The 230,686-nt window shown below is 43.6% G+C and carries 193 protein-coding genes, 1 tRNA gene and 1 pseudogene (2 of these 195 running past the window's edge); 82 read left to right on the top strand and 113 right to left on the bottom strand.

Annotated elements, in window-relative coordinates; genetic code table 11:
* The 16 genes from IRJ18_RS17980 to IRJ18_RS17905 all read right to left on the bottom strand — a co-directional run.
* Nucleotides 1-68: the 5' portion of a DUF6443 domain-containing protein gene (locus IRJ18_RS17980; protein WP_194107679.1), read on the bottom strand. 3,478 nt of this gene lie to the left of the window's left edge; only the first 68 of its 3,546 coding nucleotides appear in the window; it begins with the start codon at nucleotides 66-68; its stop codon lies off the left edge, out of view.
* A 20-nt stretch (nucleotides 69-88) separates the two neighbouring features.
* The gene (locus tag IRJ18_RS17975) at nucleotides 89-3,487 is read right to left on the bottom strand and encodes a hypothetical protein (protein WP_194107678.1); all 3,399 of its coding nucleotides are present in this window, start codon (nucleotides 3,485-3,487) and stop codon (nucleotides 89-91) included.
* 415 nt (nucleotides 3,488-3,902) lie between these two features.
* A complete protein-coding gene (locus tag IRJ18_RS17970; protein ID WP_194107677.1) occupies nucleotides 3,903-4,508 on the bottom strand; it encodes a hypothetical protein in 606 nt (201 codons plus the stop codon).
* An 18-nt stretch (nucleotides 4,509-4,526) separates the two neighbouring features.
* Complete coding sequence (locus IRJ18_RS17965; protein WP_194107676.1) at nucleotides 4,527-5,600, bottom strand: prefoldin domain-containing protein; 1,074 nt, start codon at nucleotides 5,598-5,600, stop codon at nucleotides 4,527-4,529.
* Between the two features lie 16 nt (nucleotides 5,601-5,616).
* Nucleotides 5,617-6,423, bottom strand: coding sequence for a hypothetical protein (locus IRJ18_RS17960; RefSeq protein ID WP_194107675.1), 807 nt, complete (start codon nucleotides 6,421-6,423; stop codon nucleotides 5,617-5,619).
* Between the two features lie 49 nt (nucleotides 6,424-6,472).
* Nucleotides 6,473-7,435, bottom strand: a complete 963-nt coding sequence (locus IRJ18_RS17955) for a prefoldin domain-containing protein (protein WP_194107674.1) — start codon at nucleotides 7,433-7,435, stop codon at nucleotides 6,473-6,475.
* A 1,068-nt stretch (nucleotides 7,436-8,503) separates the two neighbouring features.
* On the bottom strand, nucleotides 8,504-8,914 hold the full coding sequence (locus IRJ18_RS17950) for a hypothetical protein (protein WP_194107673.1): 411 nt from the start codon (nucleotides 8,912-8,914) through the stop codon (nucleotides 8,504-8,506).
* Nucleotides 8,915-8,924: 10 nt separating this feature from the next.
* Nucleotides 8,925-12,557 carry a DUF6443 domain-containing protein gene (locus IRJ18_RS17945; protein ID WP_194107672.1) on the bottom strand — a complete coding sequence of 1,211 codons (3,633 nt, stop codon included), beginning with the start codon at nucleotides 12,555-12,557 and terminating at the stop codon, nucleotides 8,925-8,927.
* A gap of 11 nt (nucleotides 12,558-12,568) precedes the next feature.
* The gene (locus IRJ18_RS17940; protein WP_194107671.1) at nucleotides 12,569-15,832 is read right to left on the bottom strand and encodes a hypothetical protein; all 3,264 of its coding nucleotides are present in this window, start codon (nucleotides 15,830-15,832) and stop codon (nucleotides 12,569-12,571) included.
* Between the two features lie 27 nt (nucleotides 15,833-15,859).
* Nucleotides 15,860-17,212, bottom strand: a complete 1,353-nt coding sequence (locus IRJ18_RS17935) for a hypothetical protein (protein WP_194107670.1) — start codon at nucleotides 17,210-17,212, stop codon at nucleotides 15,860-15,862.
* A gap of 42 nt (nucleotides 17,213-17,254) precedes the next feature.
* Entirely contained in the window at nucleotides 17,255-18,532 is a 1,278-nt protein-coding gene (locus tag IRJ18_RS17930) for an autotransporter outer membrane beta-barrel domain-containing protein (RefSeq protein WP_194107669.1), read from the bottom strand.
* Nucleotides 18,533-18,580: 48 nt separating this feature from the next.
* Entirely contained in the window at nucleotides 18,581-19,588 is a 1,008-nt protein-coding gene (locus IRJ18_RS17925) for a hypothetical protein (RefSeq protein WP_194107668.1), read from the bottom strand.
* 1 nt (nucleotide 19,589) lies between these two features.
* On the bottom strand, nucleotides 19,590-20,717 hold the full coding sequence (locus IRJ18_RS17920; protein ID WP_194107667.1) for an autotransporter outer membrane beta-barrel domain-containing protein: 1,128 nt from the start codon (nucleotides 20,715-20,717) through the stop codon (nucleotides 19,590-19,592).
* Nucleotides 20,718-20,766: 49 nt separating this feature from the next.
* Complete coding sequence (locus tag IRJ18_RS17915; RefSeq protein ID WP_194107666.1) at nucleotides 20,767-21,975, bottom strand: autotransporter outer membrane beta-barrel domain-containing protein; 1,209 nt, start codon at nucleotides 21,973-21,975, stop codon at nucleotides 20,767-20,769.
* 42 nt (nucleotides 21,976-22,017) lie between these two features.
* Nucleotides 22,018-22,803: a hypothetical protein gene (locus tag IRJ18_RS17910; protein ID WP_194107665.1), complete on the bottom strand. Its 786-nt coding sequence runs from the start codon at nucleotides 22,801-22,803 to the stop codon at nucleotides 22,018-22,020.
* Nucleotides 22,804-22,886: 83 nt separating this feature from the next.
* Nucleotides 22,887-23,153: a hypothetical protein gene (locus IRJ18_RS17905; RefSeq protein WP_194107664.1), complete on the bottom strand. Its 267-nt coding sequence runs from the start codon at nucleotides 23,151-23,153 to the stop codon at nucleotides 22,887-22,889.
* A 732-nt stretch (nucleotides 23,154-23,885) separates the two neighbouring features.
* Here IRJ18_RS17905 and IRJ18_RS17900 point away from each other — a divergent pair.
* Together IRJ18_RS17900 and IRJ18_RS17895 are read left to right on the top strand one after the other, a co-directional pair.
* Entirely contained in the window at nucleotides 23,886-24,479 is a 594-nt protein-coding gene (locus IRJ18_RS17900) for a hypothetical protein (RefSeq protein WP_194107663.1), read from the top strand.
* 8 nt (nucleotides 24,480-24,487) lie between these two features.
* Nucleotides 24,488-26,062: an IS630 family transposase gene (locus tag IRJ18_RS17895; RefSeq protein WP_194107662.1), complete on the top strand. Its 1,575-nt coding sequence runs from the start codon at nucleotides 24,488-24,490 to the stop codon at nucleotides 26,060-26,062.
* A 151-nt stretch (nucleotides 26,063-26,213) separates the two neighbouring features.
* Here the strand turns inward: IRJ18_RS17895 and IRJ18_RS17890 are convergent, their stop codons facing one another.
* From IRJ18_RS17890 to IRJ18_RS17815, 16 genes are all read right to left on the bottom strand, one after another.
* Entirely contained in the window at nucleotides 26,214-26,720 is a 507-nt protein-coding gene (locus IRJ18_RS17890) for a hypothetical protein (RefSeq protein ID WP_194107661.1), read from the bottom strand.
* Between the two features lie 5 nt (nucleotides 26,721-26,725).
* Nucleotides 26,726-27,937, bottom strand: coding sequence for a hypothetical protein (locus IRJ18_RS17885; protein ID WP_194107660.1), 1,212 nt, complete (start codon nucleotides 27,935-27,937; stop codon nucleotides 26,726-26,728).
* On the bottom strand, nucleotides 27,938-29,857 hold the full coding sequence (locus IRJ18_RS17880) for a type II secretion system protein GspD (RefSeq protein ID WP_228072936.1): 1,920 nt from the start codon (nucleotides 29,855-29,857) through the stop codon (nucleotides 27,938-27,940).
* 7 nt (nucleotides 29,858-29,864) lie between these two features.
* Entirely contained in the window at nucleotides 29,865-31,301 is a 1,437-nt protein-coding gene (locus tag IRJ18_RS17875; RefSeq protein ID WP_194107659.1) for a GspE/PulE family protein, read from the bottom strand.
* A complete protein-coding gene (locus tag IRJ18_RS17870; protein ID WP_194107658.1) occupies nucleotides 31,298-31,696 on the bottom strand; it encodes a hypothetical protein in 399 nt (132 codons plus the stop codon). Before IRJ18_RS17870 ends, IRJ18_RS17875 begins: the two co-directional genes overlap by 4 nt.
* 127 nt (nucleotides 31,697-31,823) lie before the next feature.
* Nucleotides 31,824-32,246: a type IV pilin protein gene (locus IRJ18_RS17865; protein ID WP_194107657.1), complete on the bottom strand. Its 423-nt coding sequence runs from the start codon at nucleotides 32,244-32,246 to the stop codon at nucleotides 31,824-31,826.
* Nucleotides 32,247-32,343: 97 nt separating this feature from the next.
* A complete protein-coding gene (locus IRJ18_RS17860; RefSeq protein WP_194107656.1) occupies nucleotides 32,344-32,817 on the bottom strand; it encodes a DUF6843 domain-containing protein in 474 nt (157 codons plus the stop codon).
* A gap of 4 nt (nucleotides 32,818-32,821) precedes the next feature.
* Nucleotides 32,822-33,286 carry a hypothetical protein gene (locus tag IRJ18_RS17855; RefSeq protein ID WP_194107655.1) on the bottom strand — a complete coding sequence of 155 codons (465 nt, stop codon included), beginning with the start codon at nucleotides 33,284-33,286 and terminating at the stop codon, nucleotides 32,822-32,824.
* Between the two features lie 887 nt (nucleotides 33,287-34,173).
* The gene (locus IRJ18_RS17850; RefSeq protein ID WP_194107654.1) at nucleotides 34,174-34,452 is read right to left on the bottom strand and encodes an Imm27 family immunity protein; all 279 of its coding nucleotides are present in this window, start codon (nucleotides 34,450-34,452) and stop codon (nucleotides 34,174-34,176) included.
* Between the two features lie 42 nt (nucleotides 34,453-34,494).
* Nucleotides 34,495-34,875: a hypothetical protein gene (locus IRJ18_RS17845; RefSeq protein WP_194107653.1), complete on the bottom strand. Its 381-nt coding sequence runs from the start codon at nucleotides 34,873-34,875 to the stop codon at nucleotides 34,495-34,497.
* Nucleotide 34,876: 1 nt separating this feature from the next.
* Complete coding sequence (locus IRJ18_RS17840; protein ID WP_194107652.1) at nucleotides 34,877-38,371, bottom strand: DUF6443 domain-containing protein; 3,495 nt, start codon at nucleotides 38,369-38,371, stop codon at nucleotides 34,877-34,879.
* Nucleotides 38,372-38,382: 11 nt separating this feature from the next.
* Nucleotides 38,383-41,886 (bottom strand): RHS repeat domain-containing protein, encoded by a 3,504-nt coding sequence (locus IRJ18_RS17835; protein ID WP_194107651.1) that lies wholly within the window; start codon nucleotides 41,884-41,886, stop codon nucleotides 38,383-38,385.
* A 16-nt stretch (nucleotides 41,887-41,902) separates the two neighbouring features.
* Nucleotides 41,903-42,907, bottom strand: coding sequence for a hypothetical protein (locus IRJ18_RS17830; RefSeq protein WP_194107650.1), 1,005 nt, complete (start codon nucleotides 42,905-42,907; stop codon nucleotides 41,903-41,905).
* A gap of 42 nt (nucleotides 42,908-42,949) precedes the next feature.
* Nucleotides 42,950-43,933, bottom strand: a complete 984-nt coding sequence (locus IRJ18_RS17825) for a hypothetical protein (RefSeq protein ID WP_194107649.1) — start codon at nucleotides 43,931-43,933, stop codon at nucleotides 42,950-42,952.
* Between the two features lie 409 nt (nucleotides 43,934-44,342).
* Complete coding sequence (locus tag IRJ18_RS17820; RefSeq protein ID WP_194107648.1) at nucleotides 44,343-44,789, bottom strand: hypothetical protein; 447 nt, start codon at nucleotides 44,787-44,789, stop codon at nucleotides 44,343-44,345.
* A 23-nt stretch (nucleotides 44,790-44,812) separates the two neighbouring features.
* Entirely contained in the window at nucleotides 44,813-45,094 is a 282-nt protein-coding gene (locus IRJ18_RS17815) for a hypothetical protein (protein WP_194107647.1), read from the bottom strand.
* Nucleotides 45,095-45,323: 229 nt separating this feature from the next.
* Between IRJ18_RS17815 and IRJ18_RS17810 the strand changes: the two genes are divergently transcribed.
* The gene (locus tag IRJ18_RS17810; RefSeq protein ID WP_317174101.1) at nucleotides 45,324-45,554 is read left to right on the top strand and encodes a helix-turn-helix domain-containing protein; all 231 of its coding nucleotides are present in this window, start codon (nucleotides 45,324-45,326) and stop codon (nucleotides 45,552-45,554) included.
* 2 nt (nucleotides 45,555-45,556) lie between these two features.
* On the opposite strand, the gene IRJ18_RS17805 is transcribed toward IRJ18_RS17810, so the two are convergent.
* Nucleotides 45,557-48,508 (bottom strand): type IV secretory system conjugative DNA transfer family protein, encoded by a 2,952-nt coding sequence (locus IRJ18_RS17805; RefSeq protein ID WP_194107645.1) that lies wholly within the window; start codon nucleotides 48,506-48,508, stop codon nucleotides 45,557-45,559.
* A 1-nt stretch (nucleotide 48,509) separates the two neighbouring features.
* Nucleotides 48,510-48,977: a hypothetical protein gene (locus IRJ18_RS17800; RefSeq protein ID WP_194107644.1), complete on the bottom strand. Its 468-nt coding sequence runs from the start codon at nucleotides 48,975-48,977 to the stop codon at nucleotides 48,510-48,512.
* Nucleotides 48,978-49,104: 127 nt separating this feature from the next.
* Between IRJ18_RS17800 and IRJ18_RS17795 the strand changes: the two genes are divergently transcribed.
* The 5 genes from IRJ18_RS17795 to IRJ18_RS17775 all read left to right on the top strand — a co-directional run bounded on the left by IRJ18_RS17795 (nucleotide 49,105) and on the right by IRJ18_RS17775 (nucleotide 53,183).
* On the top strand, nucleotides 49,105-49,365 hold the full coding sequence (locus IRJ18_RS17795; protein ID WP_194107643.1) for a hypothetical protein: 261 nt from the start codon (nucleotides 49,105-49,107) through the stop codon (nucleotides 49,363-49,365).
* A 114-nt stretch (nucleotides 49,366-49,479) separates the two neighbouring features.
* Entirely contained in the window at nucleotides 49,480-49,716 is a 237-nt protein-coding gene (locus IRJ18_RS17790) for a hypothetical protein (protein WP_228072934.1), read from the top strand.
* Between the two features lie 120 nt (nucleotides 49,717-49,836).
* On the top strand, nucleotides 49,837-50,718 hold the full coding sequence (locus tag IRJ18_RS17785) for an ArdC family protein (RefSeq protein WP_194107642.1): 882 nt from the start codon (nucleotides 49,837-49,839) through the stop codon (nucleotides 50,716-50,718).
* Between the two features lie 634 nt (nucleotides 50,719-51,352).
* Nucleotides 51,353-52,978 carry a hypothetical protein gene (locus tag IRJ18_RS17780; RefSeq protein WP_194107641.1) on the top strand — a complete coding sequence of 542 codons (1,626 nt, stop codon included), beginning with the start codon at nucleotides 51,353-51,355 and terminating at the stop codon, nucleotides 52,976-52,978.
* Complete coding sequence (locus IRJ18_RS17775; RefSeq protein ID WP_194107640.1) at nucleotides 52,968-53,183, top strand: hypothetical protein; 216 nt, start codon at nucleotides 52,968-52,970, stop codon at nucleotides 53,181-53,183. The genes IRJ18_RS17780 and IRJ18_RS17775 overlap by 11 nt, the downstream gene beginning before the upstream one ends.
* Before the next feature lie 361 nt (nucleotides 53,184-53,544).
* Here IRJ18_RS17775 and IRJ18_RS17770 read toward each other — a convergent pair whose 3' ends face one another.
* The 5 genes from IRJ18_RS17770 to IRJ18_RS17750 form a co-directional block, all read right to left on the bottom strand.
* Nucleotides 53,545-53,799: a zincin-like metallopeptidase domain-containing protein gene (locus tag IRJ18_RS17770; protein WP_194107639.1), complete on the bottom strand. Its 255-nt coding sequence runs from the start codon at nucleotides 53,797-53,799 to the stop codon at nucleotides 53,545-53,547.
* 229 nt (nucleotides 53,800-54,028) lie between these two features.
* A complete protein-coding gene (locus IRJ18_RS17765; RefSeq protein WP_194107638.1) occupies nucleotides 54,029-54,220 on the bottom strand; it encodes an ArdC-like ssDNA-binding domain-containing protein in 192 nt (63 codons plus the stop codon).
* A 133-nt stretch (nucleotides 54,221-54,353) separates the two neighbouring features.
* Complete coding sequence (locus IRJ18_RS17760) at nucleotides 54,354-54,695, bottom strand: DUF6527 family protein (protein ID WP_194107637.1); 342 nt, start codon at nucleotides 54,693-54,695, stop codon at nucleotides 54,354-54,356.
* Nucleotides 54,692-56,077 (bottom strand): ThiF family adenylyltransferase, encoded by a 1,386-nt coding sequence (locus IRJ18_RS17755; RefSeq protein ID WP_194107636.1) that lies wholly within the window; start codon nucleotides 56,075-56,077, stop codon nucleotides 54,692-54,694. The genes IRJ18_RS17760 and IRJ18_RS17755 overlap by 4 nt, the downstream gene beginning before the upstream one ends.
* 2 nt (nucleotides 56,078-56,079) lie before the next feature.
* Complete coding sequence (locus IRJ18_RS17750) at nucleotides 56,080-57,216, bottom strand: multiubiquitin domain-containing protein (protein WP_194107635.1); 1,137 nt, start codon at nucleotides 57,214-57,216, stop codon at nucleotides 56,080-56,082.
* A gap of 464 nt (nucleotides 57,217-57,680) precedes the next feature.
* Here IRJ18_RS17750 and IRJ18_RS17745 point away from each other — a divergent pair, with 464 nt between their 5' ends.
* The 5 genes from IRJ18_RS17745 to IRJ18_RS17725 all read left to right on the top strand — a co-directional run bounded on the left by IRJ18_RS17745 (nucleotide 57,681) and on the right by IRJ18_RS17725 (nucleotide 60,445).
* The gene (locus tag IRJ18_RS17745) at nucleotides 57,681-58,043 is read left to right on the top strand and encodes a helix-turn-helix domain-containing protein (RefSeq protein WP_194107634.1); all 363 of its coding nucleotides are present in this window, start codon (nucleotides 57,681-57,683) and stop codon (nucleotides 58,041-58,043) included.
* 10 nt (nucleotides 58,044-58,053) lie between these two features.
* A complete protein-coding gene (locus tag IRJ18_RS17740; protein WP_194107633.1) occupies nucleotides 58,054-58,602 on the top strand; it encodes an ImmA/IrrE family metallo-endopeptidase in 549 nt (182 codons plus the stop codon).
* Nucleotides 58,603-58,717: 115 nt separating this feature from the next.
* The gene (locus IRJ18_RS17735) at nucleotides 58,718-59,473 is read left to right on the top strand and encodes a TIGR04255 family protein (protein WP_194107632.1); all 756 of its coding nucleotides are present in this window, start codon (nucleotides 58,718-58,720) and stop codon (nucleotides 59,471-59,473) included.
* Entirely contained in the window at nucleotides 59,470-59,961 is a 492-nt protein-coding gene (locus IRJ18_RS17730) for a hypothetical protein (RefSeq protein WP_194107631.1), read from the top strand. Before IRJ18_RS17735 ends, IRJ18_RS17730 begins: the two co-directional genes overlap by 4 nt.
* 4 nt (nucleotides 59,962-59,965) lie before the next feature.
* The gene (locus tag IRJ18_RS17725; RefSeq protein ID WP_194107630.1) at nucleotides 59,966-60,445 is read left to right on the top strand and encodes a DUF7689 domain-containing protein; all 480 of its coding nucleotides are present in this window, start codon (nucleotides 59,966-59,968) and stop codon (nucleotides 60,443-60,445) included.
* On the opposite strand, the gene IRJ18_RS17720 is transcribed toward IRJ18_RS17725, so the two are convergent.
* Entirely contained in the window at nucleotides 60,435-61,604 is a 1,170-nt protein-coding gene (locus IRJ18_RS17720; RefSeq protein ID WP_194107629.1) for a type IV secretory system conjugative DNA transfer family protein, read from the bottom strand. The two genes, IRJ18_RS17725 and IRJ18_RS17720, sit on opposite strands and share 11 nt — an antisense overlap.
* Before the next feature lie 112 nt (nucleotides 61,605-61,716).
* Here IRJ18_RS17720 and IRJ18_RS17715 point away from each other — a divergent pair, with 112 nt between their 5' ends.
* The 7 genes from IRJ18_RS17715 to IRJ18_RS17685 all read left to right on the top strand — a co-directional run bounded on the left by IRJ18_RS17715 (nucleotide 61,717) and on the right by IRJ18_RS17685 (nucleotide 68,025).
* The gene (locus IRJ18_RS17715; protein WP_194107628.1) at nucleotides 61,717-62,634 is read left to right on the top strand and encodes a tyrosine-type recombinase/integrase; all 918 of its coding nucleotides are present in this window, start codon (nucleotides 61,717-61,719) and stop codon (nucleotides 62,632-62,634) included.
* Nucleotides 62,635-62,878: 244 nt separating this feature from the next.
* Nucleotides 62,879-63,934 carry an LPO_1073/Vpar_1526 family protein gene (locus IRJ18_RS17710; protein ID WP_194107627.1) on the top strand — a complete coding sequence of 352 codons (1,056 nt, stop codon included), beginning with the start codon at nucleotides 62,879-62,881 and terminating at the stop codon, nucleotides 63,932-63,934.
* A 368-nt stretch (nucleotides 63,935-64,302) separates the two neighbouring features.
* Nucleotides 64,303-65,196: a tyrosine-type recombinase/integrase gene (locus IRJ18_RS17705; protein WP_194107626.1), complete on the top strand. Its 894-nt coding sequence runs from the start codon at nucleotides 64,303-64,305 to the stop codon at nucleotides 65,194-65,196.
* 93 nt (nucleotides 65,197-65,289) lie between these two features.
* Nucleotides 65,290-65,562 carry a helix-turn-helix domain-containing protein gene (locus tag IRJ18_RS17700; RefSeq protein WP_194107625.1) on the top strand — a complete coding sequence of 91 codons (273 nt, stop codon included), beginning with the start codon at nucleotides 65,290-65,292 and terminating at the stop codon, nucleotides 65,560-65,562.
* A gap of 178 nt (nucleotides 65,563-65,740) precedes the next feature.
* The gene (locus tag IRJ18_RS17695; RefSeq protein ID WP_194107624.1) at nucleotides 65,741-66,004 is read left to right on the top strand and encodes a hypothetical protein; all 264 of its coding nucleotides are present in this window, start codon (nucleotides 65,741-65,743) and stop codon (nucleotides 66,002-66,004) included.
* Nucleotides 65,985-66,458: a hypothetical protein gene (locus tag IRJ18_RS17690; RefSeq protein ID WP_194107623.1), complete on the top strand. Its 474-nt coding sequence runs from the start codon at nucleotides 65,985-65,987 to the stop codon at nucleotides 66,456-66,458. Before IRJ18_RS17695 ends, IRJ18_RS17690 begins: the two co-directional genes overlap by 20 nt.
* A gap of 76 nt (nucleotides 66,459-66,534) precedes the next feature.
* Nucleotides 66,535-68,025 (top strand): recombinase family protein, encoded by a 1,491-nt coding sequence (locus IRJ18_RS17685; RefSeq protein ID WP_194107622.1) that lies wholly within the window; start codon nucleotides 66,535-66,537, stop codon nucleotides 68,023-68,025.
* On the opposite strand, the pseudogene IRJ18_RS17680 reads toward IRJ18_RS17685, so the two are convergent.
* The 5 genes and pseudogenes from IRJ18_RS17680 to IRJ18_RS17660 all read right to left on the bottom strand — a co-directional run.
* Nucleotides 68,006-69,067, bottom strand: a pseudogene (locus IRJ18_RS17680) (YifB family Mg chelatase-like AAA ATPase); the annotation flags it as partial. The gene IRJ18_RS17685 and the pseudogene IRJ18_RS17680 overlap by 20 nt on opposite strands.
* A gap of 171 nt (nucleotides 69,068-69,238) precedes the next feature.
* Nucleotides 69,239-69,955: a hemerythrin domain-containing protein gene (locus IRJ18_RS17675; RefSeq protein WP_194107621.1), complete on the bottom strand. Its 717-nt coding sequence runs from the start codon at nucleotides 69,953-69,955 to the stop codon at nucleotides 69,239-69,241.
* A gap of 156 nt (nucleotides 69,956-70,111) precedes the next feature.
* Nucleotides 70,112-73,159: an efflux RND transporter permease subunit gene (locus IRJ18_RS17670; RefSeq protein ID WP_194107620.1), complete on the bottom strand. Its 3,048-nt coding sequence runs from the start codon at nucleotides 73,157-73,159 to the stop codon at nucleotides 70,112-70,114.
* Nucleotides 73,156-74,100 (bottom strand): efflux RND transporter periplasmic adaptor subunit, encoded by a 945-nt coding sequence (locus IRJ18_RS17665; protein WP_228072932.1) that lies wholly within the window; start codon nucleotides 74,098-74,100, stop codon nucleotides 73,156-73,158. Before IRJ18_RS17665 ends, IRJ18_RS17670 begins: the two co-directional genes overlap by 4 nt.
* A 1-nt stretch (nucleotide 74,101) precedes the next feature.
* Nucleotides 74,102-75,328, bottom strand: coding sequence for a TolC family protein (locus tag IRJ18_RS17660; RefSeq protein ID WP_194107619.1), 1,227 nt, complete (start codon nucleotides 75,326-75,328; stop codon nucleotides 74,102-74,104).
* Between the two features lie 156 nt (nucleotides 75,329-75,484).
* On the opposite strand from IRJ18_RS17660, the gene IRJ18_RS17655 reads away from it, so the two are divergent.
* Both IRJ18_RS17655 and IRJ18_RS17650 read left to right on the top strand, forming a co-directional pair.
* Nucleotides 75,485-75,901: an EamA family transporter gene (locus tag IRJ18_RS17655; RefSeq protein ID WP_194107618.1), complete on the top strand. Its 417-nt coding sequence runs from the start codon at nucleotides 75,485-75,487 to the stop codon at nucleotides 75,899-75,901.
* Complete coding sequence (locus tag IRJ18_RS17650) at nucleotides 75,902-76,579, top strand: phosphatase PAP2 family protein (protein WP_194107617.1); 678 nt, start codon at nucleotides 75,902-75,904, stop codon at nucleotides 76,577-76,579.
* Nucleotides 76,580-76,645: 66 nt separating this feature from the next.
* Here the strand turns inward: IRJ18_RS17650 and IRJ18_RS17645 are convergent, their stop codons facing one another.
* The 4 genes from IRJ18_RS17645 to IRJ18_RS17630 form a co-directional block, all read right to left on the bottom strand.
* Entirely contained in the window at nucleotides 76,646-77,170 is a 525-nt protein-coding gene (locus IRJ18_RS17645) for a hypothetical protein (protein WP_194107616.1), read from the bottom strand.
* A 1-nt stretch (nucleotide 77,171) separates the two neighbouring features.
* Nucleotides 77,172-78,347, bottom strand: coding sequence for a THUMP domain-containing class I SAM-dependent RNA methyltransferase (locus tag IRJ18_RS17640; RefSeq protein ID WP_194107615.1), 1,176 nt, complete (start codon nucleotides 78,345-78,347; stop codon nucleotides 77,172-77,174).
* A gap of 85 nt (nucleotides 78,348-78,432) precedes the next feature.
* On the bottom strand, nucleotides 78,433-79,923 hold the full coding sequence (locus IRJ18_RS17635; protein ID WP_194107614.1) for an MBOAT family O-acyltransferase: 1,491 nt from the start codon (nucleotides 79,921-79,923) through the stop codon (nucleotides 78,433-78,435).
* A 40-nt stretch (nucleotides 79,924-79,963) separates the two neighbouring features.
* Nucleotides 79,964-80,992, bottom strand: a complete 1,029-nt coding sequence (locus IRJ18_RS17630) for a hypothetical protein (RefSeq protein WP_194107613.1) — start codon at nucleotides 80,990-80,992, stop codon at nucleotides 79,964-79,966.
* A 341-nt stretch (nucleotides 80,993-81,333) separates the two neighbouring features.
* On the opposite strand from IRJ18_RS17630, the gene IRJ18_RS17625 reads away from it, so the two are divergent.
* Nucleotides 81,334-81,696 (top strand): DUF3127 domain-containing protein, encoded by a 363-nt coding sequence (locus tag IRJ18_RS17625; RefSeq protein WP_194107612.1) that lies wholly within the window; start codon nucleotides 81,334-81,336, stop codon nucleotides 81,694-81,696.
* 87 nt (nucleotides 81,697-81,783) lie between these two features.
* Here the strand turns inward: IRJ18_RS17625 and IRJ18_RS17620 are convergent, their stop codons facing one another.
* The gene (locus tag IRJ18_RS17620) at nucleotides 81,784-82,662 is read right to left on the bottom strand and encodes a T9SS type A sorting domain-containing protein (protein WP_194107611.1); all 879 of its coding nucleotides are present in this window, start codon (nucleotides 82,660-82,662) and stop codon (nucleotides 81,784-81,786) included.
* A 135-nt stretch (nucleotides 82,663-82,797) separates the two neighbouring features.
* Here IRJ18_RS17620 and IRJ18_RS17615 point away from each other — a divergent pair, with 135 nt between their 5' ends.
* Complete coding sequence (locus tag IRJ18_RS17615; protein ID WP_228072931.1) at nucleotides 82,798-84,582, top strand: sensor histidine kinase; 1,785 nt, start codon at nucleotides 82,798-82,800, stop codon at nucleotides 84,580-84,582.
* A gap of 10 nt (nucleotides 84,583-84,592) precedes the next feature.
* Complete coding sequence (locus tag IRJ18_RS17610) at nucleotides 84,593-85,285, top strand: response regulator transcription factor (protein ID WP_194107610.1); 693 nt, start codon at nucleotides 84,593-84,595, stop codon at nucleotides 85,283-85,285.
* 8 nt (nucleotides 85,286-85,293) lie between these two features.
* On the opposite strand, the gene IRJ18_RS17605 is transcribed toward IRJ18_RS17610, so the two are convergent.
* A complete protein-coding gene (locus tag IRJ18_RS17605) occupies nucleotides 85,294-86,649 on the bottom strand; it encodes a MutS-related protein (protein ID WP_194107609.1) in 1,356 nt (451 codons plus the stop codon).
* A 118-nt stretch (nucleotides 86,650-86,767) separates the two neighbouring features.
* Here IRJ18_RS17605 and IRJ18_RS17600 point away from each other — a divergent pair, with 118 nt between their 5' ends.
* The gene (locus IRJ18_RS17600) at nucleotides 86,768-88,351 is read left to right on the top strand and encodes a M28 family metallopeptidase (protein WP_194107608.1); all 1,584 of its coding nucleotides are present in this window, start codon (nucleotides 86,768-86,770) and stop codon (nucleotides 88,349-88,351) included.
* 76 nt (nucleotides 88,352-88,427) lie between these two features.
* Here IRJ18_RS17600 and IRJ18_RS17595 read toward each other — a convergent pair whose 3' ends face one another.
* Together IRJ18_RS17595 and IRJ18_RS17590 are read right to left on the bottom strand one after the other, a co-directional pair.
* Nucleotides 88,428-88,802: a DoxX family protein gene (locus IRJ18_RS17595; RefSeq protein WP_194107607.1), complete on the bottom strand. Its 375-nt coding sequence runs from the start codon at nucleotides 88,800-88,802 to the stop codon at nucleotides 88,428-88,430.
* Between the two features lie 63 nt (nucleotides 88,803-88,865).
* Nucleotides 88,866-90,257: an MATE family efflux transporter gene (locus IRJ18_RS17590; protein WP_194107606.1), complete on the bottom strand. Its 1,392-nt coding sequence runs from the start codon at nucleotides 90,255-90,257 to the stop codon at nucleotides 88,866-88,868.
* Nucleotides 90,258-90,532: 275 nt separating this feature from the next.
* On the opposite strand from IRJ18_RS17590, the gene IRJ18_RS17585 reads away from it, so the two are divergent.
* The 3 genes from IRJ18_RS17585 to hflX all read left to right on the top strand — a co-directional run bounded on the left by IRJ18_RS17585 (nucleotide 90,533) and on the right by hflX (nucleotide 93,191).
* Nucleotides 90,533-90,973 (top strand): energy transducer TonB, encoded by a 441-nt coding sequence (locus tag IRJ18_RS17585; RefSeq protein ID WP_194107605.1) that lies wholly within the window; start codon nucleotides 90,533-90,535, stop codon nucleotides 90,971-90,973.
* Between the two features lie 164 nt (nucleotides 90,974-91,137).
* Entirely contained in the window at nucleotides 91,138-91,914 is a 777-nt protein-coding gene (locus IRJ18_RS17580; RefSeq protein ID WP_194107604.1) for an energy transducer TonB, read from the top strand.
* Nucleotides 91,915-92,006: 92 nt separating this feature from the next.
* Nucleotides 92,007-93,191: a GTPase HflX gene (gene hflX / locus IRJ18_RS17575; protein WP_194107603.1), complete on the top strand. Its 1,185-nt coding sequence runs from the start codon at nucleotides 92,007-92,009 to the stop codon at nucleotides 93,189-93,191.
* Nucleotides 93,192-93,244: 53 nt separating this feature from the next.
* Here hflX and lnt read toward each other — a convergent pair whose 3' ends face one another.
* The gene (lnt, locus tag IRJ18_RS17570) at nucleotides 93,245-94,873 is read right to left on the bottom strand and encodes an apolipoprotein N-acyltransferase (RefSeq protein ID WP_194107602.1); all 1,629 of its coding nucleotides are present in this window, start codon (nucleotides 94,871-94,873) and stop codon (nucleotides 93,245-93,247) included.
* A gap of 207 nt (nucleotides 94,874-95,080) precedes the next feature.
* Here lnt and IRJ18_RS17565 point away from each other — a divergent pair, with 207 nt between their 5' ends.
* Nucleotides 95,081-96,448, top strand: a complete 1,368-nt coding sequence (locus tag IRJ18_RS17565) for a DNA/RNA non-specific endonuclease (protein ID WP_194107601.1) — start codon at nucleotides 95,081-95,083, stop codon at nucleotides 96,446-96,448.
* Nucleotides 96,449-96,729: 281 nt separating this feature from the next.
* On the opposite strand, the gene IRJ18_RS17560 is transcribed toward IRJ18_RS17565, so the two are convergent.
* From IRJ18_RS17560 to mutL, 5 genes are all read right to left on the bottom strand, one after another.
* The gene (locus IRJ18_RS17560; RefSeq protein WP_194107600.1) at nucleotides 96,730-97,914 is read right to left on the bottom strand and encodes a DUF5009 domain-containing protein; all 1,185 of its coding nucleotides are present in this window, start codon (nucleotides 97,912-97,914) and stop codon (nucleotides 96,730-96,732) included.
* Between the two features lie 135 nt (nucleotides 97,915-98,049).
* Complete coding sequence (locus tag IRJ18_RS17555) at nucleotides 98,050-99,162, bottom strand: endonuclease/exonuclease/phosphatase family protein (protein WP_194107599.1); 1,113 nt, start codon at nucleotides 99,160-99,162, stop codon at nucleotides 98,050-98,052.
* Nucleotides 99,162-100,019, bottom strand: a complete 858-nt coding sequence (locus tag IRJ18_RS17550; protein ID WP_194107598.1) for a rhomboid family protein — start codon at nucleotides 100,017-100,019, stop codon at nucleotides 99,162-99,164. The genes IRJ18_RS17555 and IRJ18_RS17550 overlap by 1 nt, the downstream gene beginning before the upstream one ends.
* 30 nt (nucleotides 100,020-100,049) lie before the next feature.
* On the bottom strand, nucleotides 100,050-100,754 hold the full coding sequence (locus tag IRJ18_RS17545) for a rhomboid family intramembrane serine protease (protein ID WP_194107597.1): 705 nt from the start codon (nucleotides 100,752-100,754) through the stop codon (nucleotides 100,050-100,052).
* Between the two features lie 60 nt (nucleotides 100,755-100,814).
* The gene (gene mutL / locus IRJ18_RS17540; protein WP_194107596.1) at nucleotides 100,815-102,680 is read right to left on the bottom strand and encodes a DNA mismatch repair endonuclease MutL; all 1,866 of its coding nucleotides are present in this window, start codon (nucleotides 102,678-102,680) and stop codon (nucleotides 100,815-100,817) included.
* A gap of 128 nt (nucleotides 102,681-102,808) precedes the next feature.
* Here mutL and IRJ18_RS17535 point away from each other — a divergent pair, with 128 nt between their 5' ends.
* Nucleotides 102,809-104,443, top strand: a complete 1,635-nt coding sequence (locus tag IRJ18_RS17535; RefSeq protein WP_194107595.1) for an amidohydrolase — start codon at nucleotides 102,809-102,811, stop codon at nucleotides 104,441-104,443.
* Nucleotides 104,430-106,244 (top strand): serine hydrolase domain-containing protein, encoded by a 1,815-nt coding sequence (locus tag IRJ18_RS17530; RefSeq protein ID WP_194107594.1) that lies wholly within the window; start codon nucleotides 104,430-104,432, stop codon nucleotides 106,242-106,244. Before IRJ18_RS17535 ends, IRJ18_RS17530 begins: the two co-directional genes overlap by 14 nt.
* Nucleotides 106,245-106,282: 38 nt before the next feature.
* On the opposite strand, the gene IRJ18_RS17525 is transcribed toward IRJ18_RS17530, so the two are convergent.
* Both IRJ18_RS17525 and IRJ18_RS17520 read right to left on the bottom strand, forming a co-directional pair.
* Nucleotides 106,283-108,565 carry a Tex family protein gene (locus IRJ18_RS17525; RefSeq protein ID WP_194107593.1) on the bottom strand — a complete coding sequence of 761 codons (2,283 nt, stop codon included), beginning with the start codon at nucleotides 108,563-108,565 and terminating at the stop codon, nucleotides 106,283-106,285.
* Between the two features lie 164 nt (nucleotides 108,566-108,729).
* Complete coding sequence (locus IRJ18_RS17520) at nucleotides 108,730-110,946, bottom strand: transferrin receptor-like dimerization domain-containing protein (protein WP_194107592.1); 2,217 nt, start codon at nucleotides 110,944-110,946, stop codon at nucleotides 108,730-108,732.
* Nucleotides 110,947-111,060: 114 nt separating this feature from the next.
* On the opposite strand from IRJ18_RS17520, the gene IRJ18_RS17515 reads away from it, so the two are divergent.
* The 3 genes from IRJ18_RS17515 to IRJ18_RS17505 all read left to right on the top strand — a co-directional run bounded on the left by IRJ18_RS17515 (nucleotide 111,061) and on the right by IRJ18_RS17505 (nucleotide 113,617).
* A complete protein-coding gene (locus IRJ18_RS17515; RefSeq protein WP_194107591.1) occupies nucleotides 111,061-112,209 on the top strand; it encodes an NAD(P)/FAD-dependent oxidoreductase in 1,149 nt (382 codons plus the stop codon).
* 44 nt (nucleotides 112,210-112,253) lie between these two features.
* Complete coding sequence (locus IRJ18_RS17510) at nucleotides 112,254-112,832, top strand: AAA family ATPase (RefSeq protein WP_194107590.1); 579 nt, start codon at nucleotides 112,254-112,256, stop codon at nucleotides 112,830-112,832.
* Nucleotides 112,833-112,897: 65 nt separating this feature from the next.
* Nucleotides 112,898-113,617, top strand: a complete 720-nt coding sequence (locus tag IRJ18_RS17505; RefSeq protein ID WP_194107589.1) for a 2-phosphosulfolactate phosphatase — start codon at nucleotides 112,898-112,900, stop codon at nucleotides 113,615-113,617.
* Nucleotides 113,618-113,957: 340 nt separating this feature from the next.
* On the opposite strand, the gene IRJ18_RS17500 is transcribed toward IRJ18_RS17505, so the two are convergent.
* The 8 genes from IRJ18_RS17500 to IRJ18_RS17465 form a co-directional block, all read right to left on the bottom strand.
* Nucleotides 113,958-114,320 (bottom strand): response regulator, encoded by a 363-nt coding sequence (locus IRJ18_RS17500; protein ID WP_194107588.1) that lies wholly within the window; start codon nucleotides 114,318-114,320, stop codon nucleotides 113,958-113,960.
* 155 nt (nucleotides 114,321-114,475) lie between these two features.
* Nucleotides 114,476-116,275, bottom strand: a complete 1,800-nt coding sequence (locus IRJ18_RS17495) for a tetratricopeptide repeat protein (protein WP_194107587.1) — start codon at nucleotides 116,273-116,275, stop codon at nucleotides 114,476-114,478.
* A 328-nt stretch (nucleotides 116,276-116,603) separates the two neighbouring features.
* Entirely contained in the window at nucleotides 116,604-117,215 is a 612-nt protein-coding gene (locus IRJ18_RS17490) for an HAD family hydrolase (RefSeq protein WP_194107586.1), read from the bottom strand.
* A 477-nt stretch (nucleotides 117,216-117,692) separates the two neighbouring features.
* The gene (gene egtD / locus IRJ18_RS17485) at nucleotides 117,693-118,691 is read right to left on the bottom strand and encodes an L-histidine N(alpha)-methyltransferase (protein ID WP_228072929.1); all 999 of its coding nucleotides are present in this window, start codon (nucleotides 118,689-118,691) and stop codon (nucleotides 117,693-117,695) included.
* Nucleotides 118,692-118,701: 10 nt separating this feature from the next.
* Complete coding sequence (egtB, locus tag IRJ18_RS17480; protein ID WP_194107585.1) at nucleotides 118,702-119,850, bottom strand: ergothioneine biosynthesis protein EgtB; 1,149 nt, start codon at nucleotides 119,848-119,850, stop codon at nucleotides 118,702-118,704.
* Between the two features lie 3 nt (nucleotides 119,851-119,853).
* On the bottom strand, nucleotides 119,854-121,425 hold the full coding sequence (locus IRJ18_RS17475; RefSeq protein WP_194107584.1) for an ABC transporter permease/substrate-binding protein: 1,572 nt from the start codon (nucleotides 121,423-121,425) through the stop codon (nucleotides 119,854-119,856).
* Nucleotides 121,422-122,378, bottom strand: coding sequence for an ABC transporter ATP-binding protein (locus tag IRJ18_RS17470; protein ID WP_194107583.1), 957 nt, complete (start codon nucleotides 122,376-122,378; stop codon nucleotides 121,422-121,424). Before IRJ18_RS17470 ends, IRJ18_RS17475 begins: the two co-directional genes overlap by 4 nt.
* Before the next feature lie 9 nt (nucleotides 122,379-122,387).
* Nucleotides 122,388-123,773 carry a mercuric reductase gene (locus IRJ18_RS17465; RefSeq protein ID WP_194107582.1) on the bottom strand — a complete coding sequence of 462 codons (1,386 nt, stop codon included), beginning with the start codon at nucleotides 123,771-123,773 and terminating at the stop codon, nucleotides 122,388-122,390.
* 189 nt (nucleotides 123,774-123,962) lie between these two features.
* Between IRJ18_RS17465 and IRJ18_RS17460 the strand changes: the two genes are divergently transcribed.
* Together IRJ18_RS17460 and IRJ18_RS17455 are read left to right on the top strand one after the other, a co-directional pair.
* Nucleotides 123,963-124,034: transfer RNA gene (locus tag IRJ18_RS17460), tRNA-Glu, on the top strand.
* A 312-nt stretch (nucleotides 124,035-124,346) separates the two neighbouring features.
* Nucleotides 124,347-125,612 carry a site-specific integrase gene (locus tag IRJ18_RS17455; protein WP_228072927.1) on the top strand — a complete coding sequence of 422 codons (1,266 nt, stop codon included), beginning with the start codon at nucleotides 124,347-124,349 and terminating at the stop codon, nucleotides 125,610-125,612.
* 341 nt (nucleotides 125,613-125,953) lie between these two features.
* Here the strand turns inward: IRJ18_RS17455 and IRJ18_RS17450 are convergent, their stop codons facing one another.
* The 18 genes from IRJ18_RS17450 to IRJ18_RS17365 all read right to left on the bottom strand — a co-directional run bounded on the left by IRJ18_RS17450 (nucleotide 125,954) and on the right by IRJ18_RS17365 (nucleotide 145,090).
* Nucleotides 125,954-126,220 (bottom strand): helix-turn-helix domain-containing protein, encoded by a 267-nt coding sequence (locus IRJ18_RS17450; RefSeq protein ID WP_194107581.1) that lies wholly within the window; start codon nucleotides 126,218-126,220, stop codon nucleotides 125,954-125,956.
* A gap of 325 nt (nucleotides 126,221-126,545) precedes the next feature.
* Nucleotides 126,546-127,271 (bottom strand): hypothetical protein, encoded by a 726-nt coding sequence (locus IRJ18_RS17445; protein WP_194107580.1) that lies wholly within the window; start codon nucleotides 127,269-127,271, stop codon nucleotides 126,546-126,548.
* A 55-nt stretch (nucleotides 127,272-127,326) separates the two neighbouring features.
* The gene (locus tag IRJ18_RS17440) at nucleotides 127,327-128,145 is read right to left on the bottom strand and encodes a hypothetical protein (protein WP_194107579.1); all 819 of its coding nucleotides are present in this window, start codon (nucleotides 128,143-128,145) and stop codon (nucleotides 127,327-127,329) included.
* Between the two features lie 45 nt (nucleotides 128,146-128,190).
* On the bottom strand, nucleotides 128,191-129,033 hold the full coding sequence (gene traN / locus IRJ18_RS17435; protein ID WP_194107578.1) for a conjugative transposon protein TraN: 843 nt from the start codon (nucleotides 129,031-129,033) through the stop codon (nucleotides 128,191-128,193).
* 16 nt (nucleotides 129,034-129,049) lie between these two features.
* A complete protein-coding gene (gene traM / locus IRJ18_RS17430; protein WP_194107577.1) occupies nucleotides 129,050-130,318 on the bottom strand; it encodes a conjugative transposon protein TraM in 1,269 nt (422 codons plus the stop codon).
* Between the two features lie 2 nt (nucleotides 130,319-130,320).
* Nucleotides 130,321-130,611, bottom strand: coding sequence for a hypothetical protein (locus tag IRJ18_RS17425; protein WP_194107576.1), 291 nt, complete (start codon nucleotides 130,609-130,611; stop codon nucleotides 130,321-130,323).
* Complete coding sequence (traK, locus tag IRJ18_RS17420; RefSeq protein WP_194107575.1) at nucleotides 130,598-131,230, bottom strand: conjugative transposon protein TraK; 633 nt, start codon at nucleotides 131,228-131,230, stop codon at nucleotides 130,598-130,600. The genes IRJ18_RS17425 and traK overlap by 14 nt, the downstream gene beginning before the upstream one ends.
* Before the next feature lie 29 nt (nucleotides 131,231-131,259).
* Nucleotides 131,260-132,411: a conjugative transposon protein TraJ gene (gene traJ, locus IRJ18_RS17415; protein WP_194107574.1), complete on the bottom strand. Its 1,152-nt coding sequence runs from the start codon at nucleotides 132,409-132,411 to the stop codon at nucleotides 131,260-131,262.
* A gap of 10 nt (nucleotides 132,412-132,421) precedes the next feature.
* On the bottom strand, nucleotides 132,422-133,063 hold the full coding sequence (locus tag IRJ18_RS17410; protein WP_194107573.1) for a TerB family tellurite resistance protein: 642 nt from the start codon (nucleotides 133,061-133,063) through the stop codon (nucleotides 132,422-132,424).
* A 1-nt stretch (nucleotide 133,064) separates the two neighbouring features.
* On the bottom strand, nucleotides 133,065-133,703 hold the full coding sequence (locus IRJ18_RS17405) for a hypothetical protein (protein WP_194107572.1): 639 nt from the start codon (nucleotides 133,701-133,703) through the stop codon (nucleotides 133,065-133,067).
* 11 nt (nucleotides 133,704-133,714) lie between these two features.
* Nucleotides 133,715-134,386: a conjugal transfer protein TraI gene (locus IRJ18_RS17400; RefSeq protein WP_194107571.1), complete on the bottom strand. Its 672-nt coding sequence runs from the start codon at nucleotides 134,384-134,386 to the stop codon at nucleotides 133,715-133,717.
* A 10-nt stretch (nucleotides 134,387-134,396) separates the two neighbouring features.
* On the bottom strand, nucleotides 134,397-136,841 hold the full coding sequence (locus IRJ18_RS17395) for a TraG family conjugative transposon ATPase (protein ID WP_194107570.1): 2,445 nt from the start codon (nucleotides 136,839-136,841) through the stop codon (nucleotides 134,397-134,399).
* A 24-nt stretch (nucleotides 136,842-136,865) separates the two neighbouring features.
* A complete protein-coding gene (locus tag IRJ18_RS17390; protein ID WP_194107569.1) occupies nucleotides 136,866-137,663 on the bottom strand; it encodes a hypothetical protein in 798 nt (265 codons plus the stop codon).
* Nucleotides 137,644-137,985 carry a DUF4133 domain-containing protein gene (locus IRJ18_RS17385; protein ID WP_194107568.1) on the bottom strand — a complete coding sequence of 114 codons (342 nt, stop codon included), beginning with the start codon at nucleotides 137,983-137,985 and terminating at the stop codon, nucleotides 137,644-137,646. Before IRJ18_RS17385 ends, IRJ18_RS17390 begins: the two co-directional genes overlap by 20 nt.
* Nucleotides 137,986-137,994: 9 nt before the next feature.
* A complete protein-coding gene (locus IRJ18_RS17380) occupies nucleotides 137,995-143,517 on the bottom strand; it encodes a helicase-related protein (protein WP_194107567.1) in 5,523 nt (1,840 codons plus the stop codon).
* 37 nt (nucleotides 143,518-143,554) lie between these two features.
* The gene (locus tag IRJ18_RS17375; RefSeq protein WP_194107566.1) at nucleotides 143,555-143,902 is read right to left on the bottom strand and encodes a DUF1896 family protein; all 348 of its coding nucleotides are present in this window, start codon (nucleotides 143,900-143,902) and stop codon (nucleotides 143,555-143,557) included.
* 245 nt (nucleotides 143,903-144,147) lie between these two features.
* A complete protein-coding gene (locus tag IRJ18_RS17370; RefSeq protein WP_228072925.1) occupies nucleotides 144,148-144,501 on the bottom strand; it encodes a DUF4134 domain-containing protein in 354 nt (117 codons plus the stop codon).
* A gap of 145 nt (nucleotides 144,502-144,646) precedes the next feature.
* Nucleotides 144,647-145,090: a hypothetical protein gene (locus IRJ18_RS17365; protein ID WP_194107565.1), complete on the bottom strand. Its 444-nt coding sequence runs from the start codon at nucleotides 145,088-145,090 to the stop codon at nucleotides 144,647-144,649.
* Between the two features lie 303 nt (nucleotides 145,091-145,393).
* Here IRJ18_RS17365 and IRJ18_RS17360 point away from each other — a divergent pair, with 303 nt between their 5' ends.
* Nucleotides 145,394-145,954 carry a hypothetical protein gene (locus IRJ18_RS17360; RefSeq protein ID WP_194107564.1) on the top strand — a complete coding sequence of 187 codons (561 nt, stop codon included), beginning with the start codon at nucleotides 145,394-145,396 and terminating at the stop codon, nucleotides 145,952-145,954.
* On the opposite strand, the gene IRJ18_RS21240 is transcribed toward IRJ18_RS17360, so the two are convergent.
* A complete protein-coding gene (locus tag IRJ18_RS21240) occupies nucleotides 145,951-146,799 on the bottom strand; it encodes a LytR/AlgR family response regulator transcription factor (RefSeq protein WP_194107563.1) in 849 nt (282 codons plus the stop codon). The two genes, IRJ18_RS17360 and IRJ18_RS21240, sit on opposite strands and share 4 nt — an antisense overlap.
* A 99-nt stretch (nucleotides 146,800-146,898) precedes the next feature.
* On the opposite strand from IRJ18_RS21240, the gene IRJ18_RS17350 reads away from it, so the two are divergent.
* The 8 genes from IRJ18_RS17350 to IRJ18_RS17315 all read left to right on the top strand — a co-directional run bounded on the left by IRJ18_RS17350 (nucleotide 146,899) and on the right by IRJ18_RS17315 (nucleotide 158,181).
* Nucleotides 146,899-147,270: a hypothetical protein gene (locus IRJ18_RS17350; RefSeq protein WP_194107562.1), complete on the top strand. Its 372-nt coding sequence runs from the start codon at nucleotides 146,899-146,901 to the stop codon at nucleotides 147,268-147,270.
* A gap of 190 nt (nucleotides 147,271-147,460) precedes the next feature.
* Nucleotides 147,461-148,021, top strand: coding sequence for an RNA polymerase sigma factor (locus IRJ18_RS17345; protein ID WP_147030504.1), 561 nt, complete (start codon nucleotides 147,461-147,463; stop codon nucleotides 148,019-148,021).
* A 71-nt stretch (nucleotides 148,022-148,092) separates the two neighbouring features.
* Entirely contained in the window at nucleotides 148,093-149,160 is a 1,068-nt protein-coding gene (locus tag IRJ18_RS17340) for a PLP-dependent cysteine synthase family protein (RefSeq protein ID WP_194107561.1), read from the top strand.
* A gap of 13 nt (nucleotides 149,161-149,173) precedes the next feature.
* On the top strand, nucleotides 149,174-150,610 hold the full coding sequence (locus tag IRJ18_RS17335) for a protein-disulfide reductase DsbD family protein (protein WP_194107560.1): 1,437 nt from the start codon (nucleotides 149,174-149,176) through the stop codon (nucleotides 150,608-150,610).
* Nucleotides 150,611-150,733: 123 nt separating this feature from the next.
* A complete protein-coding gene (locus tag IRJ18_RS17330; RefSeq protein WP_194107559.1) occupies nucleotides 150,734-152,029 on the top strand; it encodes a TlpA family protein disulfide reductase in 1,296 nt (431 codons plus the stop codon).
* On the top strand, nucleotides 152,019-153,224 hold the full coding sequence (locus tag IRJ18_RS17325) for a FecR family protein (protein ID WP_194107558.1): 1,206 nt from the start codon (nucleotides 152,019-152,021) through the stop codon (nucleotides 153,222-153,224). The genes IRJ18_RS17330 and IRJ18_RS17325 overlap by 11 nt, the downstream gene beginning before the upstream one ends.
* A 164-nt stretch (nucleotides 153,225-153,388) precedes the next feature.
* Nucleotides 153,389-156,799 (top strand): SusC/RagA family TonB-linked outer membrane protein, encoded by a 3,411-nt coding sequence (locus IRJ18_RS17320; protein ID WP_194107557.1) that lies wholly within the window; start codon nucleotides 153,389-153,391, stop codon nucleotides 156,797-156,799.
* An 11-nt stretch (nucleotides 156,800-156,810) separates the two neighbouring features.
* On the top strand, nucleotides 156,811-158,181 hold the full coding sequence (locus IRJ18_RS17315) for a RagB/SusD family nutrient uptake outer membrane protein (RefSeq protein ID WP_194107556.1): 1,371 nt from the start codon (nucleotides 156,811-156,813) through the stop codon (nucleotides 158,179-158,181).
* A gap of 1 nt (nucleotide 158,182) precedes the next feature.
* Here IRJ18_RS17315 and IRJ18_RS17310 read toward each other — a convergent pair whose 3' ends face one another.
* The 8 genes from IRJ18_RS17310 to IRJ18_RS17275 all read right to left on the bottom strand — a co-directional run bounded on the left by IRJ18_RS17310 (nucleotide 158,183) and on the right by IRJ18_RS17275 (nucleotide 163,190).
* Nucleotides 158,183-159,223 carry a hypothetical protein gene (locus tag IRJ18_RS17310; RefSeq protein WP_194107555.1) on the bottom strand — a complete coding sequence of 347 codons (1,041 nt, stop codon included), beginning with the start codon at nucleotides 159,221-159,223 and terminating at the stop codon, nucleotides 158,183-158,185.
* Nucleotides 159,224-159,280: 57 nt separating this feature from the next.
* Complete coding sequence (locus IRJ18_RS17305) at nucleotides 159,281-159,466, bottom strand: hypothetical protein (RefSeq protein WP_194107554.1); 186 nt, start codon at nucleotides 159,464-159,466, stop codon at nucleotides 159,281-159,283.
* A 107-nt stretch (nucleotides 159,467-159,573) separates the two neighbouring features.
* Nucleotides 159,574-160,014, bottom strand: coding sequence for a MauE/DoxX family redox-associated membrane protein (locus IRJ18_RS21305; RefSeq protein ID WP_194107553.1), 441 nt, complete (start codon nucleotides 160,012-160,014; stop codon nucleotides 159,574-159,576).
* 141 nt (nucleotides 160,015-160,155) lie between these two features.
* Complete coding sequence (locus tag IRJ18_RS17295; RefSeq protein ID WP_194107552.1) at nucleotides 160,156-160,539, bottom strand: helix-turn-helix transcriptional regulator; 384 nt, start codon at nucleotides 160,537-160,539, stop codon at nucleotides 160,156-160,158.
* Between the two features lie 33 nt (nucleotides 160,540-160,572).
* Nucleotides 160,573-161,328: a sensor histidine kinase gene (locus tag IRJ18_RS17290; protein WP_194107551.1), complete on the bottom strand. Its 756-nt coding sequence runs from the start codon at nucleotides 161,326-161,328 to the stop codon at nucleotides 160,573-160,575.
* Complete coding sequence (locus IRJ18_RS17285; RefSeq protein ID WP_194107550.1) at nucleotides 161,318-161,974, bottom strand: hypothetical protein; 657 nt, start codon at nucleotides 161,972-161,974, stop codon at nucleotides 161,318-161,320. Before IRJ18_RS17285 ends, IRJ18_RS17290 begins: the two co-directional genes overlap by 11 nt.
* Before the next feature lie 10 nt (nucleotides 161,975-161,984).
* The gene (locus IRJ18_RS17280; RefSeq protein ID WP_194107549.1) at nucleotides 161,985-162,485 is read right to left on the bottom strand and encodes a hypothetical protein; all 501 of its coding nucleotides are present in this window, start codon (nucleotides 162,483-162,485) and stop codon (nucleotides 161,985-161,987) included.
* A 3-nt stretch (nucleotides 162,486-162,488) separates the two neighbouring features.
* Nucleotides 162,489-163,190 carry a response regulator transcription factor gene (locus tag IRJ18_RS17275; protein ID WP_194107548.1) on the bottom strand — a complete coding sequence of 234 codons (702 nt, stop codon included), beginning with the start codon at nucleotides 163,188-163,190 and terminating at the stop codon, nucleotides 162,489-162,491.
* 259 nt (nucleotides 163,191-163,449) lie between these two features.
* Between IRJ18_RS17275 and IRJ18_RS17270 the strand changes: the two genes are divergently transcribed.
* Nucleotides 163,450-164,295: an RteC domain-containing protein gene (locus tag IRJ18_RS17270; RefSeq protein ID WP_194107547.1), complete on the top strand. Its 846-nt coding sequence runs from the start codon at nucleotides 163,450-163,452 to the stop codon at nucleotides 164,293-164,295.
* A gap of 465 nt (nucleotides 164,296-164,760) precedes the next feature.
* Complete coding sequence (locus IRJ18_RS17265) at nucleotides 164,761-165,663, top strand: RteC domain-containing protein (protein WP_194107546.1); 903 nt, start codon at nucleotides 164,761-164,763, stop codon at nucleotides 165,661-165,663.
* 56 nt (nucleotides 165,664-165,719) lie between these two features.
* Here IRJ18_RS17265 and IRJ18_RS17260 read toward each other — a convergent pair whose 3' ends face one another.
* Nucleotides 165,720-168,806, bottom strand: coding sequence for a BamA/TamA family outer membrane protein (locus IRJ18_RS17260; protein WP_194107545.1), 3,087 nt, complete (start codon nucleotides 168,804-168,806; stop codon nucleotides 165,720-165,722).
* 227 nt (nucleotides 168,807-169,033) lie between these two features.
* Between IRJ18_RS17260 and IRJ18_RS17255 the strand changes: the two genes are divergently transcribed.
* Nucleotides 169,034-169,801 (top strand): hypothetical protein, encoded by a 768-nt coding sequence (locus IRJ18_RS17255; RefSeq protein ID WP_194107544.1) that lies wholly within the window; start codon nucleotides 169,034-169,036, stop codon nucleotides 169,799-169,801.
* Between the two features lie 328 nt (nucleotides 169,802-170,129).
* Here IRJ18_RS17255 and IRJ18_RS17250 read toward each other — a convergent pair whose 3' ends face one another.
* From IRJ18_RS17250 to IRJ18_RS17230, 5 genes are all read right to left on the bottom strand, one after another.
* Complete coding sequence (locus tag IRJ18_RS17250) at nucleotides 170,130-170,819, bottom strand: toxin-antitoxin system YwqK family antitoxin (RefSeq protein WP_194107543.1); 690 nt, start codon at nucleotides 170,817-170,819, stop codon at nucleotides 170,130-170,132.
* Nucleotides 170,820-170,836: 17 nt separating this feature from the next.
* Nucleotides 170,837-175,186: an RHS repeat protein gene (locus IRJ18_RS17245; RefSeq protein WP_194107542.1), complete on the bottom strand. Its 4,350-nt coding sequence runs from the start codon at nucleotides 175,184-175,186 to the stop codon at nucleotides 170,837-170,839.
* A gap of 18 nt (nucleotides 175,187-175,204) precedes the next feature.
* On the bottom strand, nucleotides 175,205-178,483 hold the full coding sequence (locus tag IRJ18_RS17240) for a hypothetical protein (RefSeq protein ID WP_194107541.1): 3,279 nt from the start codon (nucleotides 178,481-178,483) through the stop codon (nucleotides 175,205-175,207).
* A 17-nt stretch (nucleotides 178,484-178,500) separates the two neighbouring features.
* On the bottom strand, nucleotides 178,501-179,961 hold the full coding sequence (locus tag IRJ18_RS17235; RefSeq protein WP_194107540.1) for a hypothetical protein: 1,461 nt from the start codon (nucleotides 179,959-179,961) through the stop codon (nucleotides 178,501-178,503).
* Between the two features lie 193 nt (nucleotides 179,962-180,154).
* Nucleotides 180,155-180,526 (bottom strand): response regulator, encoded by a 372-nt coding sequence (locus tag IRJ18_RS17230; RefSeq protein WP_147030526.1) that lies wholly within the window; start codon nucleotides 180,524-180,526, stop codon nucleotides 180,155-180,157.
* A 163-nt stretch (nucleotides 180,527-180,689) separates the two neighbouring features.
* Between IRJ18_RS17230 and IRJ18_RS17225 the strand changes: the two genes are divergently transcribed.
* Nucleotides 180,690-181,064 (top strand): helix-turn-helix domain-containing protein, encoded by a 375-nt coding sequence (locus IRJ18_RS17225; RefSeq protein ID WP_194107539.1) that lies wholly within the window; start codon nucleotides 180,690-180,692, stop codon nucleotides 181,062-181,064.
* A gap of 37 nt (nucleotides 181,065-181,101) precedes the next feature.
* Here the strand turns inward: IRJ18_RS17225 and IRJ18_RS17220 are convergent, their stop codons facing one another.
* Nucleotides 181,102-181,911: an XRE family transcriptional regulator gene (locus IRJ18_RS17220; protein ID WP_194107538.1), complete on the bottom strand. Its 810-nt coding sequence runs from the start codon at nucleotides 181,909-181,911 to the stop codon at nucleotides 181,102-181,104.
* Nucleotides 181,912-182,051: 140 nt separating this feature from the next.
* Here IRJ18_RS17220 and IRJ18_RS17215 point away from each other — a divergent pair, with 140 nt between their 5' ends.
* From IRJ18_RS17215 to IRJ18_RS17205, 3 genes are read left to right on the top strand one after another with little or no spacing between them, the layout of a single operon-like run.
* On the top strand, nucleotides 182,052-182,732 hold the full coding sequence (locus IRJ18_RS17215; RefSeq protein ID WP_194107537.1) for an ImuA family protein: 681 nt from the start codon (nucleotides 182,052-182,054) through the stop codon (nucleotides 182,730-182,732).
* 1 nt (nucleotide 182,733) lies between these two features.
* The gene (locus IRJ18_RS17210) at nucleotides 182,734-184,236 is read left to right on the top strand and encodes a Y-family DNA polymerase (RefSeq protein WP_194107536.1); all 1,503 of its coding nucleotides are present in this window, start codon (nucleotides 182,734-182,736) and stop codon (nucleotides 184,234-184,236) included.
* Between the two features lie 16 nt (nucleotides 184,237-184,252).
* On the top strand, nucleotides 184,253-187,432 hold the full coding sequence (locus IRJ18_RS17205; RefSeq protein WP_194107535.1) for an error-prone DNA polymerase: 3,180 nt from the start codon (nucleotides 184,253-184,255) through the stop codon (nucleotides 187,430-187,432).
* Between the two features lie 7 nt (nucleotides 187,433-187,439).
* Here IRJ18_RS17205 and IRJ18_RS17200 read toward each other — a convergent pair whose 3' ends face one another.
* Complete coding sequence (locus IRJ18_RS17200) at nucleotides 187,440-188,264, bottom strand: SOS response-associated peptidase (RefSeq protein WP_147030532.1); 825 nt, start codon at nucleotides 188,262-188,264, stop codon at nucleotides 187,440-187,442.
* 5 nt (nucleotides 188,265-188,269) lie between these two features.
* Nucleotides 188,270-188,506 (bottom strand): hypothetical protein, encoded by a 237-nt coding sequence (locus IRJ18_RS17195; RefSeq protein WP_147030533.1) that lies wholly within the window; start codon nucleotides 188,504-188,506, stop codon nucleotides 188,270-188,272.
* Nucleotides 188,507-188,572: 66 nt separating this feature from the next.
* Between IRJ18_RS17195 and IRJ18_RS17190 the strand changes: the two genes are divergently transcribed.
* The 9 genes from IRJ18_RS17190 to IRJ18_RS17150 all read left to right on the top strand — a co-directional run bounded on the left by IRJ18_RS17190 (nucleotide 188,573) and on the right by IRJ18_RS17150 (nucleotide 194,582).
* Nucleotides 188,573-188,815, top strand: coding sequence for a hypothetical protein (locus IRJ18_RS17190; protein ID WP_147030534.1), 243 nt, complete (start codon nucleotides 188,573-188,575; stop codon nucleotides 188,813-188,815).
* Between the two features lie 394 nt (nucleotides 188,816-189,209).
* Nucleotides 189,210-189,623: a single-stranded DNA-binding protein gene (locus IRJ18_RS17185; protein ID WP_194107534.1), complete on the top strand. Its 414-nt coding sequence runs from the start codon at nucleotides 189,210-189,212 to the stop codon at nucleotides 189,621-189,623.
* 45 nt (nucleotides 189,624-189,668) lie between these two features.
* On the top strand, nucleotides 189,669-190,736 hold the full coding sequence (locus IRJ18_RS17180; RefSeq protein ID WP_194107533.1) for a DUF932 domain-containing protein: 1,068 nt from the start codon (nucleotides 189,669-189,671) through the stop codon (nucleotides 190,734-190,736).
* Nucleotides 190,737-190,780: 44 nt separating this feature from the next.
* Nucleotides 190,781-191,158 carry a hypothetical protein gene (locus IRJ18_RS17175; RefSeq protein ID WP_194107532.1) on the top strand — a complete coding sequence of 126 codons (378 nt, stop codon included), beginning with the start codon at nucleotides 190,781-190,783 and terminating at the stop codon, nucleotides 191,156-191,158.
* Between the two features lie 11 nt (nucleotides 191,159-191,169).
* Nucleotides 191,170-191,691 carry a PRTRC system protein E gene (locus IRJ18_RS17170; RefSeq protein ID WP_194107531.1) on the top strand — a complete coding sequence of 174 codons (522 nt, stop codon included), beginning with the start codon at nucleotides 191,170-191,172 and terminating at the stop codon, nucleotides 191,689-191,691.
* 7 nt (nucleotides 191,692-191,698) lie between these two features.
* The gene (locus IRJ18_RS17165; RefSeq protein WP_194107530.1) at nucleotides 191,699-191,917 is read left to right on the top strand and encodes a PRTRC system protein C; all 219 of its coding nucleotides are present in this window, start codon (nucleotides 191,699-191,701) and stop codon (nucleotides 191,915-191,917) included.
* Nucleotides 191,918-192,001: 84 nt separating this feature from the next.
* Complete coding sequence (locus IRJ18_RS17160) at nucleotides 192,002-193,072, top strand: hypothetical protein (protein WP_194107529.1); 1,071 nt, start codon at nucleotides 192,002-192,004, stop codon at nucleotides 193,070-193,072.
* The gene (locus IRJ18_RS17155) at nucleotides 193,069-193,785 is read left to right on the top strand and encodes a PRTRC system protein B (RefSeq protein WP_194107528.1); all 717 of its coding nucleotides are present in this window, start codon (nucleotides 193,069-193,071) and stop codon (nucleotides 193,783-193,785) included. Before IRJ18_RS17160 ends, IRJ18_RS17155 begins: the two co-directional genes overlap by 4 nt.
* On the top strand, nucleotides 193,782-194,582 hold the full coding sequence (locus tag IRJ18_RS17150) for a PRTRC system ThiF family protein (protein WP_194107527.1): 801 nt from the start codon (nucleotides 193,782-193,784) through the stop codon (nucleotides 194,580-194,582). Before IRJ18_RS17155 ends, IRJ18_RS17150 begins: the two co-directional genes overlap by 4 nt.
* Nucleotides 194,583-195,163: 581 nt before the next feature.
* Here the strand turns inward: IRJ18_RS17150 and IRJ18_RS17145 are convergent.
* Together IRJ18_RS17145 and IRJ18_RS17140 are read right to left on the bottom strand one after the other, a co-directional pair.
* On the bottom strand, nucleotides 195,164-196,252 hold the full coding sequence (locus IRJ18_RS17145) for a S1/P1 nuclease (protein WP_194107526.1): 1,089 nt from the start codon (nucleotides 196,250-196,252) through the stop codon (nucleotides 195,164-195,166).
* Nucleotides 196,253-196,420: 168 nt separating this feature from the next.
* On the bottom strand, nucleotides 196,421-196,708 hold the full coding sequence (locus tag IRJ18_RS17140) for a hypothetical protein (protein ID WP_147030545.1): 288 nt from the start codon (nucleotides 196,706-196,708) through the stop codon (nucleotides 196,421-196,423).
* A 155-nt stretch (nucleotides 196,709-196,863) separates the two neighbouring features.
* Here IRJ18_RS17140 and IRJ18_RS17135 point away from each other — a divergent pair, with 155 nt between their 5' ends.
* The 18 genes from IRJ18_RS17135 (at nucleotide 196,864) to IRJ18_RS17050 (ending at nucleotide 222,428) form a co-directional block, all read left to right on the top strand.
* Nucleotides 196,864-197,739: a toprim domain-containing protein gene (locus IRJ18_RS17135; protein WP_194107525.1), complete on the top strand. Its 876-nt coding sequence runs from the start codon at nucleotides 196,864-196,866 to the stop codon at nucleotides 197,737-197,739.
* Nucleotides 197,740-198,001: 262 nt separating this feature from the next.
* Nucleotides 198,002-198,391 (top strand): plasmid mobilization protein, encoded by a 390-nt coding sequence (locus IRJ18_RS17130; protein WP_194107524.1) that lies wholly within the window; start codon nucleotides 198,002-198,004, stop codon nucleotides 198,389-198,391.
* 29 nt (nucleotides 198,392-198,420) lie between these two features.
* Nucleotides 198,421-199,641, top strand: coding sequence for a relaxase/mobilization nuclease domain-containing protein (locus IRJ18_RS17125; protein WP_377094018.1), 1,221 nt, complete (start codon nucleotides 198,421-198,423; stop codon nucleotides 199,639-199,641).
* A 40-nt stretch (nucleotides 199,642-199,681) separates the two neighbouring features.
* Complete coding sequence (mobC, locus tag IRJ18_RS17120; RefSeq protein ID WP_194108269.1) at nucleotides 199,682-201,667, top strand: conjugal transfer protein MobC; 1,986 nt, start codon at nucleotides 199,682-199,684, stop codon at nucleotides 201,665-201,667.
* Between the two features lie 126 nt (nucleotides 201,668-201,793).
* Nucleotides 201,794-202,789, top strand: coding sequence for a nucleotidyltransferase family protein (locus IRJ18_RS17115; protein ID WP_194107522.1), 996 nt, complete (start codon nucleotides 201,794-201,796; stop codon nucleotides 202,787-202,789).
* Nucleotides 202,790-202,791: 2 nt separating this feature from the next.
* Nucleotides 202,792-203,670 carry an S-4TM family putative pore-forming effector gene (locus IRJ18_RS17110; RefSeq protein WP_194107521.1) on the top strand — a complete coding sequence of 293 codons (879 nt, stop codon included), beginning with the start codon at nucleotides 202,792-202,794 and terminating at the stop codon, nucleotides 203,668-203,670.
* A 14-nt stretch (nucleotides 203,671-203,684) separates the two neighbouring features.
* Nucleotides 203,685-204,467 carry an SMODS domain-containing nucleotidyltransferase gene (locus IRJ18_RS17105; RefSeq protein ID WP_194107520.1) on the top strand — a complete coding sequence of 261 codons (783 nt, stop codon included), beginning with the start codon at nucleotides 203,685-203,687 and terminating at the stop codon, nucleotides 204,465-204,467.
* Nucleotides 204,468-204,813: 346 nt separating this feature from the next.
* Nucleotides 204,814-205,101 carry a helix-turn-helix domain-containing protein gene (locus IRJ18_RS17100; RefSeq protein ID WP_194107519.1) on the top strand — a complete coding sequence of 96 codons (288 nt, stop codon included), beginning with the start codon at nucleotides 204,814-204,816 and terminating at the stop codon, nucleotides 205,099-205,101.
* Nucleotide 205,102: 1 nt separating this feature from the next.
* The gene (locus IRJ18_RS17095) at nucleotides 205,103-206,971 is read left to right on the top strand and encodes a site-specific DNA-methyltransferase (RefSeq protein ID WP_194107518.1); all 1,869 of its coding nucleotides are present in this window, start codon (nucleotides 205,103-205,105) and stop codon (nucleotides 206,969-206,971) included.
* A 3-nt stretch (nucleotides 206,972-206,974) separates the two neighbouring features.
* On the top strand, nucleotides 206,975-207,892 hold the full coding sequence (locus IRJ18_RS17090) for a hypothetical protein (RefSeq protein WP_194107517.1): 918 nt from the start codon (nucleotides 206,975-206,977) through the stop codon (nucleotides 207,890-207,892).
* Nucleotides 207,876-210,635: a restriction endonuclease gene (locus IRJ18_RS17085; protein WP_194107516.1), complete on the top strand. Its 2,760-nt coding sequence runs from the start codon at nucleotides 207,876-207,878 to the stop codon at nucleotides 210,633-210,635. Before IRJ18_RS17090 ends, IRJ18_RS17085 begins: the two co-directional genes overlap by 17 nt.
* Before the next feature lie 26 nt (nucleotides 210,636-210,661).
* Nucleotides 210,662-215,506, top strand: coding sequence for a DEAD/DEAH box helicase (locus IRJ18_RS17080; protein ID WP_194107515.1), 4,845 nt, complete (start codon nucleotides 210,662-210,664; stop codon nucleotides 215,504-215,506).
* Nucleotides 215,507-215,519: 13 nt separating this feature from the next.
* Complete coding sequence (locus IRJ18_RS17075) at nucleotides 215,520-217,253, top strand: SIR2 family protein (RefSeq protein ID WP_194107514.1); 1,734 nt, start codon at nucleotides 215,520-215,522, stop codon at nucleotides 217,251-217,253.
* 1 nt (nucleotide 217,254) lies between these two features.
* Nucleotides 217,255-218,655: an argonaute/piwi family protein gene (locus IRJ18_RS17070; RefSeq protein WP_194107513.1), complete on the top strand. Its 1,401-nt coding sequence runs from the start codon at nucleotides 217,255-217,257 to the stop codon at nucleotides 218,653-218,655.
* Nucleotides 218,656-218,818: 163 nt separating this feature from the next.
* A complete protein-coding gene (locus tag IRJ18_RS17065; protein WP_194107512.1) occupies nucleotides 218,819-219,019 on the top strand; it encodes a hypothetical protein in 201 nt (66 codons plus the stop codon).
* 359 nt (nucleotides 219,020-219,378) lie between these two features.
* A complete protein-coding gene (locus IRJ18_RS17060) occupies nucleotides 219,379-220,224 on the top strand; it encodes a dienelactone hydrolase family protein (RefSeq protein ID WP_194107511.1) in 846 nt (281 codons plus the stop codon).
* A 118-nt stretch (nucleotides 220,225-220,342) separates the two neighbouring features.
* Nucleotides 220,343-221,314 (top strand): lysylphosphatidylglycerol synthase domain-containing protein, encoded by a 972-nt coding sequence (locus tag IRJ18_RS17055; RefSeq protein WP_194107510.1) that lies wholly within the window; start codon nucleotides 220,343-220,345, stop codon nucleotides 221,312-221,314.
* Complete coding sequence (locus IRJ18_RS17050; protein ID WP_228072923.1) at nucleotides 221,298-222,428, top strand: glycosyltransferase; 1,131 nt, start codon at nucleotides 221,298-221,300, stop codon at nucleotides 222,426-222,428. The genes IRJ18_RS17055 and IRJ18_RS17050 overlap by 17 nt, the downstream gene beginning before the upstream one ends.
* A 4-nt stretch (nucleotides 222,429-222,432) precedes the next feature.
* Here the strand turns inward: IRJ18_RS17050 and IRJ18_RS17045 are convergent, their stop codons facing one another.
* The 4 genes from IRJ18_RS17045 to fumC all read right to left on the bottom strand — a co-directional run bounded on the left by IRJ18_RS17045 (nucleotide 222,433) and on the right by fumC (nucleotide 225,791).
* The gene (locus tag IRJ18_RS17045; RefSeq protein ID WP_194107509.1) at nucleotides 222,433-222,870 is read right to left on the bottom strand and encodes a low molecular weight protein-tyrosine-phosphatase; all 438 of its coding nucleotides are present in this window, start codon (nucleotides 222,868-222,870) and stop codon (nucleotides 222,433-222,435) included.
* Between the two features lie 80 nt (nucleotides 222,871-222,950).
* The gene (locus IRJ18_RS17040; protein WP_194107508.1) at nucleotides 222,951-223,739 is read right to left on the bottom strand and encodes a S1/P1 nuclease; all 789 of its coding nucleotides are present in this window, start codon (nucleotides 223,737-223,739) and stop codon (nucleotides 222,951-222,953) included.
* A 6-nt stretch (nucleotides 223,740-223,745) separates the two neighbouring features.
* The gene (locus IRJ18_RS17035) at nucleotides 223,746-224,186 is read right to left on the bottom strand and encodes a fumarate hydratase (protein WP_194107507.1); all 441 of its coding nucleotides are present in this window, start codon (nucleotides 224,184-224,186) and stop codon (nucleotides 223,746-223,748) included.
* 207 nt (nucleotides 224,187-224,393) lie between these two features.
* Entirely contained in the window at nucleotides 224,394-225,791 is a 1,398-nt protein-coding gene (gene fumC, locus IRJ18_RS17030) for a class II fumarate hydratase (RefSeq protein ID WP_194107506.1), read from the bottom strand.
* A gap of 229 nt (nucleotides 225,792-226,020) precedes the next feature.
* Here fumC and radA point away from each other — a divergent pair, with 229 nt between their 5' ends.
* Nucleotides 226,021-227,457, top strand: coding sequence for a DNA repair protein RadA (radA, locus tag IRJ18_RS17025; RefSeq protein ID WP_194107505.1), 1,437 nt, complete (start codon nucleotides 226,021-226,023; stop codon nucleotides 227,455-227,457).
* Between the two features lie 124 nt (nucleotides 227,458-227,581).
* Here the strand turns inward: radA and IRJ18_RS17020 are convergent, their stop codons facing one another.
* Nucleotides 227,582-228,967 carry an NHL repeat-containing protein gene (locus IRJ18_RS17020; protein ID WP_194107504.1) on the bottom strand — a complete coding sequence of 462 codons (1,386 nt, stop codon included), beginning with the start codon at nucleotides 228,965-228,967 and terminating at the stop codon, nucleotides 227,582-227,584.
* Nucleotides 228,968-229,119: 152 nt separating this feature from the next.
* Between IRJ18_RS17020 and IRJ18_RS17015 the strand changes: the two genes are divergently transcribed.
* Nucleotides 229,120-229,566 (top strand): DUF4920 domain-containing protein, encoded by a 447-nt coding sequence (locus tag IRJ18_RS17015; RefSeq protein WP_194107503.1) that lies wholly within the window; start codon nucleotides 229,120-229,122, stop codon nucleotides 229,564-229,566.
* Between the two features lie 83 nt (nucleotides 229,567-229,649).
* Here IRJ18_RS17015 and carB read toward each other — a convergent pair whose 3' ends face one another.
* Nucleotides 229,650-230,686, bottom strand: the end of a protein-coding gene (gene carB, locus IRJ18_RS17010) for a carbamoyl-phosphate synthase large subunit (RefSeq protein ID WP_194107502.1). It continues 1,783 nt past the right edge of the window; 1,037 of the gene's 2,820 nt are visible here — the last part of the coding sequence; its start codon lies off the right edge, out of view — the gene reads right to left on this strand; it ends in the stop codon at nucleotides 229,650-229,652.

Genomic DNA, 230,686 nt, shown 5'->3' with positions numbered 1-230,686 from the left:
GTAATGCAGCTAATGGCCAGGCACAACATCGCCTTTAGCTTTACCGGGTTATTTAATTTCTTTTTCATGGTGATTGCGGTTTAGGTAATTAATTAACAGGTGTATAGCCCGTGCCGGTAGTAATCGTAATTACAGTGGTATTACAACTGGTGCCCTCACCTCCGCCTGGTAAACCGTTCGTAGTTGCCCCGCCGCTTGTTGAGGAGGTTTTACTGGCCGCCTTAGTTGTAGTGGTTTTAGTAGTTGTTGTAGTTTTGCTCGTTTGCGACATAGTGCCTTGCCCATCGGCAAAACAGCCGGAAACATCTATATAACCCGTATTGCCGGTGTTGCTGTTAGCCGGCACCACAACACCTTGGATATAGGTGTTAGTGGTACTGTTGTTATTACTATCCGTTGTGGTAACAGCTTGCAGGTAACTTACTGTCAGGTTTGTGGGGGTGGTATAAGGTATGGTGCACGCAGCATCAGTATACAACCTGGCTAAATAATCGTTGAAAGTGTGCGAATAGCCACTGATTAAAGTAGAGTAGCTATTATTAGGTATCAGTTTGGCATACACCATTTGGGTTACCGGGACTACTGGCACTGTACAATCCGTTTGCTGACCAGCATAATTGTAACAATAATGGGTTTTGATATTTCCGTTCTGATCTTTAACATTAATCAGCCGCTGGAAATTATCATACTCGTAGGTGATCGTATTGCCCCGTGCATCGGTTGCACTGGTCATGCCCACCAATGGCTGATAGGTATACGTAATAACCTGAGCGTTTGGCAAATTACTGCTGACGCGCAATGGGGTCAAAAAGTTGTTGACCTGGGCATCTGTCGGGTATAAAATATCCCGAAAAGCTTGCACTGCGGTGCTGCCACCCAAAAGTGTTTCAATTGTGCTGTAATCGGCACTGGTAATTTGCGCTATTGGTAAATGGCCGCCGTAACCATAAACATAATTGATCTTCGGACCGCCTACTTTTTTTACACTTTGAATATTTCCATTGGTGTCATAACCCAAAAGCTGCACTCGTGAATCGTAGCTGCTTGCACTTTTTTTGCTATATACCGTTGAGGGGTAGATTTGCGCATTGTTCCCATTCCAAATTCCGTAATCAGTTTTAGTCGATTGCAGAAAATTGCCAGTATTATTCTTATACTCCAGCTGTTCTATTACAGGACTCCAAATATGAAATGTGTTCACCATGAGATTATACGGCGATTGCCCTGAAAAATCATGAGGATACTTATATTGTGTGATCCACGTATCGGTATTACTACTGCTAACTGTTTTTTGCGTTGGCTGCAGATGGTCTTCATTAGAATACTGATAGCTAACGGTCTGTACGACCGGATGTGCAGGATCAGAGTTGTCAGTGGTTTGCGTTTGCGTTAAAACGCTAACGTCCTCAAATCCCTTTGTATCTTCATAATTGAATGAATGTACATAATCATCAGGACTCACCTCTGCATACGTTGATGGAAAATAGTTCTCTACGTCTTTAAATGTCATGAATTGAGCCACCTTAACCCCCGTGATGAACTCGCTGTTTGTCTTTAAGTAACTATATTGATTTTCCGTTTTTTTTACCAGTGTATATACGCCATTTTCGTTTTTATAATACTCTTTTTTTTGCAACAGCGGATTATTTGTTCCTTTATCCCAGTGATAGCTTGCAATAAATCGTGGTGCGCTTTGGATGTCCTGAAATGTCATAGTAGATTGCCGGGAAACATCGTATGTATACACCGTTTTCCCTATATTATTTGCGCTTGTACCATTATATTCGGTCACTTGACTATATATTACCGGCGAACCATCCATGATCGTTAGTGGAAAAACGCTTGAAGAAGTAACGACATCTTTCGAAACGATGCCCAGGAATTTAATGGTGGTTGGATGACCAGTTGGTGAAGCAGAATAACCGTCAGAGTCATAATAATAATATTGTTGAACATATCGGAACAGTGCGGGCGATATTTGCTGTTCTGCTCCAATACCATCGTAGGTGTAATTCTTTTGCGATGTTGGAGAACTCGTATTATCCGCATAAGACTTAATGCTCTTTATTCTTAAACCGCCGACAATCCCATTATTTGCATTGACCTGATTGGGATACCCATAGAAGTTGGGGTTATTTGTCTGATTGGGTTCATACTCAAAGGTGGTCTTACCGCCAGTGGGATAGTGTATTTCACGCAACATATAAGCCTGCATACAGACTGCACAGGGGTTCAAATTCCCCCCATAAGCAGCCAATTCTGAACTGTTTAGAAAGTTTAAAAATTCACTTGGTAAGCCACCGTTTCCACCATTGTATCCCCAATAATCCTCCTTGATGATATATGGCAACCCGCTTCCTTCATACATGTATCCCGGAGTATAGTAATAACCCGGCGCCTCACCGTCATTGTAAACAAAACTATAATTCTGGACCGCGGTCGACTGATTACTAATATGCAAAGCATCGAGCCGCATTCTGAGTGTGTGATTAGCCGAACTTCCGAAATATGACTGGTCAAAAGAAACCTGTTTTATGATTGTGTTTGATGGCAAACTATACACAGTAACCTTGTTTATCCTGAATTGCCGTCCATCGGTTCTGTCTGCCAGATAATCAAATGTAATCAGTGCGTTCTTTGTCGTAATGCTCACCAGGCGTTGCGGTGAATGATATGTAGCAGTTACCGGATTAATCACTGTTGTTTGTCGCCCTGGTACCCCCGTCCCCGCATTATATGTATCTCCTGTTATCACTGTCCAGGTTTGTGATAATTGCTCGATAGTTTCACCCGTTGAGTAGGAGAAATTAATTTCATCGTTACCGTCCGCTGAGATAATCTTCGTGACGTTCCATCCAGTCAACGGCCCACCGCCACCCTGTGATGACACTTCTCCTGCCTTAAATATATACTGTGTCCCCTGTTCATCAACTATTGTAAAATACATATCCTGAGGGACTGAAGGATCATTGTTGAGATAGTTTTTTGTTATTTTTACCGGTGCATAGGGTACCATATGCATGTTTCCGTTAATGTCATACCTGAACGCACCCGAATGTCCATTAAAATTATAGGTATATCGGTCAGATTCAGATTCATAATCTCCGTTGCTTAAATTTGTCATTTGTCCAGAGACGTCGACTTTCTGCCCGAAAGTTTGAGCCGCCAAAATTGCCGTTGTTATATCGCTGGCAGTTTTATAGATTGAGGTGTAATTTGCAGGGTTTTCGTCAGCGTGCCCAAGCACGGTTCTTGAAACCATACCCCCAGCATTCAATACCCAGCCTAAGCCAACTATACTGGCTATATCTCTAACCTTAATCCCCGATGAATGATATGAGATGTTAATAGGAAGGCTTAATTTGCCAATAGACACGTTGTATAAAGGAATATCGATATCAGGTACCCCCGTGCTATAACTGACCGGAATTTCTCCATATCGGGCAAGCGCCTGCGCTTCAGGTGAAGGCGGTATAACTGTGGGCAAGGATTGAGAATGCGCTATGCTACATGCAAGTGTGCAGTATAAAAGAATTAATGTGATTGGCCTCATACAAAGTAATATTAGGTTTAGTTATTTATGTTTTTTAATAATTTTTTCGAGCCTTTTTAACCGGATCTCTTGTTGTTCGACGTTATTCGTTGGTCGGTAAGTTGTTTATCCTTTTCAATTAAATATAAAGTCAGCTCTTCCACTTTTTTCAGCAATAGCTTATTCATCTCGCCGAGATTGACACCTTCATTTGTTATATCTTGCTCAGAAGGTATTTCAGGAAGATGGTGGTTTATATCAACAAAAGCCTTTACATCCTTAAGTGGTGTTAAAGTATATGTCGGTTTGAAAACATAATCGGGCCAGTTGGCGGCTTCTACTTTAACCTCTTTTGATCGGATGTTTCCATTTACAGATAAGGCTCATGTGGAGTGGTGGTACCGATGCCAACATACCCGTTCCTGGATATCGGAAGAATATTCTTATTGGGGACATTGCCGACTGTAAATAATTGATTGGTGTCGAATTCGGTAGCTGTATAGCCAGCCGGAACAGCGCCGGCCGTCCAGTTAATTAGTGTCCAGTCGCCGTCTGCAAAAGCATGTATTAGGTAGGCATAAAAAGGTTGATTGTCGTTATTGTGCGGATCAACATACACTTCCAGGTATTCATTAGCATAGGTATCAGCCGATATTAGGCGTATTTTAGGAAACGTGGCTGCTGAATAGTAACTGTGATTAGCTACTGTAAGAGAAGATCCTGCTTGTGTATTATAATTCAGACCCACTTCAAACCGTAAAGTGGTATGGTCTGCCTCATCTCTTAATTCGAAGGTAGCATTACCTCGTCCGCCGCCTGAGACCGTCGCGATACGATACCAGCCCTCCGGCCTAGCCGCGAAATTCCAGTTGGTGATCGTGGTGACATCAATAAGTTGTTTACCGTTAAAGGCAGGCTGTGCATAGCAATAGCCACTACAAATGATAAGTAGTAAAATAACTAAGTGTTTTTTCATGGATTGTGATAGTTTAGGTTATTTCGTAGTTTTTGAGGTTTTATTTATCAGTACTTCCAGTTTTCGATTTAATTCCTCAATTTGATTTTGCTGTTTTTCGGTGATTTTTTGTTTTAACTGCAATTCGTCAATTTGTTTATCCTTATCAATTAAATACAAAGTCAACTCCTCTACTTTCTTTAGTAGTAGCTTGTTCATCTCGCCCAGGTTCAGGCCATTTTTTTCCACCTCTTGTGCCGATGGAATTTCGGGTAAATGGCTGTTTTTATCGATATAGCTTTTTACTTCAGCCAGGGTTGGCAGATGATACTCGGGTTTAAATACATAGTCTGGCAACCCAGTCAGATTAACCTTCACTTCTTTGGAATGGATAGTGCCGTTTACTGAGAGTAGTTCGTCGGGTGTGGTGGTGCCAATGCCGACTTTGCCATTACCATCTATACGCATCCTTTCGATATTGCTATTCGTACTGAAAGAAATACTGCCACCTGTCATCCCTCCGCCCCGTAAAAAATTTATCGAACTATTTGTCATGCCGTAAAAGCTGTGTTCAATGGCGAAGCTTTTAACGTCATTTAAGTTTGGATAGGTGGTATTAGGCTGCGTATCATAACCTCTAATACCCAAATAGGTGCCGCTACCACTGGTATTACCCTCGTTCAACCTGGCCAATACTGAAGCCAATTCTCCGGACGCCAACGTTTTGCCAACGTCTAAAGTTGCAAGCGGGCTGGTTGTACCGATTCCGACATTACCGGAACTGAGAAGTGTCATTCTCTTTTGATCACCAGCCGTTAAATACAAATTATGGCTACCGTAAACCGTAAAATCAGCACTGCTGCCGCCATGGGCCCATGAATCGGTCCCTATCCCGCCCGGAAAATTGGAGCCGTTGTATATTCGGAACGCACCATAATTATTTACAGCGATATTATCGATCAAACCATTTACTTGAAGTTTCCCCTCTGTAGGGAGGCTGGTAGTTCCTATTCCTACAGGATCAGTTGTAGCAGTTATCCCTGAAGTTGTACTGAATTGTGCGTAAGAATGAATAGCGATGAACATCGCGAATAAGGTAAAAAAACGTTTCATGGTGATAAGATAATATTTAGTTTTTACGGATTTTTTCGCTTAGCAGTTCAAGCTGTTTCTTCAAGTCGTCAATTTGTTGTTGCTGTATTTGATTTAATGCTTGCTGTTGTTTTAGCTGATTTATTTCTTTTTGCTGACCTTTTACTTCCTTGTCCTTATCAATTAAATACAAAGTCAACTCCTCTACTTTCTTTAGTAATAGCTTATTCATCTCGCCCAGGTTAAGCCCGTTCTTTTCTACTTCTTGTGCTGATGGTATCTCTGGCAAATGGCTGTTTTTGTCGATGTAGGTTTTTACTTCTGCGAGGGTGGGCAGGTGATAATTGCGTTTGAAAACATAGTCCGGCAGGCCGCTCAGATTAATCTTTACTTCTTTGGAATGAATGGTGCCGTTTACTGAGAGTAGTTCATCGGGTGTGGTGGTGCCAATGCCGACATAGGCATTACCTGTTGAACCCGCCTTGGCTGTAATTGACAATGCATCTGTCCAGGCAGTTGAATTTCCCCGCGTGGCTATACGTAAGGTAGTAAGTCCGTTACCCGAATCGACACCATATATCTTTGCTCCAAACCCACTCCCGTATGTCGAATTCAAAAGCTCTATATTGTTTTGACCGACGCCTAAGGTAATTCCGTTACTTGACTGCACAGTTCCCGCATAGCCTATGGTCAGTGGGCTAACAGGCATATTGGTAGAAATACCCACATTGCCCGAATAATAATAGATATTCCCGGTGGTAGCACCATTAGGTAACCACTGCGCTTTTGAAACAAAAGGAATTAAAGAGATAGCAGCAATTGCTGCAAAATAGACTTTTTTCATAATGTGATAAGAGTTTATTAGGATTGCTACTAATTGCAACCCAGTACTTTTACGATTTCTTTTTCAATAAGGTTTCAACTTGCTTGCGCAATTCGTCGATTTGGTTTTGCTGGGTCTGACTGACTGACTTTTGTTGTTTTAGATCATCGATCTCCTTGTCCTTCTCGATCAGGTATAAAGTGAGTTCCTCTACCTTTTTCAATAGGGCCTGGTTCATTTCGCCAAGGTTCAGGCCGTTTTTCATCACTTGCTGCTCGGTTGGCACATCGGGTAAATGATGGTTGGCAGCGATGTAGCTGTCCACCTCTTTTAAGGTAGGCAGGCGGTAAGTTGGTTTAAACACATAATCCGGATAGTGCCAGTTCGATAGATTTACATTTACTTCTTTAGTATGGATATTACCGTTTACGTTAAGTGCATAGCCTTCTGTATCATACTGCCCGATAGCCACACCACCACTAAAATAGTTTTCTCCCGGACCGTTAATATAAATATTGCCCCCGTAAGACATGCCAAAGGGGTTCACATAATAATCGCGAGTTGTTTTAGAGTCATAAGTGCCGTAACTGGTCTGGTATGGCAAAGCGTGCTGCACCCCGTCATAAACGGTGACATACGTCGTGTAATTCGATTTGAAATGATAAGTAGTCCCGCCCCCGCGCAGCCAAACAATGATGTTTTGATTTGCATTGCCGTAGGTGCCGTCGATCCAGCCGGCGATAAATTCAGCAGTTCCTGCATTAATGTCGGCATCAATAAAGTTGGCCCCGTGTCCCCAATTCGTCACATGATAAGTAAACTTGGCCATTAACGAACCTCGCCAATTACTATCCTCATGTACATTCGAACGACCCAGTTCGATCTCGCTGGCGGCATTATTTGGCCAGCCCCCGTCCACGATGGTCACCGGGTAAAACTTATTAAAATCGCCACCGACTGAAAACGAGCCGGTATCCGCATACGCAAAAAGACATAGGCATAGCAATGCCCCGAACAGGAAGGTTTTTTTCATTGTGATAGATTTAAGTACTGCGCTGCGTTAGGTACAGCGATAAACTAAGCTAAATAGTTTTCTTCAATTGCGCAATGGTTAATTGCATTTTGTTTTTTTTATAGAATATCTTTTAGTTAATAACAAATATCGGTAAGAGAGAATTGCCAAATGATGGCAAAGGTGCGTCATTGATTAATTGTTTCGCGAGCCTGTAACCCAACGAAACAAAGTGGAGTTGGTGCGAGCAAAGCAAAAGGTCTTTGCAGAGAAAGCCTGAAGGCGACTGCAAGTATCTGTTGCGATATCAGGAACCCGTAACTATATTTAAAGCACTAACGGTGATTGATTAAACGGCTGAATCCAACCTGACTTACGTGGATCTAAAATAAACAAGTCTGATCTTGTGATGCGCTACACGTTTATAGCAATCAAGTGCAAGATGGCAAACGAATAAATGGGTATGTGAGGCGTTGACTTGTGGGTTTATGCGGGAAGCTCTTGCACGCTTCAGTAGCTATAAACGTAACTTTGCCTAATAATTCATTACTTCACCTACCTATGCCTTATACTTCTAATTCAAGAATTTCAATATTTCTTTTATAGGGGTAAATACAAAAGTTGAATTAGGATACAATGTTAATTCAAGAAAATGAAGATTTCTTACTTTATAGGGTTAGTTAAAATCTTGAATTGACTTACTTGCTTTGTGCTTGGGATGTCCAACCTGACTTTTTAAAAGGCAAAACTTCTTGGTGAAAGCTTAATGTCAATTCAGGAATGTTGAAATTTCTTAGTTTATAAGGGTGCTATAAATCTTGAATTAGGGTTATGGACAGTTAATAAGCAAGGGTAGATACCTCTAAATAAAAAGTGTATATGTGGATGTTGATTTGGTGGTGTGCCTCCCTTCCTTACCTTTTAAAGGTAAAAGTGCTGTATGCCTTCTAAAGCAAACTAAATAAGTAAAAGCCCAACTGTTAGGTTGGGCTTGGTATTAGCTCAGGCACAAGTACTCTTACGTTCCGTTAATGTTGCATACTTGCGTCAGTTAGTAAACGATTAGAAATTAAATAACTAACTTAGTAATTAATACCGTTTCCAATTAATATTACTCATTAAATAAAATGAATAAAACAAACTGCCTAAAATAGCAATAACAAATAATAAGACAAAAAGACCTCCTTTAAAATTCTTTTCTGTTGGCCAAACATTAAATTCCTCAGCATAATCCATCCAATTATCATTTTTTGAAAAAAAATGATAATTGGTAATCATAATCAAGATAATTGGAATTATCAATTCTGGTGAAGTTATCTCATAATTGAATTTTCTATCAATAAAAATATTATAATAATTTAATATACTACAAACAAATATCGTTTCCAAAACACTAATTGATGCACCCGCTTTCCAAACTGTGCCCCACTTCAAAGGGTTACTCTCAAAAAATCTCCAAAAAGTATAAAACAAATAATAATATGCTTTCTTTAAGGTCATATTTCAAGTGTTATTTATTTTCGTTTTTTTGTTGTTCCTGTATATCTTGATGCCTTGGATACGATGTTTGATTAGGGAAAATAACATGGTGCCAATCGGCAAGCCAACCTTCAGTCCCACCGGGGTAAATTTGTCCAGCAGTAAAATATGATATCCCAATAGGTGGAAAAATCTCACCTCCAAGAGCGAATATAGTGTTTTTTCTGGCTATATTAGGGTTAACGGAATTCTTCGCACCTTTATAATAATTATTAACACCTATAATATCAATTGCTACCCCCATTATTAATGTTCCTGTACCGAACTGCTCTCCTGTTGCCCCGAGTGATCCATGTTGTTTTGCCAAAATAACTGCCGGAAATGTAGCTCCCCACAGATAAGTACCGGCTTTCTCAATCCAATTGGCTTTCGACTTAGAATCCGGCGTTGCCTTAGGCTTTGGCCCAACATTACTAGCTGGTTTATCACCCTCTTTCGCCGTTTGATTCTTATCAGTAGTTACATTGCTGTTTTGCCCTTCCTCCGAGTTACCTTCAGTCTGATATTGCTGGGCAGCCAATGCACTCCAATCAATCTTCCCTCGGTCAATTGGCGGTATATATTGCCCATTTTCATCATATTTATTTCTTCCGAATCCATCTTGTGTGGTCATATCGTTATTATAGTTACCTTCAGCATATCCACCTGTAGCGAAACTGAACTTGGCCAACATTCCGTCCGGGTCGATCACGCGAACTGGGTTATTATAACCGTAGGAATAGGGGCTAAACCTCCGCGAAACTTCTGCCAAGGGATCGGGAGTTGTCCATCTACCAATAACTGGGTCGTAAAACCGTGCGCCATAATCGTACTGGCTTAGACCATCCTGCAACTCTTTCTTATTATAAAGGTAGTTATTAGGGGGACTGGTTACAACTGATCCTTGTATAGCCATACCAAACGGCATATAGTCATTTGTTTGGGTTGGTGTGCTGCCTCCATGCTGGCTGTCAAAGTTGACCCGGTTATTTCCTAAATGGTCGCTCAGGCTGTACTCGTAATTGGGTGTGCCGGTAAGGTTTAACACCCGGCCTTCTTCGGTATGTACAAAGCTGATAATGCCGCTCTCGTATTGTATGCCACTTATATAGTCGGTTGTCGTACCACCACTTACTTTCCTCAGCTTATTTCCTATCGCATCATAAGTATAGTTAATAGTGCCGCTCGCCAGTGTATTGGTTTGCGGGAGATTAAGCAAGTTGTAGGTAACTGTTAAACCTTTACTATTATCGGTAACCATATTGCCGTTATTATCGTAGGCATAAGTATAGGTCCCGGCTTTGTAACCGTTTGGCCCGATATCGCTGCTGGCATCGGCTATGCTTTGCACCTGGTTAGTACTACTATAGTTGTAAGCCAGGTTATCTATCAACGTATTGTTCCAGTAACGCTGCAAGGCCGTAATATTACCCATTGGATCATAAGTTATGCCCGTTTCCTTATAATTGTCAGATGATACGCCATCGGTTAAACGATTTAATGGATCGTAACTATAAGTAAACGTTTTCTGGCTTTGTCCGCTCGTTGTCCATACCTGGGCTGCTATATTGCCGTTAAACTGTCTGCCTGTGCTGGGGCTGTTATATTGCATTTCCAAGTTAAACAAATTACTGCTGCTATTGGCCGTACGCAGCCAGCCACGCTCGTTATAGGTATAATCTAAATGTTGCAAAAAGGTTGTGCCATTATCTACGCTATGCAAATATTTGGTTTTCAACTGCCCTATCTCATTATAATCGATTTTACTTAACAGGATATTGGTGCCCCCATTAATTTGCTCCCAGGTTTTTACTTTACGGCCCATATGGTCATAATCGTAGGCGTTATCTACGGTAAGCGCTAATACCGCTGCGGTATTGCCGCTGTTTTTGGAATAGTGTTTTCTGTCGGTACTGATTATAGCGTTAGTGAAATCGTAAGTGTTGCTTATTTCGTCATAATTGTAAATACTTTGCATACCGGCTAAATAATGTTGCGCGAAGGTTTTAATATTCTGGCCTTTATCATTATAATAATGCACATCCCACAACATATCAGTTGTACCCAACACATTGGTTAGGGTTCCCGTCAGAAAGCCTTTGGTCATACTACTGGCCGAGCCATAGGTGTAGGGATTAGTACCGGCAAAGTTATAGTTATCGTAATAATTGACTGTTAATACTTGGCTTATGTTAGCCGGGAAGCTGGAATTATCGTAGCCATAATTGCTACTGGTGCCGGTAGGCGTTTCCCATAAGGTGGTAACCGCATCCACATTGGTTTTTACACTGCTATAATAATCTTGGTCGGCGTTTGCGCCATAGTTATAAATACCCGTCACTACCACCCTGCCCAAAGCATCGTACTTGGCAATCGTCCAATCCTGGTTCGTTTTATGGCGTTGATTGGCATCCTGGGTAGCTACTACCTGGTCCAGTTTATTATAAACCAAATATTGCCAGCCCTTGCCGGGCAGTTTCTTTTTTATTGGCCTATTGCGGTCATCGTACTTATATGCGTAAACAAAACTATTAAACGCGGCATCAGTTTCGGCAAAACTTGTGGCGGTAAAGCCGGGCGGAATCACATAGGCTATGTTATTTAAATCATCGTAAATATAATAGGTAGACCGGCTTATGCTCTCGCTTTCCCAAACGCGCTTTAATATTACATGGTCCTGCAAATCTTTAAATTCTTCGGTTGTGCCTGTTTTTCCACTTACCCAGTTCTCATCCTTGCGGATGGTTTTTTGTAGTTTGCTGGCCGGGTAACTAGTGCTTGCAGTCGCACCGGTGCTGTTTATTTCCCATTGCAAAACCTCGCTGGCTACATTCAAGCCATATTCCATTACTATTGTTCTTCCGCCGGTAGTTGTGCGGCTGCTGGCAGGCTGCCAAGTATCTCCAGGTGTGCCTTGTTCTGTTATCCGGTTAAGCGTAGAAGCTTCAAATAATGATTGTGCATAAGGGGTGGGAATCACCGTGATGCTATTTCCCTGTTGGTTGCCGCTTGTACCGCTGCCGGTTGGGTTATAAAAATTAAATAGACCTGCACCACTAGTTAAAGCATTGCTTCGGTAACTACCGGGACTGCCGGTTGGCGTGGTGTAAAGCAGGTATTTTTTATCTTCCCTGTCAAACTGGTCGTAACCGAATGGCTGTATCAAATCTGCATCAGCCGTGGGGTTGCCCTTAACCGTAACCGTTTGCACCGGGCGTCCTAACCCATCAAAATATTGAATGGACTGCATAACCTCGCAAGTACCCCGGCTGTTTAAGCCACTGTTATCGGTTATGCCTGCTATTCTTGACACCAACGTACTAATGTAGTTTTGATTTGTGCTCAGGGATGTGTTCAATGGCAAGCAATCGGGGCTACCAATATACAAATGCAGGCTATGCCCGGATGCAGCCGTAAAATTGAATCCGGGGCTTAAGGTAATGCTGGTATTGTGATAGTATTCGCCCGCCGTCTGGGTGCCGGACAGCGTATTGGTCGTAAGGTATGTTTGCGCTTTTAAAGCCGAAAGCGGAAAACATAAAGCGAAAAGCAAACAGCTAGTTAATAACCTAGGGCTTTGAGCTTTAGGCTTTTTGCCGTATATATGATATAGGTTGGTTCTCATGACGATCCGATTTATTGGTTGTAATAGTGATAGTCGTTATGTTTGACAATATTGCCATACTGGTCTTTAATATTAACCAGTCGCTGAAAACTGTCATACTCATAATACATCGTTTGGCCTTTGGCATCGGTCATACTGGTCATACCCACTAAAGGGGTAAACACAAATTTTGATACTTGAGCTGATGGGATGCTGGTAACTAGTGTTGACAGAAAACTATCTACCGCTGATTTATCAGGGAACTGATTACTAAAATTGGCTATATTGGTTGCACCCAAGGCCGTTTCCACTGCGGCATAGTCCGCGTTTTTTATCTCAGCAATAGGATATTGCCCGCCATAACTGTATAAGTAAACCACTTTAGGGCCACTCTCTTTCGAAACACAAGTGGCATTTCCAAAACTATCGTAATTAGAATAATGAAGGCGTGTATCATAGCTACCGCTTCCAAATTTACTTTGGACAGTGGACGGCAGGTAAAGATTGCCGCTTGGGTTAAGGTAATTAGTCAGTGTGGAATATTCGAGGTTTGTATTTTTAAATACACTTTTTTCAACTACTGGACTAAGCATATGTAATCCTGCCATATTCGCATATATGGTGGCGCTATAATCGGTAGGGTAAGTATAGGTACTGATCAGTATATTTCCTTTGCTGTCGAGTTCGGTATTCTTTGTTAAAAGCGCGTGGTAAGCATTTCCGTATTCCGAAGTTTCGATATTTTCGGCGTAGCTTGTCCCCGTAACATCAAACGTTTGCGTGCGAACCGTATCAGTATATAACCATTTACGATAAATCTGATAGGTTGTAAGATCGTAGGCGGCCAACTCTTCAGCAAAAGGGGATGTAGTCATAAATGCCGAACAGTTATAATCGTACTCCCTCATTGCAGAAAACCCGGCAATGGTACTATCCTTACGCGCATCATCTTTATAATGAATAAAGATCTTCTTAACCGGAGTTAAACCCGCGGTTGTGTTTTTAAATATGCCGGTAAAGGTTTCTTTTCCATTTATAAGGTTAAAACTGGTTACGGGTGTCCCTGATACATATCGACCATTTTGGACATTTGCATCAGCGTCAGGAATGGAGGTAAATTCATGCTTGACAACCCCTCTTTCAGCGTTTTCTCCGAAAATTTCGGTGACATTTTTATAAGTAACCGGAGACGACGAGCTGCTGTAAATATTATAAATACTATTGGAATGCATACACAAATAACCTTTCGAAAGCCACTGGCCACAAGGTGAATTGTATTCTGCACATAGGGCGTGACTTAATAAGGATTCAAAATATTGTTCGTGCAAACGGACGTCAGCCGAAACTTTGGTGTTATCATCAAAAAGCGTATAACCATATTTTTTTACAATGGATGTATTGCTCACCGGGTCATAGGTGATCGCCTTAGCCACACGAATACCCCCGACAGGCACGTTCATCTCTTGGGTTGTAGGAGACCCCTCAAAATAATATAACAAACCATTTACTGTCGCATTGCCGTAAATAGTTGTCTCTAATGTATACGTACCCGGTTCTAATATTAGGGTTGTTGATACACTTTCACCATAATTTAATTGCTTTTCATATATCGATCCTGTTCCCACCTTAGTGAGCTTAAAATAAACTACGGGGTCGTCTGGATTAATTGTGTTGTCCTCGCAGTTAGCTTCCAAAGTAACTCGTTGTCTAGTAGCAATAACTGCATTACTCGAATAAGTAGAGTTTGGCCATGCCAGCCCGTTTCCGGTTACATAAATATTACTACTGAAAAGTGCTGGGTAAGTCGTAAACTCTCCATAACTTGAATTACCTTCGTATATAATACTGTCTTTTCCGCCTGTAGGGTATTTGACAGATGACAGAACACCGGTTTTACAAAAATCCGGATCGGGGTCACGATTTGCCGTTGCCTGAGGGAAATAATATTGTAAATCCGGGTCTGTGGGACGTGGAATCATTGTATTATTGGCCTTGCCATTAAAAAATCCCCAATGATCCTGAGAATAGGAAAGGTGAGCCGGCACCTGGCTTAAGTTATAATAGTTAAACTCATGTTTTTGATTCGACGTGTTGCCTGCATCTTTTTCTGTAATGCTCATTAAAAATGGCCGGTTATTGGCGTATTGATATATTAAAGTATCCTTTTTTATAGGTACTGTCTGATTAGGCTGATATATAACAATAGAAGAAAGGAGCTGGTCGTCATAGTCACTTCTGTTGATATAGTTAAATTTAATTTTGCCACCGCTCCTAGAGTTAATTTCCGATAAGATCCAACCATTTGTTTTCAGCGTATTTGCGCAGAGATTATCTGTAAAGCCCGGATATGTAAAACCGCTTGCTGGATCGCCGCAAGTTTCTGCGGGATGAGCAGGATCAATATGATAGATGGACTGTGTGATACCTGTAGCGTAATGAAAAGCGCGAGGAATGTAAATTAAATTGATCGTGTCTTTATTAGGATGTATGATCTGTGAAAGATAAAACGCTGAAGGAACCACTACTGCACTGCCAAGTTGTGGGCAAGCCATTGGAATATCATTGATTAGGCCATCATTTTGAACAGTAGATTCTGTTGCATTGAAAATATATTGGACCCCATCAATCGTGGTCGCTTTGAAAGCATAACCAGTAGCCACCAAGCTTCCTAATCCGGTTTCCATCTTTAACCCGGAATGATTCAATAACACACATTCAAAATGTGCGCTGGTGCCGCTACCGTAGAGATGTTTTATAATGAACTGCCCGGTCAGGCCGTTAAAGTTAAAATTAAACATATCCGGCTGCCCGTCCACACCTACATCCGGTTCAGCTCGAAAAAGGCCCTGAGATTGAGCGGTAATATCATTTAGATAATTTATCTGATCTCTGGGTGATTTGCTGCTATATTGTAACTCGGTTAGCCTCGGCCTGGCACTATACTCATCCATCACCCCATACACCGTTCTGGTAATCACGCCGCCGGCATTCAAGTTCCAGCCCGTACCTACGCGAGATGCGATTTCGTCTACCTTAAAACCATTACTGGAATAACTTACAGATATGGGTAAACTGAGTTTACTTGTTTTATAGTTGGCTATCGCAATATTAAAGTTTACCGCACCTGATGAGAGATTAGTATTTATCCCGCCAAATTTTCCTAAAGAAGCTGCATTAGGTGATGGCGGTACAATAGTGCCTAAATTGTATTGCTGGCAATCTGCATTGAAAGAGCAACCTAGGACTAATAATAGCGCGATCAGGCCTACGGGAAACTGTATTTTTGAGGTGTTCATGATATGTAACAGATAAGGTGATAAATATTATTTTTTAAAGCTCAATAACTCTTTATGTATGTCTATGATTTGACTTTTTAGTTGCTCAATCTCACTTTGTTGCCGTTTACTTGATTCGGTTTGTGATTTCAATAGCTCATCTTTCTCAATCAAATACAAAGTCAACTCCTCCACCTTTTTCAATAAAAGTTTATTCATCTCACCCAAGTTCAGCCCATTCTTTTCTACTTCTTGTGCCGACGGGATCTCTGGTAAATGGCTGTTTTTATCAATATAAGTTTTTATTTCTGCGAGGGTAGGTAGTTTATAACCGGGTTTGAACACATAGTCCGGCAGGAAATTCATATCCACTTTTACTTCTTTGGAATGGATCGTGCCCTTTACCGAGAGCAGTTCATCGGGAGTGGTGGTGCCGATACCGATCCTACCCGATGACTTAATTATTAGCTTGGTGTTGGCTGCGAAATCGAATGCATTGCCTGCCGTTTGTGATGCCTGCGGCGCATTAAAAAAAGAAATATCTCCAGACAGTAAATCCCACCTTGTTCCGGAAGCTCCTATCGAACCGGAATAAGAAGATAATGTTTGGTCGGCACTGGTACTCAGTTTCAGTCCGCTTAAAATATTTGTGGCGCCGCCACTGTAGCTCGTACCGATAGAGGAATACCAGCCACCACCGCCACCACTCCATACTATCGACCGGCCGTTTGTGCCATCGCCTATATCTAAGGCTTGCTGAGGGCTTGCGGTACCAATACCAACGTTGCCAAGATTATCAATACGTAAACGCTCAACAGGCGTTGCTTGATTGCCAGTGGAGAACACCATAGCACCTTTGGATTCATTTACTGTACCCACGTCAATCGCTGAAATGGCTGCTATACCTAAATTTGCATTAAAACTATTATTTGATTTAAATAATAGTTGCCCTGTTTGCGAACTTGAATACGCGTTCCATAATGAAATAACTCCTGTGGCATCGGTGCCTGTGCCAACTTCCAGCTTTGTTCCGGGGCTTGTGGTGCCAATACCGACGTTGCCACCGGGTTTGATATAAAACTGATTATATAAGCCACCGGCGCCAAGAGAAAGTGCCTGTCCTGACAAGCCGTAAATTATTGCCATTCCCGTATCATAGCTCAAAGCCGCCTGAGCTCCCGCTCCCCATCGTAGACTACCCGTGTCACCACCATTAATTATCATTCCGTAAGTACCTGTTCCTGGTGTTACCTCAAGTCTAGCTGAAGGTGTCGTTGTTCCTATACCCACATTCCCGGAATTTGTGTTGTTTATATTACCCGGGCCTGACGTCCACTGCGCTTTTGAAACAAAAGGAATTAAAGAGATAACAGCAATAGCTGTCAGAAAGACTTTTTTCATGATGTGATAAGAGCTTATGATAGATTGATATTACCTATACTTTTACGGTTTCTTTTTCAATAAGGTTTCGACTTGCTTGCGCAACTCATCAATTTGGCTTTGCTGGTTCTGGGTTACTGCTTTCTGTTGTTTTATCTCCCCTTGTTGACCTTTTACTTCTTTATCCTTCTCAACCAAGTACAACGTCAACTCTTCTACCTTTTTCAATAGCAGCTTGTTCATCTCGCCCAGGTTCAGGCCATTTTTTTCCACCTCTTGTGCCGATGGAATTTCGGGTAAATGGCTGTTTTTATCGATATAGCTTTTTACTTCAGCCAGGGTTGGCAGATGATACTCGGGTTTAAATACATAGTCTGGCAACCCAGTCAGATTAACCTTCACTTCTTTGGAATGGATAGTGCCGTTTACTGAGAGTAGTTCGTCGGGCGTGGTGGTGCCGATGCCAACTTTGCCATTAGCAAGCATACGAAGGTTTTCATTCCCACCTGTAAACATTCTCACTGTTGAACCTAATGCGCTGGTTTGGCCTTCTATCGCAATACCGGTCTTTTCGGACGAGCCTGAACTTAACTCCAAACTCTCATTGTCAAGCCAATTATGTATTGAATTAACCTGTCCGGTAGTCAATCTACCCGTTGTGAGGGCAGATGATATAGATAAACCAGCGCCCGATGTGGTAAGTGCGCCGCCAACTACACTGAGCTTTGCAAGCGGACCTGTGGTGCCGATACCGACATTGCCAGTTGCAGGTTGTAATATAATATTACCACCATCTACCGATGCATAATCAGTTGTTTGTAACGTAATATATCTGTCTGAAAGCGCGGCAGCTCCATAAATCATTGTTCGTAAGCCAAAAGGGGCGGTAGCTTCATTAGTTGAAAGAAACGAAACAACGTTACCTGTTGCGGCAGTTTTCGTACTGGGCACAACAGTATGTAGCAAAGTGACAGGTGTTGCCGTGCCAATGCCAACATTACCAGCGGAATTGATGAGGATCGATGGTGTTGACCGCCCACCGATCGTAAACCAATAAGTTCCGGCAAATTGCACGTTATCAATATACGAGCTTGTATTTCTATTGTAATAGACCGAGGTAACCGCATTAGCAGCATCCCCAACGAGATTACCTGGTCCAATTTCCAATCCTTCGGCTCCGTTATTTGATATGGTAAGTTTGCGTGGAGGACTTGCGGTGCCGATACCCACATTACCTGTATAAGTAAAATGTGTATCAGGGCTGGTAGTCGACCATTGTGCTTTTGAAACAAAAGGAATTAAGGAGATAACAGCAATTGCTGCAAAATAGACTTTTTTCATAATGTGATAAGAGTTTAGAAAGTTGCTACTAATTGCAACTCAGTACTTTTACGATTTCTTTTTCAATAAGGTTTTGACTTGCTTCCGCAGTTCGTCAATTTCTTTTTGTTGGGTTTGCTGTTTTGTGATTTGTTGCTGTTGCAGATCAAGCTTTTTATTTTGCTCAATCAAATAAAGCATCAATTCTTCCACTTTCTTTAGTAAAAGCCTATTCATCTCGCCCAGGTTAAGCCCGTTCTTTTCAACTTCCTGTGCGGATGGTATCTCTGGTAAATGGCTGTTTTTGTCGATGTAAGTTTTTACTTCTGATAAGGTTGGCAGGTGATAATCGGGTTTGAACACGTAATCGGCCCAATTAACCATATCTACATTTACCTGTTTGGCGTGAACGGTGCCATTAACCGCCAATTTATCGCCATGGGAATTTGGCGTGCCGATACCAACATTGCCATTCCGATCATATTGAACCATCAGGTTATCAAAAGCTACTGTTGCCTCGGGGTGAATAAAGAAAAGCTCGGATATGCCGATATTATTATTGGGGCCGGTGCCGTTATAAAAGGTAAATCTGATTTTGCTAACTGACACATTAGCAACAGAAGCTATATAGCTGCCGCCGCCGTAGTTCGTCTCATTAGCTACCGTTACCCAGGTATTCGGTGCGGGATAACCCGCCATACCGCCATAATCATAAACATTATAAACTTCAATTTTAAATTTGGTCGAGTTATAGTAACGGGTTGTCCAGCCTATCCAGGCGCCCGCCTGTACGTGAACATTCGGTAGGCCTTCGATGGTCACTATATATGGATCATTGGGATCTAGTGTACCGCTATATTGCGGTTGATAATTCCCGTCAAAAAAGTTGGGTAAAGAAAACGAGACCGACCCCTGCTGCGAAACGGTATAATGTGTAGTTGCATAAAACAACAAATTTTTCTCCAACGTGGCCGTAGAACGGTTTGATGGTGGAATCACTGCTTCATTTTGTGCCATTGCCACCGCCGGCAGCAGGAACAAAGAGGTCATTAAAATTTTGAAGAATACCCTTTTCATATTATTGATTTTTTACTTGTTTCTCTAGTATCTCGATTCTTTTATTCTGCTCGATTAGATACAAAGTCAACTCCTCCACCTTCTTCAATAAAAGCTTATTCATCTCGCCCAGGTTAAGCCCGTTCTTTTCTACTTCTTGCGCAGCTGGTATGTCAGGTAAATGGCTGTTTTTATCGATGTAAGTTTTTACTTCTGATAAGGTTGGTAGGTGATAGTCGGGTTTGAAAACGTAGTCCGGTAAGCCTGTCAGATTGACTTTCACCTCTTTGGAATGAATAGTACCGTTTACGGAAAGTAGTTCATCCGGGTTGGTGGTGCCGATACCCACTTTACCCGATCCATCAATCTTTACACGTTCTGTGTTAGTTGTTTTAAAAATCAGACTATTGTTCTGGAGGTTATTAATTGAAATATCCTCACCGGCCGTATTTTGCTGAATAACAATTCCGCTATTATTAGTTATTTGGTGGGAAGTGGTTCCCAGATTTAAACTATTATTGCCTTCGATTAATAATTGACCATTTATATCTAATTTTAATGAAGGATTTGTAGTGCCGATACCCACATTGCCACCTCCACTCTGTATAGCAAGATCGCTCCAGGCACCTCCGCCATTACTTAAAGCATTTAGTGAACTATAAGTGTTTCCAGTTGATGCACCTGTTGACAAATTAATTATACTTCCGGTAGACCCGACAACCCAATCTGTTGTGGTGTTTGATATGCCCGCGGTCGAACCATTTACTTGCAGTTTATAACTGGGGGTTATGGTGCCAATGCCAATGTTACCTAACGAGTTTATGGTAAACCGATATGCGCCTGCTGTTTGGTCATATAAATCCAGGTTGCCAAGTCCTGAGGCCCCGTTGTAAAAGGTAAATTGATGCCCATTCGTACGGGAATCTGAGATACTAAAGGCAGCGACATCAGCGGTACTTCCTACAAGATTAAACGTTCCCCGTGTTGAAGCTGAACCAACGGTTAATAACGATGAATAAGTTGTTGTGCCAATACCGACATTGCCTGTATAAGTAAAATATGTATTAGGACTGGTAGTAGACCATTGCGCTTTTGACGCAAAAGGGATTAAAGAAAGTACAGCAATAGCTGTCAGGAAGGTTTTTTTCATAATGTGATAAGAGTTTGGAAGAGTTGCTACTAGTTGCAACTCAGTACTTTTACAGTTTCTTTTTCAATAAGGTTTCGAATTGCCTGCGCAGTTGATTAATCTCCTTTTGTTGAGATAGTAACATCGTTTGTTGATCAATTAGCTTTTCGTCTTTTTCTTTATCTTTCGTGTCCTTCTCAATCAAATACAAAGTCAATTCTTCAATTTTTTTCAATAGCAATGCATTTGTTTCTCCTACATTGATTCCGTTTTTAGCTACTTCGCCGGCAGACGGCACGTCAGGCAGATGCTGATTGGTTTTGATGTATTTTGCTACATCTGCCAGCGGGAGCAGTTTATACGTGGGATAAAATACATAATCCGACCAGCCTGTTTCCACCTTAATTTCTTTAGCCCGGATATTGCCGTTTACAGCTAATTTATAACCTGCGGGATCGGTTGTACCAATGCCGACATTACCATTGCCTTGTATTTCCAATAATTCAGTTTCAACATTAGAGTTATTATGATTATAAAAGGTAAATCCTCCAATGCTTCCCGCCCCCTGATTACTTATAAAATCAGTTTCTCCTCTGCCACCTGTTCTATTCCAGCCCAAAAGTGCCTGCCCCGAGTTTGCAAGATAATTAAGGCTTTGGCCACCGGCAGGGTCAATATTAGCAGTGTTACCAGAAAATACTGCGGTTCCATAAACTTGCAATTTAGCATTCGGACTGGTTGTACCCATGCCAACATTGCCATCTCCACGAATAAATAATAAACTATTGCCAGTTTTATTTCTAAAATCGGATGAATAATCAGATGAATTTGATCCACCCTCCACAATTAAGCCTCTACTCGATCCGGTGGCGGCATAATTATAGAAATAGGCGGCAGGATAGCTCGTGTTAAAGGATGCAACTTGAATAGTTGAGGTTGGGCTGGTTGTACCGATACCTACGTTGCCGCCTTCGGCCTGCATTGAAATATCGTTGGCACCAATACCAGACAGTGTTCCTTGAATATTTATTGGGTTTGTATTTACTGATGGGCGGCTAAAGTAAATACCTTTTGCATTTGAAATCCCGTTTGCTCCAAAATACGCGATAACTCCAGTACCATTCCCGTCATTTATTTCAAGCTTCGCCATTGGCGTTGTGATACCAATACCAACATTTCCGGCGTTAAAATAAACAGGGTTCGTGCCCTGCCACTGTGCTTTTGAAACCAAAGGAATTAAAGAGATAACAGCCATCGCCGTCAGGAAGGATTTTTTCATAATGTGATAAGTGTTTATGATAGATTGATACTAACTATACTTCTACGGTTTCTTTTTCAATAAAGTTTCAACTTGCTTGCACAATTCGTCGATTTGGCTTTGCTGGGTTTGACTGGCTGCTTGTTGTTGTTTTACTTCTTTATCCTTCTCAATCAGGTAGAGGGTTAGCTCCTCTACTTTCATCAAAAGCAGTTTGTTCATCTCGCCTACCTTCAAGCCATCGGCGACCATTTCCTGTGCAGAGGGTATTTCAGGCAAGTGGTGGTTGGCCTGAACGTATTTTTCGATGTCAGCAAGCGTGTTGAGTTTATAACCTGGTTGAAATACAAAGTCTGCTCCCGTGGTGTTGACAACTACTTCGTTACACCGTGCCTTGCCGTTAACATCCAACAGATAGGAGGCATTCGCTTGGGAGATCTTTCCCAGCAGCATATTGCCTCCCGCCGTAATTTGCATAGTGGGTGTACTGCCGGTATAAAATTGGGTCACTATGTCTGTAGCAGCCTCAATATTGAGCTGGCTATTAGCTGCCAGGGATCCCAGCTCTGTTCCGTTATTCATTAACGATAAATAACCGCCTTGACTAGGACTTCTTCCATTTATGGCAAGCACGCCATAATTCCCAACAGTTGGTGGATTGGTCGTTCCAATGCCCACATTGCCAGACGAATTAATGAAGATCGAGGGTGTTGATAGTCCACCGATCATAAAACGGTGAGATCCAGCAAACTGCACGTTATCAATATACGAGCTTGTACTTCTATTGTAATAGATCGAGCTAACCGCATTAGCAGCATCCCCAACGAGATTACCTGGTCCAATTTCCAATCCTTCGGCTCCGTTATTTGATATGGTAAGTTTGCGTGGAGGACTTGTAGTGCCAATACCAACATTACCCGCACTCGTAACGGTTAATTTTCGCCTTGGTAATCGCCTTTACTAACTGACCAGCGATCTCCTTGAATAGTCCCAAAATACCAAAGGTTTGTACCGTCAGATAATTGGGTCTGTATACCTGATGCAAACCCGCCATCTGGCGTATTTCTTTTTAAAAATACCAGGGGAGAATAATCCGTGTAAGTAGGGCTTTGTGCATAAACACAGTTACAAATAAGCCATAGCGCAACAACGGCTACAAACAACTTTTTAATAATTGAGCGGACGTAGATTTTTTTCATTGTGATAGATTTAAGTAATACCACTGCGTTAGGTACAGTGATAAACTAAGCTAAATAGTTTTCTTCAATTGCGCAATGGTTAAGTGCATTTTGTTTAATATTAAAGAATGTCTTTTAGTTAATAACAAATATCGGTAGGGGAGAATTGCCAAATGGTGGCAAAGGTGTGTCAGTGATTAATTTTTTCGTGAGTGTAAACCAACGAAACAAAGTGAAGTTGGTGCGAGCAAAGCAAAAGGTCTTTGCAGAAAAAGCCTGAAAGGCGACTGCTAAGTATCTGCGACAAACAATTGGCGGAGTGCTTGAGCAATGCGGGTAGCATTGCAACAATCAAGCATCTGTGACAGTTGAGCAGCCTTTTGCTTCGGCGAAGGCGGGCCGGACAAGACAAACGATTGGCTGTGTCAGATTGAGTGTTACGAGCGTTCGCCTGGTTGAAAAAAACCAAGCGGGAAGCGAAGTATTAACGAAACTGCAACATGGTACATACGAGGTGGTTTCTTTATACAGAGTTGCTTCCAGAAATGCAGTCTCGCCGTTAAATTCTTTCTTATCGTCCTTAAACACTTTCATTTTAAAACCGATTCCCTGTGCTCAACGATAGTTAAGCCATTTGTTACTGTTACTTTATAATCTTCCATGACCTTGTTCTTTATACAAATCTATACTAAAAAAATTAGCAAATGTGAAACTATATTGATGATTCCATCGTTTAAATGGAAATAATTGATTATGAGCTCAAAAGAAACTTTGTTGATATGGACGGCTTTCTCCGGGTTAGCTGGTGCGCTGTTAACGCAACTGATGACTGGCCTGTTCAGCTTCATCAACGACAGGCGCAAGTGTAAACAAGATTTAAAAAACCAGTTTAGAAACAAGAAGATTGAGATCGGTGAGAACTTCTATTTTATGAATGGTGAGGTAATGGCAATGATTCAAAAGAACATTGCTTATTGGAAAAATCGCACTGATTCAAGAAGCAAAAAAAGTTTAACCATTCTGAACAAAGAAATGGAGAAGTTAAACAGTTTATCAGAAAAAATAAATGCAGAGAACTGGAAGTATAATTTGGTAAGTATTTACTACGAGCTTCCGTTTCAGGTTGATGAAATATGGGCGGCGAACAAAAAGACCCAAAAGTATTACCTCGCCGTCATTGATATGTCTGAACAGATAAAACAACTTCCGTCAACAGAGCAGGAGCCACTATACAAGGAATATAATACCTTAGTTTTTAACCTTTGTTCACATTATGAGTGGCTTTATTCAAGAATGCAGGCCAACATGATTGCCGTAAAAAAAGCTTTATTAGATGGCAATGTTTAACTTGCTGGATGTACCGACAAAATATACCCAAGGTTAAGCTGAACATTATCAGGAAGCGTTTTATTCAAGGGACACTCCAAATTGCGAATACAGCAATTGATTTGAAGGTCTCCAGATCAACGGTTACAAAGTACTCCGAGCGCTACAAAATAATAAAGAAGCATTTTCCTGAAAAGTTACATGATATGAACTTCTACATGCCCAACGAACCTAAATCACATCGGCCCAGCCCGGTCTATAACGAATTAATACACCTATTGCCATTATTGGTTGCTATTGCAGGTGGTCGTTCTCTTAAAGCAATGCCTGTGTGGCATATTTACAAAAAAATTTGTCCGCAGGGATATACATATAGCCCCTTTAAGATCATTTTCCAAAAGTGGGTGCCCGAGAATGTAACCGAACATCCTGTTCCCTGGATAAAACCACTGGGTGAAGAAGATGTGAAATTATTGAATGAGTGGCGAACATCTCCCGGTCACAGGGAATGGCAACTAGTCATTTTCATCGAACAAGCATTAAAAGGCGCCTCGCTTGAATTGATAAGGCATAAGGCAGATACTGATGCCGCTACCGTTAGAAGATGGATGGCAAAATATGATCTGGATGGCCTAACTGGATTAGTAATTGCGCCTCGAAAACAAAACCCAGTTATCAAAAAAAGAGTGCAATCTCGTAAGGCTAGAATTGTTAAATTATTGCATGAGTCGCCTAAGCAATATCAAGTTAATAGGGCAAGCTGGTCTATCCAGGCTATCACACAAGTGTACCATAAGTTGTATGAGGATGATAGATGCAACTATATGTCCATTAACCGGACGATTCATTTATTGGGATTTGGATTTAAAAAGTCCCGTGATATGCTGATAAGTCCGGACCCGGACTATAGGATCAAAGTTCAAAACATTCAGGATATATTACAACAACTAAAATCAACAGAAAAATTCTTTTCCATAGACGAGTTTGGGCCAACGTCAGTTCGCCTTAAAGGTGGCCGTACACTACAGCATCATTCAGCAAAACCCAAAGAAGTGCCACTAGAACAAAAAAGTAAAGGTTACATTATTTGCACGGCCGCATTAGAACTATCGACAAATCAAATAACTCACTTTTATTCCTGGAAAAAGAACACCACCGAGATGATAAAATTGTTAAACATTTTATCCATCCAGTATAAAGATCAAGAGCGTTTGTACATTTCCTGGGATGCTGCAAGTTGGCATAACTCCACGGCTTTGACCGACCACCTGCGGGATTGTAATAGTTTGGACTATAGGAAACAACATCAAACGCCGGAATTGCAGCTGGTTCCTTTACCATCCTGTACTCAATATTTGAATGTCATTGAATCCGTGTTTAGTGGTCTCGCGAAAGCCGTTATACACAATAGTGATTATCAATCAATGGATGAATGCCGGCAAGCCATCGATCTTCATTTTAAAGCACGGAATCAACATTTTAAAGACAATCCTAAACGAGCTGGTCAGAAGATTTGGGGGAAGGAAATAGTTGCGCCTCAATTTAGTGAAACTCATCATACCCGTAAACCATTTGGTACAAGAGAAATAGGTAGTTTAAAATAATGCTTATCTTTTAAAAGTGACATTAAATGAACTTGATCTTTAAATAAGGAGTTTGAAATAGATTGTTGTTGCGATTTATAAACAAAATTGTTAAGGTAGTGTTGTTCACTTACACTTAAAATTATAATTATGAATAAGATATCCAGCAGGATTATCTGTAGATTTCCAAAAAAACTTCCAGATCCAATTTTTTTGATTTCATTTCCCGAAATTGGCTTTTTTCCTGCTTCCAGGCCACCGAGCGCAGCATACCTATACCATTTGTATTTTGCAGTTGATTAACCATTTTCAGCAAGTCAAAAAAATCACCTGTAAAAATTAACTTTTGGATAATAAAATGCGGCGTATGGTAGAGCGGGTCATCCATGGGGACGCCCGTCAATTTCACGTGGTTTATCTCGGCGAGAGCAGACACCCGGTTAATTACATTATTCCGGAATACTGCAGAGTCCAGCTTATAGTTTTTGATGATCTTATCTAAATTGGCACTTTTACGCCATAAATAAGCAGGCTGGACGCTCATATCGGCGGTTGGTACTAACTGCGCTGCTAATTGCGTATGTTCCTGCCACATCGCCAGCGTGGTTTTAAAAGCGAACTGGTAGCCTATCAGCAACAGCAATAAAGAACCGCCAATTAACAAATAGGATTTTTTCATGGCGTTCAATAGCTGACAGTTAAGGCGAATACCCCGGTATTCAGTTCGTTATTAAAATTATAGTTTTCCAGCGCTGCACCTTTGACCCAGGATTTTGTTTTTATCCGGGCGATCCATTCGTTGACCGGTAATAGTTTTTCGGATTGACCAGTTATTTTGATCATGTGATTGGTAAACACCAGTGATTTAGCTTGCTGGCTCGCCGCCGCATTGGGTGGGTTGATATTGATATCGGTCAGAATAACTTCAGCCGGCAATAGTCCGGCTATCTGATCCACTAACCCAGCTTTATTCCGATTATTGTCCCAGCCAAGCTCTTGCAACAGCGCTTCATTTTCTTTGATATGCTCCCTATTCACTTTTAACTCATTTGAACTTTGCAAAGTCTGATTCAGCTTATTATTCAACTCATTGTTGGAAGAGTTCAGCCAGCTAAAAATCATAAAATTTGCTAAGAGCATTAAAAAAAACACAATCAATATGATGGAAGCATTTGCCCTAAACTTTTGTGCCTCCAGTTTTTTTGTTAACAGGTCATGGTAAGGAGCGGCCTGCGCTAAAACAGGAGCTACCTTATCCTGTAATATCAATTGGAATGCCGCGGCATAAGGCAAAAGCAGATTTTCAGCGATCACCTCGGTTTGCAGTTTGATCTTACCGCTGGCTCTGGCCATAGGATTATAGGTATAGTTTGACCATTCGCCGGCTGGACTTCGCGTGATTTCGTGACTGTCAAAAAGAATGGTTTCGCCATAAAAGTTTAATTCGGGGACGAGCGGAAGCAGCGGAAATGGCCCCAGGCTTAAATGGACCGGCTGGTATCCCAACGCTATAAATCTTTCAAACCATTGATCAGCTTCGGTTTTGCGAATAATAGCAACAAAGGATGACGCACCTGATACCACCTGCTGTACATAAAAATCGCCGATATTGCCGTTAGGCAGTACCGCGTTAAAATTTGCAGCGGTAATGGTTTCGGTACCCGCCAGCTGTTTGGTCAACACCCCTTTACCTGATAAGTTTAAAGCGATCAGAGCTTTAGTCGATAAGTTTGCAGGCAGTTGTTCCAAACTTTTAACATCCGGCAATTTCTTTTCAATGGCTAACTGTTGATGCTTTAAATCAAGTAAACAGGCGTTAACCACGGGTGTCCCATCCGCTTGCACCTGGATAGCGATACCCGCCGCCTGCTTTAACTGATACAACTGCCTTAACATTTAACGAAGGATCGTGGGTTTAATAAATACCAGCGTTACCACTTTCGACTTGGTGATGGTGCGGGTACTAAAAATATATTTTAATATAGGTATGCGTGAAAGAATTGGTGTACCGGAACTATCATCGCTTTCCACCGTCCGCTCTAAACCGCCCAGTACGATCATATCTTCGTTATGCGCACGAATTAGTGATTCGAATTTACTTGTTGAGGTTGGCGGCGGGGCATTGACCGGCGGTGTGCCTATAAAATCGGTGATATCTATTTTAATGCCCAGCGTAATTTGGTCATCGCCCGAAACCATGGGTTTAATATTGATCACCATATTGGCATCGATCTTATTATATTGCTGGGTAAAGTTTATGGTAGGGGTAGATATTGATGGTAGCACATTTTGTGTCTGTATCAGATACCAGCGTGTATTACCAATGCTCAATGAAGCGGTATGCCCATTGAGTGTAGTCAATTTCGGGATAGAATGCACTTCGACATTACCATGGGATTCCAGGGCGCTGATCGTCGCGTAAAAATTGGGGACGACATGGCCCAGGTTCATATAGGAACCGCCTAATTTATCCAGTAAATTATTGATGGACGCCGCGCCGAACGTAAAGTTAACCCCAGGTAATATGGTGCCGCCCGTTTTAACACTGTCTGCCACTCCCAGTTTGATACCGGTAGCCGTTGTACGTGACTTGTTAATATCCACCATCGTTACTTCAATCATCACCATCGGCACCAGCAGGTCGATCTGTTTAACCAGGGACTGTATCTCATTGATCTGCGGCCCCGACCCCGAAAGTAACAGCGTGTTTTGTTCGCGAAATTCATGGATCTCCACTCCCTTTTTCCATTCGGCGGGAATCATTGCCAATACGGTATCCATAGAGCGGTTTTGTAGCTGAATCACTTTTTGCGCGCGCAGCCCCTCCAGCTTTCGGTCACCTATTAAGTAAATCCCGTTCTCTTCTCGATAGGTATAGTCAGTCCCCTGGAATAAAGCGCCTAGAAAATTATCATAACTAATATCGGTAATATGCGTGGTGATATTCCCTTTAATATCGCTGTACAGGAAGTAATTTTTACCTAACTCCTGCGAGGCGGCCTTTACCAGGTCAGCTAACGGGGTATTGGTCGCGTCAGCCGAGATCAGCTTTTGTCCGGCCACCATTTTAGTGAACAAGTTGATATTACCGCCTGAAGTGCCCCCTGCCGGCTTAAAGTTACGCCTGACCGACGTATTTTTATCGCCATTTACATAAAGCTCCTCACCCTCGGACAATGCCTGGAAAAGGTAAAAGCTGTCCCCGGTTTTGACCATTTTCATGTCGTTGGAGAAAGCCAGCTTTTCCACCGCCGCATCAAAAGCCGCACTTTTTATAAATCCCGAAATCCTTTTTCCCTGCAAACCGGAAGGCACCACTAAGTTTTTACCGGAAACCTGGGTGATCTTTCGAGCGACAGCTACCAGGCTGTCATTGCTTAATTCAAAAGACAGCGTGTTTGTCAGTTGGTCATATTTGGCGCTGATTTCCTTGAGCGGCGGCTTTAGCGATAACGAGGGGTCCTGGTAAGGCGTAATCATTAAGATCGATCCAACCGTGGTAATATCCAGGTTATAGGCCTTTGCCAAAAATACTAAAACGTTGATCGCGGTAACATTATTTAAATTGTTGTTTACCCTAATATTAATTTTAGGATCGACGTTGATACTCAAGCTGTTAGATTTGGCTAAGGCGGATAAATAATCCTGCAGCGAAACATTGGTTACAGAAAACTGAACCGTTTGCTTCAACCCCGGAACTGTGGCAGCTAAACTATTCAGTCTTTCCTCGATCACACTTATTCTGTCGGGTGTTTGCGCGAGGCAGTGCAGGAAAGGCAGCACCAATAAAAATAAAACAGCGTATTTTTTTATCATAAAAGGTTTAGTAATTAAATAGTAGCGGGTATATTTCCTCCAGCGAAGTTAACCCTCCGCTGAATAAACGAAAGGCGTTCTCTGCCAGTGTTTGTATGCTGCGCTCAGCCAGCTGGTCCTGGATATACATGTTCCCGTTTTTAATCTCATGCGCCAGCTCCTGGTCCAGGGGAATGATCTCGTAAACCGCTTTCCGACCCTTATAGCCGGTATAATAACACTGGTCGCAGCCATGAGGCACATAATGCGTTGTTACCGGCTGATAAGGTTTGAATTGTTTGGGATATAAGCTAACATCCAGTTTTTGTTCCTTCTTGCAATGCGGGCAAAGCAAGCGCACCAGCCGCTGCGCGGCGGTAGTGTTTAAGGTACTGGCCACTAAAAACGGTGGTACGCCCATATCGATCAGGCGCGATACCGTTCCCCAGGCAGAGTTCGTATGTATGGTAGATAAAACCAAATGTCCTGTTAAGGCCGCGCGGATAGCCATATTGGCCGTTTCCACGTCCCTGATCTCCCCTACCATAATAATGTCCGGGTCCTGGCGCAAAAATGTGCGTAGTGTAGCCGCAAACGATAAGCCGATCGATTCCTTGAGTTGCACCTGGTTGATCCCTTCTAAGGTATATTCTACCGGGTCTTCTATAGTTAGAATATTTCGCGTCTCTTTATTTAATAGCTTTAACGTCGCGTATAAAGTGGTCGTTTTGCCCGACCCCGTAGGTCCGCTGATCAGCACGATGCCGTTGGGCCTTTTAACCCCTTGCAGATAGTTGTCAAGGTCAAAAGCCGAAAAACCCAGTTTGTTCAGGTCAATCTCGGTAGCATCGTTACTTAACAAGCGGAGCACCACTTTCTCGCCGTGTAAGGTAGGCAATACGGAAACCCTGATATCAAACTGTTGCTGGTGGTGTTTGAAATTGATCCTGCCATCCTGCGGGAGCCTTTTTTCGGCGATATCCAGGTTGGCCAATATCTTGATTTTGTTGACCAGCGCGGGATAATCATCCCTTTCCAATAAAAATCTTTCCACCATCATGCCGTCGATACGTATCCGCACTCGGCATTTAGTTTCATAGCTTTCAATATGGATATCGCTGCTTTTTAAGCTTTTGGCTTCATGGATCAGGTCAGCTAAAAAATCATCTTTATGGTTAGACAGCTGAAATTGCTGCTGGCCAGCCGTCACTACTTCACGGAGATAATGGCGCGATAATAACCTAGCTATTTGTTCTGAAGAAAGTGGCTGTAAATTAATAATTAACCCAAACAGCATTTCCAGTTCGGCAGCTACATCTTTCATGTTGACCGCTTCATCGCAATACAGGTTAAAAGTATGCTGGTCTTTTGATTTTGGCAATACGCGGTAATGCCAGGCTTGTTCTTTGGTAAGCCAGTGTAATTGGTCGGAAAGCAACCGGATATCTTCAACTGCGTCCTTCATCTTGATATTTTTAGCAGCCAGTTATTAGAAGTGAGGTCGATATCTTCATGAAACCAACAAAAAATTAAAACACCAATTAATAGCAAGGCTTGTAAACCCGCTAACGGAATATGCCGTTTCTTATTAATCCGCAATTGTTGTCCGAATGTCCAAATAGTTAAAACAGTAATAAGGCTGCCTACATAAAACAGGATATAGTTTGAAATAGAAAAGCAACACGTTAGGGCCGCCAGAAACAAAACATCCCCTAACCCCAGCCAACCGTTGGTGATATTTATCCATTGCTGATGCCTGAATGACAACCATGCGGAAATTACAAGCAACTGTATTATCAAGAAAATTATATTGCCACCGGCCATTAACAATAAGCCATCCCAATCATGATGCTGCAACATATAGCAGCTAATAAAAAAAGCGGCAAGCAAGGGGAATAAAAACCAGTAAACCGCCCTGCTTTTCATATCCTGCACAAAGATCATAAGCAACGAGACGGAAATTGATATTTTTAGGAGTAATAACACGTTAATCGGGAATAACTTCTTTGATATTCTTATCCTGGTCGACCGACCATACATTAAAGGTTCCGTTACCGTTAAAATCCACCACAGCGGTGGCCTTTGCGGTAAACCCCGTAATGCTGGCATCCGTAATTTCTATCCGGTAGTTCGCGCGCCCGTTAGCTTCCGTACTCAACTTTTCCTGAACAAAACCTATTTCGGCTAAATCTTTAGAATATTTGGAATGCTCAAAAAAATAATTTTTTTCCAGGGTCTGGATATGTTCCAGTTGCACTTTAGCTTCGGTGCTCTTCGCCTTAGTGATTAAGGGCAGCAAATTGGGCAGGGCTAATAATACCAGAATACCAATGATAACCAGTACAACTAATATTTCGGTCAAAGTATATGCGTCCAGCCGCTTGCGAATCAAAATTGTGTAAGGTTTCATATTGTTAATTGTACCAGCGTAATTTAATAAATATTTATACGAAAAAAATCAACTTTAGTTAACCTTTTTTTTCTACAAATATTCATTTACACAAACACTATCTGATCCCTAAAATGCGTTTTACAAATAAATCATCCTTAAAAGAAGTCAGATCTTTTGGTTTACAAATGGTGATTACCTGTACACCCAATGTGTCTCTGCTATTTGGAAATGTAATAGTCTCATCATTTCCGTAAAAAGCATATGTTTTTTCTTTATCTAGAGATTCAATGTTATCCTGTGGCTCAACTCCTTTAATTTCGCTATTTAATTTATGCTTTGTTCCAAAAAAAAACTTCTTATCGATCACCCCATAAGTTTCTTTAAAACGGCTGAGTAAGAGACCTGAGGTTGAAATTAAGTATAATCTACGCCCTTCATGATCGTATACTTCTTCATCACCGTTCCTTAGATTAGTAAATATAATTGCATTACCAACAAAGCCTTCAGGGAAAATATAAGATTCCTTTTCTGCAAATTTGCAAGACACAAAGAAAACCAAGGCTATAATTATAGTAAGCTTTTTTTTCATAAAATTATTTAATTGTCATTCCTACACTTTGCGAGTACGGTGTGGTTCGCTGATTTTCAAAGGTCTTGTTCCACTCCTTTATATTAATAGTTTTTCCATCAGCACCAATTACCCCTGTAAATATACCGTCTTTGTTAACAACAATCGAAACATTGACTGTTGACATCAGTGCATCTCCATGTCCAGCCAATCCGAAATAAGGAGCAAAGGTTGAATTAAGAGACCAGCTTCCTGCATTTGAGACACCTAAAAAAACAGAGTTCCCTTTGGCATCAGTCGCGAAACCCTCTCCTGCAGGAAAGTGATCACCTGTTATCGAGCCGGAAATATTTAAAATCTGTGTCCCATCTTTTCCGTTAGATATTGCAAACTTCAACTTTGCGTCATTATCAATATCCTCATTCGTCCATTTGCCAACCTTGGTATCAAAAAATGGTATTGCTGCGTGGTTTCCAGCCTGACTGTTCATTGTTAGAGTATTCCCGGACATGCTTGCCTCTACCTCGGTAGGCGAGCGCGCTGACCAAAGACCAAACCCACCTTTGCTTATAGCGGCTCCGCCGCTTATACTTTTGATAGAATTATCATCTGTCTCCACCCGAACCCTCGCATTAAGCTTTGAGGGCGCATTGGGATTTGTAGTGAATCTTCGATTTTCACCGTCACCCTTAAACCCTCCGCCAAACCAATTATATGGCGCAAACGATCTTAGTGTTATGTCAATAGGAAACGCTGGAGAATCCGCTCAAATTGACCACCTGATTCCGGTTTAAAGAGACCACCCATTCCGGGTTCAAACTGACCAGGGTATTCCGGAGCAAACTGACCACCCCCTGATTTGCAGTTAACGCGTTATGATCGCCCTCGACAATCCCCGAAGCTGTTGAAATAAAAGGAACCTCCTCCAGGCTCTGGAAGATCCATTGGACTGTGACAGCATCGGAAAGGGCAATTAAGGGCACTGTGGGCTCGCTAAACAGCTCAGAGAACAAAGTTGTTGAGTTGCAAGGCAAGTCGATTAATAGAGAGCGGAGCAGGAATTCTGAATTGGAGTATTGATGGGGGAAAAGGCGAAATCGCTATATTTGGTCATGCTACCGATGCATCTGCGGCATCTCTTTGCCAGCAAACGGGTGGTCAATTTTGCCACGGAATAGGGTGTAACATATGCCCGGAACGTCCACATTAATGCCCATTTTGATAAAAAGACTGTGCAACGTTTGCAGGATATTGAAGATTTAAGCCCTGCGGTTAAGGAGAAGCTGTTTTTCTTGATAGATACCATTCTACGAGATACTAAAGCGCAAAAGGCTTACGCTCATTCATAAAAACCCCCGATTAAGCGGCTTTTCGTTGTCAAACATTATATTTGTCTTTAGCTTCTGATTCTGATAGCAATATTAAAGTTGGAGGCCCACTGCCTTGCATTTCACCATGTTCAAAGTTAAGCTGCCAATATCTTTTATCTTCCGGGTCTTGATATAGGTTTAGCCAACCGGACCCGTCTGTCGATATTAGTTTCAGATAGTTATTTCGCAACCAATCAATGCGCTTACAAGTTTCATCAGCTATCATTTTTGAGCCGTCAAATATCCAATGACCAACTATCTTAGTTTCATCCTTTGTTATTCTCATTGTCTTTAATAAAAAAAGCCCCGGTTAAGGGGCTTGTCATTGTTAAGCATTAGCTAAGTCGTCATCGTGGTCAATATGGCACTTTAGCGCATAAACTGTAATTGTACTATTAGTAGAGTTTGTAGTTATTTCAAACTGCTTTAGTGTACTTACTTCTGCGCTTAACTGTCTCCATTTTTCCTTTATGGTTTTAAGAGCATCGCTTGAATAATTAATCTCTGCTGACCTAATAGTTTCTTCAGCTATAACATTAAAGTTCAAGTTTAAATCAGCATGATAAACATCTTCAAACGTTATACTCAATTTCTTTGAGTCTGGTGTCGTTATGCTCAATTTAACTATATCTTGATATCCGGGATTACTCCTGTCTATGTAGATATTTCGCAACACGCAATCGTGCCATTCAATTTCGTTGAAATCCATATTAGTGATTATTGAATCCAGGATCATTACCATTTGGTACGTGGTGTTCTTTGCCACCGTCTAAGTGATAATGACTTACCTCAGGGCCTTTTTTACCTGTAGGGGTCGCTGGGTCTATTCGCAATTGTTCTTTAAACTTACCATTCTCCATCGTACCATAGGAACCCGGTCTATTAGGGTTTTCAACCATTCCTTCAGGTATAGCATATTTTTCTCCTTTAGGCAATGCTACGCCATCTTTAGTAACCACAAAAGCATCATTTGCTTTACTAACGTCATTCGCTACACCCCCAACCTTTTCTACATCACCCGCAATTTCTGCTACTTTCACTGATTCAGTCGCAACCTTAACTTCTCCTGTTCCAATAGCTAATTGTGCAACGTCTCCAACGACATTACCAATCATATTGGCCTTTACTCGGGAGTTTCCAGTTTTAAACTTATGAACAGCGCCAGCGGCTGCCATTGTCATATTTACTGCACCTTCAGTCGTTCCAAGACTGGCTATTGCTTTGACAGTATTTATTGGATGTCTTACAGCATTATAAACTCCGGTAACGCTTCCTACCGCACTTTGGCCTAATCCTTTACCAAATGCCACAACGTCACCCCAATCCGGCCACATTCCATCGGGGTCTGTAAACCGCATAGGGTTATCAAAGCCATAATTATAGGGGCTCCATCTTCTCCCTTTCTCCGCCAACGGATCCATACTCGTCCACCTCCCAATCACCGGGTCATAGAACCTTGCGCCGTAATCGTACTGGCCCAGTTCATCCTGCAACTCCTTCTTATTGTAAAGATAGTTGTTTTTGGGGCTAGTTGTATTCGGCTGTGAAGAGACTAAGCCGAAGGGGTAATAGTCATCGGTCTGCGTAGGCGTCAATCCGCCATGGCTGCTGTCGAAACTTACCCGGCTGTTGCCCAGATGGTCGGTTAAGGTATATTCGTAGTTCGGTGTGCCGGTTGGGTTCAGTATACGCCCTTCCTCCGTTTGCACAAAGTCTATATTACTGCCGGTGTACTGGATGCCGTCAATATATTCGGTTACCGTGCTGTTGACGGTCTTCCTGAGCTTTTTTCCGGTTGCATCATAGGTGTAACCAAGGTTCAGGCTGCTTATGTTCCGGGGCAGGTTGAACAGGTTATAATCAATGCTATGCCCTTGTCCGTCCGATGGCGCGTTGCCGTTACCGTCATAAGTACCATAACTGCGGTATTGTGCCGCGCCGTTCTTTACCGAGGTTAGCTGGTTGCCGGTATAGCCGTCATAGCTTAATGTTACCGCGTTGGCACCGCCTGCCCGGTTAAGGGTTAATAGATTCCCCGACTTATCATAAGTAATGCCCGTTTCTGTGTAAGCGGTATTACTGTTACCGGCGGTAAGCCGGTTAAGGGCATCATACGTGTAGCTATAGTTTTTGCTTAAACTGCCCGGCGTCCCCCAATACTGTTCGGCTATATTGCCGTTATATTGTTTGGCGGTGCCATCATTATAGTTTAGCTGCATGGCAAACAGGTTTGCACTGCTTGTTTTCAGCCAGCCCCTTTCATTATAACCATAGGTAATATCCTGCAAAAAGCTGGTGCCATTGGTGCTGTGCAGGTGCTTGGCGTACAGTTGCCCAACCTCGTTAAACTCGCTTTTGCTAATGGTGATATCAGCACCGTTGTTTATTTTCTCGTGCGTTTCCGTTTTGCGCCCCATATGGTCGTAAACATAACTGTTGGTTAGGGTGAGGGCTAATACAGCTGCCGTATTACCACTGTTTTTTGCGTAATGCTTCCTTTCAGTAGTGGTTACGGCGTTGCTAAAATCGTAGGTGCTACTAATCTCGTCGTAATTATAATCACTTACTATGCCACCCAGGTAATGCTGCGCGTACGTTTTGGTGTTACGTCCCAGGTCGTCATAATAGTTCACCTTCCACAGCATATCGCTGCTGATGCTGCCATTGGGGTTCAGGATAGCGGTCTTGCTTGCCGTGGCCAGCCCCCGCGTCATCGTGCTGTAACTATTATGCTGGTTGTAAGCTGACGGCAGGCCTGGGATATTGTAATCATCGTAATAACTAATCGCCAATGTATTGGTCCAGCTACCAGGCCAGGCATTGGCTGTATAGCCGTTGCCGCTGCTTTGCGCAGTTTCCCACAGCGTGGGTTGACCGTTAATTATGCCTTGCAAATCGGCGCGGGTAATAGCCGTACTGCCATTATCCCAGACACCGCTGATCACCGCCCGGCCTAAAGCATCGTACTTGGTGAACACCCACTGGTTCTGGCTGCGCTGGTTGGCATCCTGCGTGGCCACCACCTGGTCCAGCGTATTATACACCATATATTCCCAGCCTTTGCCTGGCAGCCTTTTTTCCACCAGCCGGCTGCGCTCGTCGTAACGGTACTGGTAGCACAGGTTATCCAGGGTGGTTTGGCTAATGGCTGCGGTATTGTCCGGATCAGCACCCGGCGGCAGCACAAAGGCCAGCTGCCCCAAATCGTCGTAGACATAATAGGTGCTCAGTATTTCCAGCGCGCTGTTCTTATAGTTGAACGTACGCTTCAATACCACATGCCCTTCCTTATCGGTATAGGTTTCTGTTGTCCCGCCCCGGCCGTTGGTCCAGTTCTCGTCCTTGCTGACAGTTACGGTCAGCTGGTTAGCATCGTAAGTGGCCGTATTGCTGTTAGCCCGGCTTAAGGTCCGGCTGCCGTCAGTGTTAATGGCAGCTGTATATAAGGCGACCAACCGGGTATTGGCCGTATCGGTCAGGGCAGTACTGTTGTTCGTCAGGTAATCCATGACCACTGTGCGCCCTGCCGTGGTGGTGCGGTTAACAGCTGGCTGCCACGTGCTGCCCGGCGCGCCCTGTTCCAGCACCCGGTTTAGCGGCGAAGGTTCAAATACCGTTTGGGCGAAAGGCGCGGTTATGGTGGCTACCCCTGAGGACGGTGTGGTATAAAAAGTGTTTTGTGCCCCGGTCAATGCGTCAGCGCGGTAGGCCCCCGGTGTGCCTGTTGCGGTATAAGGCAAATACTTCATCGCTTCCCGGCCAAACTGGTCGTACGCTACCGGCTGCACTACGTCGGCCGTGGCCAGCGGGTTGCCCTTTACCTGCACCGTTTGCAGCGGCCGGCCCAAACCGTCGATATACTGCACGGTTTGCAGTGCATCACAAGTGCCCAGCCCGCTGAGCTGGCTGTCAGTAGTCAGCCCACCTATCCGTGGCGTGATGGTGCGGATATAGTTCTGGTTAGCACTCAGTGCCGTAGCCAGCGGTACGCAATCCGGCGCGCCGATATAATAGTGCACTGCCTGTCCTATTCCCGGGCTGATCGTCGTCGTGGCGCTGATCGTTATGCTCGTATTATGGTAATACTCGCCGGAAGTGATCGTGCCGGTCACCGGAGCGGCCACATACGTTTGCGCCTTCAATGCGGCGAATGGCATACTGCCCAACAACCCGGCAATGATAAGGTGATAAAGTTTGCTTTTCATAACGGTTCAGGTTATTGGTTGGCGTAATGATAGTCCGTGTGTTTGACAATATTCCCCTGCTGGTCCCTAATGTTGATTAGGCGCTGGAAGCTGTCGTACTCGTAGTAGGTCGTCTGACCTTTCGTGTCCGTCATACTCGTCATACCTACTAAGGGCTCGTAGGTGTACGTGGTGATCTGCGCGTCTCTCGGGTAAATGCGTACATCGTCATAGGCTGAACCGCCGGTCATGGTATAACTGCTGCCCGTGTAACTATCCTGTTTGTACTTCCACGTAGCCCCATCCAAATACCAGTAATCAATAACATAAGCCCGGCTGTTCGGCGCAGTCCAACTCACAGAGGTGTTGGTGGTATATTTGTTGCCTGTATGCGCCGACCCTGCTGTACCGCCCGTCTCCTCGTAGTTCTGTACATAAAACTCAGTGTTGGACGCGTTTTTGCACTCGGCGATGGGATACTGGTTGTTATACGACCATTGATAAGCCTTCGTCTGCTGACCGTTAGCGATCATTTTCACCGGGTTGCCGTAATTGTCATAATCCAACTCATTTTTCAAATCATAATAGCTATTGTTAAATAGCAGGCTATTAAAAGGCCCGGTCGCCGGGGAAGACTCTCCAACCGTAGTATTACTCAACGGTAGTACGGTCTTTAACTGGTATGTTTTATAAGGGCTGATAAATTTGTTGCCGGCAAAATACTTGTATTCGGTTACTGTGCTCGCTAGCAAACTATCCGTTGTTCCTACTTCCCGCCATTTTTGCACCTCCACGGGTGATTCAATCTGATTTGCAGCAATCATGGCACTAAAAATACTACCCGCAGAACTGCTGTAATCTACCGGAAACTTATATTTTGTAGTTATTCTGGAACCGTCACTTTGATTAACGGTAGACCGGGATACCTGCCTGTTTGTGGCATTATAATCGTAAGAAATATAGTTCACATGATTACCCGCCGGTGTGTAATCGCTGGTCGTTGTATTAATTAACCGGTACCAATTACAATAAACAGGGTAACTTTTAATATAATATACCGCCGCCAGGCCATCTGGTGGAATGTCCGCACCACTCCCCCAGAAATCCTCCGTACGGGGCAAGTCAAATATAAAAGGCGGTGTTTGGTAGGTCATTCCCCAAAATGTTTTCTGGGCGGGGCCATAATCTGTATAATTATTTTCTACTTTCTGAAGGATACCGCCCGTTGCTTTGAACGTCGATTCTGTTAATAAAAGCCCATTACTAATTTGTTCCGTTGGCGGTGCATTATAAGAAGACCCATAATTCCCATTCATAAAACTGCTTATTTTCTTTCCCCCTTCACCGTTTTCACCAAACAATTCCGTTACATAACTGTACCCAATGTAACCACCCTGCGCGGCGGTACTAAGGGGCAGGACACTGGAAGAGCGATATTCAATAAATGTGCCTGCATAAGCACTCCGGCCATCGAGACTACCGACCCAGCTACTAAATAAAGGGATGGAAAATGCATCTTTATATATGGGTGTGGTCATTAAAACCCCGGATGACGTTGTCGCATCGGCAATGTCCCGGTATATATATTTATTAATCATTGTATGTTGATTGGCATCCGTTGCCGTAATCCGCTTTACACGCAAACCCCCTCCGCTAGTCCCTCCGGGCTTGCTTCCGATAATATTCCTATATCCCAGGCTAACATCAGCCACGGTGTGCGAATAATCGGACTCGGCAATGATCCGGTACCATCCTGGTTGTACTTTTATATTGTATGTTTTATAGCTGGCAGTTGCGCAATTTTCATAAAACAACGCTTTAATGTATTCACTGGGTGAATATTGTTCGATACTCGAATACCCTGTTGCCGCAGAATCGGGTATAGCTACCAACAAGGCAAATGCCTCGTTTTCACCAGGGCTGCTGGGCATTTGACTACAGTCCAGCCCTTGTTGGGCAGATCCCGAAAAAGTAACTGTAGTTTCACGCGGCACATAAAAATCCTTTTGAATAAATGGCACGCTTGGATTAGACGGATAGAAACCTGTATTTGATTCGATCTGGCCGCCCGCGCCTGCATAAATCGGAGGGTTCCCTCCAAAATCATTTAGCTCATAATCAAACTTGACCGATCCGCCGGTTGGATAATCTATTTGAGTTAGTATACCTATTTGTGCGCGGGCTGAATCGGCTTCCCGGTTGCCACCATTATCTATCAAAATATCTTCACTGTCGAAATAGGTTTTCGGAACGAGTTTGCTATTTCCGGCACCATTATAAAGCCCCCAATGGTCTACTGACTTGGTTTGTTTGGATGGTAGCGCCATTGTTTCATTATAATTAAAATGATAAGGCTTATTATCCACATACAGATAATCTAATTTAAGCCTGTCAGAAAAATAGCTATAATTGAATTTCACTGACCTTAAAGGGTTAACGTTATTATTTGCGTAAACGGACATAGAATCAAGGCGGGACGGAGTATATCCTTCAAATCCCGCAGCATCTGTTCTTGGGCTGATATTAAAATCAACATGCCCATTTTTGAATGTCACCCCGACCAAAACTACCTCCTGGGTAACCGAACGTGATAAATTATAATAATCTACGACGTGTTGAACTACCGATGGGTCATTGATATACCGGTAATAGTAGGTTTCACTGAGAGAGGTGGGGCTTGCGATACCACCGCAATCAGCGGGTACCGTGTAATGAAAAATAATCTTATCCCCGGCAGGTGCCGCAACAGAATCCAGGTACCATGAATTAATTGATTTATTATCAGGGCAATCATTTCCGGTTAAAGTTAGTTGTGCAATATCACTTCCCGCGCTTTCTGTTACCGGTAAACTTTCTGAAAAACCATATTCGCGTGTGCCAAAGTAATAATTAATGCCCTTTCCATCGGTGACAGTGAACCGTTTTTGATTATAATCCAGTAATATTTTCAGGTCACTTTTCTGATCTAATTCTACAGCATAAACCATTCCGTTGGAATGCTCCTGCTGTGGTATATAAAACTTCCCGGAATAACCTCCGAAGTTAAAATAAAACAGATCCGGTTCAGAATCAAAAGTACCTCCATATACCTGTGTCAAAGCCTGTTCAGCTGCCGGAAGCCCAATTCCTGCGGTACCCGCCCAATAGCCGTTACCATAACCGGAGTCTACTGCGGGCGATCCGATAAACCCAGACCCAACCATATCGTCCTTGCCTCGTATCGAACGGCCGATAACGCCGCCGCAATTTAAAGACCAGCCTAATCCAACCCAACTAGCTTCTTCGGAGGCTTTTATACCTGAAGCATGGTAGGACAGACTGACAGGTAATGACAGGGAACCGGACTGAATCGTGTATAAGGGTATGCTGATATTGGGTAAACCGGTATATTTACTTACAGGTATTTGAGCGTATTTTAATAATGACGCGGTGTTGGGAGAAGGAGGTATTAATGATTTATCGGAACTAGTTTGTGCATAGCTAAGGCTGGCACTTAGTATTAATAAACAAATTAAAAGACTGTAAAGTTTTTTCATAACAAGCAGGATATTGTCAATTATTTTTTGTCAGGGAAGTTTTAATTAGTGTTTCCAATTGCTTAACAAGGGCATCTATTTGTCGCTGTTGCTGTTCGTTTTTTTTATCCGATTCATTTTTTTGCTCGATCAAATACAGAGTCAGCTCCTCCACTTTCTTCAATAAAAGCTTATTCATCTCACCCAGGCTAAGCCCATTCTTTTCTACTTCTTGAGCAGATGGCATTTCAGGTAAATGACTGTTTTTATCAATATAGCTTTTTACTTCAGCCAGGGTTGGCAGGTGATAATCTGTTTTGAAAACATAATCTGGCAGGCCGGTTAAATTAACTTTCACTTCTTTGGAATGAATAGTGCCATTTACCGAGAGTAGTTCATCTGGAGTGGTGGTGCCAATGCCGACTTTGCCAGTATTGCTAATTACCATTTGTATAGACGGATTACTGCTATAATCGCCTCCGAAAATCATTCCTTTGCCACTATATGTATAAATTGCGGGGGTTCCCCCTCCACTGTTAACGCCAAGTAAAACACCATTATCGTTATTCCCTATGGTAGCAAAAGAGGCTAATGATGAGCTGGTATTGATATGCAATTTCGATATCGGATTCGTGGTACCAATGCCGACTTTGCCATTGTTGTCAAGTACTAATATTTTTGGTGAATCATAACCTGTGGGGTCAGATGTAGGAATGGCCATATACGTGTAACTGGGTGTGGTACCGGCGCCTGTAACTCCGAATGCGCCACCATCCTGCCCATTTGAATTAGCCGAGTTAACTACGCGAAAAGCCCGTGCCCAACCTCCTGGTGCCCCACCCAAACCAATATCGAACGAATACATTGAAGTTAACAAGTCATATGTATTCTGTTTAACATGCAGCGTTCCCACCGGGTTTGGGGTGCCGATGCCCACATATCCTCCAGTATAGTATACAGGTGATGTGCCCTGCCACTGTGCTTTTGAAACAAAAGGGACTAAAGAGATAACAGCAATTGCTGCCATAAAGTGTTTTTTCATGATGTGATAAGAGTTTATGATAGATTGATACTAACTATACTTCTACGGTTTCTTTTGCAATAAGGTTTCGACTTGCTTACGCAATTCGTCGATTTCCTTTTGTTGCGCTTGTTGCTTTGTATCCTTCTCGATCAGGTACAGAGTCAATTCTTCGATCTTCTTGGTTTGCAGCGTCACGATGTTGGCCAGGTTGATCCCTTGCTTCGATACTTGTTGTGCTGAAGGCATTTCCGGCAACCGGTGATTTTTTTGAATAAATGATCTTACCTCAGCCAGTGGCCGCAAAACGTACTTCGGTGTGAAAACGTAATCGGCCCACGGGTTATTTACCGCGACCCTTATTTCCTTTGCCCAGAGGTTGCCTCCGGCATAAACATTGGTGCAGTTTACCGTTTGCGCGGCAAAATCCGCATCACTGCGGTTCAAATTGCCGCTATTCCAAAGTTCGTACCATTGGTTCCAGTGGGCAGGAACATCCCCGTTCCTTGTCCTGAAGGAAATATGTTTGCCGCCATCTGGGCCATAATCTGAACTGATTTGTGTATCATAACTCGCGCCAAAACCACCGTAGCTGATAAGCGAACCATTCCAGGACGCACCTGTAGATTTGTAAGCGAAAGTATAACCGTTAAAAAAAGCATCAGCACTGCCAGCAGCGCTGATATTGGACACTGATCTTTCAAGGCATTCGTCAGGATCAAAATTGGCCGTAGACCAGACCTTATACCAGCTTGTCCATGCTCCTGCCGAATTCTGCCGGTAATATAAATTATTATCCCACAAGGGCTGGACCAACTGTGTACCAAACCTGGGATCTGCTGCTAACACCGATTGCATACCTGTACCATAACCGGTGCTGGTGGGTGTATTGGTTGTAGTACCGTGCCAGCTGATATAGCCCGGTTGTGATGACCAGGTGTTCAAGTCTGATAAGAGATTATTACCCGACCATTGTGCATGAGCGAAAAATGGGCTAACAAAAAGACATAGGCATAGCAATGCCCGGGACAGGAATGTTTTTCTCATTGTGATAATTTTAAGTACTAAGCTGCGTTAGGCACAGCGATGGAACTAAGCTAAACAAGTTTTTTTATTTTACAATGTCCCAATAATCGTTTCAAAATATTTGTAATTTATATCCGCTTTCAAGGAAGGGTTAGGCTGTTAAAGAGTAAGCAATAATCCTTAAGCTCATCTTGTTATGATTTTGAAAAATCATTGCTGCGTATAAAAGGGCGTTTTAAATTGTATGTATTAAACGTAATCGGTCTAAATGATTTCATGTTCGTTTAGAGGGGGCTTCCACACTTGCAAATAAATCTAAAAAATCAATCTCATTAAGAAACATCCCACAATTAGACCAAAGAAACGTAAACCAAACACTTGCACATAACCTATAAATGATTTCAATAATGCCATTTCTTCACCAGCACAACTATTTCCTTGTGAAAGTCAGCACATATCCCTCAAATTTAATCTCATTTAGCGTGCAAATATTGTTGCCATTACTGAAAGCAACCGTGCCTTGAAAAGCGACGTTACCGGTGCCGTCCTTTACAGTTAGTTGAGAACTTGAGTCCATTGTCCACGATCCGCCGATAATTGTCTTGGGCGGAGGTGCGCAAGAATTGGTACTCAGCGCAAAGTCGCCTCCTTGTCCAAACGCTAAGACGGCACTTTTTTGACAGTCGCTGAGCGTGACAGAAGTGGGCGAGTTGCCGCCGTAGTCTACCTCGTAGGTTACATTCCAGTTACCTACCATTAGGGTTGAAGGGGTTAGTGTCTCTGCTGCGACGTTTCTTTTCGAGCAGCCGGAGAGCAAGGCGGTCAGCGTTCCGAGCGCAATAAGCAGCGCGCGAATTGTATGGGGAGTCTTTCTCATGAGCTTAGTTTGTATGGAATGGATTAGTGGCTGAATGTGTCGCGCTCGTTGGTGTAACCGTTTAGCACGAACGGTTGCGAAATCTGTAACGTGGAAGAGGAAAGCTCGTTAACGGTAGCGGCGGTACCGCTACTTGATGTGCCGATAATGTTGAGCTGCGTAAAGTCGTCGTTCATGCTCCAGGACTTTACCGATACCTGTGTGCCGGTAACTGCTGTTACGGTGTGATCATCCTTGAAAGTCAGGCTATAGATAGTGGCGTTGGACTGCACCTCCCAGGTACCATCCTTTTTTTGTAGTTCCATCGTGCGGAGCGTCCATGTGCCGGAGGTGAGCAACTTTGTCTTTGAACTCGTACTGTCCTTCTTGCAGGAGCTTAAAAACAATACCGCGGTAAATGTGGCGATTAACAGGTGTCTGGCTGTACTTTTCATTGAATGTCATTTTAGGTTTTAAAGAGAAAAAATAAACTGAAAACAATAATAAGGCAAATTTGCCTTAATTCAAAATAAAAAATAACCTAAGCTTTGGGATGTGGCGCAGCTTAGAGACAATATCGCAATATCCATACTTGCAAAAAACGTAAGAAGGCATCGATTAATAAAGAACATGACGCAGGAAGGGCTTGCTAACGCCGCTGGAATAGAATACAGCCAGGTGAGCCGTATTGAACGCGGACTACTCAATACCAGCATTTCAGTAGTATTCGCAATAGCCGCAGCTCTCCAAACATCGCCTTCAAAGTTGTTGGAGGACGAACAGTAACATTAAGCCCGCCTTCCCCGGATGATCCTCTTGATAATTTCTCTTTTGGCAGGGTCGTTTGCCTTGTCATCATAGGTTATCTTCACGCGATAGCCTTTCATCAGGCTGGTATTTTCCTGCGGCTCTGGTAAGGGCGTAAACAAGGATTGTAGCTCGTCCTCCGTGATAATGGAAATGTGCGTAGATATTCCTGCGCTGACGCTTTCCTGCATTTTCCGCCTGATGGCCTGAAGCTTGCTTAGGCTATTCGAGCATACAACCACCTTGGAAAAGCCCTCCCGCAGGCACTTTTGGATATTGTGAATTTCCCATTCCGCGGTCGTGGTGACGGAAACTTCCACGGCGATGCGCTCGCCGCCTTTTTCAAGCACGACGTCGACAAGTCCCTTACCGTCAACAGTGGGCACTTCGATGCTCGCCCGGTAACCGTGCTGCTCGGCCATTGCCTTGATGGCATTTTGTAGGTACCTGTGCTCCTGCAGCTCGCGTTGTCCAGTAAGATGTCGGGCTGCATCAGTTGCTTCTCCCTCATGTTCCGAACTAGCCAGTTCGTCCCGTTCTTTTTGTTGTGGTGGCAAGGACGGTAATGGTTCTGATACTCGCGACTCGGTGACGGTTTCTTCCGGTGCCGTGTAGGACACCGGCGCAACGGGTACGCCGTATTTGCCGCGCGAAAGGGAAACGATGCTTTCCGTGTTGCAAAAATCGTATTCCATTGGTACAACGGTCAAGCTGAAGTCCGAGTCGGCAGTGTTTACCCTGGCTATGGCTTCCCCGACGCCCAAATTTTGCAGGTCTTCGGCGACGAAGCCGCTGAACCCTTCCTGCATGCGCCTCGCGTCGGTATCGGTAAGCCGGAAGCAGATTCGGGTGCCCAACCCCAACACGGAACTAACCACCGCATCATCGAACCGTCGCAGCTGCTCCATGTTCTGGTTCGCGAGCACCAGGCCGAAGGCATATTTGCGCGTGCCCGTCAGCATGCTGGCCATGCTTTGCGTCACGAAGTGGTGGAACTCGTCAATGTAGCAGAAGAACGGCACGCGTTCGCTTGCCGTCTGCTGCTGCCGCGCCATCGCGCACTGCTGTAGCTTGGCGACGATACACGCGCCGAGCAGGTAGCTGTTTTCCTCGCCCATCAGGCCCTGCGGGAGCTTGACGAGAATGATCTTGCGGCCGTCCATCAGCGCGCCGAAGTCCAGTCCCCTGTGCTGGCAGACCATGTTGCGGATGACGCGCGGCCGGAGGAAGCTGTCGAGGCGGGTAAGTATGGAGCCTATCGAAGAAGTTTTAAGCAGCGGGTACTCCACGCGCCAATAGTATCGCAGCTCCTCGTCTGTGCACGTCGAAAGCACGGTTTCGCGATATGCCTTTTCGATGAGGAACTTGCGCAGGTCGCCGAGGTGCCCCGGCTTTGAATTGTACAGGAACGCCATGATCGCGTTGGCTAGCACCGAGTGCAGGTTGTCGCCCCATGACGTGCTGAAGCGCCTGAACAGCGCAACGAGGTCGCTCGCGAGGAGTTCCCGCTCCAGATCGCTGTTTGCCGAAAGTATGTTGAACCCTACGGGGTGTTCGGCGTCGGAAGGGTCTATCAGCACCACGTCGCCGATCCGCTCGTCCGGCACCGACTTGAGCACGCTTTCTATCAGGTCGCCATGCGGATCCAAGACGCAGCAGCCCATGCCTTCCTGCATGTCCTGAAATATCAGCGAGTGCAGCAGCGTTGACTTGCCGGTACCACTGGCTCCCAAAATGTGCATGTGCCTGCACCTTTGCTCCACGTCGATTCCGACCGCCGCCGTTTCGCCATGATGCTCGTTGATGCCGAGCATGTACGAGGAGTCGCGCAGGTGGCCGGGGGCGCGCTTGGTGGCGCGGCTGCTTGCGAGCAATTTCCTTGAGAGCCACGAGCTGGGAATATGCGCGAAGGTTGCCAGTTCCCGCACGTTGAGCAGCATGCCTAAGCGGTGCGACCTGCGCGCGGCGATGTCCTGCATCCGGGTTTCGAAATCGTATTCCTCGTGCCCTAGCGGCGAGAGCGAATTATACGGGGAGCGCGAGGATTGCTGTACCGCCATTGTTGCGTGGCGCATGAGTGTCGCGGCATGGCCTTCGGTATCCGCGCAGGTAATGAGGCGGATCGCCGCCGCGGCCAGCGGACGCGCACTTTTTTCCCTGGCGAGGGCTGGCATTTCAGGCGCGTCGTAGAAAAACGAGCCGCCCTCGCTGTCGCTTACCGATTTCAAGATGCTCTCGGCCCAGGCGTTGCACGTCCCGCAGAACAGCACCTGTAAGGCCACCGCCTCGGCCTCGCCAAGGTGCTCAATCATTCCGAAGAGCGCGGCGTAGGGGTCGTATCCCTTGCCGTCGTAGGTTCCTATCGGACGCATGAACTCTTCCGCAATGCCGAAGTCGGTTATGCTCGCCGGACCTGGCTCTTCCAATAGCGCCACAAGCGCGTCCTCGCCGGACTTGATGACAGTGCAGTCGGGCAAGTATGCCCTCAGCTGCGTTGTCAGCCAGTATTCGTTATCCGCCTGGCAGGCGAATTGCAGTACCGCGCGCTGGTGAGTGGCCACAAGCTCGAAGCTTACGGGCTTTTGGCTGAGCGCGAGCATCGTGAGCAGCTGCTCCGCGCCCGCGGGACTGGCGGCGTATTGCTTGGACAGGGCAACCGTATACACCACGCTTTCCCCATCGCTTGGACAGCTGTAAGCTTCCACCACGGGCGGACTGGGGTCTATAGAAGTTTCGGTAGTGGCGTGCTGTCCCGGCAGCACCTTGTGCCACCAGCTGAGCCTTACGCCGTCGTCGATAATTTCGCTCTCGGCGTAGTGACCGAAGAACGGCTCGAACACGGGCTCAAGCTGCACCGGCTCGCCGAACAGGTGCCAGCCCCTGCCGCGCTGCTCCCACTGGTAGAACTGCTGCGTAAGTTTCCTGGCGCTCAAGTTATGACAGTTGCTGCTGGGCCAGCGGCGCGGCCATGCGCGCTCCATGCGTTGCCTGGACCGTCGCGGTTACTTCGGTGATGATGCTGTTGATGGCGTTCTGGAACATGAGCTGCGTGTCCTTGCTGAACATGGTGGTTGCCTTGTCCTCGAACAGCGCGCTCATCAGCGGGCTCTGGTACACCCAGTCGAGAAAGGAGCTGCGCTCGTACTGGAACCACCAGGATATGAAGAAGCTCCTGCCATAGGGCGCGGCGCAGACGTAAAACAGGTACTGGTTGCGCTCGATAAGCAGGTATTCGCGCTTCACGCTGAAGAAGCCGTAGGTCGAGATGTCCCTGCGGTAAAAGTTGATGTCGGGGTACTGGTACGACTTGATCGTCTGCTCCAGCCTGTCGTAAAACTCCTTTGTCGAAAGCTGCAGGTCGGCGAAGTGCCGGTAGGTGTGGTTGAGGGCTATTGTTGCCATGTGAAATAGGTTTTTGGTTAACGGTTGATATAAAGCTACTTACAAGAAATGAAAAATCCAAATTCCTTGCAAATTAGGATTAGGGTTCCTACCTTTAATGTATTGTTCACCTAAAACCGTTATCCTTATGACACCTCTTTTCGTCCTCCTATACGGAGAATTTAGCTTTCTTGAGTTCATGTTTAGCCACCCCATTTGGAGCATTATCATCGTTGTCGTGTTCCTGCGCGGCGCGGCGCGCTGGTTTTTCGGTGCGAAAAAGATCAGCCGTCAGCAGGCCAGGCACATGGAAATGCTGGAAGAGCAGCACGGCCTGCTGATGCAGCAGAACGCCATGCTGCAGCGCCACGAAGCACTAATGGCTAAGCTTGAGGAAAAACAGCCATAGCGCAGGATTGGATCGCAAAGGCTGCGAGGCAAGGCACTTGCAGGCAAGCAAGAAAAAAATTTATGAGCAACGGAAGTTTCCGTACATTTATGTAAACAAAATCCCTTACGAACCATGATGAAAAAAGTGTTTACCATGCTGACCCTGCTGATGCTGGGGTTTGCATCGATCGCCCCGGTCCAGGCCTCTACCTTCCAGCAAAAGCCTGCCACCACGCAGCACCTGAAGAAGGATGGCACGCCGGACAAGCGCTACAACGAGAACAAGCACCTGAAAAAGGACGGCACACCCGACATGCGCTACAAAACAAGCAAGAAGGCGGCTAAGGCAATGCAGAAAAAGTCCAAGTAACGACGAACAATGCCAGCCTCTCGCTGGCATTTGTCGTTTGCGCCAAATCTTCCCCCCTTATGCAGTTCCCTGCCCGTGCGTACAATTAAGAAAATTCTTTTAACCTTAATTGTACGAAAAATGGAAACACAACCCCACATCGACGTCTACCGGATCGTCACCGACAGCATTATTGCGCAACTCGAAAAACACATCGTGCCCTGGCAAAAGTCCTGGGTCGAAAGCGGTCATCCGCAAAACCTGGTTACCAAACGCAACTATACGGGCATCAACACCTGGATGCTGGCAGCGGCTGGCTACTCACAAAACTATTTCCTGACCTGGAACCAACTCAAGGATCTTGGCGGGAGCGTAAAGAAAGGAGAAAAAGGACACGTCGTCATTTTTTGGAAGTACGTTGAAACCCATAACGACGACAATCCGCAAGAGCGAAAGCCAAAACCTGTGCTGCGCTACTATTACGTATTCAACATCGCCCAATGCGACGGCCTCCCTGAAGTGCCAGCTACGCCATTTTCTCCGCACGATTTTTCGCAAATAAGCGCCTGTGAGGAAATCATCGCGCGCATGCCCCTTTGCCCTGCCGTAAAGCACACGAAGCAGCAGCCGTACTACGATCCCGTCAAGGACTGCATCAACATGCCAAAGCCCGGAACGTTTGTAAGTTCCGAGGCCTACTACGGCACCCTGTTCCACGAATTGATGCACAGCACCGGCCACGCAAGCCGTCTGGCCAGAAAAGGCATTATGGAACCCGCCGAATACGGCTCCGACCCTTACAGCCTTGAGGAATTGGTGGCAGAAATCGGCGCTTGCTACTTGAGTTCCGTGGCAGGCATCATCAACGAAGAACTTGAGAACAGTGTGGCGTACATCAATGGCTGGCTAAAAAAGCTGCGGAATGATAAACGCTTTGTCATCCTGGCAAGCGGACTTGCGCAGCGGGCTGCAGACTACATCCTGAATATGAATTCCAGCCGCAAGGGGCCGGTAATGTGTTAGAAACCGTAGAGACCCAGTGATGGGTCTTTTATTAAAAATTCTGCAGAAGGAAAATAGATTGCTCGCTGCCTGCGAAAGGAGGTAAGAGTTTTGCGGGCAGCGGGCAACTACGGCTGCGCAAGGCGCACCGTATTCTGCGAGCCGTAAAGGCAACGAAGCATCGCGAAGTTGGCCTGCGAGCGGAGCAAAGGGTCTCTACAGGGAAAGCGCAGCGGCTGGAGAGAATGTCTTACACAAGCAGGTGGCCCGGTGTTGAATACGACCGCACTGCGAAGGGCAATTCAGCGCGGACTCCTGCGCAGCCCTTTGCGACCCGCAGGCGAGCCAAACACGACAAGCGCCCGAACCGTACTGCTGAACGGCAGTGAAGCTGTTAAGGGGCGGAGAAAGCTTGTATGAGGAGCCGCCGAAAGTGGGCAAAAAGAATGACAGGTCAGCCCGCGGCAGCGGAAAGCTGATCTTTGTATCGTGTGCCTGAAAGGCTGACGGTACAAAGATGACACCTGGCGTTACTTTTTGTTAAATGAGACGGCGAGGAATGCTTTTTTTCCTGTTATTGTAAAATTTATTTGCTTATTGAGATAAATATAAATAACTTTAAATCAACCAATTGCAAATAAACCTAAATCATATTATGGTAGTACTATTTACGGGAATGTCAGGTGTCGATTGTAATTCTGTTTTAACAAGATTTATTAATGAGAACAGAAAATACCGATACCCCAATAAAAAACCTATATTATTAAAGTTAGAAGACGAAATTGTAAACGTATATTTCGAGCATAATCCACATCAGCCCAAGAACAATCTGGCTTGGGTCCAACTAATTCTTCAACAACCCTATTCCCTTCTCAAGAAATATTGGATAGAGGCTTGTAATAGAATCATTACGAAAATTGAGTTAATAAAGAAAGAATCACCTGATTCTTTAATCTTCATAAATTTACATGCATGTTACTTTCATGTAAAGACACAAGAATATATTTCATTAATTGACATCGATTTGCTTAAGAGTTTAAATCCGGAAAAGGTTATTACGTTGATTGATGACATTTATGAAATATATCATAGGTTAACGAAAAAGGGCGGATTATATACACTTATGCAGAAAGTCACTAAAACTGAAGTGATTTTCAGACATATTAGATTACTTGATTGGCGTGCCAAAGAGACAATGATGTCAAGGTTTTTGGCTGAACAAATAAAAAATTGCAGTCATATCGTATTAGCTACAAAACATTCATTTGACACGTTAACATCATTAATTAATGGGACGTTTTTAACAGCATATTTATCGCATCCAATTTCAGAAGTTAGACGGCTGGAGGCACTTGGTGAGTATGATCGGGCCTTAAATATTAAAAAAGAAATAGCGGAAATTTCAGAGTATTTGAGCATAGGTTTTACTACTTTTTTGCCTACAACAATAGATGAGTACAGGATTTCATCTAAAGAATCCGATTCAAACGGTCAAAAAACTCTAAACTACATTTCTGCTTTAAATGTTAGATGGGAGAAAGATAAATATAAAGATCCGCAGCACATCCTTTATCAACCTTGCGACTTCCCAAATGACAGTCAACTTTGGACACAAGACATATCTGAATTTGATTTGGAAGATTTAAGTCAATTGTTTTCAATACTCGCAAGTATAATTAGCGTACAAGTAACCACGAGAGACTATACTCTTGTAGAACAAAGCGAGGTTTTGATAATCTATAGACCACTTTTTAACGGAAACTTAGCTGGTGGAGTTCAAAAAGAATATAATTATTTTAAGCATATACAAGCTGCTCGTCAAAAGGAAATAATTTGTTTTATTTATTGTCCTCAAGAAGATATTGATAAATTTTATATTAATGAATTCAATGCGCGGATTAGATATTATTTATCCTTACCTAACAACGGCTTAAAATTAAAAAATGGTGTAAAAAATTTCATAGAATTATCAGAGGAAGAGTGTGGAAAACTTTTAAATATTGAATTGAATAAAAATCTAATTTTAGAGTTTTTTACTGAGGTAATGGATAAGCATGGTATGTTTATTGATATTTCTACAGTTATTAGGCCACTTAATGACACAGAGATACAAATCCAAGAACAATTTTTGGAAAACTTTGTCACTGGTCTTTTGAAGAATTATGAAAAATTAGACGAATACAAAAGGATATCCACATATTTTGAGCCGAAAACACTTACTCCCGATCAATTATATGATAATATAGTAAAAACTGTAACAAACATAGCACATGGAAAATGAAACTAGAGTTGATTTTTTAAGGGGATCATCATTTGATGAAACTGAAAGAGCAAAAGAGATGCTAAAAGCATCAAATATTGATTTTACTGAAGTCTTTTCAAATTCCTCTTATTCACCCGTTGTAATTAGTAGCACTAGCGCCCTTCCTTATGAGGGAGAAATGTCAATCAGGGGTTACTGCGACCTTTTTAATCAAAGTATTTAATTATTTATACCCTCTTTAGAGGGTATTTTTTACCCGTATAATGCTCTAAAAAAATCTCGTTTACTAATTCGATCGATTTATTGTATAGGACCATTTAATTTAAAAAAGTAAAGTTTAAGGGTACTAATTAGCTTACTTATATCCTACATATTGTTTTATAAAAAAGACCCATTACTGGGGCTCTAATTCATTTTTCTCACTTTTCCGATTGGTTGTATATTGAGAATAAAGTCAATCGTTCACTGCGCTGGGCTACTGGCATAGAAAATTAGTCGCTTATCCTGTTTTAGCAGATCAAGCCACCCACTTACGTAAGCGACGCCGTTATCAATCTGCTCCCCAATTATGTTGGCGACGGAATTTAGATAGCTGCCCCGATCTCGGCAGTCAGTTCCTCGACACAGTATTGCTCTGAACCGTACTTGCCAAAGTCCATAATTTTCTTCTGGGCAAGACGCGACTCGTGGCCTGTGGCGTGGATTAGCTCGTGGAACAGCGTAGCGTAATAGCTTTCCGCGATACTGAACAACTTTTGTCTGGGAAGCCCGATGTAATCCTTTTGGGTATCGTAATACGCCTGCAGCTTGCCATGCCTGATGGGCGGGCAGTTCGGCATACTCTCGACGATTTCCTCGCAGGCCGAAATCTAGGAAACTGTTCCAGCTGTTTTGGGAACAGTCGACACTTCGGGCAGTTGGTCGCATTGGACGATGTTGAAAACGTAATAGTACCAGAGTATCGCCTGGTCTCTCCCTCCTGGCCGGTTTCTTCCTGCGGCTTGGGTTCACGTTTCCAGAAGATCGCGAGGTGTCTCTTCACCCTTCTTCACGCTTCCGCCCGTTCCTTTATTGCTTGAAACTGAGGAAGTAATTCTGTGCGTAATCGAGGGGTGCGAGAAGCCAGGTGTTGATGCCGGTGTAGGGCCGCTTGGTGACGAAGTTCTGCGGATGGCCCGCTTCGGCCCAAGCCTTCTTCCAGGGAATAAGGGTTCTGTTCCCGTTGCGCGATGATGCGGCTGGTGCCGATGCCGTAGACATCGATGTGCTGTGGTGGGCTCATGGCGTACACTTTTTATGTTCAAAGAGTTTCCTTGATTTTACGCGCTTAGTTTTAATAAGGGTGGCTATTTTGCCTACAAAGACTAATAGTAGAAGCCGGTATTGTCCTCTTTTAATTAGTGCCACACCATTTTACTTCGCCTTTTCTTAAAAAAAAGTGACTTTTACAGCCTGTGTTTTTACATACCGATGGACTTATTTCTGTGAATTTTCCCTCGCTTAATTTCCAGCAGGGAGATTCATTTTCATCAAGATTAATATTAATCTCCTCCCCACAGCCGCATGGACATAGTAAGGAAGCGAACCAATGCTCGTTGCCGCTGCCTTCTACATACAATAAACCTGGGCGCATATTGTCGGGTATCTGTTCTACGTATTTATTTACGTAGAACAGCTTCTTCTTAAAGGTCCGGTAGTATTGGATCTTTAAGAAGTTTATGAGTTTTTCAATCATAAAATACTGAGTGAGGATAAATTTAAAAATGGTTGCATTAAACCGCGTCCCACAAATTTGGCGAGGTATTTATCTTGTGCGCCCTCTTCCGAATGCCAAATTTCCCACTCGCTGATGCTAATGTCCGTTTGGGCAAACCGTTTGTTAGGGTCATATCGGTAAGGGTGTATCCTTGCTAAAAACTCCAATACGGCAAGCGATGAGACCTGCATATTGATAGAAATTACAGCTGGGCTATCTACATCCATATTGACGACATACCCTCTTTTGCGCTGCTCAGCATACATGGTAGGATTTTTTCTTTTCAGTTCTTCCGAACTTAGCTGCTCGATGGTATATACCCCTCGCGAAAGAAGTGATGATTTACCTGGTTGCAGGTAATGCACCGAGCCCGATATTTCATCGATGCCACCCTTTTTGTCGGATACCAATTTTACCCCCATGTCAATATAAGGTAACAGGTAAAAAGTCGCCAATGAGTTTGCTATGCTTCTACCTTCAATAGAGTCAACGCAACCAAAAACAAAGTCAGACGCTATAATCGCCGCTATCAATTTCGGATCTTCCTGTACCAGAGTTTGATAAATTTCCACCTCTGTATTGAATCCGAACGAGGTGATAGCGGCCTTTAAAACATCTACCTTAGCCCTTTTATTAATTGCATCGTCTTCTTTTGAATTTAATATACGGTTGAGATTTTTGTATTCAATTAAATCAGGATCAACTAAAATTAACTTGCCCACGCCTAGCCGGGCTAACTGCTCAATGGTAATGCTACCGGTACCTGAACAGCCGATAACGACCACCGTTAGCTCTTTAAGCAGCGCAACGGTACCTTCACCGAAGGTTTGCTGGTTACGCAAAGAAGCAGCATGGCTTTCAATTTCTTTTTGTCTCCGCATAAATTTAACGCTGTCACCTACAACGGTAATTTTATCAACGTTGTGAAATTCATTAGTTTCCGTTACAACCCTGGCAATCATAGATTCGTCTTCATACATAATTGCACTAAAATGTGGCTCCGAATCATTCATTAAGGAATAAATGGACGGGAAGATTATGCGGTCAGAGGCATCATCAAGTTCAGAAAATCCAGTAAAGCCTTTCGGATGAGAGTGGATTTTTAATATCCCCATCCCCTTTGAAGCGGCTTCATCAACCAAATCGTCTATCAAATGTGTTGGCCATTCAATAAAATCTCCTTTTCTTAAGCATTGGTCATGCGGTATGCATAATAGCCGGTGTACAAGTAACCATTTCTGGTTACCTGTACTATGCCGACCACAAATCGCAAATGCTATAGCCTCTTTTTCATCGCCAGGGAAGAGGTGCTGCCTAAGCTGCCGATGGCTTTCGCCAGTCATTTTTAAGTGGTACTGCATAACTATCGCTTTGTGAATTCCTCGTTTAAACTATGGTTCATTAAAGCGATATGGGTAGCTAAATTATCCTCGCCGGGCACCCACTGGTTATTGGCAGTTCTATGCCTTGACCATTGCTGATATTGCTTATCTTCAATCGCCAAAGGACTTAATGCCCCAATAGGCTGCCCATCCGTCCTTGCTAAATTAGGATACATATAAAACATATCTAGTGGCGCAATCGGATAGTTTTGAGGGATACGTATAGCTACATCGGTATGACGCTGGCTATAACCAGCAGGTAGCGGATAATCTCGTAAAATAACCCATTGAGCGCCATCACTTAACAACGTTTCATAAGCCAGCCCTTTTTCTTCTAAGTAGCTTACATCTTCCTGTGGTAAAAGGAAGTCGCGTTTGTTAACGCGACCCTCCGTACAGTTTTTAGCTTTAGCACTAAAGCGTTCGATTCCACAGGCGGTAAAATCTACCACCTCGTCCGCCTCTACAATTTTAGAACCGCCTGTATGTTTATACCTTAAATAGTAGGTTTCGGGCGTTTCATTAATCAAGGCCAGAATTTCGCGGCCGGTCATGGCCGGTTTACCCACCGTAAATGGTGTGGTATTGATTTTGATGATATACTTAAAGGCTATAACTGGTATGACGCCACAACTAAAGCAATGCTCAATGTCGAGCACACAGTCTTTACGCTCCGTAACAAAGTGCATACCCCCGCATTCAATTTTAATTTTAACCTGTGGCTGGTGGCCATAACTTACTTTGCTACCATCTTTATTGACCAAAATTAGGAAATGTTCTTCCGGGTCAATGCCTGCCAACTTTAAAATCTCAACTGACGTAAGTTCACGCTTATCAGTAACTTCCGGGTCGTTGTTTACACTATAATTCCTGTACTCGGCATCCTTAGTAATAAAACGTTCAAAGCCTTTAGCAGATAAATCAACTGTTTCATCCGTGGCAATCTTTTTAAAATCACCTTCAAAGAGTTGAAATAGGTCCAGGCATTCGATGTGTTTTAGATTCGCCTTTTCCATGAGCTGTAAACCACTAACTTTAGGCTCATTAAATAAAAGTTCAACGTCATTTACTGATGTTGCAAAATGTGAAACCTCGTGAGGTTCTTTTATATTTTCCATGTTATATTGTATTAAATAATAATAAAACCAAGTTTGCGTCTCTCGCAAGCTTCATTGTTGAAATACGTTTAGGCAATTGCCTAGCTGTTAAGATATAGTGGCTTATTATAATTTAATTGTAAACAATAGCCCGGTGAATATTACTCTTGAAGAAAAATCATCAACCTCTTGACAATTAAGAAATGAGTAGCTATCTTTGAAGTGCAATATCCAATGATATGACAGGGACCAAACCTGTTAACTCATTTAAAAACTAAGAGCTGAGTGACATTTCACTTGGCTTTTTTATTTATCTCCCCTTTTTACATTCCTGTCATTCTAAAACCTTGTAAAGATATATCAATTTTCGATATCCACCAAATATATTTACATTTTAATTTTTTTTATCCACGCAAATGTAAGTGTTACTTACAGTAATTTTTATTTACATTTTTTTGTATATTTGCACAATAAAATACTACCTTGTGATAGAAAAAGACGATGAAGAAAAAGTGTACTTGCGATTAGGTACACTTTTGCGATTTTACAGGAAGAAAAAGGGGCTGAGCCAAGACGATATTGCAAGGCATATAGGCCTATCTAGGATTTCCATTGTAAATATAGAACAAGGAAATCAGAAGATTCAGCTACACGATCTTTTGGATCTGCTATTACTCTTAAATATCGATCCAACTGAACTTTTTAACCCTTTGTTTGTCATACTTAAAAACAGAAGCAATCAAAAGCGGGAAAAAAACATCACCAAAGGATTAGAACATATTGATAACAAAGAAGATGTTTCAAAGATTTTAAATGAATTTTGGACGTTCTCAAATCTAAAAAAGTGAAAATCACCATATGGCATTATTAAGCAAGTTTTACAAAACCATTGAAGGTCAGATCGATTCTATGCTCAATCAAGCTGGGATTACCAATGCCCCTGTACCTATAGAAAGCATTGCTAAATCCCAAGGGGTTCAAGTTGTTGCGTACGACCTGGGCAATGAAATTTCAGGCGTGCTTGTTATTGACGAAGGATCCGGAACAATAGGATACAACCAAGACCATCCACCAGTACGGCAGCGGTTCACGATTGGACATGAGCTCGGTCATTATATGCTTCATGTCCCACGAAATAAATCTAAGGAGCTATTCGTTGATAAAGACTTTATCGTAAAGTTTCGAAGTCAGAAACCGTATACCCAAACAGAAATTAGACATGAACAGGAAGCCAATGCATTTGCTGCTGCAATTCTGATGCCTAAAACATTTATTATTAAGGAAGCGAGAAATCCAAAGTATGCTAATTACTCTGAGACGAAACTTATTGAGGAACTGGCGAAGGTTTTTGATGTTAGCGTGCAAGCAATGACCTATAGATTTGCTGACATAAATTTATTTTCATAACAGCGGTAAGCAGGCTACTTACATTAAATATAGACTAAAATAGATTATATAATTTAATTGAATACTAATTAAGGCACTTGCAAATTCAATTGTTAAAAATATCTTTGTGCGAGTAATGGCAAAAAACAAAGTGGAATATCCACACTTACCTAAATCGCCTGTGTCAACTGCTGTCCTTGAAGTCAGGTATGTTATGCCTGAAAAATTAGACATTGCAAATTTCACGACGATAAATCCATCGTTTTCAGAGGGATATCCTACTCAGCAAACCACCAAATCACGAGACTTTAAAATTGAGGAGTTAAAAACAGGTAAACCACATGCTGTTTTTAGCGAAGAAAAAGTTCAGGAGCATATATATATTAGTCTTGATAAAAAGCAGAATTTCAAAGTAACCAAAGAGAATTTTAATTATAACTGGAATGGTAGCTATCCAGGATGGGAGGTATTCATTGCGGAGGTACGACGAGTTTGGGACATTTATTTTGAAAAAATACTGTTTGATAAAATTGCTATCACAGGTGTTTCCATTAGATTCATTAATAAAATAGTTGTAGACTTTCCCATTAGCACCCCTGCCGATGTATTTAATGTTTCAATAAACATTGCAGAGGGCGTTAAGATGCCGGAGGTTGAGAACTATCTTGTGCGTTACACTATCTCATATGACAACCAATCTAAAGCAATTGTAACGCAAGCGTTAGAATCAAATGATAGCAAAATATTTCCTTTTATATTCGACATAGACGTAATCCTAAACCAAAACATTGCCCTGGATGGTATTTGGGAAAATTTCGATATTTTACGATCTTTAAAAAACGAAATTTTCTTTTCTTCTGTAAAGGATAGTGTATTAGAAATGTACAAATGAAATTCTCAAAATCACTTACGATGATTCCCCTTATGGTGGGACTTAATGCTTCAGGCAGTATTGCACACAATACTAACCTGTCATTTAATGAAAATGAGTTAAACAATAACTTAATAAATATTGATTTAAGTACGTTCAATTATTTGATTGAAGTTAAAGAGATAACTACGGATTCATTGTATTTAAAATCCAGATTTAAAAAATACCTAGCTGCGTGGAAAAGAGAGACTTTTGTTATTTCAAACATTGACAAGATTATAAACAATAGAAATTTTTTGAATATTATTAATATGGGGGATAACGCTGTCCCATTTATATTAAACGAAATCCACAACAGGCCAAGCAACTTAGTTTGGGCCATGAACTTAATTTTTAAGGGGAGGATTTCTAACAACAACCTAACGATTAATGAAGCTTGTAAGGCTTGGGTAAAATGGGGCCTGTCAACGAGAAAAATTTCAGATCGTGATTTGATAGACTTAGCCTGATTACGTGTTAGATTCACCTGAGAACAGGGCGCTCGTTATAGATAGTTTCCCTGATTTACTTCATGACCCCTCTTTTACCATTACAAGCCCGTGCGATCCAAACTACAATTGTATCGCATGGACTGGTTTTACAACCGACACTTGGTGGGAGGCTGATCCCAGAATTCCTTTCGTGCTAGATGGTGTAAAAGTCGATTGGCCTTTTGGAGCGAGAAACGATAAAAGTATTTTTGCCCTTATAGATCTATTTCTCCGCCAGGGATATGAAATTTGTGAAAATGGTTCTTTTGAAAACGGAGTTAGAAAAATCGCATTATATGCGGATGAAGATGGAAATTATACGCACGCCTCTAGAATGAAGCGAAACGGGATATGGACCAGCAAGCTAGGTCCTGCTTTTGATATACTGCACATTGATGCGACAATCATTCAAGGTGAAAAGTATGGAACAGTGCATACCTATATGGTGAAATCTAACAGATAACTGTTTGAGCACTAAACGGCTTGCCTCTTGTGCCATCAATCAACAAATGTAAATACATACAGTGTTTCGGCAGGTTAATAAAATCATCCGTCTTGAAAACAGGGTAAAACTCCTGCGCCATAACCTTTGCGTCTGCCGTCCCCAAGCGAAAGCAGATAATTGTTCCCACATTCCCCAGGATTGACTTTCTAATGTCTTCGGGCAACTGCTCCAGGTACTGGTGCGTCAGGAACAGCCCTACCTTGTACTTGCGCACCTCCGATAGCATGGTGGCAAACGAGGTAGAGATAAAGGAATGCGCCTCGTCTATAAAGATGTAAAATGGCACGCGCTCGTGTGCAGCTTTTGTGGCTCTCCGCATGGAAGCCATTTGCAAACCTGTTGTCAGCAGGCTTCCGAGCAGTTGCGAGATGTCCTCACCAATGATTCCCTTGGAGAGGTTGCAAATCAAAATCCTTTTATTGTCCATAATCTCATCCAATGAGATGCCATATTGCTGCCCTACAATGCCCCGCAACGTCTCGCTTGCAGCGAATACACCGGACTTGTTAAGTATCGGCATGATGGCCTCCGCTCTAAGCGAGGTCGGGTAGTTGTCATATTCGTTCCTCCAAAAGGAGTGGATGTAGGTATTGTCGGTATAGTGCAATACTAGGTTCCGAAACGCCCTGTCCAACAGGAGCGGCTGGATATCTAGCAGCGTAGCCGCCGGATATTCGAGTAACGTCAGGATAGTGAAGCGCAGGATGTACTCCAGCCGCGCCCCCCACGTGTCGCCCCAAATCCTCTTGAACATCTGCACTACTTCGGAAGCCACGAGATGCCGCTGCTCGGAAGCCACGCTTTGCAGCGGGTTAAGACCTGTGTGGTGAGCGGGGTTGGTGGCGTCGAAATATATAACGTCCCTTTTCCTGTGTTCAGGAATGATGTGCATCAGCCTTTCCGCAACGTCGCCGTGCGGATCAAGCACCGCCACGCCGTGCCCCTTGTGTATGTCGTCTATGGCCATGCTCGCCAAGAGCGTGCTTTTTCCCACGCCAGTCTTTCCGATGGCATATATGTGCTGTAGCCGGTCGTTCAGCAGGATGCCGAACAGCCTGTTAGTGTTGCGCCAGTTGGTCGTACCGATGGGGGTGAAAGGCTTTGAGTGGTCATTCATACGCTATTCATCCTATGAAAAAACAGCTACGGAAAACAGGGTGGCTAATTGGTTTGCCATGCCATTTGTGCCCCCCTGATAATCTGAATTAAAATACCCCACACTGTAATGGATGAAAGACATACATCAATTATTCAGGGAGTTCATAGTGGAGTGCGAATATGCCCGCAAGCTTAGGCCGGAAACGACAAGGGGTTATAGGGCGGTCTTTCAGCTCTTTCTAAAAGTCATGCCTGAAATAACCGACATCGCTGCGCTAACGCCTGACATGTTGAACGAGTTTTTTAGGCGCATTGAAACTAGACCACGAAAGGTTGGGAAACAGATACGATCGGGGGTTAAGAAATCAACCATAAAAACGCAGTGGAGCAAGCTCAACGTATTTTTTGAGTGGCTGTGCAAGAGGAACTACATGATCGAAAGCCCACTCAAGCACATCAAGGCACCCCGTCCAAACTATGATGACTTTCGCAGGCTGGAAGACAGCCAAATCAACAAGATATATTCCTCAGTCGTCCGCTGCTCTGCCAGTCCGCTCATTATCCGCAGGGATACCTTAATGGTCAGCCTGCTGCTGTTTTGCGGTATCCGCAAGGGGGAGTTCATATCACTGCAGGTGAAGGACATTGATCTAATCAAGAACGAGATCACTATACGAGCGGAAACCTCAAAGTCAAAAAAGACGCGGGTGCTTACCATGCACCCCACGCTGATACTCCACCTAAAGGACTACCTCAAAGAGAGAAAGTCGCTGAAGACCGAGCTCCTGATCGTTTCCTCCAAAAAGGATGAGGGCCTGACGCGGCATGGCCTTAAGCATTGGGTGAAAAGCCTCATCGTCAGGTCGGGAGTCAGGTTCCATCTGCACCAGTTTCGCCACACCTTCGCGTGCAAGTTGTGCGAAGCCAATGTGAACGTTTTCAAGGTTCAGAAGCTCATGGGACACACCGAAATAGCCATGACCATGAGGTACGCCCGTTCAATGAGAACCGAGGACATGACCGAAGACATTGGCAAGATATCGATTTAAACAATTCTAAATTATTTTTGAAAGGCACTATAACTTAGACCTGGTTTTTTATTACATTACGATCAAAAAGCTGATATGGATTGGTTGCTATCTAACAAAGAATGGGTCTTCAGTGGCATCGGAGTATTCGTGCTTGGTGCTGTCGTTAGCTTCTTTAAGCTAAGAAAAAAAGGCGAATCAGTCAAAATGAAACAGAAATCCGGAAGCCATTCAACAAATATCCAAGTGGGAGGAGACTTAAGAAATGATTTTTAAAAAATCAAAGCTAAAAGCCGGCTCCAATTCAACGAATATACAAGTAGGTGGAGATGCACAATTTGGATTATCATATGATGAGGCACGGCAGATTGCGCTCGATATTTTTAAATCAAACTTTTATGAATTTTCTGAAAAGGCGGCAAAGATCGCATTAGAAAGGGCAGAAGAAATTACCGAAAAGTTCCTTAAAACATTTTTTAATGGTTCTGATTGGGACAAAGCAAAGCTTGAAGAGCCCGCGGTGCAGTCCTCTATATACGAAGTGCAAAAAGCGTATGCTCGAACGGGCGATAAGGAGTTAGAGCAACGGCTACTCGATGCCCTACTGGCGCGCATCGGTTCCGAGGAACGTCACATCAACCAAATTGTACTTGATGAAGCAATAGCGGTATTGCCGAAGCTAACCGACAATGAAGTGAAATTGCTCTCATTGGTAGTTTCAGCAACAAAAGTCCAATATCAGGGAGTTAATACCCTAAAAGCATTTGATGATTTTGTAAATAGTGGCTTAATGCGTTTTTTTCCTGACAAAATATCACCTGCGGAATCCACCCACCTCCAATATTGTGGCTGTTATACGTTGCCAATGGGGGGGGCGCATTTTTTTATGTCTTTAGGTGAGTATCTGGGAGCAAGGTATAAAGGTCTTTTAACTCGTGGTTTTTCTGAGAAATATTTTATGGAGGAAACGAATGGAATGACATTAATCAGCTTGGGAGATTTCATTATCAAAAACCTGCGAAATCCCGAGGTATATCAGTTTAATGTGTTGCATGATAACGAGTTTGACCAGCGACTGACACAATTGGGGTTAGGCGAAAAAGGGAAATTACTTAAAGCCCTTTGGAACAAAACAGCAATGAATAAAACGGAAGTGGAGAAGCTGCTGATAGACATGAACCCTCGTGCCAGTAAATTAATCTACACTTGGAATAAAACTATCCTTCCTGCAATGCAGCTCACGCCTGTCGGTTACGCAATCGCGATCATCAATTTCAACCGGGTCATGAACGCCAAGCTCGACTTTTGGGCTTTCATTTGAGAGAGAAATGTAAAAGACATTTGAATTTTATTATACTTTGTGTACAATAAGGTGGTGATTCGGAATCACATTACAAGCTAATTTACAGCCAATAGAGAAGCTTCCCCAATGGGAAAACAGGCCGCAGAAAACGATTTCGATTTCTTCCGAAATAACCGATTTAGTCTTACGTTTCCTCGTTCAAATGAGGAAACGCCCGCTTCTAACACCTCTTAAGGAGACGGTCCGAGGTTCGAGCCCTCGTGGGGGCACAAAAGCCTTGTGGCGAAAGGATTATTTCGAAAAACACCCATTTTCAACGGCCACACCCTTCGGTAAACAGGCCGCAGGTTCAAAAAAACGCCCCTCTCTGTTGCGCTTGCAACCCCATGGACATACAGACCATATCGCAAAAATTCTGTGAGTATTCAGCCTCAATCCGCGGCTATTCGCCCCACACCATCAGGAGATACACCACGTCGGTCAGCTTCTTTAGTCGCAATACCGGCATTGCAGAGCTCAGCCAAGTTACCGATGAGAATGTGCGAGCCTTTTTCTACGGCGGCAGGACAGAGCGCAACTGGTCGGTCAACACCTACATTGTTTACCGCAAGTCGCTGCTCGTGTTTTTCCGCTGGTGCGTCAAGCAGGGGTACATGGAACGGAACCCAATTATTGACATCGAGATACCAAAACGCGAAAAGCGGATACCGCCAAAACTTACCAAGCAGGACGCGCTAAAGCTGCTTGAGCTTGTCTATCATTACCCCTACGAATACTCGTTTCTGAGATACCGGAACCATGCGATCTTCTCAACCTTCATATTTGCGGGACTGCGAAAAAGCGAACTGCTAGGCCTGAAATACGCGGACGTAGACGTGGACAACCTCACCATATTTATCCGCCAGGGCAAGGGAAACAAGGACCGGATCGTACCGATCAGCCACACGCTTGCGCAAAGCCTGAAGCGGTACATAGAGCAAAGAAAGCGACTGGGAAAAACCAACCCTGAATTCTTCTCGTCGCTGCGCGGCAATATCGGATTTACCCAAAACGGACTCAAGAAACTGGTCGAGCAGATGCGCGAAGCTTCCAGGCTGCCCTTCACCGTCCATAAGCTGCGGCACACCTTCGCGACGCTGATGCTGGAGGGAGGCTGCGACATTTTCAGCCTTTCGAAGATGATGGGACACAGCGACATCAAGACAACGACGATATATCTGGCCGCCAGCGCCGAGCACCTGCGCGCGCAAATGACCAAGCATCCCCTGAATGATATGTAAGAAATTGGGAAGGGACGATTGTCCCCCTCATTGGTTCTTTACAACTTCTTTACCATCCTTATCATATAGTCATATGGTTGATACTGTATTGGTATGGAACAAGGAAACAGACCTATTCCAAATAGACTAAAAATGCACCGCAAGGTGATGGGGCTGAAGCAGCGCCACGTCGCGAGGCTGTTGGGGCTTCATGACACCAAGCCGATTTCCCTCTGGGAAAAAGGGCAGGCCATGCCGAACTCCGTCAACCTCATCAAGCTAAGTATCATCTACCGCACATTCCCGAACGAGCTGTATTACGAGCTATTCGGCGAACTGAGAGAAGAGCTGACGGCACTCGAAGCCCGGCAACCCGCAAACCAATAACTCCAACCCGAACAAGAGCAAACACTATTGTCTTTTCTCTATGTCCGTTAGCTAACGGACAAACATAATCAGCCCATTGGGAATGGCGCGTATAGCTACCGATTTAGTCAAAACCAAAAAAACGAGCGAACGAACGACGATTATCAAGTATTAGCACAACGAGTTACCAATACCACATATGTACAACCCTATAGAAATCCAACTTGCCAACGAGATAGCCGAGCGCCTAAACGACCCCAACTCCGTCACGCAGTACCTGAAGTATGCCAAGCAGTACCCGCACAAGGTGCTGCGGGAGAAGCTGGAATACGTGTGTTCCCTGCCCGACCGAAAAATCACAAATTCCCGAGGCGCGTACTTCATCTTCCTAGTGGAAACGCAGTTACGGGACAACAAGTGGCGAGGGTTTAATTACCGCAACGATGGCCGTCCTGGGCATTAGTCCCGGAACGCGCACTACCGGCATAGCCGTGGTGCACCGTAGGGAGTTGCTGGAATGCAGGACCGCCACGACGCGCAAATCGGGCCCGGCCGTCCACGCTGCCACGGCAGCGCACTATCTCCGGCAGTACAAGATCCGTTCGGTGGCAATCAAAGTGCCCCCGGCCACGCACCTGAGCGAACGGCTGAAGGCAGTCCTCAAATGCCTCCTCAAGCTGTTCGAGTATCACGGCTGCATGGTGCAATACAGCGACACCAGCAAGATCAAGACGGCCGTTCCCGGCATGCGCAACAAGCGAGACCTTATGACCTTCGCCTCAGGCCTGTACCCTCTGCTGGCGGCCGAGCAGTCGAAGGAATACGGCAACAGCCAGAAATACCACCACAAGATGTTCGAGGCGGTCGTCATCGCGCACCTGCATGAACAAGACGATCTTCACAAAAACAGTCCATAATGACAAATTAGCCACCCTAGGAGGTGGCTTTGTTTTTTCATATATTTAGGTAAACCAATTCCTTAAAACAATTCATATGGAAAAACAACCCACCGCAAAACGCGTCGGCATATGGATACGGGTGTCCACCGACATGCAAGTCAAAGATGAAAGCCCTGAACATCATGAGCAACGCGCGCGATACTATACCGAAGCCAAAGGCTGGCACGTCGCCGAGGTGTACCAACTGGGCGCCTTTTCCGGCAAGTCAATCAAGGATCACCCCGAAACAAAGCGAATGCTCGTCGACGTCAAAAGTGGTCACATCACGGGACTGGTATTCTCGAAGCTCGCGCGGCTGGCGCGCAACACCAAGGAACTCTTGGAATTTTCCGAGATTTTCCGCGAAGTCGGGGCCGACCTGGTGTCCCTCGCAGAAAGCATCGACACCAGCACTCCCGCTGGCCGACTGTTCTTCACCATAATAGCCGCAATGGCGCAATGGGAACGGGAGGAAATAGCGAGCCGCGTACAGGCATCCGTTCCCATCAGGGCCAAGATGGGCAAGCCGCTGGGCGGCGCGGCGTCGTACGGGTACAGATGGGAAAACAAGACGCTGGTGATCGACGAGGCCGAGGCGCCGATACGCAGGAAGCTCTACGAGCTGTTCATCGTGCACCAGCGCAAGAAAGCAACCGCGAAGGCCCTGAACGATCTGGGCTACAGGACGCGGAACGGCTCGCCGTTCTCGGATACTACCGTCCACCGGCTGCTGCGCGACAGCGCGGCCAAGGGCGAGCGCATCGCCAACTACACCAGGTCAACGGACAACAAGAAGCAGTGGCAGTTCAAGCCGCAGTCCGAATGGGTCACGATACCGTGCGATCCCATCGTCTCCGCCGAACTCTGGACGCAGTGCAACGCCATCCTGGACGCGCAGGAGGCGAAACGGAAGAAGCCGGGACGTAAGGCCGCCCACCTGCTCGCCGGGCTGGTGCAGTGCCATTGCAGCAAGGCCATGTACGTCTTTCACAAGACGAACATATACACCTGCCGGACCTGCAAGAACCGCATCAGCGTGGCGGATATCGACGAGATATACCAGTTCCACCTGAAGGACTACCTGGAAAGCATTAACTCCGACGATTACCGTGCCCAGCACGATGCGCAGCTTGCGGACGCGAAAAAACTCCTTGAGGCAACGCAAAAGGAGAGGGACAAGCTGGCCAAACAGATCGACGCCTGGATAGACATGCGCACCAACAACGAGCTGTCGAAGGAAAGCTTTGCGGAAAAGTACAAGCCCGCCGAAATACGCCTACGACAACTCGACGAGCATCTGCCGGAACTGGAAGCGGAAATAGACGTGCGCACGGTGCACATGCTGTCCGGCGACCGAATCATACGCGAAGCACAAGCGCTTTACGGGCAATGGGAAAGCATGGCATTTACTGAAAGACGGGCAATTGTTGAAACAATTACCAACGGCATCACAGTCGGGAAAGATGAAATTGACATCTCATTTTCCTACACGGCCCCGAATTTCTTAAATGCGGGAACTAAGCAACACAAACACAGGGGTTCATAGAAGCTACCAGCATAAACGAACTTGGGTAATCAACCGTAAACTTAGCACGCGATATGGTCACGCGGCGCTCTTCCAACGGCTGGCGCATTACCTCCAGTGCACTGCGTTTAAATTCGGGCAGTTCATCCAAAAACAATACGCCGTTATGGGCCAGTGATATTTCACCCGGTTGGGGGTTGCCTCCACCGCCTACCAAGGCTACATCACTGATAGTGTGGTGCGGGCTGCGGAACGGCCTTACAGTTACCAGTGCATCGGCTGCAGCCAGTTTACCCGCTACCGAATGGATCTTAGTCGTCTCTAACGATTCATATAAACTCAAAGGCGGCAATATAGAAGGCAGCCTGCGCGCCAGCATGGTTTTGCCCGCCCCCGGCGGCCCGATCAGTATTACGTTGTGCCCGCCTGCTGCTGCAATTTCCAGTGCGCGTTTAATGTTTTCCTGGTCGCGAACCTCGCTAAAATCGCTATCGTAGCTATTTAAGCTATTAAAAAACTCGTCGCGGGTGTTTACCACTTCGGGCTTCAGGCTGCTATCGCCATTAAAAAAATCAACCACTTGTTTAATGTTCTCAATGCCATAAACATCCAGTTCATTTACAATGGCAGCTTCGCGTGCGTTTTGTGCGGGAAGGATAAATCCTTTAAACCCCTCTTTGCGGGCTTGTATAGCAATGGGTAATGCCCCTTTAATGGGTTGCAGGCCACCGTCAAGCGACAGTTCTCCCATAATCAGGTACTTGTCAAGTTCCTCAGCTTCTATCTGGCCCGATGCCGCCATCATACCGGCAGCAATGGTCAGGTCATAAGCTGAACCTTCTTTACGGATATCTGCCGGGGCCATATTTACAATTACCTGCTGCCGCGGCATTTTATAACCGCAATTCTTCAAGGCCGATTGTATACGGAAATAGCTTTCTTTAACGGCGTTATCAGGTAAGCCCACAATATGGTATTGTGTACCCGCGGCAATATTTACTTCGACTGTAATGGTGATGGCTTCTATCCCGAAAACCGCGCTGCCAAAAGTTTTAACTAACAATGTGGTAAAGTTTATTTAGGCGTAAGATAAATTCATTTTTGTAAACGCGCAAATATACTCCCGCTAAACATTATCCCAATTGCATTAATAGCAATACATAACAATTCATATAACTTTATGATCGCTAAATATTAAACACTACGCAGCAGTGTTTACCCACTATGTTCCTTGTCAAATATTGGGAGTAAACAAATTCAGGTCGTAAATATTCATTGCTTTTTCAATACTGGTTACCTTATCTACGGCCATATCAAACCCATCCCCGCCGAATTGTTCTTTCTCTTTTTTTTCAAAATCTTCTCCTAATGCGTCATATTCATGTTTGGAGATCAGGTTATGCAAGGCGGGGAAAAGGATCGTATCTTCTCTGGCTTCGTGCGGGCTATACATCCGCACAAATGCCTGCATATCCTGTACCATTAGCTTTTTTTCATCGGTTGTTGGATTGGGTTTTTGTGCGTTAGCAATAATGCGCAGGGTAAGTAACCGTCCTTTTTGGTGTTGTAGTCGTAATACTTTGGTTAAGTCGGTAAGCTGGCCCGCTTTTTCAAATCTGGGAAAAAGATGGTCTTCCTCCAGTTTTTCGTGATATTCCTCGATAAATGTTTTAATAAGGTTGGCAGACTGGGCGACCAGCGCTATATTAAGGTCTTTTGCAGTGGTTAAACGATTACAGGCTTCATCATAAATCAATAATATTCGTTTAAGCACGCCATGTTCCCGCATCAGGTCTTCGTTTGTAGTAACATCTTCATCACCACCTTTTTCTGATGTACAGGAAACTATACCTGTTGCTGCCAGGCCTGAGGCTACTAAAATCCCTGTTTTTGTTAAAAAATCCCTGCGGCTGCCCGGTTGTTCATGTGGTGGATTTTCATAGTTTTTCATAAGGCTTTAATTAATAATACCTGCTATGAATACCAAAAATCCGTCCATTTTTTTGCGAAAAGGGGAAATAATTTTAGCTCCCCTTTAGGGGACTCTTTTTGTCCCAGCAGGGTCTCTCGCAGAGCCCTGCGAAAACTTGACTTTGTACTTTTAGCTTTATACTTCCGGCTCTTTCTTGTACACTACCCTCAGCATACTTGGCAATACAATTAATAATAACGGCAGGGCTACAAGAAAACCGCCTATTACAGCAATTGCTAATGGCTGGTGTAATTGTGCGCCAGCACCTATACCCAGGGCTAATGGCGTTAAAGCTATAATAGCGCCCAAGGCTGTCATTAACTTGGGCCGTAAACGGGTAGAGATAGCATAAATAATGGCTTCATCAACACTTTGCTTAAGTACAGCATCCCTGAATTGCAGAAAAGTAAATATGGCATTCTCACCTATGATCCCTACTATCATAATTAAACCCGTGTAACTGCCTACGTTTAGTGGGGTTTTTGTAATAAATAATGCCAGCAAGCTCCCTGTAACGCCCAATACTGCAATAATTAGTATCAATAAGGCCACCCGGAACTGTTTAAACAAAAACAATATCACCCCAAACACCAACAGGCTGGCAGTAATCAGAATCAGTAATAGCTCTTTAAAAGATTGCTGCTGCTCGGCATATGCGCCGCCATACTCCACATGGTATCCGGCAGGCAAACTCACTTTATCCGCTATCCCTTTTTGTATGGCGGGGATTACGCTCCCCAAATCAGCCCCTTCTAACCTGGCGGTGATAACACCCATCGATTGCAGGTCCTGTCGTTCTATTTCAGCATCACCCGATCTTAGTTCTACCGTGGCTACCTGGTTAATGGGTAGCAGGTTTCCGTTTGGTAAAAATACATTCAGGTTTTTTATGTTTGCGATGTTTAGCGACCTGTTACCCGGGTAAACCATACGGATAGGCGCCAATTGCTGCGTTTCATAAACACTACCCACCACATTACCTTCCAAAGCGGTTTGGGCCTGGTATTGCAGGCTGGTGGGGTTTAAGCCATACTGTGCCAGCCGGCTATAGCTGGGCACAATGCTTACCGAAGGACCAGCTATCACAATACCATCAAATACATCGGCAGTGCCTTTAACGCTGGTTATTACAGCTGCAATTTGCCTGGACAGGGCCTGCAATGTTTTTTGATCATCACCAAAAACCTTCACCTCAATAGGTTGGGTCGAACTCATTAAATCGCCCAGCATATCGGTAATTACTTGTCCAAAATCGACGCGTAAAGCGGGCTGGGTCTCTTCAATTTGTTTACGGATATCGCTTGATACTTCGTCTGTGGTTTTATCCCGTTTCTTTTTAAGTTGTATCAGGTAATCGCCCCGGTTGGGTTCAGTAATAAAAAACCCCATTTGTGTACCTGTCCGGCGCGAATATGCTTCAACCTCGGGCTGCTTCGCCAATATTTTTTCCACTTCGCGCAACAGCCGGTCTGTTTCTACCAATGATGTCCCCGGCGGCGAACTATAATCCAGCACAATACTGCCCTCATCCATTTCCGGTAAAAAGCCTGTTTCTAATCTTCCGGGAATAAATACTAATACGGCAATTAATACTAATGCGATGATACCACCAACATACGGCCGCAGTATAAAGAACGACACCCATTTCTGGCGTTTTACTTCGTGTACCTCTTCTTTCTTTTCAGCCACCCCAAGTTTGTCTCTGCTTAACAGCAGGTATATTACCGGCAGGCCTATCCAGGTCACAAAAAATGAACAGGTAAGAGTGATGATCATGGTATTGGTAAGCACTTTGAAATAGGCGCCTGCCACACCTGTCATTAACAGGAAAGGGACGAAAATAACAATGGTACTGATAGACGAGCCCACCATGGCCGGGAACAGGTAATCGACAGCCTTGCGAAGTAAATGCCGTGTAAGCTCATTAGGATGCTCCTCGTGTGTCCGATGGATCTGCTCCACCACAACTATGGCGTCATCAATAATTAAGCCTATGGCCGCCGCAATAGCGCCCAGCGTCATAATATTAAGCGTATACCCAATGGCGTATAGTACAATCAACGTTAACCCTAAAGTGATGGGTATAGTGATTAAAATAGTAGCACTGGCCTTTACCGAACGCAGGAAAATAATAGCAACCACTATAGCCAGCGCCAGCCCTATCCATAAACTATCGCTTACACTTTTTACCGAATCGTTTACAAAATCGGCCTGGATATAATAAGGCTTAATACTAACATCCGGAGGCAGTATATTTTTCAATTGTTTAACCTTTACGGCCATATCATTTGAAAGATCTATCAAATTGGCGTTAGGTTGTTTAGTGACGGCTATTAAAACACCATCGTGACCGTTGGCGTTAATTTTAGTGTATTCTATGCCCTCGCTTATCTGCACATCCGCAATATCTTTTAAGCGTGTAATGCGCTTGCGGTTATTGGTGATCACCAGGTTTTCGAGCTGGTTTTTGCCGCTTAGTGTTGCATCTGTCACCGTCAGATACAGCATTTTATAATCGGCCAAATACCCGCCCGATTTTACAAAGTTGGTTTGCGATAAAGCCGTGTTAATATTATCGGGGGTTAAAGACAAGGCGCTCATTTTAGCCCGGTCTAACACCAGCCAGTATTCTTTTGACTTCCCGCCAATTACTTTTACTTCAGATACGCCGCTTACTTGCGATAGAAAAGGCTTCACTGTAAAAGTGGCCAGCATTTTCAATTCAATGGGCGACCGGTTGTGGCTTTCCAGCGTGTAACCACTTACGGGCAATATAGATGGGTTCATCTTCTCTACCGATATATTCACATCGGCAGGCAAGTCATTTTTTATCTTGTCTATTTGTGCCTGTATACGCTGCTGACTTAAATCAATATCGGCGCTCCATTTCATAAATGCCGATATTTCGCAGCTGCCCCTGCTGGTAGTACTGCGCACAACCTCCAGATCAGGCACCTGCTTTACGGTGTTCTCTAACGGTTTGGTTACCGTTATCATCATTTTATTTACCGGCTGCAGGCCCTCATCGGCAATGATCTTAATTTTAGGAAAGGTGATATCCGGGAACAACGAAGTTTGCAACTTGGTATACACAAACACGCCACCTATTAAAATAAGCGCCAGCATTAAGCTGATGGGCTTTTTATGCGATATAAAATAGTCCTTTACAGGGCGCGCGTTCATTGTTTTACAATTTTAACCTTAGCGGTATCGCTTAAACCATAATTCCCGGTTACTATAATACGGTCGGTCGGGGTAAACTGTGGTGATACAATTTCCACCCTGTCGGTGGTTTCTATGCCCTTTTTAACCGGAACTTTTACGGCCAGGGTATCTTTTATCAGCTTCATCACCCAAAACTCTGTCTGGGTTTCGTTAGCCAGCACTGCCGATTTTGGCAACGATGCGGTATTCGATTTTGCTGTTTTTACAAGTCTTGCACGGGCAGTCAGGTTTTCGGGAATGGCATGACTGCTATTTATTTTCAGCACTACACCCTGTGTTTGTGCTAAGGTATCCACCGCAGGCATCATCGACGCTACGCGGCCTGTAAGCTTTTCACCGTCGGGCAAGGTTAATGGGATGTCTTGTCCCAGTTTAACTAATTGTCTGTATTCGTAAGGCAACTGCATTACAAACGCAAAGCTCGATTCATCGTTAACAACGGCCAGTTGCTCACCGTCAGCCACGTAATCGCCAACCTGGTGGCTTAATTGCGTAACATAGCCATGCATGGCAGCTTTCAGGCGGTTTACCCCCGAGAACTTAAAAGTAGTATCTAAAATATTAATGCTGTTTCCAATGGCCTGTGCCTCTTTTGTTTTAATGGTGAACAGCAACATGCCTTTGCTTACAAACTGTCCCAGCTTGATATTTGCCGATTGGATATAGCCGTTGGCATTAGCTTTTACATAGTTTTTTTGCAGGAAGGCTGACGTCGCGTTCAAATCAACATAATCGGCCATGGGGTTTTGGTCGATAGTGGTAATCGTAACCGGCGTCTGTGTTTTTACAGCGGCGGCGTCTTCATCTGCTGCAGGTTTATCACCGCCACAGGAAGCCAGGAACATCGCCGCCAGTAAAATAACGGGAGTTACCAATGAATATGTAAAAAGTTTCTTCATGCTATTTATTCCAGTAATTAAGCTGATTGATAAGCTGCAGTTTGCTGATATTGGTTTGTTTAAGCAGGTTTTTAAGCGACAGGTAATTGTTTATAGCGATGATCAGATCGGCTACCCGTACATCGCCTGTTTCAAGCAGTTTATTATCTACTTTTATCAGGCTTTCGGCATACTTAAACTCGTCTTTTATTTGTTGTTCCAGCGCATCGTTATCAGTAATTTGCTGGTTTAGCTGTGCTATTTGCTGGCGATATTGCTTATCAAAAAATGTTTTGTAGTTAAGGCGGGTATCTTCCTGCAGCGCTAATTTTTTGTATTGTAGTTTGCGCTGCCCGCCATCGTAAATAGGTACCGTTACCGTGAAACCAAAGCTGGTACCAAAATTTTTATAGGGTTGATACGAAAAATCGGAATTGTAACCGGCATCGCCAAAAACATTAAGTTTTGGTTTGTAACTGTAATCAATCAGCCTGCGGTTGTTTTCCAGCCTGATGCTATCTACGTTAAATTGCTGGTAAAATATACTGGTGCGCGGGTCGGTAGGAAACGTGCGTTTTAGTGCCGGGTCTTTTAGTTGCACTATTGTTGTATCTACAATACCCGAAAGATAACTCAGGGTGGTGAAATCGTTTTTATATTGCAACCGCGCCTGGTATAAGGTTAACTGTTGTTGCTTTAGCGTAACCAGGAAGGTAAGGTAATCGCTTTGCCGATATACATTGCTTTGGGTAAGCTTCTTTAGCAAGCCTTCTTCCGTTGTAAGCAGATCGAGCACCTCTTTATTAAAAAGATATTGCTGCAAACTGCCATAGGCTGTAATATATTGGGTAACGATGGTCTTCTTTAAATCCTGCTCGGAAATACGAATGGTATTACCCAGGGAGTCTTTAGAGAATTTGATAGAAGCCAGCTGTGCGTTCAGATAATTCTTGCCAATAATAGCCTGGTTCACGCCAATTAATGCATTCAATGTTTGGCCATTTGTAATGGCCGATTCATAACCAAAACCGTTGATCACTGGCGCGTAAGTGCCTGTACTACTACCGGTAACCTGTGGTTTCAATCCTGCACGCAGGCGCATACTATCCAATTTTTCAGAAAGGATCTGGTTATTCAGATCTTTAAGCAGCGGACTACTCTTCAGGGCGGTATTCAGGTAATAATCCAGATCCTGTGCTTGGGCAGTGAAAACAAAGGCGCATAAAATTATGCTGAAAAGGTATTTCATCTGGATAAAGGGGTATTATTTGCTGTTAAATTTATAAACAATATTTAATTTCTGAACAAAAACTACTAAGCAGGTACAATAGACGATGCTGAACTTGTCAGCATTACAAACCTTTTATTTTCAAAATAGTTATCTTCAACTAACAAATAATTTATTATGTGGTGGATATATGCTTTACTCTCGGCCGCGTTTGCCGCCTTGACGGCCATTTTTGCCAAGGTGGGCATTAAAGGGGTTGATACTAATCTGGCTACCGCTATCCGCACGGTTGTAATATTGGTGCTGGCCTGGGCTATTGTGCTATTCAGGGGTAATTATAACATGGGTAGTTTAACCAAAACCAATTGGGCATTCCTGGTATTATCGGGCATTGCCACCGGCCTTTCGTGGATATTTTATTTTAAGGCACTACAGTTGGGCAAAGTTGACCAGGTTGCACCGCTTGATAAATTAAGTGTACCGCTGGCCATTATTTTAGCTACCATATTTTTAGGTGAGAAGCTAACACTGAAAGATTCTATTGGTGCATTTCTCATCATATCGGGTACATTTGTGCTGATATTAAAATTTTAAATGAGTACCGAATTCAGCAAAAAGCACTTAAGCCACTTTTATACCAAGGTTTGGCTTTTCTTAGTTCCATATTTAGTTTTACTGGCCAGCTGCCTGGTTATAAAGTTATTATACACCCGCGATGAGATATATTTCTATATAAATGGACTGCATACCAGCTGGGGCGATACTGTATTTCCGTTTTTTACGATGCTGGGTAATGGTTCATCATTGATCATCCTGGCGCTTATTATTGCTTTATTTAACTACCGCAAGGCTTTTTTGTTAATTACCGGATATGCGCTAACCGGCCTGGTAGCACAAATATTGAAAGCGATTTTTGATATGCCGCGGCCTTACCTGTATTTTGAACATGAGCGCACTAAAATGTACCTGATAAAAGGAATAGACATGTTGAGCTATCACAGTTTCCCTTCAGGGCACACGGTAACGGCATTTTCCGCATGTATTACCCTCGCTTATCTGTTCAAAAACAAATATCTTGATTTATCGCTTTTGGTTTTGGCCTGCTGTGTAGGTTATTCGCGCATGTACCTAAGTCAGCACTTTTTTGAAGATGTTACAGCCGGCTCGGTAGTAGGGGTGGTTGTCACTTTGTTTTGGCTCTATTTTTTAGACAACCGGCCCTTTTTATACCGCGGCAAATGGCGTGGCGGACTGCTAATTAAAGCAAGCTAAAATTCATCCATCACTAAGTCTCATTTCAAACAAAGAACGAGGATTTTCCCTTGCGGTCAAGATGGTTTAATTAGCCACTTTCTTTGCGGCTTTAACAACCACAGGTGGCGTATAAGTATATTTCACCTGCACCGTTGGCAATAACGACACCAGGTTCAATGGGATCTGATCGTTTGCGACAATGGGGCTGCGGTTATTATAAAATTGCAGCATAGCTTTACTGGCCCTGGCGGTTGGCGCATCAATATTGATAGCGAACGGGATCAGGAAATCGTAAAATTTTTGTTTATCGGGGATGATCCATTTGCCGTTTGTCCCTTTCATAGCGCGGATAACCGGTTCGGTAAGGCTGGCATCATCGGCATAATATACCACCATTTTTATGATGCTGCCTTTTTCATCCGATGTAAATTTCATCACTACCACGCCGTTGGCTGCACGTTGTTTGATCAGATCGGTTACGGTAAGGTTATCGGCAAAGTAATCCGACATTACCTTGCTGCCCCCCTGGAAAGGGAAATCCATTTCGGCCTGGGCCATTGCATAGCTGAATGACAGAATAGCCACCAGCATTAAGATCAGTTTTTTCATTTTACTCTTCTTGCTTTGGTTCGCGTTTGCTGCCATCATACAACTCATACTCAAACAGGCGGCAGTCCAGCTTACCATTATAAAACTCAATTCTGCGCGACGGACGCAAGCCTATCTTCTTAGCCAGATCGGCATTCCCGGTAAATATATAACCCCGGTAACCTTTACAGTTTTGCTTCAGATAGTCGCCAATGCGCTTATAGGTTATTTCCAGTTTGGTATGCACGCCTAAACGTTCGCCATACTCGGGGTTAAACATAATTACGCCTGGCTGCTCGGGTACTTCCGTATCCGCAAAATCACAAACAGCAAAATCGATTAAATGTTCTACACCGGCGGTATTGGCATTCTTGCGGGCAATATCAATAGCATCATCGGATATATCGGTAGCGATGATTTTAAAGCCGGTTTCTTTCCTGGCGCGGTCTTTTAATTTACGGCGCTCCACAAAAAACACGTTCTCATCGTAACCCATCACGTGCATAAAGCCATAGTTCATACGAAATAAGCCTGGCCGCTTATCGGTTGCCAGTAAAGCCGCCTCAATAGCCAGTGTCCCCGAACCACACATTGGGTTAATAAACGTGCTGTTTCTGTCCCATTGCGTGGCCATAATGGTTGATGTAGCCAGCGCTTCCAGCATAGGGGCCTTACCCGGTATTTTACGATAGCTGTGCTTGGCTAAGGTTTCGCCGCTGGTATCAATAAAAATATCGGCTTTGTCATCCTGCCAGTACAAGTGTACCACAGTCTTATTCAATTCGGGGCCTGAATTTGGCCTTAACCCTTTTTTGCTTTTGATCCTATCGGCAATGGCATCCTTAACTTTTACGTTGGCAAACAGCGGGGTTAAAATATGTTCGTTATTCACATTGCTGGTTACCGAAAAATAGCCGGTAAAATCAATCAGCTCCTCCCAGGGCACTTCAACCAGCTGGTCGTACAACTCTTTCGGGTTAGCGGCGTGGAAACTTTTTAGCAGGTATAAAACCTGGCTGCCTGTGCGTAAATTTAAATTCAGCGCAATGGTATCGTTAATGGTTCCCTGTAGTTCAACGCCGGTTTGGAAAACGCGGGTTGGTTTAAAGCCCAATTCCTCAACCTCCTGTTGCAGGTAGGCCGATAGTCTTTTATTACAGGTTATTACTATTTTACTTTCGTCGTGAAAAACTTGCATATCAATCTGCAAAATTACATATAAATATGCAGCAAGTTTATTTTATAATTCAACCAGGTGTTTACTGACAAGCTATAGCTGTTTTTTAAAACTGGAAATAAATGAACGATTTGCCCGCACCCTGGCTTAAAACTATCAGGATAAGCATAGCAGCCCATAGGGTGCCCATTACCCACCAGGGTAATTTGCCTGCCGTTTTTAATACGGTGGTATTGCGCATTAAGTATTGACATATCAGCATTAGGCTAATGATAATACCAACTTCAATAATAGCCACGGTACTTAGCAACGGCGGACTGCCCTTTGTACGGCCAGACAGGCTGCTTAGTAGTTGCCAGGCGCCACCAAATGTAGCTGACCGAAAAAACACCCAGGTAATACAGATAAGTAAAAATGTAAGCAGCGCGTAGATAAACCCCACAGGTTTTTTACCGCTGATAAAGCCAGGCACCATCGCAGCTGTAGCAATAACTGGTTGGGGTGCATCATCGCCTCCGGTGGCCATGACGGCTGGTTTAACCCGGCTGTCCTGTATGGCTTTTTCTATCCATAGGTATATACCGTGCAAGCCTCCCCAAACTACAAACGTCCAGTTAGCGCCATGCCAAAGGCCGCCGATCAGCATGGTGACCATCAGGTTAATATAGGTTCTGAATTTACCCTGGCGGTTACCACCCATGGGAATGTATAGATAATCGCGCAGCCATGTTGATAGCGTAATATGCCACCTGCGCCAAAAATCTGAAAACCCGATAGCTGCATAAGGATATAAAAAGTTTTGCGGCAAAACAAAGCCAAGGCATAATGCCACCCCAATTGCCGATGTGGAGTATCCGGCAAAATCAAAAAATATTTGTCCCGAAAATGCCAGTACGCCCGACCAGGCATCAAGCGGGCCTAAACCGCCGTGCCAGCTAAATACCGCATCTGCTGTTTCGGCAAGCATACTATCGGCCAGTACTACCTTCATAAATAAACCCAACGATAACAACAGCAACCCATCCATTAATTGCTGGCGGCTGGCTTTGCGGGGCGTCTCAAACTGTGGTACTAACTGCGGCGGCCGCACAATTGGCCCGGCAACCAGGTGGGGGAAAAATGTAACGAATAAGGAAAAATCAAGCAGCGATTTTACAGGCTTGCTTTCCTTTTTATACATATCAATTGTATAGCAAAGTGTGGTGAAAGTATAAAAGGAAATACCGGCAGGTAATATAATATTGGGTTTTGCCGGATGGTAATTGATGCCCAAAGCATTGGTAAGTACAACAAAGTTTTCCAGTATAAAACCGCCGTATTTAAAAAAGCAAAGCATGCCCAGGTTGCCTATCAGGCTAATAACCAGCAGCATTCTGCGCTTGTGCTTATTGGGTTGGGTATATAGTGCCCTACCTACAAAAAAATCGACCACGGTGGATAGCCACAGCAATAAAATGAATGGCGGGTTCCAGGCTGCGTAAAATAGGTAGCTGGCTAATAATAGGTTTATCTTTTTTGCTTTCCATGCTATGGGCAGGTTGTGCAGTAAAAGTATTACGGCAAAAAAAACAACAAATGTATATGAGTTAAAAACCATGATAAGGTGATTTAATTGATGAGGTAATGGTGTGTTCTGTTTACAGTTTCCAGCCTTTTTCTGTTTGCAGGATGTTAATGATGTTTTTGGTGTAAATAACCGCGTCGGTTGGTTTCAGGTGCGAAAACTCGGGGCATTGCATATTGGCAATGGCCGGGTAATCTTTAAAATAAATACCCTGGCAACCGGTAACCGCAAGCAGCTTATCCCAGTATAATTTGCGCGGGTAACCCATGCTTTCGCCCATAAAAAACGGCCCGCTCGATGGTGTCCGGGTAAAGATCACCTGTCCCCCCCGGGCCTTTATTTTATCAATATCCGCCTTTACATTGGCTATAATACCATCCAGTGCTTTACCGCTTACCGGCGGGTGTTTGGCACCTTCCTTCATGAGCCGGCCCCACACAGCCTTTACCTGGTTTTGCAAATTGGTATCAGCCACAAATTGGTCGGTCATTCGGTTTTGCCTGTCAAATTTATTATGCTCAAAACCTTCCGGGAAAACTAAAGCAGGGTATACCCCCGGGCGGTCGGGTATATATAAGTGGTTTAACATGCCCTTTATGGAAAACTGGCTTTCATTCAGAAATACAAGGTGATGTTCTAAAGGATAACTAAATTTAAAGCTAACCTGCTGGGCAGGTGTACGTGTCCGGTAATGATCAATGCCCGCCTTAGGATGTATGATCACATCAGGCGCGGGGTTAAAAAATAACACTTCGGTAACATCAACAATTAGCTTCCCTTTAAATTTAGGGTCGTTAGCAAGGTCATCTAAAAAAGGCATCGGGTTTGAGCCCACCATGGCCAATTGTATAGCATGGTTGCCTGTGATACTTTCCCAGGTGGGGATATCCATATCATATTTAATACGCGATGAGCCAATAAATACGGTGGCTTTGTTGGCAGGCTCGTACACCATCGCACGCTTATCGGCCCATAGTTCGGCACTATCGTCAAAGTCGGGTGTATAACCTTTGCTGCGTAAATAAAATTCGCGCGCTCCAATAATAGCCATAACAAGCACGAGTGCCAGTATAGCCGATCTTGCAGATAAATGTTTTTGCATATTAAATACTTAAAAGAGACAATTAATTAGAAAGAAACTTCTGCTAAATTTCTGATCATATCGTAGCGCCGACACTATTAGAAGAAGTAAACCACAGTAAGTGAAATACTTAACGCAACTAAAGTAGTATTTTAATTGTTAATAACAAATAAATAATAAGTAAGTATATTAAATATTGTCGGCGAAGGACACCACATTAATTAAAATGAAATAGATCCGGAAAGAAAAGGAATTATGGTGCCTATATGTGGATAACTTTGCTGTTTTCTGAATAAATATGGATGGCGTAAAAGTGTTTTTTACAATCCATATATTAACTTTACATTTTAATTATAAGCACAATGGAGATTAAAGGCAAAGTATATGAAGTATCGGCCACCCAACAGGTAACCGATTCGTTAAAAAAAAGAGAACTGATTATTGAATATATTGAGAACCCTCAGTATCCTGAATATCTGAAATTTGAAGCTATACAAGACCGAACAGCCTTAATTGATGCTGTTAAGGTTGGCGATGATGTTGAAGTTTTCTTTAACCTTAAAGGCCGCAAATGGACGGATAAAACCGGCAAGGTAGTTTATTTTAATACCCTGCAACTATGGAAATTAAACGTATTAAGCGGCGGTGGCGCAGCCAGCACACCTGAATACGCACCACCGGTAGATATTAGCTCGGCACCGGATGATGACGATCTGCCGTTCTAAAGACTAAAATATAAAAAAACGCCCGCTTATTTAAGCGGGCGTTTTTGTTTTATTAAAGCCCTCTCCTTTGGGGAGGGTTGGAAGGTGTTATTCCCTCACCACTCTTCTCACACCTGTTTTAACCCCTTGTTTCACCACCAGGTAGTACACCCCATTGGCTGGCATCAGGAAGGTTTTTATTACTTTTTCAGATGTTGCTTTTTCAACCCAAAGTGCTTTCCCATCGCTATCGGTAAAGCTCACCGTAGCCGGAGTGTTTGTGGGTAAGTTAAATATCATGGTTGTTTTCCCGGTAGAAAGTTCTGGCACAAACACTAGGTCGCGGATTTCCAGGTCAGCACGCTCAGCGCCGGATACCTTTTTAACTTCTTCAGCAGATGGTATAGATACGTGAAAATTTAGGTTCGTATTAATTCCGTTCTTATCAATGTTATGATAATCAAAATCCTGCATGTCGCGCCCCATCACAGGCATGCGGTAACGGCTCATATCCGGCCTTATAGTTGGCATATGATCGCGCGGGGCATTATATCGGTAAGTCTGACCTTTGGTATAAACCAGGGGGCTTTCACCTTTATTAATCGTATCCAAATAAAAATAAATTACACTATCCTTCCCTGTTTTTCCCGGATTTCTTAAGGTCAAACGCTGGCCCATGCGGCCCCCAAATATTTGATAACGGGGTAATCCTTTTATCGTAGTGTCTTCCGTAATGCTCCAGGCACCGGCCTGCTTATAACCAAATGTTTTCTTATCGGCATCGGCAAATAATTTCAGTGCATCCTGTTTTTCGGCTGATTTTAATTCTGACAGTTTCTTCCCATTAACAGTTGTGTCGCCATCGTGGACGATGATTGTTACCGATTTATGATCCTGCGCAAAAACCATTGCAGGCAGTATGATAAGTAAAAATAACCCGGCATAAAATACCGTTTCAAATCCTGAATGTTTAAATAGGTTTTTCATTGCGTTAAATTTGGATACAACAAAATTAGTAAACATTTAAAAGCCAATATGTTAAATTGAAACGCAATAATTGTTAAAAATTGTTAAAGCCCGCTTAGTTGGCTTAATTAAAATTAATTTTGTTGTAGGGATAACATGAAAAAGAAAAGTATTGCTTTAATTATTGGGTTGATGGGCTTCGCCTTACTGGGCGTTATGGCTATGCAACTGTATTTCCTGAAGCAAACCTATAACATGCAATCGCAATTGTTTGATCGTAAGGTTGGCGATGCGCTGGATAACGTGGTAAGTAAAATTGCCAAGCACGATGCTTTTGTTTTTATGAAGGCCAAAACACGTTATATCGATTCACAAAACAATGCCATAAATGTTACCGGCTATAGCTATAGCACCGATACCTCGCCAATTAAGGTACGCCACTTTGTAAACCGTAAGGTCATCATCAGGGATAGCCTGAAAAGGTTGCGCAACAATTTAACCGAAGAGTTAGCCCAAACAGCGCAAGGGTCTTTTACCTTACGTAGCCGCATTGAAACCAGCACAGATGAGAACGGGATTACCCGCCAGCGCCGTGTTTTGGAAGTGGTAAATAATGCCGGTGCATTAATTAATGCCGATAAACTACCTCGATATGATACTTCGCGCTATATGCTGTTAGACCCGCAGCTGGGCCAGCAGATATTAACCCATGTGGAGGAAAACCCCATATGGAAGGCCAACCAGGAACGTAAGCAAAAGATCAGGCAGCTTAAGGCTATCAAAAAACTATTGGATCAGGATTCCCTGGAAACCCTGAAAACAACAAACACCAAAGCAGTTTTTAATAACCTGGTTGATGAATATCAGAAAAGCAAAGAACCCCTTAAAGCCCGCCTTGACCCATTACTGATAGACTCCTTACTACGTTCGGAACTAAAAAACAAAGGTATCGACCTGCCATTCAGCTATATGGTTAGCACGGCTAACAATGATTCATTATTATTTTCAAACGCAAATGATGTAGCCGGTACGCTACCTGTTTTCAAAGCATCTAACACCCCCTATCAAACAACCATATTTTCTAAGGATGTGGTAATTAACGATCCCGGGATGCTGCGCCTGGCATTCCCGCAAAAAAGTACGCTGATATTAAACAGTATGGTTTTTAGTATGGGAACCTCGGGGGGATTACTGCTGATATTGATATTCTGCTTCGGTTATACCATTTTCTCCATCCTGAAACAAAAAAAGGTATCGGAAATGAAGACCGACTTCATTAATAATATGACCCACGAGTTTAAAACCCCGGTATCGACCATTATGATAGCCAGCGAGGCGTTAAAGGATGATGAGGTTACCGCCGATAAAACCCGCATATCGCGCCTGGCCAATATTATTTATGAAGAGAACGCTCGCCTCGGCAGCCATATTGAACGGGTGCTGAATATTGCCCGCATAGAAAAGAACGACTTTAAGCTGGATATTAAACCGGTGGAAGTGAATGATATGATAACCGCCGTGATAGATAGCATGTCGCTTAAATTGCAGAAATATGGCGCTACAACTACATTAAACCTTAACGCAAAATATTCTACTATTAATGCTGATGACCTGCATTTTAGTAATGTGCTATATAACCTGGTTGATAATGCCATAAAATACAGCAAAGATGCACCGGAGATTACCATAAATACAGCTACAGTTAAAAACGACCTGGTAATTACGGTGGCTGATAAAGGCATAGGCATGAGCCGCGACCAGCAAACCCGCATATTTGAACAGTTTTACCGCATCCCTACCGGTAACCTGCACGATGTTAAGGGCTTTGGACTGGGTTTAAGTTACGTTAATACGATTGTAAAACGTTTGGACGGCACCATCAGCGTTCGCAGCGAAAAAGATAAAGGATCGGAATTTGAATTGCGGTTCCCGGTTGTATAATACACAAAGCATGAAGAAAATATTACTTGTTGAAGACGACCCCAACCTGGGGATGCTATTGCAGGATTACCTGCAGCTTAAAGGTAAGTTTGACGTGGTTTTGTGTAAAGACGGCGATGAAGGCCTGCGCGAATTCACCAAACAGGATTACGACCTGCTGATACTGGACGTTATGATGCCCAAAAAAGACGGTTTTACACTTGGCAAGGAAATACGTAAGATGAACGCCGGCGTGCCCATTATTTTTGCTACTGCCAAAGGCATGATAGAAGATAAAACCCAGGCCTTCAACCTGGGGGGTGATGATTACATTACCAAACCTTTCCGTATTGAAGAATTGCTGCTGCGTATAAACGCCCTGTTAAAACGCGTTGGCGCTAACGATAAAAAAGAAGAAGAGCGACAAACCAATTTCAACATTGGCCAATATACGTTCGATTTTACAGCGCAAATGATCACTAATAACGGTAATCAGCAAAAGCTATCAACCAAGGAAGCCGAACTGCTGCGCCTGCTTTGCCTGCGCAAAAACGAAGTACTAACCCGCGAAGAAGCCTTGCTAAACATCTGGCACGATGACAATTACTTTAATGGCCGCAGCATGGATGTTTTCCTTAGTAAAATACGCAAATACCTGAAGGATGACCCCTCGGTAGAGATCATTAATGTACACGGTAAAGGGTATAAGCTGCTGGTGAATTAGGATTTTGATTAGTTACCAACTTGCGCGGTTATAATATCAACCAGTCCTTCATCTTCAATTATGCGCATACCCAATCGTTCGTTAGATATACCATCTTTTAATTGATAATTATATACAGCTTTATCGCGCTGCATGGTAGTGCCCAGGCATTTAAAAAAGATGTTTTCCTGAACTTTAAGCTCCTCAGCTACTTCAACTATGTGAGTTGAAACTATAAACAGCGATGTTTTTACCTGTGCAAATGCTTTTATAATAGCCAGTGATGCATCGTGCGCATCCTTAACATTTGTTCCCCTAAACAACTCATCAAAAAGTATAAGTATTTTCTTAATTGTTCCAATTTGAAGGGCGACATGCTTTATCCGCAATACTTCGCTGTAGAAATGGCTATGCCCTGCTACTATATTATCTGCCAGGTTAATGGTAGTAAACATGCCATTAAAAACCGTTGTATACATACTGGCTGCTGGCGCCGGAAAACCCAGATGTGCCAGATAAGTACATATCCCTATCGATTTGAGCAAGGTAGATTTACCGGCCATGTTGGCGCCGGTTATAAAACACAGGTTTTGCTGATAATTAAACTCAAGGTTGTTTACAACCGGCTCTTTAACAAATGGATGAAAAAAACCATTTAATCTCAATTCCGGTTCGTCGGAAAGAATGATCTCGGGGTAACAAAAGTTTAGGTCATCCCCAGTTTTTGCAGCAGCCATAAAAACATCCAGTTGATATAAAGCCAGTAGATACTGCTTTACTTCGTGCTTTTTGCTGTATCGAAAAAGAAAATCCAGTTCTTCTAATTCTACTGCATTAAAATTTCGTCCTGCTTTTGATTTAAAAACAAGTAATGGGCGGATGAGCGCGACCAGTCCTTTGCTAAGCAGTTGAAGTTCGGCAATATGCACCGGCAACAAGTTTGTATATGCTTCTAATGTATCAGTAATATGATGTAGTTGATAAATCAGCAAACGTACGCCCCTTGAAACAATGTAATGCTGACTTGATGGCTTAATCCAATTTTTAAACTGATTTTTATAAGCTCTTATTTTTGAGAAAGTTTCTTCCCTGTTAAAGCTATTTAAATAATGCTCAATAAAGTCTGTTTCCTCCTTATCAAGTTTAACTTTAGGTTGCTCCTGTTGTAAAAACCTGATGGCACGCTGCCTTTGTACGATTATATCGACATCGTTTAATGGATGATCGAATAATTCCTTTAATGCTATTTTCCCGCCAATGGTTACCGGCTTAAATAGTTCTGAAATGGCCTGGTGACCATTTATCCCCGTAAGGGAAAGGTCAAGCAGGGTTTGCTGGTCTGTGTCAAAAGGCATGGTTAGGGTTTGGATTTGTTTAAAACTCAAATCTTTAAAATTTATTGCCCCATTCGTTCAACCTGTAACAACTTTGTTAAACCAATTTTCACCTTTGTGCAGGGCAAATAATTAAGTTTGTTTTATCGCTAACTAAAAACTGATCGATATGAAAAAATCTTTACTTTTTACTGCGCTGCTCGCCGCTGGTATTACCGGCTCGGCCTGGGCACAGGAACCCGTTAACACGGAGATGAATTCCCGCATCCGCGAGGAGGGCATGAACCACTCACAAGTAATGGATATCGCATTCCATTTAACCGATGTAGCAGGACCGCGCCTGGCCGGTTCGCCGGGCTTAAAACGTGCGCAGGATTGGGCGGTGAACGCCTTGAAAACCTGGGGCATGGTGGGCGCTAAGCGCGAATCGTGGGGGAAGTTTGGTAAAGGCTGGGAAGTACAGAAAAACTACGCAGCCATAACCGTACCTTACTATCACGCCATTATTGCTATACCTAAAGCCTGGACACCCGGCACCAACGGCCCGATTAAAGGTGAAGTAATGCTTATTAAAGCTGATACTACTACCGACCTTGCCAAATACAAAGGCAAATTGGCCGGTAAAATTATTATAATGGATGCCCCGGCTTTACCTGAAAGACAGGTTGGCCACGCCGATATGAGCCGCTATACCGATGAACAATTAGCCGAAATGGCAAAAGCTAAAATGGCCCCGGCTGGTCAGGCCCCCCGCCGCGGCGGTCCCGGCGGCAACCCCTTCGCCGCATTTGCAAGGCTACGTGCATTGCGCGCCGCCCTTGGGGAGTTTTTGATAAACGAAAAAGCAGCTCTGGTACTAAGCCAGGCACGCGGTACCGATGGTACAGTATTTACTACCAACGGGGCATCATATGCCGATACCGCCAAAGCTGTATCGCCTGAATTGGAAACCAGCGCCGAAGATTATCAACGCATTTTGCGCTTGGTAAAAGCCGGCCAGAAAGTGGAAATGGAAGCTGATATTAAAACCGAATTCTTCACCAAAGACCTTGACGGTTACGATGTGGTGGGCGAAATATCAGGCACCGACCCTAAACTGAAAGAGCAGGTAGTGATGATTGGCGGCCACTTAGATTCATGGCATGCAGGTACAGGCGCTACAGATAACGCGGCGGGCAGCGCGGTGATGCTGGAGGCGATGCGTATTTTATCGCGTATTGGCTATCACCCAAAACGTACTATCCGTATTGCGTTGTGGAGTTCGGAGGAGCAAGGTTTATTTGGTTCGCGTGGTTATGTTAAAAACCACTTTGGCGATCCGGCAACCATGGTGCTGAAACCCGAGCAATCAAAATTATCGGCTTATTATAACCTTGATAATGGCACCGGCAAAATCCGCGGTATATACCTGCAGGGCGATTCGGCCGCGCGCGATATTTTCCAGGCATGGATAGACCCATTCAAGGACCTTGGTGCAACTACTGTTACCATCAGCAATACCGGCGGTACAGATCATCAATCGTTTGATGCTATCGGCATCCCGGGCTTTCAATTCATCCAGGATGGCATGGATTACAATACCCGTACCCACCACAGCAACCAGGACACTTACGACCGCCTGGTTGAAGCCGACCTTAAGCAAGCGGCAACCATTGTGGCTTCCTTTGTATACCATACTGCCGAACGTAAGGATATGATCCCACGCAAAGCATTGCCTACCCCGCGCCCCGCAGGCGCACCTGGTGGCCGATAAGTTTCCATATTATTAACAAAAACAAAGGCAGTTACCTATATAAAGTAACTGCCTTTGTTTTTTCTGGACTTTATTGTTATCTGATCATCGGCAGATACTTTGCCCAGTTTTCTATTATTACCCATATAAGTATTACAAATAGAACAAGTGCCATTATTAAGCCTGAAGATAAAGAGATAGCCGTTAGCACTATCCCTATCATAACCGGGAAAATAATAATAGCTCCCAAAGCCCTGTAGCGGGGGATAATGACCAGTATGCCGCCTACAATTTCAGCAATGCCTATCAGTGGCATCAACCATTTAATCTGCATAAGTGCACCAAACATGGCCATGGCGCTTTTCGGCATATCTTTTGGAACAGGCATGTAATTAAAAAACTTGTTCAAGCCTGCATTAATAAACATTAGCCCGAATAACAGGCACACAATAAATAGGATTTTCGTTTTCATTTTGTTTTTGATTTAAGGTGATTTTTATTTTAAGGTAAGAAATTTTTGAGTGAAAAGACAATATTACAACTGTACCTTTTTCCACTTTCCTTTTTTGAAGTAATACCAGGATACTAAAGCGATAAGCGCCTCGGCTACAGGAATTGCGATAATGGCGCCGACAGAATTCATATGTAAACCCTTAGCCAAAAGATAGGCTAACGGCACCTGAAAAAGCCAGAAGCAAACAAAGTTTATCCAGGTGGGCGTCTTTGTATCCCCGGCCCCGTTGAGTGCCTGGCTCATTACCATGGCTATCGCATAAAAAATAAATCCCGAACCAATGATTTGAAGAGCGGTGCCTGCATAATTTAAAACAACTTGTTCGGTAGTAAATACGCGAACTATCGAGCGGGAAAAGAACAGGAACAGCAACATTACAAAACTCATCAGTATGGCATTATACTTAGCCGTAAGCATAACACTTTGCTCTGCCCGGTCAATGCGTTTAGCGCCCAGGTTTTGTCCTACCAATGTTGCTGCTGCATTGCTTAACCCCCAGCACGGTAAAATAAAGAAAACGAAATTCCGGAAAGCGATCTGGTAGCCTGCAGAGGCTGCTGTTCCGCCGGTTTCCGCTACTAAGCGCGTTAAAATGATCCAGCTGCCACTTGCAATAATAAACTGCAGCGTTGCCGGCCATGCAATGGAAATAATCGTTTTCATAACATGGGGGTCCCACCTGAAATTGGCCTTATGAAACTTTAGGATGCCACTGCCTTTAAAAAGGTGATATACCTGAAAGATGACGCCGCAGCTTCTTCCGATAACGGTTGCCGTAGCAGCGCCTTTTAAGCCGAAAAAGTGAATAAAAACTGGGCAAAGAATAATGTTAAGGATGCTGGCAATCCATAAGCTTTTCATCGCCATGGCAGCATCGCCCGCACCCCGGAAAATTCCGTTGATGAGGAACAACAGCATAATAACAAGGCTGCTGCCCAGCATTATCCTGGTGAAAATTGCACCATCCCGCACTACTTCTCCGCTTGCGCCCATTAAGGCTAAAATTTGCGGTGCAAAGAAAATTCCACTAAGGCTAAGTATAACAGTGGCAATTAAACAGCTTATTAGCGCCTGGGCACCGGCATGAGCAGCATCTGCAGGGTTTTTCTCGCCAATTCTTCGTGCTACAATTGCTGTTGCGGCTGTACTTAAGCCGATGGCGATAGAGTAAACAATAGTAATCACAGACTCGGTTAAGCCTACCGTGGCAATGGCGTTTTGCCCCAGTTTACTTACAAAAAACATATCCACTACCGCGAACACGCTTTCTAAGCTTAATTCCAGGATCATTGGAATAGCAAGCAGGAATATTGCTTTCGGGATGCTGCCTTGTGTATAATCCTGTTGTTGGCCATTTAGTGATAGCTTAATAGCGCCCCATATTTTCGACCGTATTGTTTGTAGCGTTGTCATAAATTAAAGTTTAACTTAATAGTTAATCCTGTGCATTGTTATTTACAACACAAAGATGCAGCGCTTTTTAAGTTTTAATGTTGTGCGAAAGCGACAGTCTCAGGGGTATATCGCGACAAAATCCCTGTAGGTATTTGTTGCTGATATTAAGCTAAGTACTAATTATTAAAGCTGATAAAATTTATTTAAAAAAACTTGTATTGTTAAAACTAATGTTTTAGGTTTACGTTAACTAATTTATTAGTTTATTCAATTAACCAACTATTAACGCATTTATGAATTCATCGCCAAAAAATATAGTTAGCCGTTTCGGCTTTATTTTGTGGTTATTCACCGCATTACTTTTAACGACCGCTTATACCAAAGCACAAACTAAAAAAGGCAGCAATGCCCTTTTCATTACTGTTGAAGAGCAGGCCCAATTTCCCGGCGGGTTTCCTAAATTCACAGAATACCTGTCACACAACTTACATTACCCGGCCCAGGCAAAAGCCGCTAACATTCAGGGAAGGGTGTTTTTAACATTTGTGGTTGAAAAAGATGGCCGCTTAACCAATATCAAAGTACTAAGGGGGATAGGGCATGGCTGCGATGAAGAAGCCATGAGAGTAGTTAAAGCCTCGCCGAAATGGAAGCCCGGCCGGCAGAACAACAAGGCCGTTCGCACGCAATATACGCTGCCAATTAGCTTTACATTAACTAAAAATAATATATAAACACGCTTCACAACCTAAACTTTACCAGCTATGTCCCGCCTCCCCATAAAGGGAACAGGTAGGGTGTAGCAGCCGCTTTACCGGGATGGTAAGGCGGCTATTTTTTATGTTGATGTTTATATGTAAATATGTTAGCTTGGTGCCCAACTTAAATTTAAAACACAATGAACCTTACCCCTTTTAAAACCAGTAAAACAAATCAATTTTTAAAGTCCCTACTTACCGTTATCCTATTCGTTGCCCTGGCAGTTGCAAAAGCAAATGCCCAGGATGATAAAGTATATACCAAAGTTGATGTTATGGCTATGTTTCCAGGTGGCTTAACTAAGCTTATTGAATATCTAAAATCAAACATGGTATACCCTGCCAAAGCCAAAGAAGACAATGTACATGGAGTAGTATTTCTAACATTTGTAGTTGAAAAAGATGGCAGTTTAGACAACATCCAGTTATTACGTGGTATTGGCAGCGGTTGCGACGAGGAAGCCATACGGGTGATAAAAGCTTCGCCAAAGTGGAAACCTGCTACCGTAAACGATCAGGTGGTACGCTCGCAGTTTACCGTCCCTGTAAGTTTTCATTTGCCAGGTGCCCCTATCCAGCATGTACCAAATGCTGATGGAGTATACACTGCTGTTGAACAGCAGGCCAGTTTTCCCGGTGGCCTTCAGGAGTTTGGGAACTATTTAGCTCAATCTATCCGTTACCCCGACGATGCCCGTAAAAATAATATCCAGGGAAAAGTTTTTTTAACTTTTGTAGTTGAAAAAGATGGCAGCTTAACCAATATCAAAGTACTACGCGGCATTGGCGGCGGATGCGATGAGGAGGCCGTGCGTGTTATGGAAGCCAGCCCTAAATGGCAGCCCGGCATGCAAGGCGAGCAGGCCGTGCGGTCACAATTTACCGTGCCTATCAGCTTTTCGCTAACTAAAAAATAATTGTTGTACTTACACGCTTTATCCCTTCCCGGCCCTGGCATTAAACTTTTGTCCTGTTTTAACGTTAACTTTGTAGCTGAGAATAATATTTAATGAGACAAAAATTTTATGATACTGCTGTGAAGCAGGAGAAAGTAATACTGGTGGGGATTATAACCCCGGGCGAAAGCGAAGAGCAAACGCGCGAGTACCTGGAAGAGCTGGAGTTTTTAGTGATGACCGCCGGTGGGTTAACTGTTAAAAGCTTTACCCAACGCATGCAAAAACCCGATAGGGCTACCTTTGTACATTCGGGTAAACTGGAAGAGATACGTGATTATGTAAAATCGGAAGAGATTGATATTGTTGTTTTTGATGATGAGCTGTCCCCATCGCAACTGCGTAATATTGAAAGGGAGCTACAGGTAAAGATACTTGACCGCAGCAACCTGATACTGGACATTTTTGCCAACCGCGCACAAACCGCGCAGGCCAAAACACAGGTTGAACTGGCCCAGTTGCAATACTTATTACCACGCTTAACCCGCCTTTGGACGCACTTAGAGCGGCAAAAAGGTGGTATTGGTATGCGTGGTCCCGGCGAGTCGCAAATTGAGACGGACAGGCGTTTGATATTGAACAAAATATCGCTGCTGAAAGAGAAACTAAAACAAATTGATAAGCAGAACGAAACGCAGCGCAAAAACCGCAACCAGTTAATTCGTGTGGCTTTGGTGGGTTATACTAACGTAGGCAAATCAACCATTATGAATATGATCTCCAAATCGGAGGTGTTTGCCGAGAACAAACTATTTGCTACGCTGGATACTACTGTGCGTAAAGTAGTGATAGATAACCTGCCTTTCCTGTTGTCGGATACGGTTGGGTTCATCCGCAAACTGCCCCACCATTTGGTAGAGTGTTTTAAATCGACCCTGGATGAAGTGCGCGAAGCCGATATTTTAGTGCATGTAGTAGATGTATCGCACCCAAATTTTGAAGACCAGATACGTACCGTTAACGAAACACTGAAAGACCTGGGCGCCATTGATAAACCCATGATCACCGTGTTTAATAAGATAGATGCTTACCAGCCCGTACCAACGCATGCAGAAGACCCTGCACCGCCGTTAAGTCTGGAAGAATTTGAGCAAAGCTGGATGAATAAAAATAACAGCCCGGCTATATTTATCTCGGCCTTGAAAAAAGAAAATGTGGATGAATTTAGAAAACTGCTGTACGATAAGGTAGTGGCCTTGCATACGGCACGCTATCCATACGATCAGTTGCTGTATTGATGTTACGGACATACAAGCTTTACGACTTCGTAAAGCTTGTATCTTTTCAAAGCTTATTCCTTTACAGCGCGTGCCGTGCGCTTTATTCTTATCATCACAAAAGCCATTATTAATACCGCCAGTAAACTGGCAAACCTGGCTATATAATCGCCATAGCGCACATAAAAGGTAATATCGCTGTTTAAATTGATGTTCTGTTTCAGGGCAGTGCGCACCCACCATTGGGTATGCTGCACCACATCGCCACGCTGATTAATAAATGCTGAAATACCAGTGTTGGCCGACCGGCATACCCAGCGGCGTGTTTCAATGGCGCGCAATTTAGCATAATCCAGGTGCTGGTCTTTACCGGCTGTATTGCCCCACCAGCCATCGTTGGTAATAATGGCAATAAACTGCGCCCCCCGGCGTACCGAACTGGCCACGTATTCGCCCCAGATAGATTCGTAACAGATCACCGGATCGGCCCCGATACCGCTTTGCGAATAGAAGACGGATGAACTATCCTGCCCACCATACCCGCCGGTACTACCCCCCAAATGTTCAAATACTGGTTTTAGAAACGATAATATATTACCAAAAGGCAATATTTCAGCCCCGGGTACCAACTTCGATTTATGGTATATCTGCACTTCAGCTGAATTCTCTATGGCTACAGCCGAATTAAAATGATCATAAAACCCACTGCCGTCGCTGAATGCATTGGCTGTTTTGGTGGCGCGGTTAGGATACGTTTTATAGCCCTCTAACCCGGTAATTACATTGCCGTTTTTATATTTATTTAAAAACTGCTGCACCTGGTAAAAGTATTTGCTTTCGCGGATGCGGTTTTCATCTACCTGTTCGGCAATGGCAGTTTCAGGCCAGATGAAAAACTCGGTATTAGTCTGTGCCAGCGAATCGGAAAGGTGGGTTAATATGCCTATTTGTGCAGTGGTCGGGTAACTGCCTTCTTTAGCGTAGGGATCAATATTAGGCTGGGCAACTACAATGTTTGATGGATTGGTTTGTTCCTGGTAAGCATAATAGCGATATAGCGAAAATGTCAATGGCAATACCAGCGTTAATGTTGCAGCGGCAATTAGTTTTAACCTTAATGTCTTGTTTTGCGCTTCACGCAGGCCAACATATACCAGGAAAATAAAAATATTAATCAGCCATACCCAAACAGTGCCGCCGTATACACCGGTATATTCATACCATTGCACCCATTGGTGGGTGGTAGTGGCAAAGCCGTTCCCTAAGGTCATCCACGGGAAGTTTAACGCCCAGTTTTGATGCAGGTACTCGTAGCCTATCCATAAACAAACCAGGCCGCCAAGCGCCCACCCACGCGTAGTAAGCAACCGCAGCCTGAAATAGAACCAGCAGGCAGCTGCCATTAACAAAGGCCCCAATGCATAAGGTATCAGGGATACCGGGATAGCCGCTATTTCGCCAATATCTTTTAGCGCATTATAAACCCAGTAAATGCTCAGGAAATTCCAAACCAAAAAGCCCAGGAAAGTTACGCGGAATATCTTCCTGCCTTTTTTTTCTCCAGAGGTATTGATAATGTTTTCCATGGCTATCAGCATGGGCACAAAACCAACAAAAAGCAAAAAAGTAGTGTATGGGGTAGGCGGCCAGGCTATCCAAAGCAACAGGCCAGATAATAAAGCTAAAAGGATATTTTTTTTCATGAAATACGGCGCTGTACAATAACGTAAAAAGCAAGCGTGAAGATATTAAAACTTAATTATCGTTTATCATCTCACGCTTTTTTTGCATTCAGCATCGATTATGGTGGGTTTTTATAAGGAAAACATTCGGCAGTATTATTTCGTAATAGTAAATGTAACTTAACTTAACACTGCTATTGTTTATTTGAAAACTAAAAAACACATCTTATGAGATTAAAAAAACTTTACCTGGCAATGCTGGCGGCCATGATATTGGCTTCCTGTTCTAAAGATGCGCTGATCGACAGGCAACCCGTGGCAACAAAACCATCGGCAACCGATGCAAAGCTACAGACGAACACCATCACCCAAACCTTCGCTGAAACTTTTGAATCGGGTACAAAAACGGCCTATGCCGTTGGTAATGTAACCCTTTCATCGGGCACCTGGACCCTCGACGATGCTTTAATAGGCAATAGCACATCGGATGTTAAGAATGGTTCGCAATCGGTACGTATCCGCAATACGGGTAAGTTATCCATGGGTTTCAATGTTACTACCGGCGCTTCCACGGTTACCATTAAACATGCTGTATTTGGCAGCGATGGCAGCTCGGCCTGGCAATTATGGGTTTCAAGCAATAGCGGCAGCACTTATACCCAGGTAGGGTCTACCATAACTACCAGCAGCAGTACTTTAAGCACTGCAACTTTTACTGTTAACCTGGCGGGTACGCTGCGTTTCGAGGTGCGCAAAACATCGGGCGGCACCAATCGCATCAATATCGACGATTTTACGGTTAACAGTTATGATAACGGCACTGGCGGCGGTGGTACTGCTACCGATAATTCTAACTTGTTATTGGGCAACCCAAGCGGTGCTACCAATAGCATAGTCTTTCCAGCTAATTACCTGATGGACCAAACCTATTTTGTAGAATCGTATAACCGCGACCAGGGCAAGCCAAACTGGGTAAGCTGGTACCTGGGCAGCTCTTCCTTAGGGTCAACAGCACGCCAGGATGATTTCCGGGCCGATACCAGCCTGCCATCGGGTTGGTATGAAGTTGGCGCGACCAGCTATTCAGGTTCGGGTTTTGATAGGGGGCATAACTGCCCATCGGCCGACAGGACCAGCACCGTAGCTGCTAACCAGGCTACCTTCCTGATGACTAACATGATGCCCCAGGCACCAAACAATAACCAGCAAACCTGGGCTAATTTAGAAAATTACGAACGCACCCTGGTAAGCGCCGGTGATGAGCTTTATGTAGTAGCCGGATCGTACGGCGTTGGCGGCACGGGCAGTAACGGTGGTACTACCAACACTATTGATAACGGCCATATTACTGTTCCGGCCCGTACATGGAAAGTAATTGTAGTTTTAACAAATGGCAATAACGACTTAAGCCGTATTACTAACAGCACACGCGTAATTGCCGTTGATATGCCAAACATTAATTCAATAAATACAAACTGGACCACCTATATCACCACAGTTGATGCCATTGAATCGGCCACGGGTTATGATATCATGTCTAACGTATCAAGCAGTATACAATCGGTTATTGAAGCACGCCGCGATGCGGGCAACTAACAAATAAACTGACTTACAACAACATAAAAGCAGGCACAAATACACATGCCTGCTTTTATGTTGTTTTCACCTTTAAAAGAATTGAAAATAGCAGTAATATTTATGATTTTGAAACTGATGGTGGTGATTATTATAACATCACAACTGAAGCATTACCGGTGTTGTAGAGCATGCGCTATTACAATTGCCAACTAATTGTAAAATCTGCAAACAGCATCTGATTTTGATCAAATAAACGAACCGATATTAATGCAAAAATAACTCAGCTTACTAAGCCGTAATCATATCTTCAACCTCACCTTCACTTTATCCAGCACTCCCGCAATCCATATCATAGCCAGCGAGAATACCACGCATTTTATAAGGCCGCCTGTGCCCTGGCTCAGGTATTCGGGATAACCAAGGTTGCTCATTTCATATAGCGGATAAAACAAAAATGGCACCAGGTAACAGGTAAAGGTATTGGTGCCGGCTGGTTCAATAAACTTAAACCAATTGTATTTATGTTTAAAATCGACAATATAAATAAATATGGCATAGGCTATTAAACTAATTCCCGTACAGATGAGTACCCACGATGGTGTATCCCTGACTTTGGAAATGCCGCCGCTAAAATAGCGCACAATAAAGCCCAGGTTAAATAATATCAATGCCATTAATACCAAGCCTACTACCAGCATGCGGCGTTCCTGCGCGTGTACCAGGCGCATATAAAGTACCGCTACAAAAATCCCCGCCATGGTAAATGCCTGTATAGAACCATTGCCGGATAACCATATATAAGGGTAAAAAAACTCAAGGAATTTAAACCACCCAAAATGGATATCGATATTCAGCAGCATAAAGAAAACCCAAAAGGCCGCCTGTATCCATAAATACCCTTTACTCAGGTAATAAATAAGCGAGCAGGTAAGATATGCCCAGCCTATCAATCCCAAAATGCCCCACCAGGTAAAATGCAACCATTGGTGACCTGGATTGTTAGTTTTATATATCAGGGCCATGCCTGCCACAAGTGTTATACCTATACCTTGCAACACATAATGTTTCAGTTTACTGGTAATAGCATCATAATCTAAAAACAAAAAGAAGAAGCCAAAGGTAACCAGGCTTTCCCACACAGGTTTCGGCAACAAGGCTGTAACTTCATCATAAGTTTCCATATTGGCATGGAAGAACCCGATAAAAATTAATGCTAATGACCGGCGGATAATACGGTACATTATTTTACTATCGCCTTTTTGGATACGCTTATGGAAAGCAAAGGGGATAGACAGGCCCACAATAAACAGGAAGGCGGGAAAAATAGTATCGGCAAGGCCAAGGCCGTCGGCGTTGTCGCTCACGTGTTTTATCCAGGGCGGTACGCCGGGGATGTCTTCGATATCATTAACGAAGATCATCAGGAACATGGTAACTGCGCGAAAGGCGTCGATAGAGCGGATGCGGCTAAAATCTAAATTCATCAAGCTGTAGAATGCAGTTTTTGTGAAAATGTTTTCTTAACCAAACGATAATTAAATTGCTTACGTATTAAAGGCAGCGCATATAATGTAAAATATTTATGGCATTGTGCCCTGCCAGCTATGGGAAAAGGATAATTATTTTAGCCGCAGGTCGCTGTAAACCGGGTAATGATCTGAAAGTTTTTTGCGGATAACGCCATAGGTAAGCACATCAAACTGTGGAGATACCATTATGTAGTCTATCTGGTAATTGGGAAAATCGCCATTATAGGTGCGCCCCAACCCCGAACCTTTTTCGCGAAAAGTGTTTTTTAACCCCTTGCTCATTTCATTAACCGCGTAGGATGAGGGGGTATCGTTAAAATCGCCCATTACAAAGTAAGGATAAGGGCAGGTTGCCATATGCTGCTTTATTTTAGCTACCTGTTCGCTTCTGCGTAAAAAGGCCCGTTTTAGTTTGCTGCCTATACGGCGCGAACTTTCCATATCTGTTTTGCCTTTTTTTGAAACATCTTTTAAATACTTATAATCCTCGGGCTCAAAGCTGATAGATTGTAAATGGACAACATAGGCCCTGAATAGCTTGCCGTTCTTATTAACGTCGATATATATACATTGATTAAGATTCTGCTTTTCATTTAACCAAACTATTCCATTAGCTACAATCGGGAGCTTTGAAAAAACGGCCATACCTAAGCTTTCACTGCTACTAACCTGAAATGGCGAATAAAAAAGGCTGTTAGTTTTTAATATGCCTTTTATAGAATCAACCATAGCATATTGTCCGGCTTTGCGGGTATAAAACTCTTCGAAGCCAATAATGTCAGGCTGTTCATGTGTTATTATCTCCAGTATTTCGTGCTTGGTAGATATGTCATTTTTAGCACCATATTTTTTAAAATCGTGCACATTATAATTCATTACCCGCAGCATGGTGCTATCACGATGGTCGATAGTTTTGATTGGCAGCCTGAACCCAATATTGCCGTTTAATGCTTTCCAGCCTATCAGGATAGATACCAGCGATACCAGCGCCCATTTTTTATTCCTGAAAAGCCAGTAGACAATAAATAACAAATTAACCAACAACACAGGCGGGTATGCCAGGCCAAAAAAAGCGATGATCCATACGGTGCGGGGATCAGTAACCGGCGCCAGGTAGCCAATAAGCAAAGTGGTAGCTGCGGCATAGTTAAGCCATAAAATCAGTCTGTCAAAAAGGGTGAGCCTGCTTTTGTTAACTATCATTATTTATTGCTTGCGCGGAATAAAGTTTCTTTTTCTTGTTTGCTTAAACTATCGTATCCACTTTGCGATATTTTATCCAGTATCCGGTCAATCTCATCTTGCTGCGGCGCCGATCTTTTACTATCAGTTGCGCCGCCCACTATTACTTTTTTTGATTTTGCAGTAAATAATTTATCAATAGGCTTATTCCAATCGTTACCGCGTTTTAATTGTTTTATGTAGATGAAGCCAATTAATGCCCCGCCCAGGTGGGCCAGTTCGCCGCCGGCGTTCGGCCCAACAGTTCCTAACAGATCAATCAACACGTAAAATAATGCCAGCCACTTTAATTTTACAGGGCCTAAGAACATCAGGAATATGGTATAATCGGGCAGTAAAGTTGCTGTTGCCACCACAATAGCCATTACACTTGCCGATGCCCCCACCACAGTCACGTTGTTCACATCTGCGCCGGCAAACAGAGGCAATAAATTTAAACCTGCAACAAAAAATATCGCGCCGGCCAACCCGCCTAAAAAGTACAAAGTTACGGTGCGCTTATTACCAAGGTATTCTTCAAGTATTTGGCCCATCCAGTAAAGCCACAGCATATTAAACAGTACATGCATTACGCTGGCATGCATAAACATGTAAGTTATTGGTGTCCAAAAACGGGTAGACAGGGCTTTCAGGCCTGCGGGCATCTGCAAGTATTCGTAGGCAAAAGTTGATATATGATTACTGCGGAAAAACCACTGCTCGAAGACCCCGGGAATGTTTATTAATAAAAATATAATGATATTAATACCAATAAGCAGCCCAAGTTTACTGCCACTGTGCAGCATTTTATAACGTATATCTTTCCAAAGGGTACTCATATAATAATGATATAAAGATAACCCAACAATTTAATAAAAGTTGTTGCGGGAACGGTATCCCCACAACTTTATGACGATAAATCCAACAAGGGCGCCCCCTAAATGTGCAAAATGGGCTACAGAATCGCCTTGTGCCTGTCTCAGTCCGCCGTATAATTCAAATAAAACGTATACAGGCACCAGGTATTTAATTTTTACCGGGATAGGGATAAAGTATATATATACCTCTACATCGGGGTAAAGCAAAAAGATAGCTATCAGTAACCCAAATACAGCACCCGAGGCGCCAAGGATAGGTGCAAAATATATCTCTTGCAAGTGCCGCATTTGCTGCTCATTTATAGGCTGGTAGGTATTTGTATCAATAAAAAACTGCCCTGTTAACTGGTGCACTTCAAACGCCTGTACAGCGTATTGCAAGGCTAACGCGCCTATCCCGGTAATAAAATAATAGGTTAAAAACCGTTTAGGGCCAAAGGTGTATTCCAGCAGGGGACCAATCATAATTAATCCTAACATATTTGAAAAAATATGGAAGAACCCACTATGCATAAACATGTATGATATGATTTGCCATAGCCTGAAAAAAGGTGAACCCGGGTAAAAAGCAGAAAGCAGTTGTACTAAGTTAATACCCATCGTATCCAGGGCAAACGTGGCCACAAAAAAAATCACATTAATAATCAGCAGGTTTTTTACAACCGGCGTTATATTGGTAAAGGGGTTTTGTATCATATATATCGTATGCTTCTTTTGAAGCGATTAAATATCAAAAAGCTTGTCATTGCGAGGCTCTTATTTTTCAAATCGTTCCAATAGTTCATTTAATGTAAAAGTGCTTATTACAGGTTTCCCGTTCAGTGCCATGTTGGGCATCTGGCAGGCAAACAGCTGGTCTATCAACACGTTCATCTCCTCTAACGATAAACTGGTGCCTGCTTTAATGGCCGCGTTGCGGGCCAGCGCCCGGGCCAGGTTATCGCGCTTATCTAACTTTAAAATAGCCATGTTGTTTTTAAAACCCTCCAGCAAATGCTCTAATAAAGCATGCTCGCTGGTATTGTTTAAATCGGCGGGTACGCCATCAACCACTACACTATTTGGGCCAAACTCACGGATATCAAAACCCAGTGCGCGGATATCCGGCAGCAATTCCTTCAGTAACTCAAAATCGCTGCTGTTCAGGGTCACCGTTTGCGGGAACAGGCTTTGCTGGCTTACGCCCGAGTGATTTTCCAACTGATGTAAAAAACGCTCGTACAACACCCGCTCATGTGCGGCCTGCTGACTGATAAGCATAAAGCCCGACTTAATTTGTGATAGGATGAACCGGTTATGGATCTGGAACAGCTGACGTTCGCTGGTTTTATTTACCACTTGATCTTCAACCGTTATCTGCTCGGTATCTACTTCAAGCGTATGCTGGGTATTGGTTTCTTTTTTACTGATCTCGTACAGGGTATCCCAATTAGCCGGGATGCTGCTTTTTTGATAGCTGCCGCTGCCACCACTATAACTTGGCGCAGGCGTGATAGTCCCCTTGGTTTCCTTTATAAACGGGTTAAAGTCGGGGTTAAAGCTGATGCTTGGTTGTACAATATCCTCTAAGGGCACGGGGGTTATCATGTGCTGGATGTTGTTGTCTATCTCAAAATCCAAACTTGGCGTAATGTTATATTTACCCAAAGCCCGTTTTACTGCCGAGCGGATGATGGCGTAGATAGCTTTATCATCCTGGTACTTTATTTCGGTTTTGGTAGGGTGCACGTTAATATCAATCCGCGATGGGTCGATATCAATAAACAGTACATAAAGCGGGTAGCTTTCGTCGGGCAGCAGTTCCTCAAAAGCGGTCAGCACGGCATGGTTCAGGTAAGCATCCTTAATAAAACGGTTGTTTACAAAAAAGAATTGTTCGCCGCGGGTACGGCGTGCAAACTCGGGCTTGCCTACATAACCATGCAGTTTAATAATAGATGTATCTTCTTCAACCGGTACCAAACGCTGGTTATAATTATTTCCCAACAGGTGGATGATCCGCTGTTTTAACGGCGCCGCCGGCAGGTGATAAACTTCCTGCCCATCGTGGTGCATAGTAAAAAATACATTGGGGTTAGCCAGTGCCACACGCTGAAACTCATCAATTATGTGGCGTGTTTCTACCGGGTTGCCTTTTAAAAAGTTACGGCGCGCAGGGGTATTATAAAACAGGTTTTTTATGCTGATAGATGTCCCCGCATCGCACGAACAGGGTTCTTGTTTTATCACTTCCGACCCTTCTATCAGGATGCTTGTACCCAACTCGTCATCGTGGCGGCGGGTTTTAAGTTCTACCTGTGCAATAGCCGCAATAGATGCCATGGCCTCGCCCCGGAAACCCATGGTACGGATGCTGAACAGATCGTCAGCCTTACGTATTTTAGAAGTAGCATGCCGTTCAAAGCACATGCGGGCATCGGTAATACTCATGCCGCAGCCGTTATCTATTACCTGTATCAATGCCTTGCCGGCATCTTTTAGTATCAATTGTATCTTATCAGCCCCGGCATCAATGGCGTTCTCTATCAATTCCTTCACTGCCGATGCCGGCCGCTGCACAACTTCGCCGGCCGCTATCTGGTTAGCAACTGCATCCGGTAAAAGCTGTATAATATCACTCATGTAAAAATTTCCCTTCAATTTCGTATTCGATGCTAAATTAAATATTTGAACCCATAACTTTACAGTTAGTTAATTGTATATAGCATTACAATTATTATTACATACATCTTTGTGCCACATCTGTATCTATGAGAAAACTTCTGCCACTATTGCTGGTTGCCGTCATAACGTCGTGCCAGCAAAAAGAATACAATGCCGACCTGCTGGTGAAAAACGGCCTTGTTTACACCGTTAATTCACAGTTTGCTACAGTCGATGCGTTTGTTGTTAAAGGGGGTAAGATTTTAGCCATAGGCAAGGCTGATAGTTTAGAGAAGATATATTACGCCAAAAATGTGGTTGATGCCGGGGGCAAGCCTGTTTACCCCGGGTTTATTGACGCCCATACGCATTTTTACCATTATGGCCTGGGCCTGCAGGAGGCCAATTTGGTAGGCACTACCAGTTGGAATGCCATTATTGATACTGTGCTGCAATATGCCCGTAAAAATGCAGACGGCTGGCTGGTAGGCCGCGGTTGGGACCAAAACCACTGGCCCAACAAAAAATTCCCTGATAAAAGTAAGCTGGATTCCCTGTTCCCCGTTCGCCCGGTAATTTTGCAGCGGATAGACGGCCATGCCGCTATTGCCAACCAGGCAGCATTAAATATTGCAGGCATTAAACCCGGGCAAACTATTGCAGGCGGCGAAATTGAAACAATTAACGGCAAGCTGACCGGCATGCTGGTTGATAATGCGGTGGATATAGTCACCCGTAAAATACCGGTACCTACAGATCAGTTAACGCAGGATGCCTTTTTAGATGCCCAACGTAATTGCTTTGCGGTAGGTTTAACTACGGTTGATGATTGCGGGCTGGATTATCCTATGGTGAATACCATAGCCCAGCTACAGCATAAGGGCTTGCTTAAAATGCGCATGTACGTAATGTTGTCCGACCGGCCCGAAAACCTGGACTATCTTTTTAAACGAGGCGTTTTTAAAACCCCTGGTTTAAATGTACGTGCTATTAAAGTTTATGCCGATGGGGCATTAGGATCGCGCGGGGCTTGCCTTTTGGAAGATTACACCGACCAGCCAAAATGGAAAGGCTTTTTATTAAGTCCGCAGAAACATTTTGATGAAGTAGCACAAAAAATTGCCGACAAGGGCTTCCAGATGTGTACCCATGCTATTGGCGACTCGGCCAACCGTATGGTGTTGAAACTGTATGCCAAAATGCTTAAAGGTCATAACGACCGCCGCTGGCGTGTTGAACACGCGCAAATTGTTGCTGACGACGATGTACATTATTTTAAGGATTACAACATTATCCCATCAGTACAACCAACACATGCTACATCGGACATGACCTGGGCGGCGTTGCGCCTTGGCCCGAAGCGTATAAAAACCGCTTATGCTTATAAAACGCTGCTGGACGAGAATGGCTGGATAGCCTTGGGCACCGACTTCCCGGTTGAAAATATTAACCCTATGTATACTTTTTATGCCGCAGTTGTGCGTAAAGACCTGAACGGGTTACCCGCGAATGGTTTCCAGGTAAGTAATGCCTTATCGCGCGTTGAAACACTAAAAGGCATGACTATTTGGGCGGCCAAAGCCAATTTTGAGGAAAAGGAGAAAGGCAGTATCGAGGCTGGCAAATTTGCCGATTTTGTAATAATGGATAAGGATATAATGAAAATTAATGGCGCCGAAATACCAAAAGTAAAGGTGCTGAGTACGTATGTTAATGGAGAAAAAGTATATGAGAAAAAATAAATGGGGAATGCTCCCCATCGTAGGATCGATGCTGGTAATGTTCAATTTTGCCTGTGCGCAAACGCATCAGCAAAATTTAAGATATGTTAAAGACGAACAGCAGGTAGCCAATACAACGGTGCTGTTAAACAACCGGCAAAGCCTTATACCCCTGCAAAATCTTGACCAGGCTAAAGTGGCCAGCGTACATTTTCTGTATCGTTTTGCAGCGCCGTTTGATAGCTTGCTAAATAAATATACTGTGGTAGCCTCGTTTGATGGTAATGAATACATGGGCGAAAAAACTATTTATAACCTATCGGATGATATGAAAATGTATAACACCATTATTGTGGAGTTAACAGAAACCGACTTAACCAATATTCAGGTAATAAATTTTATTACGGCAACCCAAAGAATAAAAAATGTGATTGTTGTAATGTTTGGTAACGATTCGGGGTTAAAATATCTGACATCGGTTACAGGGCCAATTATCTGGTCGGAAAAAGTGACCCCGGTATCTGCCGCTTTTTGCGCGCAGGGTATTTTTGGTGGTGTTGCTTTTACTCAAAAACTTAACCGCACCGCAATCAAACTGTTTCCTGTTGGCAGCGGTTATATTACCACCAAAACCCGTTTACAGTATACCGTGCCCGAAGATGCGGGTGTAAATGCCGAGAACCTTACCGGGATTGATAAAATTGCTTCGGAAGCCCTTCGCGAACACGCTACACCGGGTTGTGTAGTGCTGGTAGCCAAAGACGGTAAAGTGATCTTTAATAAAGCTTACGGCTATCATACTTATGATAATACGATGCCCGATAAGCTAAATGATATCTTCGACCTGGCATCGGTAACTAAAGTATCGGCTACCACTATGGAAGCTATGCGTTTGTACGACCAGGGGAAACTGGGGCTCGATTCAACAATTAGCAGCTATATTGCCACTGCCCGCAACAGTGATAAAAACGATATTAAAGTGCGCGAACTGCTGACCCACCAGGCGGGCCTGGTGCCCGATGTGGCTACATGGGAAAAATTGGCCCCGGCAGATATGAGCGCCGATTCATCAGCTATATTCCCCACCAAAATTGCCGATCGTGTTTACCTGCGTAAAGACTACTTCAAAAACGTAACCTGGCCGCGTATATTGGCATCACCGTTAAAAACGCGCGGCAAGTATGTTTATAGCGATGTAAGCATGTATATTATGAAAGAGATTGAGGAAACCATTACGGCTACGCCGCTTAATGTTTATACCCAGCATAACTTTTATAAACCGCTGGGTATGCAAACTGCCGGTTTTTTACCGCTGAACCGTTTTCCAAAAGACCGCATTATCCCCACAGAATACGATGCCACCTTTCGTAAACAGTTGCTGATAGGCTACGTGCACGATCAGGGCGCGGGTATGATGGGCGGGGTGTCCGGCCATGCCGGGCTTTTTGCCAGCGCTAACGATCTGGCCATCCTGTATCAGATGATACTGAACAAAGGTACCTACGGCGGCACCCAATACTTCAAACCCGAGACGGTTGACCTGTTCACCGCGCAGCAATCGCCGGTTAGCCGCCGCGGTTTAGGGTTCGACCGTTGGGATCCTGAAGTGAGCAAAAAATATCCGTCGGAACTTGCCTCGCCGCAAACGTTTGGCCATACCGGCTACACCGGCACCTGCTTTTGGGTAGACCCGAAATATAACATGGTATACATCTTCCTGTCAAACAGGGTAAACCCTAAAGACCAAAATAAGTTAGGCAGTTTGCAAATACGCGGCCGCATACAGGATGTAGCGATAAGCGCTATACAAAAGGGGATGTAATCCCCTCGCAGTATCTTAAAGAGAGGTAAGTTTAAGCACTACTTAAACTTACCTCTTAATGCCGCCAGCTTTATTGCCATATCGGTTTCCTCGTTTTGCTTAGGTTTTTGCTGATGCTGCGGGCGGTTATAATTTTGCTGGTTAGGCCTTCTTTCATCCGGTTTGCGTTCAGCTGGTTTTCTTTCCTGCTTTGGCTCGTTATCTTTCATGGATAGCGATATCCGTTTGCGGTTTGCATCCACTTCAACTACAGTTACCTGCACGCGCTGGGCAACTTTCAATACTTCGTTAGGGTCTTTAATAAAGCGGTTGGTAATTTGGCTAAGGTGCACTAAGCCATCCTGGTGAACGCCGATATCTACAAAAGCGCCAAAATTGGTAATATTGGTTACTATCCCCGGTAGTTTCATGCCGGCTTTCAGATCGCTTATCGCATTTACACCCTCGGTAAAGCTGAAAGTTTCAAACTGCTCGCGCGGATCGCGGCCAGGTTTGGCCAGTTCGGCCATAATATCGTTTAACGTTGGTAAGCCAACGGTATCAGTCATATATTTTTGCAACGGGATGCTTTTACGCAAGGCTGCGTCGGACATTAAATTAGCCACGGTGCAGCCTTTATCTTTAGCCATTTGTTCCACCAAAGCATAACGCTCGGGGTGTACAGCACTGGCCTCTAATGGGTCGGCGGTATTGCGGATGCGCAGGAAACCCGCCGCTTGTTCAAAAGCTTTATCGCCCAGGCGTGGTACTTTCTTTAGTTGGTCGCGACGTTTAAAGGCGCCGTTCTCGTTACGGTAAGTCACAATGTTTTGCGCCAGCTGCGGACCAAGGCCCGATACATAAGCCAATATTTCTTTAGATGCAGTGTTTAATTCTACACCCACGGCGTTCACACAGCTAATTACGGTATCATCCAGCGATGTTTGTAGTTTGGCCTGGTCAACATCGTGCTGGTACTGACCAACACCAATTGATTTCGGGTCTATTTTCACCAGTTCGGCCAGCGGATCCATCAAACGGCGACCTATAGACACAGCGCCCCTCACGGTTACATCCTTATCCGGAAACTCCTCGCGGGCAACTTCAGATGCGGAATAAATAGACGCCCCGCTTTCGTTCACCATTACAATGGTAACACCAGGGATATTCAGGTTACGTATAAAGGTTTCCGTTTCGCGGCCGGCAGTACCGTTGCCAATGGCAATGGCTTCAATTTTATATTTATCAACCAAAAACAGAATGGTTTTTTCGGCTTCTTTAGCCTGACCGGCCCCGGTATGCGGAAAAATAGCGGTGTATTCTTCCAGCTTGCCCTGTTCATCCAGGCAAACTACCTTACAGCCGGTACGAAAGCCGGGGTCTATCGCCATTACCCGTTTTTGGCCCAGCGGCGCGGCCAGTAAAAGCTGACGGGCATTTTCGGCAAACACGCGGATAGCTTCCTCGTCGGCAGCCTTCTTGGTCATTAAACGCACTTCAGTTTCCATGGATGGTTTTAGCAGTCGCTTATAGCCATCGGCAATGGCCAGGCGCACCTGGTCGCTTGATGAATTATTGCCCTTTACAAACTCCCTATCCAGCAAAGCTACGGCTTCATCTTCGGGTGGTTGCAGATCAAGGTATAGTATCTCCTCTTTCTCACCCCGGCGCATAGCCAGCACCCGGTGCGATGGCGCTGTTTTCACGGGCTCGGTCCAGTCGAAGTAATCTTTATATTTAATACCGCTCTCTTCCTTGCCGGGTATAACTTTTGATTGAAAAGTGCCTTTCTCAATAAACAAACTACGCATTTGCGTGCGCACTTCGGCGTTCTCGCTAATGGTTTCCGCAATAATATCACGGGCTCCGGCCAAAGCTTCTTCGGTAGAATTTACGCCTTTTTCAGCATCTATATATTTATCAGCCTCGGCTTCCAGGTCAATACGGGTTTGGCTTAGTATCAGATCAGCCAGCGGCTGCAGGCCTTTTTCGCGGGCTTTGGTGGCCCGGGTTTGGCGCTTAGGGCGGTAGGGCAGATAAATATCTTCCAGCAGTACCATGGTTTCTGCCTCATTAATCTGCTTCTCCAGTTCAGGTGTAAGCTTACCCATTTCCGTCAGCGATTTCAGGATGGCTTCGCGGCGTTTATCCAGATCGCGCAGTTGCTGCACACGGTCGCGTATAGCTGCCACCTGCACTTCATCCAAACTGCCGGTCAATTCCTTACGGTAACGGCTGATGAAGGGTACGGTAGCGCCTTCATCTAACAGGGCAATGGTGGCGTTTACCTGTTTATCGGTAATAGAAAGTTCGGTAGCTATTTTATGGTGATGGGCTATCATAAGTTTATTTTACGATTGCGAAAGTAGAATTTAAGCCTGGAAAATTTGATTAGAAAGCACACAAAGATTTTTCCACAAACTGATATGATGACTGCCTTCAGCAATCAATCGGGGGTGTTTAGACGGGCCGAAAGGCCCGTCTGTAGTTTTATAAGTACTGCAGGTTACATCCCAGTTTTATCCAAATACTCCGCCAATTGTGTAATGTATTTAGCTACCACCCCAATTTGCTGCTGTGCCTCAACCCAGTTGCGTTGCTCGATAGCCTCGCGTACGCCGGGGATGGTTTTTACACCATAGCCGGTATAAAAGCCCGGCGCGTAGATGGTGTGCTTATACCAATCGCGGCGGGGCAGGCCTTCGGTTGATAACAGTTGCTGCTCGGCCTGGTAAAGTAGTTTGTTCAGCTTATCGTGGTCGGCATTGGTTTGCGCGGCGCTGGCCCAGGTAGTTGATAACTTTTCAGTGCTTGTTTTAAGCGCGGCTAAGGCATTTGTTAAGGGTTTAAAATCTAAAGCAGGCACTTCGGGTTTCGCAACAGGCAGCGCCATTTTTTTAGTGGGATCTGCAGCCAGCGCATAGGCGTTGTTTTTTATCAGCATGTTATCTGCCGCAGTGCTTTCACGCATTTGGTTTACCAGTTCGTTTAATTCGCCCGCATACTTATTAATAGTACTGTATAAACTTTGAAAATCAAACGGAAGTACATCGGCGTTAGCCATGCGCAAGGTAGCCCTACCGGTTACTGAAGCCAGGGTGGCATCGTATATAAAACCGGGATCTTTAAAGCGGGTGTAATCATCATAACTATCATAAATAGAATGATATTCGCCGCCGCCATCCTCACCGCCAAAACCGAAGTTTAAAGATGGTATGCCCAAGTGCTGAAAGAATGGTGAATAATCCGACCCTGAACCCAGTGCCCCGATATGCTCGGCTTTTCTATCCAGTATTTCTTTTTTAGCCTTTACAGATGAGGTATTCACCGCTTCGCGGCCTTTGTTGCGTTCAAACAACGTCACTTTAGTTTCAGGATCGATTACATCCTGCGATATTTCGTTCACATAAGTTTCCAGCGCGTGCGAACCGCTGGCGCCAAAAAATCCGCGGCCGGTATCGTCGGTATTAATATATACCACCGCTTTTTGCTGCAGTTCTTTGGCGTGGTCTTCCACATATTCGGTCGAGCCCATCAGGCCGGGTTCTTCACCATCCCACGAGCAGAATACGATACTGCGTTTAGGTTTCCAGCCGGTCTTCAGCATTTCGCCCAGCACCCGGGCTTCATCCAACATAATAGATTGCCCGCTGATAGGATCGCTGGCGCCGTTTACCCAGGCATCGTGATGGTTGCCACGCATTACCCATTCATCGGGGTACTTGCTGCCTTTTATCATGGCTATCACATCATAAGCCGGTACTTGTTTCCAATCAAACTCCAGTTTTAAATGTACCGTTGCTTTGCCCGGCCCCACGTGGTAGGTAATGGGCAGGCTGCCCCGCCAATCATCCGGCGCAACCGGGCCGTCAAGGGCGGCCAGCAAAGGCTGGGCATCGTGATAGCTGATTGGCAGGACCGGTATTTTCAATATCGTGGTCGCGTCCTTCCGGTCTAAGCGTTTGGCATCTTTAGTTGAACCTACACCGGGCGTAAGTGGGTCGCCGGGATAGATCACCATATCCATTACCGAGCCGCGCTGCACACCATACTCATTTTTATAAGGACCTTTAGGGTATACATCGCCCTGGGAATAACCGTCATCCTTGGGGTCGGAATAAATAATGCAGCCGATAGCGCCATGTTCATAAGCCACTTTAGGTTTAATCCCCCGCCACGAGCGGCCATATTTGGCTATCACAATTTTACCTTTCACATCTACGCCCATTTTCTCCAGGCGATCGTAATCATCGGGCAAACCGTAGTTTACAAACACCAGCGCGCCGGTAACATCGCCATCGGCGCTCCAGGCGTTATAGGTAGGCAACTGCCCTGCCTGACCTGAGGTAGCGTCCTCTTTTAAAGCGGGTTCTTTTAGTATAGCAGTATATTTGGTGGGCGATGTTAATTCCAGCACACGCGTTTTTGGTGTTGGGAAAAGTACGGTATAAGTTTCAATATGTGCATCCAGTCCGTAGCTTTTGTATTTGGCCAAAATGGCATCGGCCACCGCCTTACCACCCGGCGAACCGATATGGTGCGGGTAAGCTGATAACTGTTTATCGTTTTCGCCGATGCGTTTAGCGCTAATGGCTTTATCAAATTGCTGTTCTAATTGTACTTCTTTTGCAGCATTGGCGGCGGTAAAGCCAGAGATAGTTTTTTGCTGGGCATACAGGTTTGCCGAAAACGCGCATAATGCGAGGGTAAAGATCTTCTTCATATAAAATCAGTTGATGGGTGAAGATAGGCATTTACTTTAAGTTTGCAGGGTACGGTTTGCAGTTTGCGATGGCTAAAAGGTATTTAATATATTTGCTTTGGCTACTGCAAACTGATGACAAACAATTTCTCCTACTGGGAACAAACCGCATTTACGGGCAAGGCCGATGTTATCATCATCGGTAGTGGACTGGTAGGCCTCAGCGCGGCGCTGACTATTAAAAAGCAGCAACCCAATTTAAGTGTACTGGTGTTGGAGCGTGGCTTTTTACCCAGCGGCGCCAGTACTAAAAACGCGGGGTTCGCCTGTTTCGGAACAGCATCGGAACAGTTGGAGTTTATCCGCAGGTCGACGCCTGAGGAAACGGTGAAGCTGGTGGATTATAAATGGCGCGGCCTGCAACGCCTGCGCCAGAATTTAGGTGATGAAAATATCCGTTACCACCAGCACGGCGGTTACGAATTATTTATGGCTGATGAGGCTGACCATGCCGAAAAATGCATAGCGCAGTTAGCTTATCTGAATGATTTATTAAGCCCTGTTATCGGCCAAAAAAATATTTATGCTGTAGCAAATGATCAAATAAACGCCTTTGGCTTTAAAGGCGTAGGATATATGATCTATAACCCTTTTGAGGGACAGATCCACACCGGGCACATGATGCGCACCCTACTGCACAAGGTTTACCAAACCGATACCATAGTGCTGAACAACTGCGAGGTGACTGATATGGTGAATGAGGATACCGGCATCAGCATTAAAACCACACAGGGTAACTTTAAAGCAGGTAAAGTAATATTAGCTACAAATGCATTTGCCCGGCAACTGTATCCTGAATTGCAGGTAACCCCTGGGCGTGGGCAGGTACTGGTGACCAAACATATCCCTAATTTGAAACTAAAAGGGACTTATCATTTTAACCAGGGCTACTATTATTTCCGTAATATTGATGACCGCATACTTTTTGGCGGTGGCCGCAACATTGATTTCAACGCCGAGGCGACCTGGGATTTCGGGCAAACCGAAGCGGTGAAACGACAACTGGTAAAATATCTGCAGGAAATGATCATCCCTGATACGCCTGTTGAAGTTGATTATTGGTGGAGCGGCATTATGGGTTTTGGCGAGGATATATCGCCGATAATTAAAGAAGTTAAACCCGGCATATTTTGCGCGGTACGCTGCAATGGCATGGGCGTTGCTATGGGCAGTTTAGTGGGGGAAGAAGTGGCGGTTTTGAGTTTGAGCCCCCCAGCCCCCTAAAGGGGGAGTGTAATGTGCAAATATGCAGATATGAAAATATGCAAATGAGTAAAAAAATACAAACTCCCCCTTTAGGGGGCCGGGGGGCTAATGGGTTTGGGGTGATCAAAATAGCCATAGTCGGCCCCGAATCAACGGGGAAATCAACCATGTCGGCTTATTTGGCCGAACATTACCAAACGGTTTGGGTACCCGAATTTGCGCGGGATTATTGCGCGGCCCTGACCGCACCGCCGACGATTGAAGATGAGGTAGCCATGTTTCGCGGGCAGATGGCTTTGGAGCAGAAGATACAACAAAAGGCAAATAGACTGCTTATCTGCGATACCACATTCATTACTGTAAAAATATGGAGCGATGCCTTTTTTGGTTATACGCCGCAGGTGGTATTAGATGAATTGCCCAAACATCCCTACGATCTTTACCTGCTGCTGGATATTAACCTGCCCTGGCAGGACGACCCCCTGCGCGATTTCCCTAACCAACGCGAGCATTTTATGGAAGTTTGGCATAAAGAGTTGCAGGCGCTGAATGCTAAATATGTTGTGATATCGGGTATAGGGCAGGACAGGTATGATAATGCAGTTGCGGCTATAGACAGGTTTTTGGCAGCACGTCAATAATTATTAAAAAAGTCCCGCCATCTGCTTTATTACTTTATTTTTGCCGCCAATAATAAATACTTATAGTGGATAAGAAATTAGAAGTTTGCCTTACACCTGCATTGATACACCTATATAATGTAGAGGAGTATGTGGTGGTAATTATTGATATTTTCAGGGCTACATCATCTATATGTTATGGCATTGAGAATGGCGCCGAAGCCATTATACCAGTAGCCGAGGTAGAAGAATGCCTTGCTTATAAAGAAAAGCACCCGGAGTATTTATTAGCAGCCGAACGTAACGGAGAAGTGGTAAAAGGGTTTGATTTTGGCAACTCGCCATTCTCCTATACTACCGAAAAAGTAGCCGGAAAATCGGTAGTACTTACTACAACTAACGGTACCCAGGCATTGTATCTGTCGCGCAAGGCAAAGCAAATTGTTATCGGTTCTTTTTTAAACCTTACTGCGGTGTGCAGCTGGCTAAAAACAACCGGGGAAAATATTTTGCTGGTGTGTGCAGGCTGGAAATACAATTTTAATTTGGAAGATACACTATTTGCCGGCGCGGTAATAGAACAATTAAAGGACGGGGCTTACCAGCTTGATGACCCGGCCATTGCTGCTAACGACCTTTATCAGTTAGGCAAACATGATATTAAGCAGTACCTGAAAAAAACATCACACAGCGAACGATTGAAGCAATTGGGTATAGAGGAAGATATTGCATTTTGTTTAAACGTGGATACTACAACGGCAATCCCGGTTTTACAGGATAACCGCCTTATCAGGCTGATATTTTAATCGCCATTTTTAACAACTTCTAATTTGTTAACTTTCGGTATATTGTTTTTTATATCTCCGTATACATATGTTTTTTTATCGCAGTAACTGCATTTATACCGCCTGATAGGCAGCCAAAATAAAAATGTTTTTACCCAAAACGCCCGGGGCGTTCGGTAATCAAGAAACCCTTTACTGCATTTAGGACATTTCCTTTTGGCATTAGCCTGTTCCATAACTGTTATAACTAATCAATAAAATAAATTCAGTAGAACTTACTCAATAGTTAAATATAGCACATAACTACTTGATTTACTTACTTATACCCGTGGACAAAATGGGGACTTATTTCTAAAGTAGGCTAAAGGGCGGAAGCTATCGCATCAATTAAAACCCTGCTGCATAATGGTTTAGGCATAAATACCAGCGGGTCGGTTTTTAAAGCTTCATCAATAACCAGCTGATCTATTACTGATGATTGGAATACGAAAGGGATCTTCAAATATTTGTTGATATAATTGGCCAGGTCAACACCCGTTTTCTCACCCTCAAGCATAATATCTGTAATGATCAGATCGGCACCGGCATGCTGAAGCCCCCTCACGGCACCATCGAATGATGTGGCCGTACCGCAGACATGATGACCGATATATTGCACGGTTTGCTTTAAAACCCGGGCAATAAGGGGCTCGTCTTCTACAATGAAAATATTTAGCTTCGGCATAATAATGGCTAATGTATCAGCGGTAATATATTATAGCTTAGGGTACTATAGATTGGTCCGCAAATACCTATTTGATAAATGTTAAGTAAAGGTACAACACGTCCATCTGATAACGGATCAATTGCCATGGACAAAAAACGGACAAAATGTTAGCCTCAAAAAGAAGCGACGATATGTTCTATATCAACCTCGGGCGAAAGTTGCATTTTTTTGCGCAAGCGCTGTTTCGACTTTTTTATTCCTTCAACAGTAATGCCCAGCATATTGGCCATTTCCCGGTTATTGAGCCCAAGCTTAACCAGTGACAGCATGCGCATGTCGGTATCGGTTAAATATGGGTAAGTGCTGCGTAAACGGGTGAAAAAACCACCATGTACTTTGGTAAAAAGTTTTTTAAACTCGTTCCAGGTATCGTCGGTCATAATGTGGGCCTGCATCAATTTTTCCAGGTGTTCGGCGCCGGCCCGGTCGGTCGATTGTGCTTTGAAACGCTCTATCTCTGCTTTAAATGTTTCAATTAAAGCATTATTTTGTTTTAAATTTTCAGTGTATAGCTGTAATGATTCGGCGGCGTTCTTTAGCTTTTCATCAACTCTTCTTTTCCTGATCATCAATAGTTCCTGGTCGCGTTTGGCATTTAAACGAAACCGGGTAAACAACAGCACAAAAATTATGATCAGTAAAAAAAGGATAAAAATTACGGCATTACGCTTAAATGCGCCAACATCGGCTATGGTTTTTATATTGTTTATCTGGTTGCGGTAATTTTCGGCTGAAAATTTAAATTTAACGCGTTCAATTTCGCCAATATTATCCCGCCGGGCAATGCTATCCTTGCTTGCCAGGTATTTATTAGTATATATCACCGCGTCTTTATACCGCCCGGCCATTTGGCACAGCGTGCTTCTTTGATTATATATCTCGGACATGACGGGCAATACATCTTCCTTCGAGTCTTTGATCATCGCTTCGGCCGAATCGACACGGGCGGTGGCTTGTGCATATTGTTTATAGTATATATTGATGTGACTAAGCCTTAATAGTGTTTTGGCGGCATTAACGAATTCCTTGTAGTGCATAGATGCCTGGTAATCTACCAAAAGTTCGGGGATCGCTTTTTGATAATCGCCTTGCATAAAATATACCGAGCCGATATTGCCCTTGCTGATAGCTATCCAGGCGGTATCTTTATGTGCTACAGCAATTTTAAGCGCCCTGTTAAAATAATCTATAGCAGCCGGGTAATGCCCCGTACTGCGAAAAATAAGCCCGATAGCCGTAGTTAAATTGATACGGATGCGTATTTGACTGATAGGGTATTTTAACGCTAATTGAAGGAGGGGCCGTGCAGTATCATAGTCGCGCAACGCGTAGTAAAACTGGGCTTGTTCTGCCAGATAGCGGGAAACGTCGGGGATGTTATTCAGTCCAATTTGTTTAAACTTATTATAAGCCTGTAAAAAGTACTGGCAAGCTTCAATATTATGGCTGAATGTAAAATAGAAAAGGCCTTTTTTATGCAGGTAGATAGCCATTTCAATAGGCATTTCATGTTCAACAGCAAAATCAATCGCTTTTTGATGATAATCGATGCTTAGCGAATTATACCCCCGGTTAACTGAATAATAATCGGCCCTTAGCACATAAATGCTGCATTCTAACGATGGGTCGTTTATTTTTTTAGCTAATAATTCCACACTGTCCAGTATGGACATTGCAGTTGGTTCATCTAAATGACGGCAGGTATTTTTATAAATGTTCGAGGCGGCTTCTACCCGTCTGGTTTGGGCAGTATCGCTAAGGTGTTTAAAAGATGAGAATATTATGGAGTTATGATCTTGCCGTGGGGCTGCAAAGCCTGATATAGTTATAAAACTAAAAAACAGGCATACCCATAGGCAACGCTTAATAAGGGCCACAAAATTTAAATCAAATGGATAGTTAATTAAGGGCATACTGGTATTGGGTATACAAATATGCTGAAGTATTACTTTATTTTATAACTAATTAAGTTATTTTTTATACTAATAGTAAACCTGTTGTGAATAAATTAGGGAAATCACTTTTAAAGCTTTAATTTTTTTTGAGGCTAAAGCCCTTTTACTTTGTCTTAACCGCCCCATAAATGGGACGGCAATGAAATTTTATCTTAATTATTGCCTTTGGCTTCAGCCAACGATAAGCCGGAATCATAAGATGGCCTTAGCCTCAAATTATATGATGCTGTTTAAGAAGCGATTTTCCTGTAAGTAAGTTACCAATACGACATACAATGCAGGTAAACTATACCTTATCAATCCTTATCCAGGGCATGCCCGCCGCCTTTGCCGAAGCTACACCCGGGTTGCCGTCTTCAAACACCAGGCAATCCTGCGGGCGCACGCCCAGTTTTTCGGCAGCCAGTAAAAACGGATCGGGGTAGGGTTTACCATTGGGGGTATCGCCGGCGCAAACCAGCACATCAACCAAATCTAATATACCTAATACCTGCAGTGTTTTGGTAATAGCCTCGCGGCTGCCGCCGGATACTACGCCTATTTTAACTTTACCAGCATGGGCTATCAGGTGGTCGGTTACGTATTCAATGGGTTTAATTTGCTCAATAAACTCATCGTAAAATAACCGGTATTTATCCGCTGCAAATTTGTCCGGGTCGAAATTGCCGTTATAGCGTTTGTTTATTTCTTTTACCACTTCGGGAATAGGCCAGCCGGCCAGCTCATCAATCATAGCGCCATCTATATGTATACCGCCACTAGCTGCAACGCGAATATAAGTTTCGGTATGGGCAGGCATATTATCGGCCAGGGTGCCATCGCAATCGTACAGGAAAGCTTTATAATCGCCCTTACTAAGTTCCAGCAGTTTTTTAAATTTCGCGTTATCGGCAGCCATAGGGTAGTAGTTAAATTTATCGGCGGCAAAGTTAAAGTTTTAGTTGGGTCGGATAAAACACAATCCGCATTGTAGAATCTGTACAAAAAGACCTTTTCTAAAATTATCTAAAAATGTTTAAATTTATTTAAAACGCAATCAAAATCGCTGAAAATTAGCTAAAAATCGCTAAAAATGCACTTGTTTTTGGGCATTAAATTCGGTATATTGTAGGATAGTTCTTTGATGATTGTGATACGCCACGGCAATTTAAAAATGCGCTTTTAATACAAAAAAGGCCATTTTTTAGGGAAAATAAGCGATTATCCGAATGAATTTAATGCCGTTTTTTGTGCGGATATACGCGTCTTTTTACCGGCATTTTAAATCGGCGGCAATTCAGTATAAATTCCAAAAAACGGCATGATAAAATAATACAATTTTATAGCCGCAGCAATGGAGCAAAATATCGCCACATCGCTTTTTGGAAAGTTCACGTTACTCTGCTACCCAAACTGTATCCACAAACCAATCTTTACTATCCGAAAAATCGGTAACTGACCGGAAGCCCGATCTTTTAGCGAAGCCTGCAATCTGTTCGCGGGTATATTTTTGCGATATCTCCATCCAAATATATTCGTCCTTATCAAAGCGGATCACTTCGGTATCAGGCAAGTGTATATCTTGTTGTTTTAAACTTACCAGGTAGCTTTTGCAGGCCCCTGTTTCCGGGTCGTATGTGGCATAATGATGAAACTGGTCGACATTAAAATCAGCCCCCAACTCGCGGTTAATGCGGGTAAGTAAATTAAGGTTAAAAGCTTTTGTAATCCCCTGGCTATCGTTATAGGCGGCTAAAATAGTTTCGGGGTTCTTCTTCAGATCGAAACCTATCAGCACCATATCGCCCGGGTTTAGGTGATAACGCAACTCTTCGCAAAAGGCCTGCGCATCTTTTACCGGCATATTGCCAATATTGGCACCCATAAAAAGTACCACTTTACGATGGTTTGACAGGGTGGCTGCCTTTTTTAGCATCTGAAAATATTCGCCTTGCAGGCCCTGTATTTTTAAGCCGGGCAATGTTACCGGAAGTGTAGCATTCAGCATAGCAATTACATGCCCCGAGATATCTATCGGTAAATAGGTAAAGTCGGCTTTCTGTGCCAGCAAGTTTTTTAATAAGTGGATTGATTTGGTAGCATCGCCGGCACCAAGTTCTATCAGGTCGAACGGCTGGCCTCCGCTTATTACTACATCGGCAATTGCTTTAGTTTGATGGGTAAATATTTCCATCTCGCAGTTGGTAAGGTAATATTCCTTACAATTCATAATCTGCTGGAATAATTTATCGCCTTCGGCATCGTAAAAATACTTAGCATCCAGGTGCTTTGTGGATGCCCGTAAGCCGGCAACTACGTCTTCATAAAATTGTGTTTTAAAGCTATCCGTTCGTGGCGGTTTCATGCTGTTTAATGCTTCCATGGTATTTTTCATAGGTATAATATTATTTGGCTAAACGGATGCCGTTAAAAAGCCAGCGTAAATTTGGATGAAAGAAGTTTCGGTAGGTCAGGCGTTCATGGCCTTGTGGTGTTGCCTCCGAGGCGCCACGCAGCACCTTTTGGTTGACCATAAATTTTCCATTGTATTCGCCGATGGCACCGGGGGCCTTGCTAAAACCCGGGTAAGGCAGATAAGCGCTTTCTGTCCACTCCCAGCTTTTCCCCCATTTAAATTGCGGCGCGGCTACTTCCCACTCAAACTCGGTAGGCAGGCGCAGGCCACGCCACGATGCATAAGCATAGGCTTCATAATAACTGATATGGGTAACCGGCGCTTCCATATTCACTTTTTCTAAACCGTGGAAAGTATAGTTATACCATTCGCCATCTATAAAATGCCAGTACATAGGGCATTCAACTTTATTATCGTTTACCCAGGCCCAGCCTTCCATGTGCCAGTAGCGGAAATCGTGATAGCCATTGGCATTGATAAATTCCAAATACTCGGCATTGGTAACCTGGTTAGGGCTAATTTGAAAAGCGTTTAGATAAACCTTATGGCGGTTCAGTTCGTTATCAAAACAAAAGCCATCGCCAGCGAAGCCTACTTCGTATACGCCTTCCGCAATGCTAATCCAGGGAGCGTCTACGTGTGCTATTCTGGGGGATTTATACTCTTTAGAATAGGCGGGGAACAAGGGATTATTGCCAAGGATGTATTTGATATCGTAGTAAAGTAATTCCTGGTGCTGTTGCTCGTGGTTAAAGCCAAGTATCAATAGTTCTTTCACATCTGCCGATGGTTCGGCGCAAAGGAAATCGGCCATGGCTTTATCTACATAGGCGCGGTATTTAAAAATATCTGCGACAGATGGACGGCTAAGGTTTCCCCTGTCCGTACGGATAACGCGCGCGCCTACAGTTTCATAGTAGCTGTTGAATACAAAATTGTAATCAGGGTCAAACTCCTGGTAGCCCATAAAATAAGGCTTCAGAATAAAAGTTTCAAAAAACCAGGTAGTATGGCCTAAATGCCATTTAGGCGGACTAACATCTGCAACAGGTTGTACCACATAGTCTTCGGTTTGCAGGGGGCTGCAAATGGCTTCGGTATGCTGGCGTACGTTGTAGTAACAGTCAATTAAATCCATCGTTTATTTTTTATCGAGATAATGTTTAAGATCGGATATTGATTTAACACCTAATCCGTTCGCCTGTTTTTGTCTCATCATTAATGCGTACGAATTATTGAACCCAATGGGTTTTAACCAACTAATTTGATATTTCTTTTCAAACTCCTGTTTTACATAATTATACGTTTTGTCTTTATTGTGTGTTAGGGTTTCAACAAGTTTTTCGTCGGGCTGAAGTAACACCAATAAGCCCGTGCCGGTGTATTCGGGATAGAAATCTATCTGGTTATTGGTCATGGCATCAAAGCAAATTTTAGTGCCGCCTAAACCGGTTTTAGTGCTCACATCGTAATCGGTATAACCCTTTATCAACATAGTATACATTTGGGCCAGTATATATTGTTCACCAAATATTTTAGAGCCAATGCGTACCATGCCGTTTGTGCCGTTACGTAATGGTTTGTACAAGCGCTGTTCAACCAAAAAGTCCTTCGCCACTTTTTCGGGACTTTGGTGCAGATAGTCAGTGCGGTAATTTAATTCGGTCATGATTGAATCGTTAATATGTCCAGCCAGCAAGTTCAGTGTTTTTTCCAGGTCGGGGAATTTTTTCAAGGCATCATCCCGCACAATTGGCGCGGCATAATAAGGCGGGAAAATTCCTTTATCATCGTTCAGCACAATCAGGTTAAAGGCCTTTAGCCGGCCGTCGGTTGAATAGCCGCTGATGACATCCAGTTCTTTTTCAAACGCGGCTTTATACATCACCGCATCGCTGATCACAATGGTATGGATCTTTAACCCATACTTTTCGCGCAAACCCAGATCGCCATCCTGCCGCCCCATAAACTCAGGCGTGAAGCCAGCCGTTAACTTACCGCCATAGGCCGATGGGATGAAGTATAAAGAAGCCAATAGTACGAGCAATACAGGTATAATGGCAGTAGCAGGTTTTAGTTTTTTTAGTTTGATATTTTGCAATCGCGATAGCAGGAAATCGAACAATATAGCCAGCAAAGCAGCGGGGATTGCCCCGGCCAATATCATATTAGTATTGTTAAGCGATATGCCGCCGAAAATAAACTCGCCTAAGCCACCGGCGGCAATGTATGATGCCAATGTAGCCACCCCTACATTTATGACTGTAGCGGTGCGGATACCGGCCAGTATCACCGGCATGGCCAGTGGTAGTTCGACTTTAAAAAGGATCTGCTTTTTACTCATGCCCATGGCGGTTGCGGCTTCAGTAATATAGCCATCAACCCCTAAAATGCCCGTATAGGTATTGCGGATGATGGGCAGCAACGCGTAAATAAACAAAGCCACTATGGCGGGCTTTGCGCCGATACCTAACAGCGGTATCATAAAACCCAGCAGGGCAATACTTGGGATAGTTTGCAATACGCCGGCAATACCAAGCACTGTACCCGCATACTGTTTTTTTCGTGCGATAAATATCCCGAGCGGTAAACCAATCAGCACGGCAATAATGAGCGAAATAAAAGTTAAACCAATATGCTGCAAGGTTTGCGCCGCCAGTTTATCTGACTGCTGCATCATGAAAGCCCATAAACTTTGCTGCTGGTTATTCATGCGCTTTTACGGTTTTGGTATTGATTAAAGGCAGCCATCAACTGCTCAAAATTTATTGACTTGATGCTATTATCATTAGGTCGTCGAATATGTATAGTTGAGCCCTTAACTTTTAGCTGCTCCATAGCCGACCAAACCGTGGCATCAACGGGCGATAGTTCGGTAGATTCAGCAATGGTGTCGGGTAGGTTATCCCAAATATCATTCAGGGTAATGGCCTTTAGTTCCAGTTGCAGGCGCTGGCCTTGCAGGAAATCCTTCACAAAATCATTAGCAGGATTAAATAATAACTCGGCCGGTGTGCCAATTTGTATAATCGTGCCTTTATCCATCAGGCAAATACGGTCGCCCAGCTCAAAGGCCTCCTGCACATCATGGGTAACCATAATGATGGTTTTGCGGGTCAGTTCGTCCAGCTGCTTAAACTCGGACTGTATCTTGGTACGGGTCACGTTATCCAGCGCGCCGAAAGGCTCGTCCATTAATAACACCGGCGGGTCGGCCACCAGGGCCCTTGCTAAGCCAACCCGCTGCTGCTGACCGCCACTTAACTGACCGGGATATGATTGCAGTATGTTTGCATCAAGGTGCAGTTTTTCCATCAGTTCATTAATACGGTGGTTGGTCTTGGCCTCTTCCCAGCCTAACAATTTGGGCACCACGGCAATATTTTCGGCGATGGTATAATGCGGGAATAAGCCCGTGTTTTGCAACACATACCCAATACCCCGACGCAGGGTTTCGGGGTGTTGCTGCAGGATATTTTTATTGCCTATCCATATTTCGCCCGACGTTGGTTCAATCAGCCTGTTCAGCATTTTAAGGGTAGTGGTTTTGCCGCAGCCACTTGTACCCAACAGTACCATGCTTTCACCCTGGGTTACTTCGAATGAAATATCATCGACCGCTTTAAGCCCTTTATAATGCTTGCTTAGCTGTTTTACCTTGATCATAAACGGGAACTAATCTTCTATCGCTATAAAAAGGTTGTTTAACGATTCGGCATACAACGGATGCGCAAAAACACAATAACGAATACGATCATAAGTGATGCCGCCCTCCATTGCCATTTGCAGTATGGTCATTATTTCGCCGCCCTGTTCGCCAATTACGGTGGCGCCTAATATCTTTTTAGTTTTCGGGTCCACCACAGCCTTCATAAAACCGCGGGTATCACCAGTCTCAATAGCGCGGGCTACGTAGGCCATGGGTAGTTTGACTGTTTTTACATTTAGTTTTTGCTTTTTAGCTTCGGTTTCATCTAAGCCAATCCGCGCCAACTGCGGATCGGTAAACATGCAATAAGGTATTGGCCTGTCGTTGGTATTAAGATCTTCCTTTTCAAACAGGTTCCGATAAACAATAGTGTAATCGTTATAGGAAATATGGGTAAAAGCAGGGCCGCCTTTTACATCGCCCAAAGCATATATGCCTTTTACATTCGTTTCCAGTTTGCTGTTTACTGCAATATTCCCCCGTTCGTCGGTTTTAACACCCGCTTTTACCAGGTTTAGTGCTTCGGTTTGCGGCGTGCGCCCTACGGCCACCAACACATGCGAGCATTTTAAGTTATGCTCTTCCCTATCGGTAGTTATAGTAGCTGTAATTTTGCCGCTTTTTTTTTTTTTAAGTTTTGTGATAGTGCTGTTAGTCAAAATGTTGATCTTTTCAGCCTCCAATATTTCGGTCATTTCCTCCGATATATCCTCATCCTCACGGGAAACTATCCGGCTGGCCCGCTCAACTACGGTAACCTTGCTGCCAAACCGGCGAAACATCTGCCCGAACTCTAAACCGATATAATTACCACCAATAATCAACAAATGTTCGGGGACATGATCCAGGTCAAGAATAGATGTGGAAGTGAGATAGTCGATATCGCCCAGGCCTTCCACATCCGGGATAAAAGTTTTAGCGCCGGTATTTATGAAGATTAGCTTTGCTTTTAACTCGCTTTCGCCACCGTCGTTTAACTGTACCGACATTGTTTTGTTACCGGTAAAACTTGCTTCGCCGAAGATGATATCAAGGTTTTTTGTTTGTTCTAACCCGTTTTGTGCACCATCTCTAAACTGGTGAACAATTTCATCTTTACGTTTTTTAATGGCGGGCATATCAACCCTAAACTTTTTTATTTTAATACCAAGCGCCGCGCTTTGGCTGGCCTGATAAGCCATTTTAGCAGAGGAAACCAGGGTTTTAGTGGGCGTACAGCCATCATTTATACAGGTGCCACCAATAAAGCGTTTCTCTATAATAGCTGTTTTTTTACCGGCAGCAGCCAGTTTTTTGGCTAAGGGCACCCCAGCCTGCCCGGCCCCAATAATTATAGCGTCATATTGCTTCATAAGCAGAGGTTGAATGTAATAGTTAAAGTTAACTGGATTTTGAAGAAAACCAGCACCTCTTTTGTTTTTGGATTGTCAGTTTATCGCTCTGATTAACCCCAAAAAGATTTTTTTTTAAATTTATTTTAAAAATACCTTTTAACGGTTATCTTTGCAATCCCAAAACAAGAGGTTACGCCTCCGAAATTTGGCCCGTTCGTCTAGGGGTTAGGACATCAGATTTTCATTCTGGCAACAGGGGTTCGATTCCCCTACGGGCTACTAAGATTAAAAAAGAGAAAGGTCGCGTCATTCGTGGCGTTCCCCCACTCTAAAGAACTAAAAACCGCTCTGAGAGCGAGGAATCAAATTAAGTTCGATTCCTGTTCCGGGCACACAAAGCATTATTAAAGCTTTCAAAAGCCTGCAAATCGTTGATTTGCGGGCTTTTTTGTTTAGTCCAACATTCAAAGATTTCAAAAATAATCAAAGTTAACTTGCGTCATTCGTGGCGTCTTAAAATTTTCAAAAAAGACGCAACCAAGTCGATTTAACACATTGATTATCAACATGTAATTGAGGCTTACATCTTGTTTGAAGCATTTTGCATTTCCAACTTTAAAAAACAATTTAAAAAAGTTGGTTATGATTGAAAAAAGCTTTGGCCTGTTCTTTTTTTTGAAGCAGCCTAAAAATCAGAAAGGTGATGAACGTTACATTTATTTACGCATCACCGTGGATGGAATTTCAAAAGAAATTTCTACTAAGAGAATGTGGACCTTATCAAGATGGGATCAAAGAACCGGACGACCTAAAGGTAAAACTGAGGAGGTAGCAAAATTGTGTGCATACCTAGATAATCTAAAACTAAATGTTTATAGCATCAAAAGCCAATTGATGCTAGCTGATAAAGAAATCACGGCTGAGATAATAAAGAAATACCTTACAGGCAATGGCGAAGAAAGAAGAATGCTTCTTTGTATTTTCAAAAAGCATAACCAAAACATTGAAGAATTAATTGGAAAGGATTATCAACCTAGGACTTTCAAGCGCTATCGTACAACCTTCGACCATACGAAGGCATTTATTAACTGGAAATACGGCAAAGAAGATATAGACCTTAAGGATTTAAATTATGAGTTTGCAAAGGATTTTTCGTTTTGGCTAAAAACGATAAAATGTTGTAATCATAATTCTGCAATGAAATATGTCAGCACTTTAAAGACTGTTATACTTGAGTGCATGAAGAAAAAGTGGTTAAGGGAAGATCCTTTTAGCGAATTCAGTACCGCTCAAAAAGAAGTCGAGATTATACCACTCGATGCAGTTGAATTATCTATTATTCAAAATAAAAAATTTTCCTTTGAACGTTTGAATCTAGTAAAAGATATTTTTATTTTTTCCTGTTATACGGGGTTAGCTTATATCGACACAGGTAATTTAAAACAAGGTCAAATACGCAATGGGATTGATGGCCAAAAGTGGATAATAACGAAAAGACAAAAGACAGATACACCTCAGAGAATACCTTTACTTGCCCCAGCTTTGGAAATAATAGAAAAATATAAGGATCATCCCCGGTGCATGCAAAAAGGTTATGCACTGCCAATTTTGACAAATCAAAAAATGAACGCATATCTGAAAGAGATTGCAGATGTTTGTGGCATTGAAAAGAAATTAACTTTTCACATCGCGAGACACACCTTTGCAACAACTGTGACATTATGCAACGGGGTACCTATTGAAACCGTTTCGAGCATGTTAGGACACAAAAGGCTTACTCAGACCCAACATTATGCAAAAATCATAGATTTAAAAGTCAGCGAGGATATGGCGTTGCTCAGGAAGAGGCTTTCTTGATTTTCAATTTTTCTAAAACAAAGAACCCGGGAAAGCCCTGGTTCTTTGTTTATATATTCTTTATATAAATTTTGCTTCTGATACCGGGATGATACGACGGAAAATAAGTAATATGCCCAAATACCTGCAATTCTTTTAGGCACTTGTGATAGGTCATAAAATTATTGATATGGGAGTACTCCATTACCTTTCTTCTGGAGATGTAAATGGGGCTGTTGAGGTCGTCGTTAGATGCAAGCTGCATAATCCCAAACATCATTGCCAGGTGCCAGACGTTTACTCGTTCATCTTTCACCAATATTTTTAGAGGCTTTTCAAACACATTCAAATTCATTCACCAACTATTTCCCACTTTTAAACAATGCATTTATCTCAGCAAGACTATATCTCCAGGAACCACTGATTTTAACCGGATTTAACTTGCCACTTATCCGAAGATTTTGCATTGTTCCAGGAGACGCCTTTAAAATCTTTCTAGCCTCACTGCTTTTTAACCATTCCTGTGGTTCATTTTTCTGTGGGCTAACCGTCAATAGTCTCTTTAGGTCATCCAACAATTGCATTCTAAATATTTGCAAATCTTCTTTCGTTACTACTTCAACTCCCATAACACACGAATTAATTCAATTTGTAAAATGCTGCATTCAATTATGAGTCAGATAGACCCTACTTTTTTTCCGGTGATTAAATGATGGGACATATTTTATATATCCAAAATCATCTAAATCATGAATCGACCTATGATACGTGGCTACACTGATCTTAGCTCGTACCATCACTTCCTGGGCTTTGATTAATACAGGATCATATTTATTTTGCTCATACCCATATTCTAACAGCACAGTGAATAACCCAATATGGTTCAACCCAATCCTTGGATCAGATTGAACCGCATTTAGAAATATCGATAGTAAGCTCAGGCCCTCCATAAATCTATCCCGGCATACTGTAAACAATCAGCCAATAAGCATAGGAGCTACAATCTGCAGCGTAAGCCGCGCTCCGGTAAACTATGGCGCCGGCGATGTCACTTGTTGCTGCCGCGATCCACTTTGTGATACCTTTTAATGAATAGGACTTAACAGGTGGATTGGAATAACCCCAATAGAACGATGAAAACCGAGCAACTGAACAAGCTGAAAGAACTACAGCCCTGTCACTTTCATTTAAGCCTCCATTAGTATTTACCGAATTTTCCAATTGAATTATTTGCCCCTTCAAATCCGAATATCCGTAGCTATTTTTTACACTATTTCTTAAGATCGAGAACAATTCCGTGAGCTTTTCTTTTGCGGGAATTGAGCAATCTAACTGGCTGATCAGTTGGTCCGTGTTCAGTGATACTGTACCAGCAACTGTGTCATAATACGAATCGCCTGGCGTCTTTAGCTGAAGCTGCGCCGTTGCATCTGTTACCGCCTTAGCGGTTGCTGCCAAATCCGGTTTGCAAGATGTACAAATTTCGGGGACGACTTTTGCCAGGATCAAATTATGCCGTTCACCAATTGTGTCATAAGGGTTGCCCGGGTTCTCAGGGGAAAGAGAAATCTCAGAGAAGCTTTTTGTGCTAAGACTGATTGAGTTCGGCCTCATAGTTTCGTTTTTACAGGAATAAGAAAAGAACGCGAACAGTGGTAGTATTAAAAAATATGGCTTCATGTCTTTTTACTTTTGAGAATGAGGTAAGGAGGTTGCCCTACTTGCCTCATTGCGGTTAAGAAATTCCTTGTTTTCTTCTTTTACTTTTTTTTTCAGTGTCAACCTTTTCAGATGCCTGGCTCTTTTGGCCGTTCTTATTAGAAACTTTGTTTCCATCATCCGTGTTGGATTCCTTTTGATCCATACGAAGCCGTTTTTGCTGGGCATCAAAAACCATCACTGTTTTATACTGCGGGTTTGCCTGCAGATAACGGTTTTCAACATTTCCGTCCTGAAGGAACGTAACAAACTGTCGGTTGCCCTTTTCAAGTGAGCGCATCAGTTCCTGTTTATCCTGTTCGTTATTGAGTTCCTTGATAGGAAGTTTTGTTAATGCCTCCTGCAGGTTGAAGCCATAATTTTCGTGAAAGGTCTTGACCTTATAGTTTCCGCTTTCATCCGTATTCTTAAAATCAAGTTGAACCCAGGCGTTATACTTCTCGCCGCTGGGCACATAGCGCACATGCTCGCCTTCACCCACTTTGTCCAATTTCTCCAATTCCTTATATACTGCCCGGCCGCACATCAGGTTATATGCTTCCTTAAGCGTATAATTATTAGCCTTGCCTATATAGAAAGTTTGAGTAGCTGATTCTTCAGCCTTGTCAGGCTTTACTTTTATCTCGTAGCTATTGAAAAAGTATTTTTCGTCCGTGTTTGACTTCCTGAAGTTCAAAATTGCCTCGACATTGTCTTTGCCGAAATCATGGGCGTGCAATAATTGAAATGTTGGCTGCTCGCTTTGGATCTTGTCCCTCAATTCATTTTCATGCCCCTCACCGAAGCCTGTGTACTTTACCTGGTCTTTCAAGTAATTGAAATTTTCCTGATTCATAACAAATTATTTTTAAATGATTAAATATTTAGTATCGATATCGTATTAAAGAGCCCTTGCCTTGAGTAGCTGCTTTCCGTCAATGGCCAGGGATAGCTTTCGGTCGCCGTTTTTTTCGTACAGGTCGATGACCAGCAGCTTACTGTCCGATATTGTAAACTGAGGGAATGCAAAAACAAGATGACGGGTGGATTTGCCAGGTATTATGCGCGTGAAATCGCAGCTTGCGTACAATGGTTTTTCTTCCTGCTCCTGCAAAGCCATCCGTTTAACCTTTTTCCGGTCCCTGGTAAAAAAACTACAGAATTCCACCGGGTAGTCGATATGCGAATGATTAGTGACGGACATGCCGAAATACATGTTCCCCTGGTCAAGGTAGATGCCTTCAATCTTCAATTCCATTTTTTGAGCACGCACCTTTTCATTCATGAAATGTTTTCTCGAAAGGACCTCGTCACACTTGGCCTTTATTAAAGGAAGGTTTAATTGTCGGTTTGTAAAGTTTATCTCCGACTGTTCGTGGTTTTGTTGTTTGCGAAGATCGACCGCCTGGTAGGCAGGCCGCTCCGTACAATCGACGATAAAACTGTAAAGCTTCCCGTCAGCGGTAATGACGCTCAGGTTACTTTCAGGCTGATCAAGCCGGTCTGCTTTTATCTTAAGCGCATTTTCTGCGTCACCGACTTTTTCCGCAAGAATGTTCCGGCTCCCCCTGTCGACACTTTTGATTGTTGCAGGAAAAAGTATGACGGTAGTCTTCAGGTTATTGATCTCTACGCGATACGGAATAATTATTGCACTCTCATCGAGGTTCTTAACCTGCTGTGCATTTGCTACGCCTGCCCAAGCGGCAAGCAGTAATAAGATTGCTGCTGATAGATTTTTCATTGTTTGCTGTTTAATGTTATTGATTGAGTTGATTTGCGTTGGCCAACAGGATTCGATAGCCTGATTTTATCGTTACCTTCACCAGTCTTACTTTTTTGCTGAACAATCCCTTGGCTGCCTGCATACCGGCACTGGCGGCCTGTGCACCTATTGAAGGGGACATAGAATAGAAATCCATGTTTTGTATGGCCTGGTCTGCTCCATCCTTTGCTGCATCTCTTGTAATGGCACCCGGTACATGCAGTCCCGCAAGCCCGTCCATATCAAATGCCTTGAGGGCAACAGAGAAGACAGAGTTACCCAGTCTCACCGTTTTTATATCGACATCGAGCCTATCGCCATCGAGCGAGCAATTGCCGTAAACAAAAGTGTTTTTCGGAATAAGCGTGCCGTTGATGAAAATGTCCTGCAGCAAGCGAAGCTTAATTGTTGCTCCCGAGCTAAGTGTTTGCTCACCCTGGACGATAGCGGCGATCCCGTTCTGCTGCGCAGTAATTGCCGTGTCGGATGCTTCAAAAAAACCATTGTTACTCAGGGCTCCGGAAAGAACGTAAGATTGCACATCAGAACTGGCCGGCATGTAGCTTTTATCTGACGCTATTTCCGTGGTACCTACTGGGAACACGGTACCGCGTGATTTTTCCGACTTTTCCCTGATCTGCTCTTTTACCATTTCCGGATGCTCCAACTGAAGTACTTTGTCGAGCATCCCGCTTAACTGTTTCATTTCAGGATCATCTTCGGATTGCCTGCTAATTTGGGATTGAAGCATATCCAGTTTGTGCTGCGCTCCAAAAGAGGAGTTGCCTTCATTCTGGACGGAACTTATTACCGGCGTTGTATTGATCTGCTGTCTTATGGCTGAAAGCCTTTCATTGATTGCAGCTTCATTTGCCTCTAATGACCTAGCCCCACCTCCTGCAGTGGTCTGCATATTTAATCCTACGCCGGAAATCCTTCCATTAAGATGATTCGCTGTATCTGCGGCAGTTGCTCCATCTGCTTCCTTATAGTAGGGGTCATCCCTGATGGCCTGCTTCAATTTCAGCGAGTCTTTTTCCGCCTGAGTATAAAAGCTTAACTTATTGGCGGCACTATCATTTTTAAACTGTGCCTTTGGTACCTGAAAGTTGAGCCCTCCATGAGTTGTTGATGATTGCGCATGTGCCTGGCCGCCGCCACCGAGCGCCCAAAAAAAGAGGCTGCAAAAAGGCACCACTAATAGCGGCAATACAAGTGCAAATTTTCTTTGCCTTCGCGCTTGTTCGATTGTTTTTTCTTTCATGATTATTGTTTTTTATTTGGATGTGAAAACTGTTTACCAGGCACATTCAAGTGCTGAACGATTGGTTGGCCAGGTGGCCCTTTAGCAGGAAGCAGGCCATTGATGATCAGGAACAGGCAATAGCCGCCTGTAAACAGGCAGAAACTCAGCAGCAGGATTTTTAGTCGCACCGCTTTCCAATCAGCAAAAAATCTATTGAGGTGGCCAGCACACTTTTGTGCGCCTTCACAGAGAAGCTTTGATAGCTCATTGTCGCTATTCTGCCGCGTGTCGATTTCTTTAGTTGCTTTCATAAGAACGGTTTTGAGTGCTCAGATCATTGTTTTCAAGAATAGCCCAACGCTCGATCAGAAAGCCATGCGGATTGTTATCGCTTCGTTCAATATTGCGCATATACCCTTCTGTCAGCAGGTTGCGGGTCACAATAGAAGTAGTCCTTATCAGCTTCTCTTTTGCATAGCACCGAAAATGATAGGGGTACTGACTGAGATCAAAATGGATACTGTCAATACTGATTTCCTGGCTTATGTTCCCCGCTATAATATTGGCATAGTAACCCTGCTCTTTTAAGTTGTCGTAGACTTTTTCGGCAGAGTTATCAGCCAGGTAGAGGGCTTTGCCAATGTTGACATTTATGGTTTTCTCATCAGGGTCAAGGCTGAAAAACAGCCTATGAAAGGTCGCAATATGATCCCTTGCCTCAACGGCGATATTGTCCTTCCGTCCTGAAGCGAAAGCTTCGATGGCTTTACCGTTTGCCAGTATGTACAGGCGTTGTTCATGTTGCTCCAGCTCGCGGAAACACTTATAGGTAATGAATGAGCATATTAATGTCAGCGCAATAGTGTACAGGATACAGAAGGTCCTTATTTGCCGGAATGCAGTGTCGATGTTATTTAGTTTTTTGAACATTTCTAATTGATTTTAATTCATTGGTGAGCTCAGCTTTTCCCCGATAGCTTGTCCTGCATATGTTGGTTACCTGCAGTTGAACCCGCCGTGTTATTTGCAGCACCGATATTGCTCTGACCATTATTATTGGAAACTATTCTCTGGAGATCGGAAAGCCCCTGGGTAACTCTGCCCGTACTGAATGCGATAGCACTTGATGCCAGGGTACTGGTTTTATTCAGCAATGCATGGCCTCCTACATTGATAATATAATTGGCGATGGATGGGACAGTGAAGTATCCCACGATGCCGATCAGCATGAAGATCAGGTAGGCGGTATTGGTACTTTTGAAAAAGGGATCAGCGGCTCCACCCGACAGTTCCAGTTGGATCATATTCTCCTGTATTTTGCTGATGATGGCCCCGAAAATATTGGCCACGGGCAGCCACATGAATACATTGACATAGCGAGCTAGCCATTGCTTCAATGTATGCTGGAATCCGTCAAAGACACTTAACCCAAAACAGAGTGGGCCGAGGATAGCCAGCACTATCAATTTGAATGTCCGGATCGTATCTATGCACAGCGCTGCCGCTTCAAAGCAGACATTAAGGAACTCCGCCATCCATTTTTTGACCATATCCTTAAAGCCCCAGCCGGAAGATTCAGCGACAGGGTTCGGTGTATAGGCAGCGGGACCTGCTGGATTGTCCGGGTGTGTATACTGGTACCATTTGGCCGGGTCGGAGTTCATGTCTACGGGCTGTTCAGCCTGTTCCGCCTTCTTTTGCATATCGGCGTCCAGCATATTATAAATGGCCTTGTTTGCATCTCCGACCATAGCTTGTGTAGCAGTAACGGTCGGTTGCAGTACGCCATTCAAAAGTTGAAGCACTGCGGGAAATAACAGGATACATATGCCTATCGCAAATGGCCGCAGTAAGGGATAAAAATCGATGGCCTCGGCAGCAGCAATATGTCGCCATACCCTCGCTGCGATGAACCAGAGTGCAGCAAAGCCTGCAATACCCCTGCCCACATCGATCATACGGCTACAGAGGGGTATCATCTGGTTATACAAATTATCGAGGACGCCCTGCAGGCTGTGGATATCAGAACCTACTCCCTGTGCGAAGGAAAACGCGGGCAAAAGCGTGGCTGAGACTGCTATCAGAACAGCCTTAATCTGAATACTTTTCATATGTTATGTCTTATTTTATTCCATAGAGCTTTTGAAGCGTTTGCCGGTCATTTGCCGCTGCGGCCCGCCGGATGGCGACGTCGGCGGTATTGCTGTTGAAATGTTGCATAAAGCTGAGCTCCTCATGCCCGCTCGCGTATAGCCGGTCAATTGCGGTAAGTCGCTCTGCATCGTTCATTCGGAGTTTATCGTCGGTAATGATCATCGTCAGCTCGTCCAGGTTCTGAAGGCTGTTGCTGACCAGGTTATTATAGACGTCACTGATATAACCCAGCTCCCGGGGGCTGAAGTTTTTGTCTGCTTTAAAAACATGATAAGAAGATCGATAAGCGCTGACCAATGCTGCCTGATCATTGATAATATCCTTTATCCTCGGGTACTTTCGCACTGTGGGGCTTACGGACATTAAGCCGTCCAAAAAGACCTGGTGCACATTGAAGTTGCCCTGCGCAATGCCTTTCACATTGCTGTAACCGGTGCTTACTATCTGGTAGCCCTGCTCCATTTGCTTTAATATGCTTTTCATACCAGCCAGCTTCTGATAGTCCAGGCTGAGCTCCTCGATCAAGTCAGCAATTGATTGCGCTTTTAGCTGGGGCGCAACCAGCACCCCGGCCATCGAGATTATTACTGTCAGAAATATCTTTTTCATTTTATTGAAGATTATATAATCGTTTGAGTATTTTTTGTTGCCTTGCTTCCGCCTGCCTTCTTAGGGTGACATTGCGGGTCCTGTCTATGAATGTCAGGCAGAACGCATACTTGTCCTTCATATCTGCATCAATTCGGTTGATTTCTTTGATCCTATCCACATCAGCTAACTGAAGTTTGCCCGGGCTGATCACATCAGTGAGCATGACGAGTTCTTTATCGCATTCAGCTATTAAATGATCTGCTACTTTTTGCAGGTAGCTAATATCTCCGGCAGTCACCAGGTCCTGCCCGTGCTGCCATTGTATGAACCGGCGGAAATTCGATTTTATCTCAGCTGCCAGGGATTGTATCTCCGCTACTTTAGGGTTTTGTCGTACTGCCGGGCTCACTTGCGACAAGGAAAGGAAATAATTATTATTCAAACTGAAGCTGCCGCTTTTCAGGTCATGGATGTTTGCCAGGCCATCTTGTGTTTGCATGTAACCATGCTTCAGACCGGACAGGTAAGTTTCCATCAATGCGATCTGCAAAGCCATATCTTTTTTCTTCGTCGATTGTTGGCTGAAAAAACTGCTGATACCTTGTCCGTGGGCCCAGGCCGACACTAATACTAAAAAGATGCTTAAGTACTTTCTCATATACAAAATGCTTAAAGGCCATATAATTTTTTAATAGCTGCTCTGCTTTGCTGGTCTTCTGCACGTCGCAGGCTGAGCTGTATGTTGCCTGAGTTGTATTGCCGCAGGTCGTCCAGGTTATGTTGCAAACCGGTTGCCGCCTTGTGTATCAGTGCCAGGCGCTCCCCATCGTTCATACTCGTTGACAGGTTCGTTATAGCAAGCAGCACTTCGTTCAGGTTCTGTACACTTGCATCCAGGATGCCGCGGTAGACCCCGCGCATGTTGTTGAGATCGTCTGTCGAAAAATTCTGGTCCCGCTGAAATAGGCCAAAGGCCTGGTGATATTCATTGACTAATTGTTCCTGCTGTTTAACCACTGCCTTCACCAGCTCATAGGTTGATATCACAGACTTCACTTGATGCAGTTCCCGGTAGTAGTCCGCATACAGCTTTTTCTCCTTGTCCAGCCAGCCAGAAATATCATTCAGGTTGCCCAGGGCCATCTTGTTCTCAAGCTCTTTTTCCGCATTCTGCAAGGCGATGGTCTTGTTTTGCATTTGCTGCACTTTGAGATCTATGGCTACGATCACTTTTTTTACCGCACTTGTGATCAGCCCTACAATAGGTATCTGTGCGCTAAGTTGCATGGAGCAACTAATCACCAAAATCGCAGTCAGCATGCTTATCTTTTTCCACTTCATCTTCCCCTCCTTATTTGTTTGTTTGTAAGTCTTTGATCAATTGGGTAATCCCCGCTTCCATACCGCCATACTTTTGTGCGTATTCCAATACCTTAACCCGTTCCTTTCCTTCGGTGGTAAATGCATAGTACTCTTCCGGGCACAACTCATTCCGGTAAACTGCCTGCAACTGCCCGCCTATATCGATATAGATCTCGCGCTCGTCTTTATTTACAGACAGAAGGATGGTCTTTCCCTTTTCGGACATACCGAGGGTGTCCTGCAGCTTATCAAACTTGTTGATGAACTTGCGCATGTCCATCAGTATCTTGATGTCGGCATTATTTATAATGGCATCTTTAATGATGGGAGAACTAACCAGGTCATCAAGTTCCTGTGTGATCACGATAGGTATACCGTTGAACTTGCGGATGGTCTTAAAAGCATATTTTAAAAACTCAGCCATGCCAGACTTTGCTATTGCCTTCCATGCCTCATCTATTGTGAGTACCTTGCGGACGCCTTTCAATTTCCGCATTTTGGAAATAAACAGCTCCATGATCACCAGCGTTACCACCGGGAACAGTATGGGATGGTCTTTAATATTGTCGAGTTCAATTACAATGAAGGGCTGATGTAAAAGGTCGAGGTTTTCCGTCGCGTTCAGCAGGTAGTCAAACTCGCCGCCCTTATAAAATGGCCGCAACACGTAAAGAAAATTATCTACATCAAAATCCCTGTCCTTTACTTTATGTCCTTTAAGCACTTCAACATAGTCGGTCTCCAGGTATTCATAAAAACTGTTGAAACAGGGAAATATGGCCGCATTGTCATTGAGGTGTTTGTAATAGCCGGACAAGGCATTTGATAGCGCTACATATTCACTGCGGTTAAAACTATCATGTTCCTGTTTCCATAAGGCAACCAATAATGATTTAAGACTTTCTGTCTTTTCGGTATCAAGCAGGGTTCCATCTGCTAAATAGAAAGGGTTGAATTTTATCGGGCTTTCCTCCGAATAGCTGAAATAATATCCGCCCAGTGATTCGCAGAGCCCCAGGTAACTGCCACCTATGTCTACGGTAACACAATGTGCGCCCTGGGTGTACAGGCTATGCAGTATGTGGTTAACGGTCATACTCTTGCCGCCGCCCGATGTACCGCAAACAAGGGTACCCATGTTACTGGTAATGCCTGCTTTCCGGGGCCCGTCATAAAGATCTATGTACAGGGGGCGCGATGAGAGGCGGTCACAAAAACGGATACCTTCTGCCGGCGACGCCGATGCGGGACAGCCTTCCGACGCGATAAAGCAGGTGGCTTGCTCAAGGAATGTATCGAAGCAATCGTTCATCGGGAAGTCAGCACTATTGCCGGGAATACCCGCCCAAAATATCTGGGGAGCACCAACGGTCTCTTCCTTAGCGATAGCATCCATCTGCGCGAAGGCCGTTCCTACCTGGTTTCTTATTTCTTTAATTTGCTCTTTGTCTTCTGTCCAGGCCAACACATTGAAATGGGCTTTAACCGGTAAGCGCTGTGCAGATATAGCCTCGTTAAGAAAATCATTTACCGCGTCCCGCGACAATGCATTTTCACGGCTGTAGGCCGCAAGGGACTGTAGCCGAAGCTTTTTTTGTTCGAGCCGTTTAATTGTTTGCTGTGCATCATCGATGAAAATGTATTGATTGTACAGGTGGTCGCAGGGCAGCAGTTGTCCCAATGCGCTGGCAAACCCAATGCTGAACTTCGTTTTATCGGTACTGTATTTCTCATAACTAATCCTGCTTCCGCATAAGGCAGGCAAGTCATCTGCATCACTGAGCGTATATAGTTGACACTTTTTATTTCCAACCGCTATTTCCGGTTCAAATTTGATATCGCTGATCATAGGTTGATCAGGATTTTCGGACAGTTGGCAATATCGTTCGACAATACCTTTTGTTCCTTTGTCGCTGGATAATGCTCGATTACTTAATTGTTCCAGCTTCATATAACCTGAATCGGCTAACAGATGCCTGAATTGACTACAGGCACTCAGGAACTGCTGTAGCATTGCAGGATTAATCGTCTGCTCCGGCACCAGGTTGCGACGAGTCAGGTTGCTGAATAATGAGCTGCTGACCCTGCGTCCATCCGGCTTCTTGGTCAGGTACACGTAACAGCTATGATTAAGATAGTTGCGGCCCGAGAAGTATTGATCAGCAGCCTTATGAAGAAAATCGCGGTGCTCCATAGCCGCTGGCTGGTAGCGGGACTGCAGAAACCAATCCTGCTTGTGAAAAACCGTAAACTTTGGCAATATCCGGATTGCTTTTACCCAGGCCTGGTGCAGTGTTTCATACTCTTCGCTGCTAAGCGAAAACAGTTCAGGCAATTGAACCTTAAACGCAACGGTGATATCTCCCTGCCGGGAAACGATACAATTGTGTTCAACAGCCAACAATGGCAATAAATCCTCCATCCGCTTTTCCATAATCATTTATTGATCTGCCTGTTCTTATAAATGCCTGCCGTTTCTCTTCTTTTTTTGCTGCTTCCGGTCCTCATTCTTTTCACTCAACTGCTTCTTTAATTTCCCGGGGCCGGCGAGAGGAATGCTTTCTGATCTGAGCTCTTTTTGTATTGGAAACTCGCGCAGCAGTTCGAAGTCTTTCAAGCCGTATTGCCTGGCCACCCCGACCGGGTCTAGCTTCAGCTCATTGGGGATAGCAATCAGGATGACGTGATCGGGCAGCCTGTCGCTATCAGTACCCGGTCTGAATAAACAATGGGCCTGCCGGTGATAAAAGAATAAATACCGTTCACCATTTTCAGAGAGTTCCATGTTATTAAAGCGCAGGCAATTGAACGGCGCTTCCGTCTCACGCAATTCTTTGAGTCGCCAGTCGATGGTAAAATCGCTGCCTTCGATGTTGATATGGGGGAGTTCGCCTGCAAGCCTCCGCCCCAGAAACTCATCGGCCAGGTAGTAACCCCAATTATGCTCCAGGGAGGCTGTATTATAATTCAATAGTTCCTGTGGGCTGATCTCTTTATGCTCCAGGATAGCCTGCGGAATCGTCAACTGAAATGTTTCGTGCTGGACTTGGTCGTCAGTAACATGCGTGATACCATTAGCATTTTGCGCTTCGTTGAACGGACAACTATAAAAGCCGTTCTCAATTTTCAAATCATTAAATGAGATGTTCGCGTCCCCGCTGCCATACTTCCGCAATGTCCTTTCGTATCGGTCTAAGACAAATGGCGTGTTACCGATCAATATATTTGGATTCATTTTACCTATTTCCTGTTCCATTGCCTTCCGAGTTTAATAAGAATACTTTCCTGCTGCGCACTTTGATAAACCGGGGGACCTGCCGACGGGCAGCGGCCTTCATCATTCCATACTGCCCATATTTACGGCTCATCGCATAAACCTTGACAAACAATAAGGTACCGGCCCCCATTACAATGGCGACGCAGATCAGCGGATAAATTCCAATGATATAGCAGATCGCAAAAACGATGACCAATGCGACCAGGCCGCCACCCAGGTACCAGATGTATTGCGCTTTAAGCCCTCTGAACTCAATGCTTTTATTGATTCCCCTGTTGATTTGATATACACTGTTTGCCATGATAATTCATTATAGGCCCATCGATCTTCTCTTCGTTCTCTGCGGAATTAATGCAACTGATAATTTCCCTTTTAGCTGCTGTTCGTCTGGCGGTGTCATCCTGATGACACATCCGTCGGGCTTGCCCGGGGCATCCTGTTGCAAGGACTCACTGCTGAACAGGCCGTTTTCTTTCATCTGCCGTGACTGGATATTGATTGCAATTTCCCGTTCCAGTTTTGCCAACTGCAACTTCATATCTGCCAGCTCTTTTTCTCTTTCAAATGGCTTTTTCGCAATCTGCTCCAGTAGCGGGATCTCGCGCTCCAGTTCCTGCAGCTTTTGCTCATATTTTTCTACCAGGTTGTCTACCCTGTCGATTGCATTCAGAAAATGCCTTGCGGCCAGTTTCGGGTTGTCCAGGTTAGGGTGTCCCTGATTGTAAGTGTATTTTATTCCGGTCTCAGGTTTCTCGGCATAAAAGGTGTTGTAATTGCGGGCAACCAGCCTGCCATCGGATTCGATCATTTCGGTATGTTGACGGATATGCAATGCAAAGCCATAGAGCGAACCAATCTGGCTCTCCGTCCCCGGTTGCCACTTGTGATACAATGTTATTATTTGCTTACCGATAACCTCTGCATCTGCGCCTTCATATCCCTTCAGCCTGATCGGATTTAACTTCGAGCCATCTGCAGCATAGCCAAGCTGGTCTTTATAAAATTGCTGGTCAGTTTTTAATCGCTCTAACAGATCATTGGTGGTAAGTCGCTCCGCGATTACAGCGTCCAGGTGTTGCCGTGTCCTCGACTGCTCTTTGAAATGAGCTTTTTTCAGGCTTTCAACGACTGCGATCTTTTTCTCTATCCTTGATTTTTCCAGCAGGCTGGTATCCCCGGACAGTATAGCGATGTACTCGGAAAAGTTCATGCCGCTCTTCTCATCTATTGCCCCTTCATCAATTGACCGGATGTTTAGCTCACAGTTCTTCATCTGGCTGATGAAGGTCTGCTTGTTTTTCAGCAGGTTAAATTTGTAATTATCCAGGGATTGTTCCGTAGCATAGATGAAGTTGAGGACCTGGTTATTGTAATGGGCCTTTGCCAGCCAGTTGCCCTGCCGGGCACCACGCCCGTTTCGTTGTTCCAGTTCAGATGGCTTCCAGGGTATATCGAGGTGGTGCGTTGCTATTACCCGCTCCTGTACATTGAGCCCTGTACCGGCTTTCTCCGTACTGCCGATCAATATCCTGATCTGTCCTTTGTTCATTTTACGGAACAGCTCAGGACGCTTTTTATCACTCCAGTCATGGATGAAGGTGATCTCATGGGCGGGAAGTCCAAAATCTGATACCAGCTTGTCTTTAAGCGCATCGTACATGTTGAACTCGCCTGTCTTCGGCGTGCCAATGTCACAAAAGACGATCTGGGTACCTTTATGCTGATCGCTCTCCCTATAGATGGCCGCGACCTTGCGGGCGCAGGTATTTATTTTATTTTCCGGGTGATCACTGTAATACCCCGATATCAGCCGCATATCTGTGGCCATCTTCTTGGCATAGTTCGTGGCGATGAGCATCCTTCCCTTGTCCTCTTCAGGTGTCAGGCGGCCCCTGCCTATAAGGGTACCGTCTCCGGTCCGCGCAAACTCCATCAGTTTTTTGATGAACTCCTGCTGCTCTGTCGATGGTTTAATATTGACCAGCTCTTCTTTGAGAACAGGCTTATCCAGATGGATATGTTGCGCCGTTTTATAATCGGTAATCTCATTATAAAACAAAGCGAGTTCGGGGACTTTAATAAAGTGCCGGAAGCGTTCCTTAGCGATGATCTCGTTGGTGACGGAGAATTCAAAATCGGTGGTCTTCTTGGCAAATACCGCTGCCCAGCCGTCGAAATTCTGAATACACTGCCGCTCCATTTCTTTAGGCCGGAGGTATTTGAAAATAAGGTACATCTCGGTGAGGGAATTGGAAATAGGCGTGCCCGAAAGAAAGGTAACGCACAGATCACTGTCAAACTTTTGTTGTAGTGTTCTTACTGCGAAAAGCATGTTGAGCGCTTTCTGGCTGCCCTCCACATTGCCCAGCCCTGCTACGCGGTTATGACGGGTGGTAAACGTAAGGTTCTTAAATTTATGGGACTCATCAATGAATAAGTGGTCGATACCCAGGGCCTGGAAATCGATATCAGTGTCTTTCTTGCTTTCGATCTGCGCTGCCACCTCTTTGAGTTTGCCCGCAAGGTTTGTCTTCCTGATCTCCAGCCCCTTTAATACACTTTTAGATATTTCAGCACCACTCTGCTGCAAGGTATCCAGGTCTCTTTCAATATTATCCAGCTCTGCTTCAAATATTGCTTTTTGTATCTCCGGCGACTGGGGTATTTTTCCAAACTGATCATGGGTCAGGATGATGCAGTCCCAATTATTGTTCTTGATCTCATGGAACATGCGCCGCCTTTTCTCCGGTGTAAAATCATTTTCGCCGGGAGCGAGGATACGGGCTTTCGGATAGGCAAGTCGGTAGGTGTTTCGTATCTGGTCAACGTTCGCCTTTAATGCCAGGATCATCGGCTTATGCACGATCCCCAATCGCCGCATTTCATTTGAAGCAACGATCATGGTCAGTGTCTTTCCAAGTCCAACCTCGTGGTCAATCAAGCCACCACGATTCTGCATTATGCGCCAAGCCGCATTTTTCTGAGAACTGTACAGGTCCTCGATCTTCAGTGCTGCCTTGTCCAGACCCGGGAAATGCAAATGGCCGCCATCGTAATCCCGCAGCACATAGCAATTAAAGGTGTCATTATACAGCTTTTCGATCCGCTGCTTTTCTTCTGCCGGCAGCTCCTGCAGCCAATCCATGAAGCGTGAACGTATGCTTTCAATTTTTTCATGGGCAAGCTGTATGGCGTCATTGTCAGGTATGCGGACACTGCGTTCCCCGACCTGCACTTCGTAGGTGAAAAAAGGGGTCGTATTTTCCAGGGCATGTTCCAGCAGGGTGTAGCCATAACTCGTCCGACCGTTTTTAGGTGTTACTGCATATTCCTGTAAAACTTTAGGGTTTGCACCTTCACAAGCCACTTTGAATGTGTCCAGGCTGCCCAGGTAGCTGACATTCGTTTTAATCTCAAACAGGTCAGTGGCAAACCGATTATAGTATTCCAGCGGTATCCAGCGTTCACCCAGGTTGAAATCCAGCAACTCAAAAGGGACAGTCTCCGGCTGTACTTTTTGTATGGCTTCGAGACTGTTGCGGTAATGCGGGTTTGCAGGGTCATCACTTACTCGTCTTTGGGCCTGCTCCAGCTTATACACCACATTACCGGAAAGATATTGGTCGCATGTCTCCCAGTTATCTGACACCGGGTTGATCAGGATGTGCTGCGATAAAACTTTTATCACTTCGGCTTCCGACAGGCCGGTGGCGGCTTCAATAAAACTAATTGCGACACAGCCTTTGTCATTCAGACACCTCGCTAAGGCCTCAACAGGATCATCAGTGCTGAAATGGTCAGACTGATTATCCAATGCTGCCTGCAGGATATCTGCTTTGCTGAACCGTTCTTCGTTGCGTCGCTCCAGGGATGCCAGGATCAGTAAGCCATAGGCCGTATCTTCTTCAATCAGCCTTTTATTGGCCGCCAAGTTCAGGAGGCCAAACTGATCTGTAAAACGATCATAGCGTTCCGCCAGGAAAATCCGCTGCTGCTCCAATTCGGCGCTGCTGCCGCTATTTTGATCGAATGAAAGGTAGGCATCACGCAGGGAAATGTACTGCCGGTAGAAATCGGCACGGCTCGGGCTTACGGCCATTGGCTGAAATTGTGCCTGGCCTGCATCTGTGTTTAGGTTACTTATCTTACCGATCTTATCCTTCCACTCAACGAGCATACCATTACGGGTGAAGCGGTCGAGCTCAGTAAAAATTGCCGGGTCCTCCGGTATGAGGTTGAAAGCTGTCTGAAGTGTGCTGTCTCCTTCATAGCGATAATTATACGCGTATCCTTTCAGGGTATTGCTAATATCGTCCAGGTAAGGGGAAAGCTGGCTACCGTTCAACCAGTTACTGGTTGGTTTGATCTCAGCAACATTTGAATATAGCCGGTACAGGTAACGGTTTTGTTGTATTGCTTTTGCCGCAACCAGCACGATGAGGTCGTGACCCGGATGTTGCTGCGCAGTTATTGTGCTCAGCACTTTAGCAGAGTCTTTTGCAATTATCGATCTATCCTGGTCCGTCAAATAGGCATACGCTTTGTTACCCGCTTTGCCACTCCCCATATCAAACAGGCCTAACTGCGTCTGTGTATTTACCTGTGGCATTTCCGGCATCGGCAACAAGCTCATTTGTTTGCCGGGCAATTTGCCGCTGCTGTTAAGGCTTATTGTGTGAAAGCCATCACTGTTAATCCTTGCCCCGAAATCTGCCCGGAGCTTATCTGATAATTGCCCGGAGATTTCAGACAAATTGCCCTGCTGCCACACCGTTTTACTGGCAATGCCATATTGGTTTTTACCGTCCTTGATATCATTGCCTAGCAACAGTTCGGGATGTTCTGCCAGGTAGCTATTGTAGTTATAGCTGCCAAAAGGCCCTGAAAGTGTTAAAGTCCCAATTAGTTTCTGTTCATCATCGCTCAGGCCGTTTTTTTGAGCATCCTTCTGTACGATGAGTAAATGACTAGGCGCTTCGGTATTGCCCGTGTCCTTCATGAGGTTATCAGGTAGGGCCAGCAGGCTGACAAAATTTGCCTGGGCGAAGAGGTAATTCCTGGCTTCCATATTGGAAGGATTGTTCAGGAAGGCATCGGTGGTGATATAGGCCAATAAGCCTTTGTCTGCAAGCTTGTCGAGGCCCTTTGCGAAAAAATAGTTATGTATTTTGCCTGATAGCTGGCGTGTCGGAAAGTCGGGATCATAGACCTGGAAATTGCCAAACGGGATATTGCTGACCACCAGGTCATATTGCCCTTTCCCTTCTCTGCCAGTCTCCTCAAAGCCTTTTATTGCTACGGTTGTTTTAACAGGGATATGTGCGGCAATTGCCGATAGCACCTTGCCTGTAAGCGTGTCTTTTTCTACTGCTTGTATTTGTTTCAGTGATGGGAAGAATTCAATTGCGGCGCGGATAAATACACCGGCCCCGGCGCTTGGTTCATATAAGGCCTGTGGTGTTATCCCTTGTTCTTTCAGGGATTCAAAAAGGATGGCGGGAAGGAATGCCGGGGTATAGAACGCGGTCAGCACACTGTTCTTCAGTGATCTGATGATCGTTTCATAATCCGTAGCCGCGAAATGGTCTTTTAATAAATTGTGGAACTCTTCCATTTTAGGAAGCAGTCGTAAGTCAGCTTCAGTGGCACCGGATGCAAGCCAGGAGTCCCTATCGCTCCCGTTGAAGAGAATTGCTTTAATGCCCCCGAAGCCGGAATATTGATGCAGTTGTTCAATGCCTTCAACAGAAAGTTTTTCGCCGGCCTCCCAACGAAGAGCGGCCCTGACCGCAGCGATATTCGCCGTTAATTTATGATACTGATTGTACGCCATACCACACCATTTCCACCCTGCTCAGTAATATTTTTAATTATGCACTTCTTAGGTATTCATCAACTGCTGCCGTAATAGCGTAGTACATTTGCCTGTCCTCCTCGTTACTTTCCGAGAAGTTGTACTGCTCAAAAATGGGCTGGCAATGTGCTACCAGGTTCGTAAGCTCATAGGTCAGCACACCCATCTCTGCGAACCGGCTGAAGCTTGCCGTAAATCCTTCTTCCAGCAGTGTCTTCAAATAGTTGAAGCGGGAGGGACGCAGATCAGCGGTTAACAGCTCCAGGCTAAGCTCTTCAATGATGTATTGCGGCTTTCCGCCCGATACCCAGTCCTGCAACTGACCCGATATGCCCGCGAGGTTATCTTCTATGTATTTAGTCATTCCAAATTGTTCCTGCAGCCGTAGCAGCAGGTCCGGATTATTTTGAATGATGTAGCTGCGTAATCTTTCCGCAATTATTTGTTCCAGCATTTTCGTTTAGTTTTTATGAATGGGTAAATAGGCAAGACGATCAGATAGCTGATAAGAACCGACAGGATGGCCAACAAGACGATCAGAAATGCAAAGACCATTCGCAGTCCACCTAATATGATCAGGCACGTAACTTTCATGCTTTCTTTCTTTAGTTAAACCCCAAAGAAACTTTTCAGTACTGTGGCCACGATCACGAGGAATACGCAACTGCCAAACCATGCCGCTGCGACTTTACCTGTATCCGGCTCTCCATGGTTCCATTTGTTATATACTTTCACCGCTCCGACTAGTCCTACTATCGCGCCGATGGCATACATCAGGCTGGTGCCAGCGCTAAAGTAGCTTTTCACCTGAGTGGTAGCGGCGTTGATACCGGCACTTCCGTCCTGTGCAATAGCCTGCATGCTGATATAAAACAGCAGCACAGACGTCAACAACACTGTTTTTCCTGTTAATAATTCTCTGCCTTCTGGCTTGTTGCTCCAATTTGTTCTCTTCTTTTTCATACGACACGATATTGTTTGATCATTAAATTCTTTCAGGCCCTCCCTGCCATTGGCAGGGAGGCTGAAAGCTGCCACCTTCCGTTCCCTTCTTCCATTCATCTGTCAGCCAACCGCTCAAGGTTGAAAGGGGGCAATACCCGGCTTATCACTCATCCACCACACTGTCCCTGCCGGTATATTCTTCGATGTCCCAGGTACTATTCAATTCCGCGGCACTGATGCTCAGCCCGCTAAGCTCTTTCGCTTGCAGTATAATTTGATTGTTCAAGGCGACGCGGAATGCGGGCTTTCTAAGCCCCTGGTAACCGGATAATCGTTGTTTCAATTGCTTTAGGATAACTGTCTTGTCCAGGGGCATAGCGGCACGTTCGAATATGGCATATCGCAGGTCCCGTACCACATCTTCCAGCTCATTGATGTCGGCTTCGCTGTCATCATACAGTGATGAAGAGCTTCCATTGTTAGCCTGCTTAAAAATGAATTCCTTAACTTGTGGCCCGTAGTATTTAAGCAGTACAATTAAGTAGTATGCAATCAGGCACAGCACTACGGCAATCCAATATTCACTCCAGGTAATTTTGCTTATCATGTCAGTTTTCCTTTAATGTTTTCACCAATTCTTACATAGCAAAGGTGCCCTCATTTGAAAAGCTGTTTTCACACCGCTGACCGTATACGGTGATATTTTTTTTAAGCCTGAATTGGCGGTTCTTGAAGACGGGCGCTGTATAATTTGACTGAAAAATGGATGGAAAACAGAGTATATCCGTATACGGAATTTGGTTCAGTAATCGCCCCAATCATATTCCTATAAGTGAGGCTGAGTATTAATTTGAGCGAGGCGTGTAAAATACCCTCCTCAAAGTTTGTGGTAACCCGGTAATTTTATCTCATGAATGATACAGCAGATTCGGGCTTACAATCCATTAGCCTGCTTAAAAGGCAAATCAGTTTCATTTACACGATTGACCCCCAAAAGGAAGAGATCGCGGTGAGGTACCGTGTCTATCTTACTGATGGGGAAGCAGCCAACGAAACACCAATCATGTTCTTCATTAAAAAATGCGATAAGCAATGGCAAACAGGCAGCTACATAAATGAGGTTTTTATTCCGGAGGAAGATATAATAAGCGAGAGTATTACGGACGTAATAGTACAACAGGCTACTTTCTTTTCAAGAGCAGACAAAATGCGCCGATGGCAGCGATTCTCACTCGATAATGCGCACGGTAAGTTCAGGTTCTCCGATAAGCTGAATGCCTACCAGGTCGTTTACAAACAAAGGATCGGCTTTCTTGAAAATAGCGATGATATTGTAGAGGAGCAGGAATTTATCATCATTGAAATGGGAAGGGAATGGCTCACCTGCACCGTCCTGGCAGAAAATGGACGGGAGATTTTCAGCAGTTTAGTCACCAATGAGATCAAAGACTATATTTTACAAATGTCTTAATTAGAGACTGATTTTCGTTTAATCCAGTCACGGAACTCTTTTGCACGTTTCTGGCTAATAATCACCGGCTGATTGTGTTTAGGCCGCAATTGCAACTGTATTTTTTGATGTTCGATATTTTCAAAGTGTTCGCAGGCCTCGATGTTGACCAACATCTGGCGGTTAGCGCGAAAAAATTTTCCGGGTGATAATTGCTCCTGTATGGCATCGAGACTTGCAGCAATTAAAAAGTCTTCTTTTTCAAATGTCCGGATGAAATTGTAATCCTCCTCATGGAAGATGTAGCTGATATTGGATACTGATATCGGTATATTCTTTGTTCCCCTGGAAGCAACTATGACTTCGGTGTTTTTTGATTCAGTTAGCTGATTAATGCGGTATTTTTCTGTAACAGACAATTCCTGCGCCTTACGCATCTGCAGGTAATAATAGAAAGTCAGATAATAGACGTTAAAAAAAAGGATCATTCCCAGGATCACAGGGAAATCATATTGCAGGTAACGGGTCACAAAAATATCGATGTCATAAATCCGGAAGTAGATTGTCGCGAGCACAAATGCAACGACGCCGGGCAGCATGACGCCCAATAGGAATTGCAGCGCTATTCTCTTTACTGTATGCGCATTCCAGTCATAATGGATATCGAGTCTAACAGTTATCAGGTGGACGATACTGATAAGGATAAATGCAATTACTGCGCTTAGTAAAACCGAGCGGTAGTAATCCCAGGTAAGCAGCAGTTGAAAAATACTGTCTTTCTCACCAAATACAACAATAAAATGAGCGGCAACGACGGAAAGGATTATCCTGAAATACAGATCATGATATCTGGATGTTGACGGCACGCTTAAAGGTTTAAATGACGATTGAATAAACGAATTTGCTGCAAATTGGTTTGGATTTAATTTATAATTAATTATAATTGAAAATCAAACTTATGAACCATGCCAAAACAACCTTTCGACTCCACCGGTGTCAGCGCCAAACAGGCTGAACTTTACCAACTATCAAATGCTGATCTATTAACACAGGCAAACCTTATACGGTCCAATTTAGTGAGCTGGGTGAATGATAATTTCACACTTGACAATGGACAGCAGGCATTTTTGAATAGCGCCGATCCAAGATGGATTCAATATACTGCGCAGGTCACGGGCTTCGCTGTTGAGAACAGGCTCGGCATATCCCTGGCAAAGAAAGGAACGGGCTCCGGTAAACTGGTCAAGACGATTGGTACCGGGCTTGAATGTGATTTCTCAAATACAACAGGATTTGCTGCTAAGGGAACTTTAGTTTTTGAAGTGGATTATTCTTAATCTGCTCGCAAAAAATTTCTTCAACGCAAGATTTTAAAATCAGAATTTCATTCTTAATGCTAAGAATATTCACAGTTATATTTTCAAAATATTAATTTTACATAAATTAATTTTCCAATTTAGCTGTGATTTTTTAGCGTATATGCGTACCGGGGGTTCATCGTCAAATGATTTGACTCCATATTTGAATATGGTTGATCCCAATTCCTTTGAAATTATCTTCAGAAAGTTTTATCCATCCCTTTGCTTTTTTGCAGAACGGATTACTGGTAGCCACGACGATGCTGAAGATGTAATTGAGGAACTCTTTGTAAAATTGTGGAACAAGCAATTGCAGTTTGAAACGGAGCAACATCTTAAAGCGTACCTGTACCGCTCTGCAAAAAATGCTTGCCTTGACTTTTTGAAGGTATCTGAACGGTCCGACATGCGTAATACGTTCTTTGCTGAAGAGCGCGGCTATAGTGAGGATGCCTACCTCAATGAGATTATTCGCGCAGAAATAATTTCTGAGGTTTATCATGCTATTGAAAGTCTGTCACCTCAGTGCAGCAAGATAATTACGATGAGCTATCTTGATGGAAAGAGCAATCAGGAAATTGCAGATGAATTAAATCTATCGGTACAAACAGTGAAAAATCAAAAGGGACGCGGTCTTGCTATGTTAAAGCAACGGTTACCTAATGACAAATTCCAATTGCTGCTACTGATCCCATATTTACAGCTATTCGATTTGCTCTATAAACATTAAATTCTAAAAGCGGCTTAGTACTTTATTCCTGGAACGTCGTATTGGTTACATATCCATTTAGATAACCAATAATGCTTCCAATTACTGCTGCATGTAATACACTGATCTTTGATGACAGGTTTGCTGATTTATGGCATTTGATCGGCCATACGCCAATGCTCAAGTTATGCTATCGCTACAACGGCAAAACAAGCTTCATCTTTGTAAAGTGCGAACAATATAATCTGACGGGCAGCATAAAAGACCGAATCGCCCTATTCATTCTGCAACACGCTTATAAGAAAGGTGAATTACTGCCGGGGTATAAGATTATCGAGGCGACAAGCGGCAACACAGGCATTTCTTTCGCCGCTCTTGGAAAAGCTTTAGGCCATAAAGTGCAGATCATCATGCCCGATTGGCTAAGCCAGGAACGGATTGACATTGTAAAAAGTCTGGGTGCCGAAATTACGCTGGTAAGCAAAGAACAGGGAGGTTTTCTTGGGAGCATTCGGAAGGCGGAACTTATCGCCCAAAGTCAGGCCGGTATTTTTCTTCCCCGCCAATTTGAAAATGAACTAAATACGGAAGCTCATGAAAAAACAACCGGCCCTGAAATCTGGGAGCAACTGCAACGATATAAAATGCAGCCGGACGCGTTTATCGCCGGGGTTGGTACCGGTGGGACAATTATGGGGATAGGACGCTATTTGAAAAAGCAAAACCGGTATGCGCAGGTTTTTGCGCTGGAGCCGGCAGAAAGCCCGACGCTTAGTACCGGCTATAAAACCGGCAGTCACAGGATACAGGGAATTTCCGATGAGTTTGTCCCACCGATCGTTGATTTTAAGTACCTCGATCAGGTAGTACAGGTCAGTGACGGCGATGCGATTCTTATGGCCCAAAAACTTGCCTCCCAGTTAGGGCTGGCAGTGGGCATATCATCAGGAGCGAATGTCATCGGAGCGATAAAGATGAAGGAGCTTTTAGGGAAAGAAGCCTGTGTCGTGACTGTTTTCCCTGATTGCAATAAAAAATATCTGAGTACAGATCTCGTGAAAAAAGAACCTGAGCGGGAAAACTATATTTCACCCTACGTTGATTTTATAGGGTACCAGCCACTCAATAAAAATCATATTCAGAAAAGCGTATCCAATTAATAAATTAATCATTATGTCATTATCGCTATTTGCAATCTTCCTTTCGGGAATGGCTGGCGGCTTTGCCGCTACGCTTATGCCCTGTATCTTTCCTATGCTGCCCTTAACCGTCAGTTACTTCACTAAAACAACGACAAACAGGAGTAAAGCGGTAAACAAGGCAATGCTTTATGGCCTTAGTATTATTGTCATATATGTGCTTCTTGGTCTTGCCGTCACTGTGTTGTTTGGTGCTGATGCACTGAACAGCCTTTCAACGAATGGTATTTTCAATTTCCTGTTCTTTATTATTTTACTGGCTTTTGCCATTTCCCTGTTCGGCGGATTTGACATCAATTTACCTTCGAAATGGGTTAACAGAGTTGATCGCATGGGCGACCAGGCAGGGATCGCCGGTCTGTTTTTCATGGCGGCAACATTGGCCCTGGTTTCTTTTTCCTGTACAGGCCCTATTGTCGGAACATTGTTGGTGCAGGCCGCGGCTAATGGCAGACTCCTTGCGCCTGCAATCGGCATGTTTGGCTTTTCGCTGGCATTGGCCCTGCCCTTTACAATTTTCGCATTAGCGCCAAACGCGCTGAACGCTTTACCGAGATCCGGTAAATGGCTCGTAAACTTCAAGGTCATCCTTGGGTTTCTTGAATTAGCGCTTTCCCTAAAGTTCCTGTCAAATGTTGATCTTAGCTATCATTACAATTTGCTTGACCGCGAGGTATTCCTTGTGCTTTGGATTACAATCGCTGCATTATTGGGATTTTATCTATTGGGCAAACTGCGCTTTGCATATGATGAAGAAACAAAGACAATTTCGGTACCGAGGTTGCTTCTGTCAATTGTTGTTTTTTCTTTTACACTTTACATGATACCGGGCTTGTGGGGTGCACCACTAAAATCAATTGCCGCGTTCCTGCCACCGCCATCCAGCCAGGATTTTAATTTAGCTATCAATTCAGTATCACGGGTCAAAAGCGGTACCGTCCGGTCGCCAAAGAAGTATGAACAATTATTTAAGGCGCCGCTTGGACTTGATGCATTCTTCGAATATGATGAAGGATTGGCATATGCTAAAAAATGTCAGAAGCCATTATTAATTGATTTCACAGGGCACGCCTGCGTCAATTGCCGTAAAATGGAAGAAACGGTGTGGCCGGATAAGCAGGTATTCGCTTATCTGAATGAAAAATTTGTGTTGGTGCAATTATATGTAGATGATAAAACACCCTTGTCTGCCGGGGAACAATATACTTCTAGGTTTAGCCATAAGCATATTGAAACGCTGGGGCAGAAATGGTCAGACCTTCAGGCATCAAAATTCAACGCCAATAGCCAACCGTACTACACTATACTCGATGACACCGGGCAGCTGCTGACAGCACCAAGCGGCTCGGATTACGACGTATCAAGTTTCAGCAGGTTTTTGAAAAAGGGAATTGATGTATTTAAGCCGTAGAGGCTAAAAGATATTGCGCGAGGCAATTTATAATAAGTAGTTAATGGTAACAGGCAGCATCCGCTGCCTTTATTTTTTAATGTTCATTTGGTACTAAATAAATGGCGTGTCGTATTGGTAAGTATGAACGCAACAAAAAAATATTTTTTACTGGCTGTATTATTGGGCATCGGCCTTTTTACCCAGGCCCGATCAAGGGCAAAAAACGATACAGGGTATTATACCATCGGCAAACAGGCGATGGCGATCAATTTCAAACACCTTATCAATTATAAGCGTACGGAGACCAGCTTTTCGGATTTTAAAGGGAAGCCGGTAATACTAGACTTTTGGGCTACCTGGTGCCAGCCATGTGTGGCCATGCTGCCAAAGATGGTACGAATACAAAAGCAATTTGGCAACTCACTTCAGATCATTTTAGTTAACCAGGAAACTGAGGAAAGGGCTGAGGCTTTTTTCTCGCGTATGCAAAAAATCAGCCCAATTGATCTTCCCTGTGAGCTAAAGAATACAGACCTGTTTAAGTCGTTCGGCGTACAATCCGTGCCCAATTATGTCTGGATAAATAAGGAAGGTGTTATTTGCGCTGTTACAGACCACGAAGCGTTAACAACCGAAAATATCAGTTCATTCATAAAAAATGACAAGATAAATATTGAAACCAAGCCCAATGTAGCAGAGCAACCCTATGACTATAACCTCCCGCTGCTCAGCGGCAATAACGGCAATGCAAATATCCTGCAATATCATTCCATCATTACCGGGTATTATTCGGGCCAGATTTCACGTTATTCCACGCCTATGTCAAAAAGCCGCTATAAGGGCAGGCGGGTAATGGCGTGTAATTGCCCGGTGGATGCACTTTACAGAATCGCCTATAGCAGCCCCGAACGCCCATATGGATTCCCGTCTTCACGAACGATCTATCAGATAAAAGATACGACAGTATATAAGATTAATCCGGACTGGAAGGATACCACAGATTTATTCTGTTATGAGCTCATAGTTCCAGAAAGCAAAGCAACACATATTTATGAGATCATGAGGCAGGATATGGAGCGGTACTTTGGCTTTTATGGAACGGTCATTTCCAAGCCAACAAAATGCTATGTGCTGATTAACCGAAATGCGAAAAAGTCTGAAGGCGACCCTCAGTTTGAAATGAGCAATTATTGGATTAAAATGACGAATAGCCCTATCTCCAGGGTCATGGACGCATTGGAACATTACAACCAAATGGACATCTTCATTAATGAAACCCATCTTGACCACCCCATCGACCTGGACATCGAGGGCGACCTGCGCGATATTGAAGTATTAAAAAAAGGCTTTGCAAAATATGGGCTTGAACTTGTCGAAGAGCAGCGGCCCCAGGACTATCTCCTATTAACAGATAACCCGAGCACCCATGGCAGATAACACAGAGGAATCCTTGCGGATCGCGATGTTGATCAGCAAGGATTTTAAGGGCAGTATCAATGATCTCGAAGCAGAGGAATTGAAAAGCTGGATAAATGCTTCTGAGGAAAACCGGGTACTGTTTTCGGAATTGACCGGAGAGCAGGCAAGAGAAAAGCAGTTAAAGCAAATGCGGCGTTATGATACGGACGCGGCATTTTCAAGGGTATCCGGACGTTTAACTCCGCATATCGTACCATTGGCCTCATACAGGAGAAGGATATGGCAGCTTGCCAGGTATGCTGCAATACTGCTGCTGATCTCAGGACTAGGTTTCGCCATATTTCACATAAGGCAGCAACATGAAAAAAGGACATTGACTGCCGATCACCCTTATAAAAACGATATAGCTCCCGCTACTAACCAGGCACAATTGATACTGTCTGGCGGGACAACTGTAGCATTGACCAAAGAACAAAACAAAGTTATATCCGCCGGAGACCTCGGCATCCAAACCCACAACGGTGTTCTGTCCTATAAGGTAAAAGACCATTCCGCGGCCGCTACTTATAACACCATGATCACCCCAGCCGGGAAAACATTTGAAATGATACTGGAGGATGGTACGCAGGTTTGGCTCAATGCAGGCTCCTCGCTGAAATATCCTACCTATTTTGACGGTACCGAAAGAAAAGTGGTACTAAATGGCGAAGCATATTTCGCGGTGGCTCATAATCCCAAACGCCGTTTCGTTGTTGAAGTTGCGGGCAGGCAGGTTGAAGATATAGGAACAGAGTTCGATGTCAATAACTATAATGATAATGAATTCCCTGCTGTGGCGCTGGTAAAAGGAAGCGTCAAAGTAACTAACGGAAAGAATAATTCCATCTTAATTCCGGGACAAAAGGCCGATATGCCCGGTTCCGGTATCGATGTATCGAAGGCTGACCTGAAAGCATTCACCGCATGGAAAAATGGTTTATTCGCTTTTCATAATGAGCCGGTTACTGAAATGATGAAGATTATTGGCCGCTGGTACAACGCCCGTATAGTATATGCGACAGACTATATACCAGATAACACTTTTACAGGCGAAATCTCCAATAAGGTCGCCGTCAGTAAGTTGCTGGATAAAATTGCCCTTACCGGTATTGCTGAGTTTACCATCACGGGCAATACGATAACGGTCCATCCATACAAACCAACCAATCATTAACGATAACCCTAATTTAACCAACTAACACTATGCACTATTTTTTACCCTTACATCACAGGAAGCGTTTTCGGCAAACCTGCAAAGGCAGTTTGTTCTTCATTTGGCTTTTATGCTGCAGTGTTTTTTGCAGCAGCAGGGCTGTGGCGCAGGCTCCAACATTTACCATGGCACTTCGAAATACTTCTATTGAAAAAGTATTTGAAGATATCGAGCAGCAGAGCAGCTACCGGGTTTTATACAGCAAAAAGATAATAGCCAGGGCGAAGCTCGTGACGGTCATTGTCGAAAAGGCAAGTTTGGAAACGGTGCTGAGCAAATGCTTTTACAATCAACCTTTTGATTACGTTGTACAGGAGCAATCCATCATAGTAACCCCGAAAAAAAACCGGACGGGTGCATTAGTGCCGACGGCGGATTCCATCATCTCAATACAGGGGCATGTCGTTGACGACAAAGGCAGTCCATTACCGGGAGCCGGCGTCAGGGTTAAAGGGACGCAGCTCACTACGGTTACTGATGCGAATGGCGCGTTTTCATTGAGTCATGTTAAGTCCAATGCTTTACTTGTCATTACATTTATAGGCTTTGTTGCAACGGAACAGCCTGTTTCTAATTCAGGAGACCTTATCATCGAACTAAAGCAGGGAGAGCAGAAACTAAGCGAAGTGATCGTATCCACCGGTTACCAGACCATTTCTGCGGAGCGGGCAACAGGTTCCTTTGTAAAGGTGGATAGTGCTTTACTCAATCGAAGGGTCAGCACCAATTTTATAGATCGCCTTGAGGGTGTGACCAGTGGCCTCGTATTCAATCATAACCTGTCCGGCCTTGACCCGAATGCATCGCCCATTAGTATCCGCGGACGCAGTACCATCTTTGCCAATACAAAGCCGCTGATCGTAGTGGATAACTTTCCATACGAGGGGGACCTGGACAATATTAACCCCAATGACATTGCGGACATCAGCATTCTAAAAGACGCGGCCGCTGCTTCAATTTGGGGAGCAAGGGCCGCCAACGGGGTCATCGTAGTTACCACAAAAAAGGGGAAGATAAATCAGCCATTGCAAGTCAGCCTCAATAGCAGCATGACCATAGGCGAAAAACCCAATTTATTTTACAGCCCTAATTTTTTAGATGCTTTTGATTTTATTGACCTCGAAACCTACCTCTTTAATAAAGGCTATTATAACGCAACTTTAAACAGTAAAAGCAGGCGCAATGTGCTTACACCTGTAGTGGACATTTTAGCGGCTGAGCGGGCCGGGACTATTAGTCAATCCGATGCTAATGCCCGGATTAATGCTTTTCGCGGCCAGGATGTGCGCAATGACTTTAATAGATATTTTTACCGTAGGCGCTTCGATCAGCAGGAGTCGCTTACTTTAAGCGGTGGCAGCACTAAGGCTACTTATTTATTTTCCGCAGGCTATGATAACGACATAAGCAACCTTGTGCGAAATGACTATAGCAGGGTCACCCTCAATGAAAATACCAGCTACGAGCCTGTAAGAAACCTTAACCTTTCCATCGGCATACATTATGCAACAAACAAGCTGGACAATAACAATCCCGGTTATGCAGGTATAACTTCCAACGGAAGTGCGATCTATCCCTATGCGGCTTTTGCAGGTCCCAATGGAAATTCATTGGCGGTTTCCAAAGATCATCCTTACAGCTACGTTTCGGCGCAGACAAATCTGCTGGACTGGTCTTACCGGCCACTTGATGAATTAAATCTGGCAAATAATGTTACCCATGTAAATGATATAAGGATCAACCCTTCAATCAGCTATAAATTCACGAACTGGTTGACCGCCGACGTCCGTTATCAATACGATAAGCAATTTACCGAGAACGATAATATACAATCCCAGGACGGATATTATGTGCGCAACCTGGTCAATCTTTACAGCCAGGTAAATGCCGGAACGGTAACACGACCTATCCCATACGGGGACATATATGACAAGGGGGTTAATGATTATGCGGCCAGTATATTTCGTGGCCAGCTTAATTTCAATAAAGAATTTGGCAGTAAGAACTTTGTGTCCGCCATTGCGGGTCTCGAATACCAGCAACAAATTACGGACCTGAGCCAGTACCGGCTATATGGTTATAACAGCGAAGCTGCCAGCAGCAGCCCGGTTGCTTATGGAACAGTCTTCCCTGCTTATCAAAATCTTGCGCCAGCAGCGGCTATTCCTTACAAGGATAGTTTCGATGAAATGGTGAATGAGCTGCGTTCCTACTTTGTAAATGCATCGTACACCTATAATGATAAATACACAGTTTCTGGCAGTGCCCGATTTGATCAGAGTAATCTTTTTGGCGTAAATACCAACCAGAAAGGCGTACCCTTATGGTCAGCCGGTCTGAGTTGGGCCATTAATAAAGAAGCTTTCTACCAGGTACAATGGTTGCCGGAACTGAGGCTGCGTGCCACTTATGGTATCAATGGGAATATCGACCGTACATTGACTGCTTTTAATACGGGGCGCTACAGCGTTAGCGAAATCACTAATGCCCCGGATGTCTATGTTACCAATCCTCCCAATCCGGACCTGCGTTGGGAAAAAGACCGTATGCTGAACATCGGTCTTGATTTCGGTTTGGCTGACAGGCGTATAACCGGCTCTATTGAATATTTCCACCGGAAAGGAACGGATATTGTCGGCTACGCGATCATTGATCCAACAAGTGGTTTTTCCAGCTATAAGGGCAATGTGGCGGATATGGAGGGTCACGGCTTTGACCTGAAACTGAACAGCAGGAACCTAAGCGGGCTGTTTAAGTGGAACACTACGTTTCTTTTCAGCAAGGCTTCGGACAAAGTCACCCGCTATAATGCGGGTGTAACGCCCGTCAGCACCATTGTCCAGTCCGGTGACGGAACGCTTGACGGCACGATCAGTTCTTTCTTTGTGCCGGTAGCAGGACATCCTGTATTCAGCGTGTACAGTTACAAATGGGCGGGACTTGACCCACAGACCGGCGACCCGATGGGCTATCTCAACGGGGCCGTCAGCAAAGATTACGCAAGTATTACAAGTTCTACCAATACCAATGATCTTGTTTATAATGGTCCCGCAAACCCAACTTTAAGCGGTAGCCTCAGAAATGATTTCTCCTATAAAGCGTTTACACTGTCCATCAATATAGCTTATGAATTTGGCTTTTATTTCAGACGGCCTTCTGTGAACTACCAAAACCTGTTTGGACTTTATATCGGGAACAAAGACTACCTGAAAAGGTGGCAGAAGACTGGGGATGAACAATCAACCAACGTTCCCTCTCTGGTTTACCCGGACAACCTCACCCGTGATAATTTCTACACCTACTCGTCTGTGCTGGTGGAAAAGGGAGATAATATCAGGCTGCAGGACATTCGCCTAAGCTACGATTTGAAAACGCTCCGCATCGGGTCGGCAAGGCTTAATAATCTGCAATTATTTGCCTACGCCAACAACCTGGGGATTCTATGGCGAGCCAATAAATATGGCCTTGATCCTGATTTTGTAAACGGCTATCCTGATCCGAAAACATGGTCATTAGGCCTTAACCTTCACTTTTAATTCTCAAAGACATGAAAACGTTTTACTGTAAAACAATAATAGGCAACATTATTATATTGGGCCTGCTGCTTACGGCGTCCTGCAGAAAAGATGCGCTCAATATCAAACCTGACCAGGCACTCGTTGTGCCCACTACGCTGCAGGATTTCCAGGGCATGCTGGATAATGTGGTAACACTCAATGAATATGGTCCCGCAATGGCCGAAATGGGCGCCGGTGACTTTTATTTAAGCTATGCCAGCTGGCAGTCACTTTCAGACCCATTTGAACAAAATTGCTATATCTGGGCAAAGGATATTTACAATGGCGAGACCGCCTACGATTGGGATTCTGCTTACCAGAAAATCTTCTATACGAACGTGGTGCTTGATGGGCTAAAGAAAATAAATATTAATAATGCTAACCAATCAGACTATAACGACATCAAAGGCCAGGCATTATTTGTCCGTGCATTCAGCCTCTTTCAGATGGCCCAGGAATTTGCAAAGCCGTATAACGCAGCGACAGCCAAAACAGATTTGGGCATAGTCCTTCGTTTGACCGCTGACGTGAATGCGAAATCCACCCGTGCCACAGTACAGCAGACCTATGACCAGATTGTCAGTGATCTTACCGAGGCAGCTGGCCTGTTGCCTGATAATCCTAAGTATCTAACCCGCGCTTCAAAGCCAGGCGCCGAAGCGCTGCTTTCCAGGACTTACCTATCGATGTCTGATTATCCCAATGCCCTTAAGAGTGCAGATGCTTCTTTGAAGGTAAATAATGATCTCATCGATTATAATAAACTAGATTCGACGGCCTACCAGCCGCTGCAAATGTTTAACAATGAAGTCCTATACCATGAAGTATTGACCTTATACCTGTCATTTTATTTTGGCCTTGCAGATCCTTCGCTCGTAAATTCCTATGACCAAAATGATTTGCGGCGGGTCATGTTTTTTAGTAATAACGGTGATGGCACCTATTCCTTTAAAGGAAGCTATGGCGGTGACTTATATTTCTTTGGCGGGTTGGCAACGGATGAAATGTACCTGAACCGCGCCGAATGCTATGCCCGCCAGGGAGACGCCAGTTCCGCTTTGCAGGATCTGAATGCGTTATTGAAGATGCGATATAAAACGGGAACTTTTGTGCCGGTGACAGCAACTGGCCCGGATGATGCATTGATGAAAATACTTGGCGAACGGCGCAAGGAACTTTGTTTCAGGAGCATACGCTGGAGCGATCTGCGGCGCTTAAACCAGGATAACCGCTTTGCGGTCACTCTTTCCCGAACACTGAATGGCCAGACTTATACCTTGCCGCCAAATGATCCGCGTTATGTATATCCTTTTTCAAATGATATAATTTCATTAACTGGAATTCAGCAAAATGCTAGGTAGCTTATGGCAATTGATAAACAGCAACACAGTGGGAATAAAGTGCTATAAGCCTCCTGTTACGGGCAAAAATATGTAGTACCTGTTCGCCTTTTTGCCGGGGCACATAAAAACTGCCCCGGTAAATTCCTGTTGCCGCACAATAGCAATCGATAACGGAATTATTCAGGAAATCACTGGTATGTTCGTTATCTGCCTGAAGGGCCGAACTGCAATAAAGAATTCCATCATCCAGGCAACAAGTAATTGTCGAAAATACAGGTGCTGCGCTCAATGTATAGGTTGGCCGGTAACCTGCCTTCGACATCTTTTTACCATTGTCGGGTAACGTAAAATTGGTATCAATAGTCGTATGCCGCGATATGTGCAACAAGCCAGAATCAAATGTGGCAAAGCAGTTTGTGTAAAAGTATTTATAGGTGAGCAAATGAGACGATTGATCATAAAGCAGTAATCCATCAGTAGAAAATCCGGCGTCGTGTTTACATTCCAGGATGTTTTTAAAAGGTACCTCTGTATTTTTATCGATATTGACTGACTCGATTACCTGGTCTCCCAACCCTGTATCCAATGCACGGACAATATATCGTGATGTATCGAGTGCAATACCTCTGCTGAATTTCCTAAGAAGCCAATGGCAATTTATCGCGCCGGTTTTTAGGTTAATGCAATAAATAGCAGGCATGTTCGAGGCGTAAACAAAAGCATGGGCATCATCTATTACTATTCTGAAATTACTTTGCAAACTTGTATTTGCCTGCATGGGTAGGTATACCATCTTGATACTGGAGAAATCATCTGATGTCCTGATAATTTGTGTGGGATCGGAGGTTTGAAAAAACACCTGGTGATCGGTCGCGCCGGCAATATCTGTAGCACCGTTTACCTGCCAGGATAAATATTTTGGCTTTAAATGCGGTATTGCTCGTTGCCTGTTAAATCCGTTTCTTCGCTCATTAGGTTTACTGCTAAAACCGTACAGCAAAACAACCGCAAGGCCCGATCCAATAGCAATAAGTGCCAATAACAGCAATGTTTTTTTCATAGTGGTTGATTTGAAAAATGAGAAAGTCCGTAGGGAGGTATCGGACTTTCGTGTTACTTAGTTATGCACAAAGTTCCCCGGCAGGATGTTGCTGTTGGCATCAACGCAACATTGGTTAGCTGTACCAACACAACGTCCGGTTGAACAGTCCGGCAGGCCAACCTTGGCTTTTGATGTTGCATAGGCTGCGCCGGTGGCTAAAATAAAGGCTGCTGCAATCATTGCTAATCTGATCTTTTTCATAATGAAATCGCTTTTATAATCTTAAAAAGCTATAAAACTTACGTTAGCATTAATTTGCCTACTTTTTTCTACAGGTGTTCGGCTATTCCTGTTATTGGCCAATATTCTTATACAAAGGTCATTGTTGTTTCTATTGTCGCGCCCGGTTCATGGTATATAAGGATAGCCAGGGCTGTGGCGCCTATAAACAAAGAATTAAAAATGATATGAGCCTTCCAGGATAAACCCTGCAAGATCCCACCACAACTGCAGGGTATATAATAGCTGTAGTTCAAAATGACTATCAGGTAAAATGTAAATATCATCAGGAGCGCAAATGAAGCATATAGCCCGAGCTTCCTGGTCCTCTTAAAAATCAGAATGAATGAAATAAGGATTTCTAAAGTTGGTACTGCTACAGCAATGGTACTTGCAAACAGAGCCAATAAAGGAGATTTGCCAAGCTGAACCCTGAAATTGCTGAAATCAAGTATCTTACTGACAGCTGCGTAGATAAACAATACTATTAGCAAAAAGGAAACCGCTTCAATAATGAATTTACGAATCATAGTGAGTGATATTTGCAGGTGAAAAGAAAATCCAGTCTTGACGGAAGAATGCAGGCCTGTTATTGAAAACCGAGTGTAAAATTACATCTGCATAGGCACAGGCTGTTTAGCAAATCGTCTCTATTTCTTGTCCAAATGACTCTACTTTTTGTCCATTTGGCTCCCGGGCGAGCGATCCTCTATGATGTAATATTTGGGCGGATGCCCATAATATTTGATAAATGCCCGCGTCAGACTCGAAGCCTCCTTGTATCCGACAAGGGTCCCGGCCTGATTGATATTGCAATGTCTTTCGACAATAAGCTCCATTACTTTTTCCATCCGGGATTTAAGAATAAACTGATGTAATGACTGATTAAAAAAGGCAGAGAAATGCCTATGCAGCGTTGATTTGCCGATACGGTGTTGCGCTGCAATTGCTGCGGCTGTTAATTCTTTATCAAGATTTTCGAGAATAAACGATTTGACTTCCTCAAGTCTCTTAATATCAGACTCGAAGAGTACCATCTTCTTATTTGGTCCCATGTGTAAAAACTGTTCACCGCGGCTGCGGCCAAATTAGAAATCCGATATGAAAAGTTCGACGGTACATCCCTTGCCAGGTTGAGATATGATTTGAAAGTCACCATTGAGCAATTTCGCCCTGTCCCTCATATTAGCCATTCCGATACCTTTTCCGTTACTGGCTCCAATATCAAAGCCGGTCCCATCGTCTTTGATCCGCATTCTAAAACCATTCTTCTGATACTCAATAACGATTTCAACGTTTGCCGCGCCGGAGTGCCTGACGATATTATTGAGCACTTCCTGGGCGATCCGGTATATCAGCAGGTCTTTCTCAGGGTGTACATTTATGATCTGACCTTCTATATGCAAATTACAGTTTAGTTTTCCTGAGCGCCTCAAATACTCAATATCATCCTGAAGCACATTGGCAAATCCCCGTTTTTTTATAAAGTCACTGTTTAGTGAATGGCTAATATTATTGGAATGGATTATTATCTGGTCGGTAATGTTTTTAACGTCTTCAAGATACTGCCTGCTTTCTTCGCCATGAGTATATTTAACCAGTTGCCGCACGGTCATCTTTAAAAAATTAGACAACTGCCCGATATTATCATGCACGTCCTTGGCGATCTGGTTCATCATTCGCTCCCCTTCCTCCAGTTTATCTATCAGGAGCCGTTCGCGCTCCTGGTGGTGCTGGTTAAGTCTCGTCCTGTAATGAAGAGTGAAAAATACCAGAAGAAAGGTGAACAGGATGAGGATAATTGATCCCGCAATAAAGAGCAATATCAAAGAACTATCCAACATACCTGAGTTTTAATCTTGGATAAAACAGGAACACAAGTGTAAAAGCAATGTTGGTGGTCGCACTTAGATAAGCAATGGAATAGTCAATGAATCGCTTGTACCCGTTTAGGTGCCTGGTCTCGTAGTCATACAGTGACATAGTGAAAAAATTAAACACATAGAAAAAGAACAGCACAAGAATAAACCAGAAATGGGGTGACCGTTGAATCTTCAGGTAGGTTTGATTCAGCAGAAATTGTGTGTAAACAAACATACCAAGTGCCAGCACAATCAGCGTCTGATACAGGAAATAATTGCTGTTATAGGTTTTGATGGGCTGAAGGAACCACATATTTAATACACCCACGACGATACTGAACAATCCGATAAGTAACCCGATGTTCCTGCGCTTCAAAGTATTACTGCAATAGTTGAAATAAAGGGCAATAAGAAAGACCTGTCCAAGATTTGACACGTTATAGACGGCTAGATTATTGCGGTATTTATATGCCACAACAGCCGCCACACATTCTGTCAAAAATGCCAGTGTGAGCAAGTAGAATATTATCCTTGAAGCCTTGTCCAGCATTTTATAACGCAGGGCTGCGATCAGCACAGGCAAGGCCGACGAGGACAAGCTCATGATTACCGAGATATAATAATTCATCGTGATCGGTTTAGGGTAATAACGGATTGCCGGCTGTGCCCGGAGGGCAGTTCGTTGGGCAAGCCATCGAATTATCTATTACAAGATTATTGGTGTAATAGACATACTCACCTGATGAGGTATAACCCGCTAAGATTAAAGTTAATCCATTATTACTGTAGCCGCAATTTTTGTTTGCATGGCCGCTGTTGACATAACTTAGCCTGTGCGCCAGGAAAACTTTCAGTCCTGTAATCGTACTGCTGCCGCTAAGACTATCAAGGTATAGGCGTAATAGAGACGCATTTAAAGTGAAGGCACGGACATCGGAATCATTTCCAGTGTAATTAATGCTGTTTAAATAGCTTCCGATCATTTTATTTGCGGAATCAACCGGGATGATGTCTGGAAAGCCATAGGTCGCTCCTGTAGTTTTAAGACCTTGCTTTATTACAGGTCCCGGATTAGCATTGGACGTGGTGCAGCTGGCCAGCACCGGAAGTGCCAGCAAAGCCAATAGCGTGCGTTTCATAGATTACTTGGTTTTAGTGAATGGAATTATTGTTTTGCCTGGATAATAATTTGTATCGAGGGTTACAAGTCCGGACCGTATCGCAAAAAGGACTAGCGCAATCCGGCTATTTAGGTTTAGTTTATGGAATATACGGTCACGGGAGCCTTCAACACTGCGTAAAGTCGTATGCATTTGCTGTGCTATTTCGCCGTAGGTAAGGTCAGTGCAGCAATATTTAAGCACTTCAATTTCGTTTTCCGTAAAGGTCTGCAGCCTAATTGCCTTGGTATTGACCAAATGAAAAACGGTACTGTTGGCACACTCGGAATAATAGTAGCCTTCATTATGAATCGAAATGAGCGCAGTCTTCACCTCCTCTATGTCACATTCCTTGAGCAGATATCCGTTCGCCCCGGCCTGCATCATTCTAATGATATATATTTCCCAAAAAAAGGCGGTCAGCACCAGTACCTTCATTTCCGGCCACCGGCGCTTTACTTCCGTTAACACTGCAAAGCCATCCATCTGGGGCATGCTAATATCCAGTATGCAAATTTCAGGTAACCTGTCAGCGGCAGTTAATTTGCTGATTAATTCATTTCCATTATCCGCCTCGATCACTATATCGATCCCCCCAAGAGAACGCAACATGGAGATAATCCCTTTCCTTACCAGATTATGGTCGTCTGCAAATGCAACCCGGATCGTTAACTCTTGTTCCATGAAGTAAAAGTAAACCCAGTTTTCAATTCAAAATAGTAATCTTCACCTCGGACTTTTCCATGTCTTTTACCTCTAAATTATCCCAGGCCCATTACATAATTTTAGCGTCTTTTTCAGACTGAATACAAATTCATTATATCAGTCAAAAAACCCATATAGAACTTTTGAACGCCTTGGCAAAAAGAAATACCCTTCGTCACATGCCCAAATACTGAGTCAATTGTGCCCTCCATTTTTTAAGTGAATCAAATAATAACGTATGGACAAGAGAACGTCATCTATTTATGAGACAATGCTGGAAAGCCTCGAACAGATCGCTATGACCTCGGAAAACGTCCTTCAAAGGGCGGAGCAATCCTACAAAGTTGCTGAGCATGCACTATCCCAATTAAAGGAGCATATTATCAGCCGTATTTTTTCTGACAAACAGGAAGAGATCAATTTCTTCAAGAGGATAAAACCAATGTTCTTAAAAGAGCTATTGTATCATATGGAAGTCTTTCAGGTTGAGGCCTGGAAACCACCTGTTGGCCGGGATGAGCAAATTGCGCACTACCGGCTTGGCGCCCACCGTGCAGACCTTTATTTTAAACGTTACAACGAGCTATATACCTATTACAGGATGGGGAGCTCCTTGCACGATGAACAATATTTCCTACGGGGTGGTCGCTGCGACTTGATTTCACCAATCAGTATTTCAGACACAGACAGCCGCTTCTCTACGGTTTACAGTTTCCAATTTGCAAAATTACAGGCGTATGAACAGTTCAGCGACTACCTGCATCGCTGCGTATATAACCTCGAACATCCGGGCGCACCAATGTCAGAAGCTGATAAAGAAAGGCAAACAATAAGATGGACGGACTCTAAGTCAGCCTTGATTGAATTGGGATATGGCATTTACGCCAAAGGCTCCATTAATTATGGTAAGGCAGACATTAAACAGATTATGACTTCACTCGAAATAGCCTTTAATACCAGTCTGGGCAATTTTTATCGCACCTTTCAGAACCTGCGTATCAGGAAAAAGAACCGTACACCTTATTGGGATAGCGCCAGAGAAGATCTGATAAAAAACATGGACAATGCAGATCTGGATTCATGAAATAGGCAGATTTTTTTTCAGCGATCAGCATGTGATAAAAAAAAGGTAGTCCTTGCAAAGTGGTTATTTTAATGCCATATCCGAACAGATGTAGGGGACATTATGCAACTCACGCTGATATAGGCTGTAAATATTTAATTTACCCCCGGTATTTAGCTTGAAAACAGAAAAATAAATTTTGAGGAAGTCCTGCAAAAGTGTCAACAGTTGTAGCATAATGATTGCACCTTTACGACATGAAAGGAAAATAGACGTATCAATCGAAGGCGATTACTTACTTAGAGTCTTTTTTACGCCCTCTGAAAAAACCCGATAGACCGATTTAATATTTCACCCCCAGATTAATATACCTCAATCGCATTTTTATATGCCTGAGCGGTTTAACGCTTCATAAAATTTCGCCGTAGCCCTCCCTTAACAATAGTTTTGACAAAGGAAATCTTATGAAAAGATGCCCGGACAATCGTGGATAATCCAGCAACGCCTACAACACGCCTCGTCATGGAATTCGTAACAGAACTGTATCAGCAATTGGAAAGAGAGTTGAACGAGATTGACCTCCAGACAAATGATATTATTGAAAGGTCAAAGAGTTCATTTGAAGCTTGTGAAAAAGCGATAGCTAAGCTAAAGGAACATATGGCGACCTATACATTCGATAATATGGCAGAAGAAATTTACTTTTTTAAAGAGCTCAAGCCAAAGTTTTATAGCAAGCTTATCTATCATGTGCGCCTATTTGAATTAGAATCCCAAAAACCTGTAGGCATAACTAAGTCGCAAAAGAAATATTTCAACAGGCATTTATCTGAAATAATGAGGTACAACCAGGATCATCAGAATATTTGTAAGTACTATCGTTCAGGTGCAGTCTACATGGATGAGCTCTATTTTAGAAGAACAAAACTTAACCTTCTGATAGGTTTTGACCTCAGCTATTTCAATTGCAACGAAAGCTTTTGCAGCTGTCATGATCATACTGTAGCTACATTGCTTGCCAATGAAAAAATTGCCGACTACCTGAACAGTGAATTATTGAAGTTAAAGAACCACCAACGAGTTGTTGCGCCGATTGGCATTGAAGACACAGGCATCAGCTGGGCTGAATCAAAGGCTTCATTTATTGAATTAATGTATGGTCTGCAAACTTTGGGTGTATTCTACAACACAAAAACAAAAACAAAAGCGGACATGAGCCAGGTCGCGCGGTTTTTTGAAATGGCACTTGGCGTAGATCTGGGAAACTATTACAGGACATTCCAGGAAATACGCATCCGCAAGAAGGGAAGAACAATATTCATTGACAAATTGCGGGAGCATCTAATACAACGGATGGATCAGGCAGATGAAAATCCACGATACAATTAATGTTGTCCCTTCTCTTTTTCTCTTTCCAAGTGAAGATAAATAATTGAATATTCAAATTATAAATGCAAAGAGAAATACCAGACGGCTTTGTTAAAGCTACCCGGCCAGGTCACATCCACCCGTATAGGATAGCCAGCCAGGTTGGTTCTTGCACTCAGCCCGTACGAAGCTTTCCACTTGCCATTATTTGCATTCGCATTGTTCCATGTTTCTCTCGCAGTTCCCGCATCGGTAAACAAACCCAATTGAAGATTATTAATAGATGGCAATGGCGTTTCAATAGGTATCAGTGTCTGGAAGATCGGGAAGTAAACATCTGCATTGAAAACCGCATATTCATTCCCATACAGCGTATTCTGGTAATAGCCTCTGAATGGTGTAACTAATGTCTGGAAGGCATAAGGTGCATGCTGGTTGAAATGAACCGTTGTATCTACTCTTGGTGTCACATTATTATCAAGCCCGCCAAGATTGTATAGCACCTTCTTATCTCCCCCACTATACCCCAGATGCGCTTGTGCTACAAGGGTTATATACTTATACAGCGGTTGGTGATAGCTCACATTAAGCGTAGTCCCCATCACTGCAGACTCCTCCTGTGTAAAGCCCTTGAACAGGTCAATTAGTCCCACTACCTTAAAACCTTTGTATAAATAAGGCAAAGTTGGTTGCAACTTATTAAGCTTAAATGAAAACGCATTAATAGACCAAAGGCTTTCAGTAGGATCAAAATCAAGGCTGTATTTATCATTCGCCAGGAATATTGTCCTGTCTTTCCTTACCGCTGTCTGGAAGCCCAGTGCACAATCATAGCTTAACGGATATGTCAGGAACAGCTCGTAGTAATGCGTCTTTACCTTAGCTGTATTAGGATATGGATTACCGCCTTCATCCACCCATTGCCTGGCTGGATCAGGTTGCAGGCTCTCCACCTTCCTGAAGTAAGACAGACCCCAATCAAGCCGCCTGGCAGTGTTCTCATAGCGTATATAAAAGTCGCTGCCTTCAGTACCTGCCGGTATCCTGTAAGCAATGGAAATATGATGGTTCTCCAGCAGGTCAGTAAAGCCACCCTGTGCCATTCCCCCTACTTCAGGAAACTTGAACTGCCCCTGGTAGTTTATATATGGCTGGTATCTATTGATAAAGTAGTCATTATTGATCTTAGCTGAGAAGTATGCACTATGCAGTTGCAGCACATATGGCCTTACGTTCTTCGGGTTGTATGTAAGGCTCTTGGCAACGCTGTCTTTCATAAAAGCAGATCGCTTCCTGGCATCCTTAGGCACCAGCGCTTCTTCCAGTATGGAATGAGTAGTATCTATGGCGGCTCTTAGCATCGAGTCCTCTTTAGCCTGCTTAGCTAGTCTTGCCCTGTAGTCAGTTAACCATGCGCTGCTTGTATCTCCATCTTTTGCTCTATTGTCAGTTAACCATTGCTGCATGGGGTAAGAACTAACATAAATACTGTCTTTATCAGCCTTATAGAAAGCTATTCTATTCCTTCCTTCCATGTATTGAAATGGCTTCCATGCACTCAAATGTTTTCCAGCGCCCTTTGAAGGTATTATTACAAACTGTTCGGTGCCATGTCTTGTATATGTAGCCAATAGCTGCCCGCCTGCCAGTGGTGTAAGCTTATCCCATTTTATATAGCTGATCGTATCAATGGCTACCGGTTCTATTTGTTTATCATGCATACTATATATCCCCTGCCACAGCGTATCAGGGTCATAACCAATACCAATTTTGAAGACCTTTTCTTTAGATACCTTAGGCCTGTCAGAGAGAAACGACAACTGCTTTTTACTGTTCAATACCGGGCTGTTATCATCAAAGCTGTCATCTGTCCAGGTTGTATACTTTTCTTTGTTCTCATTATACTGTACTATATCACTCTCCCCTCTTCTATATCCGGTAAGCAGATACTCCCTGTCCGATAATGGAACAAAGCTACTGATGCCATCTACACTGTATAGCTTTACAGCCTCCATCAGGTTTCCATCAGTAGTATACCTGCTGATTGTGATTTTCCCTTTCTTAGGCATCGCCACATAAAGTTGTTTCCCATCAGGATGCCATTGCAATAGCGGATATACATCCGCACTATGATCATCTATCCAGGGTGGCAACTCATAGCTTGTTACCTTTTTCGTTGTCTTGTTTTTCAGGTCGTCAATATAAACCGTACGCCTGTTGTAGGTGCTTACTGTATAGGCTATATAGCTTTCATCAGGGCTTATCAGCACATTATTTACAATCCCTTTCTTATGTTTAAGAATCAGTGTTTGTGCTGAAGATTGTTCCTTTTTAACAACTGCAAAGCGTGTATTATAATATTCATAGCATTGGTTATACAAACTATCAAGCGTATGCTTGGTGACTAATCTTATACTTCTCTGTAAGGACTTCTTTCTTAACTGAAAGAAAATCTGAGCTATTACTTTGGGTTGATAATGCTCTGCAAGGAAATAGCAGAATGCTTGCCCTGCCAGTCGGGGTTCATAATTCAGAACCTGTTGCCAATTGATGAATGTATTGTTCTTAATTGATATCCTGAACTTATCTTCATCCTGTATAGACCAGCCGTTCGCCAGATATCTTATCGCGCCTTCTTTAAACCACATCGGCACTTCATCTTTCTTAGCAGTACCCTTTGCCTGGTCACCGAGATTGTTTTCCTTTAGCCTGCTTTCCCATTCATATCTTACCAGTGCTTCATAAAGCTGTGCTTTCAGATCTGCATAGCTTCCTTTGTACGCAAGCAATACCCTACTACCTTTAAATACGAAAGTGGGCAAGGTATATTGTTCCGGTTCATAGCTGCCAATGTTAGATTCGTAAAGCTGATCCGTGGAAGGATAGATAATGATGTTAGGCTCTTTTATATCACCGCTGAGCATTTCTTTCTTTACATGATCGATAGCTTTAGGCGTCTCCCTTGTGATAAACGATGCCAGGCTATCCGACCCTGCTGTAAAGTAAATATGAAATGCTTTAGTATGGAAAATCCGCCATTGATATTTATGATACTGAAACCTGTAATAGCGCTGTTCCTGCTGGGCATAGGTATTTTGGACTGTTAGTGAGAACAGCAAAAGGAGGGGCAGCAACTTTTGAAGTGAAGGAACTGTCAATTTCATTTTCAGGAGGGCTTCTAAAAAGCTCTTGCAAAAACTTTAATTGCGCTACAAAAATCTACTAATTTCTCCGCATTTAGTAGTATTTTACTGTTGTTTTCAAACTTTAATTCTTGAAATTTCCAGTCAAAAACAGGAGGTATTTTACCACTCTTATTTTCTGTTTTGGTATCATCACTTGCCGGGCACAAACAAGTGTCTGGAACATCGGCAATTCTGTTAAAGGATCAATGGGCAAGTCAACTGCAGGTTTTAAAAACAAGTTAAAGAATTATAAACAACATTTACAAGAATGGGGCCTAGACCCAAACTTTAATAAAGAGCTGCTATTAGGTGGCAAGGTGAACACGGACGGCTGGAGCAGCAGCATTTATTACCTGAAGAAAAAAGACAAGCTCACTAAAGGCCTTTGGCAACTGCACTTCTCAGAGATTAAGCATGAAAAGCAAATAAAACAGCAAGGCACCAATAAGGCATTTCCGCAATTGGGCAATGCAGGCCCTTATATCTTTGGGAAGATAAATAACCTGTACACCTTACAGCTTGGCTATGGCAGGGAAAAACTATTACTGCCTGATGTGCTGGAAGGCAATATCTCAGTAAGCTTTCGCTATAGTGGAGGATTTAGTCTGGCGATGCTCAAGCCCTACTACCTGAAGCTGATATATATTGACTATGCCCAACCAAATAATCCTGCAACATTAAAGGAAGAAAAATACAGTACTGCCAACAGCGATCATTTTCTGAATAATGGGGATGTGCTTGCCGCCTCCAAATGGAGCAAGGGGCTTGATGAGATACAATATATACCCGGCCTTTTTGCAGAAGCTTGTTTTGTGATCACTCCTTCTAAAAGCAAATCATTTATACAAGTAGTAACTCTTGGTGCAAACATCGCTTACTACTCAAAAGAATTGCCGATAATGGCAGATCAGAAAGCATATCCCTATCAGGCTTCATTGTTTGCAGGGTTGGGATTGGGGAAAAGATGGAAATAAATATTAAGCAAGAGTACTGTTGAATTCCCGATAGCACCGTAAGCTGGCTATGCATTCACCTTGGCATGTATTTCCGTTTTTTTTTTAAATTCGGATTGGTTGCCAGGCCTTAGACTATTAGCTATTAAACAAATAGCATTGTTCAGCATTTGCTGAACAATGCTTTAACCTTTATAAAAAAATTTAGCTTCTTTACTATATTGGTAAAGGAAAACGCGTGCAGACAATATGCAATAAAGAACATTGATGCTGACAGTCGTTTCTATTTTATTGATAGCATAATAGACGTTTGCTATAACTTAAGCTTCAGCAACGTTATTTCAGTGAGTTAATAGATGTGAGTCTCTGCGCTTTTTCTTTGTGAACAAATGGTTTGGTTAGTTCTATTATCGATGTAGGTTGTTGTACAATCTAATTTATAGGTTCCTCTTTCCTTCATCAATCTATATTTGTTATACATTGAATTTATCGACAGCGGGAATTGGCTTTTAAGACTAAAACTTGTATCCCAAATAGAAATACCATTATGGTACAATGTTTCGGCTACAGTCGTCGTCATATCGCCATATATTGGTATATCTACAGCTATATTCAGAGGCCTATCAAGATAAGAGGTATCAGAACTGATAAATTGAAAATCTTTGACTTCGTTCTGTTCTTGCCCCTGTTCGTCAAACACGACCGAATAGTATGTTTTTCTCCCTTTTTTTATATTCATGGAATCAACTTGGCCGCTAGGAAAAAAAACATAATAATTACCGTCGGGAAGGTTGTTCGCTTTAAATGCAATTTTTCGCAAACGCCCATTGGGGTAATATTCTTTATATGTTCCGTCGGAAATAAACTCACTACCGTTTTTAATGCCAACTTGTTCTGTAAAAAGATTTCCTTTTTCATCAGTAACCCGTTGTACTAATTGTCCATTTGAAGTACTCGCAAATGTTATTTTATTCTTTTTAGTATTGCAACCAACTGTCACCGTGCCGGCCAACAATAATATCAACGCACAATATCTCATATAAGTAATTTGTAAGATCAATGATATTTGAATAAAGAATCGTAATGCGCTTTTTGTATCCTCCGCTCTGCCTTCCTATCCCATAACGAAGTGTCTGATTTTTTATATTCAAAGTCAATTCCCCCATCACCGGGATAAATTGGAGTAGGCTCCATAAGTGGCTCCTTTGAATTTAATTCATATACACCCTCAATGGACTCACCCATGGACTTTACATTTTCAATACTTTCATAGTCTTCCCATATTTGAGAAATTCCGCCGCTGCCGGTTTTACCACTAAAGAGTTGCATAAGACCTTCAATGTTTGTCATAGCATAAATTCGTTCTGTCGCTTTAGGAACTAAATTTGGCTGGCGTCCTTTTATTTGATCACTATTGTGTTTGTAATAAATCTCTCCGCCCTTTTGGCTATAGCTTGCACTTGGGTCCAGCATATTATCCCATGAAATTAAGGTTTGAACTACACTACTCCAAACATTTGTCCAAAAGCTTGGTGGCTCTAACAATGTTGCCTGAGGAACATTGACTTGGGAAAACTGAACTGGGTCAAATGTATTTACAATTTGCCTGACTGGACTTGTCTGTAAATGGACAAAGGTCTGGTGGGTGGGGTCAAGCGTTGAGAATGGCTCAATGATCGTTGTCGTCATAGAATAGGAAGCACCGCCACCGGAGCCTCCGCCGCCCCAACTGCCACTGCTTGCGAAACTCATTGAATATTCAGAAGGGCGAAATGAGCCAAGCATCGTTGGATCTGAATAGGGTGTGGTCCTGGTTGCAGTAACAGTTACTTCAGGTAGTTCACCACCATTCAAAGGTGGGTCGCCTCTGTTCAGCCCACGAGGATCAATAAAGTTTGCAGGGTCGTTTCCAACGAAATGATACGGCGACATATCCTCCTGCCCCATTGAACCCGCAATCGGATCAATACTTGTAAATCGGCCTATCTGATAGTCATACTGCCTAAAATTAAAATCAGATTGATTTAAACCAAGTTCTTTATGCGTATCATTACCCTCAATCTGTGTATTCGATGGTAAAGTACCACTACTTGTTACAGGGTTTATTGGCAAGCCAAAAGGATAGTAGTGTTGTTCTTGAATTAATCGGCCTCTGTAGTAGGTAACGTGCAACTGATCCATATATACCGGTAAAAATTGCTCATCACTCATGTATATGGATACATAGCCATTTTGCCCGATTGTTATCGGACCACTAGTGCCTATAACTTGCCAACTGCCGGGTGTGCCGCTGACCTGAACCGCACCGCTTTGTTGTGGAACAAGGTTCATCCCCTGATCGAATACAAGGTAATTAATGAATGCTCTCGGACGTGTGTAGTCCGTGAGATTATCTAAAACACCTTCATAAATGCCCAGGTAATTTGAGGTAGTAAACAAGCTACTTACCATAGCAGTATTATTACCCTCGCTGGCATAACCGCCAACGCCATTTACCAGGCTCGTTGTTATTGCATTTAACATGCTGTTCGGATCAGCGTAGGTTGTCATACCAGCACTGTTCGTATCATAATAACTGGTCGCGCTTATGTCAAATTTATCACCTGCCATTACACTCATAAGCAATGCCGTACCAATCCGCCTTTGCGCATCTGAGCCGTCCAGGTGTGCAGCCTGCACATCATAAGGATTTGTGCTACCTGGCTTTAGATCGCGTACTGAATCCAGGTTGGCGAATATTGAGCTTTCAAGTCCGGCTGATGCTATCTCATGGCTCGCAAAATAACTTATAGGCGAGCCTTCATCCGAAGTAACTATAGTCCTAACATTGCCAAGTTGATCTTTTACATAGAAGTCATATTTGAATATACTACTATCTGCCATCCAACGCGCACGCCCTTCGCCATGATCAATATACTGCAAACTATCATTCCTGTAATTGAAAGCGCCCCAATATCGGTAGGTATCTATATGTGGTATAGTACTATCTGCAACAATTTTTTGCACCAGACGTCCCGATGCATCATAAATGTTATTAATAGTGCTATGATTGTAAAATTTGACGGTAAGCGGTAAGTCCTGATCGTTGTATGTTATTGCCGTGATGTTCTTGTTATTATCAGAAATTATATTTCCGTCAGCGTCATAATAGTAGTCGTTTGTGCCCGCAATATCCTGAAAATCACCAAGACCATAGTTGGTTGTTATGCCATCCTGCACTCGCTGCAATTGGTTGCTGGCGGATGGATAAGTATACGTTAGTTTGTCTATAAATACAGGGCCGCTGGTAGATGTGCCCATCTGGTTCATTGTAAGAATGTTACCATTCACATCATAGGTAACATTTGACATACTAAAATCATTGGAGGATTTAGACCAAGCCCCTGGCATACCTGAGCTGTTTTCATTAAAATCAGCATAATTCAATCTGCCAGCCGGGTCATATTTATATCCATAGGCCCGTAATGGTGTTAACAAGCCTGCTCCTCTCCATTGAATACCTGAGACGCCTCCATCATAACGGACAGAATCAAAACCATAGTCATAGCTTAAGAAGCAGCCAAACGTCTTATCAGGTTGCATAGGGCTCGATAAATAGTCGGCATTAACACTCTCCAGTTGTCCTCTGATGTTATAGGTGTAATCCTGCTGCTCTACGCCGCCAAGATTCTTGCTGCTGGTACGCCCCAGATCGTCAAAATTATAATTTGCGATAATACGCCAGTTCCCACTGTCAGCCTTCTGCTGCACTGCGTATAATCTCCCCATGAAATCATATAAATACTTGTTTGCGAGTTTCGTATCAACCTTCTTGCAACCTGTCCATGCATGGTGGTGGGTCAGGTCATAGACCTTATTTCCAGCAAAATTGTACTGCATTGTAGTTGTATCCCAACCGGAAGCATTCCAGACATTCTTTGTTTGAACCTGAATTAGGTTACCTTTCTGATCGTAAAAATAGACGCTTAAAATCCACGGGTTTGGCAAAGTGTTCGCGGAGTCTATAATTTTTGTTTTACTTGCCACAAGTTTTCCTTGGGTAAATAAATAAGGAGCGGGGGTTATCGCTGAGGGGTCGGTTGCAAAATCGAGGCTATTGATGTTCCCAAAAGTATTTGAAGAGAAAGACGGGTCAGCGCTATATGAATCATAATAGTTGTAGGTTCTGATTTCGCAATTGGCAATAGCAGAAACAGATGTGGTTGCGCCATTTAAAATGTAATATAATAAGCTGCCTGTAACAACACCACCTGAAGGTGTAACAGACCCATTGGCCCAGCCCTGCCATGTAACTGAACTATTTGTATCTTTTGCTATTCCGTTCATTACAATTCGGCCACGCGTATCATATAGTGCAAATTTCCACTTACCCTGGGCGCGAAGCAGAGGTGTTTGAATCATAACTGGTCGGAACTGGTTGTCATAAACTTCATATATAGGACCTGTCTTACCAGGAATGTCTGCCTCAATCTGGTTGCCATATTTATCATATTTGTATTGATAGTACAACGCAGCATAGGTTGAGAAATTGACGGCTGTAGGCTTTGCAGCTGAAACCAATGGAGGTAGAATATAACAAAGCTTGCCTGAAAGATCATAAACATAATAGGTGGTTTGCCATATATTGACAGCGTGCTTATCTAAACCTGCATATACTTGTTTACAAACGGCTTGGCCTGACTTATTGACAAATGTCTTTATTACCTGGCCGTGTGCACCGGATGTTGTATTAACCGTGAGATCGGAGGTGTTATAATGGGTTCCGAAGCCATCGATTGCGCCGGATGCATTTACAAAGTATTTGGTTATAGAATCGGCCACGTCATTAAATATAACAGTCGCTGTAACACCTCTTCCTTCCCCCACAAATGATTTACCTGGCGCATATGAGACTGATGTTAATGTGCTTTGATTGTCCGGTGTTACCTGCTGGCTATATGCTGTATAATCTTCATTAGCATATAGACCTAAATTATAGCCGAACGCATCGTCAAAAGGGTCTAATTGGAAACCACTATTTTGTGGTAAAGTATATGGAAGCAGATCCGTATGCGTTCTTGAATACCTTACATCATTAGGGTATAGAATATCCTTAAAGTGTGTATCGTGGTTGCCGTGCACGACACGCATTAACGATTGCCCTAAACCATTATAGTAATTGGTTGAAACTGGAATTGTATTAGTCCCATTGTAATGGAATTTGCTGGTAGACGTATCAGTAAGGGGTATTTGGGGAACCCATGTTTGCGTATAATTATAAAATGACGGCGTTGCGAAAGAACCCGGTAATGAATAGGAAGAACTTCGGGTGCCTGCAGGAGCGGTCGTTCCGTTCGGCCTGTTGGTTTGTCCATAAGTAGCCGAAACGATGCTTAAAGCGATATATATGGAGAGTAATTTTTTCATTGTGGTAAGTTTTAACGCTTAGTTATCTGAGCCGTGAATAATAGTACGATTGAGTGTGATTACATTGCCATTTATATCTCTCGTCGCCGTTTTCCGGCCAAAGCGATCATAATTTTGATAAATAATGTTGTCGTGCTCGTCGCATACACTTGTCACTCCAAATAATGGATCATAGGTGTATGTAGTCATAGTTGCATCCGCAGGCCATAACCTCAGATCGTCAATATCTGTTACAGTTGGGTAACTAATGCTTATAGTTGAATTAAACCCGGTAACGACGGCGGTATAAAGGTGCCAGCTCCCTTTTGTAGCTTGTTGGGTGAGCGTCACACCAGCTCCACCATTTGTTACTGTTGGACGATCAATTGCCCAAAAAGAAAGTACGTATTGCTTTCCGTTTGTCAGGGTATTTGAGCTGTTAATTGCCCCTGTACTTGACGATAAATGGAAATAATATCTTCCGGTTATTGGTTGAATTGATGATGTGTATGGAACAAAGGTCACGAAGGATGGATTGAAAGTCCAGTTCCCTTTGTTGTAATCAGTACCTGAAGCGAGGAAAGGTCCCTCAAAACTTGAATAAGCTATGTCCCTGTATTTAGCATTCGTTGCCTCTGCCACCTTTTGCCCGATCCGCGTATCCCAGATTGCGCTCGAATATTTTTCCTGATTTAAATATTTTGTCTCAAGCGGGTTGTTGTGATCGTCGTATATAGTGGTCTGACTTGCTACTAGGACTAAATCCGGATAAAAGATAGTACCTGCTTGGATGAGTGTGCCATCTTGCATGTTATCGGCCCAGAAGGGTACAGCGCTTGTTGATTTATACGTATAAGGGAACGTGAGACCAATTGAGTTTTGAACACCTTTTATAGTTTCAACAGATATTGCGGAGTCGACACCCGTCGTATGCTCTAGTAGCTCTGTTGTTGTTAAAAATTGTAATCCAGGCAAATAATACACGGGGACAGTGGGGGAACTAAATACATAATTGTAACTATACCTAAAATATTTATTGAAGTGTACACCGCGGCTGTCTGTCCAGCGAAGATTGGTTATGTTGTCGGCTCCATCGAAATCATACTCATAGGTATTCGACTGAGACCTACCATTTGAATAGACTGTATTTGTAACGTATTTCGCTCTCATAAGACTTGATTGGAAAGGAACATAACGCCTACTTATGACAGGCGTATCAATAACGGCACCGCTGATAAGCGTTGACCAGGGATATATGGGTACAAAAAAGTGCCCAGTGCCAAGAGAAACCCTATAACTGTTATAGCGTACATTTGAATACCAGACATCCGGATTATCACTTCTTTCATATTGAAATGTATCTTTTTGCATTAGATTTCCGTTGACGTCATAACTTTCTTTTTTCATCAAAAGTCCTAGTTCTGCCTGTTTAAAAGTATCTGCACAAAAGCCAGACATATAATCCATTGTTTGATTATATGTAAGCCGAGAACGACCGGTAACCTCATCAACTATGTTTGTGAATTGATATTTTTCGGTCGAGAGAGTCTCACCCGTACCGGATGTTGTATTGACCGAGACATTAGAATAGCCATGATTTGAATTTCGGTAAAAATTATAGGGAGTAACGAAGTGATTCAAATTGTAGCGAGCGACAAGTGTTCCTCCCGAATCAGGAAAGCCCCTATATACACCGGGATACCAAAAGTAGCCTCCTTTATAGAATCTAAGTCCATTTGAAAATGAGTAGGTAGTTGTGTAACCATTAGCGGGAGCAAATCCATCTTTGTATACTATTTTATCAATACACAACCCATCGTAAGTGTTAGTGGCGTCAAAATCGGAAGGCATCGGGAAAACATCACTCGTTGTTGGTGCATCTGATAAAGTATGCGCTTTATAATACAGATCTGTTTCGCCTCCACTGCCATTCTGTATCGATGTTAAAATGCATGCTTGTAACCCGCTAAGACTCGGACTTTTAGATATGCCTATCGTACTTGTTCCTGATGGGCCAGTACAACTATGGGACGGCACATCGAAAAAATGCGCAGTAGATCCATCCATAATGGGGAATGGGATTTGCCCATTAAAATAGCCAAACCAATCCTGCGATGCGAATAGACGCGGTGGAAGACGAGTGCTGTTATAGCTGAATGAATAATACGGCTCAGCAACACCATGATCGTTACCTGCTTTAGAAATACTCAATAATTTCAATCGCAAACTATTTGAGGCGCTGCTACATGATGTCGACATAGGTAATTCTGGATTTCCTGACCCGTCTGAATTAAAATAGGCGTAATTGAATCTATACGTTAATGAATTACCTACGTTATTGTCATAAGACTTGGAAATGGTTATTGAATCTAGAATATAGTTGTTGTATAAATCGCAACGCTTGTCGGATGCGCCGGCCATGCCAAACGAAACAACTGTCCCATCAGGATAATCGATCTCAGATAAATGAGTTACTGTGCCATGCCATACGTGAGCGGTATCAGCGCAGCCATCATATTTCCAACCACCCGTGGTATTGTCCTCCCATATTTGTTGGTCCTGGAAGTCCTGATATTGAATTTCGTAAGGGGCAGTATATTTGTAGGTAATAACTTGACCCGAATACGTGGTAATTTTAGTTAAAAGATATCTGTACAGAGGATGAATAACTGTATCGTTGTATTTTTTCCATTGGTAATCGACTTTGTTAAACTCGAATACATTTCCTTTTTCGTCAGTTATATTGGTGGTATTATAAGTCGTTCCCCCAATTGTAATAGGACCGGTTCTAGTTAATCGTATTTCGCTTTTAGGTGTTGTAACCGCGCCAATAGTGTCATCAATTACATAATCAAAAGACCGTCCACCTATCATACAGCTATATTTATCTCGCTCAGCTTCTTGAATGTATGTTGTAAATGCATCCGGATAATTGAATATGCCGACCAGTTCAGGATAGCTACCTCTAGCAGGAACTTTCAATTCATCTTCATACCCGTTAACGGTTCGTTCAATGAATCCTCCCGCCATGAGCTGCCACCCTAATCCTACTTCAGATGATATTTGATCAACAGTAATTCCCTTTGCATTGTAGTTTAAAGAAATTCCTAAATCCAGCCCATCTACGTTATATCCAAAAATAGGCACCGACATACTCGCTATTCCGGTGAAAAGATCGACGCTATAGTTTTTGCCAACATTTTGATATTCCTGTTGCGGTAACGTTTCAGGATACACCACATAATTTAATGCTGTTTGCGCGAGACTGTATTCCCAATTAAGGAATAACAGCGGTAGAATTAAGAGCAATTTTTTCATATATATTTTGTGTTGCTTTATTTTGAAATCGTTGAAAATCTTAAAACTATTGGCGAAGACAGACCTTTTTGCTGCCACCAGATATCATAGAGCACTTGTATTGTACCGTTCCATTTATCGTTTATGTGGTAGTTTTTCGTAAGTCCTATAAGTATGCTTTCGTTGTATGTATTTGTACTGTGCAGTGATGGTGCGGATGTTTGGTCCGTGCTGGTTGTATTACTGAATGCTGCTTGTTTATACAGCCGCTCGTAACCTGCATAAATGCCTATACCGTATTGCCATTGCCAGGCAGTATAGCTACGCAAGCCTACGCCTTGAAATGATAAACGGAGATCAGTCCAGCTTTGTCCCAAGCCGGTTGCTTCCACTACCCCTATACCATAGCTAAGTTTGGGCGATTGCCTGTAACCAGCCATTGCAGATAACTGTAGAATAGCCGGAGCGCCATCGATAGTAGCCCTTGTCGTCTGGAAATTGTATTGCTTCTCTATACGCTTCCAGAAAGGAAGACCGCGCATGGGATTTATTTTGAACGACGGTCTGTTTATATGCTTCAGATGCCTGAGGCTTTGCAGTGATTGCTTTGCTGTATTTATGTTCTGTGTCTTGTCCTGGAAGCTTTTTATCTGGTCACCCATTTTTGGGGATAAGCCGCTCAGATTACTGCCAAACCTTTGTTGTAAAGCTGCCTGTACCTGTTGCTTGGTTTGTAAGCCCATCTTTTGCAGGTCCGCTGCTGTTGCATTTGGTCCAAGGTTTTGCATGCTGTTAGGGCCTGCGGTGGCTTTATCCATATACTTATCAAAGCCGTCAGTGCCTTGCAGGTATTCCATCGCCTGATCCTCTGCTTTGGTTGGCTCTTCTTCCATCTCTTTGAAGACATTCATCTTTTGTTTTGCATAGTATACCTGCTTCTGTATGCCTGTAAAAGCAGGCATATTATTACTACCTGCTATGCTTTGAAGGGTATTGGTGCGTTGGTAGATGAGGTCATTAATATAGCTTCTGTAGTTAAGCTGGCTTTGCAACTGACTTAGTTTAGGATCTGTGGTTGGTAGTTGCGTATTGGTATTAAGTGCTGAAGATTTATTTTGAATGAATGATCGTATTGCTTTTAGGCTATCGATAGAAGCGTTATGCCTTGTAGCCGTTTTGGCAAGCATAGCACTATCCGGCTGTGATAGCTTTTGTATGGAGTCATAGCTAAGTAGTTGGTGACTGTACCTGTCATATGCCGCAGAGTCTTTTTGCTTGAGCTTTGCTGCAAATCGTTGTTCGCGTCTTGTAAGTCTTTTCAGTAGACGTTTTTGCTGGCGTTCCAGGCGAACATTTAGCTTGTTGAGAGATTTGACCTTAAAATCTATGTAACGGCTGCCCTGCACAATAAGCGTGTTTTCCTCTTGTGCATGAACACAATGAGGTTGGCACAGCCACAAAGCAACAATAAAGAGTAAACAGATGGGTCTGTTTCTCATATCCGAATAGTTTTAAAGGCAAGCTCAAAAAGGCACTCAGAAAAAATGCTTTTCACTGAAAGAAAGAGAATTCTAATTTCTCTTAGGGTTATAAGTAAATGGTCACAAACGTATCGTTTATGTTTTTAAAATTATAGTGTTTACAGGGAGGTATTTTACACGGGTTATTAACATTATAATTAATGTTATAGGTTCAATTCAATAAGCTTTTGATCATTTCATCTAATTTTTCCGGCAGTTCACCCTTATTAAGAAAGGCATCTGCTCCACTATTTAGCATCTCCTCGATAATTGCTTTTTCATAATTAATACTATAACCTAGAATTTTTACATGTGGCCAGCGTTTTTTCATTTCTCTTGTGGCAATAAATCCATCCATTACCGGCATATTAATATCCATGATACAGATATCCGGAAGTTGTTCCAGCCCTGGAATCGAATTAAGCAGGTCCTCCCCATTGGCCGCTTGTAGCACTACTGAATATCCATACTTCAATAAAATGTCACATACTATTGCTCGTACATATTTATGGTCATCGGCAATCGCAACATTAATATTTTTCATAGAAATAGGTTTAAAAACTGATGTAACGAGTTTACAAGCGACGAAACTAATACGGAATTTCAGAATGTCAAGTGCCTGACTTGTTGTATTTTACGGCGAAATCATTGTATTTTACCAGAAATATATGTAGTGCGTTATCGCGCTACTTACAAAATGCTAAATCATGGAACATTTAGGGAATAATATTGCAAGGCTTAGAAATTTCCGCCGCATTCCTCAGAAAGAAATGGCCGCAAAATTGCGAATGACGCAGCAAGCTTATTCGGCAGTAGAAAATAAAGCTGAAATTGATGAGGATTTGTTAGAGAAAATCGCCGAAGTGTTGGACTTTCCGGTTCAGGCAGTCAGGGAATTGGATGCTCATTCCGTTTTAAGCATCAATCAACAAGGAGGAAACGCAGGAAGCGTGTTTTATCAGTATAACCCAAACGAGAAAATACAGGAGTTGTATGAACGTTTACTGAAAGAAAAGGATGATATTATAAAAAGCAAGGACGAAGTAATAGAGATGTACAGAAAGCAAAAAAACGCATCCTAGTTGGGTTTTAAATCATTGTTGATACAGTGAATGATTTTTATACATCCTTCAGTGACTTAACATCAACTTTTATTTCGTTCACTGTCCGTAGTAATTCTTCTATTAGTGTTTCTGAGGATGGAATCACATCCGTGATGTGGCTATGATATTTCCATATTTCTGCAATATCGCCGGCAAAAACTTCTTTGTCTTCATAAGCCGGGTTTAGCGAATGCAGCAGCATGGTCCGGTTCGTATCAATCTGACTGCTTACCATCTTGAATAGAAAGGTTTGCTCATTCCGCATGATAACAATACAAGGTGTTTTTTTCAGGCCTGTCCAGTCCGTAACATATTCTGTGATCACCAAACAATTCTCAGGAATTGGCAACATCGAATCACCCTCTGTCGGGAACATCCTGAAAGTTTTGTTTTCGGGTAAGTGTGGCAATGACAGTTTCGGCAACTTGCCAATATAGGTTGGGTCATTGTATCCTGCCAGGTAGCCCGCCTTAGCTTTCACCGGAACAAACTCAACATTTTCTTTATTGTTCTTATCTACACTTATCGATAACACCCTGATCCGTCCACCTGAAATATAAACATCATTGCCTGCTTCAAGTTCCCTCAGCCTCAACTCACCCAGCTTCGCCAGGTCCACTTTCAACAAGGTATCAATGCTGATTTTAAAATATTCAGAAAATTTAATTAAGTCTTCCAATGAAAGGTTTTTTACCGCCCCGGTTTCCTGCATTGCGAGCTTTGAGCGCGCAATTCCCAGCTTTTCAGCCATAAATTCCTGGCTTATTTTCTTCCTGTTTCTAAGGAACTTCAGGTTGGATGCCCAATAAAAATTTTGACTTGTCATTTTATTTTGTTAGAATTATTGACAGTGTATTGTCAATATTATTGACAAATATAGGATTTCTATAAACAAAAACAAGGGGAGGCAGTATGGCAGCAGCAAGTCAGAAAGAGATTATCAGCCGTTTAAAAAAGGATCTCCTGGTGTGGGAGGGCTTTAAACGCAGTGATGCCGATAAGGCTGGGGCAATCGGGATGGGTAGTATCGAAGACCATTTCCCGGAGAAAGTGTTTCCTAAAGGGCATATTCACGAAATGATCAGCTATCAGCCGGAAAGCTCAGTGGCCAGTAATGGCTTTATTTCCGCGATCACGGGGAAGCTGTTGGGCAATACTGGTTTTTGTGTATGGGTGAGTGCTGCCAGGACAATTTACCCGCCAACTTTAGCTTTATTTGGCATCCCGCCCGAACAGGTAATATTCGCCGATGTACGAACGCAGAAAGAAGCATTATGGACGGTAGAAGAGGCACTCAAATGCGAAGCTTTGACCGTGGTAATCGGCGAAATATCCGAATTAAGCTTTGGCGATTCACGCCGTTTACAGCTTGCCGTAGAGAAAAGCCGGGTTACCGGTTTCATTCACCGCAACAATCCCCGGACTGAAAATACGACCGCCTGCGTGACCAGGTGGAAAGTCGATCCGCTGATGAGTACAGGCCATCCGGCAATGCCCGGCATTGGCTTCCCCTGTTGGGATATTAAACTGCTAAAAGTCCGGAACGGGCAGCCGGGGAACTGGCAGGTCGAATGGAACGGGGCCTTCTGCCATTTACAGTCAACGACGGTTGCGATACCGCAATTTCAAAAACGAAAAACGGGTTAAGATGTCGAAGCGCTTTATGGTAATTGCTTTCTGTCATTTAACGACGGACTGGATGGTCCGTCGTCGGCCGGAATTACGTACGATCCCTTTTGTCTTAGCCGCCCCTGAACGAAACCGCATGGTGATTAAGGCGGTCAATGTGATTGCCGCTGCCAATGGGATTTGCTGTGGCACCGTGGTAGCTGATGCCCGTGCGGTTTATCCCGGATTAGAAGTATTCGATGACCGGCCGCAATTAGCAGAACAACTGCTTAAAGCATTGGGTGAATGGTGCATTCGATATACCCCTGTTGTTGCAATTGGCTTACCAAATTGCTTAATACTCGATATCAGCGGCTGTTCCCATCTATGGGGCGGCGAAGCCGCCTACCTAAAGGATATTCTTAAACGCCTGTTTGCTTTTGGCTATCATGTGAAGGCCGCCATTGCTGATACGATTGGCACGGCATGGGCGGTATGCAATTATGGCCCGGAACCTGCCGCAATTGTTGAAGCGGGCAGGCAGGCCGAAGCATTGTCGTTGCTGCCCACTGCCGCCTTACGCCTTGAAGATGCCATCGTTGAAAAATTACGCAAGCTGGGCTTTTACCAGGTCCGGGCTTTCATCCACATGCCAAGAAGGGCATTACGGCGCAGGTTTGGACAGTCCATGCTCAACAGGATTGATCAGGCGCTCGGATGGGTGAAGGAAAGTATCGAGCCGCTGTGCCCTGTCGTACCCTACCAGGAGCGGCTTCCGAGCCTGGAGGCGATACGTACTAAAACAGGCATTGAAATAGCATTAAAAAAATTACTGGAAGGCTTGTGCAAACGACTGGAAAAAGAAGGCCAGGGCTTGCGAAAATGCAGCTTAAGGACTTACCGCGTAGATGGCAGGCAACAACTCATTGAGATTGGCACCAGCCGGGCAACGCGCAACATACAGCACCTATATAAACTGTTCGAGGATAAGATAAGTACCATCGCACCGGGGCTGGGCATTGAGCTCTTTGTTTTGGACGCTCCCGTGGTGGAAGAATTGCCCGCTAACCAGGAAGCTATCTGGAATACGACCAGTGCCAACCAGCAGGCCCTTATCGCTGAACTGATCGACCGCATCAGTGGCAAAATAGGGGAAAAGGCAATACATCGCTACCTGCCTGCAGAGCATCACTGGCCGGAGTATGCTGTGAAGCGGGCAACCTCATTAGAGGAAAAACCTGCAACGGAATGGCCGCTTGATTTGCCACGTCCACTGCACCTCTTACCAAAACCACAGAAGATTGAAGTTACTGTCCGGCTTCCGGACTACCCGCCGATGCTGTTTCATTACCAGGAAAAACTGCACCGGGTGCAAAAGGCAGACGGGCCGGAGCGCATCGAACAGGAGTGGTGGTTGCGTAAAGGGGAATACCGCGATTATTACTGTGTTGAAGACGAGCAAGGCGCACGGTACTGGCTCTTCCGCCTGGGTCACTATGATAATGCCACACCTGAGTGGTACCTGCATGGATTTTTCGCTTAGTGTAAATGAATGAATTATGGAATACTCAGAATTACAGGTAACAACGAACTTCAGTTTTCTCCGCGGAGGCTCCCATCCGCGGGAACTGGTTGCCTGCGCTGCTGCATATGGTCATACAAAAATTGCCATCACCGACCGCAACTCCGTAGCAGGGGTAGTGCGTGCGCATCTTGCGGCTAAAGAGGCAGGCATTCCCATTATTCCCGGCTGCCGTTTCGATCTATTGGATGGCCCCAGCCTGCTTGCCTATCCCACCGACCAGGATGCATGGACAAGGATGTGCGCTTTGATCACCCTCGGAAATTTGAGAACGGAAAAAGGACAATGTGATTTATATAAGAAAGACCTGTACGATCATGCGCAGGGTATACTGTTTGCGCTCATCCCGCCGGATACTTTAAACAAGGCTTTTGAATTTGATGCATCTTTTATCGCAAATGCATATGAGTATCGCGAGGCTTTGGGCAGTAATCTTTATGTATGTGCCAATCGAACTTACAGGGCCAATGATGCAAAGCGCCTGTACCGGATCTCCGGGCTGGATATCCCCATGCTTGCAACTAACGACGTGCATTATCATCATAGCGAACGCAGGCCCTTACAGGATGTGCTGATGTGCATTCGTGAAAAATGCAACATTTATAACGCCGGCTATAAGCTGCATCAAAATGCGGAAAGGCACCTGAAAAGCACGGCGGAAATGGAGCGCTTATTCCGCGGGTATCCCGACGCGATCCGCAGGACACAGGAGATATCTGAAGCATGCACTTTTTCGCTGGACACCTTAAAATATATCGAGCCGGAGAATATTAGCACCGACGGACTTACGGCACAGGAGCGTTTGACAAAGCTCACCATCGAGGGTGCCCATAAACGATATGGAGACGTCATCCCGGAAAAAGTAAAAACACAGATAGCATTTGAACTGGACTTTATCGAGCGGCGCAAGCTGGCACCTTACTTTCTGCGGGTACACCAATACACCAGCAAAGCCGCTGAACTGGAAATACTGTACCAGGGCCGTGGCTCGGCTGCTAACTCCACGGTGTGTTTCTGTCTGGCTATTACGCCGGTTGACCCAATGAAGTCCCGATTGGTATTTTCGCGCTTCATGTCTGATGCCCGTGAAGAATGGCCGGACATTGATGTTGATTTCGAGCACGAGCGCCGCGAAGAAATTATCCAATTTATCTATGAAGATTATGGCCGCGAACATGCTGCCATCGTAGCCACCGTTACCCAGGAACGGTACAAAGGTGCTGTCCGCGATGTTGGTAAAGCGATGGGCTTGTCCGAGGATACGATCAAGCGCCTTTCCGGTTCGGTATGGCATTATCATGAGGAAGGCGTTGATCTGCAATTTCTCAGCGAACAGGGCTTAAACCCTGACGACCCGCACCTGCGCAAAGTGGTGGAGCTGACCGACCAGTTGATGGGATTTCCAAGACAGCTTGGACAACATACCGGGGGCTTTGTGATAACGCATGGAAAACTGTCCGACATCTGCCCTGTATTAAATGCCCGCATGGAAAACAGGGTACAACTCGAATGGAACAAAGATGACCTTGAAGCATTGGGTATTCTTAAGGTGGACGTGCTAGGATTAGGTATGCTTACTTGCATACGCAAAGGCTTTGATCTCATTAAACAGCATTACGGCCCCAAAGTGACCTTAGCTAATATACCGCAGGATGACGCCGAAGTATATGATATGTTCTGTCATGCGGACACGGTAGGAGTTTTCCAGATCGAAAGCCGCGCGCAAATGTCCATGCTGCCGCGCCTGCAGCCACGCTGCTTCTACGACCTTGTGATCGAAGTCGCTATTGTACGGCCCGGTCCGATACAAGGCCAGATGGTACACCCGTACCTGAAGCGCCGCCAGGGTTTGATCCCCGTTGAGTACCCTTCACCCGAACTGGAAGAGATTCTTGGCAGAACCTTGGGCGTACCACTCTTCCAGGAACAGGCTATGGAGATTGCAATTATCGCAGCGGGCTATACACCCGCCGAGGCGGACCAGTTGCGCAGGAGCATCGCCAGTTTCAAAGCGAACGGGCAATTGCATCTGCAGGAAAGCAAGTTTGTCAATGGCATGGTGAACAACGGCTATACACCTGAGTTTTCCGAATACACTTTCAAATTGTTGCAGGGATTTCAGGAAGGCTACGGCTTTCCCGAAAGTCATGCTTCTGCATTTGCCTGGCTTGTATATGTCTCCGGCTGGATCAAATGCCATTACCCCGATGTTTTCTGTGCGGCCTTATTGAATAGTCAGCCGATGGGCTTTTATCAACCCGCGCAGATCGTAACCGATGCAAAAAAGCATGGCGTCGTCGTACGGCCAATTGATATCAACTATTCTATGTGGGACAATATTTTGGAAGAGCAGGATGGTAAATACCGCGCTTTGCGGCTGGGCTTCAGGCAGGCCAATGGCATACGGCAAGACGATATGGACATCCTGGTATCGGCACGGACAAATCCTTTCAAATCAATAGAGGAACTGCACGATGCGGGCATTTCGATTGCCACGCTGGAATTGCTGGCGGACGCCGATGCGTTTCGCTCCATAAACCTTGACCGCCGGCAGGCATTATGGGAGGTAACGGCCTTAAAGGATAAGCCCGCCGGCCTGTTCGTCAATCAACCATCAGAAAGTGCTTATGAAGGCCCAATTGAATTACCGCATATGTCGGCGGCAGAACATGTCGTGCAGGATTATATGGCAGTTGGCTTATCGCTGAAAGCGCATCCCGTTAGCTTCTTACGGCCCCGCCTGGATCAATTGCAGGTTACCCCTACCGCTGCTCTGTCCTCTTTTAAAAATGGCGACAAGATAAAAGTCGCGGGATTGGTAACGGTGCGGCAGCGGCCGGGAACAGCAAAGGGGGTGATGTTCATTACAATCGAGGATGAAACAGGATTTGCCAATCTGGTCGTCTGGGCTAAAGTCTTTGAAACATATCGCAAGGAAATTCTACAGGGCCATTTATTAATGGCCGAAGGAATATTGCAGATAGAAGGAGAAGTCATCCACGTAGTTGCAAAACGCTGTTTTGACCTATCACGGCTCTTACAACAACTTCCTAAAACCGGCCAGGAGGACGAAAACAAATCGGGGAAAGAAAACAAAAAAGCCCCTCCGCCAAATGTGCAAGGGGATCTGTTTGCTGTTTCAAGGAACTTCAGGTAAGCGTCCCTTATACAACCAGTTCAATAGCCGGTAGGTTTTCGTATACGAAAGGCTCAGTCGGATCAAGTTTTCCTAAAAAGTCACTTGCAACCGTACATGCCGTCATTCCCTGGTAAGGATATTGAGTGGCGGCAATCTCGAGGATTTCCTGCTCGCTCAGATCTTCACTTATCCAACGCCATGCAAGTTCATCGTTAAGGATTGTAGGCATGCGTTCTTTCGAATTGTGAACCTGCTTCATAAGCGGATTGGCAACGGCGGTTACAAGCGCGACCGTATTAACCATTTCACCAGTCTCCTTATCCGTCCAGGGATTCCATATTGCTGCCATATAAAAATATTCATGTTCACGCAGGCTCACATAATATGGATATTTATCCGGCGTCTTTAATTTTTCCCCGGTCTTCTTATTGGTCCTATACACGTGCCGCCAATCGAAGTAGCCGCTCGAAAGTACCAGGCAGCGGCGATTTTTTGCCGCATCGTAAAACATTGACCGGCGACCACTGCGCTCACTTACAAAAAGGTTTTCTGACTTCGCGTTCAGTTGAGGCTGACCCGGTATATATTTGCCATTAGTGTCTTTATAACCCTTTCGCATCCGGTTTACTTCTTCCCGGGTATTTAAATAGTTTGGGATAAAGCCCCATTCCATTTGGACAATATCGAAGTTTGTATTGCCCTCAGTTGCCACTACTACGGCTACTGGAGTGTCAGTAAACCCACTGATCACACCCGCATTCAGGAAATCATAATTTTTTGTCGCCTTTTCCAGCGTCATTAGCCTGATAAATTCTTCCTTGCTTACCTTCTGACCATTATAATAACACATAAAATTTATTTTTCTAGTTTGTCAATTATTGCACCGATTTCCTCTGCTTCCCTTTGCATACCCTGGGGAATGGATGTCCAGAACTCTTTCCCGCCACTTTTCAGGGCCCGGGTTAAAACAAGTGGCTTTTTATCCGGCGACGAAGAAACATAGTAAACATCTGTGCCGCCAAAAGTTCGCTTACCTATTTTTACCTGGTGCCCGCGGTAAACAGTCTCCCAATCCGTTATTTCCTTTTCCATAATGGGTCATCCTAAAATACGGAAAAATCAAATAAAAGAGACAAGCTTCGCAAGCTATATTTGCGCATGGATTCAGCATTTACCATCGAGATCAACAATATTCGCTTCAATTTTCTTTCTATGAACGTACAAAGGGCGCAGCTGTTTCAGGTCTATGTAAATTTTCAGGGACAAAAACGTCGCTTTCATTTTAAAGAAGACGGTAAAGGGGGATTCATATTCGCCATGAGAGAAGACTGCCCGCCGGAGATTTTGACATGCGAACAGCAACTCTCCGATCATATCCTTGAGTTAGCAAAACAAGACTAATTAAGATCATTATCTAAAAGCTTCAGGCCGTTTCCTTTCAGGCCGCGCTTTTCTCTGCAATCTTCGCTGAAGGATTTCCGTTGCAATCGCTAACGGTAAGTTTCTATAATACCTTTTATCAATTTTTCAATCGAAACGGACAAAAAGGGCAGCGAAGTTTGTGTCCGTATTACTGCACTGAAATAAGATTGCCAAAAGACTACGGCATAATGGAAAAGCTCGTCCCTCACTTTTCCACCCTTCGGGATTTATTCCGTTTCCTTTTGGCCCTTTTGCGGACACACTTCCTGTGCTTTCTTTTTTTCCGTTTTTTCTTTTGAAAAATGGCTTTTCGGGGAAAGGGGCGAGAAAGAGAGTAAACAAACAAATTATTCACTTTTTAATCGCAAACAAAATGCAACAGTTCACAGGAAGAGTAACAGCAGATGCCATCGTAAAAACATTAGATGGCGGTAAGGAAGTAGTCAGTTTCAGCATTGCAGACAATGAAAGCTACAAGCCAAAAGGACAGGATGAGCCTGTACAGATTTCTACATTTTTTAATTGCTCTTATTGGGCGCATACAGGCGTAGCCAAAGTATTGCGCAAGGGCGCAGTCGTACAGGTAAACGGGCGGGTGACTGCAAGACCTTACACTACAAACACAGGTGATGCAGCGGCCTCCCTGAATGTACACGCCAACCGCATCGAGGTGTTGGCTTATGCGACCGACAAGCCTGATAATGCCGCCAAAGGCAAAAAGAATGGCAAACAAAATACCCCGACAGGTAACAGTAACGACGAGGTTAAGGACGACCTCCCGTTTTAAACAGCCATCCATTAACCCAATTATTTATTTCAAAATTTCAATAAGATGTCACACGATATAAATTTCAACGAGCAGACAGGAAAACATAGTTTTTTCAGTGTACAACAAAAAGCATGGCATGGCCTCGGTCAAATAGTTAGCGACTATCCAACAAGCCACGAGGCAATACATTATGCGGGGCTTGACTACGATGTTGCAAAAACTCCATTATTTACAACAGGGCAAGGGCTTTCTATTACCTCGGAGGGGATGGTACAAACTGATACCACCCTGTCCGTGCCTGATTACTTCGCCACCATCCGAACAGATAACAATGCCGTGTTGGGGGTTGTTGGCAAGGATTACGAGGTGATACAAAACCGTGACGCCTTTAGTTTTTTCGACAGCATTGTCGGGGGAGACGGCATTTTCTATGAAACAGCAGGGGCATTAGGCAAAGGGGAACGCATCTTTATCACGGCAAAACTACCCGACTATATTCGGGTAGGCGCGGACGACCTGATTGAAAAATATTTGTTCCTTTCCACCTCGCATGATGGCAGCGGTAGTATTACCGCAGCTTTCACGCCTATCAGGATTGTATGTGCCAACACCCTGAATGCTGCCATGCATAATAAAACCAATACCATCCGCATCCGCCATACTTCCAATGCAAAACAGCGTTTGGAGGAGGCACACAAACTTATGGATATCTCCAATAACCTGAGCCTGCAAATGGAATCCCTGTTTAACACCTGGTCAAAAGTTCTCATTACAGACAAAGACGTGAAACAGCTCATACAGGCTGCATTGGTTCCCAACAAAGAAGTATTGCAAAAACTAAAGGCAGGGGAAGAGGATGAATTATCCACCTGCTTTGTCAATATGTGCGATGCCGCCTGTGAATACGCCCTTAGCAACGAAACGCAACAAATGCAAACAACCAAAGGCACTTTGTTTGGGGCTTATAACGGGGTGACAGGTTATTTCCAAAACGTGCGCAAATACAAAAATGATGAAGCCAAACTGAAATCTATTCTCTTAGGCGGGACAGCCAGTATCCGCACACAGGCTGCATTCAATTTATGCACTGGTTTTGCAAAGAATGGCGCGGACATATTCAAACTCAATTAAGAACAATGCAGGGGCAATGCCCCTGCATCTTTAAGCTTTCAATTATGAAACCGATAGATGAACTAAGCAATACAGAAAAGGCGAAATTATTATTTCAGCTTTTCCCAAATGAGATACCAGCCTTTATAGATTTTCTTTCTGCTATGTGCGAGACAATGCTTGAAAATCAGGAGCAGGAAAAGGCTGCATGGACGAACGGGTTTATCACCTTTGACTTTTGGCGCTCCCTCATTGTACAGGCGCAACAACATATCACCAAATATGGCGCGGGGCTGAAACTCAACGAACGTCTTTTTTCCGAAGTCTTGTTTGAGGGCTATGCTGCCATGTTCACGGTGCATTGCCTCATTATAGCTACCACCGTCAAAAAGCACCCTAATAAAAAATTCAGCCAGACAATTGATTTATTATTTAACCCCTAATCACAAAATCTATGAATTTCTTTCAATCCATAATAGCCCTGCAGGTCGCAGGGGACTGGAAAATAAATATTGCCAAAGAGGCTACGGACAAATTGATTGTATCAGTACTGTTCTATAACGAGGCTATCGGGGACGATGCCCGAAAAATCATCCCGCCAATCCTTTTAAAGGGAACTGCCGAAGAACTGGACGAGGGCTTTTTTACTGCGATTGAACAGCCTGTAAAGGAAACAGCCACCTTGTTCCTGAACATGGAACAGTTTCTCAAACAGCGGGAGGAGGCGAAAAAACAATCCCAAATGGAAAAGGATAAAACAGAGAAGGCTGAAAAGGAACGTAAGGAGAAACAAAAACGCTATGAGGAGGCGCTGAAAAAAGCGGAAGAACTGGAAGCAGAAGGTAAGTTCAGGGATGCATGGCTGAAAGTACCTGACCCTGCCGACTTCCCCGAACAGGCTGAAGCACTACGGCAGCGCAAATCGGAGCTTGCACAAAAATTCGCTCCCGACCTTTTTAATGTTGACGCTAAATAAATCGACCATGTTAGTAATAAGCAGACTACAACGGATATTCCTCTTTAAGGATAAAGAACAGGACATAAGGCTTGCCGACCCTTCGGGCAGCTACAGCCCGGAGGCGGTACTCAATTTCTACGCACAGACCTACCCGATTCTGACGACCGCAAAAATTGAAGGGCCTGAAATATTAAACGATGAAATCACTTATCGTTTTATTTCCACCATCGGCACAAAAGGTTAAGGCGATGAAAACAAATAAGGACACAGGCAGGGTCATCCCGCCACAAACAAAAAGGCAATGGCGACTATATCAGCAGTTAGCACAATGGGCAGAAAACCTCGACAGGCGACAGGACGCGGCACAGTTAAAGAAAGACAGGAAACAGGCAGCACCGCTGGATTTGTTGCCAATGGTTTTTTAAAGCAGCAGTTTCTGCCACTTTACCAGTGCGGCAAATATTTACCCGAACAAGACAAGGCGGAACAGGGACTAAAACAATCCCTGTCCATCTTGTCCGAAAAAGGCATAGAGGTGATTGTTGACTATAAAAATAAAAACTATCCCTATAACATGCTATTGGTTCAGGCAGATTTACAGCAACAGATGGGAGCAGACAAAGACTGCTATGAATTAAGCATCGTTAGCGATGATGCCGACAATATCTTTTTATCAGCAAGGGAAGTATATGACACGGGAACAACTCTATATTTTATCCCTGTCCTTCCTTTATGCCGGCTCATGAAACAGAAAAAACACAGGCAAGCTGCCGACCTCTTGCTATCGGTTTTTGCATACCTGTACCACGTTGTTGGCGTACCCTATTATCGGGATAATTATTCGGCGCTGAACTACTATTATGAAATGACAGAGGAATGGCTGCGGGATGACATCGACAGCTACGAACCCGACGACCAAAACAGGCAATTATCGGAACTCAATAAGGCAAGCCATTACGGAGACCTGGTGCATCGAAAGATATATAACAGCATCCATTTAAACCATATGAGCAAGCGGCTTAACGACTTTACAGCTAAATGTGCGTTTGATTTGAATTGCTTTCAATTGGCACAATCCTTTCACCAATTGGCGCAACAGTTTCCGAACGCGGGGGTATTTGATAATATCCCTGAACTGGACGAGGATGCCACATCCGATGATCAGGTTATAAGGGCGCAGCAATATGTTTCTTTTATTGCCGACACCGATGGCTGGCTCTATGAAAATATTACCGATATGCTCAACAACCAGTTTAATGAATGCGGTTATATGGAACAGCCCACCATCATCGAGGTCTTTACCGAAGAAGCTAAAAGCGATTCAAAAACACTCGACTTCGAAAAGCAGTTATTCCCCCTGATAGCTGATTTATGCATTCTTTTAAATGAAATACCATGAAAGATATAAGCAAATCATTCGGCAGCCTGTACCACCCTTTTAAAGCGATTATCCTTTATAAGGAAAAGGAGGGTGACAAAAGGGTTTATGCAGAAAGCTACGACATGAGCAATGAGGGTTACCCCGTAAACGCCCATCCTTTGAGTGTCAGGGAAGGGGCTTCACTGGCAAAGGCGCTCGATACAGGCTGTGAACTGGAGCAAAGCTTTTTACAGCCAGCAGGCTTGCTGCCAAAGAACCTTCTTTACATGAAACACGGCAGGCTCGGTTATGCGCTATGGCATACCCCCGCCATGAGGGTAAACCTTTTATTTAAAAACGAATTAGACATTCCATCGGGCAAGGCAGCCATCCCTGAATTATTATGGCTAGCGGGCAGGGAACAGCTAAATATCTATGCCCTGAAAAAGGAAACGGAACTGGAAATGGACACCCCACTCTACCATGCACCATTCTTCAATGTCCACCCCAACGGCAATGTTTGTATGGGTACAGTGAACGTTGATATACATAGTCAATGTTCCCTTGAATTATTTATGCAACAGTGGCAGGAGTATTTTTTCAATAGCTATTTCAGCCACCTGATACAACAAAACAGCCCTGTAAAAGGCAATATTATACAGCTATGGCAAAGTCTTGTCGGCACAAAGAAAATCTTTCCTCAATCCCAACTTGTAAAAAACGGTCGAACTATTAAAAACTTAATCCGATGAACCAGTTACCCAATATCCATTTTACAGATAATTATCTGCTGCATCCCTACAATCCGGTTACGGTTAACCTGATTGGCGCTGGGGGAACAGGCTCGCAAATGCTGACCGCCCTTGCACGCATGAACCATTCTCTAACCGCTTTAGGTCATGCAGGTTTGCAGGTGACGCTATACGATGATGATAAAATATCAGAAGCCAATTTGGGCAGGCAGCTTTTTGCCGAAAGCGAGATAGGTTTGTATAAATCTTTGGCATTGATCAACAGGGTCAACCGATTTTTTGGCACTAACTGGAAAGCGATAACAAAAAAGTTTTGTGTAAAAACGCTGCTCAAAGAATCCAATAACGGGGCTGCCAACATTAACATTAGTTGTGTCGATACGGTTGCCGCACGTTACGAGATTGCCACTGTCTTAAAGGAGCATGCATACATCAAAAATGTAGGGGACAAAATTTTGTATTGGATGGATTGCGGTAATGCGCAGTTTACGGGGCAGGTCATTCTTTCAACTTTAGTGGAAATTAAACAGCCCGATTCTAAAAAGTTTACGCCCATTGCCACCCTGCCTTTAGTTACGGATGAATTTAAACTTTTGCTCGATAATGAAGTCGATAATAACGAGCCGAGCTGCTCTCTTGCCGAGGCACTGGAAAAGCAGGACTTATATATCAACTCAACTATAGCCAACCTCGCAGGCTCTTTACTTTGGCAGCTATTCAGGGAAGGGATGGTAGAAAACAGGGGCTTTTTTGTAAACCTGAAGGATTTCAGGGTACAGCCGTTAAAGGTAGCCTGAAATGGCTGAAGCAGCCCTGTTTCAAAGCGCTTCTTTTCTTTGTCAGACGCAACGGAAAGAAAAGAAGCAAAAGAAAATGCGTTAAGGATTTTATAAACTGAAAGGTTATTTTTCGATTTTTGGTTAAACTTGTAAAAAGCAGATAGCGATGGGAATGATGATTTTGGGAGTGTTGGTATTGCTCACAGGCATAGCACTCCGCTACAGCTACGGCAGGGCACGTTATAACAAACGGTTCGAACCTGTAAAAGTGATTTCTTATGAAAGGAAAATAATGTCCAATACCGGGCAGGAGTTAAAATTCTTCCTCTATATCGCCTGCATCATTGTTGGTCTTATCCTTTTGACAATGGGTTATATCATCCATAAAGACCCTAATGCAAACGACTTGAAAAGGCCGACTACTTCTGCGGTCATCAAATCCCATTGATAAAATAGCTGGCCAGCACATCCTTCGGAAGAGCTGGCTTTTTTTTGTTGACAGCCAGATACCTGAAAAGGTATTCTTTCTGCCTGATGAAACTGGATTTCCTTTTCAGCTAACAGGCTGTTAGCCTCTGTTATGAGTGCTTCTTTTTAAATTATTTTTCTAAAGAGATTTGCGAGGCATCTTTGATCACGATCTCCGGCTTTCCATTATACATTTGTTGCACTCCCCGCACACATATTCTTTTCCCTCTGAAGTATTCCGCCGGGTTGTCCCCGAATTGCTGTCCGATCTTCTTATGGATAACCACCGTTAGTTTCTGATTTGGATATGCTGCCCCAAGATTTAACAAGGTCGTTCCTGAACCGGCAAAATAGCGTCCATCGTACACTTTCTCACAGATTATATTCTGATTTTCTGCCTTAGTTGGTACACGATTGCTATTGTTTGTCTTGTAATTTCCGAACACCTCATTCAACACCGCAGCCAGGCGAATGCCGCCCTGCTCGATCCGCTCTTCAATGGTCGGCATATGTTGCTGGTAGTAATTATCGCTAATAGCCCGGCCATGCATCTGATCAACCTCTGCATATAAACGGCTGCTGATCTCGTAACTTTCCCAGGCCCAATCAATGGCCGGGGTACTTTCCCAAGCTTTGATTTTTTGCTGACCGATATGGTCATATTGCACTGCCAATTGCTGATCGCTCATTCCCTGCTGTTCGATTAACTTCGTATCCCAAAGGCTGTGCAGGTTTGTGCCTTTACCACTGAAATTCACTTGTATTGTATTGCCGCCCTTATCTTCAGCTCTGCTCACATGCATGGGTTGGTGAATGTCGCCGACAAAATGGATCAGGAATTTTAACGCTTCAGTTTTTTGATCTTTAGAAGCCGTCTTATCCTTTAGTATAGTTTCAGTTTTTAGTATTTCATTATAGACATTGCCATTTGACATTGTTGTCACAGTACGCACAAATTCCTCATGATTTAATCCAAGTGGCAGGTTTAGAAAATGCCAGGAAGATGTCTTACGATAGGCTCCTTGATTTCTTATTTCATCCGCCCAGGTGCTTGCATCAGCCATGCTTTGTCCGTCCAGAAGCTCAGTAACCGCCGCCTTTGCGCCTGCATTCAAATGCCTTTCCGCTATGTCAGCAATCGTCCTATGCCCTGTAATGCCCCAAGAAATGAAAACAAGTGAAAATATACAGATCACAACACTGCTTACGATTTTTTTCATGCCCAAAGATAAGACGGCAATGTTATGGAAGTGATCGAAATAGGCGTAAAAAAATAACGCCCCCAATCACTCGCTGAACGGGGGCATTAACCTAAACCTTATCACAATTTGTGTGAGATTTCAAATATAGCATTTAGATTATATAATGAAATTACTGAGGCTACATTTTCATTTAGTGTTTAGTGCCTTAAGCTTTTCACTTAATTCACTGAGCCCTGCTTTTTGCAGGCAGTCCTCTGAAATCTTTGAAAGCTCTGCAAAAATATCCTTTGGCACATTAGCCAGTAATCCGCCTGCTTCCTCATCGCCTTTGCTGTTCAAGCCACGCTGGATCACATTACTGAGCAGCAGGACGTGCTTCCTTGACATCTTAAGATCGATCTTCACCATTTCGTTCATTCCGGGACTACTCAATACTGTATCAAATACTTTTCCCGCTTCACTTGCTGTTAGCATACCATTTAATTTAAGTGTAACAATATTGTTTTAAGGGCTAATGTATGGAAGCCAATTTTATCGGATAGCAGCTCTTTAAAATTTAAAGGGCTGCAAGTGAAGCCGTAAGCGCTCGGTAATTTCGTATCACAAATTAACAGGAAGGGTTGAAGGCGATGGATAAGAAATTGAATAGTGTCTCCTGTAATACGGCAAATCAAATTGACCTTGTTACGTATCTTGCTGATTGTGGCTTTGAGCCCGTTAAAGTTCGCGGTGAAAACTACTGGTATCTTTCACCCTTACGAAGTGAAAATACTGCCTCTTTTAAAATCAATAGAAGGCTGAATAGATGGTATGATCATGGCATTGGGAAAGGCGGCAAACTGGTAGATCTTGGAATCTCTCTTTTCGACTGCAGTGTTTCAGAATTTCTTAAAAAACTTACCGGTTCTGTTTCTTCTCATAAGCCGTCGCTTCTGCCTTTTGCAACCCTTGAGAACGTACCAATAATTACCGTCGAAGAGGTAAAACCCATCCAGTCACCGGCCTTATTGAAATACCTCTGCTCAAGAAAGATCGCCATCGAATTAGCACTTAAATATTGCTGCCAAGTCCATTATTCCATTGGCCCCAAAACCTTTTATGCATTGGGCTTCGCAAATGGTGCCGGCGGTTATGAATTGCGCAGCAAATATTTTAAAGGAAGCAGCAGTCCGAAGGGCCTCACACTGATAAAAAACGGCTTTGATCAGCTATGCATATTTGAAGGTTTCTTTGATTTTCTATCTTATCTAACCATATATCAAAACAGACTGTCTGGCACGGACTATCTTATCCTCAATAGCCTTTCGTTTTTCGAAAAAGCGATCCTGCTGTCAGCCGGATACAATCTTAAACGTCTCTATCTCGACCGGGATAAAGCCGGACAAAATTGCAGTCGCCAGGCTATTGCTATGAAACAGCATTATTTTGATGAAAGTGGACTTTACTATGGATACAAAGACCTTAATGATTACCTGGTATATAAGCCTACAAATGGGCAGCAGTAATAGTAACGCTAAAGCAGGCTGCATAACGCAAAGTTGTACAATCTCTGTGCATTGCAAAAGTGCATGCCGATTTAGCAAATGCTCGAGTTATAACTGCCTTAAGAAAGGGCAAGCAATAAAGATTGCTGTGTTTTTTGCAATCGGCCAGATGTACGGTTGTATCACAACCGGATCTGGCCGCCGGGCACTCCGAAGTCGTTGGCGGTAACTGATGAGCCGCTTAAGGTTAAATTTTGAAAAGATTGTGTGAAAATGATTAGTGATGATGGAACAAGTTAACAATAAAACAAAATGGCTGCACCTGCGGCTCAGCCCCACAGAACAGGCGCATATTAATAAGGCGTTTAAGAAGACCACCTGCAGGAAATTAAGTGATTATGCCCGCAGCATTTTGATGGGTAAGCCAGTTGTCAGCACCTATCGGGACAGTTCCCTTGATGACTTTATGACAGAGCTGATGAAGCTGAAAAACGACCTCAACGCCTGCGGTAACAATTTCAACCAGGCAGTCCGGAAACTGAATTCTTTGGACAAAATAGAAGACAAAAAAAGATGGTTCAGCTATTATGATAGCAGCCGTCAAATCCTCCAGGACTGCATACAACAGGTAGATAACTACTTGTCAAAAATGGCAGACCAATGGTTGCAGTGATCCACTCTGGAAAAAGTTTTAAGCGTCCTTTGAACTATAATGAACAGAAAGTTGCAGAGGGTGTAGCCGTATGCCTGGAGGCGGTCAATTATCCGAAAACTGCCGACCAATTATCCTTCAATCAGAAACTAAAACGGTTCGAAAAACAAGCAGCACTGAATGAAAACACAAAGGTAAACTGTGTTCACATCTCCCTAAATTTTGATCCTTCAGAACGTTTACCCGAGGACAAATTAAAAAGAATTGCAGCCGATTATATGGACCTGATCGCCTTTGGTGACCAGCCTTATTTGGTCTATCGTCATGACGATGCCGGACACCCCCATATACATATTATTACTACCAATATCAGGTATGACGGCAGCCGGATAGAGCTGCATAACTTGGGAAAGAACCAGTCCGAAAAGGCCCGCAAAGAAATTGAGTTGAAGTATGGATTACTCCGGCCGGAGGACAGTAAACAACGGCAGGCATATGAATTAAACCCGGTGAATGTCCAAAAAGTACTATACGGAAAAGCGGCAACCAAAAGAGCGGTTACAACCGTTCTGTCAAAAATAATACCGGCTTATAAATATACTTCCCTTCATGAATTGAATGCTATCCTGAAGCAGTACAATATTGTTGCGGACAGGGGAAGTGTCCAATCAAATATTTACCGTAATAACGGTTTGGTTTATCGCATTTTGGATGAACAGGATAACAAAGTCGGTGTACCCATCAAAGCCAGTGATATATATAATGCACCGACATTAAAGAACCTGGAAGCAAAATTTGGCGCCAATGATGCTTACCGGCAATCGCATAAAGCAAGAGTTAAAAATGCCATTGACTGGACGCTGTTAAAGACAGAAAGGCCGACCCTTTCCGGGTTAATGGAAGCCCTAAAAAAACAAGGCATCCAAGTTGTGATCCGGCAAAATGAGGCGAGACAGATATATGGTATCACCTACGTTGACCATCAGACCAAGTGTGTCTTTAATGGTAGCGATCTGGGCAAACAATATAGCGCGAAAGCCATACAGGATCGATGTGGCACAAGCGAGAATGGCAATACCGAAAAGCCGTTCCAAAAAGAAAAGGCCGGCGAAAATCAGGATGCAGTTAATGGAACTTTAAGATTCCCAAATACTGTAGACTTGAATGTTGTAGATGAATTACTACGGCAGGAATATACAGGAGATACCATGCCATTTGACTTGAAAAGACATAAAAAGAAGAAGCGCAAGCGCTTATCTAATGATCAATAATAAAATCTCTTCATCGGAGAATTAAGGAGGACTGGTTATGATGCAGACAGGGGAAAACGAGCAAGCATTAAGAAAAATATTGGATATGACCCGGATGATCAGTATGATCATTTTGGGATTACATTTTTACTATTACTGCTATAAAGCTTTTGAGACGTGGCACCTGACCGCCGCCATTTCCGACAGGCTGATGGCCAATATCGGCAACACCGGACTGTTCCGGAATTTTCATACATCCAAACTGATCGCTTTGGGCCTGCTTGGGATTTCTTTATTAGGCTCAAAGGGTAGAAAAGATGAAAAACTAAACTTTAAAACGGCGCTCAGTTACCTTGTGATTGGCTTACTGGTTTATTTCGTAAGCTACCTTTTTTTACTTTTACCGTTCAGCGGAACAAACCTTGCCATCGGTTATATTTCAGTAACCATTGTGGGGTATCTCATTATGATAAGCGGTGGTGCGCTGTTATCCCGTATCATTAAAGACAGACTGAACAGCAAGGATATTTTCAATAAGGAAAATGAAACATTCCCGCAGGAAGAACGGCTATTAGAAAACGACTATTCCATTAATCTGCCGGCACAATATAAACTAAAAGGTAAAATCCGTAAGAGTTGGGTCAATATTATCAACCCATTCCGTGCGCTGCTTGTTTTGGGTTCACCGGGTGCAGGCAAGTCATATTTTGTGATACGGCATGTCATTACCCAGCACATCAAAAAAGGCTTTACCATGTTCGTCTATGACTTTAAATTCGATGACCTGTCGATCATCGTTTACAATACCTGGTTGCAAAATAAGCACCGCTACACATCCCCTTCCGAATTTTACGTGATCAATTTTGATGACCTCACCCGCAGCCATCGCTGCAACCCTTTAGACCCTTTATCCATGTTTGATATAACAGATGCGTCTGAATCGGCGCGGACCATTTTATTGGGACTGAACCGGGAATGGATCAAAAGACAAGGTGATTTTTTCGTGGAGTCTCCTATCAATTTTTTATCGGCGATCATTTGGTTTTTACGCAAATACCAGGACGGCGAATTCTGCACGTTGCCCCATGTGATTGAACTCATGCAGATGGATTATGACAGCCTATTTACGTTGCTACGGACTGAAAAAGAGATCGAGGTGCTCATCAATCCCTTCGTAAACGCTTACCTCAACGACGTCATGGAACAGTTGGAAGGCCAAATTGCATCCGCTAAAATCGCTATGGCAAGGCTGTCTTCGCCGCAATTATATTACGTGCTATCCGGCAATGATTTTACCTTAGACATCAACGACCCTGAAAAACCGAAGCTGGTTTGTATGGGCAATAACCCCCAGAAAATACAGATCTACGGGGCAGTGCTATCACTATATGTTAACCGCCTGGTGAAACTGGTGAATAAGAAAGGCAAACTGAAAAGCAGCCTGGTATTCGACGAGTTCCCAACCATTTATCTCAATAACATGGACAGCCTGATAGCCACCGCAAGAAGTAATAAGGTCGCGACCTGCTTAGGAATACAGGACTTCAGCCAGCTACGCAAAGATTATGGACGCGAACAGGCAGACGTCATTATGAATATTGCAGGCAACATCGTGTCCGGCCAAGTTACGGGCGACACCGCCAAACAACTTTCCGAACGCTTTGGCAAAATCATGCAGGACAGGGAAAGCCTATCGGTCAACAGCCAGGACACTTCTCTCAGCAGGTCGAAACAACTGGAAGCCGCCGTGCCCCCGTCTAAAATTTCCTCCTTGAGTTCCGGAGAGTTCGTCGGGATGGTTGCGGACGACCCGGATAATAAAATTGAGCTAAAAACCTTCCATTGCGAGATTTTAAATGACCATGAAGCGCTGAAAAACGAGCAGGATAACTATCGGGACATACCAGTCATAAAGACACTGAATAACGCGATTGTGCAACAGAACTACCTGCAGGTGAAGCAGGACGTGCAGGATATTATTAACGCAGAAATGGAGCGGTTGATGAGTGACCCGGCACTGCAATATTTAATAATTAAAAAAAGCTAAATTAAATAGCTTTTAGACCTTGGTTTTATTTTGTTTAAGTCCATTTCTCCATTTAAAATGTACCTTTATTTATTGTGGAATGCCCATAAATACTTCGTTGAAGTATCAAGTACTTAATAACTTAAAATGGCAACAACTGTAAATGCAGCCTTTGATATTTTCCTGAAAGATGCGGTTAGGTTGGACCCGGCCCGGTCTGATACAGCTAAGACGAGCAAAACCTCGCTGGTAGATGAAATAATAAAATTTCCAGGTGATGGATTGTTCCCTCTTTTACATCCGGATCTAAGTATTGATTACGGATCCTTTTCAAGGAAAACCAAAATCCGGCCGTTAAACGACATAGACTTAATGATCATTTTACACGCGCAGGGTAGTAGTTATTATGAGTATCCAGACCGGATTGAAATTACGGTTAGCGCCAGCGCCACCACCTTAAGCGCCCTTTGCAATGATGGCACTTATATTTTGAATTCAAAAAAAGTCAATAATAAATTTAAAGATTACTTAGGCAATGTACCTAAATATGAAAAGGCGGAAATAAAGCGTAATCTCGAGGCAGTCACCCTAAAGCTTGTTTCCTACGAATGGGTCTATGATATTGTACCCTGTTTTATTACCAACCCTGATGCTGCCGGACGAACCTTCTACTTAATCCCGGATGGCCAGGGCAACTGGAAAAAGACCGATCCAAGGATTGACAAAGCACGAACAATAGCCGTTAACCAGGCCCAAACCATTTCGGTTTTAGATGTGATCCGAATCATCAAGTATTGGACAAGCAGGCCAACAATGCCGACGATTAAATCTTATTTTCTGGAAAATTTGATTTTGAATTATTATGGTACAGTAGATAAGAGCCAGGGGTATATTGATGTGGAAATACCTAAACTACTTGCAAGTATTTACCATAGCATTGAATCCCCCTTCAATGATCCAAAAGGCTTTCAAGGCGATATTAATCACCTAAGCTATGAAGAAAGGGTTAAAGTTAAGGAAAGGGCAGCCATAGATTATAACAGAGCAATTGAAGCAGGAAAATTAGAGGGTGCCGGTAAAATGAAAGAAGCCATTGAAAAATGGGGAGAAATTTTTGGTGGTCAGTTTCCAACATACTCATAAATATGGATACAGTATTTACGCGTCAAAACGAAGAAGCCAATATAGACAGGTTATGCGCACAGAAGCAATTGTACATTGAAGCAAAGAAGATTTTTATGCTTCAAATAATACTCACTGTGCCAGTAACAATTCTGCTCTCGTTGGTAAAAATTATTCTTTTTACTGTCTTTAATATCGACATTTCTGCCTATGTGCTCGTCTATGGTATATCATTGACCTTAATAGATTTGATCGTCATCAATTTGGTCATTAATGATTTTAAACTAAGTGCTGCAAAGATTCAGGAATTGTTTGATTGTTCTGTTTATGATTTAGAATGGAATAAGTTTTGTGCCGGCAAAAAGCCTAATCAGGAAATAATTAACAAATACAGTGGAAAGTTTAAATTGTCAGGGCGGCCTGAATCTAAATTAAAGGATTGGTATCCGATAGAACTAGCCAATCAAACGCCAACAAAAACCATTGTGCTCTGTCAGAAAACAAACCTTAATTATGACACTTCGATCAGAAAACGTTTTAGGAGTAATACCCTAATTGTCGCATTTGTTACCTTATTGATCCTGATAGTTTTCGCCTTGTTTAACGGTTTTTCAGTAAAGGACTTTATCACTCAAATTGCATGTTCTTTTCTACCTGTCTTCGTACTCACAGCTAAAATAGTTATTGAGCAAAATAAGACCTTGAAGAACTCCGAGGAACTCAGAAACAATATCGAAGGGATATTGGATGACGAAGATAATATTACCCGCAAAGAGATTAGGAGCATACAAGACAAACTTTATACAAGCCGAAAAGACAGTGCATTAATTCCGGAGTTTTTCTACGATAAAATTAGAGACAAACTGGAGGTTGAAATGCACCATAACGCTGCAAACTATTAAATATAGCCAGCTCCATGAGTATTAACAATCGGCTCACTCAGTTTGCTCAAAAGCAGTTGGTTCTGGCGCACAATAAGCAGGAACGCGCAGCCATTATCAGGTCGCTGGACAACCTGGAGCGAAGCTTGGATGATGAATTTGGCGATGAAATAGAAGAGTTCCTGAGGTTCGGCTCTTTCACTAGAAATACAATTCTCCCCCGGTCATACGACCCTAATTCCGATGTGGATTTAATGGTTGTGTTCAATTCCGCGGACGGTTTGTACGCGCCGTCAACCTATAGAAAATGGATTCGCGATTTCCTAACTGTGGCCTATCCGAAATCAATATCAAAAAAGGACTTTCCCGCAGTTATACTCGAATTGAATCATATAAAGTTTGATATAGTCCCGGCTTATACAACGTCCAACCTATTATTCGGAACCAGGTTTTACATCCCTGGCCGCGATGAGACTTGGCGTTTAACATCACCCAATGAGATCAATAGTAAGCTGGCGACTAAGAATAAGACTTACGGAGACAATATTATCAGGAACGTAGTCCGATTATGCAAACACTGGAATGCCGGGTTTGGATACCCTTTCCAATCTTATTTATTGGAAAGGCAAATTATCGATTTGATTTTCTGGGGAAATGAAAATACTTACTCACGTTTTTTAAAAACAATTGAGGTAGTGGGCGCCGATTTTAGAGCGGTAAAAAACGCCGTTTACTGGATAAAAGAATATGGACATAGAGGTGACGAATACAAACAAGCCCAATGGATTCGAAAATTATTGCCAGGGTTTCCATATTAGCTATTGCGAAGCAACCTCTATTTAGGGTCTAAAAGTGCCCGAATGACGCGAGTGTCTTGATAAGTTTTCTTCAATTATTTAAGTCTGTTTTATACCTTGGGGCACTACTACAACAATACCGTATTTAAATCTTATCAATGCTTCACCAGGAAAGTCTATTTAATTCATGTCTTTTTTTATTACAGGCAATTCGGCTGAAAATACTGGGAGTTTTCCAATTTATTAGCATGGGCAATGGCCTGCAACTCTCAAAAATATTTTTTAAAATATATACTATTCAAAGTCCTTTCAGAAGTAAATTTCTGTATACATTTGACACTTGTTGACAAGTCAAAAATACAGCAATTTGAAAAACTTTGGTGAGACCATTCGCGATATCCGCGAAAGAAAGAAACTTTTGCTCAGACAGGTGGCAGCGTCTTTAGAAGTCGACACGGCATTGGTGAGTAAATTAGAACGGGGTGAGAGAAAGGCCCAAAGAGAACAAGTTAGTAAACTGGCCAAACTCTTTGGGGTGCCTGAAGAATCATTGATGGTCATATGGCTATCCGACAGGGTATTAAATATATTGGAACAAGAACCTTTAGCAAACGAGGTATTAAAACAAACTGAAAAACGCATTAATCATAATTAAAATGGACGGAACGTCATTAGATATAACACAGGACTTAATAAAAAAGCTAAGGGAAATTATTCCGGGTGCTTTCGCTGAGGATAAAATAGACATTGATCGCTTCAAACAGCTTTTGGGCCATCCTGTTGACACCGAAAATGAGCGGTACCAGCTGTCATGGGCAGGAAAGGCAGAAGCCTATAAGGTGTTGCAAATGCCCACTACTGCCACCCTTATTCCTAAGCCCGATGAATCCATTAATTGGACTGCCGCAGACAATATTTTCATTGAGGGGGAAAATTTAGAGGTACTTAAAGTACTTCAGAAAGCATACTACGGAAAAGTGAAAGTAATTTCCATAGACCCTCCTTATAATACCGGCTCCGATAGCTTTATCTACCCTGATAAATTTTCGGAAAATAAGGAAGAATACCAGAAGCGGGTTGGCGAAAAAGATGAAGAGGGCTATATGATGAAGGAAGGCCTGTTCCGTCCGAATAAGAGAGAAAGCGGCCAATTTCATTCGAATTGGTTGTCCATGATGCTTCCGAGGCTTTTCCTGGCGAAAAACCTGCTAAGGGACGATGGGGTAATATTTGTGCATATCGACGATAATGAATTAGCAAACCTGAAGTTGTTGATGGACGAGATCTTCGGAGAAGATAACAGGGAGGCCATTATAACCTGGCGCAGGCGACACAATCAGCCGAACGATAAGTCAAAAATGATTTCGAAAGTTGCCGAATACATTTTAGTGTACTCAAAAAATTCTGAGGCATTAAAAGAAAAAAATACATTTTACGGCTTACCGCTTTCAGATAAACGGCAGGATGATTATACAAACCCTGATAACGATCCAAAAGGCCCATGGAGTTCCAAGCCCTGGAAAGCCGGCTCCGGCCAATCAGGCTCGAAATATAAGATTATAACACCAACAGGCAAAGTCTATGACGAGGAATGGATGGGAGCAGAAACTACATTTCAAAGTTTGTTAGCAGAAGGCAAAATAGTCTTTCCAAGTTCCGGCGATGGTTATCCCCGTAAAAAATTCTATTTATCTGAAAGGATGGATGAAGGCCAGTGTGCCCATAATTTTTGGAATCATAGCGAATTTGGAAGTAACCAGGAAGCATCCGCAGAGTTAGCTGAAATTTTTAGCGGTAAAAATGTTTTCGATAACCCCAAGCCACTCCGTTTGCTGAAAGCAATCTTAAAAATCGCTTCTGCAAATGATGATATAGTAATGGATTTTTTTGGTGGTTCAGGCTCCACGGCGCAAGCGGTGATCGAACTAAATAAAGAAGACAAAGGAAAGCGGAAATTCATCCTTGTCCAATTGCCTGAAAAAATAAAGGCCGGTGATGAAGCCTTACAATATGGATACAGTACCATTTCCGAAGTAACAAAAGCAAGGCTGGAGAAAGTGATCAGGTTGCATAACACCAAGGTTTCAAATGATTTCAATTTTGAAAATTCGCCCCAGATCGGTTTACGCCATTTTAAACTAGCCAGCTCGAACTTTAAAATCTGGCGCGGTGACCTGCTTGAGTCAGAAGAAGATATAATTAGGCAGCTGGAAATATTCAAGAAACCCGAGAAAGACAATCCCACTGACCTGGATATTCTTTGGGAATTAGCACTAAAAAACGGTGTGCCACTGACAACGGTCATCGAAGAATGCAAAATAGGTGAGTACCTTTTTTATAAAATTACCCCGCGCAACTTGTATATCTGCCTTCAGGGTATTGATCAGGAATCGGTAAAAGAGCTTATAAAAATGAAACCTTCGTCAATAATATGCCTGGATTCACTTTTCAACGATAACGATTGCAATAAAACGAATGTGCAGTTACAGTTCATCGACGCAGGAATTTCATTTCAAACTATATAATTAATGATTTTACTTATACCAGACAACAGGGTCTGTCCCAATAAAGAGACAAAATATCCGGTGACATCCATTAGTCCTATTTTATGGATAAAAACGGATAGTGCCGACTACACGGTAGTGAGTATCGATGGGTTTATTGTTACGAACGAAAGGAAGGTCAACGGTATCTTCAAAAAATTTGAATACCAAAGCGAAGCCGCTGTTGAAGACATAGCCATCGACGACATCAACAGCGTATTTTCGGAAAGCGAGATACGACTGTTAAAAGACTTTTCGCAGGTGATGAATTGTGGCTTTTTTACTTTTATTTGGCCGGAGAATTTTCCGGAAGGTTATGAGCAATCGGCAAAACTTATCCATTCCTACACCTTTAACTTCAATGATGGGCACCTGGAAATTAATACTCATAAGCTGATTTCGATTGAAGAACTGGAAGATGGGATAAGGAAATTAAGAGGGTATAGTTTTAAAACAGTAAAAAGTCTTAATGCTGCCTCCTCCAATGTTGAGTGCTACTTAGCTAATAATACACTGAACCCCTGGCCGGGTGATATTGATACGATAATCTATGACAAGGTCAAAGGTAAATACCTTGCAATTGTTGAATTTAAGACCCATAACCTCGATCAGCCAATCGAGCAGGAGCATATTGGAAAGTATGGTGATCAAGATTGGCGGAGGTTCAATGTTCTTTTTGATCTCGCAGATAACTTTAATGAAAAGCTGGGCTATAAACCGAAGCTGTTTTTTATAGTTTGGGGAACCAATCCGGACCTGAAAAACCACACCAACATAAAAATTGATTTGATAGAAAGAGATAAAATCTTAAGATCCTTTTTGTTCCCAAGGCCGGCATACAACCAATTCAGTGATGATTTATTCAAATTTATATTGAAAGAAGCGAATGAAACTGCAATTTGATAAGAACCAAGGCTACCAGCTTGACGCGATTCAATCCGTAGTCGATCTGTTTGAGGGGCAATCCTTGAACAAATCCGATTTTGAATTTTCCTTATCCGATTCGGTAAAAGGCAGTATTCAATTCACAGAGGCCGGGGTGGGCAATAATCTCGTTTTATCAGAAGAGCAAATATTGGCAAATCTGGTGAAAGTCCAAACCGGCAACCAGCTGCGCCCTGATGAGATCTCGATAGTGATAGAAAAGCTGTGGTACAATGACGATGCAGAAACAAAAAATGTTGTTGCAACCAAGACAGTGGTTACGGATTTCCCTAATTTTTCTGTTGAAATGGAGACCGGGACCGGCAAAACCTATGTTTACCTCCGGTCGGTTTACGAGTTAAATAAAATCTATGGCTTTAAGAAATTTGTAATTGTAGTTCCCTCTGTTGCTATTAGGGAGGGCGTATTAAAAAGCCTGCAAATAACGTTCGACCATCTCCAGGAGATTTATGAAAATCAACCCGCCGAATACAAAGTGTATGATTCCGGCCGCATACCTGATTTGGCCAATTTTGCTAAAAGCAATGCGATCCAAATCCTTGTTATCAATATAGATTCATTCACGAAAGATGCCAACGTTATTAACCAGGTGCGGGAAACCGGTGTGAGACCAATCGAGTATATCCAGAAATCGAACCCAATTGTCATTATTGACGAACCGCAAAATATGGAGACCGATATCAGGAAAAGAGCAATTGCAAATCTACACCCGCTATTTACACTCCGCTATTCAGCGACCCACAAAAACCTGTATAACCTGGTCTATAAACTAGACCCGGTTAAGGCATACGATCTTGGATTAGTGAAACAGATAGAGGTCGATTCAGTAATAGCAAAAAATGATATTTCCGGTGCCTTTATAAGTGTGGACGATTTCAAAATCGCAAAACAGTCGATCACTGCCAAAATAACCATATTCGTGAATGAAAAGGGTGGCGTTCAAAAAAAGCAGGTAACAGCCAAAATCGGCGATGACTTGTTTAACATTTCCAAAGGCTGGGGTATCTATAAGGAGGGATACGTTATAAATGAATTGGACGCTGATAATGGATTTATTGAATTTTCCAGCGGCAAAATCGTCTATAAAGGCCAGGCCGTCGGCGGCCTGACGGATCAAATACTCAAAGAAATGATTGATGCAACGGTAGAAAATCATTTCAAGAAAGAAAAAGAACTTAGAGCTAAAGGAATTAAAGTACTCAGCATTTTTTTTATTGACCGGGTTGCCAATTACCGCAGCTATGACGAGCAGGGAAAGTCCATAAAGGGGAAATTTGCACTATGGTTCGAAGACAGTTTCACAAAATGGCAAAATATGCCTGCCTACAGAGGCTTGTTTACATATAGCAGTGATGAAGTCCACAACGGGTATTTCAGCCAGGACAAGGGAAAGTTGAAAGACAGTAAGGAAGGAAAAACGACGAAGGCAGACGACGAAACGTTTAAACTGATCATGCAGGACAAAGAACGGTTGTTAGACACTGCGACCCCCTTGCGTTTTATATTCAGTCACTCTGCATTGCGCGAAGGATGGGATAATCCGAATGTATTTCAGATATGCACCCTAAACGAAACAAAATCTGACATAAAAAAACGGCAAGAAATTGGAAGAGGCCTCCGCCTTTGTGTCGACCAAACCGGCGTGCGCAATTTAGATCGTGCAGTGAACAGGTTGACTGTTATTGCCAACGAAGCCTATGATAGCTTTTCAAAAGCGCTGCAAAACGAAATTGAGGAAGATTGCGGGGTTAAATTTGAAGGCCGAATAAAGAATGCTCGGGCAAGGGCAAAAGTTTCCCTAAAAGACAAATGGCTGGAGGATAGCCTATTTCTGACACTATGGGACAAAATTAAATACCGGACCGACTATAAAGTTCAATACAGCACCCAGCAGCTCATTGATAACTGCGTCGCTGCATTACAATTGATGTCACCAATTGAAAGACCGATCATATACCGGGAAAAGAATATCGCCAAATTTATCAGGGACAATAAAGGCAATCTTATCGAATTAGGAGGTGAACAAAAAGGGTCGAAAGAAAGACTCATAAGAGAAGCAAAATTTGATATACCGGATTTCATTGCTTATATCCAATCCAAAACCGAACTAACGAGAAATACGATCAGCCGTATATTACTTGAGTCAGGCCGTGTCGGTGAGATATTTAATAATCCCCAGCTATTCATGGATTCGGTAGTGAAGATTGTTAAGCAGGAGTTTGACAACGTGAAAATCAATGGTATCAAGTATGAAAAAATAGCGGGCCAGGTGTATGAAATGAAGCTTTTTGAATCGGCGGAGATCGAACAATATTTAGAAAATCTGATAACAGTTAAATCGCAGGCAAAGACCCTGTATAACTATATCGCAATTGATTCTTTAAGTACCCCGGAAAAGAAGTTTGCAGAAGATTGCGACTCGAGGGATGACATTATATTTTATGTGAAATTGCCTAAAACCTTTCAGATAAAAACCCCGATTGGACCCTATAACCCCGATTGGGCATTGATAAAAAAAGATGAAGGGGATGAAACAAATATTTATTTCGTTGCAGAAACGAAAGATCCGAAAGCTGTTTTGGACAGGACATTGCTCCGCGACAGCGAAAGGAAGAAAATAGCTTGTGCAGAAAAGCATTTTGCTGTAATTGAAGATGTGCATTATAAGGTAGTTGGCTCGGTGAGCGATTTAAAAATATGACCTAAACTTGAAATTATAAACATATTATGTCCGAAGAAATAGAATTTCTGTCAAGCCTGCAGCGCATAAAAAAACAAGATGTAGAAGTCTTGTTAAAAAAAGCGTACCGTGGAATTTGGGAAACTGCAATAAAAAAATATTCAGATAGCGCACACTTTATTTACGAACTGCTTCAAAATGCTGATGACACGAAAGCTACCTGGGTGGAATTTACTTTGGAAGCTGATGGATTATGGTTCAAGCATAATGGTTCTGTAAGATTTACGATATCTGACCCGGAAGAGGAAGACAGTGATTCCGAGACAGGGCATTTGGGACATATTAATGCCATTACCTCAATAGGTAACTCAACCAAAATAGACGAACAAAAGATCGGCAAGTTTGGAATCGGGTTTAAGGCGGTATTTGCATATAGTCTTACCCCTCATATCTACGACGACAGTTTTAATTTTAAGCTTGAAAATTATATCGTACCTGTTGAAATTGCACCTAATGCAGAAAGGCGCAAGCAAGGTGAGACGTTATTTTATTTCCCATTCAACCATAAAGCAAAAACCAAAGAGGATGCTTATTCCGAAATAGAGGAAAAGTTAGAATCGTTATTTCAGCCGGTCCTGTTTTTGACGAACCTTGAGCGGATATATTGGAATTCAACAGAAAACAAAGGGGAATACTCAAAAAAAGAGATACGCTCGGAATCTTTTCAGAAAATAAAAGCTTCCCTGGTGGAAGTTACCAGCGTAGAAGATGGCCAACCTAAAAAAGAATATATCTGGCTTTTTTCCGGCGGTATCGTGCATGCCAAATTGCGATCAAGTCACCGTATCGTGGTGGGCTTTTTTGTTATAGACCAGGCGGAGCTTGAAACCGGTTACCAATATGATGCATTCTGTTTCTTCCCGACAAAAGAAGAAACTAAACTTGGGTTTATCATCCAGGCTCCTTTCCTGCTAACGGACAGCCGCGAGCGGATCAAAGCAGGTGAACAATGGAACGTGGACGTTATGCAGTTAGTTGCCGAATTAGCAGCAAACTCGATATCTGTTTTAAAAGAGATAGGAACAAAGGATAAGAGTTTTTTGGTGAACGACAATATTTTGGAGTTGATTCCCTACAAGGCTAATGATTTTTCGGAAATTAATAGTACGTCGAAGATCTCCTTTAAGCCATTCTATAATACTATTCTCCAAAAATTTAAAACAGAAGCAATTTTACCGGGCCGCCATGGCAAATATTTCTCTACAGCAAAAGCATACTGGGCATCTGATCCGGAACTGGCTGATTTGTTCTCCGACCAGCAGATCAGCCAGCTTTTGGATAATCCAAACTCGGGATGGGTGTTTATCAGTAAAGGTCAAAAACAGTTAAACCAGGCCAACAAATCGCTGGAGACCTATATAAGCGCTGTTGTTACGGATATCCTTGATCCTAAAAAACTACTGCGAAGAATCACTGCCAAATTCATTGAAGCGCAAACCGATGAATGGCTCCTTAAATTCTATAGTTACCTGGGAGGAAGAAAATCCCTTTGGGATGATAAGGAGAAATTAGCCCTAAAACGGCCAATCCTGCTGAATGAGCACCGGAAAGCAGTAGTTCCTTTCGACGACGAACAAGCTGCACCGAATATTTTTCTGCCCACAGACCGTATGACCACTTACGATACTGTTTACAAACCGTTCACCGAAGACGCAGAAGCGTTGGAATTCTTCAAAGGCCTGGGCCTCGGCAAACCGGATTTGAGGGCGGAAATCTTCAAAACGATCATTCCCCTATACGATGATGATTTCGACTATGACGATGAGGACAAGATTTTACAACATTTTGAATCTTTTATTACCTACTATGAAATTTGCCCTGCATCAACACAGCTTGATTACATTAAAAAATTACAAGAGACAACTTTTATCGCTGCAAGAAATCCTGCCGACCCAGGAACAAGATATTTTTGCCGGCCCGAAGATGCTTATTTTAACGATCTAAAACTTTCTTCCTATTTTGCCAATACTTCAGAAGTTTACCTGCTTGATGATGATTTCTACATCGATTATATCAACAGCAATAAAAAAGATAAGTTTTACAGTTTTCTCCGGGGCCTCGGAGTCTCCGATGTGCCAAAGGTTAAAGCAATAAAACTTGACGTTACGACCGAAACAAAAGAGCAGTTTGCATTAGAAGGCCATGAAGTAGCGCAGACTTATGTTCGCAATCAGGTCATTACCGACAAAACATTAGAGGGGCTGGAAGATGCAGTTAAGCATATTACGCCCGAGTTATCAGTTATTATCTGGAATTATTTACTTATCCATGTTCAGGGCCGGTCCATTTCAAATGCGAATTCGTTTTTCTGCGGTGTATTCCAGTTTGTACCTAAATGGAGCTCTTATTCCAAGAATGAAAAATTCGATTCAACCCTGGTTTCGATCCTTAAAAATGACAAATGGCTTTTTGACAAAGACCTGAACCTTGTTTCCGCAGCTCAATTGAGCAGAGAAACAATTGATGGTGCTTACAATACTGAAGATGTTTATGCGGATGTACTGCTGGAATTTTTAGGCATCGAAAATCCTGACGCTGATTTAGACCTCACCGACGAACAGAAGTTAGCACTTGACTGGGGGCGTAAACTGCTTGACGAAGGTATTACACAAGCCGAGCTGGCCGAGTTTCTTAACATGATTAATAGTCGAAAGAAAGCAGGAGCCAATCAGCAGGAAGCGGGTAGTAAAGAGCAGGCTGATGTTGATGATGAGGAAATTGAAGAAATGCTGTCTAAATTAAAGAAGGGCATCAAAAAGAAACGCCAGATCGAAGCAAAAGGCAAAGCTAATCCGTCCACACAATCAGATGTAGAACCCGAGGTACCGGACGAGCCCCTGGAATCTATGGTAGACCAGGATGAATATTCGAAGCCAACCGTGGACTTGCAGAAAAAGATTGACAAACTTAAAGAGCAGACTGAAGCACAAATCGAAGACCTTACAAGGATTGAAAAACTTAACGATATAGCTAACGAATCAGAAAAATATTCGTTTGCCTGGTTCAAAGCGCTGTTAGAACTGGAGTATCTAAGCAGTTCAGAAGCCAATTCCCAGGGCAAACAAGTGTTAATACAGTTCACCAAAGTGGAGAAGGAGCCCGGGACTGAAAGGACGCTGATTCTTAAACACCCTAACAGATATATCCCTCAGTCTATAGAAGACATTGGTGACCTGCAGATACGAATTTACCAGGGTGACGAGTCAAAAACCGTATCTGTAGAAGTGGTTAGCGTAAAGGAATATACGTTGCGGGCAAAACTTAAAAAGTCCGTCGATATTTCTGAAATTGACCTCGGAAAAGTTACTAGGGTAGTAATAGACATCAAAAATCCCGTATTTATTATTGAAGAATTACGAAAGGCTTTTTACCAGTTAAATTTTGAAGATGACTTTAATTTTCAAACCAACCTTACAGAAAACATTAGATTTATCTTTGGCCCGCCGGGAACAGGAAAAACGACCTACCTGGCCGCCAATGAGATCATCCCGTTAATGAAGGAAGATGAGCCTTTAAAAGTATTGGTACTTACCCCTACTAACAAAGCTGCAGACGTACTCACAAAACGGATAATAGAAAAAATGGGGCCGGATGAATCTTACTACAGCTGGTTACTGCGATTTGGAACAACGGCAGATGCAGAATTGGAAGCTAGCCCGATTATCATTGATAAGAACTTCGACATCCGTACCCGGCCCAAAAATACTACCATAACGACGATTGCTCGATTTGCCTATGATTATTTTCAACCCGATCAACAGGAAGACCGGTTACATCTGAAATTTCTACAATGGGATTACATCATAATCGACGAGGCATCAATGATAGCATTAGCAAGTATCGCTTATGTACTTTACCAAAAACCTGATTCGAAATTTATCATCGCCGGCGACCCTTTCCAGATACAGCCCATCACGCAAATAGACCAATGGAAAGACATGAATATTTATCACATGGTTGAGCTGGACAGGTTTTTAGACCCCGTTACCGTGCCACATCAATATGAGGTCAAGAACCTCCAAAAGCAATACCGGTCCTTACCAACTATTGGTAACGTATTCAGTCACTTCACTTACAAGGGTATATTGGAACACCACCGGACTGCCGACGAGCAAAAGCAGTTAAACATTGATGGGCTACATTTCAAGGACATCAATATCATTAAGTTCCCCGTATCAAAATATGAAAGCATCTTCAAGCCGAACACTCTCAATAAATCTAATTACCAGGTATATAGTGCATTGTTTAGTGTGGAGTTCGCCAAGCATCTTTGCCATCAAATTGAATCGACCCACAAGGACAAATTTAGAATAGGAATCATCTGTCCTTATAAAGCGCAGGCCACCCTTATTGAGAAGCTACTAGCACAGCAGCACACCGATACCGAAAAGGCCGAGGTGCTAGTAGGTACCATTCACGGATTCCAGGGTGATGAATGTGATATTATAATAGCCATATTTAATCCGCCGTTCTCGATTTCCAAGTCGCCCGGAAGGTTTCTTAATAAGCAGAATATTTTGAATGTATCAATCAGCAGGGCGCGTGACTATCTGTTTATTTTCATGCCGGATGACGACACACAGGACGTAAATAATTTATACAAGATCAAACAGATTGAAAGGCTTGTTAATCATCACGCCAAAGGACGGTGCGCAACTTATAATTCAAATGTAGTGGAGGAAAAAATATTTGGGAGCAGTACCTATATATACGACAATTCTTTTGCCACGTCACATCAATCGGTAAATGTTTACTCCAAACCTGAAAAGAAATATGAAGTAAGATGCGAGGAGGTTGCGATTGACGTTCAAATAAAGCATTTTACTTCATAATAAAACATAAAAATTGGCCTTACCATTATCAGAATTTGTAAAATTTTTCCCATTAAGGGCGAAAAGATTAGCCTGGCTTTTTGGAGCTGGTAGCTCTATCTCTGCAGGTGTGCCATCAGCCTATGACCTTACCTGGGATTTCAAGAAACGTATATATTGTGCTGAACAATCTTATCCATTAAGTCTATTCAGCAATTTAACGGATCCAGGAATCCGGGAACAGATCCAAAATTACTTTGATTCGCAGGGTGATTGTCCGCCTTTCGACAGCCCCGAGGAATATTCCTATTATTTTGAGCGCGCTTTTTCTTCACCGGGCGACAGAAGCGAATATATTTCCAAGCAAACAATTGGCTTGCAATTAAACTATGGTCATAAGGTAATGGGCATACTAATGAAGAACAGTTATCTCAATTTGGTATTTACCACGAACTTCGATAAGGCATTTGAAAACATCGCGTCCGCGCAATTCGAAAAGCTGGAACAGTGGTATGCAGCAGACCTGGACAGCGGGGATAATGGCATGAGATTTTTCCAATCCGGGAAAAGACCCCTGATCGTTAAGCTACATGGAGATTATTTCTCCAATAACATTAAGAACACTACAGAAGAGTTAAAGAAACAAGATCAAAAATTAAGAGGCATCTTATCTATAGCTTTAGATACAAACGGCCTTTGTGTCATGGGATATAGCGGGCGCGACAGGTCGGTAATGGAGGTTTTAAAGGAAGCCATCGATAAGCCAGATTCTTTTTCATGCGGCTTATATTGGTTTGTTAAGGCAGGTTCAGAGCCATTACCCGAAGTGACTGAACTGATTACCAATGCAAAGGCAAAGGGGAAGGAGGCTGAAATCATAGAAATCGACACATTTGATACTGCCTGGGCTGATATTATTAAAGGATTTGAAAATATTGCAGTTGAAGACCTGGCGAAGTTAAATCAGAATTATCAGCGAATCAGGAACCAGCCAATCCCGGGTACGGGTAGAAAATATCCCTTAATTCGATTGAACGCAGTGCCCATATTAAATTATCCTGCAACAGCCCGGTTATTTAAGTGTGATGCCGGAAATACCAAAGAGGTCAAGGACTATATTGCGAAATCGAATAAGCCAATCTTTGCGATCAGAAAAAAAACAGGCATTGTTGGCTTCGGTGCTGATGCAGATTTTGTTAGTGTTTTCACTGATTATGGCCATTATGAAGTGGACATTTTTCAGATTACCGAAAGGGATTTAATGTATGATGATTCCGCTATGAAAGGAATGATTACTACGGCGCTTTTACAAGCCTTAACAGAAGGTAAACCATTGCGCTCGTCAAAAAGGCGGCAAAGGTATCTTTTGTTCCCAGACCCTAAAAAAGTAGACGACCCGATATTTGCCCCGCTGAAAAAGATATTCACGAATATATCCGGTAAGATCCCGAACACCGGTTTGGTCTGGGTAACGGCATTAGAAATAAACATACAGTATATTTTATCCCAACCATTACTGGTATTAACACCAACAATTTTAGCCTCCAAGTCTTCAGTAAGAATGGAAACAGCTTTGGTCGCACCTTTTGTAAAAGAATTTATGGCCCGGTGGTATAATCAAAAATATGATGACATTTTAAATTGTTGGTTAGACCTGATTTTCGGCGTAGATAAAAAAATAAAGATTAGCGCATTCGCCGAAACACTAAGTGGCATCAATGCAACTTTTGAATTGTCAAGACAAACAGCATTCACCCGAACCAATTAACATGGAATTTCCAGCATATAAAGTTATACCTGAGCCTAAACTGACCTTTGAGGCTTTGTCGAATGCACAGGACATACACCCTTTGAAAGGGTTGAAGAATTTTCATCCTTATTCAAGCCAGCTGAATCCAATACAGAAAATCCGGATCGCAGCGATCTACCCTGATGGAACATATCCGGTAATTGAAAACCTTGTCAGGGAACTTCATGCAGTTCATAAGCCCCAGGAGCGCCCTAATTACCTGGAAGAGTTTACGGGCATAGAAGCTATTTTTAAAACGAAAGTTGAACTCGTACCGGAAAATATCTCCATTTCATTAAAGGCAGAAAACGTATTTAAAGCCGGAATAGAGCCTTACATTACTTTGAGTGAAGGCATTAGCAGCGCTATTCGTGAAATGGCAAAGAAGAGGTTCGAATTCGATGTGTTGGTCATTTACCTGCCCGAGTTCTGGTCGGCCGGTTTCACAGACGCTGAAACGGGTTTTGACCTTCACGATTTCATCAAGGCCACGACTGCCATGCAAAGTATCGCCAGTCAGGTTTTGCGGGAAGGAAGTTCAATAAAATATAAATGCCGTTGCAGTGTCATGTGGCGCCTGTCCATTGCCCTCTACGTAAAAGCCGGTGGGATTCCATGGAAATTATCATCCATTGACCAAAATTCTGCTTTTATTGGGATTAGCTACGCAACCAGGCTAAATTCAAATACCAACCAATTTGATTTTACAACATGCTGTAGCCAGGTATTTGATGCTGATGGTACAGGGCTGGAATTTGTAGCCTATGATGCAGCTGAGATCGACCATAGAATAGGTGAAAATCCTTTTTTGTCAAGAGCAGAAATGAGAAAACTTATGGCGAGGAGTTTAGACCTTTATCAACGCAAACACTCAGGAAAGCGCCCCACGCGTTTAATCGTGCATAAAAACACCCATTTTACCCAAAATGAAATAGACGGTGCCTTTGACGCTATACCGGCGAACATAAATCTTGAACTTTTACAAATAGTGCAGGATTCAAATTGGCGGGGAATAAAATACATTGATCGGAACGGGGCCCGTGGCCCGGATAATTTTCCGCTTAACAGGGGATTATATTTTCAAATTGGTCCCCAGGAAGTCTTACTCTGGACTCAGGGTAACGTTGTCTTAAATAATAAGAACTTTTTTAAAGAAGGCAAAAATATACCTGCGCCAATCTTGATAAAAAGATTTGCCGGTGATGGTGGCTGGGACCGAAACTGCCAGGCGATTCTTGGATTGACGAAAATGAATTGGAACCATGACGCCCTCTATGACAGGTTACCCGTTACTCTGGGATATGCCCACTCACTGGCGACGACCATCAAAAGAATGAATAAGCTCATCAATAAACCGTACGAGTTTAAATATTTTATGTAGCTGGCAAATTAAATAATAACTAAAACTCGGATATTAAAAATCTCTTATGATTACAAGCACTTGTTTAAGCATTTTTCAACGGAGATGGTGGTAAATTTGAACTTGTCGAAACTTGTCGAAAAAGCTTCCCCTTAACGAGTATATGTCTTCAAACTATATATTAATGGCAAGAAAGAAGCTCCTGTTGATTATTCCTCCCCAAAAAGGTCTTTTGAAAGGCTTTGCAACAGGTATTGTATCCTTGGCTAGGCAGTTATCATTGGAAATATTTGGAAACTGGAAAATTCAGCTGTTAGAATTAGCCATACGCGGATTTTTGATCACAAAATCATTTGAAATTATCAAATTTTTTTTCGAATTTTAGTTTAGGAAATGCAATGCTCTTGAACATGATGTTAGGTTGTGATGCAGGCAAAGTTTTCGATAATGCAAGTTGGGTTCTTAGAAAGATTTAATTAAAAGCGTCATCACTGGCGTCCTCTTAATTTAAAGCAATAAAGCCATTGGGATACAGCTTGTTACAAAGCAGGTTCTCTCCCCCTACGGGCTACTTCAAAACTGCGAAATCCGCGAAACTTCACCGAAAGTTCGCGGATTTTTTTTTTACATAAAAAGAGAAACTTGCTGTCATTGAAACGATAAATGTTTAATACGAAGCTTAACCGGTGTCATTAAAACAATAATTGTTTAAACTTGTATAATTAAAATTCAAGCTTACATCCCATGAAAAAGTTTATTCTTTCAGTCCTGCTGATTTGCGGCACCGTTTTAGCCTTCAGTCAAAGCAAAATGGCGTGCTGTGCCAGGCCATCGGCCACGCAACGGTTTGCTATGCTGGCATCCAGCAAAAAGTTTGTCATGTCGCATGCGCTTCCCAAAAAGTTTCATTTTCAAAGCGCTATTGCAAAAACCATCACCTACAAAACTCCCGACGGCAAAGAAAGTACCGTTTACGAATGGAAGGCCGCAAAACCGAGCAATAATTACTTATTAGTAATACATGAATATTGGGGGTTAAATGATTATGTAAAACAACAATCAGAAAAATTATATACCGATTTAGGCGATGTAAACGTGATAGCGCTGGACCTGTACGATGGCAAAATAGCCACTACGCGCGACGATGCAGGCAAATTTATGCAAGCAGTAAAAGAAGACCGCGCGCAAGCTATTATAAAAGGTGCTATTGCCTATGTCGGGCCAAAGGCGCGCATTGCTACTATTGGATGGTGCTTTGGGGGTGGCTGGAGTTTGCAGGCTGCTTTAATGGCTGGCAAACATCTGGTGGGATGTGTAATGTATTATGGCATGCCCGAACAGGATGTGAACAAACTGAAAACCCTGAATGCTGATGTGTTGGGTAATTTTGCTAATAAGGACCAATGGATAAACCCTAAAGTAGTAGCCAAATTTGCAGCCGATATGAAGGCCGCGGGTAAAAAACTGGAACTGCACCAATTTGATGCTGACCATGCTTTTGCAAATCCAAGCAGTCCTGCGGCTAATAGCCAGGCCGCTAAAGATGCCTATGGCTTTACAGTGACATTTTTAAAAGCACGTTTAAAGTAATGCCCATAGTTCATAGGTGATGGTTCATAGTAAGAAAGTTCAGATAATCATATGAACTATGAACCATCATCTATGAACATTCTCTCTCTTTTCCGTAACATTGCACAAAATACTTGTGTTGAACAGTTCTTCTAAAAAAACGTTATCCTATCTCATAAAAGCAGCCGTTTTACTGCTGGCAGGAGTATTCATCTATCGCCAGCTAAACAGCAAGCACGAATTGAAACAGTTTGAAACACTGATTTTGGGTATTAATCATGGCTGGGCTATCTATATCATGTCGGTAGTGTTTTTACTGATGCTGGTTAACTGGGTACTGGAGGCAGCCAAATGGAAATACTTGGCACAACGCTTAACCCATATGTCGTTATGGAATGCAATTGAAGCTGTTTTTTGCGGACTGACATGGGCTATATTTACCCCCAACCGCATTGGCGAGTATGGCGGCAGGGTGCTGTTTTTACCCCAACGCAGGCGCATTCACGGGGTTTTTGCTATGGCGGTAGGGGCATTTGGGCAAAATGTAATCACCAACGTGCTGGGCGCTATTGCGTTAATGTGGTTTATCTGGTATTTTCTTCATCTTAACCTGCTGTTATATACCGGGCTGCTTATTATTTCTTTTGTATTTATAGTGCTGATGCTGCTATTCTATTTCAACATCAGGTGGATGGTGTCATTATTAAACAGCGTTAAATTCCTGCATAAATTTCATCGTTTTTTTGATATTATGGGCCGCTATAAGTTCACAGAATTAGTGCGCATTATGGGTTACTGCCTGGCGCGTTTTGCGGTGTTCTCGTTTCAATATTATTTAGTTATTCATTTATTGATTCCTGAAATCCCGTTGTACGATGTATTAATGATGATATTTATCCTGTTCTTCATTCAATCGGCGCTGCCATCATTAGATCTGCTTGATGTGGGTGTGCGTAATCTAACTTCTGTTACGCTATTTGCTTATGTAACCGACCAAAAAATAGCGGTTATGGCGGCAGTTACATCTATTTGGCTGATAAACCTGATAATTCCCGCTATATTAGGCTCTGTTTTTGTTTTTAAGCTTAAGTTTTTTGATAACACTTTATAGTACCATCTCTCTGTTATTTACCGGGCTTTACCTGGTTATTGTTACCTACCTTATAAAAGGCTGGGCAATGCTGAAACGTCCCCGCATTAACCCCGGGCCCTACACTACTAAAGTAACCATCTTGATTGCCGCGCGCGATGAAGAAGAAAACATCCGCAAAACAATTGAAGATTTATTAGCGCAGGATTATCCCAAAGAACTGACTGAAATTATTATTGTTGACGACCATTCTACAGATAATACTGCCGCTATCATCAGCAGCTATGCCGATAGTGGTGTACAATTAATGCAACTACAAGATAATCAGATATTAAACTCGTATAAAAAGAAAGCGATAGCTGAAGCCATACGCCGGTCGACAGGCGATTTAATGGTGGCTACCGATGCCGATTGCCGTATGGAGCCCAAATGGCTTTCCTCGGTGGTGAGTTATTTTGAGATGGAGGATAAAGTAATGATCTCGTCACCGGTAACTTATTTTGAGGAGAAAACTTTGTTTGAACAAATGCAAACGCTGGAGTTCTCCTTTCTGATCGGCATTGGCGCCTCATTTATTGGTAATAACCGCGCATCTACCTGTAACGGCGCTAATTTGGCTTATCGGAAAGATGTGTTTTACGAAGTAGGGGGTTTTACCGGTATAGACGATCTGGCATCAGGTGATGATGAACTACTGCTTCAAAAAGTTGCATTACGCTATCCGGGCCGTATAGGGTTTTTAAAAAAGCGCGATGCTATTGTATATACCCATGCTAAGCATAACCTATCCAGCTTTATACAGCAAAGGCGTCGGTGGGCATCAAAATCAACTAAATACAAGGATAAAAAGATCATAGCACTGGCGGTAAGCATGTGGCTATTTAATGTACTGCTATTGGTAAACGCCTTATTAGGATTTTACGACAGCTATTTTTTCAAACTGTTTTTAGTGGAGATAGGTCTGAAGTATTTATTCGAAATAGTTTTCCTGCTACCAGTGCTCTCATTCCTTAAGCGAACCTGGCTGATATTCCTGATTAGTATTGTGGCGCCCCTGCATATTATTTACGTGGTGTATATTGGCATTATGGGCAATACCGGCAAATATGCCTGGAAGGGCAGGATGGTACGCTAAGGTTCTATTTAACCTTGTAGTGTTCAATGATCTTTTTGCAACCGACTTCTATCAGGTCGTAAGCTTCTTCAAACAAATTGGTGTAATATGGGTCGGGTACTTCGTCATCGCCCAAAAGTAAGCGTACCTTCTGTTTATCTTCCTGGTTACGGGCCATGGCAAGTACGTTGCTCAGGTTGCTTTTATCCATCACCAGTATCAAATCAAATTCATCAAAATCGCTTACGCGGAACAGGCGGCAAACCTGGTTGGTAATATCAATCCCATGGCTGCGTGCCACGCGTACCGAGCCATGATGCGGCCCTTCTCCTACGTGCCAATCGCCGGTTCCTGCCGAATCAACTTGCCAGTCTAATCCTGCCTCATCAGCCAAATGCTGCATAATCCCTTCCGCCAGCGGCGAACGGCAAATATTGCCCAGGCAAACCATGAGTATCTTCATAGAGATGAATTATGTGCAAATGTGTGGATATGCAAATGTGCAGATGCTGGGACTAATTTGCACATTTTCTTATTTGCATATTATTTAAAAATCTCATTCAATACTCCCGCTAAACGCACGCCACCTTTTAGCAATTGCTGGTTTAGGGTAGCAAGGTTGTTGAAATTGTATTTGTAAGATAAATTATCGTTTGGCTTGGCACCGGCATATATCGCTTCGGCCAGTTGATTGCTTTCGTAAAGCCATTCACTAATCGGTGCTTTTTGCCATTCGGCACGCTGTGCAGCAGTGGTGTGATTAATAGCTGCTGCATATTCAGTATAGCTTAACTCCTGAAAGTTGATCAGTTCGGTATCCCAAATGCTGTGCAGATTAGTAGGTTTACCAAACCAACTTACTTTAAAGCCGTTGCCGCCCTGATCATCTTTGTGGGCGGTGTGCATAGGCTGATGCACATCTTCAACAATATGTATCAGCATGTGCAGGTAAAGCAGTTTATTTTCTTTAGTGGTGGTTGGCTTTTTCAATTCCGCTATCAGGAAGTTCATTTTGGTGTAGGCGTCAACCTCGGTATCCTTAGCCAGAAATGCTTTCATTTCAGGCAGGGTATACGGTTTATCAAAATCAACATAGTGCCACGCCGAAAGGTAACGGTAGTTATCGTCCGACTTGATAAAATCGGCCCAGTTGCTGGCCATGGCTACCGATTCGTTCCCTAAAATTTGCTGTACAGCTAACTTGGCCTTTGGCGTTAAATAGCTGTAAGCGATCTCGCCGCAAATACGGTGACCATTGGTGCCCCATGCAAAGGTGATGACAGGCAGGCAAAACATAATGGCAACAAGGCTAATCTTTCTGAATATCTTCATAATCATTTATAATGGTTTCTGTGTGCAGGTAGTCCGTTTTATAAGATGTAAATTTATGGGAATTACATTAGATGTACCCGATAATTGTACCAATGAATCAGCTTTTTTACTGATCTTAAAAAACTCCTCGTAAGGGCCAACCCTAAAGCAATCGCTATTTGTTTTCAGGCTGAAATCGGCATTGCAAAACTGGCCTTTTAAAAACAACGTGTCATTACGCTGGCGGTAGGCGCCTTTCACATATTCGGCCCAGTGGCCGCTGCGCATGCAAGTATCGCTGCCGTAGTTTACTTTGCTTTGGCTATGTATTTGCACATAAAACGAATCGCAATCAAACTTCATCTCATAGCGCGAAAAAGTAACCAGTTGCTTTTGGACAGCGCTGGTATCCTGCTGCCACTGGCCCTGTAGGTATAATTCGCCTTTGCCCTGCATGTTCGGGTTCATGCTGCAGGCACTAATAGTTAAAACAATAAGTAATGCGTACGTTATAAAATACATGTCATTTCGAAGGAGCCGAAGGGGAAATGTGCGCCGAAGCGACTGAGAAATCTTATACGAAATGCTCGTCACAGGTAGAAGATTTCTCCTAACGCCTGCGCTTGCTCCCCACCTGTTCGTTCGAAATGACATGTGTGTTTAATTATCGTGCTCTTATTTCAAACTGCCTATCATATCCTCTGGGCGTACCCATTGGTCAAACTGTTCGCTGGTCAGCAGTTCCAGTTTCATAGCGGCTTCGCGTAGCGATAGGTTTTCTTTCAAGGCAGTTTTGGCAATTTTAGCGGCGTTCTCGTAACCAATATGCGGGTTAAGTGCGGTTACCAGCATCAGCGAGTTTTCCAGGTGCTTTTTAATACCATCGTAATTTGGTTCGATACCTGCGGCGCAATGGTCGTTAAAAGATACACAGGCATCGCCAATTAAACGTGCCGATTGCAGGAAGTTAGCCGCCATTACCGGTTTAAATACATTCAACTCATAATGCCCGTTGCTGCCACCAATAGAAATAGCCACATCATTACCCATTACCTGTGCGGCTACCATGGTTACTGCCTCGTTTTGGGTTGGGTTAACCTTACCCGGCATTATTGATGAACCCGGTTCGTTATCGGGGATATGGATCTCGCCAATACCCGAGCGAGGGCCCGAAGCCAGCATACGGATATCGTTAGCAATCTTCATTAGCGATACTGCTATTTGTTTCAGTGCGCCATGTGTTTCCACAATAGCATCGTGAGCAGCTAAAGCTTCAAATTTATTTTCAGCAGTAATAAATGGCAGGTTAGTGAATTTGGCAATGTATTCGGCAACCTTAACATCGTACCCGGCAGGAGTATTAATGCCTGTGCCAACAGCTGTGCCGCCTAAAGCTAATTCGCTTAGGTGGGCCAGGGTATTGCGTAAAGCACGCAAGCCATGGTCAAGCTGAGATACGTAACCCGAAAATTCCTGACCTAAAGTTAATGGTGTAGCATCCATCAGGTGGGTACGGCCAATTTTTACCACGCTTTTAAACGCTTCCGATTTTGCTTTCAGTGTATCGCGCAGTTTTTCAACGCCTGGTATGGTCACATCAATCACCATTTTATAGGCGGCAATGTGCATAGCGGTAGGGTAGGTATCGTTGGATGATTGCGATTTGTTTACATCATCATTCGGGTGGATAAAGGTTTTGCCTTCGCCCAGTTTGTTGCCTTGCAGTACGTGGGCACGATTAGCTACCACCTCGTTCACGTTCATATTACTTTGCGTGCCCGAGCCTGTTTGCCAGATCACCAGCGGGAATTCACCGGCCAGTTTGCCTTCCAATATCTCATCGCACACTTTGGCTATCAGGTCGCGCTTTTCGGCTGATAGCACGCCCAGGTCGGTATTGGTGTAAGCAGCTGCTTTTTTCAGGTAAGCAAAAGCATTTATAATTTCCACCGGCATAGAAGCCTCGGGGCCAATTTTAAAGTTATTACGGCTGCGTTGTGTTTGCGCGCCCCAGTATTTATCGGCAGGTACCTGTACCTCGCCCATGGTATCGTGTTCAATTCTGAAACTCATGGTATTGTGTTTTTTGCAGGGGCAAAGGTAGGGTTTTTGAGGCTAAAGCTGAAAGGTAAAAGGCGAAAGGATTGGCAAAATTGCTCCTGTCTGTTTTATGCTTTGATCACCTGTAATACAGAGCTTCATGAATTCCTAATATTTTTAGCAATTTTATTGCTCGTTTAAATTTTAATTCGCATTTTTGAATCATCTGCACATGGCATAAACGCATATTTGCACATTAAAATTGGCTAAAACAAAAATTTCGTATTTCTGCCAAAGCTGTGGCTTCGAGGCGCCCAAATGGCTGGGGAAGTGTCCGTCATGCCAGCAGTGGAATACCTTTGTCGAGGAGATCATAGAAAAGAGCAATCCATCAGTGCCCGACTGGAAGCCACAATCGACCAGTATGCAGCGGGCTAATAAGGCGGTGCCTATTGATAAGATTGAATTTGATGAAGAGCACCGCATGCTAACGCCCGACAAAGAATTTAACCGCGTATTAGGCGGGGGCATTGTGGCAGGATCGTTAGTATTGATAGGCGGTGAGCCGGGCATTGGCAAATCTACCTTAATGCTGCAACTGGCCCTGAACATGCCCGCGCTTAAAGTGCTGTATGTATCGGGCGAGGAAAGCGAGCGGCAAATAAAAATGCGGGCAGAGCGGCTGACAGCCCCCCAGCCCCCTAAAGGGGGAGCAAATATTCCCCTTTCAGAGGGCGAGGGGGCCTACATTCTCACCGAAACATCAACACAAAATATATTTAAGCAGATAGAGCAGTTGCAACCCGAACTGGTGGTGATCGATTCTATCCAGACGCTTTATTCATCGCATATAGAATCAACTCCGGGCAGTGTATCGCAGGTGCGGGAATGTACCGCCGAATTACTGCGCTTTGCTAAAGAGAGCGGCACGCCGGTATTCCTGATAGGGCATATTACCAAAGATGGCATGATAGCCGGTCCGAAGATATTGGAACATATGGTTGATACCGTATTACAATTTGAAGGCGACCGACACCATGTTTACCGGATTTTACGTGCTGTAAAAAACCGTTTTGGCTCGGCATCAGAACTTGGGATCTATGAAATGCTGGGCGCGGGCCTGCGCGAAGTATCTAACCCCTCGGAAATTTTATTATCGCAACGCGATGAACCCTTAAGCGGTATCACCATATCTGCTACCCTGGAAGGCCTGCGGCCTATGATGATAGAAACACAGGCATTAGTGAGTACATCGGCTTATGGCACCCCTCAGCGCTCGGCCACGGGCTTTGATACCCGTCGCATGAATATGTTGTTGGCCGTGTTAGAAAAGCGCTGTGGCTTTAAATTAGGGGCTAAGGATGTATTCCTGAATATCACCGGCGGCATACGCGTGGAAGACCCGGCTATTGACCTGGGGCTGGCTGCCGCCATCATCTCATCGCACGAGGATATGCCTATTCCATTTAAAACCTGTTTTGCAGGCGAACTGGGCCTATCGGGCGAGGTACGTGCCGTGAACCGGGTGGAGCAACGCATTGCCGAGGCTGAAAAACTGGGCTTTGAACAGATATTTATTTCCAAATACAACCTGCCTACCGGCGGGCAGGATAAAAAACGGATAGACCTTACCCGCTATAAAATTGCCGTTAAAACGGTTGGCAGTATCGAGGAAGTGTTTTCGTTATTGTTTGGATAGCAATTTGTCGTCATCCTTCGCTATCGCTCAGAATGACGTTAGATACATGATGGTACTATTTCCAAAAGAAAACGGCACCCTGATAATTCAGGGTGCCGTTTTGATATTTAATATACTTTAAACTTTATGGTTTGGTAGTAACAACCAACTTGCGTACTACGTTATTATTATAATCGGTTACGTAGATATTACCCGCAGCATCGGTTGTTAAACCCTGCGGCGAATCAAATTTAGCAGCAGTACCCGAACCTTCCGCATAGCCAGTTGTATTGATATTACCTGTTATGGTATACAGTATTTTTGCAGTAGTAATTTCCATTATCCTTCCCGATTCATCCGAGATAAATATATTGCCTGTTTTATCTATAGCTACGCCTACCGGCAGGTTTAATAATAAAGCACCAGTAGTAGGGTTACCCGCTAAAGTAGTTACAGTACCGTCTACAGCAACTTGTCGTAAGGCGCTATTGCCCAAATCGGCCACATATAGTACGCCCTGTGCGTCAATAGCAATGCCCGTAGGGTTGTTAAAGCCGGCAACAGTTGTCAGGCCGTCAATAAAGCCAGCTGTTTTGGTACCCGCTAAAGTGGTTACCACACCTGCCGAAGTTATTTTACGAATAACATTATTACCTCTGTCGGCTACGTATACATTGCCTGATGCGTCGGCTACCAGGCCCGCAGGGCTGTTAAACTTAGCTGAAGCCCCCGTTGCGTCGGTATAACCTGCGCCGGCACCACCGGCTAAAGTGGTAACCACGCCCGCAGCTGTAATTTTACGGATAGCGTTATTGCCAACGTCAGATACATAAATGTTTCCGCTGGCATCAGCTGCTACATATTGCGGACTGTAAAAACGCGCCGCGGTGCCGGTACCATTGGTGTAACCTGCAGTAGCGCTGCCGGCAAATGTACTAACCACACCGCCTGTTATTTTACGGATAACATTATTATACGAATCGGCTACATACATATTGCCCGATGCATCTATAGCTAACCCTTGCGGACTATTGAATGTGGCACTAAGCAATGCACCTTCGGCATAACCAGCCGCACCTGTGCCAGCATATTTTGTGGTAGTGGCCCCAATTGAGAATGTTGTGGTAGGCGTGGTAAATTGTATCACATTACCATAAACAACAGAACCGTCATTACTGACACAATATGCGCGCAAATAATAAAGCGTATTGGCTGTTAAGCCTGTAATATCGCTTGAAAAATGCTCGACATTTGCGGTAGTGAGTGATGTTTTGGAATCGGCGGTTGTTGGGGTTTTGTTAGTAGCGCTCCAGCATACACCATAAGATGATATGGAATTTAAAATAAAGTTAGAAATATAGCCGCCGCTTTGTACCGATGTAGTTGTGGGGTTTATAATAATAGAGTTTGTAACCACTACAGGTACAAATGTTGTAGGATTATCTGATGATTTATTACAGCCTGTAACTGCCAAAACAGCCGACACCAGCAATACCAAATACACACGTAAGTTTTGTAGAGTAAATTTCATTGTCGCTAAGTATGATAAAAACTTTAAAATAACAGTTTTACCGGCAAAGATATTAACCTGCAGTGATATTTTAACACAATTTAACAATAAGGCTAAAACAAGTTGAAACCATTAAACGCCTTGGGTTGTAATTATTAAAAATAAAATTAGATATGAGAGTGTGTTTGTTAATAATTGCATTTATAGTTTCGGGTGATTTAATGGCACAACGTATGCCCCATGGTATGGTGTATGGCAGTAAACCCAGTCGCGTTGGGTTAGTGCAGGCAAACAAGCTTGAAGCATTTATGGGTAAACGCCCGCGCGTTAGTGTAAGTGTAGCCGGCCGTGTGGCGCAGGTAACTAATACTAAAGGCGGCTGGTTTGATGTGGATGCGGGTAATGGTAAAATTATTACGGCGCATTTTAAAAACAACAGCATTAACATCCCTAAAAGTTTAAAAAACCGTTATATAGTGATGGATGGGGTGGCACAAAGACAGATGATATCCGACGATCACCAGCATTATGCAGGCGGTGATAGCCGCGGGCACAGCAGGCCATCGGGGCCTCGGCATTTACTAAGTTTTGAGGTAAAGGGTTTGGTGGTGGAGAAATAGATGTTGGTTAATCAGAGATTAGTTAATTAGAGATTAGGCGGATCTTCCTAATCTTTAATTAACTAATCTTTAATCTTCTATTCTTATTTCGACAAATACATCGATTTCTCTTTGTACAGATGCCTGAAGTATGGATCTTCCAAATTAGGGATAAAGCGTATAGCTTCTCCTGTCGATTTCATTTCAGGGCCCAGTTCCTTTTCTACATCAGGGAATTTATCGAACGAGAACACTGGCTCTTTAATAGCATAGCCTTTTAGCTTGCGCTCAATATTAAAGTCTTTTAATTTATGTGTGCCCAGCATTACCTTGGCAGCGATGTTGATATAGGGCACATCGTAAGCTTTGGCGATGAATGGAACCGTACGTGATGCACGCGGGTTAGCCTCTATCACATACACCTTATCGTTTTTAATGGCAAACTGTATATTCAGCAAACCGCGGACATTTAACGCATGGGCAATTTTAATGGTGTGATCTTCCATTTGTTTGATCACCGATTCCGACAGGTCGAACGGCGGCAATACCGCGCTTGAATCACCCGAGTGGATACCGGCAGGCTCAATGTGCTCCATTAAACCAATGATATGTACATCGGTACCGTCATTTATAGAATCCGACTCAGCCTCGGCCGCGCGGTCAAGGAAGTGGTCAATTAACACACGGTTGCCCGGCAGGTTTTTCAGCAGGTTTACCACTGCTTTTTCCAGGTCTTCATCATTTATTACAATGCTCATACCCTGGCCGCCTAATACGTAACTCGGACGTACAAGTACGGGGTAACCAACTTCGTGGGCAACTTCCAGCGCTTCTTCGGCGCTTTCGGCTACGCCATATTTAGGGTATGGGATATCCAGCTCTTTCAGCAGGTCGCTAAAGCGGCCACGGTCCTCGGCAATATCCATGTTATCGAACGATGTACCGATGATCTTGATACCATGCTCGTGCAGCTTCTCCGCCATTTTAAGCGCAGTTTGACCACCTAACTGAACGATCACGCCTTCTGGCTTCTCCAGGTCGATAATCTCGCGTACGTGCTCCCAGAATACGGGTTCGAAATACAGCTTATCGGCCATGTTAAAGTCGGTAGATACTGTTTCGGGGTTACAGTTGATCATGA

It is taken from the genome of Mucilaginibacter boryungensis, assembly GCF_015221995.1.
Taxonomy (GTDB): domain Bacteria; phylum Bacteroidota; class Bacteroidia; order Sphingobacteriales; family Sphingobacteriaceae; genus Mucilaginibacter; species Mucilaginibacter boryungensis.
Note: the sequence above shows the minus strand (reverse complement) of the source record. Positions and strands in the feature narration are given on the sequence as shown.

Excerpts from the sequence above, each read along its gene's own strand:
- IRJ18_RS17970 (WP_194107677.1), bottom strand. The coding sequence starts at position 4,508 with ATGAAAAAACACTTAGTTATTTTACTACTTATCATTTGTAGTGGCTAT.
- IRJ18_RS17965 (WP_194107676.1), bottom strand. The coding sequence starts at position 5,600 with ATGAAACGTTTTTTTACCTTATTCGCGATGTTCATCGCTATTCATTCT.
- IRJ18_RS17960 (WP_194107675.1), bottom strand. The coding sequence starts at position 6,423 with ATGAAAAAAGTCTATTTTGCAGCAATTGCTGCTATCTCTTTAATTCCT.
- IRJ18_RS17955 (WP_194107674.1), bottom strand. The coding sequence starts at position 7,435 with ATGAAAAAAACCTTCCTGTTCGGGGCATTGCTATGCCTATGTCTTTTT.
- IRJ18_RS17950 (WP_194107673.1), bottom strand. The coding sequence starts at position 8,914 with ATGACCTTAAAGAAAGCATATTATTATTTGTTTTATACTTTTTGGAGA.
- IRJ18_RS17945 (WP_194107672.1), bottom strand. The coding sequence starts at position 12,557 with ATGAGAACCAACCTATATCATATATACGGCAAAAAGCCTAAAGCTCAA.
- IRJ18_RS17940 (WP_194107671.1), bottom strand. The coding sequence starts at position 15,832 with ATGAACACCTCAAAAATACAGTTTCCCGTAGGCCTGATCGCGCTATTA.
- IRJ18_RS17935 (WP_194107670.1), bottom strand. The coding sequence starts at position 17,212 with ATGAAAAAAGTCTTTCTGACAGCTATTGCTGTTATCTCTTTAATTCCT.
- IRJ18_RS17930 (WP_194107669.1), bottom strand. The coding sequence starts at position 18,532 with ATGAAAAAAGTCTATTTTGCAGCAATTGCTGTTATCTCCTTAATTCCT.
- IRJ18_RS17925 (WP_194107668.1), bottom strand. The coding sequence starts at position 19,588 with ATGAAAAGGGTATTCTTCAAAATTTTAATGACCTCTTTGTTCCTGCTG.
- IRJ18_RS17920 (WP_194107667.1), bottom strand. The coding sequence starts at position 20,717 with ATGAAAAAAACCTTCCTGACAGCTATTGCTGTACTTTCTTTAATCCCT.
- IRJ18_RS17915 (WP_194107666.1), bottom strand. The coding sequence starts at position 21,975 with ATGAAAAAATCCTTCCTGACGGCGATGGCTGTTATCTCTTTAATTCCT.
- IRJ18_RS17905 (WP_194107664.1), bottom strand. The coding sequence starts at position 23,153 with ATGAAAAAAATCTACGTCCGCTCAATTATTAAAAAGTTGTTTGTAGCC.
- IRJ18_RS17900 (WP_194107663.1), top strand. The coding sequence starts at position 23,886 with ATGAGCTCAAAAGAAACTTTGTTGATATGGACGGCTTTCTCCGGGTTA.
- IRJ18_RS17895 (WP_194107662.1), top strand. The coding sequence starts at position 24,488 with ATGTACCGACAAAATATACCCAAGGTTAAGCTGAACATTATCAGGAAG.
- IRJ18_RS17890 (WP_194107661.1), bottom strand. The coding sequence starts at position 26,720 with ATGAAAAAATCCTATTTGTTAATTGGCGGTTCTTTATTGCTGTTGCTG.
- IRJ18_RS17885 (WP_194107660.1), bottom strand. The coding sequence starts at position 27,937 with ATGTTAAGGCAGTTGTATCAGTTAAAGCAGGCGGCGGGTATCGCTATC.
- IRJ18_RS17880 (WP_228072936.1), bottom strand. The coding sequence starts at position 29,857 with ATGATAAAAAAATACGCTGTTTTATTTTTATTGGTGCTGCCTTTCCTG.
- IRJ18_RS17875 (WP_194107659.1), bottom strand. The coding sequence starts at position 31,301 with ATGAAGGACGCAGTTGAAGATATCCGGTTGCTTTCCGACCAATTACAC.
- IRJ18_RS17870 (WP_194107658.1), bottom strand. The coding sequence starts at position 31,696 with ATGTTGCAGCATCATGATTGGGATGGCTTATTGTTAATGGCCGGTGGC.
- IRJ18_RS17865 (WP_194107657.1), bottom strand. The coding sequence starts at position 32,246 with ATGAAACCTTACACAATTTTGATTCGCAAGCGGCTGGACGCATATACT.
- IRJ18_RS17860 (WP_194107656.1), bottom strand. The coding sequence starts at position 32,817 with ATGAAAAAAAAGCTTACTATAATTATAGCCTTGGTTTTCTTTGTGTCT.
- IRJ18_RS17855 (WP_194107655.1), bottom strand. The coding sequence starts at position 33,286 with ATGAACAGTCAGGCTGGAAACCACGCAGCAATACCATTTTTTGATACC.
- IRJ18_RS17850 (WP_194107654.1), bottom strand. The coding sequence starts at position 34,452 with ATGAGAATAACAAAGGATGAAACTAAGATAGTTGGTCATTGGATATTT.
- IRJ18_RS17845 (WP_194107653.1), bottom strand. The coding sequence starts at position 34,875 with ATGGATTTCAACGAAATTGAATGGCACGATTGCGTGTTGCGAAATATC.
- IRJ18_RS17840 (WP_194107652.1), bottom strand. The coding sequence starts at position 38,371 with ATGAAAAGCAAACTTTATCACCTTATCATTGCCGGGTTGTTGGGCAGT.
- IRJ18_RS17835 (WP_194107651.1), bottom strand. The coding sequence starts at position 41,886 with ATGAAAAAACTTTACAGTCTTTTAATTTGTTTATTAATACTAAGTGCC.
- IRJ18_RS17830 (WP_194107650.1), bottom strand. The coding sequence starts at position 42,907 with ATGAAAAAACACTTTATGGCAGCAATTGCTGTTATCTCTTTAGTCCCT.
- IRJ18_RS17825 (WP_194107649.1), bottom strand. The coding sequence starts at position 43,933 with ATGAGAAAAACATTCCTGTCCCGGGCATTGCTATGCCTATGTCTTTTT.
- IRJ18_RS17820 (WP_194107648.1), bottom strand. The coding sequence starts at position 44,789 with ATGAGAAAGACTCCCCATACAATTCGCGCGCTGCTTATTGCGCTCGGA.
- IRJ18_RS17815 (WP_194107647.1), bottom strand. The coding sequence starts at position 45,094 with ATGGAACTACAAAAAAAGGATGGTACCTGGGAGGTGCAGTCCAACGCC.
- IRJ18_RS17800 (WP_194107644.1), bottom strand. The coding sequence starts at position 48,977 with ATGGCAACAATAGCCCTCAACCACACCTACCGGCACTTCGCCGACCTG.
- IRJ18_RS17795 (WP_194107643.1), top strand. The coding sequence starts at position 49,105 with ATGACACCTCTTTTCGTCCTCCTATACGGAGAATTTAGCTTTCTTGAG.
- IRJ18_RS17790 (WP_228072934.1), top strand. The coding sequence starts at position 49,480 with ATGATGAAAAAAGTGTTTACCATGCTGACCCTGCTGATGCTGGGGTTT.
- IRJ18_RS17785 (WP_194107642.1), top strand. The coding sequence starts at position 49,837 with ATGGAAACACAACCCCACATCGACGTCTACCGGATCGTCACCGACAGC.
- IRJ18_RS17780 (WP_194107641.1), top strand. The coding sequence starts at position 51,353 with ATGGTAGTACTATTTACGGGAATGTCAGGTGTCGATTGTAATTCTGTT.
- IRJ18_RS17775 (WP_194107640.1), top strand. The coding sequence starts at position 52,968 with ATGGAAAATGAAACTAGAGTTGATTTTTTAAGGGGATCATCATTTGAT.
- IRJ18_RS17770 (WP_194107639.1), bottom strand. The coding sequence starts at position 53,799 with ATGCCGAACTGCCCGCCCATCAGGCATGGCAAGCTGCAGGCGTATTAC.
- IRJ18_RS17765 (WP_194107638.1), bottom strand. The coding sequence starts at position 54,220 with ATGTCTACGGCATCGGCACCAGCCGCATCATCGCGCAACGGGAACAGA.
- IRJ18_RS17760 (WP_194107637.1), bottom strand. The coding sequence starts at position 54,695 with ATGATTGAAAAACTCATAAACTTCTTAAAGATCCAATACTACCGGACC.
- IRJ18_RS17755 (WP_194107636.1), bottom strand. The coding sequence starts at position 56,077 with ATGCAGTACCACTTAAAAATGACTGGCGAAAGCCATCGGCAGCTTAGG.
- IRJ18_RS17750 (WP_194107635.1), bottom strand. The coding sequence starts at position 57,216 with ATGGAAAATATAAAAGAACCTCACGAGGTTTCACATTTTGCAACATCA.
- IRJ18_RS17740 (WP_194107633.1), top strand. The coding sequence starts at position 58,054 with ATGGCATTATTAAGCAAGTTTTACAAAACCATTGAAGGTCAGATCGAT.
- IRJ18_RS17735 (WP_194107632.1), top strand. The coding sequence starts at position 58,718 with ATGGCAAAAAACAAAGTGGAATATCCACACTTACCTAAATCGCCTGTG.
- IRJ18_RS17730 (WP_194107631.1), top strand. The coding sequence starts at position 59,470 with ATGAAATTCTCAAAATCACTTACGATGATTCCCCTTATGGTGGGACTT.
- IRJ18_RS17720 (WP_194107629.1), bottom strand. The coding sequence starts at position 61,604 with ATGAATGACCACTCAAAGCCTTTCACCCCCATCGGTACGACCAACTGG.
- IRJ18_RS17715 (WP_194107628.1), top strand. The coding sequence starts at position 61,717 with ATGAAAGACATACATCAATTATTCAGGGAGTTCATAGTGGAGTGCGAA.
- IRJ18_RS17710 (WP_194107627.1), top strand. The coding sequence starts at position 62,879 with ATGATTTTTAAAAAATCAAAGCTAAAAGCCGGCTCCAATTCAACGAAT.
- IRJ18_RS17705 (WP_194107626.1), top strand. The coding sequence starts at position 64,303 with ATGGACATACAGACCATATCGCAAAAATTCTGTGAGTATTCAGCCTCA.
- IRJ18_RS17700 (WP_194107625.1), top strand. The coding sequence starts at position 65,290 with ATGGAACAAGGAAACAGACCTATTCCAAATAGACTAAAAATGCACCGC.
- IRJ18_RS17695 (WP_194107624.1), top strand. The coding sequence starts at position 65,741 with ATGTACAACCCTATAGAAATCCAACTTGCCAACGAGATAGCCGAGCGC.
- IRJ18_RS17690 (WP_194107623.1), top strand. The coding sequence starts at position 65,985 with ATGGCCGTCCTGGGCATTAGTCCCGGAACGCGCACTACCGGCATAGCC.
- IRJ18_RS17685 (WP_194107622.1), top strand. The coding sequence starts at position 66,535 with ATGGAAAAACAACCCACCGCAAAACGCGTCGGCATATGGATACGGGTG.
- IRJ18_RS17675 (WP_194107621.1), bottom strand. The coding sequence starts at position 69,955 with ATGAAAAACTATGAAAATCCACCACATGAACAACCGGGCAGCCGCAGG.
- IRJ18_RS17670 (WP_194107620.1), bottom strand. The coding sequence starts at position 73,159 with ATGAACGCGCGCCCTGTAAAGGACTATTTTATATCGCATAAAAAGCCC.
- IRJ18_RS17665 (WP_228072932.1), bottom strand. The coding sequence starts at position 74,100 with ATGAAGAAACTTTTTACATATTCATTGGTAACTCCCGTTATTTTACTG.
- IRJ18_RS17660 (WP_194107619.1), bottom strand. The coding sequence starts at position 75,328 with ATGAAATACCTTTTCAGCATAATTTTATGCGCCTTTGTTTTCACTGCC.
- IRJ18_RS17655 (WP_194107618.1), top strand. The coding sequence starts at position 75,485 with ATGTGGTGGATATATGCTTTACTCTCGGCCGCGTTTGCCGCCTTGACG.
- IRJ18_RS17650 (WP_194107617.1), top strand. The coding sequence starts at position 75,902 with ATGAGTACCGAATTCAGCAAAAAGCACTTAAGCCACTTTTATACCAAG.
- IRJ18_RS17645 (WP_194107616.1), bottom strand. The coding sequence starts at position 77,170 with ATGAAAAAACTGATCTTAATGCTGGTGGCTATTCTGTCATTCAGCTAT.
- IRJ18_RS17640 (WP_194107615.1), bottom strand. The coding sequence starts at position 78,347 with ATGCAAGTTTTTCACGACGAAAGTAAAATAGTAATAACCTGTAATAAA.
- IRJ18_RS17635 (WP_194107614.1), bottom strand. The coding sequence starts at position 79,923 with ATGGTTTTTAACTCATATACATTTGTTGTTTTTTTTGCCGTAATACTT.
- IRJ18_RS17630 (WP_194107613.1), bottom strand. The coding sequence starts at position 80,992 with ATGCAAAAACATTTATCTGCAAGATCGGCTATACTGGCACTCGTGCTT.
- IRJ18_RS17625 (WP_194107612.1), top strand. The coding sequence starts at position 81,334 with ATGGAGATTAAAGGCAAAGTATATGAAGTATCGGCCACCCAACAGGTA.
- IRJ18_RS17620 (WP_194107611.1), bottom strand. The coding sequence starts at position 82,662 with ATGAAAAACCTATTTAAACATTCAGGATTTGAAACGGTATTTTATGCC.
- IRJ18_RS17615 (WP_228072931.1), top strand. The coding sequence starts at position 82,798 with ATGAAAAAGAAAAGTATTGCTTTAATTATTGGGTTGATGGGCTTCGCC.
- IRJ18_RS17610 (WP_194107610.1), top strand. The coding sequence starts at position 84,593 with ATGAAGAAAATATTACTTGTTGAAGACGACCCCAACCTGGGGATGCTA.
- IRJ18_RS17600 (WP_194107608.1), top strand. The coding sequence starts at position 86,768 with ATGAAAAAATCTTTACTTTTTACTGCGCTGCTCGCCGCTGGTATTACC.
- IRJ18_RS17595 (WP_194107607.1), bottom strand. The coding sequence starts at position 88,802 with ATGAAAACGAAAATCCTATTTATTGTGTGCCTGTTATTCGGGCTAATG.
- IRJ18_RS17590 (WP_194107606.1), bottom strand. The coding sequence starts at position 90,257 with ATGACAACGCTACAAACAATACGGTCGAAAATATGGGGCGCTATTAAG.
- IRJ18_RS17585 (WP_194107605.1), top strand. The coding sequence starts at position 90,533 with ATGAATTCATCGCCAAAAAATATAGTTAGCCGTTTCGGCTTTATTTTG.
- IRJ18_RS17580 (WP_194107604.1), top strand. The coding sequence starts at position 91,138 with ATGAACCTTACCCCTTTTAAAACCAGTAAAACAAATCAATTTTTAAAG.
- hflX (WP_194107603.1), top strand. The coding sequence starts at position 92,007 with ATGAGACAAAAATTTTATGATACTGCTGTGAAGCAGGAGAAAGTAATA.
- lnt (WP_194107602.1), bottom strand. The coding sequence starts at position 94,873 with ATGAAAAAAAATATCCTTTTAGCTTTATTATCTGGCCTGTTGCTTTGG.
- IRJ18_RS17565 (WP_194107601.1), top strand. The coding sequence starts at position 95,081 with ATGAGATTAAAAAAACTTTACCTGGCAATGCTGGCGGCCATGATATTG.
- IRJ18_RS17560 (WP_194107600.1), bottom strand. The coding sequence starts at position 97,914 with ATGAATTTAGATTTTAGCCGCATCCGCTCTATCGACGCCTTTCGCGCA.
- IRJ18_RS17555 (WP_194107599.1), bottom strand. The coding sequence starts at position 99,162 with ATGATAGTTAACAAAAGCAGGCTCACCCTTTTTGACAGACTGATTTTA.
- IRJ18_RS17550 (WP_194107598.1), bottom strand. The coding sequence starts at position 100,019 with ATGAGTACCCTTTGGAAAGATATACGTTATAAAATGCTGCACAGTGGC.
- IRJ18_RS17545 (WP_194107597.1), bottom strand. The coding sequence starts at position 100,754 with ATGATACAAAACCCCTTTACCAATATAACGCCGGTTGTAAAAAACCTG.
- mutL (WP_194107596.1), bottom strand. The coding sequence starts at position 102,680 with ATGAGTGATATTATACAGCTTTTACCGGATGCAGTTGCTAACCAGATA.
- IRJ18_RS17535 (WP_194107595.1), top strand. The coding sequence starts at position 102,809 with ATGAGAAAACTTCTGCCACTATTGCTGGTTGCCGTCATAACGTCGTGC.
- IRJ18_RS17530 (WP_194107594.1), top strand. The coding sequence starts at position 104,430 with ATGAGAAAAAATAAATGGGGAATGCTCCCCATCGTAGGATCGATGCTG.
- IRJ18_RS17525 (WP_194107593.1), bottom strand. The coding sequence starts at position 108,565 with ATGATAGCCCATCACCATAAAATAGCTACCGAACTTTCTATTACCGAT.
- IRJ18_RS17520 (WP_194107592.1), bottom strand. The coding sequence starts at position 110,946 with ATGAAGAAGATCTTTACCCTCGCATTATGCGCGTTTTCGGCAAACCTG.
- IRJ18_RS17515 (WP_194107591.1), top strand. The coding sequence starts at position 111,061 with ATGACAAACAATTTCTCCTACTGGGAACAAACCGCATTTACGGGCAAG.
- IRJ18_RS17510 (WP_194107590.1), top strand. The coding sequence starts at position 112,254 with ATGAGTAAAAAAATACAAACTCCCCCTTTAGGGGGCCGGGGGGCTAAT.
- IRJ18_RS17500 (WP_194107588.1), bottom strand. The coding sequence starts at position 114,320 with ATGCCGAAGCTAAATATTTTCATTGTAGAAGACGAGCCCCTTATTGCC.
- IRJ18_RS17495 (WP_194107587.1), bottom strand. The coding sequence starts at position 116,275 with ATGCCCTTAATTAACTATCCATTTGATTTAAATTTTGTGGCCCTTATT.
- IRJ18_RS17490 (WP_194107586.1), bottom strand. The coding sequence starts at position 117,215 with ATGGCTGCCGATAACGCGAAATTTAAAAAACTGCTGGAACTTAGTAAG.
- egtD (WP_228072929.1), bottom strand. The coding sequence starts at position 118,691 with ATGAAAAATACCATGGAAGCATTAAACAGCATGAAACCGCCACGAACG.
- egtB (WP_194107585.1), bottom strand. The coding sequence starts at position 119,850 with ATGGATTTAATTGACTGTTACTACAACGTACGCCAGCATACCGAAGCC.
- IRJ18_RS17475 (WP_194107584.1), bottom strand. The coding sequence starts at position 121,425 with ATGAATAACCAGCAGCAAAGTTTATGGGCTTTCATGATGCAGCAGTCA.
- IRJ18_RS17470 (WP_194107583.1), bottom strand. The coding sequence starts at position 122,378 with ATGATCAAGGTAAAACAGCTAAGCAAGCATTATAAAGGGCTTAAAGCG.
- IRJ18_RS17465 (WP_194107582.1), bottom strand. The coding sequence starts at position 123,773 with ATGAAGCAATATGACGCTATAATTATTGGGGCCGGGCAGGCTGGGGTG.
- IRJ18_RS17450 (WP_194107581.1), bottom strand. The coding sequence starts at position 126,220 with ATGGGAGTTGAAGTAGTAACGAAAGAAGATTTGCAAATATTTAGAATG.
- IRJ18_RS17445 (WP_194107580.1), bottom strand. The coding sequence starts at position 127,271 with ATGAAGCCATATTTTTTAATACTACCACTGTTCGCGTTCTTTTCTTAT.
- IRJ18_RS17440 (WP_194107579.1), bottom strand. The coding sequence starts at position 128,145 with ATGAATCAGGAAAATTTCAATTACTTGAAAGACCAGGTAAAGTACACA.
- traN (WP_194107578.1), bottom strand. The coding sequence starts at position 129,033 with ATGAAAAATCTATCAGCAGCAATCTTATTACTGCTTGCCGCTTGGGCA.
- traM (WP_194107577.1), bottom strand. The coding sequence starts at position 130,318 with ATGAAAGAAAAAACAATCGAACAAGCGCGAAGGCAAAGAAAATTTGCA.
- IRJ18_RS17425 (WP_194107576.1), bottom strand. The coding sequence starts at position 130,611 with ATGAAAGCAACTAAAGAAATCGACACGCGGCAGAATAGCGACAATGAG.
- traK (WP_194107575.1), bottom strand. The coding sequence starts at position 131,230 with ATGTTCAAAAAACTAAATAACATCGACACTGCATTCCGGCAAATAAGG.
- traJ (WP_194107574.1), bottom strand. The coding sequence starts at position 132,411 with ATGAAAAGTATTCAGATTAAGGCTGTTCTGATAGCAGTCTCAGCCACG.
- IRJ18_RS17410 (WP_194107573.1), bottom strand. The coding sequence starts at position 133,063 with ATGAAAAAGATATTTCTGACAGTAATAATCTCGATGGCCGGGGTGCTG.
- IRJ18_RS17405 (WP_194107572.1), bottom strand. The coding sequence starts at position 133,703 with ATGAGAAAGTACTTAAGCATCTTTTTAGTATTAGTGTCGGCCTGGGCC.
- IRJ18_RS17400 (WP_194107571.1), bottom strand. The coding sequence starts at position 134,386 with ATGAAGTGGAAAAAGATAAGCATGCTGACTGCGATTTTGGTGATTAGT.
- IRJ18_RS17395 (WP_194107570.1), bottom strand. The coding sequence starts at position 136,841 with ATGGAAAAGCGGATGGAGGATTTATTGCCATTGTTGGCTGTTGAACAC.
- IRJ18_RS17390 (WP_194107569.1), bottom strand. The coding sequence starts at position 137,663 with ATGGAACAGGAAATAGGTAAAATGAATCCAAATATATTGATCGGTAAC.
- IRJ18_RS17385 (WP_194107568.1), bottom strand. The coding sequence starts at position 137,985 with ATGGCAAACAGTGTATATCAAATCAACAGGGGAATCAATAAAAGCATT.
- IRJ18_RS17380 (WP_194107567.1), bottom strand. The coding sequence starts at position 143,517 with ATGGCGTACAATCAGTATCATAAATTAACGGCGAATATCGCTGCGGTC.
- IRJ18_RS17375 (WP_194107566.1), bottom strand. The coding sequence starts at position 143,902 with ATGACTAAATACATAGAAGATAACCTCGCGGGCATATCGGGTCAGTTG.
- IRJ18_RS17370 (WP_228072925.1), bottom strand. The coding sequence starts at position 144,501 with ATGAAAAAGAAGAGAACAAATTGGAGCAACAAGCCAGAAGGCAGAGAA.
- IRJ18_RS17365 (WP_194107565.1), bottom strand. The coding sequence starts at position 145,090 with ATGATAAGCAAAATTACCTGGAGTGAATATTGGATTGCCGTAGTGCTG.
- IRJ18_RS17360 (WP_194107564.1), top strand. The coding sequence starts at position 145,394 with ATGAATGATACAGCAGATTCGGGCTTACAATCCATTAGCCTGCTTAAA.
- IRJ18_RS17350 (WP_194107562.1), top strand. The coding sequence starts at position 146,899 with ATGCCAAAACAACCTTTCGACTCCACCGGTGTCAGCGCCAAACAGGCT.
- IRJ18_RS17345 (WP_147030504.1), top strand. The coding sequence starts at position 147,461 with ATGGTTGATCCCAATTCCTTTGAAATTATCTTCAGAAAGTTTTATCCA.
- IRJ18_RS17340 (WP_194107561.1), top strand. The coding sequence starts at position 148,093 with ATGCTTCCAATTACTGCTGCATGTAATACACTGATCTTTGATGACAGG.
- IRJ18_RS17335 (WP_194107560.1), top strand. The coding sequence starts at position 149,174 with ATGTCATTATCGCTATTTGCAATCTTCCTTTCGGGAATGGCTGGCGGC.
- IRJ18_RS17330 (WP_194107559.1), top strand. The coding sequence starts at position 150,734 with ATGAACGCAACAAAAAAATATTTTTTACTGGCTGTATTATTGGGCATC.
- IRJ18_RS17325 (WP_194107558.1), top strand. The coding sequence starts at position 152,019 with ATGGCAGATAACACAGAGGAATCCTTGCGGATCGCGATGTTGATCAGC.
- IRJ18_RS17320 (WP_194107557.1), top strand. The coding sequence starts at position 153,389 with ATGGCACTTCGAAATACTTCTATTGAAAAAGTATTTGAAGATATCGAG.
- IRJ18_RS17315 (WP_194107556.1), top strand. The coding sequence starts at position 156,811 with ATGAAAACGTTTTACTGTAAAACAATAATAGGCAACATTATTATATTG.
- IRJ18_RS17310 (WP_194107555.1), bottom strand. The coding sequence starts at position 159,223 with ATGAAAAAAACATTGCTGTTATTGGCACTTATTGCTATTGGATCGGGC.
- IRJ18_RS17305 (WP_194107554.1), bottom strand. The coding sequence starts at position 159,466 with ATGAAAAAGATCAGATTAGCAATGATTGCAGCAGCCTTTATTTTAGCC.
- IRJ18_RS21305 (WP_194107553.1), bottom strand. The coding sequence starts at position 160,014 with ATGATTCGTAAATTCATTATTGAAGCGGTTTCCTTTTTGCTAATAGTA.
- IRJ18_RS17295 (WP_194107552.1), bottom strand. The coding sequence starts at position 160,539 with ATGGGACCAAATAAGAAGATGGTACTCTTCGAGTCTGATATTAAGAGA.
- IRJ18_RS17290 (WP_194107551.1), bottom strand. The coding sequence starts at position 161,328 with ATGTTGGATAGTTCTTTGATATTGCTCTTTATTGCGGGATCAATTATC.
- IRJ18_RS17285 (WP_194107550.1), bottom strand. The coding sequence starts at position 161,974 with ATGAATTATTATATCTCGGTAATCATGAGCTTGTCCTCGTCGGCCTTG.
- IRJ18_RS17280 (WP_194107549.1), bottom strand. The coding sequence starts at position 162,485 with ATGAAACGCACGCTATTGGCTTTGCTGGCACTTCCGGTGCTGGCCAGC.
- IRJ18_RS17275 (WP_194107548.1), bottom strand. The coding sequence starts at position 163,190 with ATGGAACAAGAGTTAACGATCCGGGTTGCATTTGCAGACGACCATAAT.
- IRJ18_RS17270 (WP_194107547.1), top strand. The coding sequence starts at position 163,450 with ATGGACAAGAGAACGTCATCTATTTATGAGACAATGCTGGAAAGCCTC.
- IRJ18_RS17260 (WP_194107545.1), bottom strand. The coding sequence starts at position 168,806 with ATGAAATTGACAGTTCCTTCACTTCAAAAGTTGCTGCCCCTCCTTTTG.
- IRJ18_RS17255 (WP_194107544.1), top strand. The coding sequence starts at position 169,034 with ATGGGCAAGTCAACTGCAGGTTTTAAAAACAAGTTAAAGAATTATAAA.
- IRJ18_RS17250 (WP_194107543.1), bottom strand. The coding sequence starts at position 170,819 with ATGAGATATTGTGCGTTGATATTATTGTTGGCCGGCACGGTGACAGTT.
- IRJ18_RS17245 (WP_194107542.1), bottom strand. The coding sequence starts at position 175,186 with ATGAAAAAATTACTCTCCATATATATCGCTTTAAGCATCGTTTCGGCT.
- IRJ18_RS17240 (WP_194107541.1), bottom strand. The coding sequence starts at position 178,483 with ATGAAAAAATTGCTCTTAATTCTACCGCTGTTATTCCTTAATTGGGAA.
- IRJ18_RS17235 (WP_194107540.1), bottom strand. The coding sequence starts at position 179,961 with ATGAGAAACAGACCCATCTGTTTACTCTTTATTGTTGCTTTGTGGCTG.
- IRJ18_RS17230 (WP_147030526.1), bottom strand. The coding sequence starts at position 180,526 with ATGAAAAATATTAATGTTGCGATTGCCGATGACCATAAATATGTACGA.
- IRJ18_RS17225 (WP_194107539.1), top strand. The coding sequence starts at position 180,690 with ATGGAACATTTAGGGAATAATATTGCAAGGCTTAGAAATTTCCGCCGC.
- IRJ18_RS17220 (WP_194107538.1), bottom strand. The coding sequence starts at position 181,911 with ATGACAAGTCAAAATTTTTATTGGGCATCCAACCTGAAGTTCCTTAGA.
- IRJ18_RS17210 (WP_194107536.1), top strand. The coding sequence starts at position 182,734 with ATGTCGAAGCGCTTTATGGTAATTGCTTTCTGTCATTTAACGACGGAC.
- IRJ18_RS17205 (WP_194107535.1), top strand. The coding sequence starts at position 184,253 with ATGGAATACTCAGAATTACAGGTAACAACGAACTTCAGTTTTCTCCGC.
- IRJ18_RS17200 (WP_147030532.1), bottom strand. The coding sequence starts at position 188,264 with ATGTGTTATTATAATGGTCAGAAGGTAAGCAAGGAAGAATTTATCAGG.
- IRJ18_RS17195 (WP_147030533.1), bottom strand. The coding sequence starts at position 188,506 with ATGGAAAAGGAAATAACGGATTGGGAGACTGTTTACCGCGGGCACCAG.
- IRJ18_RS17190 (WP_147030534.1), top strand. The coding sequence starts at position 188,573 with ATGGATTCAGCATTTACCATCGAGATCAACAATATTCGCTTCAATTTT.
- IRJ18_RS17185 (WP_194107534.1), top strand. The coding sequence starts at position 189,210 with ATGCAACAGTTCACAGGAAGAGTAACAGCAGATGCCATCGTAAAAACA.
- IRJ18_RS17180 (WP_194107533.1), top strand. The coding sequence starts at position 189,669 with ATGTCACACGATATAAATTTCAACGAGCAGACAGGAAAACATAGTTTT.
- IRJ18_RS17175 (WP_194107532.1), top strand. The coding sequence starts at position 190,781 with ATGAAACCGATAGATGAACTAAGCAATACAGAAAAGGCGAAATTATTA.
- IRJ18_RS17170 (WP_194107531.1), top strand. The coding sequence starts at position 191,170 with ATGAATTTCTTTCAATCCATAATAGCCCTGCAGGTCGCAGGGGACTGG.
- IRJ18_RS17165 (WP_194107530.1), top strand. The coding sequence starts at position 191,699 with ATGTTAGTAATAAGCAGACTACAACGGATATTCCTCTTTAAGGATAAA.
- IRJ18_RS17160 (WP_194107529.1), top strand. The coding sequence starts at position 192,002 with ATGGGCAGAAAACCTCGACAGGCGACAGGACGCGGCACAGTTAAAGAA.
- IRJ18_RS17155 (WP_194107528.1), top strand. The coding sequence starts at position 193,069 with ATGAAAGATATAAGCAAATCATTCGGCAGCCTGTACCACCCTTTTAAA.
- IRJ18_RS17150 (WP_194107527.1), top strand. The coding sequence starts at position 193,782 with ATGAACCAGTTACCCAATATCCATTTTACAGATAATTATCTGCTGCAT.
- IRJ18_RS17145 (WP_194107526.1), bottom strand. The coding sequence starts at position 196,252 with ATGAAAAAAATCGTAAGCAGTGTTGTGATCTGTATATTTTCACTTGTT.
- IRJ18_RS17140 (WP_147030545.1), bottom strand. The coding sequence starts at position 196,708 with ATGCTAACAGCAAGTGAAGCGGGAAAAGTATTTGATACAGTATTGAGT.
- IRJ18_RS17135 (WP_194107525.1), top strand. The coding sequence starts at position 196,864 with ATGGATAAGAAATTGAATAGTGTCTCCTGTAATACGGCAAATCAAATT.
- IRJ18_RS17130 (WP_194107524.1), top strand. The coding sequence starts at position 198,002 with ATGATGGAACAAGTTAACAATAAAACAAAATGGCTGCACCTGCGGCTC.
- mobC (WP_194108269.1), top strand. The coding sequence starts at position 199,682 with ATGCAGACAGGGGAAAACGAGCAAGCATTAAGAAAAATATTGGATATG.
- IRJ18_RS17115 (WP_194107522.1), top strand. The coding sequence starts at position 201,794 with ATGGCAACAACTGTAAATGCAGCCTTTGATATTTTCCTGAAAGATGCG.
- IRJ18_RS17110 (WP_194107521.1), top strand. The coding sequence starts at position 202,792 with ATGGATACAGTATTTACGCGTCAAAACGAAGAAGCCAATATAGACAGG.
- IRJ18_RS17105 (WP_194107520.1), top strand. The coding sequence starts at position 203,685 with ATGAGTATTAACAATCGGCTCACTCAGTTTGCTCAAAAGCAGTTGGTT.
- IRJ18_RS17095 (WP_194107518.1), top strand. The coding sequence starts at position 205,103 with ATGGACGGAACGTCATTAGATATAACACAGGACTTAATAAAAAAGCTA.
- IRJ18_RS17090 (WP_194107517.1), top strand. The coding sequence starts at position 206,975 with ATGATTTTACTTATACCAGACAACAGGGTCTGTCCCAATAAAGAGACA.
- IRJ18_RS17085 (WP_194107516.1), top strand. The coding sequence starts at position 207,876 with ATGAAACTGCAATTTGATAAGAACCAAGGCTACCAGCTTGACGCGATT.
- IRJ18_RS17080 (WP_194107515.1), top strand. The coding sequence starts at position 210,662 with ATGTCCGAAGAAATAGAATTTCTGTCAAGCCTGCAGCGCATAAAAAAA.
- IRJ18_RS17070 (WP_194107513.1), top strand. The coding sequence starts at position 217,255 with ATGGAATTTCCAGCATATAAAGTTATACCTGAGCCTAAACTGACCTTT.
- IRJ18_RS17065 (WP_194107512.1), top strand. The coding sequence starts at position 218,819 with ATGGCAAGAAAGAAGCTCCTGTTGATTATTCCTCCCCAAAAAGGTCTT.
- IRJ18_RS17060 (WP_194107511.1), top strand. The coding sequence starts at position 219,379 with ATGAAAAAGTTTATTCTTTCAGTCCTGCTGATTTGCGGCACCGTTTTA.
- IRJ18_RS17045 (WP_194107509.1), bottom strand. The coding sequence starts at position 222,870 with ATGAAGATACTCATGGTTTGCCTGGGCAATATTTGCCGTTCGCCGCTG.
- IRJ18_RS17040 (WP_194107508.1), bottom strand. The coding sequence starts at position 223,739 with ATGAAGATATTCAGAAAGATTAGCCTTGTTGCCATTATGTTTTGCCTG.
- IRJ18_RS17035 (WP_194107507.1), bottom strand. The coding sequence starts at position 224,186 with ATGAACCCGAACATGCAGGGCAAAGGCGAATTATACCTACAGGGCCAG.
- fumC (WP_194107506.1), bottom strand. The coding sequence starts at position 225,791 with ATGAGTTTCAGAATTGAACACGATACCATGGGCGAGGTACAGGTACCT.
- IRJ18_RS17020 (WP_194107504.1), bottom strand. The coding sequence starts at position 228,967 with ATGAAATTTACTCTACAAAACTTACGTGTGTATTTGGTATTGCTGGTG.
- IRJ18_RS17015 (WP_194107503.1), top strand. The coding sequence starts at position 229,120 with ATGAGAGTGTGTTTGTTAATAATTGCATTTATAGTTTCGGGTGATTTA.